This window comes from Janthinobacterium sp. Bl 1, from assembly GCF_058215535.1.
The window spans coordinates 1,197,666-1,426,885 of record NZ_CM177086.1; the positions used below are offsets into that span (position 1 = coordinate 1,197,666).

A 229,220-nucleotide genomic window follows, 5' to 3' on the forward strand; every position below is an offset into this window, starting at 1 on the left:
GCGATTCGGGGATGGCGGCGCGTGCCGCTTCTTCCGTCAGTTGCCCGGTGACCAGTTTCCACAGCAAACCATCGTCCACCAGGGTCGAGGCGCCGATGGCAACGATGGCCATCAGGATGTACAGCACGCCCAGGCCGAACAGGGAAGGAAACGCGGGCTTGCGGAAGCCCGAGATCAGCAGGCTGGGCAGGACGCGCTTGCCCTGGTCGATATTCAGGCAGCCTTGCACGAAGGCGACGGAAAACACGGGGACCAGGATGACGGGCAGCAATTGGCCGAGCACGGGCACGATGCTGACGGCCAGCATGCAGAACATATAGCCGAGAAACAGCATCGACATGCCGCCAGGTTGCTTGCGAAACAGGCCAAAGCCTTGTTTCACCCATTGCCAACCTGTACTTGCAGGTAATTTTTCCATATTTAAAACAGTTCCGGAGCAGGTGTGGCGATACGTTCGCGCAGAATGCGTTCGAAATGCGTGGGATCGTGCGGGGTCAGCATTTCCGCTTCGCGCGGCTGGTAATAATCGTACAGGCGCGACAGCCAGAAGCGCAGCGCGGCGGCGCGCAGCATCGGTTGCCATGCCGTTTGTTCTTCGTGCGTAAACGGGCGCACGGCCTGGTAGGCGTCGAGCAGGGCGCGCACTCTTGCCGTGTCGAGCACGCCCGTGGCCAGGTCCACGCACCAGTCGTTGACGGTGACGGCCACGTCGAACAGCCACGTGTCGCAACCGGCAAAATAAAAGTCGAAAAAGCCTGTCAGTTGTTCGCCGTCAAACATGACGTTGTTGCGGAACAAGTCGGCATGCACGGGACCGCGCGGGATGGCTTTATAGGTATCGCAGGCAGCAAAGGCATCCTGGAAATGGATTTCCGCGCGCAGCAAGTGCGCTTTGGCATCGTCGAGGTGAGGCAAGACTAAAGGCGTGGTGGCGTTCCACCAGTCCAGGCCCCGCAAATTCGGCTGTTGCAGGGGGAAATCCTGCGCCGCCAGGTGCATCTTGGCCAGCATGGCGCCGACGGCCGCGCAATGCACGGCTTGCGGCGCCATCTGCGAGCTGCCGTCGAGTTTGCTGACGATGGCGGCCGGCTTGCCTTGCAGAGCCGTCACCAGTTCGCCATCGGCATTGGCGATCGGCGCCGGCACCAGTACGCCGCGGTCCGCCAAATGGCGCATCAGTTGCAGATAGAACGGCAATTGCTCGAAGCTGAGGTTTTCAAAGATCGTCAGCACGTACTCGCCGCGCTCCGTGCTCAGGAAGAAATTGCTGTTTTCGATGCCGGATGCGATGCCCTTGAGCGCCAGAGGTTTGCCGAGTGGAAACTGCGTGATCCACTGGTCGATATCGTCCAGATGTAGCGCGGTAAAAACTGCCATGGGAAAGAGGGGAATGGTCTAAAAGGTCAAAAAAAGCCGGCTGCCCCGCAGGTGGCCGGGGCAGGGCAGAAGAGAGTGGCTGCTTACTTCGCTGGTGCGGGCGGTGCTGGCGCGTCCGCTGCCTCTTCGTCGCGTTGTTTCTGTTTCTTCTTGCCCAAGTCGAATTCCAGCACTTTCCATTGCGGGCCGCGCAGGGCGCCGTTGTGGGCCTGGTCGCCGCCAGCGGCCGGCTTCATGTAATAGGTGCTGCCGCCGCTCGTGACTTTGACTTCGGACGTCACGCCCGCTTCGCGTTTTTCGGTAATTTGCTGCTTGGCGGCCGCTGGCGCCACGGTGATCGGTGCTTCGCCCATTTCCTCGATACGTTCGAGCTGGGGTGGCGCGTCGCTCGGTTTGGCCGGCGTCTGGGCGCTGGCAATGGCTGAACATGCCAGCAGGGGCAGGGCGAGGAATGTCCAGAGTGTCGATGTACGCATCATGATGGGTTCGCTTCCATGTGTGGGGCTGCAGCGCGTGCAGTGTGTAATGCCGTCAATTTATCTATAAGGCATTGTAACAAACTGGTAGGCAATGCTGTTTAAATGCGCCGAAATGGCTGGCAACGGCAGCCCGCAGGCCCGCACGGGGCCGCCAGCTTGCTGAAAACGCCAGGAACGGCACGCGTGGCGGCCGGTGGCGCGGCCTTAAACTCTGCGATAATTGTGCGATATTCCGCCCGTCCGCCGCTGTTTCTTCCCGGCTGGCGCGGCTCACCTTATTTTATTGGCATTATGCAAAACACCCTGCTGTTAGTCGACGGTTCCAGTTACCTTTATCGTGCCTTCCATGCGCTGCCCGACCTGCGCAGCCCGGATGGCTATCCCACGGGCGCCATGCACGGCATGGTCAACATGCTGCGCCGTTTGCGCGCCGACTACCCGGCCGCCTACATCGCCTGCGTGTTCGATGCCAAAGGGAAAACTTTCCGCGACGACATGTATCCCGAATACAAGGCCACGCGCGCTTCGATGCCGGACGACCTGCGCTTGCAGATCGAACCGATCCACGAAGCCGTGCGCGCCATGGGCTGGCCGATCCTGATGGTCGACGGCGTGGAAGCGGACGACGTGATCGGTACCCTGGCCGTGCAGGCGGCCGCTGCCGGCATGAACGTGGTGGTGTCGACGGGCGACAAGGATCTGGCGCAGCTGGTCAACAGCCAGGTGACCCTGATCAATACCATGAGCAATGAAAAGCTCGACGAAGCGGCCGTGCTGGTCAAGTTTGGCGTGCCGCCGAACCGCATCATCGATTATCTGTCGCTGATCGGCGATACGGTCGATAACGTGCCCGGCGTGTCGAAGTGCGGCCCGAAGACGGCCGTCAAATGGCTGACCTTGTACGACAGCCTGGAAGGCGTGATGGAAAACGCGGCCAGTGTAGGCGGCGCCGTGGGCGAAAACCTGCGCACGGCCCTGCCATGGCTGCCGCAAGCGCGCGCCTTGATCACCGTCAAGACTGATTGCGATTTGTCCGGGCACATGACGACGATCGCCGATTCGCTGGTGGCGAAACACGAAGACAAGGAAGCGCTGCTGGCCTTCTTCAACCGCTACGGCTTCAAGGCCCTGCTGCGCGAACTGGGCGCGGCGCCGCCGCCGATGTCTCCCGTTGGCGCACCGACAGTTGCCGGTGCCACCATCGCGAATACGACGGGCGACATGTTCGCCGATGCCGCGCCAGCAGTCGAGGCCATGTATGAAACCGTCTTGACGGATGAGCAGCTCGACAAATGGATCGCGCTGATCGATGCGGCGCCCTTGACGGCTGTTGACACGGAAACTACGTCGCTGGAACCGATGACGGCGCAGATGGTCGGCATTTCCCTGTCCGTTGCCGAACATGCCGCTTGCTACATCCCGCTGGCTCACGACTACGCGGGCGCGCCGGAACAGTTGACGCGCGAACACGTGCTGGCGAAACTGCGCCCGTGGCTGGAAGATGCCAACAAGCCCAAGCTGGGCCAGAACCTGAAATACGACAGCCACATCTTCGCCAACCACGGCGTGACCCTGCGCGGCATCGCCCACGATACCCTGCTCGAATCGTATGTGTTCGAATCGCACAAGAAGCACGACATGGACAGCCTGGCCCTGCGCCACCTGAACTACACGACGATCCCGTTCGAGGACGTGTGCGGCAAGGGCGCCAAGCAGATCACCTTCAACCAGGTGGAAGTGGAGCAGGCGGCCAAGTATGCGGCCGAGGATGCCGACGTTACCTTGCGTCTGCACAATGCCATGTGGGGTAACGTGGCGGGCGATGACAAGCTGACCTTCATCTATGAAAAGATCGAGATGCCGACGGCCGTGGTCTTGCAAAAGATCGAGCGCAACGGCGTGCTGATCGATGACGAGTTGCTCAACATCCAGTCGGCCGAGCTGGCCGTGAAAATCCTGGAACTGGAAAAGAAGGCCTATGAACTGGCCGAGCAGCCGTTCAACCTCGGTTCGCCCAAGCAGATCGGCGAAATCTTCTTTGAAAAGCTGAAACTGCCGGTGGTCAAGAAAACCCCGACGGGCGCGCCATCGACGGATGAAGAAGTGCTGCAAAAGCTGGCCGAGGATTATCCGCTGCCCAAAGTGCTGCTCGAATACCGCGGCATGGCCAAGTTGAAGTCGACCTACACGGACAAATTGCCGAAGATGATCAACGTCACGACGGGCCGCGTGCATACGAACTATGCGCAAGCCGTGGCCGTGACGGGGCGATTGGCGTCGAACGACCCGAACTTGCAGAATATTCCCATCCGCAGCGCGGAAGGCCGCCGCATCCGCGAAGCCTTCATTGCGCCGCCCGGCAGCCACATCGTCTCGGCCGACTATTCGCAGATCGAATTGCGCATCATGGCGCACATCTCGGGCGACGAAGCCATGTTGCGCGCGTTTGCCGACGGCATCGACATTCACCGCGCCACGGCGGCCGAGATCTTTGGCGTACCGGCCGCGGAAGTGCAAAGCGAGCAGCGCCGCTACGCCAAGGTCATCAACTTCGGCCTGATCTACGGCATGAGCGCGTTCGGCCTGGCCGGTAACCTGGGCGTGGACCGCACGGCCGCGCAAAGCTATATCGACCGCTACTTCGCCCGTTTTTCCGGCGTGAAACAGTATATGGAAGACACGCGCCAGCAAGCGAAGGCGCGCGGCTACGTGGAAACCGTGTTCGGCCGCCGTTTGTGGCTGCCGGAAATCAATTCGCCTAACGGCCCGCGCCGCCAGGGCGCCGAACGGGCGGCGATCAACGCGCCGATGCAGGGCACGGCTGCCGACCTGATCAAGCTGGCCATGATTGCCGTGCAAGGCTGGCTGGAAACGGACAATTTGCAGACGAAGATGATCATGCAGGTGCACGATGAACTGGTGCTGGAAGTGCCGGACGCGGAACTGGAACTGGTCAAGCGCAAGCTGCCGGAACTGATGGCCGGCGTGGCCGCGCTGAAGGTACCGCTGACGGCGGAAGTAGGCATCGGTAAAAATTGGGCCGAAGTGCCGTATCAAGGTGACGTAGCAGCAATGACCGTAGGTCGGCTTAGCGCGCAGCGCGTAAGCCGACATTTTTTGTCAACACATCTTTCAGGAGAAACGCATGAGCGACATGATCACCGATTGTGAAAGTTTGCTGGGCCAGAGCAGCTTGTCCGGGCCGGATGGCCGGCGTGGTTTCCTGAAGGTGGCGCTGGGTACGGGCTTTGCCGTGGCCGTGCTGCCCGTGGCGGCGCAAAACGTCATCAAGACGGATTCCGCCGGGCTCGTCACGGGCAGCATGTCGGTGATGGTCGATGGCCAGGCCGTGCCCGTGTACGCGGCCCAGCCGGAGGGTAAAACGGGTTTGCCCGTGGTACTGGTCATTTCGGAAATCTTTGGCGTGCATGAACATATCGCCGACATGGCGCGCCGTTTCGCCAAGCAGGGTTATCTGGCGCTGGCGCCCGATCTGTTCGTGCGCCAGGGCGACCCGACCAAAGTGGGCAGCATCCCGGAGTTGATGAAAGGCATTATCGCCAAGACGCCGGACGCGCAGGTGATGGCGGACCTCGATGCGGTGGTGGCGTGGGCGAAACAGAATGGCGGCGACACGAGCCGCCTGGGCATCACGGGTTTCTGCTGGGGCGGGCGCATCACGTGGCTGTACGCGGCGCATAATCCGGCCGTCAGGGCGGGCGTGGCCTGGTATGGCCGCCTCGTGGGTGAGCCCACTCCCTTGCAGCCGAGCAACCCCATCGATATCGCCGCCACCTTGAAGGTCCCCGTGCTGGGCTTGTATGGCGGCAAGGACACGGGCATCAGCCAGGAATCGATCGCGAAGATGAAGGACGCGCTGGCCAAGGGCGGCAACAAATCGGAGTTTGTCGTGTATCCCGATGCGGGCCACGCCTTCAATGCCGATTACCGTCCCAGCTATGTGGCGGCCGATGCGAAAGACGGCTATGCGCGTTGTTTAGCCTGGTTCAAGCAGCACGGCGTGGCGTGACGACGCAACAGAAAAACACCGCATTTCCCAGAAGTTAACGCGAAAGGCGCACCGGGCTGTAAAATGCCCGCTGCGCGCCAATGCAGTACAATTGCATCTTCATCGCGCGACGCTGCCGCCAAACGCGCAAAAAATTAAACAATAGATAACAACGCATTCATCAGGCCAGACGCCAGCATCGCGGGCGCCAGTGACCCGGCGCCATTTTGAGGTAAGAAAATCATCGATCCCGTCCTTATATCCATTTTGCTCGCGACCACGATCGCGGGCGTGTTGAGCATTACCGCGGCGGCGATCTTTTCGTTTGCATTCCTGTCCAAAGTGGTCGAGCGCATGGTCAGCTTGTCCGTCGGCATCATGTTGTCGACGTCCCTGCTGCACGCCTTGCCTGAAGCGTTCGAATCGCAGGCGGATCCGCGCACCCTGTTCGCTACCCTGCTGGCGGGCTTGCTGGCCTTCTTCATGCTGGAAAAATTCGCCATCCTGCGCCATTCGCACCACCACGAAGGCGATGGCCACCACCATGCGCACGGCCACGACAAGCACGAGGCGGGCAAGGCCGGCTGGATGATACTCGTTGGCGACGGCATGCACAATTTTACGGACGGTATCCTGATCGCCGCCGCCTTCCTGGCCGACCCGAAGCTGGGCCTGGTGACGGGCCTGGCCATCATCGCGCATGAAATTCCGCAGGAAATCGGCGACTTCATCGTGCTGCTCAACGCCGGCTTCTCGCGCTTGCGCGCCTACATCTTCAACCTTCTGTGCAGCCTGATGGCGGTGGCGGGCGGCCTGCTCGGCTATTTCACCCTGGATCGCGCCAGCAATCTGATTCCTTACGTGCTCGTGTTCGCCTCGTCCGGCTTCATCTACATTGCCTTGAGCGATCTGATGCCGCAGATGCAGCGCCGCGCTACCTTGCGCGAAACCATTCCGCAAGTGCTCCTGATCGCGCTGGGCGTGTGCATCGTGCTGTTCCTGACGCACAAGCGCCACGGCGGTTGATGTACTGACTGTGTGGGTGTAGTATTGCCTTTCTGACTAACTTGCACAGAAAGGAGGAAAATATGGAAAAAATTGTGCTCGCCTTGTGGCGCGCACGCTCTTTAAGCGCATTTGTTCGCTCTTGCCCACGTTCTATCGCGCTGCGATAACCTGGCCAGAGCAAAGTTACCCTCCTAGACGAGTCCTTTCCTGGTACTCCGTTGTCGTTAGCGCTCCTGTTAACGCGGATGCTTGCATCCCGAACAAAGACAAGAGCCATGACCACCCTTATCTCGACACAAGCTTTACAGCTGGATACCCACGACGGTTTCCTGTTCAACGAACTCGCCTTTACCTTGCGCCAGGGCGACCGCATCGGCCTGATCGGCCACAATGGCTGCGGTAAATCCACCTTGCTGGGCTTGCTCAGCGGCACGCGGGAAGCGACGTCCGGCACCATTCATTACGCCCGTGCCTGCCGCTTGCAGCACGTGGAACAGCATTTGCCAGCCGAACTTGCCAGCCTGAGCCTGTACGACGCCTTGCTGGCGCCGGTGCTGGACCAGCCGGAACTGCATTGGCGTGTCGACAGCCTGCTGGCCGAACTGGGCTTCGACCAGGAAACGGCGCAAGTCCCCGTGCATTCTTTATCCGGCGGCCAGCACACGCGGTTATTGCTGGGGCGCGCCCTGCTGCAGGAGCCGAACGTGCTGCTGCTCGATGAGCCGAGCAATCACCTGGACTTGCCATCCTTGCTGTGGCTCGAGCAATTCCTGCTGGCCTGGCGCGGCGCCTTCATCCTCGTCTCGCACGACCAGCGCCTGCTCGACAACGTGGCCACGCGCAGCTGGATCTTGCGCGATAGCCGCCTCTACGACTTCGACCTGCCGTGCGGCCCCGCGCTGGCGGCGCTGGCCGAAGCGGATGTGGCCGCGGCCGCCCGCCATGCGGCCGAACAGAAGGAAATCGACCGTCTGGCCGTCAGCAGCACCCGCCTGGCCCTGTGGGGCAAGGTCTACGATAACGTCGGCATGGCGCGCAAGGCCAAAAGCATGCAGCGGCGCATCGACAAGCTGCAGGATGAACAGTCGTTCGTCAGCGAGGGCGCGCCCTGGCGCTTGAGCTTGCGTGGCAAGGCGCTGGCGGCCGACCAGCTGCTGGCGCTTGATGGCCTGGACGTGCGCGCCGTGCCCGCCTCGCCGCTGCTGTTCCACGTCGGCCAGCTGTGGCTGAAACCGGGCGACCGCATCGCCTTGCTGGGCGCCAACGGCAGCGGCAAGTCGTCCCTGCTGCGCCTGTGCTGGCAAGCGATACAGGCACAGGAGGAGCGCAGCGACTTGCGCTACCACCACGCCGCCAACATCGGTTACTACGACCAGTCGCTCAAGCAACTGGCCGATGACGCCGACCTGCCTGACGCCCTGTATCCGTTTGCCGTGCAAAACGAGGCCGCGCGCAGCCAGGTGGCGCGCAAGCAGGCCTTGATCTCGGCAGGTTTTCCCTATGCGCGCCATGGCCAGACGGTGGCGACCCTGAGCGGCGGCGAGCGGGCGCGGCTGCTGTTCCTGGGGTTGTCGCTGGCCAGCTACCATTTGCTGCTGCTGGACGAGCCCAGCAACCACCTGGACATGCAGGGCAAGGCGGAACTGGGACAAGCCTTGCGCGGCTTTGCCGGTGGCTGCTTGCTGGTATCGCACGACCGCGACCTGATCGAGACGGCGTGCAACCGTTTTTGGGTGGTGGCCGATGGCCAGCTGGAAGAGTGGCCCGATGCGGCCAGCGCGTATGCACGGCTCAGTGTGGAAGATGGGCAGGCGTTGACGCCCGTGCCGCGCGTGGAGCATGCATCTGCGGTACTGGCGGACGTCGACGTGCAGCTGGAACGCTTGTGCGAACTGGAGCAATTGCTGGCGGAAGATCTTGCCCGCAAGCCTCGCCACCAGAAGCCGGCCAGCCAGCAGGCGTGGCTGGCGGAGCTGGAACGCTTGAATCAGGCGCTGGGGATAACGTCGTAGTTATCCACTGACAAAAAATGACGGACCAGTTGGTCCGCCATTTTTTTATTCAGTGCCCGTCGCCACAGGCCGCGCCGGATCGGCGCACCATTCGCTCCACGAGCCCGGATACAGGGCCGCGCCCGGCAAGCCGGCCACTTCCATGGCCAGCAGGTTGTGGCAAGCCGTCACGCCGGAGCCGCATTGCAGGATGGCGGTTTGCGGTGAAGCGATCAATGCGCTGAAGTCGCGCTGCAGTTCCTCGGCGCTCTTGAAACGGCCGTCCGCTTGTAAATTATCTTTGAAGAAACGGTTTTTCGCGCCGGGGATGTGGCCGCCCACGGGGTCGATGGTTTCGTTTTCGCCGCGATAGCGGTCGGGCGCGCGTGCGTCGATGATGGTCAGCGCCTGGGTTTCCAGGTTGGCGACGACGTCCTGCACGCTGACCGTGCGCGTCAGGCTGGTTTTTTCCGTGATGTTGCCGACAGGGCGGGGCGCTACCGGCGTGACCAGGGGCAAACCCTGTGCTTGCCAGGCGGCCAGGCCACCGTCGAGCACGGCAACGGCAGGATGGCCGAGCCAGCGCAGCAGCCACCACAGGCGGGCGGCGAACATGCCGCCCTGGCCGTCATAGGCGACCACTTGCGTGTCGTCATTGATGCCCCAACCGCGCAAGGTGGCGAGCAGGGTGTTGCGGTCGGGCAAAGGATGCCGTCCCGTAAAGTCCGCGCCGCGCGCCGTCTTGGGGCCGGACAGGGCCGTATCGATATCGGCGAACTGCGCGTTCTGGATGTGGCCGGCGGCAAACGCGTCGCTGCCAGCATTGGGGTTAAGCAAGTCGTGGCGGCAATCGAGAATCACCCAGTTGCTGTCGTTCAGGTGGCTGGCCAGTTCGCTGGCCTGTATCAAGGTGGTGTACATCGGAAACGCTCCTTTACACTTCGCTGGCAATCGGATCCGTGCGCGCGATCGCCGCGCCACGGGCCGTGTTGCGGGTATTGTAATAGGTTGCCGCGATACCCGAAGCGAGAATGATGCCGATGCCGGTCCAGCCATGCCAGTCGAACAGGTCGCCAAAGATCATCACGCCCCAGAAGCTGGAAAAGACGATGCCCGTGTATTGCAGATTTGCCACCACGAGGGTCTTGCCCAGACGATAGGCGCGTGTCATGGCCATCTGCGCCATGGTGGCGCACAGGCCGATGGCGGCCAGCAAGCCGATGCCATAGGCGCTCGTGTGCGCATGCCAGACGACGGGGCCGCCGCCGGCGCTGGCCACGTGGCCGATCACGCCAGCGAGGAAATTGACGACCGAGAAATAAAACACGACCCTGTATTCGGGCTCGCCCAGCAAGCCCAGCTTGCGCACCTGCAAATAGGCGAGGGCAGACAGCATGCCGGAAATCAAGGCCGTAATGGCGCCGGCCAGCTGGTCCGTTTCGAACACCGGTTGCAGCAGCAGGGTCACGCCGACAAAGCTCATGGCAATGGCCGCCACCAGCGGCCACTCGACCTGTTTCATGCCTTTCCAGAAGCCGCCGGCCAGCAGGATCACGGCGATCCAGATGGGCGCCATGTAATTCAAGGTCATGGCTGTGGCCAATGGCAGGATGGCGATCGCGTAAAACCACAGCCACAGGGCGATCACGCCCACCACGCCGCGCCACAGATGCTGGCCCGGCATCGTGGTTTTGAAGCTGCCACCCTGGTACAAAATCGTGCAGCTCATGACGATCATGCCGATGATGCCGCGGTACATGACGATTTCGGACGTCGAATACATATCCGACGCCAGCTTGACGCACACGCCCATGATGGCGAACATGAAACTGGCAAATAGCATCCAAAGCGATTGCATGAGAAATCCTGACGATGAAAAAGAAAAGGCCGCGCAATGCGGCCCTGGAGGGAATTATAGTTCGATATTATTGCGGTACCACTCGTGGAAATGCTGCATGCCGTCTTCCATGGGCGACTGGTAAGGGCCCACTTCGCTCACGCCGCGCGCCATCAGGGCCTTGCGGCCGGCATCCATGCGCAGCGCGATTTCATCGTCCTCGACGCAGGTTTCCATGTAGGCAGCCCGTTCCGCTTTGACGAAGTCGCGCTCGAACAGCACGATTTCTTCTGGGTAATAGAACTCCACCACGTTGCGCGTCTTTTGCGGACCATCGGGCCACAGGGTCGAGACGACCAGCACGTGCGGATACCATTCGACCATGATGTTCGGATACAGGGTCAGCCAGATGGCGCCATATGGCGGCGCTTCGCCGCCACGGAATTGCAGCACCTGCTCCTGCCATTTCTTGTAGGCAGGCGAACCGGCCTGCTGCAAGCCGCGGTGCACGCCCACCGTTTGCACGCTGTAATCCTTGCCGAATTCCCAGCGCAGGTCGTCGCAGCTGACGAAGCTGCCCAGGCCCGGGTGGAACGGTTCGACGTGATAATCCTCGAGGTACACTTCGATGAAAGTCTTCCAGTTGTAGTCGCACTCGTGGATTTCCACGTGGTCGAACATATAGCCGGAAAAATCGAGGTCTTTCGAGACGGACAAATCTTTCAATTTTTCCATCACGTTGTAACCGTTTTGCTCGAACAGCAAGCCATTCCAGCTTTGCAGCGGCGTTTTCGACAGGTTCAGGCACGGCGTCTCGGGGAAATGCGGCGCGCCGATCAATTCGCCCTTGAGGTCGTAGGTCCAGCGGTGCAGCGGACAGACGATATGGTTCGCGTTGCCGCGGCCGTTGTACATCAGCGCCTGCCGGTGGCGGCACACGTTGGACAGCACTTCGATGCCGTTGGCGTTGCGCACGAGCATGCGCCCCTCGTTCTCAGACGCCAGGGTCGCAAAATCGCCGGTTTCCGGCACCATCAGCGCATGCCCGACATACCGCGGGCCGGCTTGGAACAATTGCTGCATTTCACGCTGCAACAGCGTTTCGTCAAAATAGACGTGGACCGGAAGTTGCGCGTTTGAGCGCGCCAGCTTGGCGTGAGTAGCCAGATCGGACATCCCAACCCCCCATAAATGTACAACGGTCAGCAGTGCCCCAAGCCCTTGCCTGGACAACCGCTACAGAGAGAAAGAATCCGCAAAGACCTGAATTCAAATTTGTTGAAACGGTATTTCGGACAGAACCGGCGATTATAGCGCGTATCGGCCTCGGCATTGCCAAAACCCCCCGGTAAATAGGCTATTAATGAGAAACATTGTCATTTGGCGCGCAATACCCGGTAGCGAGGGGTGATTGCGCTAAAATTCACTGCCAAGCTGGCAACGCTATTGACTTTGAGCGCGCTGATTGCGCTTTAGTTTTCACTTAATAGTGTGGTTTGTTCTAAAATAACGCTTCTATGCTGGCCGGGAGTCCCCGGCGTCTCCCTACAAGCCCCTCGTGCCACGAAGAGATCTGAGTCTATGTCGAAGAAATTAACTGCCGCTGCCGCAGCGCCGGCCTCGTTTGAAGAGGCGATGGCGGAACTGGCGCAGCTGGTAACGCAAATGGAAGCGGGCCAGTTGCCGCTGGAAGCATCGGTCGCGGCGTATCAGCGCGGCTCGGAACTGGTCAAGTATTGCGCTACCCAGCTCGACAGCGTTGAAGCGCAGGTGAAAGTATTGGAAGGCGACATGTTGAAACCGTTCGTGGATGCCGGCGAGGCCGCCCAATGATGGCCAGCGTGCAACAAGACGGCGTCACCTTCGGCGACTGGATGCAAGCAACCCAGTCGGGCGTGGAAAGCCGGCTCGACCAGTTCCTGCCGGCGGCAGACGTCGTGCCGCACAAGCTGCACGCGGCCATGCGCTATGCGCTGTTGGGCGGCGGCAAGCGCGTGCGCCCGCTGTTGGTGATGGCGGCAGGCGAACTGTTTGATGCCGATCAAGATGCCCTCGCGCGCGCAGCTTGCGCGCTGGAAATGATTCACGTGTATTCGCTCGTACATGACGACATGCCGTGCATGGATGACGATGCCTTGCGCCGTGGCAAGCCCACCGTGCACATCGCCTACGATGAAGCGACGGCCCTGCTGGTCGGCGACGCGCTGCAATCGCAGGCGTTCATGCTGCTGGCCGACGGCGCGGCCATTCCTCCGGCGCGGCAAATGGCCATGCTCAAGGTGCTGGCGCACGCCTCGGGTTCCGCGGGCATGTGCGGCGGCCAGGCGATCGACCTCGACAGCGTCGGCCTGGCCTTGACCCTGCCGCAGCTGGAACAGATGCATCAGTTGAAAACGGGCGCCTTGCTGCGTGCGGCCGTGATCCTCGGCGCGCTGGCCGGTAAGGACTTGACGCCAGACGAGATGACGGCGCTGAACGCATATGCGCGCGCCGTCGGACTGGCGTTCCAGGTGGTCGACGATGTGCTCGACGCCACGGCCGATTCGGCCACCCTGGGCAAGACGGCTGGCAAGGATGCGGCCGCCAACAAACCGACTTACGTATCGATACTGGGGCTGGAACCATCGAGAGCCCTGGCAGAACAATTGCGGTGCGACGCCCATGCGGCGCTGGCGCCATTCGGGGACAAGGCACGCCGTTTGCGCGAGCTGGCGGACCTGGTCGTGCAGCGGAAGGCATAAATGAAACTGTTAGAAACCATCAATGAACCAGCGCAAGTGCGCAAGCTGGCCCGCTCGCAACTGGTGCCGTTGGCCCAGGAACTGCGCAGCTTCCTGCTCGACTCCGTTTCCAAGACGGGCGGCCACCTGTCGTCCAACCTGGGCACGGTCGAGCTGACCGTCGCGCTGCACTACGTGTTCAACACACCGCACGACCGCATCGTGTGGGACGTGGGCCACCAGACCTATTCGCACAAGATCCTCACGGGCCGCCGCGAGCGCATGCATACCTTGCGCCAGAAAGATGGCATTTCCGGCTTCCCGAAGCGCGACGAAAGCGAATACGATACCTTCGGCACGGCGCACTCGTCGACGTCGATCTCGGCCGCGCTGGGCATGGCACAGGCCGCCAAGATCAAGGGCGACCCGCTGCACGCGATCGCCGTGATCGGTGACGGCTCGATGACGGCCGGCATGGCCTTCGAGGCGATGAACAACGCGGGCGTGCAGGAAGACGTCAACCTGCTGGTGATTTTGAACGACAACGACATGTCGATCTCGCCGCCCGTGGGCGCGCTGAACCGCCACCTGGCGCGCTTGATGTCGGGCCAGTTCTATGCGGCGGCGAAAAATGTCGGCAAATCGGTGTTGCCCGGCCCCGTGCTGGAACTGGCGAAGCGCTTTGAGGAGCACGCCAAAGGCATGGTCGTGCCTGCCACCATGTTCGAGGAATTCGGTTTCAATTACATCGGCCCCATCGATGGACACGACCTCGATTCGCTGATCCCGACCTTGCAAAACATCAAGCAATTGAAGGGCCCGCAATTCCTGCACGTGGTGACCAAGAAGGGGCAGGGCTACAAGCTGGCCGAGGCGGAACCGATCCTGTACCACGGCACGCCGAAGTTCAATCCGGCGGAAGGCATCAAGCCGGCCACGGCGCCGGGCAAGATGACGTACACGGAAGTGTTCGGCAACTGGCTGTGCGACATGGCCGCGCACGACAAGCGCCTGGTGGGCATCACGCCGGCCATGCGCGAAGGCTCGGGCATGGTCAAGTTCGAACAGCAATTCCCCAACCGTTATTTCGACGTCGGCATCGCCGAGCAGCATTCCGTGACCTTCGGTGCGGGCCTGGCCTGCGAAGGCTTGAAACCCGTCGTGGCCATCTATTCGACCTTCCTGCAGCGCGCCTACGATCAATTGATCCACGACGTGGCCCTGCAAAACTTGGACGTGACGTTCGCGCTGGACCGCGCCGGCCTCGTGGGCGCCGATGGCGCCACGCACGCGGGCAACTACGACATGGCGTTCCTGCGCTGCATCCCGAACATGGTCGTCATGGCCGCGTCCGACGAAAACGAATGCCGCCAAATGCTGACGACGGGCTACCATTATCCGGGCCCGGCCGCCATCCGCTATCCGCGCGGCGCGGGCGCTGGCGTGGCCATCGTGCCGGAACTGACCAGCATTGACATCGGCAAGGGCGAGATCAAGCGCCACGGCAAGCGCATCGCCATCCTGGCCTTCGGCTCCATGGTGGCGCCGAGCGTGGCGGCGGGCGACAAGCTCGACGCGACGGTGGCCAACATGCGCTTCGTCAAGCCGCTCGACATGGCGCTGGTGAAACAGCTGGCCGCGGAACACGATTACCTGGTGACGGTGGAAGAGGGCTGCATCATGGGCGGCGCCGGTTCGGCCGTGGCCGAAGCGCTGGCGGCGGAAGGCGTTGTCAAGCCGATCCTGATGCTGGGCCTGCCCGATACCTTCATTGACCATGGCGACCCCGTGCAGTTGCTGAAAAGCGTGGGCCTGGACGCCGCCGGCATCGCCGCGTCGATCGAGCAGCGCTTTGGCGGCAGCCAGCCGCGCCTGGCTGTTGTCAGCTAAATTTATCTGTCGACAGGAAAAGCGGCACTGCGGTGCCGCTTTTTTAKGCTATGTCACCGTCAGATGTGGAAATGCACCCAGCGTTGCTTTCAACAGCGTTTCCGGTGAACGGATGCGCCCGGCGTCGAGTATCCAGCGCCACCCCAGATAATTTGGCAGGTAGCGCGTCGCCACGCCATGAAACGGACCTAGCCATTGCCGCAATCGGCTGTGATAGGCGTTGACGTTCTGCACGTGGGCGGCGCCCTGCACGCGGATGCCGGCGCGCAAGTTGACGGCCTGGTGGCTGATGCCCGCTTCCCGAGCAAAAGCCCGGTAGGCGGCATGACCATCGGTGACCAGCAAGACATCCTTGTCGATGACGGGCAACAAACAGAGATGTAGCTGCGCCTTCGTCAGCGCCCCTTTGCCCGTGACGAAGTCGAGGGTCTGGCCCGTACGGTCGCGCGCCACCAGGATGCAGACCTGTTCATTCGATATGCCGCGCTGGCGGGCATGGCCGCCCCGGCGGCGGGGCGGACGCGTCATGTTTCTGGATCCCTTTTCCGATTCCAGCAGATATAACTCGTCTGCCTCGGCGATGCCGTGCAGGCCATGCGGCCGGTCCGTCTTTGCCAGCGATAAAAACCGGTGGCGCCAGCGAAACGTGGTGTTGCGGTGCACTCCTAACTGACTGGCCGCCTTGCGCACGGAATCCGATGCCAGCAGGCAATCGGCATAGGCGAGCCACAACGATTTATGGCGCAAGCGGGCCAGCGGCGTGCCGGTGAGCGCATTGAAGGTGCGGCCGCAGGGGACGCAGCGGTAGCGCTGCAAGCCGTGCGCATGGCCATGTCGGTGCAGGTGTGCCGAGTGGCAGGCGGGACAGGCCAATCGCGGCTGCGCCACATTTTCCAGCAGCGCGACGGTTGCGTCGTGTGGCGCGCTGCCACGCAGCAGGGCAATACCTGCCTGCCGCTGGCGCTGGCTCAACTGAGCAAACTGCGCAATCAAGGTGATCCATTCGGCTGGCCGCATGATCTGCTCCTACGTGATTGATATGCAGAGTCAGACAGCACTGCCAAGGGAAAATTCCGGCATTTCCCCTACTTGCCGATGACAGAGCCCTAAAAAAAGGCTATGTCACTTTAGGWTGCAGTACAACATTTTCCGCCGGGGAATGCTACGATGACGCTTTGATACCCTTTCAAAGTCCAACTTGCATTTCAGGAAATTTCACCGCCGTTCGCGCGCACTGGCCGGCCGCTGGCTGACGGGCATGCACGCCTATACCGACAAGCTGGCGCAGCGCCGTCCCCTGTGGATGGTCAGCCTGGCCATCGATGAAACGAATCTGTCCGAGGGCCTGCGAGCCGCGTGCGCCTCGAGCGCCATGCTGCTGCTGGGCCTGCTGTTCGACCATCCCGATTTTTCCTGGGCCGCCATCGGCGCCTTCTGGACCTGCTTGGCCGACGCGGCCGGCACGCGGCGCATGCGTTTCGTCTCGATGGTGGGCTTCGGCTTGTTGTCGACGGTCGCTGGCGGCCTGACGGCGCTGGCGGCCGGCCATGGCGTGGTGGCGGCGGCCATCGCCGTGCTGCTGTTTTCCTGGGCCGGCGCGCTGGCGCGCATCTGGGGCGCGGCCACGGCGCAAGTGGCCATCCTGGCGGCCACGGCTTGCGTGGTGATGGTCACGCATCCATTGGAATCGATGACGCAGACGGCGCCTTTCCTGGGCCTGTACATGTTCGGCTGCCTGTTTGCCACCGTGCTCAGTTTTACGGTCTGGCGCATCCACCCGTTCAGCCCGGCCAGGCGCGCCATCCGTGCCGCGTATTCGCGCCTGGCCGGCATCGCACGCGACAATGCGCGCTTCCTGGAGCAAGGCCCGGCATTGCCGGCCGCGGCCGCGCATGGCGCCAGCTACCGCTCGCAGGCGCGCGCCGCGCTGGAAGCGGCGCGCGTGGCGCTGGCCGCCGTGCCGCCTGCGCGCGCGGGACGCAGCACCCTGTACGACAACCTGCTGCTGGCGCTCAGCGACGCCGAGCGCATCTTCGCTTATCTGATCGCCGTCACGCATACGTGCGAGCGCGAGCAGCAGCGCCTGCGGCAAGACCCGCGCGCGCGGCGCAGCCTGGAAGTGATGGCCGTGCTGCTGCGCCGTCTGGGGCAAGCCGTGCAGCGCCAGCCGGAAACGCCGCCCTTGGCATTGCAGCGCCGCCTGGCGGGCTGCGGACGGCGCCTGGAAGCGGCGCTGGGCGCCTTGCTGCCGCTGCGCCTGAACGTGGATTTCATGGAGCTGGGCTTGCCGCGCGCGACACAGCTGCCGTGGCGCGAGGCGGCCTTCCTGGCGCTGGGGCAGGCGTGGCAAACGGCGAAAGTCAACGCCACGCCGCAGTCGCTGAGCTGGCGCCACGCGGCGCGCGTATCGCTGGCGACGACGGCCGGCTTCCTGCTGGTCGAAGCCTTGCAGATTCCATTCGGCTACTGGGCCACGATGGCGACCTTATTGATCTTGCAGCCATCCGTGTCGACCACCTGGCCGCGCGGCATCGAGCGGGTCGCGGGCAGCGTGCTGGGCGCCGTGCTGGCCGTGCTGATCGGCCTGGTCATTTACACGCCGCTCGGTATCTCGCTGGTGGTGTTTCCCCTGATCGTCGCCACCATGGCCTTGCGCCGTGTCAGCTACAGCCTGCACGTGCTGTTCATGACGCCCGCCTTCGTGCTGGTGGCCGACTATGCGGCGCCGGCCAGCGAGATGGTGTATGCGATGAGCCGCCTGGGCAACAATGTGCTTGGTTGCGTGCTGGCCCTGCTGGCCACGTTTTTCCTGTGGCCGGACCGCGAGGCGGACGACCTCGACCAGCGCCTGGCGAAAGCCGTGTCGGCCAACCTGAAATACCTGCTGGCCGTGCTGGCGGCGGGCGGACGCTGGGATAGCGCGATTGCGCGCCTGCGCCGCGAGGCGGGGCTGGCCAGCAATAACGCGGAGCAAGTGCTGCAGCGCTTGCGCATCGAGCGTCGCCTGGACCGCAGCAGTGGCGTGGGCCTGGCGGCCCTGCGCACCTTGCCGCTGCTGCGCCGCGTGGCGGGCAGTACGGCGCGCATCAGTTTGAGTCCCCAGGCCGAGCCGGCGCCGCCCGAATTGCAACGGTGGATTGCCGCCGTCAGCGGGGAAATCGATGCGCTGCTGCGCGGTGCAGCCGATGCCAGTGCGCCCGGTCCGTGCGCGGCCGAAGGCTTGACTGCCCTGCAAGCCGATGCGGTGACGCAGGTGCAGTTGTTGCGCGGCTTGCTGCGCGAGCATGTGCAGGCCGTCGATAGCGCAGTGGCATCTTCGCACTGAAGCGTAGCCGCTCGGCCGGTTGCGCCCGCAACCGGCCTTTTCCTGCTTGCGGCGCCAATATTGTATAGACGTTTGGCGCCTGCCAATCTCTCCAAATTCCACATTTCATGGGCTTTTCCGATATATTTTCCAAACTGGAAATTTATCGAAAGGAAACGTTGACTCTAAAATAAGTGCGGTCTATATTCGATTTCGTAGCAAGCAAAAATGAAATTCATATGGATTTTTTTACGACTGGTCTGACGCGATTGCCAGGTTTACCTGGCGCAATCGCTAACATGGAGAGTAGTAAATGAAAAAGATTGCAGCATTTATTTTTACCCTGGGACTGAGCGCTTCCTACGCCATCGCTTCCGATATCGGCTGCTCCAGTTGCGAGGAGGAGCTGCGGGAATGCACGATGATGAATGGTGACAGATCCCCATTTTGCATCGGCAGTTACAAAGCCTGCCTGAAAGTCTGCCAAATCGGCGCCTGATATCCGTTTTTTGCATTGCGAGGCGGCCGGTCATCGCCTGCTGCGCTGGCCGCCCATCGATCCTCTACGCCTCTAAGAAACTTATGATGCAAAAGAAAATTAAAACCATCGCCATGTATGGCTTGATCCTGGCCGCTGGCCTGGGCAGCGGTTATGGCCTGTCCTTGTTGCCCGGCTTGCTCAAGTCGAATTACACCGAGGGCAATTACGCCGCGTATTTCCCGAATGCCCAGACGAAAGTGGTGCTGTACGGCACGGATTGGTGCGGCTATTGCGCCAAGACGCGCGCCTACTTCAAGGAAAACAAGATCGAATTCGTCGATCTCGATATCGAGAAATCCCCGGAAGCAAGAAAAGCCCATGAAGCACTGGGTGGCGGCGGCGTACCGGTGGTGTTGATCGGCAACCGCAAGATCCAGGGCTTCAATGCAGGCGCGCTGGAAGCGGCGCTGAAGAAAATCTGACGTTCCCACTTGTTAACTTGAAAGGCTGACCATGTTCAAAAAGATTGCCGCTTTCCTGTTTGCTGCCGGCACGGCCCTGTCCTTCAGTGTGCACGCCGGCAGCCCCGATTGCACCTTTGTCTGCGAACGCAACATGCTCGATTGCGTGGAGTTCGACCAGCCAGCTTGCATGCAGCAGTACAAGGAATGCCTGCACCAGTGCCTGCGCTAGGAACGCGCTGACGCAGTGTGGATGGCGCGTAAGAGACGGCGCGCCATGGATGTCAGTGATCGTCTGTCAATTCAACAGGAGTGCTTATGTTCAAAAAACTGGGTTTCTTTTTGTTTGCCATGGGCGTCAGCGCCTCGTATGCGATCGCCGGCGGCGGCGAGCCGGAATGCTATTCGCAATGCGATGACAGGCTGGACCAGTGCATGACGGACCATCCGACCGCGCCTGGTGCCTGCACCAAGATTCATCAGATGTGCTACGACCGCTGCGATCCATACCTGCCGTAAATGTGCCGTCCATGATGGTTGCCGGCCTGCCCGTATCGTGGCCGGGCCGGCCGAATCACCTCATCCGTCCTGCAGTGCCTCATTTCCACCAAGGAGTACTTATGTTCAAAAAGCTCGGTTTCTTTTTGTTTGCCATGGGCGTCAGCGCCTCGTATGCGATGGCCAGCAGTACCGCTGACATTTCGGAATGCCAATCCGAGTGTTATATGGCGCTCGATGCCTGTGTCATGGAGTTCAGTGTTCCTTCATGCGTCCGCGCCAATAAAGTGTGTCTTCAGGCCTGCGGCTAGGAAAATCCAATAACTATTCTGGCCGGTGCTGAAGAAAGGCGCTAGCCGATTCTATCCCTTGTCTTTGGGCGCAACATGAAACTGTGACATGTTGCGTGTTTACTTCACGTCGCTCACTAAGGAACAGCATGTTTAAAAAAATCGCTTTTTTTCTTTTTGTTGCAGGTGCCAGCCTGTCGTTCAACAAGGCGGCAAACAGCACTCCAAGCTGTGGTTTCCAGTGCGCCCAATTAAGGGGAATTTGTCTCGACGAAGGCCGGGGTGACGCTTCCTGCCGCGACAACTACAATTTCTGCGTTGAAAACTGCCGTAATGGCATCTATCCCGAGATGCCGGAATAAGCAACACGTGCATGGCCGCGTCATCTGGCGCGGTCATGCCGCCATAGCACGTCGCTGCCGCCGGCAAAGCGGTTGAGCACGCGCGACAGCACGAACAGCAGGTCCGACAGGCGGTTCACGTACTGGCGCGGATGCTCGTGCAGGGGCTCCGCATTGGCCAGCGCAACGATGCTGCGCTCGGCGCGGCGGCACACGGTGCGGCACACATGCGCGAGCGAGGCGGCGCGCGAGCCGGCCGGCAGGATGAATTCGGAAAGGGCCGGCAAGTCCGCATTGTATTTCGCCAGCAGGTCATCGAGGCGCAGCACGTGCTCTTCCTTGATCAGCTGGTAGCCGGGGATGCAGATTTCTCCGCCCAGGTCGAACAGGTCGTGCTGGATGGCCACCAGCTCGTCGCGCAAGGCGTCGGGCATGGCTTCGCACAGCAGCAAGCCGATATTGGAATTGAGTTCGTCCACGTCGCCCATGGCGTGGATGCGCGCGCTGTCTTTGCTGGTGCGGCTGCCGTCGCCCAGGCCGGTGCTGCCATTGTCGCCCGTGCGCGTGGCGATTTTCGAAAGTCGGTTGCCCATGATGCGGATCCTGTAAAGAAGAATGGGGGCAGCATACGACACTGCGCGCCGCCCGGCGCCGGATTTGCGGGCAAATCGGACAAAAAATGTGGTGCGCGCCACTTTTGTGCTTACAATCGTCGCACGCCCATGCCCATTTGTCCCCATCTTATGCTCAATGCTGCCCCTGAATCCGGATTGACCGCCGCGCGCCAGCAAGCCGTCGTCGCGGCCCTGCTGGCCGTGCTGCCGGCCCGCTGCGTGCTGTCCGACGCGGAAGACACGCGCCCGTATGAATGCGATGGCCTGGCCGCCTACCGCCAGTTGCCGATGGTCGTGACCTTGCCGGACACCGAAGAACAGGTCATCGCCATCCTCGGCGTCTGCCGCGAACTTGGCGTGCCGATCGTGCCGCGCGGCGCCGGCACGGGCTTGTCGGGCGGCGCCTTGCCCATCGCAGATGGCGTGGTGCTGTCGACGGCGCGTCTGAACCGCATCGTGCGCGTCGATGCGTACGCGCGCACGGCCGTGGTGCAGCCGGGTGTGCGCAACCTGGCCATTTCCGAAGCGGCCGCGCCCCATGCGCTGTATTACGCGCCCGATCCCTCGTCGCAGATCGCCTGCAGCATCGGCGGCAACGTGGCGGAAAACTCGGGCGGCGTGCATTGCCTGAAATACGGCTTGACCGTGCATAACGTGCTGCGCGTGCGGGTCGTCACCATCGATGGCGATGTGCTGGAGCTGGGCGGCGAATGCCTGGACTCTCCGGGCCTTGATCTGATGGCCGTCTTCATCGGCTCCGAAGGCATGCTGGGCATCGTCACGGAAGTGACCGTGAAACTGATACCGAAGCCGGCCACGGCCAGAGTCATCATGGCGTCGTTCGGCGACGTCGTCACGGGCGGCAATGCCGTGGCCAATGTGATCGCCGCCGGCATCATTCCGGCCGGGCTGGAAATGATGGACCAGACGTCGTCGCGCATGGTCGAACCGTTCGTCAAGGCCGGCTACGACATCGACGCGGCCGCCATTTTGCTGTGCGAAGCGGATGGCACGCACGAAGAAGTGGAAGAGGAAATCGCTCGCATGACGGCCGTGCTGGAAGGGGCGGGCGCCAGCGCGATTGCCGTGTCGCAGTCGGAAGCGGAGCGCATGAAATTCTGGTCCGGCCGCAAGAACGCCTTTCCCGCCGCCGGTCGCATCTCGCCAGATTACTACTGCATGGACGGCACCATCCCGCGCAAAAAACTGGCGGAAGTGCTGACGGGTATCGCCGCCATGGAAACGACGCATGGCTTGCGCTGCGCGAACGTGTTCCACGCGGGCGACGGCAATCTGCACCCATTGATCCTGTTCGACGCCAACATGCCCGGCGAATTCGAGCGCGCCGAAGCGTTTGGCGCGGACATCCTGGCCCTGTGCGTGGCCGTGGGCGGCACCATCACGGGCGAACATGGCGTGGGCATGGAAAAGATCAATTCCATGTGCGTGCAATTTACGCGTGCCGAACTCGATGCCTTCTTTGCCGTCAAGCGGGCCTTCGATCCCCACACCTTGCTGAACCCGGACAAGGCGATTCCCACCTTGAACCGCTGCGCCGAATTCGGCAAGATGCATGTGACGGCGGGGCGTTTGCCGTTCGCCAACCTGCCCCGTTTTTAATTTTCCGGAGACCCCTTTGCAAGCGATAGCGGAACAATTCAGGCAGCAGATCCTGGCGGCCAGCGCGGCGGGCAAGCCCTTGCGCCTGCGCGGCGGCGGCACGAAGGACTGGTATGGCCAGCAGCTCGAAGGCGAGGTGCTCGACACGCGCGCCTATGCGGGCATCATCGATTACGAACCGACGGAGCTGGTGATCACGGCCCGCTGCGGCACGCCGCTGGCCGAGATCGAGGCGGCGCTGGCCGCGCGCAACCAGATGCTGGCCTTCGAGCCGCCGCACTTCGGCCCCGGCGCCACGGTGGGCGGCGTCGTCGCCAGCGCCTTGTCCGGCCCGCGCCGGGCCAGCGCGGGCGCCTTGCGCGATTTCGTGCTGGGCGCCGTGCTGATGGATGGCCATGGCGAACGCCTGGCCTTCGGCGGACAGGTGATGAAGAACGTGGCCGGCTACGATGTCTCGCGCCTGCTGGCGGGGTCCCTGGGCACCCTGGGCCTGATCCTGGAAGTGTCGCTGAAGGTGCTGCCCTTGCCGCTGCGCGAAGCGACGTTACGCGTGGCCTGCGCTGAAATCGCCGCCTTGCGCATGCTCAATGAATGGGCGGGCAAGCCGCTGCCGATATCGGCCAGCTGCTGGCACGATGGCGTCTTGAGCGTGCGCCTGTCCGGCGCCGAGGCGGCCGTGTCGGCGGCCCTGCAATCATTGAAAGGCGAAGTGCTGGCATACGATGACGCGGCCGCCTTCTGGCTGGCCGTGCGCGAGCAAACGCATGATTTCTTTGCGGGCGCGGGCAGCCTGTGGCGCTTGTCGCTGCCGCCGCACGCCAGCGCCATGATTTTAAAAGGGCGCCAGCTGATCGAGTGGGGCGGCGCGCAGCGCTGGCTCAAGCTCGACGGCGACGCCGATGCCGCCGGCAGCGCGCACATCCGCCAGGCCGTGGCGGCCGCCGGCGGCCATGCGACGCTGTTTCGCGGCGGCGACAAGACCGTGGGCGTATTCCATCCGCTGGCGCCGGCCGTGGCCACCATCCATCAGCGTCTGCGGCAGGCTTTCGACCCAGCCGGCATCTTCAACCCGCACAGAATGTATTGAGCGCGCATGCAAACCAATCTCGCCGATTTCATCAAGAATACGCCGGCAGGCGACGAAGCCGAAGCCATCTTGCGCGCTTGCGTGCATTGCGGCTTTTGCACGGCCACCTGTCCCACTTATCAGCTGCTGGGCGATGAACTCGATGGCCCGCGTGGACGCATCTACCTGATCAAGCAAGTGCTCGAAGGCGCGCCCGTCACGGCCAAGACGCAGACGCACCTGGACCGCTGCCTGACCTGCCGCAACTGCGAGTCGACCTGTCCGTCCGGCGTGCAGTACGGGCGCCTGGTCGACATCGGCCGCAACGTCGTCGAGCAGCGCGTGCAGCGTCCCTTGCGCGAACGCGCCTTGCGCTTCGCGTTGAAGGAAGCCTTGCCGCGCCGCTGGCTGTTTACGCCCGTGTACAAGGCGGGACAGGCGCTGCGCCCGCTGCTCTCGAAAAGCTTGCAGGACAAATTGCGCCCGGGCGCGCAAGCCAGTGCATGGCCCGCGCGCCAGCACGCGCGCACCATGCTGCTGCTCGACGGCTGCGTGCAGCCGGCCATGTCGCCGAACATCAACGCGGCCACGGCGCGCGTGCTCGATGCCTTGGGCGTGCAATTGATCGTCGCGCCGAAGGCGGGCTGCTGCGGCGCGCTGCGCCATCACCTGAACGACCAGGACGCGGCATTGGACGACATGCGCCGCAATATCGACGCCTGGTGGCCTTACGTAGACAGCGTGGACAGTGCCGAAGCCATCGTCATGACGGCGTCCGGCTGCGGCGCCACGGTCAAGGAATATGGCCATTTGCTGGCGCACGATGCGCAGTATGCGGAGAAGGCGCGGCGCATCGCGGCGCTGACGCGCGATCTGTCCGAGATCATGCCGGCGTTTGAAAACGAGCTGGTGGCGCTGCTGAAAGGGCGCATCGGCAAAAGGGTGGCGTATCACCCGCCGTGCACCCTGCAGCACGGCCAGCAGGTGCGCGGCAAGGTGGAGCAGGTGCTGCGCGCCGTCGGCGTCGACGTGCGCCTGTGCGCGGACAGCCATTTGTGCTGCGGTTCTGCGGGCACGTATTCGATCCTGCAGCCGGCACTGTCGCAGCAGCTGCGCGACAACAAGGTGGCGAACCTGGAGGCGTGCGAGCCGGAGATGATCGTGTCGGCCAATATCGGCTGCCTGAGCCATTTGCAGTCGGGTACGGAGACGCCCGTGCGGCACTGGATCGAGTTGATCGACTCGGCCTTGACGCCTACATAGGCACTTCGCTGTACTGCGCGATGCGCCATTGGGGCGCCGGCACGAAGTTGGCGGCCCACTCCAGCACGGCGTCGGCCGGCATGGGGCGGGCGATGCCGTAGCCTTGCGCCAGGTCGCAGCCCAGCTGGATCAAACGCGCGCCATGTTCGACGCTTTCCACGCCTTCGGCGATCACCGTCAGGCTGAAGGAACGGGCCAGGCCGATGACGGCACGCACCAGGTGCAGGTCGTCGCGGTCGTTGAGCATATTGCGCACGAAGCTCTGGTCGATCTTGACGATATTGGCCGGCAGGCGTTTCAGGTATGACATCGACGAGTAGCCGGTGCCGAAATCGTCGAGGGCGAACGTGATGCCCAGCGCCTGGCAGGCGCGGATGATGCGGCGCACGTCTTCGATGTCGTGCAGGGCCGACGATTCGAGAATTTCCAGCTCCAGCATGCTGGCGCGCACGCCGGGAAATTCGCCGAGGATGGTTTCCAGGCGCGAGACGAAATCCGGCTGCTGAAAGTGGCGCGCCGCGATATTCACGCTGACCACCCAGTGCTTGCCGCCAGCCACCCAGCGCTGCATCTGCCACAGGGCCTGGCGCAGCACCCATTCGCCGATGTCGATGATCAAATCCGTCTGTTCCACCAGCGGCAGGAATTGCGCGGGCGCCAGTATGCCGCGGCGCGGATGCTGCCAGCGCAGCAGCGCTTCCATGCCCACCACCGTGCCGGCGCGCATGTTCACCTTGGGCTGGTAGTACAGCCGCAGTTCGCCATTGATCAGGGCGTGGCGCACTTCCGTGCGCTGGTTGTGGTGGGTGCGCACTTCTTCATCGAGATTCGTGTCGAAGAAGTGGTACTGGTTGCGCCCCGTCAGCTTGGCCTGGTAGACGGCGTGGTCGGCGTGGCGCAGCAGGCTTTCCGTATTCAGATCCTTGCCCGCGTAGACGGCGATGCCGGCGCTGGCCGTCATGTGCAGCGCCTGCTGGTCGCACTGGTAGGGGCGGCTCAGTTCCGCCATCAGCTGCGTGACGTTTTGTTCGATGCTGGCGATGCTGGCCTGGCCGCATAGCAGCATGACGAATTCATCGCCGCCCAGGCGCGCCGCGTAGTGGACCTGGCCCGTAAAGCCGTGCAGGCGGCCGGCCACCTGTTTGAGGATTTCATCGCCGGCCTCGGCACCGTAGCGGTCGTTGATGGCCTGGAAATGGTCGAGGTCGAACAGGCAGACGGCCAGCAGGCGCTGGCGTTCGCGCGCGAGGAACAGTTCCTGTTCGAAGCGGGCGGCCAGCGCGGCACGGTTGGGCAGCCCCGTCAGCACATCATTGTAGTTTTGCCAGGACAGCTTTTGCAGGGCCTGCTGCATGTGCACGGTTTCGTTCAATTGCTCGCCCAGCTGGCGCTGGCTGGTTTTCAGCGAGGTCAGCAGTTCTTCGATATCGCCGGCCATGCCATTGAACGACTGCGACACGGCTTGCGCCTCGGGCGTGGCGCCAGCCGCCAGGCGCACGGCGAAGTTGCCGTCGCGGAAGCGGTCGGTCGCTTGCACGAAGCGCGCCAGCAGCTTGCGGTGCGTGGCCAGGATCAAGCCCAGCAGCACGAAGACGAGCACGATATTGATGCTGCTGAGGACTGCCTGCTCGCGTACCCTGAGCCACACTTGCGCCAGGGGCAGGCCGGGCGTGTAGTGCAGGTCGAGGATGCCGTCGCCGCCGTCCGGCAGCGCCACCGTCAGGCGGCTGCGGATGGCCGTGATGCCGGCCAGGCGCGCGAACCATGTAGGCACCGTGGCCAGCGTGCCGGCCAGCTTGCTGTCGGCCAGTACTTCGACATGCCCGCCCGCCGTGTCCCAGCGCGCGGAAACGAGGCTGCGGTTCAGCGGCAGGGCGCTGCGCAGCACCTGGCGCACGCTGTCGTGCATCGCGTGGCTGTCCGCGTGCACGGCCAGCGGCAGCATGCTATTGGCGAGGAACAGGTCGAGTTGCCGCGCATCGCTCTGGTAGCGCGCATTGGCCAGCGCCGTTTCCGTACCGAGCAGGGCGTGATAGCGAACGGCGGAAACGGCGAGTATCAGGAAGAAAATAGGAAGAAAGAGGCGGGAATAAATTCCCATCCGCATCCATGAAGATAATATTTTCCCAAAGACTGGCATCGTTTTTTGATCGATATCTGCGAATAATTATGCAAACATTATCACCGAAATTTGCTATTGGAAACACAATATTGATATCAAGCATGAAATAAGTGCGGATTGATTGATTTCGGCAATTATTGTTTTTAATCAAACCGTCAAATTGCTATTCCTGTAGCAATTGCCGAATGTCGTCCGCCAGGCTGGCCGGTTTGCTGGCCGTCGCGTAACGGCGAAATACGCTGCCATCCTTGCGCACCAAAAACTTGGTGAAATTCCATTTGATCGACTGCGTGCCCAATATGCCGGGCGCCGCCTGTTTTAATTGCGCAAATACGGGATGCGTATGCGGGCCATTCACGTCGACCTTGGCAAACAGGGGAAAGGTGACGCCGAAGTTTTTCTCGCAAAAGGCGCCGATTTCCGCATTCGATCCCGGTTCCTGCTGGCGGAATTGATTGCAGGGAAAACCCAGCACGACCAGCCCTTGGTCGTGAAATTCGCGGTACAGCGCTTCGAGCCCCTGGTATTGCGGCGTGAAACCGCAGGCGCTGGCCGTGTTGACGACTAGTAAAACCTTGCCTTTGTATTGCGCCAGGTCGACCGGCGTGCCGTCCAGCGCCTCGGCCTGGAAATCGTGGATGCTGGTCATGTCAGAGGAGTCCCAGTTTGGTGGCGCCCGTTTGCGGGGCGGGTTCCGGCGCCGTTGCGCCCTTGAGTTTGATTGTCAGGCGCAGATCGTTGACGGAGTCCGCATTGCGAAGCGCATCTTCATAGCTGATGGCGCCCGTTTCGTGCAGGTCGAACAGGGCCTGGTCGAACGTCTGCATGCCGTGTTCGCGCGATTTTTTCATCAATTCCTTGATCTCGTGCACCTGGCCCTTGAAGATCAGGTCGCTCATCAGCGGCGAGTTGAGCAGGATTTCCAGCGCCGCCTTGCGCCCGCCGCCGTCCTTGTTGGGAATCAGGCGCTGCGAAATCATGCCCTTCAAATTCAGCGACAAGTCCATCAGCAACTGCTGGCGCCGCTCTTCGGGGAAGAAATTGATGATGCGGTCCAGCGCCTGGTTGGCATTGTTCGCATGCAGGGTGGCCAGGCACAAATGGCCCGTCTCGGCAAACGCGATGGCGTGGTCCATCGTGTCGCGGTCGCGGATCTCGCCGATCTGGATCACGTCGGGCGCCTGGCGCAGGGTGTTTTTCAGGGCCGTGGCCCAGTCGTCCGTATCGACGCCCACTTCGCGCTGGGTGACGATGCAGTTGCCGTGCGGATGGATGAATTCCACGGGGTCTTCGATGGTGATGATGTGGCCATGGCTGTGCGCGTTGCGGTGGCCCACCATGGCAGCCAGGGTGGTCGACTTGCCGCAGCCCGTGGCGCCCACCATGATGACGAGGCCCCGCTTGCTCATGACGATGTCTTGCAGGATGGCGGGTAAACCGAGCCCATCGAGGGTGGGGATGGCGGTATTGATCAAGCGCAAGACCATGCCTGCCTGGCCCATCTGCACGAAGGCGGACACGCGGAAACGCCCGAGGCCGTCCGGGCTGATGGCGAAATTGGCTTCGCGGCTGGACGCGAACTCGGCCGCCTGGCGTTCGTTCATGACGGCGCGCACATAGCCGGCCGCCTGCTGCGCGTCGAGCGCGCCGCCCGCCAGCGGCGTCAGCTTGCCGTCGAGCTTGATGGCGGGAGGAAAGCCGGCCGTGATGAACAGGTCCGAGCCGCCCCGTGCGCGCATCTGCGCCAGCAGCGCGTGCATGGCGCCATAGTGTTCGTGCGTCGTCTGCATGGCTTATCCGGGGAAGTTTTCAGGGGCCTTGGCGGCCGAGCGGGCCGTCTCGGCCGAGATCGTGCCGCGCCGCACCAGGTCGGACAGGCACTGGTCCAGCGTCTGCATACCCACGTTGCTGCCTGTCTGGATGGCCGAATACATTTGCGCCACTTTCGCTTCGCGGATCAGGTTGCGCACGGCCGGCGTGGCCAGCATGATTTCATGCGCGGCCACGCGGCCCGCGCCATCCCTGGTTTTCAGCAGGTTTTGCGAAATGACGGCTTGCAAGGATTCGGACAGCATGGCGCGCACCATTTCCTTTTCCTCGGCGGGGAAGACGTCGATGATGCGGTCGATCGATTTCGCCGCCGAAGAGGTGTGCAGGGTGCCGAACACGAGGTGGCCCGTTTCGGCCGCCGTCAGCGCCAGGCGGATGGTTTCCAGGTCGCGCAATTCGCCTACTAAAATCACGTCCGGGTCTTCGCGCAGGGCCGAGCGCAGCGCGTTGCTGAACGAATGCGTGTGCGAACCCACTTCGCGCTGGTTGATCAGGCATTTCTTTGGTTCGTGCACGAATTCGATCGGGTCTTCGATGGTCAAAATATGGTGGTTCAGGCGCTCGTTGACGTGGTTCACCATCGCCGCCAGGGTGGTCGACTTGCCGGAACCGGTCGGTCCCGTCACCAGCACGAGGCCCCGTGGGCGCATGGCCAGCTCGCCGAAGATGCGCGGCGCGTTCAGGTCTTCCAGGGTCAGCACTTTCGACGGAATCGTGCGCAGCACGGCCGAGGCGCCCCTTTCCTGGTTGTAGGCGTTGACGCGGAAGCGGGCCAGGCCGGGAATCTCGAACGAGAAATCGCATTCCAGTGCTTCTTCATACGCCTTGCGCTGGCTGTCGTTCATGATGTCGTAGATCATGCTGTGCACTTCCTTGTGCTCGAGCGGGGGCACGTTCAGGCGGCGCACGTCGCCGTTGACCCGTATCATCGGCGGCAGGCCGGAAGACAGGTGCAGGTCGGAAGCCTTGTTGCTGACGGAGAAAGCGAGTAGTTCGGAGATGTCCATTTATAATCCCTGTGCCTGCATTGATGGGCTGGCGCACTGTGCCGCCGCCCCTATACACTAGAAAATGATTATGTCCACAATCGAACAGAACTTGCAAGCCGTGCGCGAGAGTATTGCGCAGGCCGCCGCTGACGCGCAGCGCGCCCCTGGCGACGTGACCCTGCTGGCCGTCTCGAAAACTTTCGGCGCGGATGCCGTGCTGGACGCCATGCGCGTGGGCCAGGCGGCGTTCGGCGAAAATTATCTGCAGGAAGCGCTCGACAAGATCGCCTTTGTGAAGGCGGCCGCGCCGCAGCACGCGCCGGCATGGCATTTTATCGGCCCCATCCAGAGCAACAAGACGCGCCCCATCGCCGAGCACTTCGACTGGGTGCATACGGTGGAGCGGGAAAAGATCGCCGCGCGCCTGTCCGAGCAGCGCCCGGCCAGCTTGCCGGACCTGAATATCTGTCTGCAAGTCAATATCAGCGGCGAAGCGAGCAAGAGCGGCGTGACACCGGCCGAACTGCCGGCGCTGGCGCATGCCGTGGCGCAATTGCCCCGTTTGCGCTTGCGGGGCCTGATGGCCATCCCCGAGCCGGAAACGGAGCTCACGCTTCAGCGCGCTGCCTTTGCGCAACTGCGCGCGCTGTACGAACAATTGAAGGCCGACGGGCTGGCACTCGACACCTTGTCGATGGGCATGTCGGCCGACTTGCGCGCCGCCGTGCTCGAGGGCGCCACCATCGTGCGCGTGGGCAGCGCCATCTTTGGTTCCCGCAACTATTCCTGATGAAGAGAGAGCAAGCATGACGACAGAACTGAATATCGCCTTTGTGGGCGGCGGCAACATGGCTGCGGCCCTGATCGCCGGCCTGGCGGGTAAATTGACCCTGGGCGGCAACATCCACGTGATCGACCCGCATGCGCCGGCGCTGGAAAAACTGCAGGCGCAATTCGGCGTCACGACGGCCACTGCTGCCGGTGACGCGCTGCGCGGCGTGGATGTGATCGTGCTGGCCGTGAAACCGCAAAGCATGCGCGAAGTGGCGGCGCAATTGCTGCCCTTCCTCGACGGGGAGCGTGCGCCATTGATCCTGTCGATCGCGGCCGGCATCCGCGCGCAAGACCTGTCGCGCTGGCTCGGCGATTACCCGGCTATCGTGCGCTGCATGCCGAACACGCCTGCCCTGATCGGCATGGGTATCACGGGCATGGTAGCCAGCAGCGGCGTCAGCGAAGAACAGAAAAAGACGGCGGATGCCATCCTGCGCGCTGTCGGCCAGACCGTCTGGCTCGATGACGAAGCGAAGATCGACCCTGTCACGGCCGTGTCCGGCAGTGGTCCCGCCTATGTGTTTTACTTTATCGAAGCGATGCAGCAGGCGGCGGCCGAATTGGGCTTGACGCCCGAGCAGGGCACGCAGCTGGCGATTGCCACGTTTACGGGGGCGGCGCAGCTGGCGGCGAACTCCAGCGAACCGGTGTCCCTGCTGCGCGAGAGGGTCACGTCGAAAGGCGGCACGACCTACGCGGCCCTGACCAGCATGGAAGAGAGCGGCGTGAAGGCGGCCATCGTCAAGGGCATCAAGGCGGCCGCGCAGCGCGGACGCGAGATGGGGGACGAGCTGGGCAAATAAACGCTACATCACCTTGACGGCGCGGCCGATATACAGGATCGGCCCAGTCGGCCGGCCCGTTGGCGAGCCTGTTTGCGGTTCCAAGGTGATTTCAAACAGTTGATCGGGCTGCAGCGGCGGCAGCTTATCCAGGGTCAACTTGAGGCTTTGCCCCGGCTTGACCAGGCCCAGCGAGACGGGCGCGCCCCAGTCCTTGCCCTTGGTCCAGAATTGCAGGGCTTTTTGCTGCGGCACGGCAGTCGGACCCAGCGGGATCAGGCTCAGGTCGCGGTTCTTGCCGCCGCGTCCGCCCGCCTGCACGATCCAGCCCGGCGATTTATCCTGCGGCGCCACCAGCACCACCAGATAGCCGGGTCCGCTGGGCGCTTGCAATTGCGTAGTGACCAGCACGGCCAGCGCGGCCGTCGCCGCCAGGCCGCCGCCGGCCAGCAGTCTCCAGAAGGCCAGGCTGTTCCACCACGCTTGCCAGCCGCCCGCCTGCCGCACGGCTTTCGGCGTGAACAGGCTGGCGCTGATGCGCGGCCACAGCTGGGCCGAAGGCGTTTCGGGCGGCGCCAGCGTGGTCAACGGCAGCAGACGCTGTTCCCAGGCATCGACGGCGTCGCGCAACGCGGCGTCGCGCGGCAGACGCTGTTCCACTGCCGCGCGTTCGGCCAATTCCAAGGTGCCCAGCACGTATTCGCTGGCCAGCCGTTGCAATTCCTCGTCGCTGTTGATCATTGCATGCACTCCCGCAAGGCGGCCAGGCCTCGCTTGACCCAGGCCTTGACGGTTCCCAGCGGCGCTTGCAGGCGCTGCGCGATTTCGCTATGGGAATAGCCATCGACGTAGGCGTACAGGATGCTATTGCGTTTGGGCTCGTCCAGGTGGCCGAGGCAATCGTGCAGCTTGCCCAGGTCCGCCTGGTCGGCATAGGCCTCGCCCGTATCATGGCTTTGGCGTTCGTGCAGCAGGGTTTCCACGGTATCCTCGTCGGCTGACAGTTCATGGGCGCGGGCACGCGCCACGTCCAGCGCCTGGTGCCGCACCACCACATAGATCCAGCCCTTGCCGCTGCCGCGCGTGGCGTCGAAACTGCCGGCGCGGCGCCAGATATTCAGGAAGGCGTCGTGCAGCACGTCTTCGGCCAAGGCCCGCTGGCGCACGATGCGCAGGGCCACGCCCAGAAGATAGCGGCTTTCCTGCTGGTACAGGCCATGCAATGCCTGCTGCTCGCCCCTGGCGCAGGCGCGCAGGGCGGCATCGTAATCGTAAGGGGCGGCGTGGGCTGGCAAGGTTGGGGCAATCGTCAAGGTTTAACGGTTAGCAAGTTTTCAATGCCGAGTATAGGCCAGAAACCAGCTTGCCAACCGTCAACGCCAGGTATTTATACGGCTTTCCAGAAGATATAATCGGCCTGGTAGGGCACCCATTGCTTGGCGCCGATCGACTCCATGCCGCAGGGGCTGCTTGGTGCCACGCCGCCGCTGGTGGCCACGCGCTGGATGTAGCTGACGCCCTGCATGGCGCCGCTGCCCGTGGCCGGGTTGGCTTTTACCAGTTGATACGGGATGTTGCCCGCGCCAGCCGGCGCCACGGCCACTTGCGTCGCCGTCACTTTCGAGCCATCGAGGTTGGCCCAGGTGGCAGGAGGACCGACATACGTGCCCACTTTCATGCCGCTGCGGTCGTTCAAGGCCGCGTCCGGGCCCACGAAGACCCATTCATGGCCCGTCATGTCTTTCTTGGCCTTGCATTCGTAGGCGATCTTGCCCACGCCCACCGTCTGCATGGCCACCTGGTGGCCATCGGGCACTTTCACGGCGTTCGGCAATTGTTCCTGCGAATAGCGCGCGCTCATGGGGGCGCAGGCGGCCATCAGCAGGGCGGCGCACAGCACGGTGAGGGAAGGGGCGGTATGGCGTGGGGCGATGGTGGCAAGCATGGCAAACTCCTGGTAGTTGGCTCAACCGGCTGGTTGATACCATTACTACGCAGGGGTTTGCTATTTGGATGCAGCCAGGAAAAAAATAATTTATTCCGGCGTTTCTTTCTTGCTGAAACGCTGCGCCAGCGCCAGCACGACGGGCATGGCGGCCGTGGCGTGCTTGAGCAGTGCGCCGCTGGCCCGCATCAGCGGCAGGAAACGGCGCGGACGCACGAGCAGCAGGCCCAGCACGGCGCCCCCTATCATCAGGGGAATTTTGAAGCGCGTGGCCAGGGTATGGCGCAGATTGCCGCCCGTCAGCGGTTCCAGCAATTGCCGCGTTTGCACGCTCAGAGCCAGGCGTTGCAGCGCGCATTCGGCCAGCAGCGCATCGCGCCGCTGCGCCAGGCTCGCGGCCGTATGGACGTGCGACAACTTGGTGGGATGCGTGGTCATGGCCGCTCCGATCCCCGGCGTGCCAGCAGTTGCAGCTCGTCCAGGTCTTTGTTCAGTTCGGAAAGTGTGAAGGACAGCAGTTTCGGCTTGCTGCGGAAACTGGCGCGCACGCCCAGCAGGGTGGCGATGGCGGCAACGATGAAGACCGCGGCCGTGATGGCGATGGCGGCGATGCGGTGCGTGTCCCAAAATAATACGATGACGAGGAACACGATCAATACCAGGCCGACGAACAGGCACAGCAGTGCCAGCATGGCCAGGGCCAGATAGGACAGGAAGCGCAGCGACTCTTCTTCCATTTCCACTGCCGCCAGGGCCAGACGGGTCTGGACGATGGCGGCGAGGGTCGCTGCGACTTGGGCGACATGGTGCATGATAGCCATATGCTGCCTTTCGCGTCAGGAGACGGCCTATGCCGTCGGTGCTGCGTCGGTACTAACTAGCGGCGTGACGAGGAAAGCAGCAGGCCAAACAGTACGCCCACGACGGCGCCCGCGCCCACGGCTTTCCATGGATTGTCCTGCACGTACTCGTCGGTGACCTTGGCCGCCTTCTTGGTCCGTTCGAGCAAGTCTTCTTCCAGCTTGATCAAGTCTTTCTTGGCTGTTTCCAGGGTGGCGATGAACTTGTCCTTGACGGCTTTCACATTCTCGCCCGTCTGATCCTTGGCGCCGTCGAGCCAGCCTTCCGCTTCATTGATGACGGTTTTCAAGTCGCCCGCCAGTTTGTCGCGGGCCTTGTCGGCGTCGGCGAGGATGCTGTCGCTGCTGGATTTTCCGGTATGTATCGAGCTCATGTATTACCTCATGGAAGTGAAACTGCACAGTGAAATACCAGTGTAGGCAGCTGCGGCCAGGCTTGTCTTGCGCCGCCTCAAGGGCTGCCGCGGCGCCAGAGTTATTGCTTAACGGAAAGCAAAGTCCAGCACCACGCCCGCAAACACCGCTGCTCCTAGCCAGTTATTATGCCGGAATGCCGCAAAACACGGCATACGCTCGCGTGCGCGGATCAGGGTGTAGTGGTAAACGGCGCATCCGGCCGCAACTACCAGGCCCGCGACGAACCAATAACGCAAGCCCAGGTACCAGCCGCAGCCCAGCCACAGCAGCAGGAAAACGGCATAGCAGAACATGACGATGGCCACGTCGTAGCGGCCGAAGGTGATGGCCGACGTCTTGATGCCGATCTTCAGATCATCGTCGCGGTCGACCATCGCATATTCCGTATCGTAGGCCACGGCCCAGAAGACATTACCGAGCAGCAGCAGCCAGGCGACGACGGGCACGGAATCCGTGATGGCGGCAAAGCCCATGGGAATGCCGAAGCCGAAGGCGATACCGAGATACGCTTGCGGAATGGCAAAGAAGCGCTTGAAGTAGGGATAGGTGCCGGCGATGATGACGGCGGCCACGGAAAGTTGCTTGGTCAGCGCATTCAGGGGCAGGATCAGGCAAAAGGCCAGCACGGTCAGTACGCCGGCCACGGCCAGCGCTTCCTTGCCGCTGATGCGTCCGCTGGTGATGGGGCGCTCCGCCGTACGCTTGACGAATTTGTCGATATCCTGGTCGGCGTAGTCGTTGATGGCGCAGCCTGCCGAACGCATCAGGAAAGTGCCGAGAATAAAGATGAGCAGCAGCCGCCAGTCCGGCACGCCCTGCTGCGCCAGCCACAGCGCGCACAGGGTAGGCCACAGCAGCAATACGGTACCGATAGGCTTGTCCAGCCGTATCAGGCGGAAATACAGCGCCAGCTTGTTCATGGAAGACTCGATCTTGTTGAAGAGAAAGGTCGATTATCGCAAATAGTATGTAAATGTACTATTCGTCGTCTTCGCACAAGGGGGTGATGCCAGGCAAGTTGCAGCTGGCGATGGCCGCGCACAAGGCGTCAATGGCGGCTTTGCGCGTAAAACTCTTGCGCCACAGCATGACCACCCGGCGCGATGGCACGGGGGCGGCGAATGGCCGGTATTCGAGCATGCCGTCGGTGGCGTGCATATTGGCGACGGAGGCGCGCGGCAAGACCGTCAGGCCGATGCCGCTGGCCACCATGTGGCGGATGGTTTCCAGTGAGGAACCTTCGAACGTGCGCTGCATGCCGTTGCCGGGCGAGGAAAAACGCGCCATTTCGGGGCACACTTCCAGCACCTGGTCGCGGAAGCAGTGGCCATTGCCCAGCAACAGCATAGTTTCCGATTTCAAATCCTGCGCGGCGATTTTGTCACGCGCCGTCCACGGATGCTGGCGCGGCATGGCCACGACGAAGGGCTCGTCATACAGTTCCTGCATCGCCATGCCGTGGTCGGGCAGGGGCAGGGCCATGATGGCCACGTCCAGTTCGCCCTGGCGCAGCAATTCGAGCAGGCGAACCGTGAAGTTTTCCTGCAAGATCAAGGGCATTTGCGGTACCTGGTCTATCATGGCCTTGACCAGGGGTGGCAGCAAATAGGGGCCGATCGTGTAGATCACGCCCAGGCGCAGGGGGCCGGCCAGTGGATCCTTGTTTTGCTTGGCGAGTTCCTTGATGGCGGCCGTCTGTTCCAGCACGCGCTCGGCTTGCGCGATGATCTGCGCGCCCAAGGGAGTGACGGAGATTTCCGCGCCGCCCCGTTCGAACAGGACGACGCCCAATTCGTCTTCGAGTTTCTTGATGGCCACTGACAGGGTGGGCTGGGCAACGAAGCAAGCTTCGGCGGCATGGCCGAAGTGCTTCGCTCGCGCGACTGCAACGATATATTTCAGTTCAGTCAGTGTCATAGGTTGATTGAAACACAGGAAGTACTTACTTGCAATGAATGAAAGGTGGCGCAAACGTGAAACTGTGGCGCCGATGGCGTATTGTAGCGGATCGCCCCCTATAATGCGGGACCGGGCGGCGGAGGGAGAGGGCGATGGAACTGCGGATGCAGACGCTGGAAGCGGCGATCAATTACTGGCGTGCCAGGCAACCGGCGCGCGGCAATGAATATGCGCTGTCGCCGCCCGTCAGCCGTCTGGCCGGCGTGTATGCGCTGATGATTTACCACCGGCAAGATCGCATTGCCGAAGAGGACCTGGAACCGGCGATCCTGGCCTTGATCGATGGCTGGCGCCGCGATGCCGGCGGCATCCAAAGCGATAGCCACGCCTGAGCGTGACCATTAATAACCCAACAAGAGATATCCATGCCTGACTTTGAAAACAAACTGTGCGGCCGTGACGAACTGCGCGCCCGCGCCGCAGCGCTGTCGAAACCGGTGGTGGTGACGAACGGCGTGTTCGACATTTTGCACCGCGGCCACGTGACGTATCTGGCGCAGGCGCGCGCGCTGGGCGCTTCGCTAATCGTTGCCGTGAATACTGATGCTTCAGTGAAACGTCTGGGCAAGGGCGACGACCGTCCGCTGAACAATTGCGAAGACCGCATGGCCGTGCTGGCCGCGCTGGAAGCGGTCAGCCTGGTCGTGCCATTCTCGGAAGACAGCGCCCTGGAAGTGGTGCAGGACATCGAACCGGAAATCTATGCCAAGGGTGGCGACTACGACATGGCGGCCATTCCGGAAGGCAAAGCCGTGCTCGCGTATGGCGGCCAGGCCGTGGCCATCGATTTCGAGCATGACCGCTCGACCACCAAGCTGTTGACGAAAGTGCGGACGCAGCAGGGCTGAGGAAGCTCGTCAATGTTTCCATACAGATAAAAAGACGTTACTATGAGAACTGCCAGGGCTGCGACTTCGTTTCGACCGCCCCAGCACGTTACACCGTCTGATATGCATTGCTTGTCATAGAAAATAAATGGATCATAAAACTTCTGGGGATTGGCCACTGCCCTCCGGCGCCTGGTACGTCGATGACGAGGGCGCGTGGAGCATGCAGCGCAGCGCGGACGGCCAGAACGTCTCGCCCTTGGTGAGCCATGCCGATATCGGCAAGCTGATGCTGGCGCGGCGCCTGCCCGCTGCCGCCGACGCGCCCGTGCGCCAGTTTCCGCCCGAATTCTCGTTCGACCCCGTTTCGGGCGCGGCCTTGCAAGTGCCGCCCGACACTTCAATTACCCCGCCGTGGGTGCCGCCCTACGGCGCACACCCCGTCAGCGACGTGCCACCGGCTGGCCCGGCCGGCTTGCGCCAGGCCAGCGTGCCGCTGAAACTGGCCGACCAGCGCGTCCGCGAAGAGCATGCGCAAGCCGATGCCTCGCTGCCCATGCCGCCGCCCGGCGAATACGAATTCTTTTCCGCCCAGTTCGGCACCAGCGCGCCCGCGCTGCTGGCGCTCGACCCGCGCAAGGCCGTCTTGCACGCGTGGCTGCCCGCCTCGAAACGCTGGCTGGCGCTGGACCCCGACTATGGCAGCCTGCTGGCTGAATCGGATCTGGCCCACGGCGCCTGGCGCGCCGAGCTGGTGCCGGAGTTCAATAGCGTGCTGGTCTTGCCGACCAGTCACGGCCTCGCTTGCATCCGTCCCGACGTGCCGTCGCTGACCTATGTGGTCGAGCACGTGGGCGGCGCGCCGTGCATCGCCAGCCCCGTCTGGTTCCAGAACCGGCTGTGGGCACCGCTGCGCGACGACGATGGCCGCATCCGCTTCGTCAACCTTGACGCCGCGCAAAAGCCGGGCAGCGACGTGCTGCTCGACGGCATGGTCGACCTGGGTACCGTCAGCGCGCCCGTCGCCTACAACCGCATGGCCGTGTGGCCGTGCGCCAACGGCCAGCTGCGCTTGCAGCTGCAGCCGGACGGCAATGTGGCCGCCTCGTTCACCCCGTGGCCCGAAGGGCTGGTGCCGCATTTCGAATTCGGCAGCCCGTACGTGTCGCGCGACGGCGGCCTGTGGCAGCTGTGCTTCGAGCGCAGCCGCGGCACCTATGTCTACGTGAAACTGGGCGCGCAGGCCGAACGGGCCGACGCGCTGGCGCCGCGTCTGTGTTCGGGCAGCTTCAATTACCGCTTCGCCACCAAGCTGAAAACGGCGCCGTGGGAAGAACCGGAACACGGCGACGATGGCGGCAAGAACCAGGCCGTCATGCCGCTGCTGGAATCGAGCGTTGGCAACAGCGTCTTTGGCGTCAAGTTCGCCACCAGCGCCGGCCTGTCGAGCGTGCTGCGCTCGAACGAGCGCCTGGCGGCCCAACTGGTGCAGGACGACGAATTGCGCGAAACCGTGTTTCACACGTTCGCCGTCAGCGAGCCGTGGCGCTTGCGCCTGTTTGTCCATGAAGGCATGCTGTGGGCGTATCACCCCTTGCTGTCGCGCATCGATGGCTGGGCCTTGCAGGCATGAAAGCGCGCGTCCTGATCGCGGCCTGCGCCGCCTTTTTCGCCACCGCCAGCGTGCAGGCGGCCGGCATCCAGCAAGCCTTTCTCGTGCAAAATTCGGGCTGGATGGAGCCGTTTTATACGGATGAACAGTCGCAACTGAAAGCCCTCGTGGGCGCCGTGGCGCAGGCCGCCACGAACCCGTCTGATAAAGTTTATACGCTGGCCTTCAGCCAGAGCAGCGGCAGCAATGTGTCGCCCGCACTGATCGGGCAGGGGCAGGGCGGCGCCGGCGTGGCGGGCCAACTGGCTAACTTGGGCCTGGCGCGCAAGAGCGCCGGCGGCGCGCTGGCCGACACGGATTTCCAGGAAGCCGTCACCAAGACCATCACGGGCCCGTTCCAGTCCGCCTCCGGTATCGTGTGGATTTTTACGAATAACAAGAACAGTCCGAACAACGACAGCCAGACGGCCGAGCGCAACCGCGACTTTTACCGGCTGCTGCATCTGGAACCGTCGATCACCAAGACGGTGGTGTTTCCGCTGCGCATGCCCGTGCAGGGCAAGCTGTACAGCGCCAAGGGCCTGATGGTGTATGCGCTCGCGTATGGCCAGCCCGCGTCCGAGGCGTTGAACCGCATCCTGGCCGAAGGGCGGCTGTCGCAAGTGCTGACGCGCCCGCCCGCGCGCCTGAAACCGGTGGACCAGGATGCCGTGCGCATCGTGCCCCAGTCCGTCAAGAACAGCGCCAATGTGCACGCCAGCCTGGGCCGCGACGGGCGCACCATCGTGCTCGACGTCGATGCGGCGAAGCTGCTGCCGCAAGTGGTGCTGCAGGCGTCGCTGCAAAACATGTTTTTCCCGTACGTGATCGATAGCGCCAAGGTGCACGCCAGCCTGGCCGGCCAGAACGCGCCGCTGCATGTTGCGCCGGATCAAATCCGCCAGCTGCAGCCTGGTGCCAGCCAGTCCGTGCAAGTGCAGTTTGCGCTGCCGATGGCGCAGATTCCATCGCCGTGGTCGGCGCAGGCGATCGCCGCCATGGGCAAGCAGGTGATGCTGCCCATGCAGGCGCAAGTGGGCCTGTCGGAACAGCGGCTGGCGCTGGCGTCCAGTTTTGGCAAGGATTTGCAGGAACTGTTCCCCGGCGACCCGATCTCAAGCATGTTTACGCCGCCCGACAGCGTGCGCGCCTCGCAGGCAACGATACCGCTGCTGGTGCGCATCCAGTATCCGCTGCTGCCCGTGCTGGTGATACTGGGCGGCGTCCTGGCGCTCGTGCTGGGCTTGCTGGCGCTGGGCCTGGTCGGCACGCGCGCCACGCGCTACAAGGTGATGGCCGATGGCGTGCAGCGCCAAGTGCTGTTGAAACCATTCAAGAGCGTGCAGATCCGCGATGATGACGGCCGCGACATTGGCGACCTCAAGCGGGGCCTGGGCAAGCCGGCCGTCGTGCGCGTGGCCGAGGGCCATACCCTGAGCCTGGCCTGAACACAGATTCCTTTTTAAACTAGTCAAATCCACCTGAGGCATACCATGGCGCAAGACACTCCCAAAGACAACGCAGGTTTTACTTTGCCAGTTCCGGCGTCCGCGCCGCCTGCCGCCGATGCACCGGCTGCCGGCGCTGCGGCCACCACGGCCACCACGTCCACCACCGAGCCTGCGCCCGCGCTCGATCCTGCCAGCACGACCGATACCTCGTCGCGCGATACCCTGATCGGCGGCGTCGTGCTGTTGCTGCTGTTCATCGCCTTTTTCTTTGCCAAGAACGCCTATGCGAATGGCCTGGTCGCCAAGCGCGTGCCGCCGAACAAGGCCAATGCCTCGGGCTGGTGGCTGTTCATCTTCCTGGCCAGCCTGGCGACCGGCGTCGTGCTGGCGGCCGTGAACGCGCATAAATTCCTCGCGCCACTGTTCATGGGACCGCTGGTGCTGGTGGGCCTGGTTGCCCTGTTGCTGACATTTACCTCGAGCCGCCGTTAAGCACGCCGTAACACGCTTTATCCAAGGAATCACATGGCAGAGAACCTGAACCAAACCATCACCGGCGGCGCCAGCGAGCGCAAGCAGGACAAGATCATCGAACTGCGGCCGACCCTGTTCATCGGTATCGGCGGCACGGGCATGCAGGTGCTGATGCGCGTGCGCCGGCGCGTCCTCAACACCCTGTGGGGCGGCGCGGGCAACCGCACGCGCATCGAGGGCTTGGCCGACTTTCCCATCGCGCAATTCATCCATTTCGACCTCGACAATGGCGCCGTGATCGAAAGCGGCGAGTCGCAGGCGAAGGACTTGCAGTTCGACCAGGTGAAGTTCACGGACGATGACAAGGTGGTCGAATCGTTCGACATGGACAAGTACAGCCGTGATGAAGATTCCCTGGAGAAGTATCCGCACATCAAGGAATGGCTGCCGTTGACGCCGCAGCGCATCCGCGAATTGCGTTTCGACATGAGCAGTGGCGCCGGCCAGATCCGCGCCGTCTCGCGCCTGTATTTCTTCGACAAGTACGCGAAGATCCGCGACAAGATCCGTTTAAAGTTGAAAGCCCTGAAGGCGGGCCTGTCGCACGAGCGCCAACTGGCCGAACTGGGCTTGCGCATGGAAACGAACCGTTTCCGCATCGTCATCGTCGGCTCCGTGGCGGGCGGCACGGGTTCCGGTTCCTTCCTCGACATGGGCTTGCTGGCGCGCTGGCTGGCGCGCAGCGAAGTGGGCGCGGCCGACGTCGAGCTGATGCTGTTCTTGCCGACCGGCTACACCAAGGCCAACAAGGACCGGGTCGAGGCCAATGGCTATGCGGCGCTGATGGAGCTGGAATCGGCCATGATGGGCAACAAGGGCTACGTGGGCCGCTGGGATGCGTACGACCGCCCGGAACTGACGCGCGAGCCGTACAGTGAAGTCTACCTGATCGATTCGGGCAACCTTGCCCAGCAGCACACCAAGGATGTCAGCGATGTCTACCACATGGTGGCCGATTCGCTGTTCGAGGATTTCGCCTCGGCCGACTTCGCGCGCGCCAAGCGCTCGATCGCCGTCAACCAGGCGCAGCACAAGAACTCGCTGTACAACGCGCCCGTGCCACAAGACCGTTTCGGCGACATGCGCTTGTATTTCTCGAAGCGCTTTTCCTCGTTCGGCATGGCCGTGCTCGACACGCGCCAGGAAGCGGCGCGCGATGAGCGGGCTCACCGCTGGGCCGGCGCCATGCTGCAAGCGTTCTTTGGCGTGGGCGGCACGGATGCGGGCGCCAACCGCGCCACGGATACGCAGCGCGATAATTTTCTCGCCGCCAATATGTTCCTGAAGGGCACGCCCTTCAGCGATTTCCCCGAGTTTTCCGACAAGAGCATCGAGCTGAAGCGCTCGAGCGGCGACTTCATCGATTTCCGCGTCGTCGACGAATTGCTGGAAGACCGCCACGGCCACTTGCTGGCCGGTGTGGAAAACCGGGTCAACACGCGCATTAACGATATCCGCACGGGCTTTGACCGCAGCGAATGGCCGGCGCAGGTGCGCGATGCCATGAAACATCTGGAACGCGACGCCGTGCGTGACCAGGATTCCACGGCCGACACGACGGAAGACCGCATCAGCAAGCGCCGCCGCGAAGTGCTGGAAGACGTCAAGAAAGTCGTGCGCGACCAGCTGTATGGCTACCTGGACAACAAGGAATTCGGCGGCCTCGAATACGTGCTGTCCTTGGTGGAACAGATCAAGGACCGCATCGAGGCGCCGGGTAGCGGCTTGACGGCGCAGATCGGCAACAATGCTGAGCGCTACCGCGAAATCAAGGAAGCCGTGCGTTCGCGCGAATACGAGCGCCTGCTGAACAACCTGGAGCAGACGCGCAGCACCTTCGGTTTCCTCAGCAATGGCGAAAAGCAGGCCGGCGTGGTGATGGATCACTTGCGCACGGAAATGGCGAATGCGCTGAAATTCCATCTGCGCGCCAAGGCGGCGGACGAGTCCGTCATACTGCTGGGCGAACTGTCGCGCTGGCTGGGCAACCGGGTAGGCGTCGATGCGCAAGGCCGCGCGCAGTGGAATGGCCTGGTGGGCGAGCTGCAAACGGGCCGCGAAGGCGTGCTGGCCATGCTGGCGGAACTCAAAACGGCGAATACGATTTTGCAAAAGGACCTGGACAAGGAACACGCGACCCTGATCGTTATTCCCGTCACGGAAAAAGACATTGCGCTGCCATCGGCGGCCACCTTGCGCCAGTGGGCCGATGAAGCGTTCAAGGACATGGGCGGCTCGAAAGCGCTGTTCCCCATGCTGGGCGAACCGGCGCAACGGGGCTTGATCCTGGCCAAAGTCACGCGCATGGCCGAGAACATGATCGCCACGACCAGCCTCGTGGAAGGGGCGACAAGCACGCCCGACCCCCTGTTCGAGGCGCTGGAACAGATGGACGTGTCCGAACGCCTGGACCGCTTCCGCAAGCTGCTGGCCTGCTCGATGCCGTGGATCGACGCCAATATGGCGGGCGACTTCACGGTCGTGTCGGACCAGTTCAAGTGCGTGATCGGCGTGGCCAATGCGGCCGCCTTCAAGGCCAAATTCGGTGCCGAGCTCGAATCGTGCGTGCCGACCCAGGTGGGCATCACGGTGAGCCAGCTGGAAATCGTCGAAACGGGTATCCGCGGGCGTGCCGTCTGCTATTGCGAACTGGCCGGCGTGCCGATGACGGTGTTGCGCGGCCTGGAAGGCTGGCGCACCAGTTACCGCAAGGAAGGCGACAACGACAAGGCGCCGACCCACACGCACATCGATCCGACGCAATTCACGCACCCGATCGCGCCGAACACGGACGAGATGAAGCGCCTGGCGGAAGACTTCGGCGAATTCCTGCAAGCGATCATGCTGGGCGTGCTGACGCGCCACACGGGCCGGGTCGTGCCGCCGGGCCAGTACCAGTTTGCCGTCGAGCCGGGCGACTTGCGCCGCATCGGCAATGAACGGGCCATCCGCCAGAACGGCATGCCCGCTTCGTACGAGAAAAATATCGCTTTGCGCATCGAAGAAAAATTGACGGCGCTTGACGCCGTGCAGACGGCCGCCATGGCGGCGCTGGCAAAATACTATGAACGCACCGTGTATGCGCCCAAGCTGGTGGCGCAGGCCGATGGTTCGCAGCTGCCGTACGTCGGTTTTGGCAGCGCCATTTCCGCCGAAGTGGGCGCGCGCCTGCGCGAATCGGCGCGCCGCAAGGGCATGGCCAGCGATGAGCTCGACCGCACGGTGCAAACCCTGCTTGGCCGCCTGAAGGAATGGGCAAACGTCATCGGCGACTCCGACAGCGATGCTTATGACTGGGAAGTGCGCGAGCCGGAAGCGGACGGTCAGCCACGCCTGAAATACGCAATCAAGGCGGAAATGCTGGAAGCGGGGCGCCTCGAACAATTGCTGCGCCCGGCCGGCGCGGCCGCTGCCCCGGCGGCAGCCGTGTTCGGCATGGCGCCACCACCGCTGGGCGGCATGCCCCCGCCGCTGGTGGAATACCAGTATTTCCTGGGTATTAATGGCCAGCAGCAGGGACCGTTCACGGCCCAGCAGATCGTGCAATACGTGCAGGCGGGACAGGTAGCACCAGGCACCACCAAGGTGTGGCGCGCGGGCTTGCCGGCCTGGGCCGACCTGGCCCAGTTCCCCGAACTGGCGCCCTTGTTCCTCAGCGCGCCGCCACCGTTGATGCCGCCGCCATTGTGAACGCTGGAATGACGTTGGAATGAAGGATTAGTTTTGGATATCTGTAACAAATGCAAGACGGGTCTGTGGACCGTTGTCAGCCATTGCCCGTACTGCGGTCACGCGGTGGCGGGCGCGGCCAAGCCAGCCGCGGCCGTGCCGCCGCCGCTGCCTGTGCCTCCGCCAGTAGCGCCCAAGCCACCGCCTGTGCCGGTGGCGCCTGCGCCCGCACCGAAAGCGCCACCGAAACCGGCTGTCGTTCCACCGCCAGCGCCGCCGCAGCCGGCCCAGCCGAAAGCCGTGCCCAAGCCCGCGCCCGCGCCGCCATCGCATCAACCCGTGTCATCACCGCCACGCAAGTGGCTGCGCTGGCTGGGCGGCATCGCCGTGCTGGCGGCCGTCATCGTCTACATGAATGGCAAGCCGGGCGGCAAGAATGAATCGGCCTGCAATGACGCCATCGACAGCGGCTTGAAACTGGTAGCGAATGGCAGCCTGGACGGTGCCCGCCAGAAGCTGGCGACGGCGAAGAATGTATGCACAGGCAAGTCCAGCGCCAAGGCCGACGATTTGCAGGCGGCCATCGGCAAGGCCGGGGCTGCATCCAGCGGTTGCCAGCGCAGCGTGCGTTCCATCGAGCGCGCTATCGATGGCCATCAATTGCAAAGCGCCGCCAAGGGCATCGCCGGGCTCGACATCGATTGCGCGGGCGCAGCGAGCGTGGATTCCTTGCGCAAGCAGCTGGCGCGCCAGCAGGCGGCAGCCGCGTCCGTACTGGTGGGCGTGCGCCAGGCGCTCGATGGCAAGGATGCGACGGCGGCACAAAATGGCATTGCCAGACTGGAAGCGATCGACCGCGAAGCGGTGGAATTGCCGCAGTTGAAGGCGGACGTGCAGGCGCTGTCGGCGGCTGCGGCGCCGGCGCCCGTTGCAGCTCCGGCTGCAGTCCCGGCGCCCGTGCCGACGCCGGCACAGCAGGAACCGGCGCCCGCGCGCGCGGTCGAACGTTCAGCGGTGGCCGAACGCCGTCCGCTGGAAACGTCGCCCGTCGATAGCGGCGCGGCCATGCGCAACGAAATGGCGCAATCGTTCCTGCGCGACGCCGAGCGTTCTTTGCTGGAAGGCAAGTTCGATGCGGCCAAGACGTATCTGGAAAGCGCGCGCCGCGTCGATCCGGGCAATGCGCGCATCGACAATCTGTCGCGCCGCATCCGCGAGCGCGAACGGCAAGTGCTGCAGACGGAAACAACGATCAATTAGCTATCTGGGGAGTCACCATGCTGAACCACACCACCTTGCGCGCGGCCGCTGCGCTGACCATCGCGGCCATGCTGGCCGGCTGCGCCACGGCGCCGATGAATCCGAACGGCGTGCGCCAGGATAGTTCCTATCCGCAAGGTGGCGCCCAGGCGGCCACGGATGAGGACCCGTGCAGCGTGGGCACGTCGGCCGCTGCCGGCGCGGCCGTGGGCGCGCTGCTGGGTGCGCTGGCGGGCGGCAAGAATGGCGCGCTGAAAGGTGCTGCCATCGGCGGCGGCCTGGCGGCAGCCGGTTGCCTGGCCATCAATGTCAATTCGCGCCAGACCAAGACGGCGGCGCAGGCGGACCGCGACTACATCCGCACACGCGGCGCGCTGCCGCGCGAGCCGCAAGTGGTGTCGTACACGCCGCAGCTGAGCACGTCGACCGTCAAGCGCGGCCAGCCGTTCAAGGTCAATTCGGTGGTGGAACTGGTCAACGGCAGCGCGCAAAGCGTCAACGACGTGCGTGAAGAGCTGGTGGTGCTCGATCCGCAAGGCCAGCCATTCAAGTCCGGCTCGAAAGCCCTGGCCAGCAACAACAAGTCGGGCGGGCGTTTTGAAAACTCGTTCGAGCTGACCTTGCCGGCCGGCGTGTCGCAAGGCGTGTATGGCGTCAAGACGAATCTGTACGTGAACGGCAAGCTGGCCGCCACGCGCGACTTGCGCACGCAGCTGGTGATGCTGGATGTGGATACGCGCGTTGACGCGCAGCTGGCGCTGCGCTGATCGCCGTATGCAAAAGGGTAGGTCGGATTAGCGGGGTAAAGCCCCGCGTAATCCGACAACACCACTAACGCCAACAATGTTGTCGGATTACGGCCCCTTGGGCCTAATCCGACCTACGCGCCACCCTGATATCCGTGCTGGCGCCAGGCCTCATACACGACGACCGCCACCGTATTCGACAGATTCAAACTGCGGTTGTCCGGGCGCATCGGCAGGCGGATGCGTTGCTCGGCGGGAAAGCCGTCGCGCAGGGCCGGGTCCAGGCCTTTCGTTTCCGAGCCGAACACGAACACGTCGCCCGGCAGGAAGGCCACGTCGCCGAACGGGCGCGAGCCGCGCGTCGTCATGGCGAACATGCGGGACGGGTCGGGCTGGGTGTCGGCCAGGAACGCTTCCCAATTCTTGTGCACCTTCATGTTGGCGTAATCGTGGTAATCGAGGCCGGCGCGCTTCATCTTGGCATCGTCGAGCGGAAAGCCCAGCGGTTCGACCAGGTGCAGCTGCGCACCCGTATTCGCGCACAGGCGGATGACGTTGCCCGTATTGGGCGGGATTTCAGGTTCTACCAAAACAACGTGAAACAAAATGCTCTCCTTATATAAGTGATGCTAGCGTGGCGGCGTGCGCGCCACCACCAGAATGCTGACCCTGGCCGCGCCCGCGCTCTTGCAGGCGGCGGCCAGGGCGTTGACGGTATGGCCGCTGCTCATCACGTCGTCGACGATGCCGACATGACACCCTTGCAATAACGGCGCGTATTCTGGCGCGATGGCGAACGCGTGCGCCAGGTTGGCTTGCCGTTCCTGCGGCGCCACGCCGCTTTGCGCCCGGGTTTCGCGCACGCGCAGCGCCAGACGGGGCTGCAAAGCTACGTCCAGCAGGCGCGCCAGCGGACGGGCAATTTCCAGCGCCTGGTTAAAACCCCGCTCGGCCAGCCGGGCCGGCCCCAGCGGCACGGGGCACAGCAGCTGCGGCGCTTCCCACTCTGGCTGTTGCTGAATGGCAACGTGCAGCAGTTCTGCCAACAGGGGCGCCAGCGCCAGGCGCGCGCCGAATTTCAGCTGCAGCAGCAACTGGTCGACGGGCGCCGCATAATCAAACGCCGTGATCGTGGCGTCATACGCGGGCCGCTGGCGCAAGCAGCGTCCGCACAGCAGCGCCACATCGTCGAGCGGATTGGCGCACTGGCGGCAGCGGTGGCGCAGTTGCCCGCGTCCTTGTCCCAGGTACTGCGCGCGGCAGGGCGGGCACAGCACTTGCGGGCAGCCGATGCCGCACAGCGCGCACTGGGCCGGCAGCACCGTGGCGCCCAGCCACTGGCGCAGCGCCTGCCACGCGGCATCAAGGCGGTGCCGGGTGGCGGTTCGCATCGCGATGGCGTCGTTCCATGTACACTGCCGACATTATCTCACCTCACCGGTTTCAACATGCCAGTTCCCACCAGTCCGCCCAAAATGAGTGCGCCCATCGATGCGGTGCAAGTACGCGATTTCTTTTCCCGTCCGGCGCGCGTCGCGCCATCGGACTTCCTGCGCCGCGAAGTGTCGGCACGCATGCACGAGCGCCTCGAGCTGGTGAAAATCACGCCGCACCGTGTGCTTGACGCCGGCTGCGGTCCGGGTGCGGACCTGGCGCAGCTGCAAAAGGATTATCCCGCCGCGCAGATTATCGGTCTCGATGCAGCGCAAGCGATGATGCAGGCGGCGCGCGCGCCCGCGTCGAAACTGGCCAGTTTGAACCAGTTCCTCAGCAAACTCTTGCCAGCCAAGGCGGGCGTGGATTTGCTGTGCGGCGACCTCGGCGACTTGCCGCTGGCGCAGGGCAGCATCGACCTCGTGTGGTCCAACCTGGCGCTGCACTGGCATGCCCAGCCCGACCGCGTGTTTGCCGAATGGCGGCGCGCGCTGCGCCTCGATGGCTTGCTGATGTTTTCCTGTTTCGGTCCCGACACCTTCCGCGAAGTGCGCGACGCCTTTGCCGAGGCGGACTTGTATCCGCACGCCTTGCCCTTTGTCGACATGCACGACTTTGGCGACATGCTCGTCGAGACGGGCTTTTCCACGCCCGTGCTGGATATGGAGATCATCACGGTGACCTACGACACGGCGGAAAAACTGCTGGCGGACGTGCGCGCCTTTGGCGGCAACCCGCTGACCACGCGCCGGCGCGGCCTGATGGGCAAGGCGGCCTGGCAGCGCATGCTGGCCGCGCTGGAAAAAACGCGCCGCCCCGATGGCAAGCTGGGCCTGAGTTTCGAGGTGATCTATGGCCACGCCTTCCGTCCCGCACCGCGTGTGACGCGCAACGGGGAAGCCATCATTCGATTCGACTTGCCGCGCAAACCCAAATAAAAGCGCAAAGAAACCGATACTTGGTCGGCATCCGCGCGTTAATGTTGCAGCAAGCGTTGCAAAGCGTGCGGCGGCCGGGAGAAGGGCGCGCACAAAGCCGATTATTGCTTGATGGATTCAAGTTTACTTGATTATAATCGTTGATTGTTTGTCAGCTTGTTAAGTAGAAAAAACAAGGGCTGCATACAAAATAAAAAAAACAAAGCGAGACGAATTCGAAGTTACTGCATTAGTATAGTAACCATCTTCCACACGAGGCCATTTCGATGTGGGGAAGAAAAACAGGGTTCCAGCATGGTTGCGCGCCGCCGTTTTTGCTGCGGCAGCCAGCATGGAATTCGCTGGTGCTTGACGCACATGGCCGCATTCTGGCCGTGTTGCTTTCATGGAGGAGCGGCAGCGGTCCAGTACGGAGAAGTCCGCAGCCGTTTAAAATATCATTATTTTTTGGGTGGTTGGGGAAAACATGACACATGCAAAGCGACTTCAATCGTTGCTGCTCGGGCTGTCTTTGACAGCGTTTGGCATCGGGCGATGGGCCACGGCGGCACCGGCTGCCGGCACCTATCCCGGCACCGGCGGTCCCGTGCCGTTCGAAATGAATCTGCAACCGCCGGCGACACAGATCGCCCATGAAATCTACGATTTGCACACCCTGATGATGATCATCTGCCTGGTGATCTTCGTGGCCGTGTTCGGCGTCATGTTTTATTCCATCTTCAAGCACCGCAAGTCCCTGGGCCACAAACCGGCCACTTTCCACGAAAGCACCACCGTCGAGATCGCCTGGACCGTCGTGCCTTTCCTGATCGTCATCGGCATGGCCCTGCCTGCCACGCGCACCGTCGTCGGCATGAAGGATACTTCGAACGCCGACATCACCATCAAGGCCACGGGCATGCAGTGGAAATGGGGCTATGACTACCTGAAAGGCGAGGGCGAAGGCATTTCCTTCCTCTCCAACCTGGCCACGCCGCGCTCGCAAGTGGGTGCGCCAGGCGCGCCGCCGACGGAAAAACGCGGTGAGAACTACCTGATCGAAGTCGATAACGAAGTCGTCGTGCCGGTCAACAAGAAGATCCGCGTGGTGCTGACGGCCAACGACGTCATCCACGCCTGGTCCGTGCCCGCCTTTGGCGTGAAGCAGGATGCGATTCCCGGTTTCGTGCGCGACACCTGGTTCAAGTCTGACCATATCGGCACCTTCCGCGGCAATTGCGCCGAGCTGTGCGGCAAGGAACACGCGTTCATGCCCATCGTCGTCAAGGTCGTATCAGCCGATGACTACAAGGCCTGGGTTGATGTAAAACAAAAGGAAATGGCGGCATTGGCTGATGATCCAAGCAAGGTGTGGACCATCGACGAATTGAAGGTCAAGGGCGAGAAAGTGTATGCGGCCAACTGCGTGGTCTGCCATCAGGCGACAGGCAAGGGCGTGCCCGGTGCGTTTGCGCCGCTGGACGGCTCGGCGGTGGTGAACGGTCCGAAAGCGGATCAGATCCACATCTTGCTGAACGGGCAAAAGAGCGGCAAGTATCCCGCTGAAATGCCAGCCTGGAAGCAGCTGTCCGACACGGAAATTGCCGCAGTGATCACTTACACGCGCAATACCTGGTCGAACAAGGCCGCAGAGAACATCGTTCAACCAGCCGAAATCGTGGCTGCACGCAAGTAATTAGGAGCCGCATATGAGTACTAGCACGAGCATTAGCACCTTGGACCACGCCGGTCACGATCACGACCATGCCCACGACCACCCGACTGGCTACCGCCGCTGGCTGTTTGCCACCAACCACAAGGATATCGGTACCCTGTACCTGTGGTTCTCGTTCATCATGCTGCTGTCGGGCGGCGTGCTGGCCCTGATGATCCGTACGGAACTGTTTCATCCAGGCCTGCAATTCTTCCACCCTGAATTCTTCAACCAGCTGACCACCATGCACGGCCTGGTGATGGTGTTTGGCGCCATCATGCCCGCCTTCGTCGGCTACGCCAACTGGATGATCCCGCTGCAAGTGGGCGCGTCCGACATGGCGTTTGCCCGCATGAACAATTTCTCGTTCTGGCTGCTGCCGCCGGCCGCGCTGCTGCTGGCCACGTCCTTCCTCGTGCCGGGCGGCGCCACGGCTGCCGGCTGGACCCTGTATGCGCCGTTGTCGACGCAGATGGGCCCCGGCATGGACATGGCGATTTTCGCCATGCACCTGATGGGCGCCTCGTCCATCATGGGCTCGATCAACATCATCGTTACCATCCTGAACATGCGCGCGCCGGGCATGACCCTGATGAAAATGCCGATGTTCTGCTGGACCTGGCTCATTACCGCCTATCTGCTGATCGCCGTCATGCCCGTGCTGGCCGGCGCCATCACCATGACGCTGACGGACCGCCATTTCGGCACCTCGTTCTTTAATGCGGCAGGCGGCGGCGACCCCGTCATGTACCAGCACATCTTCTGGTTCTTCGGCCATCCCGAGGTCTACATCATGATTCTGCCGGCCTTCGGCATCGTCTCGCAGATCCTGCCCGCGTTTGCCCGCAAGCCCTTGTTCGGCTACGCCTCGATGGTGTACGCCACGGCTTCGATCGCGATTCTGTCCTTCATCGTCTGGGCGCACCACATGTTTACCACCGGCATGCCGGTGACGAGCCAGCTGTTCTTCATGTACGCGACCATGCTGATCGCCGTGCCGACGGGCGTGAAAGTGTTCAACTGGATCGCCACGATGTGGAAGGGCTCGATGACGTTCGAGACGCCGATGCTGTTCTCGGTCGGCTTCATCTTCGTGTTTACCATGGGCGGCTTCACGGGCCTTATCCTGGCCGTCACGCCGATCGACATCCAGCTGCAGGATACCTATTATGTGGTGGCGCATTTCCACTACGTGCTGGTGGCCGGTTCGCTGTTTGCCCTGTTCGCCGGCTTCTACTACTGGTCGCCGAAATGGACTGGCTATATGTACAACGAAACGCGCGGCAAGATTCACTTCTGGCTGTCCCTGATCACGTTCAACGTGACCTTCTTCCCGATGCACTTCCTGGGCCTGGCCGGCATGCCGCGCCGCTACGCCGATTATCCGGCGCAGTTCACGGACTTCAACATGATCGCCTCGATCGGCGGCTTCGGTTTCGGCCTGATGCAGGTGTACTTCCTGTTCTTCGTGGTCTTGCCGACCATCCGCGGCGGCAAGGCTGCGCCAGCGAAACCATGGGAAGGCGCGGAAGGCCTGGAATGGACCGTGCCGAGCCCGGCGCCTTTCCACACATTTGAAACGCCGCCGACCGTGAAATGAGGTATCCCGGGCCGGCGTGTTGCGCGGCCCGTCTTGAATAAAGTGCCTGTCATGACCGAAGTGAAAACTGAGCGTAAAAAACCGAACAACCTGCGTACCGGGCTGATACTGGGGGGGCTGGCGGCCTTCTTCTTCCTGTCCGTGTTCGTCAAGCGCATGTGGCTCTGACGTGACGACGCCCAATCAACAGGAAACACGCGGCCTGAACCGCAAGATGCTGGGCAAGCTGCTCGTCATTGCCGTGCTGATGTTCGGCTTCGGCTATGCCCTGATTCCCGTCTACAAGCAGATTTGCGAAGTGATGGGCATTAACGTGCTGACGCAAAAAGATGGCACGGTGGCCTACGACAACAATACGCAGGTCGACACGACGCGCAGCATCACCGTCGAATTCGACGGCAATGCGCAGGGGCCATGGCGCTTCCGCCCGACGGTGTCGAGCATGCAGGTGCATCCGGGCGAACTGGTGACCGTCATGTATGAAGTGGTCAACACGCAAAACCGCGTCGTCAACGCGCAAGCGATCCCCAGCTACGCGCCGCAGAGCGCCACGCCGCATTTCAAGAAGGTCGAGTGCTTCTGCTTCAAGCAGCAGACCCTGAAGGCCAAGGAAGCGCGGCAGATGCCGGTGGTGTTCTTCCTCGATCCGGCCCTGCCGAAAGAGGTCAAAACCATCACGCTGTCGTACACGTTTTTCGAGATTGCCGGTCTGAGCCAGGCTCAGACGCCGGCCGTCCAATAGGAGAGTGGCATGGGCGAATCCAAGCAGCCTGAAAAAGCGTCGTTCCTGTATTCGCTGCGGGCCGTCGTGTGGTCGTTCACGGGCTTGCGCCGCAAGAGCGATTTCGACACGGATTCGGCCAAGCTCAATCCCGTGCACATCGTCATCGCCGGCTTCCTGGTGGTGGCTTGCCTGATCGGCATCCTGATTTCAATTGTTAAATTCGTCGTTTTATAAATTATAAAAAACCACCCTATAAGTTTTTGAGGAGATGATGATGAGTTCCAACCACGCCGCCGTACCCTATTATTTCGTGCCCGGCCCGTCGCGCTGGCCCATGCTGGGCGGCGCCAGCCTGCTGCTGACCATGATCGGCGCATCGGCCTGGGTCAACGACGTCTCCTGGGGCCCGTACGTCAATTACCTGGGCCTGGCCGGCATCCTGCTGGTGCTGTATTTCTGGTTCGGCGACGCCATCAGCGAGTCCGAGCAGGGTCTGTACAGCGAGCGCATCGACCACTCGTTCCGCTGGAGCATGAGCTGGTTCATCTTTTCGGAAGTCATGTTCTTCGCCGCCTTCTTCGGCGCCCTGTTCTATGCGCGCAGCATCTCGATGCCATGGCTGGCCGATCTCGATCACAAGGTGATCTGGCCCGATTTCGCCGCTCAGTGGGGCAATACGGGCCCGGCCGGCACGGTGCAGGAATTCACCACCATGACGCCGTTCTGGATTCCGACCATCAACACGGCCTTGCTGCTGCTGTCGGGCGTCACCCTGACCATTTCGCACCACGCGCTGCGCGCCGGCCACCGCGGCATGACGGCCTTGTTCCTGTTCGCCACGATCTTGCTGGGCGCTATCTTCATGGGCTTCCAGGTCTATGAATACATGCACGCGTACAGCGAACTGAACTTGAAATTGACGTCCGGCATCTACGGCGCCACCTTCTTCATGCTGACGGGCTTCCACGGCTTCCACGTGACCCTGGGCGCCATCATGCTGTCCGTCATCCTGTACCGCGTGCTGAAAGGCCACTTCACGCCGGAACACCACTTCGGCTTCGAAGGCGCCGCCTGGTACTGGCACTTTGTCGACGTCGTCTGGCTGGGCCTGTATGTGGTCGTGTATTGGTTATAATGGCGGGGCAGGGCGCGCGCGGTTAGCGCTTGCGCCTGCACCAGTAAAAAAGCCGTACCGGGACATCCTGGGTACGGCTTTTTTCTTAGTCTAAGAATTTTGCTAACCAAGCAACCCCAATAGGSGCGGATTCCGTCCCGCAGGGACAGACCCCAGCATTTAATGAATGCCCGTCGGCTGGATATAGCCGAGCTTGTGCGCCAGCAGGATCAGCAGGAACAGGGTGATCGACAAGCCCACGCGCAGGGCCAGCGCTTGCACGGTGCGGTTGCTCTTGCCCTTGTCGCGCATGAGGAAGAACAGGGCCGAGCCCAGGCTGCCCAGGATCAGGATGAAGGCAATGGCAACGAGGATTTTCATGGATGGTAGCGCCAGGCTTGAGGAGGTTTCATTGTAATGCGTATCCGCTTCCATTTTAGATGGATTCCATTTGTTGTAATGCTGCTACTGGTGGCGCTGGGCGTGTCGCTGGCGCAATGGCAGCAACGCCGTGGCGACGAGAAAGTCGCGCGCGCCGCCCGGCTGGAAGCGGGCAACCAGGCCGCGGCGCTGTCCTTGACGGCCGCGCCCATGTTGCCGGCCGATGCGCAAGCGATCGAATACCGCAGGGTCACCGTCACGGGCCATTTCGTGCCCGCCTGGACGGTCTACCTGGACAACCGCCCCTACAAGGGCCAGGCCGGTTTTCATGTGCTCACGCCATTCCAGATCGACGGTTCAGCCATGCATGTTCTCGTGGCGCAGGGCTGGCTGCCGCGCAACAATGCCGAGCGCACGCGCATTCCTGATTACACGACACCGGCCGGCACCGTCACCATTAGCGGTATCGCGCGCCTGAACGCGGGCCATGTGATGGAGCTGGGCACGGCGCCGGCCCTGGCGCCGCACGCCATCGTGCAAAATGCCGATATCGGCCAGCTGGCCCAGGCCAGTGGCCTGGCATTGCAGCCATTCATTCTCGAACAAACAGTTGACACAGCAACGGCGCCAGCGTCCAGCCAGCTTCCCGTGCGCGACTGGCCGGCGCCCGACCTGGGCGCCGACAAGCACCGCGGCTATGCATTCCAGTGGTACGCACTGGCACTGATGGCTTTTCTATTTTTTGTCTTTACAGGATTTCGACGTGCAAACAAACAACCCTGAAGCAACGCAAGACAGCAGCAATAAACAGGCACAAAATACGGGACGCTGGAAACTGCTGGCCGTCGTGGCCGTATGCGCGTTTCCCATCATCGCCTCGTATTTCACGTATTACATCATCAAGCCCACGGGCCGCAACAACTATGGCGCCTTGATCGACCCGCGTTTGTACCCAATACCCGAGGTGCAACTGCAGGTGACGGAACTCGATGGCAAGGCGTCGCCGCTGGCGCAATTCAAGGGCAAGTGGGTGCTGTTGCAGACAGGGGCGTCCGACTGCCAGGAAGCGTGCAAGAAGCAATTGTTTGACATGCAACAACTGCGCCTCATGCAGGGCAAGGAACGCGAACGCCTGGAACGGGTCTGGCTGGTGACGGATGCCCAGCCGCTCGATACGCTCGTGATGCGCGAATTCGACGGCACCAGCATGCTGCGCGTCAATAGCGACGCCTTGAAAGCGTGGCTGCCCGTGGAGCCGGGCGGCAAGACCAGCGACCATTTTTATTTGATCGATCCACTGGGCAATCTGATGATGCGCTTCCCGAAAGACGCTGACCCGAACAAGATCAAGAAAGACATTGCCAAGCTGCTCAAAGCTTCGGCGATCGGTTGAGGGGTCTGCATGCCGACGATGCATCTCTCCGCGCTGGCCCAGCTGGGCTTGACGGGTCTGCTGGTGGCGCTGCTGCCGCTGACCATGGTCTGGGTGTCCGCGGACGCCAATAAATACCGCAAGCTCGTGTGGATCGCCGTCTTTTTGACGGTCGACCTGATCATGTTTGGCGGCTTCACGCGCCTGTCCGACTCGGGCCTCGGTTGCCCTGACTGGCCAGGCTGCTATGGCTCGGCCAATCCTTTCCTCGCGCACGAGCACATCGTGGCGGCGGAAACCCTGATGCCGACGGGGCCCGTGACGGTGGTCAAGGCGTGGATCGAAATGACGCACCGCTACCTGGCCATGGCCATAGGCGTCTTGATCGTGGCGATGATGGTGCAGGCGTGGCGCCAGTGGAAGAAAAGCAAACGTGCCGAGTTCGCGCCTGCGCTGCCCACGGCGCTGTTCCTGTTCGTCTGCCTGCAGGGCGCGTTCGGCGCCTGGACCGTCACCCTGAAACTGCAGCCCGTGATCGTCACCATCCACTTGCTGCTGGGCATGGGCTTGCTGGCCATGCTCACATGGCTGGGCGGGCGCCAGGACCATGCCGTCCAACCCTTGCTGCGCGCCGATGCGGACGCTGCCGTGCTGCGCCCCGTGCGCGCGCTGGCCGTCATGTCGCTCGTGCTGTTAACCGTGCAGATCGCGCTGGGCGGCTGGGTGAGCACCAACTACGCCACCCTGGCCTGCACGGATTTCCCCCTGTGCGGCGGCAAGGTCATTCCGGAAATGGATTTCGAGCATGGCTTCCATCTGTGGCGCGAACTGGGCAAGACGGCCGCCGGCCATTACTTGCCGTTTTCCGCGCTGACGGCCATCCACTGGGTGCACCGCAATTTCGCCTTCATCGTGCTGGCCGGCATCGGCTACACCGTGTTTCGCGCATGGAAGCTGCCGTCCTTGCGCGGCACGGCACGCTGGGTTGCGCTGGTGCTGGTTCTGCAGGCGGCCACGGGCCTGGCGACGATTTACTTGAGCTGGCCATTGTCGATTGCCGTCCTGCATAACGGTGGGGCGGCGCTGCTCGTGTTATTGCTGACCATGTTAAACTATAAGGCTAAATTCCAACTCGATGTAGCGCGGAAATCTGCTTCCGCCTCCGCGCCAGTGCCCTCGGCACCAGCCAGTCCTTCCCGTATCGCATAAATGACTACTCAGACCATCAGCCGTAAACCATCCCCCCGCATCGCCCAGTATTGGGCGCTGACCAAGCCCCGCGTGACGCAACTGGCCGTGTTTTGCGCCGTCATCGGCATGTTCCTGGCCAGCGAGGAGTTGCCCGACTGGCGCGCGGTGGTGTTCGGCACCATCGGTATCTGGCTGCTGGCCGGCGCCGCGTTTGCCGTCAATTGCTTGGCCGAGCGCGAGATCGATGCGCGTATGGCCCGCACGGCGCGCCGCCCGATGGCCATGGGCGACATCACGGTGAAACAGACGGTGGTGTTCGCGCTGGTGATCGGCGGCCTGGGCATGGCGATTTTGTACCACCTCGTCAATCCGCTGACCATGTGGCTGACCTTTGTCACCTTTGTCGGCTATGCCTTGATCTACACCATGGTGCTCAAGCCCGCCACGCCGCAAAACATCGTCATCGGAGGCCTGTCCGGCGCCATGCCGCCCGCGCTGGGCTGGGCCGCCGTCGCCAACGACGTGCCGATGCAGGCCTGGCTGCTGGTCCTGATCATTTTCGTGTGGACGCCGCCGCATTTCTGGGCCCTGGCCATGTACCGCCGCGACGATTACGCGCGCTCGGGCCTGCCCATGCTGCCCGTCACGCACGGCTTGAAGTTCACGCAATTCCACGTCTGGCTGTATTCGATCGCGCTGGCCGCCACCACCTTGCTGCCGTACGCCGTGCGCATGAGCGGCCTGATCTACCTGGCTTCGGCCGTGGTGCTCAACGCCGGCTTCCTGTATTACGCGTGGAAAATGTACCGCCACTACACGGACTTGATCGCGCGCAAGGCGTTTACGTTTTCCATCATCTACCTGGCCTTGCTGTTCGCGGCCTTGCTGGTCGACCACTACATTCCTATCGGCACATGAAAAAATACCTGACACTGTTGTTGGCGGCCGCGCTGGTCGCCGTCCTGGCCGGCTGCGGCAAGCCAGCGGCGACCAAGCTGGCATTCAAGAACACGGACGTGACGGGCCTCGGCTACGCGCGCGAGTTCGCGCTGACGGACCACACTGGCCACCCGCGCACCCTGGCCGACTACAAGGGCAAGCTGGTGCTGGTGTTCTTCGGCTATACGCAATGCCCGGACGTATGCCCCACCACCATGGCCGACATGGCCCAGGTGATGCGGGAAATTGGGCCGCAGGCGGACCAGGTGCAAGTACTGTTCGTCACCGTCGACCCCGAGCGCGACACGCAAGCCTTGCTGGCCGAATATGTGCCGGCCTTCGACAAGCGCTTCGTCGGCCTGTATGGCGACGCGGCCGCGACGGCCAAGGTGGCCAAGGAATTCAAGGTGTATTACGCCAAGGTCGAGGGCGAGACGGACAGCAGCTACACGGTCGACCACACGGCCGGCACCTATGTGTTCGACCGCGAAGGCAAGATCCGCCTGTTCGTGCGCCACGGCGAAAAGCCTGCCGCCATCGCGCACGATCTTAAACTTCTGCTATCCTGACCCGGTCGCGCCGCTAGGCGCCATCTTCAGGACATGCAGTACATGGACAAACGTTTCGAGCCCCACGCCCGCCTGGCAGCCATCATCTTCCTGTTGATCGGCTGCTTTTTCGTCTTGCGGCCCTTCCTGGCCGCCATGCTGTTTGCCGCCTGCGTGGGCATTTCCAGCTGGCCTTTGTACCTGCTGCTGCTCGAACGCCTGAAAGGCAGGCGCAACTGGGCGGCCGCCATCATGACCTTGTCGCTGCTGCTCGTCATCGTGCTGCCGCTGGCCCTCGTCACCTATAACCTGGCCGATAACGTGTCGCGCATCTATGAACAGTTGCGCGCCGCGCTGGAAACGGGCAGCGTGCATCCGCCGGCCTGGCTAGCCAGCATTCCCGTGGTGGGCGAAACCATCGCCGGCTACGTGGATCGCCTGCTCGCTGACCGTGAGGAATTACTCAATTTAGGCAAGACGATGCTGGAACCGGCGCGCCATTTCCTCGCTTCCGGCGGCATCCTGCTGGGCACGGGCCTGGCGCAGACCAGCCTGGCCGTCTTCGTCAGCTTCTTCCTCTACCGCGACGGAGAGCAGCTGAGCCGCGCTCTGATGACGGGCGCCGGCCGCATCATCGGCGACAGCGCGCCCGGTGTGGGCCTGACCATCAGCCGCACCGTGCGCGGCGTCATGTATGGCTTGTTGGGCACGGCGCTGGCGCAGGCGCTGGTGGCCGTGGTGGGTTTTTTGATCGCCGGCGTGCCGGCCGTGGCCCTCTTGGGTGTGGCCACCTTCATCTTTTCGCTGATCCCCGTCGGCCCGCCCTTGATCTGGGGCGGCGCCGCCATCTGGCTGTTCAATGACGGCCAGACGGGCTGGGGCATCTTCATGCTGGTGTGGGGCGGATTGCTGATCAGCGGCGTGGATAACGTCGTGAAACCCATGCTGATCAGCCGCGGCAGCAGCCTGCCGTTTTTGCTGGTGCTGCTCGGCGTGCTGGGCGGCGTGCTGGCCTTCGGCTTCGTCGGCATCTTTATCGGGCCGACCCTGCTGGCAGTGCTGTACAGCTTGCTGCAAACATGGACGGTGGGCGAGACCACCGTGCCGCAGGGCAAAGATACCCTGACGAGCAAGAAGTAATTAATCTCTTAAATCCGCATCCAGGTCGCGCTCCTGCTTCGGGATCACTTTGATCAGCACGATGCGGGGCCCGTTCATCTTCTTGACGACGATGTCGAAGTCGACAAAAGTGATGCGCTGGCCCTGCTTCGGAATGTCACCGAGCTTGACCATGATCAAGCCGCCCACCGATTCCACGTCGTCCAGTCCCAGTTCCTCGTTTTCGATATCGATGCCGAGGATGCGTTCGAGCGAGAAGATGGGCAGGCTGGCCTTGCCGATCAGGGTGCCGTCGCTCTGCTTGAGCCAGTCGTTCTCATTGCGGCGGAATTCGTCGCGGATTTCGCCGACCATGGCGCCGAGCAAGTTATCCAGGGTGATGAAACCCAGCGGGCGTTTGCCTTTTTCGCCGATCAGGGCGAAGTGCGGGGCGCCGTCGCGGAAGCGGCGGAACAGTTCCAGTGCCGGCGTGCGCGCGGAAATGATGTCCACGGGACGCAGGAACGGCGTGAGCGAGGTGATCGGCTTGCCCGCCTGCTGGGCAAAGAACAGATCCTTGAGGTGCACGACACCGAGCACGTCGTCTTCATTCGTGTCGAAATACGGGTAGCGGCTGAAGCGGTTGCGCAGCACCGTGTCGAGGTTTTCTTCCAGGGTGTTCGACGCGTGCAGGGCGATCACTTCATTGATCGGGCGCATCAGGTCCGACACCGTCATCTGTTCGAAATCGAGCGACTGCGCCAGGATGTTGCGCTCGTCGCGCGTAAACTTTTCGCCGGGCTGGCTGGTGCGCAGGATCAGTTTCAGTTCTTCGGACGAGTAATGGGCGTCGTGGCCGCCCTTGCCGGACAGGCCCGCCAGGCGCAGCACCCAGTTGGCGCTGGCGTTGAGCAGGTAGATGGCCGGATACATGGTCCAGTAAAAGCCGTACAGGGGAATCGCGCTCCACAGGCCGACGGCTTCCGGGTTGCGGATGGCCATCGATTTGGGCGCCAGTTCGCCCACGACGATGTGCAGGAAGGAAATCACGCTGAAAGCGACGACGAAGGAGACGCCATGGATCAGCTCTTGCGACGTGACGCCGATGGCGCCGAACAGCGGCTCGAGCAGGCCGGCGAACGCCGGTTCGCCGACCCAGCCCAGGCCCAGCGACGCCAGGGTGATGCCCAGCTGGCAGGCGGACAGATAGGCGTCCAGCTGGCCATGCACCTTGGCCAGGATGCGGCCCCGCAGTCCCTGCGTCTTGGCGATGGCGCGGATGCGCGTGCGCCGCAATGTGACGATGCCAAACTCGGCGGCAACAAAAAAACCGTTCAGCGCGACCAGGAAGAGGGCGAGCAGGACTAGCAAGACATTGTGCATGGGGGCGCTGAAGATGGGCTGGTAAAACGTCATCTTAAACGACGAAGGGCGCAGTATCCTAATTTCCGGCGAATCGGCCCTGCGGTTTTACACGATGCTGCGGCGTGCGGCGTCGACCAGCGGCGCGGCGCCCTGGTCGCCCAGCGTCTGCAACAAGTCCTCGAAGTCGTGCGCGCGGCCATGCGCCAGCTCGGCAGCGCTGAGGCCGATAATCTGCAGGAAGGCAAATTTTCCCGAGACCAGTGCATATTCTTCGGGGTAATGTTCGCTGGGCACCATGATGATGGCGCTCAGCGCGGACTGCTGGCCATCGATGGGGCCGCCAACGGACATGCGGTCCCAGGCGTCCAGCGGTTCCTGGTCACCGAAGCGGCCAGCCGCCAGCAGCATCTGATACGCGGCGAACCTGCGCACCAGCGCCAGCGCCCATGGCGACTGCTGCGGGCATTCCAGCAGCAGTTCGCGGCCCAGTCCCGTCCACTCTTCCTCCGCATCGGGTTCGTCGTCCCATGGATTGGACAGGCCCGACGACACGTAGACCCAGTGCGGCCGCGCGGGTGTCGGCGGGCATTCGAACACGCCGATATGCAGCCAGCGCGGGTCGACTTGCGTACAGTTGAACATCTGTTCGAACAGCGACAGGTCGAGCGGGTAGATGCCCGGTCCCAAGTCCCCGAACAGGGCTGTGTAGAGCGTTTCTTCGCGCTGGGTCCAGGCTGCTTCCAGAAGGCTGGTTGCGGCGCCGTCATTGCTAATGTTGGTCATGTCGGTTTACTGAAATGGATGAGCATTTGAGTATAAAACATGCAACTTTATGACGGCGTACGGTTCAATCGGCTGATGCGCGTGCCTCAGGCGGTTACCTTGGCGGGGGCCGCTTGCGGCCCGCCGCGCATGGCAAAGACCATGACGGCAGAGACGATGGCCGGGATGGCGACGACGAGGAAAATCGTGCTGTTGGGCCAGTTCAGGCGGATCAGCTCGCCACCGAGCACGGGGCCGATGATGGAGCCGATGCGCCCGATGCCCAGGCTCCAGCCGATGCCCGTCGAGCGCAGGGTGGTCGGATAGTAGCTGGCCGCCAGGGCGTTGACGGCAGGCTGGCCGCCCACCACGCAAAAGCCGGCGATGAAAATCGTGATGAACAGGAAGGCCAGCGACACGTCCGGACGGCCGATCAGGGCAATGGCCACGGCGGCGACCAGGAAACACGGCAGCAGGATGCGGCGGAAGCTCGAGCGGTCGATCAGCTGGCCCATGACCAAGGTGCCGATGGTGCCGCCCACTTGCAGTGCCGTGCCGGCCAGCACGGCGTTGGCCGTCGACAGGCCCGCTTCCTTGGCGATGGTCGGCAGCCAGTTCGACAGGAAATACAGGTTCAGCAAGTTCATGAAGTTGATGACCCACAGCAATATCGTCATCTTGGCGCGGCCGCCCGTAAACAATTGCAGCACGGGCGCGCCCTTGTGCTCCTTCTCATGCACGAGGTATTGCGTGTCGGCCGTGATGGTCACCGTCGGGTCGATGCGTTTGAGCCACTTGGCGACCTTGTCCAGCTTGCGTTTCTTGAGCACGAGGAATTGCATCGATTCCGGCAGCAGGAAGAACATCAGCACGCCGATGACGAGCGGCACCACGCCGCCCACGTAAAACACGGATTGCCAGCCGAAGGCGGGAATCAGCGCGGCGGACAGATAGCCGCCCAGCACGGCGCCCAGGGTAAAACCGCACGAGACCAGCATCATCAGCGTGACTTTCTTGCGCAGGGGGCTGTATTCGCCGGCCAGCGCCATGGCGTTCGGCATCACGGCGCCCAGGCCCAGTCCCGTGATGAAGCGGATCAGCTGCAATTGCTCGATGGTCGTTGCCAGCGGCGTGACCAGCATGCACAGCGAAAAGAAGATGGTCGAGCCGATCAGCACAGGACGGCGGCCGAATTTGTCGGCCGTGATGCTGAAGACGAGCGAGCCGACCAGCATGCCCAGCAAGCCCGCGCCAAACACGGGGCCCAGGTTGGCCTTGCTGACATGCCAGTCGGCAATGATGGCCGGGGCCACATAGCCCATCGCCTGCACGTCGAAGCCATCCATGATGACGCATAGCCCGCACAGGATCAGCATGCCGATCTGGAAGGAGCCGATCTTGTTGTTATTGATGAGATCGGGAATATCGATCGTCTTGCCTGCCGTGGACATGGTGCCGCTCCTGTTTTTTATGGTGATCGCGCCCTTCCAGCGAGGGATGGGCGCGTGTTTGTCTCAGGCTTTATTACAATCGCTTTTGATTGATTATTCAAACGTTATTTTCGAATGGATTTATCAGGTTTCCTTGTGAATCTTCGTGGTGCCCTGGATGGCCGCCAGGATCACGTCGAGCGCCGGGTGCATGATCTTGCGCTCGTTCGAGATGACGTAAAACTGTTCGCGCAGGGATGAGGCGTCGCCGACCAGCACGGCGCCGAATTGCTCTTCGATATCGGCCGCCAGGCTGGCGGACGCGAAGAACAGGCCCAGGCCCTTGCGGCCAAACGCATTGAGCATGGCGTTGTCCTCGAATTCGCCGACCACGTCGGGACGCACGCCCTGCTGCACCATCCATTCGTCGATGCGCCCGCGCAAGGCGTTATTGCGCGCCGGCAGCAGGAACGGCGCGCCGTGCAGGCTGTGCGGGAAATTGTCGCGGTATTGTTCGGCCAGCGCGGGGATACCGAACAGCTTCATGGCGCTCTCGCCCCACAGATGGCTGGACACGCGCAGGCTGGCGCCGGCCGGCACGGCGCGGTCCGTCAGCACCAGGTCCAGCTTGTGCAGGGCAAGGTCGGCCAGCAGGGATTCGAATTCGTCTTCCAGGCACACGAGCTTGATGGGCTGGTCCAGGCTGCGCGTGGCGTCGAGCATGCGGTACGCCATCAGTTTCGGCAGCGAATCGGAAATGCCCACCGTCAGGCGCATCTTTTCCGCGTCCGCGTCGGCCAGCGCGTCCTGCATCTGCTCGCCCAGCAGGAAAATCTGGTCCGCATAGCCGAGCGCCAGGCGGCCCGCTTCCGTCGGCACCAAGCGCCGTCCCTGCGGCTGCAGCAGGGATTTGCCCAGTTCCTTTTCCAGCAGGGCCAGCTGCGTGCTGATGGTTTGCACGGCCAGTCCCAGCCGTTCAGCCGCGCGCGTCACGCCGCCTTCCTTGGCGACCACCCAGAAGAAGTACAAATGGCGGTAATTGAAGCCCGTGGTTTTCATCGCTGCATCCTCTATCTTCTGTTTTTACGAAGTAATACTTCCATTATCTTCTATTTTTAAATGTGTCACACGTCCCTATACTACGTTCCATTGAATTTGGATAAAGGGAACTATCGATGAAACATTTCAGAGTGTCATTTCTAGTGACATTTATCTGCCTGGGCATTTCCGCCTGGTGGGGTTACACGCACGGTGGCGTGCAGACGATGCTGGCGGCGCTCGGTATCGCGGTGATCCTGGGCGTGATGGAAGTCTCGCTGTCGTTCGACAACGCGGTGGTCAACGCTTCGGTGCTGAAGAACTGGGACAAGTTCTGGCAGGGCCTGTTCCTGGGCGTCGGCATCATCATCGCCGTCTTCGGCATGCGTTTGCTGTTCCCGCTGGTCATCGTGGCGCAAGCGGCGGACCTGGGCTTGATGGAAGTCTGGAATCTGGCACTGAGCAATCCTGAACAGTACTCGATGCACCTGACGAATCACCATGCGGAAGTGGCGGCTTTCGGCGGCATCTTCCTGCTGCTGGTCTTCCTGAACTTCCTGCTGGACGACGAAAAAGAAACGCACTGGCTGGGCCGTATTGAAGAAAAACTGGGCGCGCTGGGCAAGGTATCGTCGATTTCCGTGATGATCGCGCTGGGCACCCTGATGGCCAGCCTGTCGATGATCGAAGAAGGCCAGAAACTGGTGGTCCTGACGGCCGGCCTGTGGGGTATCCTGACCTACGTGGGTGTCGACGTGATCAGCGGCTTGCTGGAAGGCGATAACGGCGACGGCAACATGGGCGACATCGTCAAGCGCGGCGGTATTGGCGGCTTCCTGTATCTGGAAGTGCTCGACGCTTCGTTCAGCTTTGACGGCGTGATCGGCGCGTTTGCCATCACCAAGGATGTCGTGATCATCATGCTGGGCCTGGCTATCGGCGCGATGTTCGTGCGTTCGATGACGGTGTTCCTGGTGCGCAAGGGTACGCTCGACGAGTTTGTTTATCTGGAGCACGGCGCGCACTATGCGATCGGTATCCTGGCCGTGATCATGTTGGTCAGCATGAAGTTCCACATTCCCGAGATCTTCACGGGTCTGATCGGCGTGGCTTTCATTCTCGCCTCGCTGTGGTCGTCGATCCGTTACAAGCGACGCATGGCCTTGCTGGAAGGCACGGAAGATAAACAGCCTGAGCTGGAAGCAGCAGCCAAGGCGTAAGAGATACGCGGCAAACGCCACACCCGTTTGCCAGCGTGATGCAGCAAGCGCCGCCGCCGGCCTGGGGAGTCGGGCCGGTGGAGGGCGCCAGGTGTTTTGCAAGTTAATTATTCGCTGGACTTTTATTTCACATAGGAGAAATACATCATGGCAATCAGTCTGCAAAAAGGCGGCAACGTCAACCTGAGCAAAGAAGCTCCTGGCATCTCGAAGATGATCATCGGCCTGGGCTGGGATGCCCGCGCCACCGATGGCGCCGCGTTCGACATCGACGGTTCCGTATTCCTGTTGAAGGCCGATGGCAAGGTACGCGCCGACGTCGACATGATTTTCTACAACAACCTGAAATCGAGCGACGGTTCCGTCACTCACTCGGGCGACAACACCACGGGCGCTGGCGATGGCGATGATGAAACCGTCATGGTCGACCTGGCCACGGTGCCAGCCGAGATCGACAAGATCGCCGTCTGCGTCACGATTCACGATGCCGAAGCGCGCAAGCAAAACTTTGGTATGGTATCGAAAGCATACGTACGCTGCGTGAACGCCAACGGCAACACGGAAATCGCCCGCTTCGACCTGTCGGAAGACGGCTCGGCCGAAACGGCGATGGTCTTCGGCGAAATCTACCGCAATGGCGCCGATTGGAAATTCAAGGCCATCGGCCAAGGCTACAAAGGCGGTCTGGGCCCACTGGCGGCCTCTTTCGGCGTCGGCGTATAAGGTCGCCRCATTAACGGCGGTTCATTATGTGGACCGTCTCCATCATTGCCTAGTTGAGGAAGGAACAGTCATGCCAGTTTTTAGTATTACCGGGGACGTCGACCCGTTCCTGCATGTGTCGCTTGCCAAGGGCGAGAAGATTTATTGCGAATCCAATGCGATGGTGATGATGGAAACCAATCTTGAGCTGAAAGGCAAGATGACTGGCGGCATAGGCGCCGCGCTGATGCGCACCTTTGCCAACGGGGAATCGTTCTTTCAGCAGCATATCGAAGCCATGCGGGGCGACGGCGACTGTCTGTTGTCGCCGACTCTGCCTGGCGCGATGCGGGTGCTCGAGGTGGGCGCCCAGCAATACATGATCAGCGACGGCGCCTTCGTGGCGGCCAGTTCTGGCGTGGAATTGAAGGTGCGCACGCAGAGCCTTGGCAACGCGCTGTTTGCCCAGAGCGGTGGTTTTTTCATTACCGAGACGGCAGGCAGCGGCCAGTTGGCGGTGTCCGGTTTTGGCGCGATGTCGATACTGGAAGTGACGCCTGGCAAGGACGTGGTGATCGATAACTCGCACGTCGTGTGCTGGGACAACCGCCTGCAATACGAAATTTCCATGACGACCGGCAGCAGCGGCGGCTTTCTGGGCAATTTGATCAACAGCCAGACCAGCGGCGAGGGCATGGTATTGAAGTTTTCAGGCACGGGAAAAATCCTCGTGTGCTCGCGCAACCGCGCGGCCTTCCTCGCCTGGACCCAAAGCAAGCCGGCGTAACTCATATTGCATGTAACCAACCTAACAGGAGCTATGCGTATGTCTGTCAATTTGAGCAAAGGCCAGAAGATTTCTCTGGACAAAGAAGCTGGTACCACCCTGACCCGTATCACCATGGGCCTGGGCTGGGATGCGGCCAAGACCAAGGGTTTCCTCGGTTTCGGTTCGAAGACGGAAGCCGTCGACCTGGACGCGTCGTGCGTCATGTTCGATGAAAACAAGAGCACGTCCGACATCGTCTGGTTCCGCCAGCTGAAAAGCAAGGACGGCAGCATTGTCCACACGGGCGACAACCGTACGGGCGCGGGCGATGGCGACGACGAACAGATCAATGTCGATCTGTCGAAAGTCCCGGCACACGTGAAAAGCCTGGTCTTCACCGTCAACAGCTTTACTGGCCAGAACTTCTCGCAGGTGGAAAACGCCTATTGCCGCATCTTGAATGCCAGCAATAACCAGGAAGTCGCGCGTTTCAACCTGTCTGTGCAAGGTACCCACACGGCACAGATCATGGCCAAGCTGTACCGCCATAACGGCGAATGGAAGATGCACGCCATCGGCGAAAACGGCAACGGTCGCACCTTTGACGACTTGATGCCGCAAATTACCGTGCATCTATAAGGAGCAGTACGCAGCGGGCGGGGGACGGACCGGATACCGGCCCTTGTCCGCTGCTCTATATTTAAGGAGAGTATGTCGTGATGCGATTGCTGATAGCCTTGCTACTTCCGTGTCTCACGTTTTTCATGCTGGGGCGCCCGCTGGCCGGTGCCGCCGCCTTGATCTTGCAGTGCACTGTGATCGGCTGGGTGCCGGCGGCCCTGTGGGCCCTGTACACGGTGAACCAGCATAAATCGGAGCAGGAACTGGAAGGTGCGTTAAGCCGCAGCTACATGCGCAGGCGTAGTCGGTTGATTTAAATCAGCCGGGCGCTTGGAATCCTTGCGCTAAAGCCCGCACGAGCGATCGTGCGGGCTTTTTCGTGCGCGCTCACTTCTTGCAGCGTATCGGCACGTTCACGGAATTGCCGTCCGAACTCAGGTTGCGGTACTGCAAATCTTCGCTTTCGATGGCAAAGCGGGGCACGGCGTGCACATAGCGCTGCTTGCAGACGGTATCGTCATTGATCAGCTGGCCCGCCAGCATGTAGTCGCACAGGGCGAAGCGCGATTCCTCGTCGTCGAGGATCAGCACGCGCGCGGCGCTGTACAGGGCCGATTGCAATACTTCCGGGCTGCAATTTTCCGGGCCCGTCAGCTTCAGATGGGTTTTCGTTTGCGTAGCCAGGCGTTGCAGCTTGACGAGGGCGGCGCGCTCTTCCTTGCGGGCACTGTCGACTTGCGCATCGCCGCTGGCCAGGCGCAGCGCCAGCGAGGCGATCTGGTCGATGGAAATATGCCAGGCAAAGCCTTCCAGCCGCGTGCGGATCTGGCCCGGCAAGGGATCGGCCGCATCGACTTCGCAGCGGTACTGGCCCAGATGGGGACGGCACAGCACGGGGATGGCAAAGGCCGAGGTACGCTTGCCCTTGACGAATTTCTGGCTCAGATCGCCAAAGTTTTCATGCGTGATGGTATCGAAGCGGGCTTGCCCAAAACCCATCTTGACGAGGTTTTCCTTGCGCTGGCGCGAAAACAGGGCGTCGACGGCGTCGTAGATATTCTTGTTGAAAATGCGGTCCAGCGGCTGGCGCTCGTCCGACATTTTTTCGAAGACGGCGCTGGAATTGGGCGCGTTGGCATCGATGGAAATGAGGATGAAGGGCTTGCTGTTCAGGCGCGGCGGCACGACGGCCATGTCGTTGCCGTACAGCTGCGTCAGTGCCACATCCCACAGGGTTTCCACGCCCAGGTTGTCGGCCGCGCCGCCATCGAACAGGTGCACGTACGACGGCGATTCGCGCGACTCGGAACCGAGTTCCGGCACGAAGGTGTTTTTCGGGCGGAAACGCTCGAAAGTGACGGAATCGAACACGCCGGGAAAGGCGGCCGAGGTGGCCACGGCCGTGGCCAGGCGGATATCCTGGATCGGCGAATGCAGGGTGCCGTAAAAATACTCATAAGAAAACACTACGCGCTTGCCGCCATCGGTGGCGTCCGTCGCGTTGGCCAGGAAGATGGGGCCGTCGTGCGGCAAGTCCTGATAGGTTTTCTGGTCGTACAGCACATCGTCCAACACGTCGGACAGGAACGAGGTACGCGTCTTGTTCGTCAACAACATCGTCGTCAGGTTGGCCGGTTTCAAAATGGTCTGGCCGAAGAAATCCGTTTTCAGTTTGCTGCGCAACAAAGGCCAATCCGTCTGCTTGCCATGCAGCGCATAGTAGCCGCCCGCGATGGCGCCGCCCGACACGCCGGAGATGGCTGAAGCGCCGCTGACGAGGCCGAACTGTTCCAGCTGCTCCAGCGAGGCGGCCGAGAAATTGGCTGCGCGGCTGCCCCCGCCGGACAGCGCGATGCCGATGAAGTGGTCGTTGGGCATGGGATTCTGGATGCGCGCCTTGGGCGCGTCGATGCGCAGGCGCGGAGCTTCCTGCACGGTGAACATGCGGTTTTCGACGCCGCTGTTGGGGCGCAGGGCGAGTACCGTGCAGCCGCTCAGCAGCGCAACGAGGATACATGGTGCAAACAAGCGTGGATTCATGCGTGATCTGTGCGTAGTCATTGGTTGGGATACGGACGGAAATCGTGTGCGATTCTAGCAAACTTGTCTGTGCCTGTATCTATCCTTGCAACTGGTACGCGAGGAGGGCCGCGTTGTAACCGGCATGCACCAGCATGGGCGCCAGCAGCGCGCCGCTGCGCTCGTAGGCGATGCCCGTGCACAGGCCCAGTACGAAGGCGGGCAGCATGGCGGCGGGTGGATGCATGACGGCAAACAGCGCGGCGTCGATAGTGATTGCCTGCCAGGCCGGCAGCGAGCGGCGCAAGCCGCCCTGCAGCAAGCCGCGGAAGATGAATTCCTCGCACAGGGGCGCGGCCAGCACGCCCAGGGCCAGCAGCCACAGCCAGTGCCCACCGATATGCATCGGTGGAAACGATGCAGGCCGCAACAGGGCCGCGTAGCCGATGCCGAACAGCGCCGCGGCACAGGCGCCAACGACTCCCCAGCGCCACGGCTGGCGGCCCTGTGCGATGCGCGGCACGCCGGCCGTCCCGGCGCGCCAATACACGAGGCGCAGCAGCACATACGTGAGCGCGCCGGCGCCGCCGAAGGCGATGGCCACTTGCGCCAGCGGCTCGGCCACCTTGCCCTTAAGCAGGAGCAAGGCCAGGGTTTGCAGGGTGAAGAACAGCATGGCGGCGATCAGGCCGTCCGACGCGGAAACTCTGGCTGGCGGCGAGGCGGCCGGATCGAGCAGGTAGGGTATTTCATCGCGCGCTTTTTGCCACAGGGCCACAGCCAGTGCCGCCGTCAGCACGACGAAGGCCAGCTGCTGCGCCAGGCTGCCGGCCGCCAGCGCGGCAATGTACAGGCCGGTGAGCAGCAAATACAGATATGTGTAAGTGGGGCGCACCTTGGCCGTGGTTTCCGTGGCCAGCGGATCGCTGGCAAACACGCCCAGCGCCACGGCGATCATCGAGTATAAAGGGATGCCGGCCAGGGCCAGCAGCATCAGGCCCGCCGTCTGCCATGACCAGGCGGGCAGCCAGGCCAGCGCCGCGCCGAACAGGATCAATGGATACAGCAGGGCCAGCGCGGCCCATAGCTGAGCCTTTTGCCGCAGCGCCTGCTCGACGGAGACGGGAAACGTGTACAGCAGCCACAGCGCGCCGCCTTCCTTGTTGATGGTCTGGAAGGCCGACATCAGCAGCACATAGGTGCCGAGAAAAAAGCCCGTTGAGGCCAGCAGGACGGGATTGTCCAGCAGCGCATGCAGGTCGCGCGCCTGGCCCGTAAACAGGGCCTGGCCGCCGAGGATCAGCAAGGGCATCAGCAGGGTCTGCACGAGAAAATTGCGGTCGCGCAAAAGCAACGTCAGTTCGCGCCGCTGGATCGCCGTGCCGATGCGCGGGCGCCACCGGTGTGTGGGCAATGGCGCCGCTGCCGGCTTGCGGCTGCCTTCGCGTTGTCCCTCGCCCACGACGCCGTGGCGCAACTGGCGGCGCAGGAGGGCCATGCCCAGCAACATCAGACACAGCGTTTGCGCCAGCAGCAGAGCGGCGGGCAGCAAGGCGGCCATACCCTCGGCATTGAGCAGGCGCAACAGCAGGCCCGGCGGCGTCCAGCTGCTCCAGGCGGGCATGGCGGCCGCCCACGCGTAGGCGAAGCCGCCCGTGCCCATGCCGAACGACATGCCCATATACATGGGCAACAGGCCCGCCAGAGAAATTACCGCCTGCAGATTGCCCAGCTGCGGGAGGCTGAGCGACAGGCGCAAACCCGTGTCGACCAAGGTGCGCAACATGGCGGCCAGGGCCAGCAGGACGAGGCTGGCGAGCAGGCCGGACAAAGGGGACATCCAGCCCTGGCCCGAATACCAGGCGATCACGGTCGTGCTGGGCCACAGGGCCAGCAAGCCCGTCGGATTGACGAGCGTGCGTTCGAGCACGCGCGCCCACAGCAAGGTGCTTTTCTCGACGGGCAGGGTGACCAGCCATTCCAGATCCCAGTCCGGCTTCGACAGTTCGCCCATGCCCAGCGGCAGCAGGACGCTGACCAGCCACAGCAGCGCCAACTGCAGGGTCAGCCCGCCGATCAGCGCCGCGCTGAAGGGGTGGCCGATCAATTGCGCGATGACGGGATCGAGCAGGGGCTCGCCCGTGTACAGGCTGCCCGTGGCCTGGCAGGCGGCGACCTGGTCCAGCAGGCAATGCATGTTCAGTACGCTATGGCGGGCGATGCTGCCGAAGGAAAACAGCATGGGCACGAGCAGCAATGCGCCGAGCAGCCAGCGTCCGCCACGCTTGCCCGGCGTGGCGGGGCGGCTTTTGCTGTTTTTCTTGAAGGAAAAGCCCTTGCCGCTGACGTTGAGCAGGCGCTGCAGGCGCAAGCGGGTCAGCAGCCAGACGGCACGCCAGGTGGTAGGCGGAGCGGGCGTCACGCAGAGGCCGCTTCGTCGGTCAGTTGCAGGAAGAGCTCTTCCAGGCTGCCATCGCTGGACAGCTGCTGGCGGATATCGTCGAGGCTACCCGTGGCGACCAGGGCACCTCTGCGAATGATGGCAACGCGGCTGCACAGCTTTTGCGCCATATCGAGCAAATGCGTGGAAACGAAGATCGTGGTGCCGGCGGCGGCGCGGCACAGCAAGCGTTCCTGTACGTCGCGCGAAGCACGCGGGTCGAGGCCGTTGATCGGTTCATCGAGGATCAGCACGGCCGGATCGTGTATCAGCGCGCAGGCCAGGCCCAGTTTTTTCTTCATGCCCAGCGAGTAATTGACGGCGAAATCCTCGCTCGCTTCATCGAGTCCGAATTCCGTCAGCAGGCGCGCGGCGCGGGCGGCCGCTTCCGTGCGTGAAAAACCATGCATTTCGGCCACGAATTGCAGGATTTCGCGGCCCCGCAAATAATCGTAAAAGATGGGGTTGTCGGGCAGGTAGCCCACCTTGCGCTTGACGGCGGCGCCGTCGCGGTGGCAATCGAGGCCATCGACCAGTACGCGCCCGCTGCTGGGCACGAGGATGCCCATCAGCATGCGGATGGTGGTGGTCTTGCCTGCCCCATTCGGGCCCAGGAAACCGAAGACTTCTCCTTTGCCCACTTGCAAGGTCAGCGGCTTGACGGCCTCGAATGTGCCGTACTGTTTGGACAAGCCTTCGAAGGCAATCATCGTGCATCCCAAAAGAAGCGCTGCAGGATGATCGCAGCCGCGGCTCGCCAGCCGGCGTGATGCGCAGGGCGCGGCTGTCGAGTTCGCGCTCGGCCCAGCGCTGGCGCAGGGCCAGCTGCAGCAGGGCGGCTCCCAGCGCGCCGCCCAAGTGGGCGCGCCGTTCGCTCCAGTCCAGGCAGGCACAGGCGAAGCGGCGGCGCTGGCGCTGCAATTGCGGCACGTCGATGCCCAGGGCCGCCATGCCGGCCGCGCCCGCTTCCGACAGACGATATTCGCCGCCGTCGTCGAGCAGCCAGCCTTGCGCGTGCAGCTGGTCGTGCATGGCGACGGCGACGGTGCCGGCCATGTGGTCGTAGCAGGTGCGCGCATGGCGCAGGCGGTCCGGCGTGGATGGGGTAAACGGCGTTGCCGGCACGCCGGCCACCACCAGCAGCGCTTCGAGCGCCCGCGCCACCTCCGTGCTGGCCAGCCGATAATAGCGGTGCTTGCCCTGCGCCACCATCGACAGCAAGCCGTCGTCGCGCAAGCGGCTCAAATGGGCGCTGGCCGTCGAGGCGCCCACTTCGGCCAGCGTCGACAATTCCGTGGCTGTGCGCGCATGGCCATCGAGCAGGCTGCACAGCATGCGCGCGCGCACTGGTTCGGCGATGGCGCCGGCCAGTTGCGCCAGGCCCATGTCGGCCGAGGGAAGTTTGTCATCCATGGTTCGTTCGCTGGCGAAGTGTAGTGGTGGAAGGACCAGCATACTCGTGTCCCCACTTCACTGCAATGGAATGCGCATGCATCTCGCCGACCCCACCGACCCTTTTTCCGCCGTCACCCACGCGGCGCCGTATGACTACTATCGCCGCCTGGCGGACGGTCCGCCGCTGCGTTTCGATGCCTCACTCGATTGCTGGCTGGCGACGGGCGCGGCCGGCGTGCGCGCCGTGCTTGAGCATCCTGCTTGCCGCGTGCGCCCGCCGGGCCAGCCGGTGCAGGCGACTCTGGCAGGCACGCCGTGCGGCGCGATTTTTGCCGAACTGGTACGCATGAACGATGGCGAACGGCATGTCGTGCCGAAACAGGTGCTGGCGCGCGCGCTGGGCCAGGTGGACCTGGCGCGGCTGCAGCGGCAGGTCGCACATCTCGCTGGTGACCGCATTCCTGCCAGCGCGGCCCAGCTGAACGAAGCGATTTTTCAACTGCCCCTGTTCGCCATGGCCCAATTGCTGGGCTTTGCGCCAGCGCAATGGTCGGCGCTGGCCGCCTGGACGCGTGATTTCGTCGCCTGCCTGTCGCCGCTGAGTAATGGTGAACAGCTGGCTGGCGCGCAGGAAGCGGCCGATTCCCTGCTGCAAGGCTTTGGCCACTTGCTGCGCGAGGGCAACGCGAGGCCGGGCAGCTTGCTGGCCAGTATCGTGGCAGAGACCGATGCCATGGAGAGCGGCCTGCTGGCCAACCTCGTGGGCTTGCTGTCGCAGACCTGTGACGCGACCGCCGGCTTGCTGGGCAATGCCGTCGTGGCCTTGCGCACCCAGCCGGAGTTATTGCCGCAACTGCGTGCGTCGCCGGAGCGTTGGCCAGCCATGCTGCGCGAAGTCAGCCGGCATGATCCCTCGATCCACAACACGCGCCGCTACACGGCGGACGTTGTGGAATGCGATGGCGTGCGCGTACCCGTTGGGCAGATGATCGTCGTCGTGCTGGCCAGCGCCGGCCATGCGGCGTTGGGCTTTGGCCATGGGCGCCACGTCTGCCCGGGCCAGTCCATCGCGCACGCTATCGCCGCAGCTTGTTTGCAGGCGTGGACCGACAGGCTGGAAGACATGCCGCTGGCGTGGGCATACAAGCCGTCGCTGAACGCCCGCATCCCTGTTTACAGCATAGGAGCCAGCGCATGATCGCCGTGATTTTTGAAGTCTGGCCCAGTGCAGAAGGGCGCCAGCAGTATCTGGATCTGGCCGCCGCGCTGCGGCCCTTGCTCGATGAAGTCGATGGTTTCATTTCCATCGAGCGTTTCAGCAGCCTCAGCGATCCAGGAAAGTTGCTATCGCTGTCGTTCTTTCGCGACGAGGCGGCGCTGGCGCAGTGGCGGCAGCTGGAAGCGCACCGCGCGGCGCAATCGGCTGGCCGGCACGGCGTGTTTGACGATTACCGCTTGCGCATCGCCGCCGTCGTGCGCGATTACGGCATGCTGGAGCGGCAACAGGCGCCGACCGACAGCCGCCAGCGCCACGATGCCTAGCGCTTAGCGGGGTAGCGCGCCCTGCGTGATCTTGACCTTGACCCGGTAGTTCGGTTGTTCCGCGTTCAGGGCGGGCGGCGTGGCCGGATCGACGTCGAGCAAAGTGAACGTCAGGTGGTTCACGGTGACGGAACTGGAAGCGCCCGGCATGGAATCGGACAAGACGATGTCGGTGGTGCCTGCACTATTGAGCAAACTGAAACTGTAGCTGACGTAGCCTTTCCATACGCACACGGCGCCTTTGCGGCAGCGGCTGTCGTTGACGCGCTCGAGTTTCAGGGTATCGGTGGCCGTGATGGCGACCTGTTCGCCCGGCGACAGCACGTGGGTGACGCTGCGCGGCGTGTTTTCCGCGTCGCCGGCGCTGCCGGCCGCGCCGCAGCCGGCCAGCACGGCCAGGCAAGCGAAGAACAGGGGAAGCAGCACGGTACGATAAGAGCGGGTCAGGTAATGCATGTTTTTCCTTTCAGGTAGAGCGTCCCGGGCGTGCCTGTGCACGCGTGGGATAAAATGATAATAACAAAATGATATTTTTCTGGCGCACTATTGGCGTGCTGCCGATGAATTGACGCGCCGGCCACGCGGCGCGCCGATTACTGCGTAAAATGGCTGTTTTGAAAATCAGGAAACAACCATGAAAAAAACCGACCTGGCCAAAAGCGATGCCAAGAAACTGATGGGAAAGATGAATGTTCCCGGCGCCGGTGCATTCGGTAAGGAAGCGGTGGTCGTCGACCGCCGCGAGCAGCGCAAGCGCGACCAGGCCCTGGGCCTGGTGCCATTCGCCGTCAAGTTGAACAGCGATCTGGTCTTGCAATTGCAGACCCTGGCCAAGGAGCGCGGCGCGGATCTGAATGAGTTGGTCGCCGAGCTGATCACCAAGGGCTTGGCTGCAGCGTAATGGGCTGCAATATTTATCTGTTGATAAATATCAATTTATGAAATCAAAAGGCGCCTTGCGGCGCCTTTTGCATTGCGGCATTGCTTGCGATTACACCCAGGCGGCCAGGGCGCCCTTCATTTTTTTCAGTGCCGCCACTTCGATCTGGCGGATGCGTTCGGCCGACACGCCGAACTCTTCTGCCAGTGCGTGCAGGGTAGCGCCCGAACCGTCGTCGTTGGCCAGCCAGCGCGCTTCGATGATGCGGCGCGAACGGGCGTCCAGCTTGCTCAAGGCCGTTTCCAGGCCTTCCGATTGCAGGCGCGTCACTTGTTCCGCTTCCAGCACCTTGGTCGGCTCGCTTTGCTCCGACGACAGGTAGGCGATCGGCGAAAACTTGTCGTCTTCATCGTCGGTCGGCGATTCCAGCGCGATGTCGCGGCCGCTCAAGCGCGTTTCCATCTCGATCACTTCTTCTCGCTTCACGTCGAGCAGCTTGGCCAGCGCATCGATCTGCTTCGGCGTCATCGCGTCCAGGCCTGTCTTGTGGCTGCGCAGGTTGAAGAACAGCTTGCGCTGTGCCTTCGTCGTCGCGACCTTGACCAGGCGCCAGTTTTTCAGGATGTACTCATGCATCTCGGCTTTCACCCAGTGCATGGCGTACGACACCAGGCGCACGCCCTGGTCCGGATCGAAACGTTTCACCGCTTTCATCAAGCCGATGTTGCCTTCCTGAATCAGGTCGGCATGCGGCAAGCCATAGCCCAGATAGCCGCGGGCAATCGAGACCACCAGGCGCAGGTGCGACAGCACCAGCTCTTGCGCGGCGGCCAGGTCATTTTTTTCGCGCAGGCGTTTCGCCAGCGAAATTTCTTCGTCGTGGGTCAACATGGGCAGGCGGTTCACGGCCGAAATATAGGCGTCGATATTGCCCAGATTGCCAGTGAAACCGAGGCCCAGCGCATTACTTTTGGTCGGAACCAATGCGGACGTTGCGGACATCATAGTCATGTTTTCTCCCTCGTAGTCTTGCTTTGTTCCAGTTGGCCACGTCACGCGACGTGGTCCTCTTGTCTGTTCGTTTTTGCGTATTCGGTCTTGCACTTTGCAGAGCGCGGCACCATCTTCATCTGGCGTCCATGGCGCTTCTGCCTTTGGTATGTCCCTATATTAGCACTCTCTGCGTGAGAGTGCCAATCAGCACATTTAATCGTCCTGATAGCCTAAATGCTATGATGATTTAATGCTTGATATATATCTCAGAATAGCGCTTTGACAACGTAGTTAGTCTACGGCCTTTGGCTGAAGCGAGCCTTAAGAATACTTGCTTAATATCAAGATAACAGCAGGATGGGAGACGCATGGCGGCAGCGAAGGCGCCGCCATGGAAGTGACAATCAGTTCAGGCGTGCCAGGTGGCGCTGCACGCAGAGGAAGGCGCCGATCAGGCCCAGACCGGCGCTGACGGCCAGCAGGCCAGCCATCGGCAGTGGCGCCAGCGGCACCAGCTGGAATTCGGACGCATACAGGCGGGCAAATTCGGCAATCGCGGTATTCAGCGGTTGCAAGGCCAACGCCACGGCGCCCAAGGCCAGCGCGCCGGCACACAGGCCCAGCAGGGCGCCTGTGTAATAGAAGGGGCGGTGGATGAAGGTGTCCGTCGCGCCGATCAGTTTCGAGATGCTGATTTCATCGCGCTGCTGCATCACTTGCAGGCGGATGGTATTGAAGACCACGGCGATCACGGCCACGCCCAAGGTGATGGCCAGCAGCAGCAGCACCAGGCGCAGCACGCCCAGCAGGGCCGCCAGACGCTTGACCCAGGCCGAATCGACTTGCGCCGATTCCACGCCGGGCAAGTGGCGCAGCTGTTCCGCGACGGCATCGACATCCTGCGCTTCGCTGGCGCTGCTGAAGGCGTCGAGCTTCAGCACATAGCTGTCGGGCAAGGGATTGTCGCCCAGGGTGCTCAGCACATCGGCCAGGCCATTCTTGTTTTTCAGGGTGTCGAGCGCCTGTTCGCGCGGGATGAAGACGATCTTCGCCTTTTGCTCGCCCACGATCTTGCGCATGGCGCTGGCCAGGGCCACGGCTTGCTCGCGCGGCGTGTCGATCTTCAGGAAGACGCTGATTTCCGGGTCGACCGACATCTGTTCCGACATCGGGCGCACGTTGTCGAGCATGGTCAAGCCGGCGAACGGCAGCGACAGGGCGATGGCGACGACGAGCACGTTCAACAGGAAGCCGCCTGGCGACTTGCGCAAGTGAATCAGCGCCGAGCCCAGCGCGAAGCGGTGTTGACGGAACCAGCCTCTCATGGCTGTTCTCCCTGCGCGTCGTCCTGGTTGGGGGACGGTGCAAAATCGGGATCGGGCGGGGCGAAGACGGGCGCTTGCGTGGCCTTGTCGATGGCGACCAGCTGGCCGTTTTTCAGGTGGATCACGCGGGCGGCGGCGTCGAGCATCTGTTCGTCATGGCTGGAAATGAGGCAGGTCACGCCCACGGAATGGAAGGCTTTCAGGGCGTCGAGCACCTTGTTGGCGCTGGCGCGGTCCAGGTTGGCCGTCGGTTCGTCGGCCAGGATGATCTGCGGCCGGTTGACGATGGCGCGCGCGATCGACACGCGCTGCTGCTCGCCGCCCGACAGCGACAGCGGACGCGCCATGGCGCGGTCCAGCAATCCCACCTTGTCGAGCGCGGCGCGCGCGCGCTGCTCGGCGGCCGCCTTGTGCGCGCCGACGACGAGCAGTGGCAGCATGACGTTGGCCAGGATGGAGCGGTCGTTTAATAACTTTTGCTGCTGGAAGATCAGGCCCATGTTACGGCGTAAAAATGGCACGCCGGCCGGCTTGATCTTTGCCATGTCCTGGCCATTGACGATCAGCTTGCCTGACGTGGGGCGTTCCATGGCGGCGATCATTTTCAGCAGGGTGGATTTGCCGGCGCCGGACGGGCCGGCCAGAAACACCAGCTCGCCCTTGGCAATACTGAGCGAAATGTCGCTGAGCGCCACGGCATCGGGGGAGTATTGCTTGGAGACGTGCTGAAATTCAATCATGTAGGTAGGCTTATCCGAGCAGCGCTTCGACAAATTCGGCAGCCACGAAAGGCTGCAAGTCTTCAATTTTCTCACCGATGCCGATGAAATACACGGGCACGGGACGCACGCGGGCAATCGCCGCCAGCACGCCGCCCTTGGCGGTGCCGTCCAGCTTGGTGATCACCAGGCCGCTCAACTGCAGGGCATCGTCAAACGCTTTCACTTGCGTGAGGGCATTCTGGCCCGTATTGCCGTCGATAACGAGCAGGGTTTCATGCGGCGCGCCATCCATGCCCTTGCCGATCACGCGCTTGATTTTCTTCAATTCCTCCATCAGGTGCAACTGCGTTGGCAAGCGTCCCGCCGTATCGACCATGACCACGTCGATGCCGCGCGCTTTCGCCGATTGCACGGAGTCGTAGGCCACGGCGGCCGGGTCGCCCGATTCCTGCGAAATCACGGTAACGTTGTTGCGCTCGCCCCAGACCATCAACTGTTCGCGCGCGGCGGCGCGGAAGGTGTCGCCCGCGGCCAGCAGCACGGACTGGTTGTTCGACTGCATGTGCTTGGCCAGCTTGCCGATGGTGGTGGTCTTGCCGGCGCCATTCACGCCGGAAATCATCATCACGAGCGGCTTGTGGCGGCCCAGCTCGAAGCGCTTTTCCAGCGGCGAGAGCAGGTCGATCAGCAACACTTTCAGCGCGGCCTTGACGGCGGCGGCGTCGAGCAGCTTGTCTTCCTTGACCTTTTTCTTCAATTCCGTGAGCAGGAATTCCGTGGCGTCGATGCCCGCGTCCGACATCAGCAGCGCCGCTTCCAGCTCTTCGTACAGGGCGTCGTCGATCTTCGCGCCGACGAACAGCACGGACAAGGTGTTCGAGGTTTTCGACAGGCCGGCCTTCAGGCGCGTCATCCACGATTTTTTCTCGGGTTCGGCGGCCACGATCACGGGCACGAGCTCGGCCGGCGCGCCGCTCAGCGGTTCAGCGTACGCGGCAGCTGCTGGCGGTGCAGGCGGCGTGGCGGCGGGAAGGACGAGGGGCTCGGCTGGCGCAGCCTCGGGAGCGATAGGTTTTTTCTTGAAGAAACTAAACATGGATGTGTGGTGGCGGGTGCTGACCTAAGGCCCGGCGGCGCCGGACACTGTTGTTCGGGCTATTCTACCAGAGCGCGCCCGGCCCTTCATGCTTTACTGTTCGATTGGCAACATTGCGCGGCTATCCACGGAGATCGCCGCAGTTGCCGCGCTTTCCAGCCGGTTCAGTGGGTTTGCAGGGCCAGTGCCTGATGGCGGCGGCGCCAGTCGGCGATGCTTTCCTCGACTTGCCGCAAGTCCAGCACGTGCAAAAAGGCTGGCGGCTGCTTGGTCAGCACGGGACTGCGTCCGCCGGCCCACAATTCCATCTCTGGCGGCAAGCTTGCATGCAGCTGATGCAGGCTGTCGCGCGTCTGCCGTTGCTTGCTGGCGCTGGAAAACGACAGCGCCACGATGTCGGCCCGCTGCGCGCGGGCGGCCGCGACGATGTCCGTCAGCGGCGTTTCCACGCCGAGCGACATGCAGTGGGCGCCGGCCGCGGCGCACAAGGCCTCGGCCATCAGCAGCCCCAGGCCATGACGCTCCTGCGGCAAGGTGCTGAGGACGATGCGCGGCGTGCGCGTGGACGGGCTGCTTGCTTGCGGCAGGGAAAAGATGGCGTGGCGCATCACCGTTTGCAAAGTTTCGCTATACAGATGCTCTTCATACACGGCCAGGTCGCCGCAAGCCCACGCTTCGCCCACCATGCCCGTGAGGGGGGCGATCACGTCGATGGTGAACGCTTTCAAGCCCAGCACGGCCAGCGCCTGGCGCAGGGCATCGCCCAGTTCCGTCATCTGGTGGCCACGGCACAGCGACAGGTAGTGTTCAAGCTGGGGGGCCGGCGCTGGCGGCGCCGCGCTGCCGGCGCTGGCCAGCTGCTGCAGTTGCACGGTGCTGTGCTGCATGATTTTGCCCGGACGAAATCCGAGGTCCAGCAGGCGCTTGACCATGCGCAACTTCTGCACTTGCTCGGCCGGATAGCTGCGCTCGCCAAAGGCGTCGCGCTGGGGCTGGGGAAAGGCGTAGCGGCGCTCCCACACACGCAAGGTTTCCTTGGCCAGCCCGGTATCGCGCTCGACATCGCTGATGCTGAAGGCGGAAGTAGGTTGCAGGTCAGTATCCATACCAGGGGGCTTGCTCGCATGCAAAAAGAACGTGGAGTGCATTTTACGCCTTCCGCCACCCCGGACCAAATAGCTGAATCCGATTGAAAATTGCCGACGTATAAGTTTCTGAACGGCTGAGAGCGCTCATTGACATAAATCAATATTTCATCGATTATCCATGAGGCTTATTTGTCCAGGACAAACTTAACACAGGTGCACTCATGAAAATTGCCGTCGTCGGAGCAGGAATCGCAGGATTGTCGTGTGCCTATCGCTTGGCGCAAGCGGGCCAGGACGTCACCTTGTACGAGGCGGGCGACTATTTTGGCGGCCACAGCCATACGGTGGACGTCACGCTCGATGGCGCCACGCATGGCGTCGACACGGGTTTTCTCGTGTTTAACCACGCCACCTACCCGAACCTGGTGCAACTGTTCGACGAACTCGGTGTCGAGGCGGCCGACAGCGACATGTCGTTCTCCGTCAAAATGCCGCTGGGTACGGCATCCGATGCGCGCGTGCTGGAATGGGCAGGCGCGAATTTCGATACCGTGTTTACCCAGCGCAGCAACCTGCTGCGCCCCGCCTTCCTGCGCATGCTGCGCGACATTGTGCGCTTCAACCGCCAAGCCAGCGCCCTGGCCACGGCCAGCGTGCCGGCGCCGGCCATGTCGCTGGGCGAATACCTTGACCTGCACAACTATGGCGACGAGTTCCGCCACTGGTATCTGCTGCCGATGGCCGCCTGCATCTGGTCGTGCCCGGCGCGCCAGATGCTGGCCTTTCCTTTGGCCACGTTCATCCGTTTCTGCCACAACCATGGCTTGCTGCAAGTGAGCGACCGTCCGCAATGGCGCACGGTGCGGGGCGGATCGCGCGTGTACGTGGAAAAACTGCTGGCGGGCATCCCGCAGCAGCGCCTCGCTTGCCCCGTGCTGGCCGTGCGCCGCCAGCCGCACGATGGCGCGCGCATGGTCGAGCTGCACACGGCCGCCGGCGTCGAGCATGTCGATCATGTCGTGCTCGCTTGCCACAGCGACCAGTCGCTGGCCCTGCTGGCGGACATCCGCGACGATGAGCGCTCCGTGCTCGAAGCCGTGCGCTACCAGCCCAACCGCGCCGTGCTGCATACGGATGCGTCCTGCCTGCCGCAGCGCCGCAAGGCCTGGTCGGCCTGGAATTACCAGGGCAGGCCGGCCGCGCATGGCGATGCGCCGCAAGTGTGCGTGCATTATTTGCTGAACCAGCTGCAACCCTTGCCCTTCACCACGCCCGTCATCGTGTCGCTCAATCCGCTTGACGAGCCTGCTCCATCGACCATCATCGACGAATTTTCGTATGCCCACCCCGTGTTCGATGGCGCAGCCATTGCCGCCCAGGCGCGCCTGGCCGGTTTCCAGGGTGCGCAGCACACGTGGTTCGCGGGCGCCTGGACGGGCTATGGTTTCCACGAGGACGGCTTGAAGTCGGGCCTGGCCGTGGCGCAAATACTCAATGGCATGGCGGCGGCGGAGCTCGGCCATGCCGCGTGATCCATCGCAGCCGCTGCCACCGCAGCCCCAGCTGTGCCTGGGACAGGTGCGCCATGCGCGGCTGCGCCCACGCGCGCATGCTTTTGCTTACGGCATGTTTTATCTGCGCCTGCCCTTGCGCAGCATGGGCGCGCGCGACTTTCCTGCCCGTTTGATGTCGCGCAACGGCGCCAATGTGCTGTCCTTCCGCGACAGCGACCATGGCGATGGCGCGACGCCGCTGCTGGAATGGATCGACGGACTGCTGCGCCAGCATGGCGTATTGGACGCGGGCGGCGAAATCTGGCTGCAAACCATGCCGCGCATGTTCGGCTATGTCTTCAATCCCGTCAGCTTCTGGTTTTGTCACCGCCCGGATGGCGCGCTGCGCGCCGTGGTCTGCGATGTGCGCAATACCTTTGGCGAGCGCCACCTGTACCTGCTCGAGCAGGGCGGCGCCATCGCGTATGGCAGCGAACTGCGCGCCAATAAAATTTTCCACGTCTCGCCGTTTTGCAAGGTGGAGGGAAATTATCGTTTCCATTTCCTGCGCAACGGCGAACAGAACGGCGAGCGCCACCTGGCCCGGGTCGACTATGACGACCTCGACGGCCCGCTGTTGCAGACGAGCTTGTCCGGCACGGCGCAGCCGCTGCGCGATGGCGCCATCGCCTGGGCGCTGCTGCGCTATCCCCTGATGACGTTAGGCGTGATGGCGCGCATCCATTGGCAAGCCTTGCGCCTGTGGCTGCGCCGCGTGCCGTTTTTCAGCAAACCCCTTCCACCACAAGAAAAGGTGTCCCGATGAGCTCCGATTCCCTGCCGACCGGCCTGCAGGCGCGCGCCTGCGTCCGTCCCGACCACACGGCCGATCACACGCACTTGGACGTGCCCGCTTCCGGACGCGTGATCTTGCGCTTGCTGGAAAAATTGCAGCATGGCGCACTGCGCCTGCGCACGCCTGACGGCAGCATCTTGCTGTACGGCGACGGCAGCCACCCTGTCACCCTGGACTTGCACAACTGGCGTTTGTGTTCGGCCGTCCTGCGCTCGGGCGACATCGGCTTTGCGGAAACCTTTATTGCCGGCGACTGGCGCACGGACAATTTGCCGGGCTTGATCGAGCTGATGATACGCAACCGCGCGCAGATCGAATCGCTGATCTACGGCAACTGGTGGGGCAACCTCGTCTACAAGCTGCGGCATTTGCTCAACCGCAATTCGCGGGCAGGCAGCAAAAAGAATATCCACGCCCATTATGACATCGGCAACGCCTTTTACCAGTTGTGGCTCGATCCGTCGATGACGTATTCGAGCGCGCTGTTCACCGAAGGCGCCAGCCTGGAGCAGGCGCAAGGGGCCAAATACCGGCGCATCGCCGATCAGCTGCAACTGCAGCCGGGCGCCAGGGTGCTGGAAATCGGTTGCGGCTGGGGTGGCTTTGCGGAAACAGCCGCGCGCAGCTACGGCGCCCACGTGACGGGCCTGACCTTGTCGACCGAACAGCTCACTTATGCGCGCCAGCGCCTGCAGGATGCGGGGCTGGCGCAGCAGGCTGATTTGCAATTGTGCGATTACCGCGACAGCACCGGCCAGTACGACGCCATCGCCTCGATCGAAATGTTCGAAGCCGTGGGGCAAAGCTACTGGCCCGGCTATTTCGAATGCGTGGCGCGCAACCTGAAGCAGGGCGGACGCGCCTGCATCCAGACCATCGTCATTGCCGATGATTTGTTCGAGCGCTACAGCAAGAGCACGGATTTTATTCAACAGTACATTTTCCCGGGCGGCATGCTGCCTTCGCCGGCCGAGTTTCGCCGCGCCGCCGAGGCACAGGGCTTGCGCGTGGAAGACGCCTTCAGCTTTGGCCTCGATTACGCGGAAACCTTGCGCCAGTGGCGCGCCAGCTTCCTGGCCCAGCGCACGGCGCTGGAAAAGCAGGGTTTCGATGGCCGTTTCCTGCTGACCTGGGAGTTTTACCTCGCGTATTGCGAGGCCGCCTTCCAGGCGCACAACACGGATGTGATGCAATTTACCCTGATCAAGGACTGACCATGCGCCGCCTGCTTGCCACTATTATGCTGTCATTGACCGTGTTGGGTGCCGCGGCCGCGCCGCCGGCCTTTATCGCTGCCGACGTGCCCGAAGCTCGGCTGGCGGGCGAGGGCGAATATACGTGGTTCGGCATGCGTATTTATCGGGCGCAACTGTGGGTGGGCCCGCAAGGCTACCAGGGCGCGGCGTCCGAAACGGCACCGTTTGTGCTGGAATTGCGCTATGCGCGTGCGCTCGATGGCAAGAAGATCGCCGAAGCCAGTCATGAACAGATGCAAAAGTTGGGCGTGGGCACGGAAGCGCAGCGCCTGGCCTGGCTATCCACCATGCAGCGAATCTTTCCTGACGTTAAGGAAGACCAGCGCATCGCGGGCGTCTACCGGGCCGGCATCGCGCCCGGCGTGCGCTTTTACCTTGATGGCAAGGTGCTGGCGGACGTGACGGATGGCGACTTCGCGCGTGCGTTTTTTGCCATCTGGCTGTCGCCGTCGACGACGGCACCGAAGCTGCGCGCGGCCTTGCTGCAGAGTGCGGCCCCGCTGCCATGAATGCCGTGGGCAGCGCCTTGAACTTGCCGGCCTTGTTCAGTTATGGCCTGTTCGGCTTGCCGCTGGCCATGCTGGCGCTACCCATCTATATATATGTCGCGCCGTTTTATGCGCAGCGCAGCAGCCTGGATCTGGCGCAGATCGGCGCCGTGCTGCTGGCGGCCCGCATCGCCGCCGCCTTCATCGATCCGGCCCTCGGTGGCTGGATGGCGCGTGGCGGGCGCAGCTATGCCGTATATGTCGGCGCCTCCTTGCCTTTGCTGCTGCTGGGCTTTGGCGCCCTGTTCCATCCACCGGCCATGCGGGAAACGGCGACCCTGGCCTGGTTCCTGGCTGCCTTGCTGCTCGTCTACACTGCCTATGGCCTGGCCGGCATCGCGCACCAGAGCTGGGGCGCGGCTCTGAGCCAGCTGCGCGCGCAGCGGGCGCGCGTGACGGCCGTGCGCGAAGGCTGCGGCTTGCTCGGCGTGATCCTGGCGGCGGGCCTCACTTCCTTGTTCGGCTATGACGGCTTGTCGCTGGCCTTTGCCGCCTGCCTGCTGGCCGCGGGCGCGCTGCTGCTGGCGCGCGCGCCGCGTCCCGCCTTGCGCAGTGCCGCAGAAGCGGTTTCCGGCAAGGGCTGGAAGCTGCCGTTTCGCCAGCGCGCGTTTCGCTGGCTGTTTGCCGTCCTGCTCGTCAATGGCGTGGCGGCCGCCATCCCCGCCACGCTGTTCCTGTTCTTTGCCACCGACTACCTGCGCCTGGGCCACTACGCTGGGCCGTTTCTGATCGTCTACTTTTGCGCGGCGGCCGCCTCGATGCCGGCATGGGTGGCCCTGGCGCGCCGCTTTGGCGAGGCGCGCGCCTGGGGCTGCGCCATGCTGCTGGCCGCGGCCGTGTTTGTCTGGGCGTATGGCCTGGGCGAGGGCGCCGCATGGGGCTTTGCCACGATCTGCCTGCTGTCGGGCCTGGCGCTGGGCGCCGACCTGGCCCTGCCGCCGGCCCTGCTGGCAGGGTTGATCGGCGCGGCTGGCCATGCCGGGCGGCACGAAGCCGCATATTTCGGCTGGTGGAACTGGGGCGTGCAGATGAGCCTGGCGCTGGCGGCCGGCATCGCCTTGCCCCTGCTGGCCTGGCTCGGCTATGTGCCTGGCAACAGCGGCGGCGGCTTGCCGGCCCTGGCTGCCGCCTATGCCTTGCTGCCCTGCGCCCTGAAACTGCTGGCGGCGCTGCTGCTGTGGCGCGCGCCTCTACAACATATATATAGTGAAACCGGGGAGTATCGACCATGCATCTGATGAAATATTGCCGGCGCGGCATGACGGCGGCCGCCTTGCTGCTGGCGCTGACCGCCTGTTCCACGCCGCCCACGCCGGCCATGTACGCGCAGGAAACACCCAGGCTCGATTTGCAGCAGTACTTCAACGGCACGCTCGACGCCCATGGCATCTTCCAGGACCGCTCCGGCAAGGTGGTCAAGCGCTTCACCGTCGTGATGCGGGCCAGCTGGGCGGGCGAGGTTGGCACCCTGGACGAGGATTTCACGTATTCGGACGGCAGCAAACAACGGCGCGTGTGGACGTTGCGCAAGACGGCGCCCGGGCGCTTCATCGGCGCGGCGCCCGACGTGATCGGCGAAGCCGTCGGCGAAGTGGCCGGCAATGCGCTGCGCTGGCAATACGTGCTGGCGCTGCCCGTCGACGGCACGGTCTACCACGTCGACTTCGAGGACTGGATGTTTCTGATGGATGACAAGGTCATGCTGAACCGCGCCGCCATGAGCAAGTTCGGCTTCAGCCTGGGCGCCGTCACCTTGTCGTTCAGCAAGCGTCCGCAGGCGGCCCCATGAATCGCAAGATCACGAGCTGGGCAGGCAAGCATGTGTGGATCATCGGCGCTTCCAGCGGCATCGGCGCCGCGTGCGCGACCTTGCTGCTGGAACAGGGCGCGAGCGTAGCCTTGTCAGCGCGCCATCGCGCCAGCCTCGAGCGGCTGTGCGAGGGGCAGCCTCTGGCGCAGGCATTGCCGCTCGATATCACCGAGCACGCGCAGCTGCGCGCCGTCAGCGCGCAATTGCAGCAGCAGTGGACGCATATCGACTTGATACTGGTGGTCGCTGGAGGCTATCAGGCCATGCGCGCCGATAGCTTTGATCTTGAGGCGGCCCAGGATTTGTTGGCCCTGAATGTGGGCGGCGTCTTCAATTGCCTGGAGCAAGCCTTGCCGTGGCTGTTGCGTCAGGGCAGTGGCGGCATCGGCATCGTCGCCTCGGTGGCCGGTTATGGCGGTCTGCCCAAGGCGCTCGCGTATGGCGCCAGCAAGGCGGCGCTGATCAACCTGACGGAGTCGTTGTATCTGGACCTGCATCCACGCGGGATTGATGTGTATCAAATCAACCCCGGTTTTGTCGCCACGCCCTTGACGGCGGACAACGATTTCACGATGCCGGCCCTGATGACGGCGCAGGACGCGGCGGCCGCCATGCTCGACGGCATCGAGCGGGGCCAGTTCCACATCCACTTTCCCAAACGCTTTACCAACACCATGCGGCTGGCGCGGCTGTTGCCGTACCGCGCCTATTTCTGGTTGATTCGCAAGGTGACGGGCGTATGAGCGCAAGTATGCCGGACACGACGGAACGCGTGGCAGCGGCGTTGGCGCGCCTGGTGGCGTTTTACGAGCACCTGAGCCTGGAAAGCCTGGCCCAGCTAGGCGCCGTGTATGCACCAGAGGCCCACTTCAAGGACCCGTTCAACGAGGTGGTGGGGCATGCCGCCATCCTGGCCATCTTCGAGCACATGTTCGTGCAAGTCGATGCGCCCCGGTTTGTCGTGCTGGAAAGCCTGGGGCAGGGGCAGCAAGCGTTCCTGACGTGGGAGTTTCGCTTCCGCATGAAACGGTTGGTATCTGGCGAACAGTGTATTCGTGGTGCAACCCATGTGCGCTTTGATGCGCAGGGAAGGGTGGTCATGCACCGTGACTATTGGGATGTGGCGGAAGAATTGTATGAAAAACTGCCCTTGCTGGGCGGTTTCATGCGCCTGCTGCGGCGCGCAAGCCAGCGCTAATGGAGTTTCTTGATGCTTTTATGAAAAAACTGCAAAAAAGAAGAAGTAAATAGTGTGGAATCGGGCCGCTGAAAACTTGATTTCGGTCAAAATGTCGTTTTTTAGACACAAATATGCCAAAATATTGAGAAGGCAACATTGTAAGAAATTGTTTCAAGTGATGTGCAATTTGCAAGCAAGAGTCGACCTCATCTGTTCCAATCGGACGTGTGCAGCATTGTCTGAAAAACATGGAAAACATTTCTATGTGAGCAATTTAAATTACCGGAAAGTCAGTAATTGTATTGATACTCTGTCTATTTTTTTGACGCGCACGCCGACGTCGAAAATGGCGCCTACGCCCCTGAATAATGCGGCAATGCACCAAAAACGGGCGCATCAATTCCCGTTTTTGTGCGTTCGGCAGCAAAGATTGGCGATGCCGTGTATGCTTCGTTCCGTTTATCCATTATCACCTGACAAATTGTGCGCTTTGTCGCGTAAATCTTGGACGGCAAATGACGGGTAAAGCATGTTGACGTTTTAATCACTCGCCTGATACTGTTGCACTAATACAACGGGTGTCGACAAGGCATGCGCTATGATGGAATGGTCAATCAGGCCAATGCATTGGTTGGCAAGGGGCACTGGCTCTGTCGCGTAGTACGGTTGGCGATGGTCGGGATGCCTGAAAAAGCCCTCGGCCTGGTACCGGAAGTAACATGTTGGAACTTGATGGAATGTGAAACGGTCGTTATAGTGCCGCTTCCGGTGCCGTTTGAGCACCGAACCGGCGCACGAATGACGGTCGTTATGCAGCCTTCAAGCTTATCGGTGCAATAGCGTGCCGATACCGATATGAATGTTCCCCTGACCGGAACAGCAATGTGGCAGGTGGAGACCTTGCCCTCACTCATAAAAAGCGCTCTGTTAGAGCGCAGCTCGAGATGCATAGGCTGTATTACTTTTTGCTTCAAAAATTAAAGGAAATCGCAATGAAAAAAACTCTGATCACCCTGGCAGTTCTGGCAGCAGCCACTGGCGTAGCCCAAGCTCAATCGAGCGTTGTCATCTACGGTACCGTTGACGCTGGTTTCGTCAGCGAGCGCGGCGGTGTTAACGGCAACGTTAACAAACTGGACAGCGGCGTTGCTTCGGCTTCCCGTATCGGCTTCAAAGGCACCGAAGATCTGGGCAGCGGCCTGTCGGCACTGTTCGTTCTGGAATCGGGCTTCGGCGTTGACAACGGTCAACAAGACGTTGCAGGTACCTTGTTCAATCGTCAAGCTTACGTTGGTCTGAGCAGCAAAACGACCGGTACGTTGACCCTGGGTCGTCAATACACCCCTTGGTACAACACCCTGTCGAAAGTTGCTGATCCATTCGCAGCTGGCTACGCTGGTTCCGCTAAAAACTTGTTCCCAGCGAACACCCGCACCAGCAACACCGTGCTGTACGCATCGCCTAACTTCAACGGCTTTGACGCTGACGTGGCTTACACCTTCGGCGAAAACGCTGATTCGAACAAAATCGGCCGCAAAATCGGCGCGTCGGCTGGCTACTCGAACGGTCCTCTGAACGCTCGTATCGCTTACAACAACACCAGCAACGACACCGCACTGACCGAAGCTGGTAGCGGCCGTAACTGGTTGGCTGCAGCTAACTACGACTTCGCAGTTGTTAAAGCTTACGTCGCATACGGCGTGAACAAAGGCCAAAACAGCGCCATCCGCAACAACGGCAACGTTAACGCGTTTGACTACACCTCGGCTGGCTTCAGCACCGACAGCGCTACCGCCCTGATCGGCGCAACCGTACCAGTTGGCGCCGCCGGCACCGTGATGGCTTCGGTTATCCACGTCAACGACAAAAACAGCGCTAACGCTGATGCTAACCAGTTCGCAGTGGGCTACTCGTACGCTCTGTCGAAGCGCACCAGCACCTACGCTTCGTACGCTAAAATCTCGAACAAAAACAACGCTGGCTACACCGTTGGTAACAACAGCAATGTTGGTACGGGCGACAAAGCCTTCAACGTTGGCGTTCGTCACTCGTTCTAATATTCGCACAAGCGAAGCTTAGTACCGCTGCAGGCATCCCTTCGGGGGTGCTGTCAAGCAAGGAAACGCGTCTCCAGGCTAGTCCTGGTGGCGCGTTTTTGCATTGGCGGCGCCAGTTATAATGGCGCCGTTACTCAAGTAAAGGAATGCCATGTCTTCATTCACCTTGCCGCGCCTGGCCGCCATGCTGGCCGCGCTGCTGCTCGCTGGCGCCACGGGTGCCGCTGTCTCTGCCGTCAAGGGCAAGAAGCCGGCCGGACTGGAGCGCTACGGCGTGGCCGTATATTCCGACCTGTGCCTGCAAAAGGATAGCGGCGAAATCGGCGGCCAGCGCGTCACCCTGCACCGCTTTGCCGAGGCCGATTCCGTCATCTATGAATTCACGGCTGGCGCGCTGAGCTGGCCCATCGTGGCCAACGACGTCAACCTGGACGCCGCCACAGGCGTTTTGGACTTCACCATCGCCGGTGCCGACAGCGAAGAGCGCACCATCGTCGGCAAGTTTTCCAAGGATGGCCAGACCCTGACCCTGGAAGGCGATTATTGCGGCGGCAACGTGCGCATGCCGATGAAACTGAGCCGCGTGCGTGATTTTGGCCGTCCCCTGAAGCATTGCACGCCATGTCCACCGATGCCGGAAGCGCCGGCCGAGCCAGTGCCTGCCGAGGAAAGCGCGCCAGCGCCCGCCGCCTGAGCGATTGCTGCTGTCAAAAAGAAAAAGGCCCGGTATCGACCGGGCCTTTGTTATTTGCAGCGTTGCAAGGAGCTTATTTGGCCGCCTGCGCTTTTTCCGCCGTGGCGCGGATGGTGGCCAAGGTCGCGTTCGGCGTGATCAGGTTGCCGTCGTAGCGCAGCTCGATCAGGGCCGGCAAGTTGTGCGCTTTGGCGTGCGCCAGCGCCCGTTGCAGGGCAGGGGCGAACTCTTCTGTCGTATTCACCACTTCGCCATGCGCGCCGTACGCTTGCGCCAGCGCCGCGAAATCCGGGTTGTGCAGGGTCGTGCCAGACACGCGGCCCGGGTAGTCGCGCTCCTGGTGCATGCGGATGGTGCCGAACATCTGGTTATTGAAGACGATGATGACCACGCCCGCCTGGTATTGCACGGCCGTGGCCAGTTCCTGGCCATTCATCATGTATTCGCCATCGCCGGCATAGGTGATCACGGTGCGCTCCGGATGCACGATCTTGGCCGCCACGCCCGACGGCACGCCGTAGCCCATGGCGCCGTTGGTTGGCGCCAGCTGCGTGCGCAGGCCGCCGTAGCGGTAGAAACGGTGGGCCCACGAAGCGTAGTTGCCGGCGCCGTTCGTCAGGATGGTGTCGGACGGCACTTGCGCCATGATGTCCTGCGTTACTTGCCACAGGTCCAGCGGTGCCTGGCCATCCTGGAAGATGGGCGGGCGCTCTTGGTAGGCGGCCAGCTCGGCCTTGGCTTCGGCCGCAGTATGTTTCCATGCGGAAGCGTCGACGGGGGCCATGGCGGCCAGCATGGCGCACACTTGCGGCATGCCGCTGTTAATCATCAGCTCGGCCTGGTAGACGCTGCCCAGTTCCTCGGCATCCGTATGGATGTGCACGAGGCGCTGGCGCGGCACGGGCGAGTCGAACAGGGTGTAGCCGCCCGTCGTCATTTCGCCCAGGCGCGGGCCGATGGCGATCACCAGGTCGGCATTTTTCACGCGCGCGGCCAGTTTCGGATTGATGCCGATGCCGACGTCGCCGATGTAGTTCGGGTGTGCATTGTCGAGCAAGTCCTGGAAACGGAAGGCGCAGGCGACGGGCAGGTGGTTGCTTTCCGCGAACTGCTGCAGGTCGGCGCACGCTTGCGGCGTCCAGGTAGTGCCACCCAGCAAGACCAGCGGCTGTTTCGCGGTGGCCAGCATGCCGCGCAGCTGCTGCAATTGGGCGTCGGACGGTGCCGCTTGTACCGGTTGGTAGGCACGCGTGTCGGCGACGGTTGCCAGGGAGATCAGCATGTCTTCCGGCAGGGCCAGCACGACGGGGCCGGGGCGCCCGCTGGTGGCCACCTGGAAGGCGCGCGCCAGGTATTCTGGAATGCGCTCGGCGCGGTCGATCTGCGCCACCCACTTGGCCATCTGGCCGTACATGCGGCGGTAGTCGATTTCCTGGAATGCTTCGCGATCGACGAAATCGTTGCCCACCTGGCCGATGAACAGGATCATCGGGGTGGAATCCTGGTAAGCCGTGTGCACGCCGATCGAGGCGTTGGTGGCGCCCGGTCCGCGCGTGACGAAGCAGATGCCCGGCTTGCCCGTCAGCTTGCCGTAGGCTTCGGCCATGAAGGCGGCGCCGCCTTCCTGGCGGTTGATGATGAAGCGGATGCCCGAGTCGTGCAGGGCGTCGAGCACGTCCAGGTAGCTTTCGCCAGGCACGCCAAAAGCGGTGTCGACACCGTGGATCTGCAGGGCATCGACCAGGATCTGGCCGCCGGTACGGGGTTGTTGCGTCATGTTCGGCTCTTTATATTCTAGTGGGTGGCAAAGTAGTGGGGCAAGCGGTGCGCATGCGCCTGCATGCAAGCAGCTTGCCTCATTCTATGTGAGCCGATTTGGCCCGGCTTTTGAAATGGCGACACCGAATTACACAATCCCCCGGCTGGTGCGGCGCGCTTTTGCAGAAATCTGCTGCGGCGCGGTACAATGGCGGGTGAAGCAGGCCAGACAGTCGCTGGCCGGCGCAGCAATGCGCTGGCGGGAGGAAGGTCCGGACTCCATAGAGCGGGGTGACGGTTAACGGCCGTCCGCTGAAAGCCGCAAGGTATAAGGCGAGGAATAGGGCCACAGAGACGAGCGTATTAAGTTACGGTGAAACGCGGTAACCTCCACCTGGTGCAATTTCAAATAGGCACGCGATGATGCTGCTCGCGGAGCGTGCGGGTAGAAAGCTTGAGCGCCCGAGTAATCTGGCGCCTAGAGGAATGACTGTCATAGCGCCGACCTGCAAGGGAAGGCGCCGTAACAAAATCCGGCCTATCGGCCTGCTTCACTTGAATTTCCGCTCTCTGGCTTGCCAGGGAGCATCTCGGCCGCGGCAGCTTTGATCGCTGCGCGCCGCTCAAAAAGCCCCCGCAACGGGGCTTTTTTTGTTTCTACAAATAGAGCGGTGGAGATAAAGTTGTATAGACAACTAAAATGAACAATTGGTTAAAGTTTCTTGATTTTAATTAATTGCTGCATTGCAAAAATAGTTTTCCCGCGTCAGGCCAGCCCCGGAAAACTGGGCCGGTACGCGCCACGGACGATTATTTTTTTCTTTAAACCAAGTCTTTCGCGGTGCTTGATTGCTGTTGTGCCTGGATGACGAAACTATTGTCATGTGTCAACTAACTGTAAAAAATTCAATTTTTCGATTTCGTTTTTTTCGATGTTTACGGTAGGAAAACACATGTGTGCAGATGAGGTACCACATTCACTATCTTTCATAAGTATCTAATTTATCGATATATTTTTATTTGAGACTCCTTCAACGATATGCGCTAAGTCCTTAATTTCATTAATAAAATTCCTGTTTTGCCAATCGGAAACCGCTTGACCACTATCTTTGCTTCCTCTAAAGTGGGCAACTGTGTGAAAAAGTGTGTTTTTGTGGGAAATTTTCCCTTTTCATCGCGATGCGCAAGCGTCGCAACCCAAGCTCAAAAAAGGTCTTTCGTGTTTCAAGGCGCGTCCGCAATCAATCTCGATGCCAAAGGCAGGATGTCTATCCCTGCCAAGCACCGTGACGCGCTGGCGATTCAATGCGAAGGCCGTTTGACCCTGACCAAACACCCCGATGGCTGCCTGCTGTTTTTCCCACGTCCCGTGTGGGAAAGCCACCGCCAGCAAATCGCCGCCTGGCCCATGTCGGCGCGCGCCTGGCAGCGCATCTTCCTCGGCAACGCCGTCGACGTCGAGCTGGACTCGGCCGGCCGCGTGCTGATCTCGCCCGAATTGCGCAACGCCGTCGGGCTGGCGCGCGAAGTCATGATGATCGGCATGGGCAGCCACTTTGAAATATGGGATGCCGCCAAATTGGCTGACAAAGAACAGCAGGCGATCGATGCCGGCACCCCCGATGTACTTTCCAATTTTTCTTTCTAAGGCTCCGTAATGACACAACTCACGGTGCCGGAATTTCAGCATCGCACGGTGCTGCTCGATGAAGCGGTCGATGCCCTCGACCTGACGGGCGACCGCGCGCACGGCGTTTACGTCGATGGCACGTTTGGCCGCGGCGGCCATAGCCGCTTGATTTTGTCGCACCTGGCCGATGATGCGCGCCTGATCGGCTTCGACAAGGATTTGCAAGCGATTGCGACGGCCGAACAGATCGCCGACCCCCGTTTCCAGATCGTCCATGACAGCTTTGCCACCATGACGGCCAGCCTGGCCGAACGCGGCGTGCAGCAGGTGGACGGCATTTTGCTCGACCTGGGCATCTCGTCGCCGCAGGTCGACGACGCGGCGCGCGGTTTCAGCTTCCGCAACGACGGACCGCTGGACATGCGCATGGATACCACGCGCGGCATCTCGGCGGCCGAATGGCTGGCCGTGGAAACCGAGCAGAATTTAGAGAAAGTGATACGCGATTATGGGGAAGAACGGTTTGCTTTTCAGATTGCAAAGGCGATTGTTGCTGGCCGGGCAGTCCAGCCAATTTCAAGCACACGACAGCTTGCCAGCATCGTGGCAGGCGCCGTCAAGACCCGCGAGAAGGGTAAGGACCCCGCTACCCGCACCTTTCAGGCCATACGCATTTTCATTAACAAAGAGCTCGAGGATCTCGAGATCGGTCTGAACCAGGCGTATGCCTGCCTGGCGCCTGGCGCGCGCATGGCCGTGATCAGTTTTCATTCGCTGGAAGACCGCATGGTCAAGCGCTTCTTCGCCTCGAAGGCGAACGTGGAGCAGCCTGACCGCCGCCTGCCGATCCGCGCGGTCGACTTGCCGCAGCCGGAAATGAAGCTGATTTCGAAAATGAAGCCGTCCGACGCCGAGATCGAGGGCAACCCTCGTTCGCGTTCGGCAGTGATGCGCGTGGCGCAGCGTTTGCCGCTGGCATCTCCAGTTAGTGGCGGCGCCCGATGACTGGCAAGCTGTGTGTCGTGCTGTCGGCCCTGCTGGTGTGCTGCGGCCTGTCGCTGGTGAACGCGCAGTATCAGTCGCGCCACCTGCTGATCGACCTGGAACGCGCGCAAGCGCTGTCGCGCCAGCTCGACATCGACTGGGCGCAACTGCAGCTGGATCAGTCCACTTTGGGCAAGCATGAACGCATCGAATCGATCGCGCGACGCGACCTGAGCATGACGCCGCTGACGGCGGCGCGTACGCAATACCTGACGGAGGGCGAATAATGAAGTTGGGCGGTAATAGCAACGGCCGGGTGGCGGCATCGAAAGGCGTGCCATTCTCGAAGAACCCCGTACTGGCGGTGCGTCTGCCCGTCTGGCGTTCGCGCGTCGTGCTGTTCCTGCTGTTCTTCGCTTTCGCCGGCCTGGGCGCGCGCGCCCTGTGGCTGCAGGGCGTGTCGACGCAGTTCCTGCAAAAGCAGGGCAAGGCGCGCTATGAGCGCACACTGGAATTGCCGGCCACGCGCGGCAAGATCACCGACCGCAATGGCCAGGTGCTCGCTTCGTCCGTCCCCGTGAAAGCCATCTGGGCGATTCCCGACGACGTGCTGCAGGCGTCACCGGAAAAAATCAATGCGCTGGCCGGTCTGCTGGAAATGAACGTCAACGAATTGCGCAAGAAGCTCGATTCGGACCGCAGCTTCGTTTACCTGAAACGCCAGGTCGAGATGGACGTGGCCGACAAGATCTCCAAGCTGGGCATCGACGGCATCGACGAACGCAAGGAATACAAGCGCTTTTATCCACAGGGCGAAGTGATGACCCACGTGGTGGGCTTTACCAACGTGGAAGACGTGGGCCAGGAAAGCATGGAACTGGCGCAGCAGAAAACCCTCGTCGGCACTACCGGCAGCCGCCGCGTGATCAAGGACCGCCTGGGCCACATCGTCGAAGACATCGGCTTCATCCACGAACCGCATGACGGCAAGGACCTGACCCTGTCCGTCGACAGCAAGATCCAGTACATCGCCTTCACGCAGCTGAAGGAAGCGGTGGAAAAATTCAACGCCAAGGCCGGTGGTGCCGTGGTGCTCGACGTGCACACGGGCGAAGTGCTGGCCCTGGCCAATTACCCGAGCTACGACCCGAACGACCGCCGCAAGCTCACGGGCCAGCAGCTACGCAACCGCGTCATGACCGATACCTTTGAACCCGGTTCGACCCTGAAACCGATCACGGTCTCGCTGGCGCTCGACACGGGCCGGGTCAAGCCGGGCACCCTGATCGACACGGGCCCGGGACGCTATACCATCGCCGACCGCACGATTACCGACACCAAGCCGCACGGCGTGATCAATGTCTCCGAAATCATCGAGATGTCGTCGAACATCGGCACCTCGAAGATCGCGCTGGGCATGCCGTCGCAGGAAATGTGGGAAATGTTTACCAAGGTGGGCTTCGGCCAGCAGCCGAAATGGGGCTTCCCCGGCGCCGTGGCCGGCCGTGTGCGTCCGTATAAATCGTGGCGCCCGGTGGAACAGGCGACCATGAGCTACGGTAACGGCATTTCCGTCTCGCTGATCCAGCTGGCGCGCTCCTACATGATGTTCGCGCGCGACGGCGACACGATTCCCCTGTCGTTCCAGAAGGTCAATGAACTGCCCGTGGGCCAGCAAGTGATCAAGCCGAAGACGGCCGCCGAAATGCGCGCCATGTTGGAACTCGTCGTCTCCGGCGCGCACGGCTCGGCCAAGCGCGCCCAGGTTGCCGGCTACAGAGTCGGCGGCAAGACGGGTACCGCCTATAAAGTGGAAAACGGCCGCTATGCGATGCCGCGCAAATACATCGGCTCTTTCGTGGGCATGGTGCCGATGTCGGCGCCGCGCTTCATCATTGCCGTGATGATCGATGAACCGACCGGCCCCGCCCACTATGGCGGCCAGGTTGCCGCTCCCGCTTTCGCGGCGATTGCGACCAACGCGCTGCGCGCGATGAACGTACCGCCCGATTCCTCCGTTACCGAAATCGTGGTCCCGGCCAATGCCGGCCCGGAGGCCATGTGAAGTCACTCATGACCATACAAGACATCAGTTTGTGGATCAAAACGGCTGCCCCGTCCGGGCAGCTGACGTCCGATTCGCGCCGCGTGCAGCGCGGCGACGTGTTTTTCGCCTATGCGGGCGCCACCGATTTCATCGCCGCGGCCATCGCGCAGGGCGCCGCCGCCATCGTGCATGACGCTGTGGAATGGAACGCCGCATGGAGCCAAGTGCCGCACCTGCTGGTCAGCGACCTGAAACGCCTGGCCGGCCCCGTGGCGCATGCTTTTTATGGCATGCCCGACAGCGCCATGTTCAGCGCCGGCGTGACGGGCACGAATGGCAAGACCTCGTGCGCGCTGTGGCTGGCGCAAGCGCTGGCGCGCCTGGGTGTAACATCGTCCGTCATCGGGACGTTGGGCGTGGGCCTGTGCAAGCCGCGCGGCGCCATTGAATTCGACGTCACCGGCTACACGACGCCGGACGCCGTGCTGCTGGCGCGCAAACTGGCCGCCATGCGCGACGCTGGCGCCAAGGCCGTTGCCATCGAAGTGTCGTCGATCGGCCTGGACCAGGAACGCGCGGCCGGCATGCATTTCGACGTCGCCATGTTTACCAATCTGACGCGCGACCACCTCGACTACCATGGCGACATGGCGGCTTACGAGGCGGCCAAAGTAAAGCTGTTCGACTGGCCCGGCCTGAAAACGGCCGTCATCAACCTGGACGACCCCATGGGCCTGCGCCTGGTGCGCCACGTGGATGGCAAGCTGTCCGGCGAATATCCGGTCATCGGCTACACCTTGCAGGATGCGACGGCCTTGCCCGACTTGCCGGGTGTGCTGATGCTGCGCGCCAGCCAGTTCCGCAGCCGCAATGCCGGCACCGACTTCCATCTGGAATGCGCGCTCGGTGTGGCGCTGGTCAAGACGCAGCTGGTGGGCCACTTCAATATCAGCAACGCGCTGGCCGTGCTGGGCGCCTTGCTGGCGCACGGCGCCGGCCTGCGCGCCGCCATCGATGGCATCGAATCGCTGCAGCCGGCCCCGGGCCGCATGCAGCAGGTGGGCGGCCAGGAAGCGCCGATGGTCGTCATCGATTATGCGCATACGCCTGACGCATTGGAAAAAACCCTGGCTGCCTTGCGCCAGGTGGCGCAGGAGCGGGGCGGCCAGCTGTGGTGCGTGTTCGGCTGCGGCGGCGACCGCGATCCGGGCAAGCGCCCGCAGATGGGTGCCATCGCGCAGCTGGCCGATCACGTGCTCGTCACCAGCGACAATCCGCGCAGCGAAGATCCGCACGCCATCATCGCGCAGATCGTCGCCGGCATGCGCGCAGACGGCCCGCAGCCGCAAGCCATCGAAGACCGCGCCGCCGCCATCCTGTCGGCCATCAAGCACGCGGCCAAGCCGGACGTGATCCTGTTGGCGGGCAAGGGCCATGAGCCGTACCAGGAAATCAAGGGCAAGAAACTGCCGTTCTCCGACGCCGACCATGCGCAGCTGGCCCTGTCCGCGCGCCTGACGATGATGAGGACGAACTGATGGATCGCCTGATGCACGCAAGCCTGACGGAACTGATGCCATCGCTGCAAGGCGCGCAGCTGACGTGCGACGCCGTTTTTGACGGCGTGTCCACCGACAGCCGCAGCGCCCCGGCCGGCTCGCTGTTCGTCGCCCTGCGCGGCGAGAGTTTCGACGCCCACGACTTCCTCGACCAGGTGGCCGCGCGCGGCGTCGCCGCCGTGGTGGTCGAGCGCCTGCCCGAAGGCTGGGACAGCGACAAGGTGCCGGCCATCGTGGTGGCCGATACCCTGGCCGCGCTGGGCCGCATCGCCAACCACTGGCGCCGCCGCTTCAATGTACCCGTCATCGGCGTCACCGGCAGCAATGGCAAGACCACCGTCAAGGAGATGATTTCGTCCATCCTGGCGGCGGCCTTCGGCGAAGAGGGGCGGCTGGCCACGCGCGGCAACCTGAATAACGAGATCGGCGTGCCATTGACCCTGTTCCGCCTGAGCGAGCAGCACAAGGCGGCCGTCATCGAGATGGGCATGAACCATCCCGGCGAAATCGCCCGCCTGGCCGCGATTGCCGCGCCGACCCTGGCGATGGTCAACAACGCGCAGCGCGAACACCAGGAATTCATGCATACGGTGGAAGCCGTGGCGCGCGAGAACGGCGCCGCGCTGGCTGCCCTGGCAGACGACGGCGTGGCCGTCTTCCCGCATGGTGACGAATTCACGCCCGTGTGGCGCGAACTGGCCGGCGCGCGTGCCGTCATCACCTTCGGCCTGTCGAAAGACGCCGACGTCAGCTGCACGCACCGCGCGGCCGAGGATTTTGGCAGCGACCTGTTCGTCAGCGTGCGCGCGCAGGACGGCAGTCTGCGCCAGTTCTTTGTCGGCTTGCAGGCGGCCGGTGAACACAATGTGCGCAATGCGCTGGCCGCCGTGGCATGCGCCGTCGGCGCCGGCATCGCCATCGAACATATCAAGCAGGGCCTGGAGGCGTTTTCTCCCGTGAATGGCCGCCTGCAGAAAAAACGTGCCGCCAATGGCGCCACCATCATCGACGACACGTATAACGCCAATCCGGATTCGGCGCGCGCGGCCATCGATGTGCTGGCGCAGGCCGCGGCACCGCGCATCCTGGTGCTGGGCGAGATGGGCGAAGTCGGCACGCAGGGGCAGCAGTTCCACGAAGAGATCGGCGCCTACGCCGCCGCCAAAGGCATCGAACACGTGCTGGCGACGGGCGGCCTGGCGCGCCATCTGGTCAATCCGGCGCAAGCTGCCGCGAGCCAGGAATCGGGCACGGTCGTGGAGTATTTCGAACAGTTCGACGGTTTGCTGGCGGCGCTCGATGCGCATTTGTCCGGCCGTTCGGATGCAACAGTATTAATCAAGGGCTCCCGTTTCATGAAGATGGAACGGGCCGTGCAGCATTTGATTGGTTCAAACAACAATAACAAGGAAGCTCACTAATCATGCTGCTCTGGCTCGCTCATTATTTCCAGAACGACATTGGCCCATTGCGGGTCTTTAACTTCATCACGTTCCGCGCCGTCTTCGCCACCTTGACGGCGATCCTGATCGGCCTGTGCGCCGGTCCCGCCGTGATCCGCATGCTCACGCGCATGAAGGTCGGCCAGGCCGTTCGTACGGACGGCCCGCAAACGCATCTGAAAAAACACGGCACGCCGACCATGGGCGGTGTGCTGATCCTCATCGCCATCGGCATTTCCACCCTGCTGTGGGCCGACCTGTCGAACCGCTTCATCTGGCCGGTCTTGATCGTCACTCTGGGCTTTGGTGCCGTCGGCTGGGCCGACGACTACCGCAAGGTGGTGCACCAGGACCCGGAAGGCATGCGCTCGCGCGAAAAATACTTCTGGCAGTCGCTGATCGGCATCGTCGCCGCGTTTTACCTGGCGTTTTCCGTCTCCGTGTCGGAGCCTGACGCGGGCCACGTGTGGAATCTGATCTACGCCTGGGTGCAGTCGGGCTTCGCCATGGACCTGCCGCCGAAGGCCGATCTGATCGTCCCGTTCTTCAAGACCATCAGCTATCCGCTGGGCGTGTGGGGCTTCATCGCGCTGACCTATTGCGTCATCGTCGGCACCAGCAACGCCGTCAATTTTACCGATGGTCTCGATGGCCTGGCCATCATGCCGACCGTGATGGTCGGCACGGCCCTGGGCCTGTTCGCCTACCTGACGGGCAACGCCACATATGCGCGCTACCTGTTCATCCCGCACATCCCGGGCGCCGGCGAACTGGTGATCTTCTGCGGCGCGCTGGCCGGTTCCGGCCTGGCCTTCCTCTGGTATAACACGCACCCCGCGAAAGTGTTCATGGGCGACGTGGGCGCGCTGGCACTGGGCGGCGCACTGGGCACCATCGCCGTCATCGTGCGCCAGGAAATCGTCCTGTTCATCATGGGCGGCATCTTCGTCGTCGAAACGCTGTCCGTGATCATCCAGGTCGTCTGGTTCAAGTACACGAAGAAGCGCTATGGCGCCGGCCGCCGCGTCTTCCTGATGGCGCCATTGCATCACCATTTTGAACAAAAAGGCTGGAAAGAGACGCAGGTTGTCGTGCGTTTCTGGATCATCACCATGATGCTGGTGCTGCTCGGCCTGACCACCTTGAAGCTGCGCTGATGATGTACGACGCTAAAACCGCACTGGTACTGGGCCTCGGCGAATCGGGGCTGGCCATGGCCCTGTGGCTGGCCCGCAGCGGTGCGAACGTGCGCGTGGCAGATACAAGGGAAACCCCTGAGCGCCTGGCCGCGTTGCAGGCCGCCGTGCCGCAGGCGCAGTTCATCGCCGGCGCCTTCACGGCCGACCTGCTTGATGGCGTCGATTTCGTCGCCGTCAGCCCTGGCCTGGCGCCGGGCCGCGAACTGGCGCACATCGCCCCGGCCACTGCGGAAAAAAATATCCCCGTGTGGGGCGAGATCGAACTGTTCGCGCAGGCGCTGGCCGCGCTCAAGGCGGAACGCGGCTATGCGCCGAAAGTCATCGCCATCACGGGCACGAATGGCAAGACGACCGTCACCAGCTTGGTAGGCCTGCTGTGCGAACGCGCGGGCCTCGCCACGCGCGTGGCCGGCAATATCAGTCCGGCCGCGCTCGACGTGCTGCGTGAAGTGCTTGATGCCGAGCCTGCGCCGCAGCCCGTGGATGCAGACGCTGAAGCGGCCGAACCCGCCGCCAGTACCTTGCCGCAAGCGTGGATCCTGGAATTGTCCAGCTTCCAGCTGCACACGACGTTCAGCCTGCAGGCCGATGCGGCCACGGTCTTGAATCTGTCGCAGGACCACCTGGACTGGCATGGCGACATGGCCGCCTACGCAGCCGACAAGGCGCGCATCTTCGGCGACGAGACCGTGCGCATCCTGAACCGCGACGATGCTGCCGTCATGCACATGGCCGATCCGCTGACGGAGACGATCACCTTCGGTACGGGCGAACCGGTGGACGTGGACAGCTTTGGCCTGGTCAATGAACGCGGCATCTTCTGGCTGGCGCAAGCCGTGCCCAGCGAAGAAGTGATAGAGAAAAAGCGCAAGAAGAACGATCCGGCGCCGGAACCGGTGCCGACGATGGCGAAGAAACTGATGCCGGCCGACGCGCTGAAAATCCGCGGCCAGCACAATGCCTCGAATGCATTGGCGGCGCTGGCCCTGTGCCGCGCCATCGGCCTGCCATTCGCGCCGCTGCTGCATGGCTTGCGCGAATACCAGGGCGAGCCGCACCGCGTGGAGCTGATCACGGCAGTCAATGAAGTCGAATACTACGACGACAGCAAGGGCACGAACGTGGGCGCGACAGTCGCCGCCCTGTTCGGCTTGGGCAAGGCGTTTGGCGGCGCGGAACAGCGTCTGGTGCTGATCGCCGGCGGCGACGGCAAGGGGCAGGATTTCTCGCCGCTGGCTGAACCCGTGTCGCGCTACGTGCGCGCCGTGGTGCTGATCGGCCGCGATGCGCCTGCGCTGCGCGCGGCCCTCGAACCGGCCGGCGTGGACATCGTCGACTGCGCCACCTTGCCGGAAGCCGTCAAGTGCGCCAGCAGCCTGGCGCTGGCCGGCGATGCCGTGCTGCTGTCGCCCGCGTGCGCCAGCCTGGACATGTTCAAGAACTATGCGCACCGTGCGCAGGTGTTTGTCGACGCCGTGCGCGACATCGCCCTGGAAAACGGACAGGATATCTGATGGCCTTCCAACTGCCCTTCAGCTTTGGTTCCGGCTCGGCTGCCAAGCCGCTGGATAGCCGCGCGCGGCAGTCGAAGATGATGGACTACGACAAGCCGCTGGTGTGGGTGGTCCTGCTGCTCATGTTGCTGGGCATGGTGATGGTGTATTCGGCGTCGATCTCGCTGTCGGACGCGCGCAAGTTTGCCGCCTACACGAACAATTATTTCGTCGTGCGCCAGGCGCTGTTCATCGGCGTGTCGATCATCGTCGGTGCGCTGGTGTTCCGCATCCCTGTCGCCACCTGGCAAAAGATCGCGCCGTGGTTGTTCATCGGCACCCTGGTGCTGCTGGTGATGGTGCTGATACCGGGCCTGGGCGTGTCGGTCAACGGTGGTCGCCGCTGGCTGAACCTGCCGGGCCTGCGGCCGCAGCCGTCCGAGCTGATGAAGGTGGTGATGGTGCTGTACGCGGCCGACTACACGGTGCGCAAGCAGGAATACATGCACAAGCTGACCAAGGGCTTCATGCCGATGGCGCTGGCCGTCAGCTTCGTCGGCCTGCTGCTGCTGATGGAGCCCGACCTGGGCGCCTTCGGCGTGATCGTCTGCATCGCCATGGGCATCCTGTTTCTGGGTGGCGTCAATGCCATCTGGTTCGGCGGCATCGGCGCCATGCTGACGGCGATCTTCGTCACCATCATCGCTTTGTCGAAATTCCGCCGCGAGCGGTTTTTTGCGTATCTCGATCCGTGGCAGGAAGACAATGCGCTGAACAAGGCGTACCAGCTGACGCACTCCTTGATCGCCTTCGGGCGCGGCGAACTGTTTGGCGTGGGCCTGGGAGGCAGCGTGGAAAAACTGCACTACCTGCCCGAAGCGCATACGGACTTCTTGCTGGCCGTGATCGGCGAGGAACTGGGCCTGGTCGGCGTGCTGATCGTGATCGGCATGTTCTACTGGATTATCAAGCGCGCGTTCGACATCGGCCGCCAGGCGATCGCCATCGACCAGACTTTTGCCGGCCTGACGGCGAAGGGCATCGCCATCTGGATCGGCGTGCAGACCTTCATCAACATGGGCGTGAACCTGGGCCTGCTGCCGACCAAGGGCCTGACCTTGCCTTTGATGAGTTATGGCGGTACGGGTGTACTGATTAACTGTATCGGCCTGGCGATTTTGCTGCGCATCGATTACGAAAACCGGATCCTCATGCGCGGAGGCCGGCTATGAACAACGTGACGAACTTGAAAACGACGAAAAGACTGATGATCATGGCGGCCGGCACCGGCGGCCATATCTTCCCGGGCCTGGCGATTGCGCAGACGATGCGCGCGCGCGGCTGGGAAGTGAGCTGGCTGGGCACGACCCACGGCATGGAGCAGGATCTGGTGCCGAAGAGCGGCATTCCCATGGACGCCATTGCGTTCTCGGGCATGCGCGGCAAGGGCCTGGCGCACACGGTCAAGGGCGGCTTCAAGATGCTGGCCAGCTTCTTTGCCATCCGCCGCTTCATCGCGCGCCGCAAGCCGGACGTGGTGATGGGCATGGGCGGCTACGTGACCGTGCCGGGCGGCCTGATGGCGCGCCTGAAGGGCGTGCCGCTGGTGCTGGTCAATGCCGACGCGGCGCTGCTGTTGTCGAACAAGACCCTGGTACCGCTGGCGCAGCAGGTGTGCTTCGGTTTCCCTGCCGATTTCGGCAGCGCCGCCGGCAAGGCCGTCGTCACGGGCAATCCCGTGCGCGCCGAGATTCTCGCCATGGCGCCGCCGGCTACGCGCTTCGCGGGCCGCAGCGGACCGCTGCGCATCCTCGTCGTGGGCGGCAGCCTGGGCGCGAAAGCGCTGAACGACAATCTGCCTGCCGCGCTGGCGTTGATGCCGGAAGCCGAGCGTCCGCTGGTGACGCACCAGTCGGGCAAGAAGAATATCGACGCCCTGCATGCCGCGTATGCGCAGGCGGGCGTGCAAGCCAATGTGGTCGACTTCATCGACGACATGGCCAGGGCATATACCGAGGCCGACCTGGTGATTTGCCGCGCAGGCGCCATCACCCTGTCGGAATTGACGGCGGCCGGCGTGGCCAGCGTGCTCGTGCCGCTGGTGGCGTCGACCACGAGCCATCAGCGCGACAACGCGCAATGGATGGCAAAACAAGGCGCGGCGATTCATCTGCCGCAAACGGAAATGAGTGCGGCGTCGCTGAGCACATTGCTGGCGTCCTTGACGCGCGATACCTGCCAGCACATGGCGCAAGCGGCACTGGCAGCAGGCAAGCGCGACGCCAATGAGGCGATCGCACACGTATTGGAAAAACTGGCATGAGGTTAGCTCTGTGAAGCATAAAGTAAACAATATCCACTTTGTCGGCATTGGCGGCAGCGGCATGAGCGGCATCGCCGAAGTGCTGGTCAACCTCGGCTACAAGGTGTCGGGCTCCGACTTGGGCAGCAATGCGGCGACGCAGCGCCTGGCGAGCCTGGGCGCGACCGTCATGCTCGGCCACGCAGCGGAAAATATCGGCGACGCCGATGCGGTGGTGACGTCGGGCGCCGTTCCGCAAGAAAATCCGGAAGTGGCGGCCGCGCGTGCGCGCAAGATTCCGCTGGTGCCGCGCGCCGTGATGCTGGGCGAGTTGATGCGCCTGAAGCGCGGCATCGCCATCGCAGGCACGCACGGCAAGACGACGACCACCAGCCTGGTCGCCTCCGTGCTGGCGCAGGGCGGTCTCGACCCGACTTTCGTCATCGGCGGCCGCTTGACCAGCGCCGGCGCGAACGCCAAGCTGGGCTCGGGCGACTACCTGGTGGCCGAAGCCGATGAATCGGACGCTTCGTTCCTGAACCTGACGCCGATGATCGAAGTGATCACGAATATCGACGCCGATCACATGGACACCTACGAGCACGATTTCGAAAAGCTCAAACAGGCTTTCGTGCAGTTCACGCACCGCTTGCCGTTCTATGGCCGCGCCATGCTGTGCATCGACGATCCGCACGTGCGCGCCATTATCCCGTCCGTCACCAAGCCCGTCACCACCTACGGTTTCGCGGAAGACGCGCAAGTGCGCGCCATCAACGCGCGCGCCGTGGGCCTGGAAATGCATTTCACCGTGCTGCAGGAAGGCTATCCGGACCTCGACGTGGTATTGAACCAGCCCGGCATGCACAATGTGCAGAATGCCTGCTCGGCGATCGCCATCGCGCGCGAAATCGGTATCGCCGACAGCGCCACGCAGCAGGGCCTGGCTGAGTTCTCCGGCGTGGGCCGCCGCTTCACGCGCTATGGCGACGTGGCGCTGCCGAACGGCGGCAGCTTCGCGCTGGTCGATGATTTTGGCCACCATCCGGTGGAAACGGAAGTGACCCTGGCCGCCGCGCGCGCCGCCTATCCGGGCCGCCGCCTCGTGCTGGCGTTCCAGCCGCACCGCTACAGCCGCACGCGCGACCTGTTCGAGGATTTCGTCAAGGTGCTGGGCGCGCCCGACGTGCTGCTCCTGTCGGAGGTGTATGCGGCGGGCGAAGCGCCTATCGTCGCCGCCGACGGCCGCGCCCTGGCGCATGCGCTGCGCGCGCGCGGCAAGATCGAACCAATTTTCGTCGAGTCCATGAAGGACATGGCTGACACCATCATGAGCGTGGCGCGCGACGGCGACGTCGTGCTGACCATGGGCGCGGGCTCCATCAGCGGCATCCCGCAACAACTGACTACGTATCCATCCAACACTGTAAAGGCCTGATGTGAACCAAGCTTCAGCTATCGATGTAAAACAATTGGGCAAGGTCGGCGTCCTGTTCGGCGGCAGCTCGGCCGAGCGCGAAGTGTCGCTGATGTCCGGCACGGGCGTGCTGGCCGCGTTGACAAGCCGCGGCGTGGACGCGCACGCGTTCGACACGGGCGAACGCAGCCTGGCCGAACTGGCCGCTGAAAAATTCGACCGCGTCTTCATCGCGCTGCACGGCCGCTTCGGCGAAGACGGCAGCCTGCAGGGCGCGCTGGAACAGCTGGGCATTCCCTACACTGGCAGCGGCGTGATGGCCTGCGCGGTGGGCATGGACAAGATTTACACCAAGATGATCTGGCTGATGCATCAACTGCCGACGCCGAAGTACGCGGTGCTCGATGACAGCTCCGACCTGGCCAAGGTCGCCGCGGAACTGGGCTTGCCGCTGATCGTCAAGCCGCCGCATGAAGGTTCGAGCATCGGCATCACCACGGTCAACGAGGCATCGGCCTTCCAGGCAGCCTACGACATCGCCGCCGGTCTCGATGATTCGGTGCTGGCCGAGGAATTCGTCAAGGGCCGCGAGTTCACCGTCGCGATCCTGGGCAAGGGCGCCACGGCGCGCGCGCTGCCGCCGATCGAGATCGTCGCGCCGCAAGGCAATTACGATTACCAGAACAAGTACTTCACGGACGACACGCAGTATTTTTGTCCGCCGCAGCTGGACCCGGCGATCGTGGCGGAGATGGAACGCATCGCCGTGGCGGCCTACCGCGCCCTCGGCTGCGAAGGCTGGGGACGGGTCGACGTGCTGATGCGCGCGGCCGACAGCAAGCTGTTCCTGCTGGAGGTGAATACCTCGCCCGGCATGACGGGTCACTCGCTCGTGCCGATGGCGGCGCGCGCGGTCGGCATCAGCTATGAAGACCTGTGCCTGGAAATCGTCGCTGGCGCGCGTCTGAAAATGCACAAGGGACAGCACTGATATGTGGCATGACGCTAAAAGCCTCAATACGACTGCCAACGGCTTGCTGGCCGCGGTTCTGGTCGTGTGCGTGGCCGCCGGCGTCTGGTGGGTGTCGCAGCGTCCCATGTTCGACCTGCGCACGATCAAGGTGGAAAGCGCGGACGACAAGGGCCTGCGCCACGTGAATTACCTGACCCTGCGCAGCGGCACTTTGGGCCGCATCAAGGGCAATTTTTTCACGACCAACCTGGAAAGCGTGCGTGGCGTGTTCGAATCGGTGCCCTGGGTACGCCGTGCCAGTGTGCGGCGCGAGTGGCCGAACCAGCTGATCGTGGCGCTGGAAGAACACGAAGCGCTGGGCACCTGGGGCGAGGATGGGCGTCTGCTGTCGGTCAAGGGCGACGTGTTTACGGCGAATGTGGCCGAAGCCGAAGACGACCATGAATTACCTGCGTTTGCCGGCCCCGATGGCAGCGAAAAAGAAGTATTGGCCACCTATGTGCAGCTGGCAAAGTGGTTTGCGCCGCTGAAGATGGTGCCGGAAACCCTGTCGCTGTCGAGCCGCTATGCGTGGACCGTGAAACTGAACAACGGCATGAGCGTGGCGCTGGGACGCGAGCAGAATCATACGACCCTGAAGGCGCGCGTCGACCGGCTGGTGGGCATCTATCCGCAGCTGGCGAGCCGGCTGGAAAATATCGACACGATCGATATGCGCTACCAGAATGGCCTGGCGCTCAGTTCCGCCGGCCTGGTGATACCGGCCGAAGGCAAGGATGGCAAGCCAGTGATCAAGAAGAAAAACAGCAGTCCGATTAAAAAACCGGCTTAACCGAATACCCAATTAATTAATAGCCCAAAAAACTAGGCGAAAGAAATGACAAAAGACGCGAAAAACCTGATCGTCGGCCTCGACATCGGCACCTCGAAAGTGGTGGCGGTGGTAGCCGAAGTGATGTCCGACGGGCGCCACGAAGTGATCGGGCTGGGCCAGCACGAATCGAAGGGCCTGAAAAAGGGCGTGGTGGTCAATATCGAGGCCACGGTGGAGTCCATCCAGCGCGCGCTGGAAGAGGCCGAGCTGATGGCCGACTGCAAGATCCGCAATGTGTATGCGGGCATTGCGGGCAGCCATATCCGCAGCTTCAATTCCAGCGGCATGGTGGCCATCAAGGACAAGGAAGTGACGGCGACCGACGTGGCGCGCGTCATCGAGACGGCAAAAGCGGTTAACATTCCGACCGATCAGCAATTGCTGCACACGGTGCCGCAAGAGTTCATCGTCGACAGCCAGGAAGATGTGCGCGAGCCTATCGGCATGAGCGGCATCCGCCTGGAGGTGAAGGTGCATATCGTCACCGGCGCCGTGTCGGCGGTGCAGAACATCGTCAAGTGCGTGCGCCGCTGCGGCCTGGAAGTGTCGGACCTGATCCTGCAGCCGATGGCGTCCGCCGATGCGGTGCTCACGCCCGACGAGAAGGAGCTGGGCGTGGTGCTGATCGACATCGGCGGCGGCACGACCGATGTGGCGGTATTCTCCGATGGCGCGATCCGCCATACGGCAGTCATTCCCATCGCCGGCGACCAGATCACCAACGACATCGCCATGGCCTTGCGTACCCCGACCGCGGAAGCGGAAGAAATCAAGATCCGCTATGGTGTGGCCAAACAGGTCCTGGCCGACCCCGGCGAATCGCTGGAAGTGCCTGGCCTGGGCGACCGCGGCCCGCGCAACCTGTCGCGCCAGGCGCTGGCGGCAGTGATCGAGCCGCGCGTCGAAGAGCTGTTCGCCATGGTGCACCAGGTGGTGCGCGAATCCGGTTACGAAGGCGTGCTGTCCTCGGGCATCGTGCTCACGGGCGGCACGTCCATCATGCCCGGCATGGTGGAAATGGCGGAAGATATTTTCCTGAAACCGGCGCGCCTTGGCACGCCCGAGTATCGGGGCCAGCTGGCCGACGTGGTGCGCAGTCCGCGCTATGCCACGGTATTGGGCCTGCTGCTGGAAGCGAAGAAGCAATACCTGCGCGGCCACATCGTGACGCGTCAGGACGGCTCGGTGAAGGCAGTCTGGCAGCGCATGAAGGAATGGTTTTTAGGGAATTTTTAAGGGCATGATTTACGCCCGGCAGTACAGGTTTTTTGGCAGCATCGCAGGTACACACACATAACTTAATTTTATATTTAACCGCAGTTTTCAATCTCCAGTTCTCCTACCAATATGAGGCCTGGCGCTTGGAAACCGCATCTGATAGGAGCACATCATGGAGTTCGATATGGTCGATAACACAGCTTTAGGTACCGTCATCAAGGTCGTCGGCGTCGGCGGTGCGGGTGGCAATGCAGTCCAACACATGATCAACAAAGGCATGTCGGGCGTGGAATTCATTGCCGCCAACACCGACGCACAGGCCCTGTCGACATCGAAGGCCCACAACATCATCCAGATCGGTGATACCGGCCTGGGCGCAGGCATGAAGCCTGCCGTCGGCCGCCAGCTGGCCGAAGAGTCGCGCACGCGCATCGCCGATTCGCTGCGCGGCGCGCACATGGTCTTCATCGCCGCCGGCATGGGCGGCGGCACCGGTACGGGCGCCGCTCCCATCGTGGCCGAAGTGGCCAAGGAACTGGGCGCGCTGACGGTGGCCGTGGTCTCCAAGCCATTCTCGTACGAAGGCCAGAAGTGCATGGACATCGCCGACGAAGGCCTGGAGCAGCTGTCCCTGCACGTCGATTCGCTGATCATCATCCTCAATGAAAAACTGGAAGAGATCTACGAAGACGAAAGCATGCTGGAATGGATGCAGCACGCCGATGATGTGCTCAACAACGCGGTGGCCGGCATTGCCGAGATCATCAACGTGCCTGGCCATATCAACGTCGACTTCAACGACGTGAAAACCATCATGGGCGAGCAGGGCAAGGCCATGATGGGCACGGCGACGGCTTCCGGCGTCGACCGCGCGCGTATCGCCGCCGAACAGGCTGTCGCTTCGCCGCTGCTCGATGGCATCGATCTGTCCGGCGCGCGCGGCGTGCTGGTCAACGTCACGGCCAGCCGTGGCTTGAAAGGTAAAGAGATCAAGGAAGTCATGGCTGCCGTGCGCGCCTTTGCCGCACCGGACGCGTCGATCGCGCAAGGTATCGCCTACGACGACGCCATGGGCGACGACATCCGCGTTACCGTGGTGGCCACGGGCCTGGGCCGCGCGAAGAAAAACATCCAGCTGGTACCGCAGCAAGTGCTGCGCACCGGTACCCACAACAGCCCGCTGACCCCGTCGGCTGCCATGGGTAGCGCGCAAGCGGCGACGACGACGGTTGGCGTGGCCACGCCGGCCGCCGGTTTCGACGGCATGAAGGCGCCTGCAGTATGGCGCCGCGAATCGGCTTCCGAGCAAGTGCGCGCGATGGAAAAGAATGGCATGGAGACGTATGACATTCCTGCTTTCCTGCGCAAGCAAGCCGATTAAGCGCATGTGAAAAAATCAACGATGACGGCGGCCTGAGGGTCGCCGTTTTTTTTCCGGCTTTTGACTTTTGACTTTGCCTTTCCGGCCATTTTCTGCACAAATACGGCAAGTCAGGCATACTATCGCGCAGTGTCGGCATCATGCCGGCAGAACCCTCAACCGACAGTACACAAGGAGTCAACATGACCATCAAGATCGGCGACACCCTGCCAGAAGGCACCCTGGCCGAATTCATCGAAAGCGAAACCGAAGGTTGCGCACTGGGCCCGAACACGTTCAACGTGCAAGACCTGGTCAAGGGCAAGAAGATCGCTATCTTCGGCCTGCCAGGCGCCTACACCCCGACCTGCTCCGCACAGCACGTGCCAGGCTACGTGCAGCACGCTGCCGACCTGAAAGCCAAGGGCGTCGATGAAATCTGGTGCATCTCCGTCAACGACGCGTTCGTGATGGGCGCCTGGGGCCGCGACCAGAAAGCCACCGGCGTCGTACGCATGATGGCTGACGGCAATGCCGCCTACAGCAAGGCACTGGGCCTGGACGCCGATTTCTCCAAGCACGGCATGGGCACGCGCTCGCAGCGCTACTCGATGCTGGTCGACAATGGCGTCGTGACGCAATTGAACGTCGAGCAGGGCGGCAAGTTTGAAGTATCGAATGCCGAGACACTGCTGGGCCAGCTGAAATAATCGTGGCGTAGGTCGGATTAGGCGCAAAGCGCCGTAATCCGACAATATTGTTGACGCCTTCGTGGTGTTGTCGGATTACGCGCTACGCGCTAATCCGACCTACGATGTAAAAAAACGGCGCCATGTTGGCGCCGTTTTTTTATTGCACCACCGGTTTTGTCGCCTCGAACATGGCCGCGTCGATATCGAATGAATAATCGTCCTGCAGCGCGAAATACTGGCGCGCTTCCTCGGGCGCGCCATCGAACAGGTTGCGGATGGCCGCCACTCTTTCGCCTGGCGTGCGCATGCGCGCCACCCACTCGTCGAACTGCATCGTCAGTTTCCACACGCTGCGCAAGCTGTGCGTGAATCCCGCGTTATTGAATTTGGCGCCCCATTCGCAGGTACGGTAGTCGCGCACGTGGGAGGCGTCGCGCAGCATTTCCACCGCCTGCAAGGTGCTGTCGTACAGGGCTGTCTTGGGCGCGACGATGTCGATCACCAGCAAGGTGCCGTTCGGGCGCAGCACGCGCCACGCTTCCGCGAGGGCCGCGGCCACGTCGTTCCAGTGGTGCGCGGAAAAGCGCGTGACGACCATGTCGAAGCTGGCGTCGGCAAACGGCAGGCGCGCCACGTCGCCCTGTTGCGTGCTGATGTTGTGCAAGCCGCGCTGCGCCTTCGCGTGGTCGACGACGTCGAGCATGGGCTGCGCCAGGTCGTAGGCGACGACCGATTGCGCCACGGGGGCGACGGCAAAGCTGGCGTGTCCGGCGCCGCAGCCCAGGTCCAGAACGACGGGCTTGCCGTGGCGGCGCGCGCATTCCTGCATCAGCACCAGGTCGGCGCCTTGCGCGTGGACGGCGCTGCTCAGGTAGGCGTTGGCCGTCTTGCCAAACTGTTCGGTAACGACATCGTGCTGTTGCATGGTTTTCTCCTGTTGATGGGTGAGTTCCTGCAGAATAGGGATAAAATTATCCTGTAACAAGACCATAACTTATACTGGTATATCCACTACCATGCATTCATGCCATGTCGAATAAACTTGCTGAATTCATCCGCGCCCGGCGCGAAGCCGTCACCCCCGCCATGGCTGGCTTGCCCGGTGGCGGACGGCGGCGCACGCCGGGCTTGCGGCGCGAAGAGCTGGCGCAGCTGTGCGACGTCAGTCCCACCTGGCTGACGTGGCTGGAGCAGGGCAGGCCTGTATCGGCCTCGGCCAAGATGCTGGCCCGCCTGGCGCAGGTGCTGCAGCTGAGCGCGGCCGAGCGCGCCTATCTGTTCGAGGTGGCCGACAAGCATGACCCCAGCCATGGCACAGGCGAGGGCGGTGGGCCTGCCAGCGACGAACTGGCCGCCATCGTGTCCGCCATCGACGCGCCCGCGTACATCCTCGACCGCGCATGGAACGCCGTGGCGTGGAACGGGGCCGCGTCCACCTTGTTTACGGGCTGGCTGCAGGCCGGGGAGGGCGCGCCGAACCAGCTGCGCTTCATGTTCCTCGATGCGGCTGCGCGCGAGCTCGTCGTCGGTTGGCCCGAGCGTGCGCGCCGCCTGGTGGCGGAGTTCCGCGCCGATATCGGTCGCCACGCAGACCAGGCGCCACTGGCCGGCCTGATCGCGGAACTGACCGGCGCCAGCCTGGAATTCCGGCTGTGCTGGAGTGCGCAGCAAGTACTGGGGCGCGATGGCGGCTTGCGCAGCTTCCAGCATCCGCTGCAGGGTGCGCTCAGTTTCAATCAGGTGACCTTGCACCTGGCGCGCCAGCATGAACTGAAGCTGGTGATGCTGTTGCCTGTGTCGTAGACGTCACTCGCGTGCTTGCCAGGTCCCGGCGTGCTCGTGCCGCTCTGCACCTGCAATGCGCGCTTGCATGGCTGCTGTCATGTGGACATTGCGCTGGGCGTCAACCATCAGCACTTCTTTCAGGTCGAGTTTTTCCGCCATCGCTTGCCAGTCTCGGGGGCCGGTGATGAACAGCGGTTTGGAGTGGCCGTCCGAGCGCAGGCCAGGGTCGCGGCCGCCGCTGGCGATGATGGTGACCGAAGCGACCAGATCGATCGGGTAGCCGCTGCGCGGGTCGATGATGTGCGGGCGGCGCTTGCCGTCCTTCATGAAGTAGCGTTCATAGTCACCGCTGGTGCCGATCGCTTCGTTGTCGCGCAAAGCGATCTGCGCAACTGTCCCGGCGCCACGCGGATCGCGGATGCCGACCTGCCACGGTCGTTCACCGGGCTGGCCGATGGCGATGACGTTGCCACCGATGTTGACCAGCGCCGCCTTGACGTGCGCTTCGCGCAGCAGCGCTGCGGCGCGGTCGAGCGCGTAACCTTTGGCGTAGCCGCCGAGGTCGATCATGACGGCAGGGTTGACGCTGCTGATGATGTTGCCGTTGTAGCGCAGGTCGGACAGCGATGGCCGCGCGTCGACCCAGCGCTTGATCTCGGCGGCCGGCGGTCCCTGCGCGCCGATGTCGTTTTTCTGGAAGCCCCACAGCCTGATCAGATGCCCAATGGTGGGGTTGAACAGCAGGCCGGAACGCACTGACAGCTTCTCGGCCGATTTTAGCAGGCCGACCATTTCAGCGTCGGCGCGCATTGGCTCGCCTTTGGCGATGCTGTCGTTGAGGGCGGTGAGCATGCTTGGCTCCCACGCGTGGAATTTACGGTGCAGGCGATCGAATTCTCTCAATACCTCGGCGCCAAGCAGGTCGGCGCGCTGCTGCGAACCACCGTAGATGGTGATGTCGACCGTGGTGCCGAACACGTGGCCCCGGGTTTTGTAGAGGCGTTCCTCGCCGGAACAAGCAGTCAGGAACAGCAGTAGCGCCAGCAGCGTGCGGGTAAACATGGAATGTCTCCGGGTGTGGCCGCCGCGCGCAGGCGGCGGCCAGCAGTCTTAATTGCTCTTGGCGACCATGTAGTCGACCAGTGCTTTCACTTCATCATCCTTCAGGCCTGGATTGCCGCCGCGTGGCGGCATCATTTTCACGCCGTTGATGGCGCTCAGGTACAGCGCCGGCTTGCCTTTGGCGATACGCGGTTTCCATCCCGCCTTGTCGCCAACCTTGGGCGCGCCCATGATGCCGCTGCCGTGGCAGGCCAGGCAGGTGGTGGAGTAGGTTTTCTCAACCTTGGCGGCGTCCGGCGCGGCGGCGGCGCTGGTGGCACAGGTGATGGCTGCCAGCATTGCTGCCAGTGCAAGTAGTTTCTTCATGGTCTGTCTCTTTTCAAAAGTAAGTCGGCAAATGCCGGGGTAAAAACGGACCGGCGCTTTCCGCCGAACGGCAATGCCGGCCCAGGCGGTGGTGTTTCAATGCGCCATGGCGTGCGTCGGCATGGCGCCGCTGGCTTCGTTCAGCAGGGCCGGCGTGATCTGCTTGAAGCGCAGCACGCGGCCGCCTTCCTTGCGAACAAACGCTTCCGCGTCCACCTGCCGGCTGAACGAGGCGATGGCCGGGCCCATCGAGCCCTGCGCCTTGCTGCCTAATACATAGAGCGCGTCGTGTGCCCCGATCCAGTGGCCTTGCGGCTGTTGCCAGTTGGCGCTGCCCATGTCCTGCACGTAGAAGGCGCTGGTGGCGCGACGCTGTTCCGGCGCCAGCATTTCACCGAGCAGTTCTTTTACGTCACAGAAGTAGCTGGTCTTGCCGTCGGCGAAGCGAACCTGCGCTTTCGGCCCAGGGAAGTCGCGCAGCAGCATGCCGTCCAGCGCACACGCGGCTTCGTCGGACGGATCAATGGCTGGCAGGTTGGTGGCGCTGTACGTGCAGGCGGCCAGCGCAAGGGTGGCCAGTGCGGCCAGCGCGCTCCTGCGCAGGTGGAAAATAGTCATGAAAATCTCCTGAGTGCGATAGAAAACGGTAAAAAAATCCAGGCTAGCATCACGCCCGACAGCAGCGCCGGGTGGGTCCAGCCTTGCGGCATCACGGTGGCCAGGCCATACATGGCTTGCGCCTGGTCCGAGCTGAACACGTTCAGCAGGCGAAATACGTCGGCCGGGTTCAGCATCAGCATGGCGGCGAACAGGCCGCTACCGAGCTGGCCCTGGCTGAGCACCATCACCCCCATCAGCAGCAGGTCGAACACCAGCACGAACAGGAACCACAGCGCCAGTGCAATGCCGCTGGCGCGGACGCGGTCGCGGGTGCTGACCGATACCAGCATGGCAATGCTGAGGAAGGCCAGTCCCATCAGCACGGCGCTGGCGACGAATTGGGCGTAGCGCCAGCCCTCGGCCACAGTCAGTTGCGAGAACAGCGGCAGCAGGCCGGCGCCAAAGCCGATCGCGGTGGCGCTGGTGAGCGCCGCCGCCAGGCCGAGATACTTACCGAGCAGCACTTCCAGCGGCGTCACCGGCATCGACAGCAGCAGTTCCAGCGCGCCGCGCTCACGCTCGCCGACAATCGCGTCATAGCCGAGTATCAGGGCGATCAGCGGCACCAGATAGATCACCAGGCTGGACAGGCTGGCGATAGTGGCGTCGATGCCGTGGAAACCAACCTGTCCCTGCTGGGCTGCGCCGAAGTAGGCGATGGCCAGCGCGAAGAAGGCAAACACCAGCGCCACGGCCAGCACCCAGCGGTTGCGCAGCCGCTCACGCCATTCTTTTGCGGCCAGCACGCCGACCTGGCGCCATTCAATGCGTGCGCGCATGGGTGCCTCCGTAGCCGAGAAATACTTGTTCCAATGTCGATTCCTGAATTGCGATGTCGTCGGCGCAAGCGGCCAGATGGCGCAGCACTGCCATCTTGTCGGCCCTGGCGCAGCGCACGTGCAGCTGTTCGCCATGCACCTCCAGCGCCAGCTCCAGCGGCAACGCGGCCAGCGCCGCGCGCACGCCCGCCTGCAGCGCAGGCGCAATCGTGGCGGTAATGGTCAGCATCCGGGGCGCATGGGTACCCGTCCGCAGCTGCCTCAACGTGCCTTGCGCGGCCACCGTGCCGCTCTGCATGATGAGCAGCTGGTCGACCCTGTGCTCGATCTCTGCCAGGATGTGTGAGGTGATGACGATGGTGGCGCCGCGGTCCTGCGCGGTGCGCAAGATGGCGTAAAAGTCGGCGATGCCTTGCGGGTCCAATCCGTTGGTCGGCTCATCGAGGAAGATCAGGTCCGGCTCGCCCAGCAGAGCCTGCGCCAGGCCGAGCCGCTGGCGCATGCCCTTGGAGTACCCCTGTACCGGCCGCGCGGCGGCATGCGTCAGGCCCACCAGGTCGAGCAACGGTGCGCAAGCAGCGCGCGCAATGTGCTTCAAGTCCGCAAAAAAGTGCAGTACTTCCTGGCCACTCAGGTTATCGTAGGTGAGAAAACTTTCCGGCAGATAGCCGACGCGCCGGCGCGTCTGGCGAAAGGCAGGTTCGGCCGCGTTCTGTCCCAGTACGTGCAGCGTGCCGGCGCAGGGCGTGATCAGACCGAGCATCAGCTTGAATAGCGTGCTCTTGCCGGCGCCATTGTGGCCGATCAGGCCGAACATGGTGCCATGGGCGATGTCAAAGCTGACGTCCTGCAGCACCGTGAGCGCGCCGTAGCGATGCCGGATGCCGCGCAGGCTGACGGCGGCTTCAGTTGTATTCGATGCGGGGAGCGATGTCATTCCATTTCTTCCAATTCTGTGAGAGCGGGCGCATGCGCGGATGGCGGTCGACTACGCTTGGCGCGCGCAGCAGCGGAAACTGACGCGCGGCAAAGCGCAGCGTCTGCAGCGCGGGGCTGGCGCCGAGCAGCTTGAGCAGCGGGTATTGCCAGTTCAGACGGTCAACCAGGTCGTTCGCTTCATACGCCACGTCACCCTGGCCGTCGCCGTTCTGGTCCCAGCCGTTGTAATTGCTCCAGTAGTTGCCTTCCTGTTTGCCCCATTCGACATCGCGCGCGGCAACAAAGCGCACCTGCTCCTGGTTGCCGATGAAGTCGTTGCCATCGACTTGGTTGTTCGACGAGCCGGCCGACAGGTGCACGCCGGTGCGGTTATTGATGATCAGGTTGTGGCGCAGCGTGTTGTACTCGGCGTCATAGATGAAAAAACCACGGTCGTTGCCGGCCACCACGTTGTCTTCGATCAGCGAGTCCTGGATGGTGCGCAGCATGATGCCGTGATCGGTATTGCCCCACGCGATATTGCGGCGCACGGTCAGGCTGCGCACCTCCATCAGCGCCAGCCCGGCCCGGCTCAGATATACCTCGTTGTCTTCCCAGGTACTGTGGTGGGTGTTCATGTAGTGCGTGCCGTAGCGGACATGGTGGATGCGGTTGTGGCGAAATTGCGCATCGCGCGAGACGTCGACATAGATGCCGTCGCGCGTGCCGCTGATTTCGTTGCCGGTGACGCGCGCTCCGCGCGTGTCGTACACCTGGATGCCATTGCCGCGCTGCGCCGATTGCAGGTCGCGCCGGCCGGTGATGGTGTTGTTCAGCAAGCGCGCATCGTCAACGCCTTGCAGCCAGATGCCGAACAGGTTGGCGACCAGTCGACAGTTGTTGATCTGTACGCGATGCGCGCCAGGCACGATATAAATGCCGGCGTTCTGCGCAGTGAGGTCCGCGCCGCTGTCGATCACGATCAGGCCGATCAGGGTGACGTCGGGGGCGGTGATGCGGATGGTGTCGCCGTGCCCTCGGCCGCTGATGATGGGATGGCTGCGCCCTTGCAGCGTCAGCGCCTTGTCGACCAGCACGTGTTCGTTATACCTGCCGGGTGCGATCAGCAGTGTGTCGCCTTTCTGCGCACTGGCGATGGCCGCATTGATCGACGTGCCCGGCGCCACTTCCAGCACGGCGGCGGCCAGGCCCGGCCCATAGCCGGCCAGTATGACTGCCAGTACCAGCGCGCGCATCAGCGCCAGCAGGGCGGAAGGCGCCAGCCTCATGCGTCTTCCTTGCCTTGCGACGGCAGCGTTGAGCGCAAGCTGTCGAGCGTAAGGAAGTAGCCGTCGGCGCCGATACGCGTCAGCGCTTCGCCCTTGGCAGCGCGCCGCTTGCGCTCTTTCACCAGGGGTGGACAGGCGTGATCGTCGTAGTACATCACCATGCAGTCCAGGCACAGCATGCATTCCATCTGATCGATTTTGCCTTGGCTGTCGATGGCGTGCGAGCCGCAACCGGCGGCGCAGGCGTGGCAGCTGGTGCATTCTGCCTTGCGCTTCAGACCGAACAGACGGAACTTGCCGGGCAGCGCCAGGCCCGCGCCCATCGGGCACAGGTATTTGCAGTAGGGGCGCTCGCTGAACAGCGACAGGCCCAGAATGGCGCCGATAAAGAGCCAGAATGGCCAGCTCCGGTTCCATACGCCGACCAGGAAAGTGGTCTTGAAGGGTTCGATTTCGGCCAGATGTTCGGCCGTCTCCATTGAGAACAGGGATACGCCGATCAGGCCGAAGAAGATGACGTACTTCAGCCAGCGCAGCTTGTCGTGCAGTGGTTTTGGCAGCAGTTTCTGCCAGCGTTTCAGGCCGATGGCGGAACCGAGTTTCAGCATCAGGTGCTGCAGCGAGCCGAATGGACATAACCAGCCGCAGAACAGGCCGCGTCCCCAGATCAGCACCGTGATGATGATGAACCACCAGAACAGGAAGATGAAGGGATCGGACAGGAACAGCTCCCAGCGCCATTGATGGATCAGCGAATGGAGCCAGGTCATGATCTGCGTGATGCTGGGCTGCGCCTTCAGGTAGAAACCGATGAAGCCGGCGCTGATGATCCATAGAACCAGCCGCGGCCAGCTGATCAAAGGCTTGTGCTTGCGCGTCGATGCACGCACCAGCCGGTCGCGTCGTGCGTACCAGATGGCGGTAAACAACAGGGTGGCGACGAAGAAGCCGATTTGCGGAATCCGGTCCAGCCAGATGTTTTGCCACGCCGGGCGCGCCGTCACCACTTTCGGATGGCCGCCTTCCAGATAGCGGGCCGGCAGCCAGTATGTCTGGTCGTAGTGGGTGAAGGTCTTGGCGCCCTTGGCGTCCAACTGATTGACCAGCAGCGTCAGCGTCCAAGGCCACGCCGGATTGAAGTGTTTCGAGCGGACGATGAAGATGCCCGATTCGCGGTATTGGGGCACATCGCCGGGCTGCAGGTGATACAGATTGAGATAGTCGGTATCGCGGAAGGTGTAGGTTTCAGGATCTTGCCGCACCTGGATGCGGTCGTAGATGCCGCCGCGCACAAAGCCCGAGCCCTTGAACGAGGTCTGGCCGTTGGCGATGACGAAGATCGCATGCTCGTCCGGCTTGAGGTCGCGCATCAGGCGCTGGTAGTTGTCCTCGCCCAGCAGGCTGTTGCCCAGCGTCGGCGTGTTGAGGTAGCCGAAGTAGAGATCGATGTAGTCGCCGCGTGCGCTGTCGGCGCCGACTTCGCGCGCGGCGATCGTCAGGCGGCCGACCGAGCCCTCGTCGGCCAGCTTGCCCCAGTTGAGGCGCTCGTCGAGCGGCGTGAAGCGGGCTGGCGGCCGCGCCGCCGCAGTGAAGATGCCGACCTGGCGGCCGATCTCATAGGCGCTGCGGGAAATTACCTGGTTCTCGGCGATGGCCGTCACGGTGGCGCCGCTGATCGCGTCCAATCCCACGCTGCCATCGCCGCCACGGCCAATTTCCAGCCTGGCGTCACCGCGCAGGCCGACATATTGTCCGATGAACTTGAGCAGCGCCGATTCCGGTATGCCGGCCAGCAGGATCGGTTCGGAATGCTTGATCACGCGCACGCCGGTAATGATGCCTGCGGTGTCCATGCCGATCAGTGTAATGACCGGCTTGCCGGAATAGGCGGGAATGTCCACCACGTCGGTTGACAGGAAAACGTAGCCAACGAGCTTGCCGCCGGCGTCCAGCGCTTGCACATAGCGTGGAGAACCCATGCGCTGCGAGAAGCGCTGCGCTTGCGGCATCACGTCGCGGCAGGCGGCATGCGCGCACAGGTCGGCGCCGTGCAACAGTTCGGAGGAAAGTTCAGCGTCGTAGATGTTGGCGGCGGCGATGGGCGGCGCGAGCATAGCCAGTAACATCAAGCACGACGCCAGCGAATTGAACAAGGTTTTTAAAGTAGTCGTCATGAGAATATGCCATGCCGGCTGACGCATCAGCCGGCATGGACTTGCGGGACAACTCAGGCTTCAACCAGGAAACGGCTACGCATTTCCAGATGCAGGGCGTGGCAGAAGTGCGTGCAATACAACCAGAACGCACCGGCGTGATCGGCCTTGAAAGTGACCGACTTGGTTTCCTGCGGATTGACGATAAAGTTGATGTTGTAGGTCGGGATGGCGCAACCGTGGGTCAAATCTTCGACCTTGTCGTAGTTGGTCAGGGTGAGCGTGACTTCATCGCCTTTTTTGACCTTGATGACCGGCATGCTGAACGCCGGCGCTTGCGACATCAGACGCACATGCACCTTGTTGCCCTTGCGCTCGATGCCGGCGTTTTCCGGCGTGACGGCATTCGGGAAGTCGGTCATGGTGTGGATCTGGCGCGTCTTGACCACGTCGCGGCGCACGATAATGCCATCGTGCGGTTCCGGGTAGGCAGTGTGATCGGCTATCAGCTTCATGCTGGCGCCGCTGATGTCCACCAACTGTTCGGTTTCAGGATGCAGCGGGCCGACTGGCAGGAAGCGGTCCTTGGAGAACTTGTTGCCGGAGTTGAGGTATTTGCCGTCAGCTTCCCTGGTCTCACCCATCGATGAGTAGTTATGGCCCGGCTGGTAGTGCACGTCCAGCTTCTCGATGATGACCTTGGCGTTTTTGTCGCCCTTGAACTGGGCAATGGCTGCATCCACATTCCATTTGACGGCTTGGCTGTCGAGGAACAGCGAGGTATAGGCGTTGCCCCTGCCGTCGAAGGCGGTGTGCAGCGGGCCGAGGCCGATTTCCGGTTCGGCCACCACGGTGTCGCGCGGATCCTTGACGTTACCGTCGAACCACTGCAGCACCTTGCTCAATTCAATCACGGTGGCGGTCGGCGACAGCTTGCCGGAGCAGACGAAGTATTTTCCGTCCGGGCTGGCGTTGACGCCATGCGGGTTCTTGCTGACCGGGACGTACAGCGAGATCGCGCTTTTCGGATCGGCGTTGGCAGCTTTGCGGCCATCGACCACGGGGACCTTGGAACTGCCGATGGTGGTGAACTTGCCTGCCTTGACCTGGGCCTCGACGCGTTCGATATGCAGGAACACGCAGGCATCGCGCTCGGCCGCCATCATGCCGTTCAGGTCGGCGGCGTTTTCCACGTTGTACTGGTTGCAGGCGGCCAGCTTGCCGTCGTACGAGGTGGCGCACAGATCCATATTGCCGTCAACGCGCACCTGCCACATCACTTCCATGGTCTCTGCGCTGACGCAGCTGAACAACGCACCCCACTTTTCCGGATTGTCCAGGTCGCGGCCGTCGTTTGGCAGCGGGATATGGAATTCGGCGCCGCAGAACACGCGGGTGGTGTAGTCAATCTTCTGGTCGACCGGATCGCGCTTGTCAGGGAACAGGCCGTGGAAGCCGGCCACATTCGGCAGTTCGGTGATCTTGTCGCATTCCATGGTGTCCATGCGGATGCGCGCCACGCGTGAATGCAGCTTGTCGTTGATGAACAGCCAGCGGCCGTCATACGTGCCGTTCTTGTAGCTGCCGTGGACGTGGTGGGTGTCGCCGGTGATGTATTTCAGCGTGCCGTCGGGCTTGGTGCCGATGATGGCTTTCGATTCATTGGTAATACCCCAGCCGACCATGCAATCGACGTTGAACACTGGGATGCGCTTGAGCGTGCGCCCGGAAGGCAGGCCGAGCACCCGCGCTTCGCCCGAATGGCCGGAACTGATGAAAGCATAGTAGTCGTCCAGCTGGCCTGGCGCGATCTCGGTGCCGTGGTGTGCGGCCGGTGCGGCAGCGCTCTTGCCGCCGGCGGCAGCTTCCTCCTTGCAGCCGGCCAGGCCCAGCGTGACGCCTGCCAGGCCCAGTGCGGCGCTCTTGCCGAGAAAGCCGCGGCGGCTCGACGGCGTGTCGTTGGTGGTATCTATCTTCTTGCTGTCCATCTCTCGTTCTCCATCGTTGCAAAATTATAAACAAGCATTTTACATGCATCTTTTAAAAAAACGATGACGTGGATCAAGCATTTCAGGCAACGCCGCCGCGATTGCGGCAGTACTTGATCCAGGCACTGTTTTCGTCGTCGCCCCTGATGAGCTGGCCGGCTTGCTATAATCAATCCCGGCAGCGCCTCCGCTGTGCTGGCTCCGGACGTCGCCATAATGACGTTCCCAGTGGTCCGCCTCGGACCGGTCGTCAAGGAGCTTTCCCTGTCTTCTCGTCAAGAAAATCTGCACAGCATCTATGCGATGCTGATTGCGGTAGCCATGTTCTCGTGCATGGATACCGCCATGAAGCTGCTGTCTGCCCATTATCCCGCCACGCAGGTCACGGCGATGCGCTCGCTCAGTTCGTTGCCACTGCTGTGCGGCTACATGCTGTACCGCGGTGCGTTCAAGGGCATCTTCCGCATACGCTGGCCAATGCACCTGTTGCGCGCCGCACTCGGCATCGCCATGCTGACCACCTTTGCCTTCGGGCTGAAGTCGCTGTCGCTGGCCGAGGCATATTCGATCTTCTTCATCGCGCCGGCTTTGATCACGGCGCTCTCGGTGTGGGTGCTGAAGGAGCACGTGGGCCGCGGGCAGTGGGTGGCGATTGGCGTCGGCCTGCTGGGCGTGCTGGTGGTGCTGCGCCCCGAAGGCACCGGCTTCCTGTCGCTGGGCGGGCTGGCGATTCTGGTGGCAGCTGCCTGCTACGCCGTGTCTGCCATCAGCGCGCGCGTGCTGGCGCGCACCGACAGCACCGAGGCGATGATGTTCTGGCTGCTGACGCTGATGTCGATTGGCGCAGTAACGCTGGCGTGGAATATCTGGGTGCCTGTGCGTGCCGAACATGGCTCGATCTTGATGGTGCTGGCGCTGTCAGGCTTCTTTGGGCAGTTGGCGATCACCAAGGCCTTCAGCACCGGCAAGGCGTCAATCGTGGCGCCGTTCGAGTACACGGCGCTGGCCTGGGGCGTGGCGATAGACTGGCTGCTGTGGCAGGCGCTGCCGGATCGCTATACCTTGCTTGGCGCGGCGATCATTATCGCCAGCGGCATCTACCTGGTGCGGCGAGAGGCCGTGCATGTGGAAAGTGAGCATCCCTAGCATTTCTTTGCCGGTCAGCATTCCACGCCGCAACTGGATATAATCGTGCCATGTTAAAACAACGCACTATCAAACAACAGGTCCGCACCATCGGTGTCGGTTTGCATTCCGGCACCAAGGTCGAGCTGATCCTGCGTCCTGCCGCGATCGACACGGGCATCGTGTTTCGCCGCATCGACCTCGATCCCATCGTCGAGTTTCCCGCCAGCGCCATGGCCGTGGGCGACACGCGCATGGCTTCCGTGCTGATCAAGGATGGCGCCAGGGTGTCTACCGTGGAACATCTGATGTCGGCGGCGGCGGGCCTGGGGATCGACAATATGTATATCGACGTGAATGCGGAAGAAATTCCCATCATGGACGGTTCCGCCTCGTCCTTCGTCTACCTGCTGCAGCAGGCTGGCGTGGAAGAGCAGCAGGCGGCGAAAAAATTCATCAAGGTCATCAAGCCCGTGGAAGTGCGTCACGGCAAGGGCGACGCGGAGAAATGGGCGCGTTTGTCGCCGTACGACGGCTTCAAGCTCGATTTCTTCATCGAATTCAATCACCCGGCCGTCGATGGCACGATGCAGCGTGCTTCCGTCGATTTCGGCGACGTGTCGTACGTGCACGATGTGGCCCGCGCACGCACCTTCGGTTTCATGCAGGACGTGGAAAGCTTGCGCGGCATGGGCCTGGCCCGTGGCGGTTCTCTGGAAAACGCCATCGTCATGGACGAATACCGCATCCTCAACGCGGACGGCTTGCGCTATGAAGACGAGTTCGTGCGCCACAAGATCCTCGACGCCATCGGCGACCTGTACCTGGTGGGTCACCCCTTGCTCGCCTACTACACGGCGCACAAGTCGGGCCACGCGCTGAACAACCAGCTGCTGCTGGCGCTGCTGGAGCAGCCCGATGCGTATGAAATCGTCTCGTTCGCCACGAATGAGGCGGCGCCGCAATCCTACTTACGCCAGATGGAGCGCGAGTGGTCGCTGACGTAGGTCGGATGAGCGGGGCGACGCCCCGCGTAATCCGACAACCATGTTGGGACTGATCGTGGTGTTGTCGGATTACGGCCTGAAGGGCCTAATCCGACCTGCGCGATATGCGTTAATTTAGCGCCGTTATTCTCAGTCCCGCGGTTCGCGGTGGTGGCGCACCATGTTGCGCAGCGCCGCGATCAATTGCTCGTTCTGCTTCGACGCGGGCAGGGCCGTGCTCAGCTCTTCCAGGGCCGACATGGCTTTTTCCGGCAAGACCAGCGCCCGCGTATGCACGATGGGCGCGATGCTCTTGATGACTTGCACTTTCAGCTTGATGCTTGAAATCTGCCAGCCCTTTCTTTCCAATTCCCCTTGCAACTTCGGCAATTGCTGCTTGAGCTTGGCCGCCAGCGCCGCGTTCGGCGTGGCCAGCACCAGTTGGCCGCCCTCGAATTGCAGGATGTCGCAATGCTCGAACATCGCCGGCAGGGCCTTGGCGCAGTCTTTTTGCAGGGCGGCCAGGCGCGTGACGGTGGGCATCAATGAGGCCATCGTCGCGTTGCCGCGCAGAAAATCGGTTGCGCCCGTGACGGCCGGGCCGGAACGGGCGAAGCCGTAGCCGCGGCGCGGCGCCGGAGAGTAAGTGGGAGTTCGCATGGCCGAAACATAGCACACTCGCCCGCGCATGACGAGTGCTGCCGCGGGTGCGGCGCAGGCGGGCTGGCCGTATTGCCTTACAGTATGGAAAATGTCCGCAATTTCTGCCATTTGTTTGTCATTAAGCTATTGTTATATGGCGCATTACCCCAACCATGTCGGGAACGCATGATAAAATCATCGTCTTTTGCCATAGTCGAACTCCGTGCGGTGACGCGATACCTACCTCGTTGTTCCCTACCGAGCTTTTTTTAACGGCGTTTTTTCAAGAATTCAAGCATGTCATTACTGACCCAGATTTTCGGTAGCCGCAACCAGCGGCTGCTCAAGCAATACCAAAAAACGGTACGCGAGATCAATGCGCTCGAGCCGGCCATCGAAAAGCTGTCGGATGCCGAGCTGCAAGCGAAGACGCCTGCCTTCAAGGAACGCATCGCCGCTGGCGAATCGCTCGATGCCTTGTTGCCGGAAGCATTTGCCGTCTGCCGCGAGGCCAGCAAGCGCGTCCTGCGCATGCGCCATTTCGACGTGCAGATGATCGGCGGCATGGTCTTGCATTTCGGTAAGATCGCGGAGATGGGCACGGGCGAGGGCAAGACCCTGATGGCAACCTTGCCCGCCTACCTGAATGCCCTGTCGGGCAAGGGCGTGCATATCGTCACCGTCAATGATTATCTGGCGCAGCGCGATGCCGAGACCATGGGCCGCCTGTATGCATGGCTGGGCCTGTCGACTGGCGTGAACATGTCGCAAATGGAGCACAGCGCCAAGCAGCAGGCGTACAACTCCGACATCACCTATGGCACGAACAATGAATTCGGTTTCGACTTCTTGCGCGACAATATGGTCTACGAAGCGCGCGAACGCGTGCAGCGCAGCCTGAACTTCGGCATCGTCGATGAAGTCGACTCGATCCTGATCGATGAAGCGCGTACGCCGCTGATCATTTCGGGCCAGGCCGAGAACCATACGGACCTGTATCACAAGATCAATGAAGTGCCTGCGCGCCTGACCCTGCAGATCGGCGAAGAAACGCCGGACGGCAAGGGCAAGGTTGAAGTGCCGGGCGACTACACCAAGGATGAAAAAGCGCACCAGGTGCTGCTGACGGAAGCCGGCCACGAAAAGGCCGAAGGCATCCTGATGGAAATGGGCCTGCTGCCGGAAGGCGCGTCGCTGTACGATTCGGCCAACATCACCCTCGTGCACCACCTGTATGCGGCCCTGCGCGCGCATGCGCTGTACTTCAAGGATCAGCACTACGTGGTGCAGAACAATGAAGTGGTGATCGTCGATGAATTCACGGGCCGTCTGATGACGGGCCGCCGCTGGTCCGATGGCTTGCACCAGGCTGTCGAAGCGAAAGAAGGCGTCAAGATCCAGAACGAGAACCAGACCCTGGCCTCGATCACCTTCCAGAACTACTTTCGCATGTACGCCAAGCTGGCCGGCATGACGGGTACGGCCGATACCGAAGCGTACGAATTCCAGGAAATCTACGGCCTGGAAACGGTCGTGATCCCGCAAAACCGTCCGCTGCAGCGCAAGGACCGCCAGGATCAGGTCTACAAATCGTCGGCGGAAAAATACAACGCGATGTTGAACGACATCCGCGACTGCTACGAGCGCGGCCAGCCCGTGCTGGTCGGTACGACCTCGATCGAAAACTCGGAACTGCTGTCGGGCATCCTGACCAAGGCCGGTTTGCCGCACAACGTGCTGAACGCGAAGCAGCATGCGCGCGAAGCGGAAATCATCGCCCAGGCAGGCCGTCCGAAAGCCATCACCATCGCCACCAACATGGCCGGTCGCGGTACGGACATCGTATTGGGCGGTAACGTCGAGAACCAGATCAAGTTCATCGAAGCCAATGCTGAACTGAGCGACGCCGACAAGGCAGCCCAGTCGCAGACTTTGCGCGATGAATGGCAATCACTGCACGACCACGTGGTCAATGCGGGCGGCTTGCACATCATCGGCACCGAACGCCACGAATCGCGCCGCGTCGACAATCAGCTGCGTGGCCGTGCCGGCCGCCAGGGCGATCCGGGTTCGTCGCGTTTCTACCTGTCGCTCGACGACGCGCTGCTGCGCATCTTCGCCGGCGACCGCGTGCGCGCCGTGATGGACCGTTTGAAAATGCCGGAAGGCGAACCGATCGAGGCAGGCATCGTCTCGCGTTCGATCGAATCGGCCCAGCGCAAAGTCGAAGCGCGCAACTTCGACATCCGCAAGCAATTGCTGGAATACGATGACGTCGCCAACGACCAGCGCAAGGTCATCTACCAGCAGCGTAACGAGCTGCTGGAAACGACCGATATTTCCGAGATGATCGGCTCGCTGCGCCACGGCGTGTTTACCGACCTGGTGCACGAGTACGTGCCGCACGAATCGGTGGAAGAGCAGTGGGATATCAAGGGCCTGGAAAACACCCTGGCCAGCGAATGGCAGCTCGACTTGCCGTTGCAGCAATTGCTGGAAGCCGATTCGACCCTGACGGACGAAGAGATCCTGGAAAAAGTGCTGGCCGCGGCCGATGCCGTGTACCAGTCGAAGATCGACATCGTCGGCAAGGAATCGTTTGGCGGCTTCGAGCGCAATGTCATGCTGCAAAGCGTGGACAGCCACTGGCGCGAACACCTGGCGGCGCTCGATCACCTGCGTCAGGGTATTCACCTGCGCGGCTATGCGCAGAAGAACCCGAAACAGGAATACAAGCGCGAAGCGTTTGAACTGTTTGGCCAGATGCTCGACATGATCAAGAACGACGTCACGAAACACGTGATGACGGTACGTATCCAGTCGCGCGAAGAAGTCGATGCGGCCGAACAGGCGATGCAGCAGTCGCACGTGGAAAACGTGCACTACCAGCACGCCGAATTCGACCCGAACGCGGCGCCGGAAGAACTGCTGGCGCCTGCGGCCGGCGGCAACATGGACAACGTCGACGACATGAGCGTGAGCATGGGCGTCAAAGTGGGCCGCAACGACCCATGCCCATGCGGCAGCGGTAAAAAATACAAAGCTTGCCACGGCAAGCTGGCATAAGGCGGTTTGACAGCCTGAGCAAAAAACGGAGACCGCGGTCTCCGTTTTTTTATGCCTTTTCAATTTGCGGGCACGCATGTGTGGGCACGCATGTTCACCGGCGCCGCGAAGGCGCTACAATAGCGCTTCCATTTTCCCTCGCAGAAGAACTCACCATGGCCGTCAATTCTCCCAAGCCCGTCGCCGCCGACTTGAAAGCCGTCGCCGGCATTGAAATCGGTGTTGCCGAAGCCGGCATCAAGAAACCCAACCGCAAGGATTTGCTGGTATTGAAACTGGCGCCGACGGCCACCGTGGCCGGCGTGTTTACCTTGAACCGCTTCTGCGCCGCGCCCGTGCAAATCTCGAAAGCCAACCTGGCGGCCGTGACGGCCGGCGCCGCGCCGATCCGCGCGCTGCTGGTCAACACGGGCAACGCGAATGCGGGCACGGGCGAATCGGGCCTGGCCGACGCGCAGGCCAGCTGCGCCGCGCTGGCCGAGCTGTTGGGCTGCACGCCGCAGCAGATTTTGCCGTTTTCCACGGGCGTGATCCTGGAACCCTTGCCCGTGCAGCGCCTGGTCGCCGGCTTGCCGCAAGCCGTGGCCGCGCTGACCTCGGATAACTGGTTCTCGGCCGCCGAAGCCATCATGACCACCGACACGCAGCCGAAAGCCGGCTCGCGCACGGTCACCATTGGTGGCCACGCGGTTACCCTGACGGGCATCAGCAAGGGCGCCGGCATGATCAAGCCGAACATGGCCACCATGCTCGGTTTCCTCGCGTTCGACGCCACCGTGGCGCAACCGGTGCTGGACCAGTTGGTGAAACAGGCGGCCGACAAATCGTTCAACTGCATCACCATCGACGGCGACACGTCCACCAATGACTCGTTCATGCTGGTGGCCACGGGCGCCGGCAGCCTGGTCATCGATTCCATCGATTCGCCGCACTATACGGAACTGGCCGCGGCCGTTACCGAACTGTCGACCTTCCTGGCACAAGCCATCGTGCGCGACGGCGAAGGCGCGACCAAGTTCATGACCGTGACCGTGGAAGACGGCCGCAACGTGGAAGAGTGCCGCAAGATCGCCTATTCCATCGCCCATTCGCCGCTGGTGAAAACGGCCTTCTTCGCGTCCGATCCGAACCTGGGCCGCATCCTGGCCGCCATCGGCTATGCGGGCGTGGACGATCTGGACGTGGGCCAGCTGAACCTGTACCTGGACGACGTATGGGTGGCCAAGAATGGCGGCCGCAACCCCGACTACCAGGAACAGGATGGCCAGCGCGTGATGCAGCAAAGCGAAATCACCATCCGCGTCAAGCTGGCGCGCGGCGATGCCACGGCCACCCTGTGGACGTGCGATCTGTCGCATGACTACGTGTCGATCAACGCCGACTACCGCTCATGACCGGCCTCGATCAATTCCTGATCCGCGCCGAGCGGGTACTGGCGCGCCTCGAGTCGATCTTGCCGCCGGCCTTGCCGGCCACCGACTGGAACAGCTTTGCCTTCCGCTGGCGCTGGCGCCAGGGCGCGCTTCCTTATTTGCAGGCCGTGGCCCATGTGTCGTCCATCGCCTTGGATGATTTGCACAACATCGGCACGCAAAAAGCGCAGATCGAGCAGAACACGCGCCAGTTCGTCGCTAACCGTCCAGCCAACAACGTGCTGCTGACGGGCGCGCGCGGCACGGGCAAGTCGTCGCTGATCAAGGCTTGTTTGAACCAGTTCGCCGACCAGGGCCTGCGCCTGATCGAAGTGGACAAGGCGGACCTGGCCGACCTGCCCGACATCGTCGACTTGGTGGCGGCGCGCCCCGAGCGCTTCATCATCTTTTGTGACGACCTGTCGTTCGAAGAAGGCGAAAGCGGCTACAAGGCGCTGAAAGTGGCGCTCGACGGCAGCATCGCCGCGCAATCGGACAATGTGCTGATATACGCCACCTCGAACCGCCGTCACCTGATGCCGGAACGGATGTCGGACAACACGAGCTACAAGACGGACGACGATGGCGATCTGCATCCGGGCGAGACGGTGGAAGAGAAAATCTCGCTGTCCGAACGCTTCGGCCTGTGGCTGTCGTTCTACCCGTTCAAGCAGGATGATTACCTCGATATCGCTGCGCACTGGCTCGCTTCGTTCGGCTGCACGCCGGAGCAGATCGCGGCAGCGCGCGGCGACGCCTTGCGCTGGGCCTTGCAGCGCGGTTCCCGTTCGGGCCGTGTCGCCTGGCAATTCGCGCGCGATTATGCGGGGAAACTTCCTGCGGGAAAGTTGCCGCAATGAGTGAAGTGAAAATCAAACCGGTCGACGTCGCCGTCGGCATCCTGATGAAGCCGAATGGCGACGTACTGCTGGGCCAGCGTCCGGCCGGCAAGCCGTATGACGGCTATTGGGAATTTCCTGGCGGTAAAGTCGAACCGGGCGAAGCCATTTTTGACGCCTTGAAACGCGAGTTTGTCGAGGAACTGGGCTTGCATATCGACAGTGCCGAAGCCTGGTGCGGCGTCGAATATGTGTATCCGCACGCCCATGTGCGGCTGCATTTCTATATCAGCCGCGAATGGCGGGGCGAGCCGCAAAGCCTGGAAGGGCAGGCGTTCGCCTGGCAGGGCACGGTCGGCGTGGAACCCTTGCTGCCGGCCACCATTCCCCTGCTGGAATGGCTGGACGAGGTGCGCCGGGAATCGCTGGCACCTGCCTGATCTCCACTTGTGCCAGCGGGCAGCAGCATGCTGCGTGCTGGCGCAAGCTTTCCTGTGACTCTCCTTGTATAGTCGGCGCTTTGCGCTACAGTGCTTTCATCACGCACCGGGAGCCTCGCATGCCGCTGACACTGACCTTTACCGATACCGATGAATTGCTGATTGCCGCCTTGCACAAGCGTGCCCGCGCGCATGGGCGCAGCATCGAGGACGAGCACCGCGACATCTTGCGCAGCGCCTTGCGGCCGCTGCCGAAGCGTCCGCTCGACGATATTTTGCGCAGCATGCCCGACGTGGGGCTGGACGTGGATTTCGAGCGCCGCCCCTGATGCGCCATGCCTATGCCCGCCTACCTGGTCGACACGGATGTGATCGTTGCAGCGCGCAAGGGCAATGCTGCGCCACCAGGTGTCGCGGATTTTTTCGAGCGTGTGACGCCCGAGGCGCGCTATGTGCCGGTGCAGGTAATCGCGCAATTGCGCGCAGGCATACAGTGCTGCTGGCGGCGCGAAGCGGCGCTGGAGGCACTGGCGCTGGAAGGCTGGCTGGAAGCCGTGCTGGCGGAGTATGCGCCGCGGCTGCTGGAATTCGACCTCGATTGTGCCCTCGTGTGCGCGCGCCTGCATGGCCGCGGCCACGCGCATGGCGTCGATGGGCAGATCGCGGCGATGGGCATCGCCTATGGCTTGACGGTGGTCAGTGGCAGGCTCGACAGTTTTACGGCGCAAGGGCTGCGCCTGGAAAATCCGTTTAGTTGAGGCTCATTGATGCTTACTGGGGTTTGTTGTTCTCGTCCGCAATGGGATCTTCGAACGGGTCGGCGGCGGGGATCGTGTATTTTTCTTCGGCCCAGGCACCCAGGTCGATCTGCTTGCAGCGTTCCGAGCAGAAGGGGCGGAATTTATTGGCTTCAGTCCATTCGACTTTGGCGGCACAGGTAGGGCAGTTAACGACGGTCATGATGGGGCAAATAAGTAACAGTTAAAAATTACAGAGCGTGAGCTCGAACGGGACATCTTCTTCCAGCGGCTTGGGTTTCAAGTCGCCGCCCTGGGTAGTGAAGCGTACCCACAGCATGTATTTGTTTGCGGAAATTTCCGGGATGGCGCCGCTGTTTTCATCGAGGCTCAGGCGCAGCATCTGGTACACCTTGCCTTGCAGCATTTGCTGGTAGCTGCCGCCATTGGCGATCAGTTTAACGGGTCCGCCGGAATCGCGCAGCAGGCGCAAGACGAGTGCCAGCGCATCGAACAGGGGCGCCAGCGGGGCGAACCACGCGTGGATATCGCTCAGGCGCTGCTCGGAGCTGCGTTTTTGCCAGGCAAAATACGACGGCAAGTCGAATTCACAGGCGCCCCCCGGGATGATGGTGCGGCCGCGGATGCTCATCAGCCATTCATTGTCGCGGATATTCTGCCCCGTCTTGCCTTGCGCCGCCACCAGGGCACCGCTGACACTGTCGAGTTCACCGAGGATGGCGTCGAGGGTTTCCGGTTCCACATTTGGATTGCTGCGGTAACCGAGCAGGCTCTGGCGCTGGCGCTCGAGTTCTTGCAGCAGGTCGGACTTCAGGTCGGCGCGGCCGGCCACTTCGAGCATATCGAAAATAGTTGCCAAGGCAACATGGTGCTGCATTGCATGCTCTTGCTGGATGAAGAACTTGAATTTGTCGTACAGGTCTTCCAGCCGCAACAAGGTACGTATGCGTTCGTTGAAAGGGTATTCGTAGACAATCAAAATAATTCCCTTAAGTAAGGACCTGCAAACAATCCCGTGATTTTGAACCAAGCGTCGACAAATTACAAACGTTGCGGGGCCATTCCAGCCATTCTTTTTGAAAATGCCAGATATAAATCGTGCAACTGGGCAATCTGCGGTGCCAGGGCGGCCAAATCGCCATTGTTGTCGATCACATCGTCCGCCGCCGCCAGGCGCATGGCGCGCGTGGCCTGCGTGGCCATGATGGCTTTGACTTGTTCTTCCGATAAGCCATTGCGCGCCATCACGCGCGACACTTGCAGGCTTTCAAGGCAATCGATGACCAGTACCCGGTTGACTCGCTCCACCCAGCCGCCGGACTCGACCAACAGGGGGACGGCAAAGATCACATAGCTGCCCGTCGCTGCTTCGGCCGCCGCCAGGGTGGCCTGGCGGATGCGCGGGTGCAGGATGGCTTCCAGTTTCGCCTTGGCGGCAGCGTCGGAAAACACGAGCTTGCGCATTTTGCTGCGGTCGAGGGCGCCGCGCGCATCAGCGTAGCTGGCGCCAAATTCCGCCACCAGGGCCGGCATGGCGGCCCCATTGGGCGCCGTCAGGCTGTGGGCGATCTGGTCGGTGTCGACGATGGAGGCGCCGCGCGCGGCGAACATGTCGGCCACCGTGCTCTTGCCGCAACCGATGCCGCCGGTGAGACCGACGCTGAAATAAGGGGCGTTTTGTCGTTGCATGTATTTATCCATAGGGGCGCAGTGCTGCGCCGGTCAGCCGGTCAGGCCCAGTGTAAGCCGCGACAGGGGCGCGCCGTACAGCAGCGCGATCAGGCCCGCCGCCGCCAGGTAGGGGCCGAACGGGATCGGTTTGTCGCGCCCGCGCTTGGCAAACACGATCAGGCCGATGCCGACCACGGCGCCCACCAGTGATGACAACAAGATGATCGTCGGCAGCATGGTCCAGCCCAGCCACGCACCGAGCGCCGCCAGCAATTTGAAGTCACCATAGCCCATTCCCTCCTTGCCTGTCGCCAGCTTGAAGGCCCAGTACACGGCCCACAAGGCCAGGTAGCCGGCGGCCGCGCCGATGACGGCCTCTTGCAGGGGCACGAAAGTGCCGTTGATATTGACCAGCAAGCCTGCCCACAGCAGGGGGAAGGTGAGGTCGTCGGGCAGCATTTGCGTATCGGCATCGATGAAGGTCATGGCGATCAGCAAATACGCAAACAGGAGCGTGGCCAGGCCCGTCCAGCCGCTGCCGAAGTGCCAGATCAACAGGGCCGACAGCGCGCCCGTCAGCAGCTCGACGAGCGGGTAGCGCACGGAGATCGGCGTCTTGCAGGCGCTGCACTTGCCACGCAGCAGCAGGTAGCTGATGACGGGGATGTTTTCCATGGCCGTGATGCGGTGGCCGCAGGCGGTGCAGTTCGAGTGTGGCAGCATCAGGTTGTAGCGGTCCGTGTGCGGCAAGGGCAAGCCGCTTTCTTCCGCTACGTAATTATCGGAGTCGCGCTGCATCATTTTCGGCACGCGGTGGATCACCACGTTGAGGAAGCTGCCGACGATCAGGCCGAACAGGGCGGCGACGAGGGCGACGGGCAGATTGCCGGGCGCGGCGAACAGCAGGGTATCTTGCAGCATGGTGGAGTTGTCTGAGGTGATGATGTTGCCGCGCAAACATTGCCTGGCACTGCCGCAGTGTAAAACATCTGCTAGCGCATGGGGACGTTTTGCGACGGTGTATGGTCAAATCACGGCGCCCAGCTTGAAAATCGGCAAATACAAGGCGATCACGAGCGAACCGACGAGCACGCCCAGCACCACCATCAGCGCCGGTTCCAGCAGAGCCGAGAGCGTGGTCACGGTGACGTCGATGTCGGCCTCGAGGATGTCGGCCGCGCGCGACAGCATGGCGTCGAGGGCGCCCGATTCCTCGCCGATCAGGGCCAGTTGCGTGAGCAGCGGGGGAAACACGGCGCTGTGTTCCATGGCCAGGGCCAGGCTGCCGCCGGCGCGGATTTCGCGCTCGATGCGCGTTGTCGCTTCCTGGTACAGCGCGTGGCCGGAGGCGGCGCCCACCAGGCCGAGCGAGTCGAGCAGCGGCACGCCGGCGGCGAACATGGCGGCCAGGGTGCGCGTCCAGCGGGCGATCGCCGCCTTGCGCAAAAGCGGGCCGAACACGGGCAGGCGCAGCGCCCGCAGTTGTGTGTTGCGCCGCAATGCGGGCCAGCGGCGCCAGGCCAGGTGCAGCATGACGCAAACGAGCGCGAGCGCTGCCAGCAATGCCAGCCAGTAGCGCACCAGGAAGGCGGACACGCCCATGACGACGAGGGTGGGCAGCGGCAAGGGCGCGCCGAAGCTGTCGAAGACCTGGCGGAACGCTGGCACGACCACGCTCATGATGATGGCCGTGACGACGATGGCGACGAGCACGATGACCAGCGGATACATCAGCGCACCGCGCACCTGCCGCCGCAGGGCGATGGCCTTTTCCTGGTGCGTGGCCAGGCGCGCCAGCAATTCCTGCACGATGCCCGCCTGTTCGCCCGCCGCCAGCAGGTTGCAATACAGTTCGTCAAACAGCAGGGGGAACTGGCGGAATGCCTGCTGCAGGCTGCTGCCCGCTTCGATGTCGTGGCGCAAGTCGTGCATCAACTCCGTGACGGCGGGTTTGGCATGCCCCTTGCCGGCGATGTCAAAGGCGTGCAGCAGCGGCACGCCTGCCGCCATCATGGTCGACAACTGACGCGTGAACAGGGCGATATCCTTGCGCGTGATGGCTTTGCCGGGCGCGGCGCGCGGGGCTTTTACCTTGCTGGCAAGGATGCCCTGGCGTCTGAGCGCGGCCTTGGCCGTGGTGGCGTCGGCCGCGCGCAAGATGCCATCGACCGCCTTGCCATGGCGGTCCGTGCCCTTCCACGCAAAGCGCCGCTCGGCCGCCATGTGCACCTCCTGCCGTCACGGTAGCAGCGCCGGGCCAAAGCGCCAGCGGCGCTGGTGGCAAACTTGATGTGGCTCAGCCTTTCTTGGTTTGCACTTCCGTCTGCACAACGGCCTGGGCCTTCACGTCGGCCGCATCGTCCTCGTCGCTGTCCGTGCCCTTGCTGATGCTTTCGCCATCGTCGCGGCGCAAGGTCCAGAAGGTCAGCGAAGACAGCACCGTCAGCGCGGCCAGGGTCAGGAAGGTATGGTGCAGGGCCGTGCTGAGCATGGCGCGGTCCGACTGCGGCATGTCGCCCAGGTACCAGCCCGTGATCAGCGAACCGAAGGCGAGGCCAAAGCTCATCGACAATTGCTGCATCGAGCTGGCGATGGTGCTGGCCATGCTGGAATCGGCCTTGTCGACGTCGGCATACGCGATGGTATTCATGCTGGAAAACTGCAGCGAATTGAAAAAGCCCATGCACAGGCTGATGGCAACGATCACGTACAGGGGTGTGCCCACACTTACCTGCGAAAACATGGCGATGGTGACGCCGATCAGCACCGTGTTGACGATCAGTACCTGGCGGTAGCCGAAGCGGGCCAGCACGCGCGCGGAAATGAATTTCATGCCCATGGCGGCCGCGGCCGACGGCATCATCAGCAAGCCCGACTGCCAGGCGGGCAAGCCCAGGCCCAACTGGTACAGCAGCGGCAACAGAAAGGGCAGGCCGCCCACGCCCAGGCGCGTGACGAAGCCGCCCACCACGGAGACGCGGAAGGTGCGGATCTTGAACAGGGTCAGGCGCAGCAGCGGGTGCAGCACCTCGCTTGAATGCCAGGCATACGCGGCCAGCAGGCTGATGGAAATGAACAGCAGCACGGCAAACGAGGTGCCGTCGATGCGGTGTTCGCCGAAGATTTCCAGCAGCCACGACAGCAGTGCGATGCCCGTGCCGAACAGGACCAGGCCGATCAGGTCCAGCGGACGCGGCTTGTCGCCATAGTAATCGGGCATGTAGCGGTGCGCGAGGTACAGCGCCACCAGGCCGACAGGCACGTTGACGAAGAAAATCTCGCGCCACGACAGCCAGTGCACGATCAGCCCGCCAACGGTAGGCCCTAGCAGGGGGCCGATCAGGGCGGGGATGATGACGAAATTCATGGCTGCCAGCAATTGCGACTTGGGAAAGGTGCGGATGATGGTGAGCCTGCCCACCGGCATCATCATGGCCGCGCCCACCCCTTGCAGCAGGCGCGCGGCCACCAGCATGGGGGCATTCACGGACAGGCCGCACAGGATGGACGCGATGGTAAAGATGGCAACGGCGGCGGAAAACACGCGCCGCGTGCCGAAGCGGTCGGCCATCCAGCCGCTGATGGGAATGCACACGGCCAGGCTCAGGATGTAGCTGGTGACGACGGCTTTCAGGCTCAGCGGCGTCACGTTCAGGCTGGCGGCCATGGCGGGGATGGCGGTGTTGACGATGGTGGAGTCGAGTTGCTCCATGAACAGGGCGGTGGCGACCACCCAGGGAAGGTAGCTTTTAATCGGGGAACTGGTCATGGATGCGAGCCTGAGGAGGAAAAACGGAGCCGACAGTACGACGAATTGTCACATAAATGGCGCAGGCGTGCCGCCCACGCCGTTCATTTTGGCAGCTTGCCGGGGGCAGAGTCCATGGAACATTTGTTCCATGGCAATAGATTGCGGGCACGGCTAGCATGTGTTTTCCGGCAGCTCCCCTCTTTTTCCCCGAAAGTCACACCACATGAAAAATGCACTTACCTTCCTTGTCCTGGGCGCGGCCCTGTCCGCATGCGGTGGCGGCAGCGATGGCGGCACGCCGGCAGCACCGGTCACGCCGCCCATCGTGGTCACGCCCGTCGCCGACCCCGCTGACAGCGTCGCCGTGGCGCAAGCGGTCGCGGCCAAGCAGGCTGGCCTGACCGTGATCGCCGGCGCCAACGCGGACGAGACGGTGTATGACGTGGCGGCCGATATCGGCGACACGTGGCGCATCACGTTCGACAGCGCGAAGAAAACCTACGCCATCCGCGTGTTGTCGACGCAGTTCGGCCTGGTCGACCGCAGCGGCACGTTCAGCGCCACCACCACCGGCCATCTCACCACCTACACGGAAACGGATTTCAGCGTCACCGTCGACGCGCGCACGCGCCTGCTGACGGGGACCGTGAAACTGGGCAACATGCATTCCAACGTCAGCGGCACCGGCTATGCCGTCACGGACGTGGCCAAGCTGGCCGGCAACTATATCTTCCTGGGCGCCATGCGCAATGCATCGGATGGCGGCGACCGTTTCAATCCGAAAGGCAGCCTCAAGGTGGCGGCCGATGGCAGCGCGCAACTGTGCAATGGCGGCATGTTCAATGCGCAAGGCGTGTGCTCCGCGGTAGCGCCGCAGCTGGAAGCGGAAAACGTCAGCCTGACTTTGGTCCGTGATGCGGCGCGTGGCCTGATCATTGCCCGCCAGGGTGACCAGGACTTCGGCATCGTCCACGCGCACGCAGGGGACCGGGGGCTGGCGCTGTTCATCGATCGCTACAGTCGCAACCAGCAGAACGTGCTGCGCGTGGGCACCATCGTGGCCGCCAAACAGCAAAAGATCGGCGCCGAAATCGCCGGCAGCTACGCCTGCGCGGCGCCGGGCATCAGCGCGAAGATCGTTGTGGCCGGCAGCACCGCCACCATCACCAACAACACCGCCGGCAAGACGCATGCGGAAACCATCACCATCAACAAGCTGGGCCTGGGCGCGCAAGCCGTCGATTTCGATGGCATCGCCGTGTTCAAGGACCCGGCCGACGTACCGGCGGATTATTCGATGTTCATGCCGGTGTCGTCGAGCATGGCGGTCGAATTCTCGACCGACCGCTCGTATATGGGCGCGTGCCTGAAAAATTAAGGGGTGCCGTTCCACGTGCCTGTGTGAGTAGGTCGGGTTAGCCGGTACGGCGTAACCCGACACCACCATCAGCGTGGCAGACGTTCCAGTGCATCCATCAACGGTATCGCCGCATCGGCAATCCGCTCCAGGCTGGCCTCGCGCAGGGCGGCGGTATCCACCGTGTGGCCGGAGTCCAGCCCGGCCCAGCGCAGCAGCGCCGAACACGCGGCTGGCGTATCGAACATGCCATGCAAATAGCTGCCGAGGATTTGCCCGTCGCCCGACACGGCGCCTTCCGGCCGCCCATTGATGACAAAGGCCGGCTGCGCCAGTGCCGCGCCATGCGAGACGCCCATGTGGATTTCATAGCCTGCCACGCGTGCATCGGCCGCGCCGGCAAACGCGCAGTGGCCGCTCACCTGTTCTAGGCGTTTTGCGCTTGTCAGCTCCGTCACCATGTCGAGCAAGCCCAGTGCCTTGGACTCTCCCGCCGCGCCTTCCACGCCCAGCGGATCGCACACGCTTTGTCCCAGCATCTGGAAGCCGCCGCAAATACCGAGCACTTTGCCGCCATAGCGCAGGTGTTTTGCCAGGTAGGCGGGCCAGCCTTGCTGTTGCAGCCAGGCCAGGTCGCCGCGCGTGTTTTTACTGCCAGGCAGGATCACCAGGTCAGCCGCTGGAATCGGTTGCCCCTGCTGGATGAATTGCAGGTCGATATCGGGGTGGGCGCGCAGCGCATCGAAGTCCGTGTGGTTGCTGATGCGCGGCAGTTGCGGCACCACCACCTTGAAGGCGCCGCGTTCGGCCTGCATCGCTTCGACGGCGTCTTCCGCGTCGAGGAACAGGCCTTGCAGATAGGGCAGCACGGCCAGCACGGGTTTGCCCGTCTGCTGCTCCAGCCACTCGATGCCCGGTTGCAGCAGCGAGATGTCGCCGCGGAAGCGGTTGATGACGAAGCCGAAGATGCGCGCCCGTTCGTTGTCGGACAGGCACGCCAGGGTGCCGATGATGTGCGCGAAGACGCCGCCACGGTCGATGTCGGCCACCAGAATCACGGGGCAGTCGACGGCTTCGGCAAAGCCCATGTTGGCGATGTCGCGCGCGCGCAGGTTGACTTCGGCGGGGCTGCCCGCGCCTTCGACGACGACGGCGTCGTACTGCTGGCGCAAGCGCGCGTACGACTCCAGCACGGCGCCCATGGCGATGGTCTTGTATTGCTGGTAGTCGCGCGCATCCATCTCGGCGCGCACCTTGCCGTGGATGATCACTTGCGCGCCCGTGTTCGATGAAGGCTTCAACAGCACCGGATTCATGTCCGTGTGCGGCGCGATGCCGCAAGCCAGCGCTTGCAAGGCTTGCGCGCGGCCGATCTCGCCGCCGTCGCTCGTCACGGCGCTATTCAAGGCCATGTTTTGCGGCTTGAACGGCGCTACCGTCACGCCACGGCGCTTTAACAATCGGCACAGGGCCGCGACAACGGTGCTCTTGCCCGCGTCCGATGTCGTGCCTTGCACCATCAGGGCGGGGAAGGGGCTCTTCATGTTTGCTGCTCCTGCCATTGCGCGATGATGTCGCTGATCTGGCGCAGCCCTTCGGTAATTGCCGCCGGACCGGGTGACAGGATGTCTGGCGACTTGATCTCGAACAGCATGGTTTTTCGTACGGCGGGAATCGTATCCCAGCCCGGGCGTGCCGCCAGTTGCGCCGGCTGGAATTTCTTGCCGCACCAGCTGGCGAGGATGATGTCGGGCGCGCGTGCGACTACCGTCAAAGGATCGGCGATGATGCGTTCCTTCGCGCCCGGCTGCGCGGATAATTCAGGGAAGGCATCCGTGCCGCCGGCGATCTCGATCAGTTCCGCCGCCCAGCCGATGCCGCTCATCAGAGGATCGTTCCACTCTTCAAAGTAAATCACGGGCTTGCGCGTCCAGGCGGCGGCGCGGGTGCGGGCGGTGGTGATGTCCGCGCGCAGGCTGGCGATCAATGCGTTGCCCGCTGCCTCGCGCCGCACCAGCGCGGCCAGCACGGCGATCATGCGCAGGATGCCCTCCACCGTGCGCTGGTTGAACTGGTGCACTTCGATGCCGGCCTTGACCAGGTCGCGGCAGATATCGGCCTGCATATCGCAAAAACCGATCACGAGGTCCGGTTGCACTGCCAGGATGCGTTCCAGGTTCGTGAACGAAAAGCCGCTGATCTTGGTCTTTTCCTCGCGCGCGCGGGGAGGGCGTACGGTAAAGCCGGAAATGCCGGCGATCGTGTCTTCGGCGCCCAGCGCGTACAGCGTCTCCACGGCTTCCGTCGACAAACAGGCGATGCGCTGGTAGTGACTCATTGAGCAGCCTTGGTGCGGCGCTGGCGCGCCATTTCCAGCTGTTCGCACATGGCGGCCGTGCCTTCGATCATGCGCGGGCCGGCGCGGTTCAGCAGGTCGCCATTCAGGCGGAACAGATTATTTTTGCGCACGGCCGTCATCGACGGGAAGGCGCGCCACATGGCCAGGCCGCCTTCGCTGCGCGGATCGCTTTTTTCGCTGGTGCCAAAAATGACTTCCGGGTCTTCCTGCAGCACGCCTTCCGGCGTGACGACGGGCGCCACCACCTTCATTGCGGCGAACACATTCTGGCCGCCGCATACGCGCATGGAATCGCTGATGATGCTCGCGCCGCTCAGGGTATACAAAGGTTTGTCCCACACCTGGTAAAACACGCGCACGGGCGGGCGCTGCGCATACTGGGTCGTCAAGCCAGCCAGTTTGGCGCGCAACTGGGCGGCGGCCGGTTTGGCGGTCTTTTCCGTGCCCATCAGCTGCCCCAGGCGCTCCATGCTGTCGGGGATATCGGCCAGCTTGCGCGGTTCGCTGTGATAGATCGGCACCTTCAATTGGCGCAGCATGGCGATCTGGCGCTCGGCGCTGCCATGCATCCAGACGACGATCAGGTCCGGCTTCATGGCGATGATGCGCTCCATGTCGTACTGGCGGTTGTCGCCCACCTGCGGCAGTTTCTTGGCCGCTTCCGGGTAGTCGCTGTAGCTGACGACGCCGGCGATCTTCTCGCCGCCACCAGCGGCGAACAGCAGTTCCGTCACGTGCGGCGCCAGCGCCAGGATGCGCTGCGCCGGCTTTTCCACGGTAACGGTATTGCCGTCATCGTCGCGCACGGTGATGGCGGCATGCGTTTGCAACGAGACCAGTCCGGCCAGCAGTAGCGGTATGTTCAAGTGGTTCATATGTGCTTCCATGCGGTGAGAGCCTGCTGCAGGCGCAGCCAGGCGTGTTCGTCGGGGGGCAGGCCCAGGCGGATGCCGTGGGCGGCGTGGCGGAACAGGCGTACCCAGATGCCCGATTCCGCCATGTGGCGCCAGAACGCTTCGGCGCGTTCTTCCGGCCACCACTGAAACAGCGCCGTGCCGCTGCTGGCGATGCCGTGCGCGGCCAATAACTGATGCAAGCGGTCACCTTCGCCGCGCAGGCGCTCGCGCATCGCGTCCTGCCAGCGCGTGTCGGTGAGCGCGGCCAGTGCCACATGCTGCGCCGGGCCGCTGACCGCCCATGGGCCCAGCATGTCGGCCAGTTGTGCCAGCAGCGCGGGATGAGCGGCGACAAAGCCTAGGCGCAGTCCCGCCAGGCCAAAGAATTTGCCGATGGAGCGCAACACGATCAGGCCCGGCTGGCCCGAGTGCGGACCGAGACTGGCGTGCGCTTCCGTGTCGCCAAACGCTTCATCGACCACCAGCCAGCCGCCGCGCGCGGCCAGCCGGGTGGCCCATGCCAGCAGCAGTGCGGGGGCGATGCGTTCGCCCGTGGGATTGTTCGGATTGCAGACGACCAGCACGTCGCAGCTGTCCACCGCATCGGCCAGCTGCGCATACGGCACTTGCCGCATTTGGTGGCCGTGTTGGCCCCAGTGGTGCGCGTGTTCCGCATACGAGGGCGCGGCTACTACCACGCGCGATGGCGCGCGCAGTCGGGGCAGGGCCTGGATGGCGGCCTGCGTGCCCGCCACGGGCAGCATGGCTGGCGCTTCATAGTAGCTGCAGGCGGCTGCGGCCAGCGCGGGATCTGCCTCCGGCAGCCGGTGCCAGGCGTTGGCGTCGGGTGCTGGCGCTGCATACCAGTGCGGGTTGATGCCGGTCGACAGGTCGATCCAGTCGGCCAGCGGTCTGCCATATTCGCGCGCGGCGTCGCGCAGGTTGCCGCCATGTTCAAGCAAGGTATTTCCCCTTCAGATAGAACAGGCCCGCCAGCAGCGCCATCCAGATCAGCCACAGGACGGCCGTTTCCGCCACCAGGCGCCAGGCGCGGTCGATGTCGTACGCTTCGGCCGGGCGGCCGGCACCCAGCGGCGGACGGCGTTCCAGTTCGCCGTCGTAGATGGCGTCGCCGCCCAAGGCCAGGCCCAGGGCGCCGGCGCCGCTGGCCATCACGGGGCCTGCGTTCGGGCTGCCCCAGTTGGGGGCCTGGCTGCGCCAGCATTGCCAAGCGCGCTGTTTGTCGGCCATGGTTTTGCCCAGCAAGACATACGACAGGGCCGTCAGGCGCGCCGGCAGGTAATTCAAGATGTCGTCGATGCGCGCGGCGCAGCAGCCGAACCAGTTATAGCGCTCGTTCCGATAGCCCCACATGGCGTCGAGCGTATTGGCCAGCCTGAATAGCACGGCGCCGGGGCCGCCCGCCACGGCAAACCAGAACAGGGTGCCGAAGACGGCGTCGTTGCCGTTTTCCAGCAGGGATTCCGTGCTGGCCTTGGCCAGGCTGGCCGCGTCGGCGTTGGCCGTGTCGCGGCTGACGATGCGCGCCGTCAGCAGGCGCGCATTGTCCAGGTCATCGATGGCCAGGGCATCGGCGATCGGTTGATTGTGATCGCGCAGGCTGCGCAAACCGAGGCAGAGATAGAGCAGGAAGACGTGGAGCGCCGCGCCGGCCAGGCCGCACAGCCAGTAGGCGACATAGCTGATGGGCAGCACGGCCAGCGACCACGCCAGCGCGCCGCGCAGCACACGCCCGCGGCCCCGGTTCAGCAGGCGTTCCAGTGCGCTGGCGAGGCGGCCAAAGCCGACCAGCGGATGCCAGCGGCGCGTTTCTCCCAGCAGCATGTCGAGCAGCACGCCAGCCGTCATCAAGGCGGCCAGCATGGGCAGCGACAGGCCGCTCAGCATGGGCCGCCTTTCAGGTACAGGGGCAAGCCTGCGGCGACAAAGACGGCCTTGTCGCACACGGCCGCCACGGCCTGGTTCAAGCGGCCTGCTTCATCGGTGAAGCAGCGCGAGATGGCGCCGTAGGGCACGATGCCCATGCCTACTTCGTTCGAGACGAGAACGAGGTCGCAATCGGTATCGCCAATTTCGGCCAGCGCGTACAGCAGGTGGGCGCGCTCGCTGTGGAACAGTTCGGGCAGGGCGATGTCGCCCACGTCCGGGTACGTCTCGCCGCTGGAAAATATCAGGTTCGTCAGCCACAGGGTCAGGCAGTCGACCAGCAGCAGCCGGCCGGGCCGTGCTTCCCGCAGGATGGCGTCGCCCAGGCGCAGCGGTTCTTCCATGGTTGCCCACTCGGCCGGGCGCTGCGCACGGTGATGGGCGATGCGCGTGGCCATTTCGCCATCGCCCGCCTGCGCGGTGGCGATGTAGAGTACTTCCCTGCCGGACTCGCGGGCCAGCTTTTCCGCATGGGCGCTCTTGCCGGAACGGGCGCCGCCGAAGACCAGGGTGCGCGTCATGGCGCTGTTACCACTCGGTGCCGATTTGTGCGCCGATGCCGGCCGCATACGCATGCTTGACGACGGCCATTTCGGTGACGGTGTCGGCGATCGCGATCAGTTCGTCCGGCGCGCCGCGGCCCGTGATGACCACGTGCTGCATGGCCGGGCGTTCCAGCAGGTCGGCGATGACCTTGTGCACGTCGAGGTAGTTGTACTTGAGGGCGATATTGAGTTCGTCGAACAGCACCAGGCCGTAGCTTGGGTCGGCCAGGAAGGTCTTCGCCTGCTCCCATGCCAGTTCGGCTTTTTCGATGTCGCGTTCGCGGTTTTGCGTTTCCCAGGTATAGCCTTCGCCCATCGCATGAAAACTGATCTCGTCGGGGAAGCGGCGCAGGAATTTTTCTTCGCCCGTCGACATGGCGCCTTTGATGAACTGCACCACGCCCACTTTCATGCCGTGGCCCATGGCGCGGATGGCCATGCCGAAGCCGCTCGAACTCTTGCCCTTGCCATTGCCCGTGTTGACGATGATGATGCCGATTTCCTTGTCGGCCTTGGCGATGGCCGCGTCGATGATCGCCTTCTTGCGTTCCATGCGCACGCGGTGGCGTTCGTTGATGGCTGCGGTCTCCGCATCGATGGTTTTGTTCTCGCTCATGTCAGTCCTCTTTCGGTATGAATATCTTGCGTTTGCCGTGATCGATGATCTCGATCGGGTGGCCCAGGTAGTCGCTCAGGATGGATGCCTGCATCACATCCGCCACGGGACCGGCCAGCCAGCCGCCATCGCCCATCAGCAGCAGCGCATGGGTCGAGACGCTGTGCGCCAGGTTCAGGTCATGCCCCACCATGATCACGGTTTTATTCTGTTCGCGGCACAGTCTGGCCAGCAGGCCCATGACGCTGACCTGATGCGCCAGGTCCAGCGCGTTGGCCGGTTCATCGAGCAGCAGCAAGGGCGTATCCTGTGCCAGCATGGCGGCGATCGCCACGCGCTGGCGTTCGCCGCCAGACAGGCTGCGCACGTCGCGCTCGGCCAGGTGCTCGACTTCCATCGACGCCAGCGCCGCCAGGGCGATGCGCTGGTCGTCGCTGCCTTCCCAATAGTGATTGTCGTGATACGGGTGGCGCGCCGACAGCACCGTTTCGATGACGCGGTACGAGAACGCGTCGTGGCGCGCCTGCGCCAGGAAAGCCCGCTCTCGCGCCAGCTCTTCCAATGGCCAGTCGATCAGGGCGCGGCCCTGTATCGTCACGTGGCCGGCATCCGGTTCGCGCAAGCCGGCCAGGGTGCGCAGCAAGGTGCTTTTGCCAGCGCCATTGCGGCCGATCACGCTCCAGCATTCGCCATCCTTGATTTGCCAGATGAGGTTTTCCACGAGGGAGCGTGTGCCCGCCTTCAGGCCGAGTTGGTAGGTACGTATCATGCTCGTTTCATCCCCTGCGCAAGCGGTGCAATTGGTACAGGAAGACGGGCGCGCCTATCATGGCCGTGACGACGCCGACTGGCAGCTGCAAGGGTGCCAGCACGGTGCGCGCCAAGGTATCCGCCAGTACGAGGAAAGTGCCGCCAGCCAGCGCGGCGGCCGGTATCAGCAGGCGGTGATCGGGGCCGCAGGCAAAGCGCAGCGCATGCGGCACGATCAGGCCGACAAAACCCACGCTGCCGGCGCTGGTGACGGCGCTGGCCGTGAGCAGGCCGGAACAGAAGAACAGACCCTTGCGCAGTGCGCCCACGCGCACGCCCAAGGTGCTGGCCGCTTCCGCGTGCAGCGCCATGACGTTCAGCGAGCGCGCGCAGCGCAAGGCAAAGACCAGGGCGCCGGCCAGGACCAGCCACGGCATCAGCCGCGCCGGTGCGCCGGACAGGTCGCCGATCATCCAGAACACCATGCTGCGCAAGCGGCTTTCCGGGGCGATGGACAGCATCAGGGTGACGATGGCCATGCAGGCCGAAGCCAGGATCACGCCCGTCAGCAGCAAGAGCGAGGCGCCGCCTTCGGCCGCCGTGCCGCCGCGCAGGTCGCGCCGGGCAAAGAAGTACAGCAGCATGGAGACGCCGACGGCGCCGGCAAAGGCGGCCGCATCGACCACCCACAGCGCGCACATGAACAGCAGCGCGGCCAGCGCACCGACGGAAGCGCCGGCGGAAATGCCCAGCACGTACGGGTCCGCCAGGGGATTGCGCAGGAGAGCCTGCATCATCAGCCCCGCCAGCGACAGCGCCGCGCCGGTGACAAAGGCGGTCAGCGCGCGGCCCAGGCGCAGGTCGAGCAGGGTGGCGGCGAGAGTGTCTGCCTTGCCCTGCACGACATGGAGCAGGGCGGAAGGCAGGTCGGCGAGCGGGATCGCGATCGAACCGATCATGCCGGAGAAAATCAGGCTGGCAATCGCGCACACGATCAGCACCGTGACGATCACGGTGGCGCGGTGGCGCATATTGCGGAAAAATGGGTGCATGTACTGCCTTAAAAACGGGGACTGCAGAACTGCATCTGCGGGCAATGACAGCAATGCCATCGCCCGCAGCTTACATCATTACTAGGTGCTTATTTCATGCCGTAGCGCACACCGACGAAGACTTTCGAGCCTGGTGTCGCGTAGAAACGGGCCAGTTCGTAGTCCTTGTTGGCGATATTGTTCCAGCGCGCCAGCACCGACCAGTCGCGGGCGAACTGGTAGGTGGCGTACAGATTGACCAGGCCATAGCCGCCCAGGACGTTCTTGTTGGCGGCATCGTCAAAACGCTTGCCCGACAGCTGCCATTCGGCACCCGAGGTCAGCGCGCCCAGCGTGTAGTCGACGGCGAAGTTGGCGTGTTTCTTGGCGCGGCGTACCAGTTGCTTGTCCTTGGTTTCATCGCGTGGATCTTGCAGGTCGATGTTGCCGCTGACATTGAACGCGCCGAACTTGCGTGCACCCGCAATCGTCAGGCCTTCCAGCAGCGCCTTGTTGACGTTGTAGGCGCAGCCGTAGCCGGTGAACAGCGGATCTGGACAAGGCGATGTATTGAGCAGCAGGTCGGTGACCTTGTTGTGGTAGTAGCTGGCGCTCAGTTTCGATACGCCGTCGTCGTAACGCAGACCCACTTCGGCATTGCGGCCCTGTTCCGGCTTGTTCGACGCCAGGCCATAGCCTGGGTAGTACAGTTCATTGAAGGTCGGTGCGCGGAAGCTGGTGCCGTAGCTGGCGCTGGCGCGCAGTGCGTTGGTGATGCGGTAGCCGTAGGCGACGCTGCCCGTGTTGTGCGTGCCGAATGCGGAACTGTCGTCACTGCGGCCGCTGATGTTGAACAGATGCGCGCCGCGCACCATGTTGTACGCCGCTGCGAAGGACTTAGTATGGCGTGCGCCTGTGACTTCCGGCGTGCTGCTCGAGGTGACGTCTTCATCGCGGTAGCTGGCCAGCAGCTGCAGGTTGTCGCGCCCGATGCGGATGTCGTTCTGCCAGGTCAGGTCGGTCTGCTTGGTGTCGATCTGGCTCTTGCCCCACGAGCCGGCGCTGCTGTCGTCGCCGGCCTTGTCGCGCGCTTCCACATAACGCAGTTCGCTGGTCCAGTTGGGCAGGAACTCATTCTTTGTGAAGACCGAAATGTTTTCCAGCTTCTGGTTGCCGCGTGCATCGTAGCCAGGACCGGCGTCATACTGCGCTTTCAGCTCGCTATTCAGAATGATCAGGCCAACTTCATGGCCTTTGGCCATCTGATAGCCGAACTGGCCGCTGAAGCTTTCCTTCTCGTAGCCGTCTTTGTCTGGATTGTAGGTGTACTCAGGCGATGCACCGATCTTCGAGGCCGAGAAGCCATCCGATTTTTCCTTGCCAGCCGCCAGCGCATAGCTGAAGCTGTTCGGACCGCCGGTGGAACCGGCCACTTGGGCTTCGACCTGGCGCGTGTTGTTGCTGCCGTAACCGGCGAAGGCGGAGAAGCGCGTGGCACCGTCGCCTTTCTTCGTGAAGATCTGGATCACGCCGCCGATGGCGTCCGCGCCGTACATGGTGCTCAGTGGGCCGTAGACGATTTCAATGTGGTCGATGCTGGAAAGGGGAAGGGCGCTCCAGTTGGCCGTACCCAAGGTGGACGAGCCTATGCGCACGCCGTCAACCAGCACGATATTCTGGTTGCTGTTCGCGCCGCGGATGAATACGCTGGCAGAGGTGCCCGCGCCGCCGTTACGCGCCACTTCGATGCCGCGTTGTTTTTGCAGCAGATCGACAATCGAGCTGGCGCCCGAACGCGCGATGTCTTCCGAACTGATGGTCTGCGTATCGCTCAATACTTCGCTCAGGTGCTGCGGGTAGCGGTTGGCGGTGACGACGACAGGATCGAAGGTGTCTGGTGTGGCTTGGGCGAAAGCGGCAGGCGCGGCAATGGCTAGCGCGAGCGACGTGAGCGCCGCGTGGCGGGAAACAGCATAGGTCATGATAATTTTCAGTAAGTAATATGCAACCAGCCGACGTCCCCGTAGGCCAGATTGAACAGAAGTGGGAACTGAAGATGACGATCGAAGATGGCCAGGGGCCATTCGGATCGCGAACATCCCCGTTCGCACACTTCCACCTGTCCTGGCCGGTATCCGGGCTGGCAAGTGCGGCTATCCCACCTTCCCATGCTCGATGATTGCAAGCACAGTGGTTGTCAGAGATAGCTTGTCGCCCGCTTCCTGTTGCGAGGGGCGACACTTGCTTACCGTTGCGGGGGCAGCACACGTTCGCCGCGAGTGCGGCATCGTGTTTCCCGTTTAACTGCGCTCATGGACATGAACGCGGGCACCAAAACCCCGCCATTATACGTGCAGTGGGCGTGGACTGTAATGGCTGGCTGGGCGCTTCGATATCAGAAATCGACGACGACCGTCGCACCGTAGGCGATTTTATGGGCGGAACGGGCGGCCAGCAGGGCCGTTTCCTCCAATGGCAGCCGGGCTTGCAATGCCGACAGCAGGCGGATGGTGCCCGCATGGCAGATGATGATGGCCGTTTCGTGTTGTTCGCGCAACAGATCGCCTAAAAACGCATCGACGCGGGCAGCCATCGCCAGCACGTTCTCGCCGCCGCCGGGCCGGTACCAGGCCAGGTCGGCCGCCCAGGCATCGATGTCCGCGCGCGCAATTGCGTGCCAGGGCTGCATTTCCCAAGCGCCAAAATCCATTTCGGCCAGCCGCGCATCAAGGAGCAGGGCGCTGGAGGGCAAGTCTTGCGCCAAGGCTGTCGCCAGGCCGGCGCAGCGGCGCAGCGGACTCGCGTAGAGCGGCACACCGGCTGGCAGCGTTGCTTGCAACCTGGCGCGCACTGTAGCCATTTCATGCGGCGCCACCGCCACGTCGCTGCGGCCATAGCAGGTGCCGCTGGTCACCTGCGGCGTGGGGTGGCGAACGAGGATCAGGCGCATGCTTGTTCAGTAGAAGCGCAATGGAGGTTGAAAACTCGACAGGATGGCAAGATAAATCGCCACTTCCGCCACCTGCTGCACGGCGCCCAGGCAGTCGCCCGTATAGCCTTGCAGGCGGCGCTGGCATTTGCGGCCCAGCCAGAATGCGGCCGCTGCCGCCGCCACGATGGCAAAGACCAGCGTGGCCCAGTCAAATATTCCCAGCAGGCCGCAGGCGATGGCGGGTAGCAGGCCGCAGACGGCGGCGATGATGAATTCTCCCGTAGTCATCTCCTGCGCCATCGGCTTGGCCTTGCCTTCATCGCGCGCATAATCCATGGCCCAGATCAGCGAGACGGCGGCCAGGCGCGAAAGCGGATGGGCGACGAGTAAGGTTGCCACCACCGTGGCAGGCGGCAGCGATGCGAGCGCCGCGCATTTGATGGCCAGCAGGCACAGGATGCCGATGGCGCCATACGCGCCGATGCGCGAATCCTTCATGATTTCCAGCACACGTTCGCGCGTCAGGCCGCCGCCGAAACCGTCGCACATGTCGGCGAAGCCGTCTTCATGAAAGGCGCCCGTCAGGTAGATGCCGGCGGCGACGGCCAGTAGCACGGCCACGGCCGAAGGCAGAAGCCAGCTGGCCAGCAGATACACGGCGCCACTGATGGACGCCACCACCACGCCGACCAATGGAAAGTAGCGCGAAGCGTGCTGCAGCCAGGCCGGTTCGAAACCCACCCAGCGAGGGATGGGCAGGCGCGTGAAGAACTGCAGCGCGATAAAGAACAGGCGGCACTGGTGGATGGCGGCGGAAAAGGGATAGACCATGGTCTTAGTCTGGCGTGGACTTTTCGCTGACCTGGGCCGAGGCAAATGTCGCCATCTCGCGCATGAAGTTGACGGCCGCGTGCAGCAGCGGCAAGGCCAGCGCCGAACCCGTGCCTTCGCCGAGGCGCAAATCGAGGTGCAGTAGCGGACGCGCTCCCAGGCTTTCCAGCAGCTGGCGGTGGCCATTTTCATCGGAGCAGTGCGAAAACACGCAGTAATCGAGAATGGCCGGCTGCAAACGGGCCGCCACCAGCAAAGCGCTGCTGACGATAAAGCCGTCGATCAGCAGAATCATGCGCCGTTCGGCCGCCTTGAGCATGGCGCCGGCCATCATGGCGATCTCGAAACCGCCAAAGGTGGCCAGCACGCCGAGCGGATCGGTGACTGCCGCATGATGGACGACAGCCGCCTCGATCACCTGTTGCTTGTGCAATATCCCTTCCTTCGACAGGCCGGTGCCGGCGCCCACGCAGTCGGCGACGGGCGTGCCGGTCAGCTTGTGCATCAGTGCGGCGGCGGCCGTGGTGTTGCCGATGCCCATTTCGCCAAAGCCCAGCACATTGCCGTCCAGTGTGGCGACGAGGTCCATCCCTGCTTGCATGGTGGCCAGGCATTGCTCCTCACCCATGGCGGGCTCTTTGGCGAAGTTGCGGGTGCCGGGGCCTTGCTTGCGGTCGAGCAAGCCGTCGCGTGGGCCGAAGTCATGGTTCACGCCAGCGTCTACTATATAGAGGGCGCAATCGGCCTGGCGGGCGAAGACATTGATGGCGGCGCCGTTGCCGAGGAAGTTCTCCACCATTTGCCACGTCACGCTTTGCGGATAGGCGGAAATGCCTTCGGCGACGACGCCATGGTCGGCCGCGAAAACGATGATGGCGGGCTGGCGCAATGCCAGTTGCGTGCTTTGCTGGATCAGGCCGATCTGGCGGGCCAGGGTTTCCAGCATGCCGAGACTGCCCAGCGGTTTGGTCTTGCTATTGATGGCGTGTTCGAGGGCGCTGGCCAGTGTTGCATTGGCGGTTGGTGAAATGTGTGGGATAGGCATGGGAATCAGGGTGGATGAGGCAGGGAATTGTCGGTGCTACGATATCACACAGCAATATTTGCCCATCTGCAAATTAGCGCTTGCGAGGCGCGCGGTGCAGGGCTATAATTCGCCCCCTCGCTGAACGACGCATGCAAATGCCGAGTAAAGTAGAGTGAAAAAAGAAGGTTGACGACGTGCTGCAAATGCTTCATACTCTTCCTTCTTCGCAGCTGACAAACACAACGCTTTGTCGATAGCGCGAAAGCAGTACCGAATACAGTTCTTTAACAATTAACAGTCGATAAGTGTGGGCATTTGATGTAAGTGCAGCGATAATCTTCGGATTGTCGTAATACTTAAAATATCAAATGTTCACAAGAAATAATGAAATAGGATACTGCTACGAAAGTAGCCTGTCAGTTTTTTGAGTGAGCGACCCGTCAGCAATGACGGTGCCGGTAAAACGGCAAAGTAACAGAGATTAAACTGAAGAGTTTGATCCTGGCTCAGATTGAACGCTGGCGGCATGCCTTACACATGCAAGTCGAACGGCAGCACGGAGCTTGCTCTGGTGGCGAGTGGCGAACGGGTGAGTAATATATCGGAACGTACCCTAGAGTGGGGGATAACGTAGCGAAAGTTACGCTAATACCGCATACGATCTAAGGATGAAAGTGGGGGATCGCAAGACCTCATGCTCGTGGAGCGGCCGATATCTGATTAGCTAGTTGGTAGGGTAAAAGCCTACCAAGGCATCGATCAGTAGCTGGTCTGAGAGGACGACCAGCCACACTGGAACTGAGACACGGTCCAGACTCCTACGGGAGGCAGCAGTGGGGAATTTTGGACAATGGGCGAAAGCCTGATCCAGCAATGCCGCGTGAGTGAAGAAGGCCTTCGGGTTGTAAAGCTCTTTTGTCAGGGAAGAAACGGTGAGAGCTAATATCTCTTGCTAATGACGGTACCTGAAGAATAAGCACCGGCTAACTACGTGCCAGCAGCCGCGGTAATACGTAGGGTGCAAGCGTTAATCGGAATTACTGGGCGTAAAGCGTGCGCAGGCGGTTTTGTAAGTCTGATGTGAAATCCCCGGGCTCAACCTGGGAATTGCATTGGAGACTGCAAGGCTAGAATCTGGCAGAGGGGGGTAGAATTCCACGTGTAGCAGTGAAATGCGTAGATATGTGGAGGAACACCGATGGCGAAGGCAGCCCCCTGGGTCAAGATTGACGCTCATGCACGAAAGCGTGGGGAGCAAACAGGATTAGATACCCTGGTAGTCCACGCCCTAAACGATGTCTACTAGTTGTCGGGTCTTAATTGACTTGGTAACGCAGCTAACGCGTGAAGTAGACCGCCTGGGGAGTACGGTCGCAAGATTAAAACTCAAAGGAATTGACGGGGACCCGCACAAGCGGTGGATGATGTGGATTAATTCGATGCAACGCGAAAAACCTTACCTACCCTTGACATGGCTGGAATCCCCGAGAGATTGGGGAGTGCTCGAAAGAGAACCAGTACACAGGTGCTGCATGGCTGTCGTCAGCTCGTGTCGTGAGATGTTGGGTTAAGTCCCGCAACGAGCGCAACCCTTGTCATTAGTTGCTACGAAAGGGCACTCTAATGAGACTGCCGGTGACAAACCGGAGGAAGGTGGGGATGACGTCAAGTCCTCATGGCCCTTATGGGTAGGGCTTCACACGTCATACAATGGTACATACAGAGCGCCGCCAACCCGCGAGGGGGAGCTAATCGCAGAAAGTGTATCGTAGTCCGGATTGTAGTCTGCAACTCGACTGCATGAAGTTGGAATCGCTAGTAATCGCGGATCAGCATGTCGCGGTGAATACGTTCCCGGGTCTTGTACACACCGCCCGTCACACCATGGGAGCGGGTTTTACCAGAAGTAGGTAGCTTAACCGCAAGGAGGGCGCTTACCACGGTAGGATTCGTGACTGGGGTGAAGTCGTAACAAGGTAGCCGTATCGGAAGGTGCGGCTGGATCACCTCCTTTCTAGAGTTTGCACGAATCATGTAAATGATTCACGCATCAAATGTTCACACTTATCGGCTGTTATAAGAAGAAGAAACAGTAGTCGTAGTAGTTCCGCGTTGGGGCTGTAGCTCAGCTGGTTAGAGCACCGTGTTGATAACGCGGGGGTCGTTGGTTCGAGTCCAACCAGCCCTACCAGTACAAATCTCAGGGGGATTAGCTCAGCTGGGAGAGCACCTGCTTTGCAAGCAGGGGGTCGTCGGTTCGATCCCGTCATCCTCCACCAAAGTTTTACTCGAAAGTGCAAACGTAAGCCGGTCAACAAGACTGTGGTTTAGGTTTGATCTTTTAGCGATCAAAGCTGTTTCGTTCTTTAACAATCTGGAAGAAGTAAAGATTATTTATTGATCAAGTCTATGCGTGCAGCAATGCATGAGGCGACTTGATGGGTAATGATTGTATGTATCAACAAACAAGCAACAACGTTGTACTTTCTTATCCCTGTAGCGCTCTTTGATGACTTCGGTCTTCAGAGGCTAACGTTATAGGGACAAGCGAATAAGTGCACATGGTGGATGCCTTGGCGATTACAGGCGATGAAGGACGTAGTAGCTTGCGATAAGCTGCGGGGAGTGAGCAAACACACTTTGATCCGCAGATTTCCGAATGGGGCAACCCACCCTTTTAGGGTATTGCATACTGAATACATAGGTATGCAAGGCGAACGCGGCGAACTGAAACATCTAAGTAGCTGCAGGAAAAGAAATCAACCGAGATTCCCAAAGTAGCGGCGAGCGAAATGGGAAGAGCCTGTACGTGATAGTCGGACCGATAACAGAATCCTCTGGAAATAGGAGCCATAGTGGGTGATAGCCCCGTATGTGAAATCGGACCGGTGATACTAAGCGTACGACAAGTAGGGCGGGACACGTGACATCCTGTCTGAATATGGGGGGACCATCCTCCAAGGCTAAATACTCGTAATCGACCGATAGTGAACCAGTACCGTGAGGGAAAGGCGAAAAGAACCCCGGAAGGGGAGTGAAATAGATCCTGAAACCGTGTGCATACAAACAGTAGGAGCGGACTTGTTCCGTGACTGCGTACCTTTTGTATAATGGGTCAGCGACTTACATTCAGTGGCAAGGTTAACCGAATAGGGAAGCCGTAGAGAAATCGAGTCCGAATAGGGCGATCAGTCGCTGGGTGTAGACCCGAAACCAAGTGATCTACTCATGGCCAGGATGAAGGTGCGGTAACACGCCCTGGAGGTCCGAACCCACTAATGTTGAAAAATTAGGGGATGAGCTGTGGGTAGGGGTGAAAGGCTAAACAAACTTGGAAATAGCTGGTTCTCTCCGAAAACTATTTAGGTAGTGCCTCAAGTATCACCATCGGGGGTAGAGCACTGTTATGGCTAGGGGGTCATTGCGACTTACCAAACCATTGCAAACTCCGAATACCGATGAGTGCGAGCTTGGGAGACAGACGTCGGGTGCTAACGTCCGGCGTCAAGAGGGAAACAACCCAGACCGCCAGCTAAGGTCCCAAAGATTGGCTAAGTGGAAAACGAAGTGGGAAGGCTAAAACAGTCAGGATGTTGGCTTAGAAGCAGCCATCATTTAAAGAAAGCGTAATAGCTCACTGATCGAGTCGTCCTGCGCGGAAGATGTAACGGGGCTAAGCCAGTCACCGAAGCTGCGGATATCTAGCAATAGATATGGTAGGAGAGCGTTCTGTAAGCCTGCGAAGGTGTCTTGTAAAGGATGCTGGAGGTATCAGAAGTGCGAATGCTGACATGAGTAGCGATAATGGGGGTGAAAAGCCTCCACGCCGTAAGCCCAAGGTTTCCTGTTCAACGTTCATCGGAGCAGGGTGAGTCGGCCCCTAAGGCGAGGCAGAGATGCGTAGCTGATGGGAAGCAGGTTAATATTCCTGCACCGTCGTATGATGCGATGGGGGGACGGATCGCGGAAGGTTGTCTGACTGTTGGAATAGTCAGTTTCTGTCTCATAGAAGGCGCTTAGGCAAATCCGGGCGCGCAATTCAAGGGGATGGGACGAGTGAACTTGTTCACGAAGCAATCGGAAGTGGTTCCAAGAAAAGCCTCTAAGCTTCAGTCATACGAGACCGTACCGCAAACCGACACAGGTGGGCGAGATGAGTATTCTAAGGCGCTTGAGAGAACTCGGGAGAAGGAACTCGGCAAATTGGTACCGTAACTTCGGGAAAAGGTACGCCCCGGTAGCTTGATTGGTTTACTCCATGAGGGTGAAAGGGTTGCAATAAACTGGTGGCTGCGACTGTTTAATAAAAACACAGCACTCTGCAAACACGAAAGTGGACGTATAGGGTGTGACGCCTGCCCGGTGCTGGAAGATTAAATGATGGGGTGCAAGCTCTTGATTGAAGTCCCAGTAAACGGCGGCCGTAACTATAACGGTCCTAAGGTAGCGAAATTCCTTGTCGGGTAAGTTCCGACCTGCACGAATGGCGTAACGATGGCCACACTGTCTCCTCCCGAGACTCAGCGAAGTTGAAATGTTTGTGATGATGCAATCTACCCGCGGCTAGACGGAAAGACCCCATGAACCTTTACTGTAGCTTTGCATTGGACTTTGAACCAATCTGTGTAGGATAGGTGGGAGGCTTTGAAGCGGGGACGCTAGTTCTCGTGGAGCCAACCTTGAAATACCACCCTGGTTTGTTTGAGGTTCTAACCTTGGTCCGTTATCCGGATCGGGGACAGTGCATGGTAGGCAGTTTGACTGGGGCGGTCTCCTCCTAAAGTGTAACGGAGGAGTTCGAAGGTACGCTAGATACGGTCGGACATCGTGTTGATAGTGCAATGGCATAAGCGTGCTTAACTGCGAGACTGACAAGTCGAGCAGGTACGAAAGTAGGACATAGTGATCCGGTGGTTCTGTATGGAAGGGCCATCGCTCAACGGATAAAAGGTACTCTGGGGATAACAGGCTGATTCCTCCCAAGAGTTCATATCGACGGGGGAGTTTGGCACCTCGATGTCGGCTCATCACATCCTGGGGCTGTAGCCGGTCCCAAGGGTATGGCTGTTCGCCATTTAAAGTGGTACGTGAGCTGGGTTTAAAACGTCGTGAGACAGTTTGGTCCCTATCTGCCGTGGGCGTTGGAAATTTGAAGGGGGCTGCTCCTAGTACGAGAGGACCGGAGTGGACGAACCTCTGGTGTACCGGTTGTCACGCCAGTGGCATTGCCGGGTAGCTAAGTTCGGAAGAGATAACCGCTGAAAGCATCTAAGCGGGAAACTTGCCTTGAGATGAGATTTCCCAGAGCCTTGAGCTCTTTGAAGGGTCGTTCGAGACCAGGACGTTGATAGGCTGGGTGTGGAAGTGCAGTAATGCATTAAGCTAACCAGTACTAATTGCCCGTACGGCTTGTCCCTATAACCTTAGCAGGTACAGAGGATAAGACGGTACAACGTTGCGTGTGTGTTGATACTACCAGTCATTACCCCAATCTTTGCTTCTTCCAGATTCAGGCTTTGTCGCTCAACCGAGGACAAATGCCAGTACAAGTTATGCCTGATGACCATAGCAAGTTGGTCCCACCCCTTCCCATCCCGAACAGGACCGTGAAACAACTTTGCGCCGATGATAGTGCTGCAACCAGTGTGAAAGTAGGTTATCGTCAGGCTTGTTATTCGAAAAAACCCCTTCCGGTGATCCGGTTGGGGTTTTTTTACGTCTGGTGGTTTGTTTGGTGCTGTCGGCTTACGCGCGCGGTGACACAAATACGTGTTGCAGCTGTTCCAAATTGATACATGGACAGCCGGATGTGGGGCATATACGCATGGCATGGCATTTGCTCTTCTTGGGTATTCACTAAAAAACCAAGGAGACCAGCATGACCTATTCCATTCGTACCCTGCTCGGCGTGGCGGCCGCCGGTGCCGTTGCCCTCACTTCCCTGCTGACCTTGCCGCATGCCTATGCGCATGGCAACGTCACGCCGCAAGGCGTCGACACCACCGGCTTGCCCAAGGTGGGCGACAAGTGGCTCGAGCAAAACCCGTATCGGGGCAACAAGCTGGCCTTGACGGTGGGCACATCGGCCTACAACCAGAATTGCGCCCGCTGCCACGGCATCGAAGCCATCTCGGGCGGCATCGCGCCGGACTTGCGCCAGCTCGACCGCGATTGTTTCAGTATCAAGAATGAGACAAAGAAACAGGCTTGCTACAAGGAGACGGACAATTACTACCTGACCACCATCCGCCACGGTAAAGTGCGCAATGGCGCCGTGTACATGCCGCCGTTCGAAGGCGTGTTCAACCAGGAAGCCATGTGGGCCATCAAGACCTATCTGGAAACCCGTAGAGAATCCAATTAAGTCGAACTGATCACGAAGGAGTCCCATGCGTTCATTTCAACTCCGGGGCGTGCGCGCGATGATCTCGCTCGCTTGCCTGGCGCTGTGCGCAGCCGCGCCGGCGCACGCCGACTGGCAGAAAGTGCAACAGTCGGGCAGCCTGAAAGTGGCTGTATATAACGAGTTCGCGCCGTTTTCCGACAAGGGTGTAGGGATCGATATCGACATCGCCGAAGCGCTGGCGAAAAAGCTGGGGCTGAAACTGAGTTTGCTGCCATTTCCCGCCGGCGAAAATCTGAACGACGATTTGCGCAATATGGTGTGGAAGGGGCATTACCTCGGTTATGGCCCCGCCGACGTGATGCTGCATGTGCCAGTCGACAAGAAGTTGATGGCTGACAATGACAAGGTTGAGATCTTCGCGCCGTACTACGTGGAAACCGTGCGCCTGGTGCGCAGCGCGCAAGCCGTGCCGCAATTCGATGGCGTCGCTTCGCTGGCCGGCAAGCGTATCGGCGTGGAAAAGGTGTCGATCGCGGCCATGCTGATGCTGGGCGAAGACAATGGCAAATACCGCGACGATGTGCGCATCTTCGATACGGCCGCCGAAGCCTTGCAGCAATTGCAGGCAGGCAAGCTCGACGCCGTGCTGGCGAATCGTTCGGAAATCGAATCGGTGCTGAAAAGCGATCCCGCTTTCCCCTTGAGCGAAGTGGCGTTCGCCCGCTTGCCGCGTGCTGGCTGGGCCGTGGGCCTGGCCGTCAGCCGCCAGCAGCTCGACGTGGCCAAGTTGCTGCAGGCAGCCATGAACGAGATGGCGGCCAGCGGCGAATTGAAAACCATCTTTGAAAAGTATGGCGTGAAGGAAGCGCGGCCCTGAAGTAGCTTGCTCTGGTTTACAAGCCCGCGCATCGGAAGAGGCGCGGGCTTTTTAGTTTTAGAAACTATATTGGGCGCTGACACCCAGCAGCCAGTTACGTCCCGGCGCCGCTTCATAGTAGCGCTTGTTGCTGTCACCGACGATGACGGAGCCCACGTAGGTTTTGTCGAAAAGATTGTTCAGGCGGGCAAATTCCTTGAAGCGCCAGTTCCCCACGTTTTGTTTGGCGTTGAAGCGCGCATTGAACACCGAGTAGCCGGGCGCCGGTTTTTCGATGTTGCTGTCTTCCGCGTAGACCTGGTTGCTGGCCACGCTTTCCAGCGCCGCGCCAAAGCGGTCGAACGTATCTTTCCACGCCAGTTCCGCGAACAGGTTGGCGCTGGGCACGCCAGGCAAACGGCTGCCTTCGCGCACGCTGCCAAACGCTTGGTCATACACGGCGTGCAGGCTGGTCAGTGCTACTTTTGCCGTGAAACCATATGGCAAGTTCGAGTCCAGCGACACTTCCATACCCTGGCGCAAGGTTTTACCTGCATTGCGATAGCTGGTGCGCCCGCCGCTGGACTTGTCGACCACCAGTTCGTCGTTGGTTTTGATCTGGAACACGGCCGCGTTTACGTGGGTGTTGTTGGCGATTCTGGCCTTGATGCCTGCTTCCAGGTTGGTGCTGGTGGCCGGTTTCAGCTGGTAATTGAAGCCGCCGCCCGTGCCCGAGTAAAACAGTTCATTCAGGGTGGGCGCTTCGAAGCCGCGCGCGGCGCTGGCGTACACGTTGACGTTCGGCGTCAGTTTATACAGCAGACCCAGCACCGGTGTCGTGTGGCTGAACTCGAGGCTGCCGCTGTCGTTGCCATTGCCGAGATAGTGGTCGTTGACCGACACTTTCATCTTGCTGTAGCGCACACCTGCGCTGAGCAGCCACGGTCCGCTTTGCCATTCCATCTGGAGATACGGATCGAGGCTGGAGACGACGTCCTGCTCGTCGCGGCGCAGCTTGCCTTTCACGCCAAACGTGTTGCCGATGTAATTTTCATAGCCGGTGCGGTCATCGCTGGAGCGGCCGTAATCGATGCCGATGGTGGTGCTCAGCTTGCCGCCTGCCAGCTGGTTCACGTGCAGCCAGTTGGTGTCGATGCCGTAGAACTCACGCTGGAAGTCGACCACGCCACCTGAATGGCTGGCCGGCGCCTGGAAGCCTTTGGTAAAAGCCTGGTACTGGATCACGTCGCGATTGCCGCCATACACCATCACATGCAGGCGGTCGTCGCCGAACGACTGTTCATAGGTGGCGCCGATTTGCTGGTGGTCGATGCTCTTGCGCGTGTTGTAGCGCTCGGCCAGGGTGCGCTTCGGGTTTTGCGTGTCGCTCGCATCGGTTTCGCCGGCGCGCGGGTCGCGGGCAAACGTGGCCCAGGTGGCGCCCAGCGGATCTTGCGTGTTGCCCTGATGCAGGCTGTTGGCGACGATGGTCAGCTTGCTGTCCGCCGTCGGCTTGACGGTGATCTTGCCGAATGCCTGTTCGCGCGTGGCGGCGCTGTGGTCGCGGAAACCATCGGTGCGGAAGCGCGAGCCGTCGAGCACGTAGCCGATGCCGCCTGCCTGGCCTTGCGCCGTCAAGTCCACCTTGTTGGTGCCGTAGCTGCCGCCCACCACATTTAATTCGACGGACGGGGGATTTTGTCCATCCTTGGAAAACAGCTGGATTACGCCGCCCGAATGGTTGCCGTAGATGGCAGAAAACGGTCCGCGCAGCACTTCGATGCGCTCGGCCGTATCGAGATTGAAGGTGGCGGCCTGGCCTTGCCCGTCAGGCATGCTGGCGGGAATGCCATCGCTGATCAGCTTGACGCCGCGCACGCCGAACGCCGAGCGGGCGCCGAAGCCGCGCGACGAGATCTGCAAGTCTTGCGCGTAGTTCTGGCGGTTTTGCACGACCAGGCCCGGCACGGCGGCCAGCGCTTCCGACGCGTTAACGCGGATTTGGCCATCCTGGATGCGGGCGCTGTCGACGACGTCGATCGAGGCCGGCACTTCCTGGCTGGGGTGGGCGATGCGGCTGCCGCTGACGACCACCGTATCCATCAGTTGCCCGTTGGCCGGGGCAGCTGCCTCGGCGGCAAAGACGTGGGGGGCGAGGGTAGCGCTGCCGGCGACAAACAGGCTGGCGATGGTGTTCAGGCGGAAACGGTGCTGCATGCGGATTCTCCAATGTGAATAAAAGCCTGCTTGGTCGCGTGCGCGGCGCAGGTCTGCATAGTTGTATCAAGCAATATGCCTGCCATGTCTCCATTGGTGGGCTGAAATTATACGCGTGTCAGTGGCACGGCGTTTGCATACAGCAATGTTCAGATGCGCCGATGCCGCGCGCTTTTCCTGTGTTTTGCCATCGAAAGGTGATTATGCCCAACTTCTTCTCGCGCTTGCGCCAGGTGTGCTGGCTGCTGCCTGCGCTCGCCAGCAGCGCCCTCCAGGCCGCTCCATTTGCTTATGTTCCCAATGAAAAATCGGGCACCTTGAGCGTGATCGACACGGCGACCGACCAGGTGGTGCGCCAGATTGCAGCCGGCAAGCGTCCGCGCGGCATCGCCGCCGACCCCACCGGGCGGCAATTGTTTGTCACGGACGCCGCCAGCAGCGCCTTGCTGCTGATCGATAACGCTGGCGACGCGCCCGTGCGCACGGTGGCGCTGGGCAAGTCGCCCGAAGGCGTCAGCGCCTCGCAAGATGGTAGTCACGTGGCCGTGGCCGTCGAGGAAAACAATAGCGTGGCCTTGCTCGATGGCCATACCGGTACTTTGCTCGCCGATATCAAGGTACAGGGACGCAACCCGGAACATGCCGTCTTCAGCCCCGATGGGCGCTGGCTGCTGGTCAGCGCGGAAGAGGCTGAACAAGTCGATGTCATCGATGTGGCGCAGCGCCGCCAGGTGGCGTCCATCGCCGTGGGACTGCGTCCGCGCGGCATCGGTTTCAGTCCGGACTCGGGCCGCGCCTACGTGGCGTGCGAACTGGTCAATGCCGTCTACGTCATCGACATGGCCGAGCGCAAGGCCATTGCCACCATTCCTGCAGGCAAGAATGCGAATGGCATCGTGGTCCATCCCAGCGGCAAGCAGGTGTATGTCTCGAACGGTATCGATGGCACGGTGATGGTGATCGACACGGCCAGCAACGAGGTCACGGCCACCATTCCCGTTGGCAAGCGCCCGTGGAACATGGCCATCACGCCCGATGGCGCCAAGCTGTATGTGGCCAATGGCCGTTCGAACAGCGTTTCCGTCATCGACACGGCCAGCGCGCGCAAGGTGGCCGATATTGCCGTAGGTGAATTGCCATGGGGCGTGGTGATTCGTTGATGGCACAGGAACAGGTGTTCCAGTCTGGTACACCTGTTCCATTGTGCAGCGGCTCGAGACGGAGCATGCGCAGGGMAGCGCACCGGTATTGACGCCACGCCCTTGTAACAAGGGGAAAAGCGGCTAAGTTTGTAGTGGGATGGCGAGCTGGCACGGCATTTGCGGAAGACTCCGTGTACTCACCCCATCTGTACCAGGACGTTTGATTTTAATTACAGTAATTCCATTCTAATTAACCCGATAGAGGACGACATGAATCTCGCAGACATCAGCAAACTGGGCGTAGCCAATCCCTTCAAACAACGCTATGACAATTACATCGGCGGAAAATTCGTTGCCCCGGTAAAAGGTGAATACTTTCCTAACATCACGCCGATCACGGGCTTGCCATTTTGCGAAATCGCCCGTTCCACGGCGGAAGACGTCGAGCTGGCCTTGGACGCGGCCCATGCCGCCAAGGATGCCTGGGGCAAGACGTCGCCTGCCGAGCGCGCCAATATCCTGAACCGCATCGCCGACCGCATCGAACAGAACCTGAGCCTGATCGCCACGGCGGAAACTATCGACAACGGCAAGCCGATCCGCGAAACGATGAACGCCGACATTCCGCTGGCTATCGACCATTTCCGTTATTTCGCCGGCTGCATCCGCGCGCAAGAAGGTTCCGTCGCGCAAATCGATGCGGAAACCTATGCCTACCACTACCACGAGCCGCTCGGCGTCGTGGGCCAGATCATTCCGTGGAATTTCCCGATTTTGATGGCCGTGTGGAAACTGGCGCCAGCCTTGGCCGCCGGCAATTGCGTGGTGCTCAAACCGGCTGAGCAGACGCCGGCTTCCATCATGGTGTTGATCGAGCTGATCGGCGACCTGCTGCCGCCGGGCGTGCTGAACATCATCAACGGTTTCGGCCTGGAAGCGGGCAAGCCGCTGGCGTCGAGCAAGCGCATCGCCAAGATCGCCTTCACGGGCGAAACGGGCACGGGCCGCTTGATCATGGGTTATGCCGCGCAAAACCTGATTCCCGTCACCCTGGAGCTGGGCGGCAAGTCGCCGAACATCTTCTTTGAAGACGTGATGGATGCGGACGACGAGTATTTCGACAAGTGCCTGGAAGGTTTTGCCATGTTCGCGCTGAACCAGGGCGAGGTGTGCACCTGCCCATCGCGCGTGCTGATCCAGGAATCGATCTACGAGAAATTCATCGAACGTGCCTTGAAGCGCGTGGCCGCCATCAAGCAGGGCAATCCGCTCGACTCGTCCACCATGATCGGCGCGCAGGCGTCGCAGGAGCAGCTGGAAAAAATCCTGTCCTATCTCGACATCGGCCGCCAGGAAGGCGCCGAAGTGCTGGCCGGCGGCGAGCGCAACACGCAGGCGGGCGACCTGGAAGGCGGTTACTACGTGCGTCCGACCGTGTTCAAGGGCAACAACAAGATGCGCATCTTCCAGGAAGAAATCTTTGGACCGGTCGTGTCCGTGACCACTTTCAAGGATGAGGCCGAGGCGCTGTCGATTGCCAACGATACCTTGTACGGCCTGGGCGCCGGCTTGTGGACGCGCGACGGTTCGCGCGCCTTCCGCATGGGACGCGCCATCCAGGCGGGCCGCGTGTGGACCAATTGCTACCACCTGTATCCGGCCCACGCCGCATTCGGCGGCTACAAGCAATCGGGTATCGGCCGCGAAAACCACAAGATGATGCTCGATCACTACCAGCAAACGAAGAACTTGCTGGTGAGCTATAGCCCGAAAGCGCTGGGCTTCTTCTAAACCGGTACACGCGCCGCGCCTGTCGTCCGGGCGCGGCGCGCAGAAAGGGATGCCATGAGTGCAGCAATTGCCCGGGTGGTCGCCACCGATGCGGCGCTGGAAATGATGGACAAGTTGCGCCAACGTCACGGCCCGCTGATGTTTTTCCAGTCGGGCGGTTGCTGCGATGGCAGCGCGCCCATGTGCTACGCGCTGGGCGAGTTCGATGTCAGTGATACCGATATCTATCTTGGCAATTTGAATGGCACACCGTTCTACATGGGACTCGAGCAGTTCGAGTACTGGGAGCATACCCAGTTGATTATCGATGTGGTTGATGGCAATGGCGGCATGTTTTCACTCGACAACGGCACGGGCAAGCGCTTTTTGACGCGCTCGCGCCTGTTCACCGATGAAGAGTGCGCCTTGCTGCATGCTCAGCCGCATGAACACCGCAAGACTTGATACACACACATACTAATAAAACAGAGGGAGATGATTGTGCAGAAAAAAATCATGGGGATCGTCATCGGTTTGAGTCTGGCATCGCTGGCCCAGGCGGCTGACGTGGGCAATGTCACCAATGCCATGCTCGACAGCACGGCGAAGAATCCAGCCAGCGTCCTGTCGTTCGGCATGGGCACGCAGGGCCAGCGCTATTCGCCGTTGACGCAGATCAATGACAAGACCGTGGCCAAGCTGGTGCCGGCCTGGTCGTTCTCGTTTGGCGGAGAAAAACAGCGTGGCCAGGAATCGCAGCCGCTGATTCACAACGGCAAGATGTTCGTCACGGCATCGTATTCGCGCATCTTTGCCGTCGACTTGAAAACGGGCGCCAAGCTGTGGAAATATGAGCATCGCTTGCCGGACGGCATCATGCCCTGCTGCGACGTGGTCAACCGCGGTGCGGCCCTGTACGGCAACCTGGTGATTTTCGGCACGCTCGACGCCTATCTCGTGGCGCTGGACCAGAACACGGGCAAGATCGTCTGGAAAGAAAAGGTCGACGATTATGCGGCCGGCTACTCGATGACGGCCGCGCCGCTGATCGCCGAAGGCTTGCTGCTGACGGGCGTGTCGGGAGGCGAATTCGGTATCGTGGGCCGGGTCGAAGCGCGTAACCCGATGACGGGCGACCTCGTGTGGAGCCGTCCGACGGTAGAGGGCCATATGGGCCACCGCTACGACAAGGATGGCAAGGCGATCGACAATGGCGTGTCCGGCACCGCGAACAAAACGTGGCCCGGCGATCTGTGGAAAACGGGCGGCGCCTCGACATGGATGGGCGGCACCTACGATCCGCAAACCAAGCTCGCCTACTTTGGCACCGGCAACCCGGCGCCATGGAACAGCCACTTGCGCCCCGGCGACAATCTGTACTCGTCGTCCACCGTGGCGCTCGACGTGAAAACGGGCCAGATCAAGTGGGCGTATCAAAACACGCCGAACGATGCCTGGGATTTTGACGGCGCCAACGAATTCGTCACCTTCGATATGGATGGCAAGCGCTACGGCGGCAAGGCCGACCGCAACGGTTTCTTTTATGTGATCGACGCCAACACGGGCAAGCTGCAGAACGCCTTTCCGTTTGTGAAGAAAATCACCTGGGCCAGCAGCATCGACCTGAAGACGGGCCGGCCGAACTTCATTCCCGCAGGCCGCCCCGGCGACCCGACCAAGGGAGAGGAAGGCAAGAAGGGTACGACCGTGTTTGCCGCGCCCGCTTTCCTCGGCGCCAAAAACCAGATGCCGATGGCCTACTCGCCGCAAACCAAGCTGTTCTACGTGCCGGCGAACGAATGGGGCATGGATATCTGGAACGAGCCGATCAGTTACAAGAAGGGCGGCGCTTTCCTCGGTGCCGGTTTCACCATCAAGCCTTTGTTTGACGATTATATCGGCGCCATGCGCGCCGTCGATCCGAAGACGGGCAAGATCGTCTGGGAAATCAAGAACAACGCGCCGCTGTGGGGCGGCGTGATGAGTACGGCAGGCAACCTGGTGTTCTACGGCACGCCGGAAGGCTTCCTGAAAGCCGTCGATGCGAAGACGGGCAAGGAGCTGTGGAAATTCCAGACGGGCTCGGGCGTCGTGGCGCCGCCCGTCACCTGGCAGGATGGCGACACGCAATATGTGGCCGTCGTATCAGGCTGGGGTGGCGCGGTGCCGCTGTGGGGCGGCGAAGTGGCGAAGAAGGTCAACTTCCTGGAGCAGGGCGGTTCCGTGTGGGTCTTCAAGCTGGCATCGAAGTAACGGGGTGAAGCACCCGGGCCACACGGATGGGTGTCTCCCTGTCCGCCGGGTGTTTTCTTTTTGCTGACGGCCCAGGCCGTCAGTTTTTTGTTTACCTGGATGGCCGATACGCATACTTGCGGTCAAAAAATGAACACTGTCAGTGGCGATTGATCCGCCGCTGCACACGTTCAATACGCTTTTTTTCTTTCTCCCTCTGAGGCTTGCTGGGCACGCTTATTGCCAAAGCTTGAGGTACATCAATCACTGGTGTGCACACTAAAAACAGAGAAGAAAGAGGAGAAGAAATGAACACATGGATCAAGCTGGGGAGCCTCGGTGTCATGACAATCGCAGCGGTAGGACAGGCCCAAGCCGTCGATATCAAGGCTGGCGACTGGACCGTGTCGGTGGGTGGCATCGTCAACGCCTATTACACGCAGGTATCGTGTTCGGGCGATGCGGTGGGCGGGCTGGCGCTGGGCGGCCAGGCGCTCGGTTGCGGCGGAGAGAAGGACCGCACCACCATCGGCAACGGCTTGCTGCCCAACGGCTTGATCACTTCGGCGAGCTCGCGGCTGGGCGAGTACGACGTGAAAGCCTTGATTGGCATCTACAACTCGACGGCCACGGACAGCGCCATCAGCCAGAACAGCGTGGTCGACGTGCGCCAGGCTTTCTTCACGTTTGGCAATGAGCAGATGGGCACGTTCAAGCTGGGCCGCGACTACGGCATCTTCGGCGCGAACGCGATTTTGTCCGATATGACCTTGCTGGGCTCGGGCGCGCCGGTGCAGGCGACGCAGCGGGGCCGCGTGACCCTCGGTCATATCGGCGCCGGCTATACCTATCTGGGCAACTATGGCCAGATCATGTACAGCTCCCCGAAGTCGGGCGGCATTGGCGTCGATGTGGCGCTGGTCAGTCCCGTCTCCGATACGCCCATCGTGGCAGGCTCAACCTATTCTTCGAAGTCGAGTCCGCAAGTGCAGGCGCAGCTGACGTATGCGCAGGAAGGCTTGAAAGCCTGGCTCGGCGTGAAGTCGCAAAAATTCACCTCGAAAACGCCGGGTGTCGATGACCTGACCATGCGCGGTGTGGAAGTGGGCGGCTCGTACCAGATGGGCCCGGCTGGCGTACTGGTCAACTTCCAGGGCGGCAAGGGGCTGGGCATCTTGTCCGATGCGGACCAGGGCGATACCAAATCGAAGAACTGGCTGCTGCAAGGCACGTATAAAACGACGGACAAGCTGAAATTGGGCCTGTCCTACGGCATCAGCAAGAACGACGACAACACGGCCGGCACGGGCGGCTTGAAGTCGAACGCCAATCTGACCCTGGGCGCGTATTACTCGCTCAACAGCGCGATCACCCTGGTGGGCGAGCTGGGCCAGACGCGTTCGAAAGGTTTTGCCGGTGGCGAAGCGAAGATGAATGGCGTGTCCCTGGGCGGCATTATTTTCTTCTAACTCAACAACGCGGCGCCTTGCGATAGGGCGCCGCACGGAGCACCATGCATGCGGATAATGCGCTTGTTCATAGCCTGCTGGCTATTCCTGTTTATCCTCGGACAGGCCTGGGCCGGTGTGCTCACCAAGGCCGAGCTGGCGCGGCGTTTTCCTGCGCCCATCGTCGTCGGTGACAAGGAGGCCGACTTGCCCGTCTGGCCCTTGTTCCGCCAAAACGCCACGGCCACCGAGCTGGTCGGCTACGTTTTTGAGTCGCTGGACCTGGCGCCCATTCCCGGCTTTTCCGGCGTGCCCGTCAATTTGCTGATCGCCATCGATCCGAAAGGCAGCTTTCTCGACGTCGCCGTGCTGTCGCAGCACGAGCCCGTGTTTCTTGACGGCTTGGGGGAAGCGCCCCTGTTTCAGTTCGTCAAACAGTACCAGGGCTTGTCGCTCAAACAGAATATCGCCATCGATGCCAGGGCGAAACGCGCGCCGGACGCCACCCATGCCGATATCGATGGCGTGTCGAAGGCCACGGCTTCCGTGCGCATCATCAACCAGAGCGTGCTGGCCTCGGCCTTGAAAGTGTCGCGCAAAAAACTCGGCTTCGCGCAAGGCCGCGACCCCGACCAGATTGCCCGCATCCGCATGGAGGTATTCGAGAAACTCAGCGTGGCGCAGATGCTCGACCAAGGCTTGATCCAGCATGTGCGCTTGAGCAACAAGGACGTGGAAACCTTGTTTGCGGGCAGTCCCGGAGCCGGACTCGAACCGGAAGCCGCGCGCGATCCGGACGGCGTGTTCATCGACCTCTACCTGGCGTATGTATCCGTTCCCACGGTGGGGCGCAATTTGTTGACGGAACGTAGCTGGAACAAATTGCGCAACCGGCTTGACGAAGGCGACCACGCCATCCTCATCATGTCGCGCGGGCGCTACAGTGTGCTGGGCGACGATTTCGTGCGCGGCACCGTCCCCGACCGGCTGTTGCTGAAGCAAGATAGCTTGCCCATCGACATGCGCGACCTGGACCTGGAGTTGAGCTTGTCCGATGCGGGGCCATTGCCGACGGAAAATATCGCCGCACTGCGCATCATCAGCCAGGCGGGGCTCGATGCGGCCAGTCCGCTGGCGTTCACGCTGCCGATCACGCGCAGCAAAGGCATCGTGTATCCGGAACGCATCGCGCGCAACGTGGATGTCAGCTACCGCCTGCCGGCCGATTTTTATACGGCGCCGCAAGGCGACGATGCCACGTGGCGCGGCACGTGGAAGAACCGCAAGGCTGAGTTGCTGCTTTTGCTGGCCGGGCTGGCGCTGCTGGCCGGCGCATTGGCGTGGCAGAAACGCCTAGTGCGCGATGGCCGCCAATTTGCGTGGTTTCGCCGTCTGTTCCTGGTGTTTACGATAGGCTTTATCGGCTATTACGCGCAGGGGCAGTTATCGATCGTCAATATCACGGGCGTCATCCAAGCGCTGCTGGCGGGGCGCAGCCTGGGCTTTTTCCTGTTCGATCCGATGACGGTGATCCTGTGGGCGTTCGTGCTGCTCAGCCTGCTTGTCTGGGGACGCGGCACGTTTTGCGGCTGGCTGTGCCCGTTTGGAGCGCTGCAGGAATTCACGGGCAAGCTGGGCCAGTGGCTGCGCTTGCCTCAGTGGAAGATCAAGCCTCGCCTCGACGGGCGTTTGAAATGGATCAAATATGGCTTGCTGGCGGCCATTCTCGGCAGCAGCCTGTTTTTCAGCCAGATCACGGACAAGCTGGTCGAGCTGGAACCGTTCAAGACAGCCATCACCCTGAACTTCGTGCGCGCGTGGCCGTTCGTCGCGTATGCCGTGGGCTTGCTGCTGCTCAGCAGTATTTCCTACAAATTCTTTTGCCGCTATCTGTGTCCATTCGGTGCGGCGCTGGCGCTGCTGGGACGGTTTCGCTTGTTCAACTGGATTCCCCGTCGCAAGGAATGCGGCACGCCGTGCCAGACTTGCCGCCACCGTTGCGAACATCACGCCATCGCGCCAAGCGGAAAAGTCGATTACGGCGAATGTTTCCAGTGCATGGATTGCGTGGTGATTTACGCCAGCGATGAAAAATGCGCACCCTTGATGCTGGAAATCAAGCGTGCCCGCACGATACCTATTGTCCGGGCCACGGCAGAGGAGAGCAGCAATGCAGCGTAGGACCTTTATTTCCGCAGCAATAGGCAGCGTGGCCGGCATGGCGGGCTTGTCTTTGCCGGGCAGCATGGCGCGCGGCACGGCCACGGCCTCCGGCGTGCGCCCTTATCAAGGCGCAGCGCTGGCGTTTGGCACGACGATCGCCGTCACCGTGTTGCACCACGATCAGCGCCAGGCTGAGCTGGCTATTGAAGACGCCTTGCACGCAGCCAGGAATATCGACCGCCTGATGAGCATTTACAATCCTGCCAGCCAAGTCTTCCAGCTGAACCGTGACGGCCGCCTGGCCCGGCCGGACGCCCATCTGCTGGCCGTGCTGGCGCAGGCGCAAACCTTGTCGCAATGGAGCGATGGTGCGTTTGATATCACTGTGCAATCCTTATGGCAGCTGTTTCACGCGGCGGCAGACCAGGCCAGCTTGCCTGCGGAAGCATTGCGGCGCGAAGCGCAGGCGCGGGTCGGCTGGCGGCAACTGGCGTGGGACAAACGTGAAGTGCGTTTCCTGCAGCCCGGCATGGCGCTGACCTTGAATGGCCTGGCGCAAGGTTACGCGGCGGACATGGCGCTGGCGGCCGTGCAGGCGCGCGGCATACGGCACGCACTGCTGGATACGGGTGAATTCGTTGCGCGCGGACAGCGTTCCGTGCGCCGCCCGTGGACCTTGGGCATCCAGGACCCGCGCGATGCAGAAATCCTCGCGGCCACCTTGAAAGTGGAAGGGCGCAGCGTGGCCACGTCGGGCGACTACGAGTGCACGTTCACGCCCGACTTCGTGCATCACCACATCTTCGATCCCTCGAGGGGCGATTCGCCGCGCGAACTGGCCAGCGTGACGGTGCTGGCGCCCACGGGCTTGCTGGCCGATGGCTTGTCGACGACCTTCATGGTGACGGGCGCGGCGCGTGCGCATGCGATGGCCGCGCGGATGGACGGGGTCGACTTGATGACCATCGACAAGCAGGGCCGGCGCCAGATGTCGCCCGGCTTTTCCCGTCTGCTCTAGCTTATTTCAGATGCGGCACCTTGCGATAGATCGTGTTGCGCGACACGCCCAGGGCCCGCGCCGTGGCCGAGACGTTGCCGCCGTGGGCATCGAGCGACTTGAGAATGACGCTTTGCTCCATCTCTTCCAGGTTGGCGCCGGCGGCGATCATCCGGTCCGTGCTGGCGCTGGCGGCAGTTGCTTGCGTCATTTCAATATCGTCGAGGAAATCGTCGGGCATGTGGCGCAAACAGATTTCGTGTTCGTCGCCTGCCATGACAATGGCCGTGCGCAACAGATTGGTCAACTGGCGGAAGTTCCCCGGCCATTTATGCTGGTGGAACAGGCGCAGGATGTCCGGCGCCACCGTGTAGCGCGTATCGGGCGCTTCCGTCGCGAGGATTTTTTTCACGACCGTATCAAGATCCGTGCGCTCGCGCAGCGGCGGCAGTTTGACCACCAGGCCATTCAGGCGGTAATACAAGTCTTCGCGGAACAGCCCCTTGGCCATGCGTTCGCGCAAGTTGTGATTCGTGGCGCAAATAAGTTCCACATTCACGGTGATCGATTTGCTGCTGCCCAGCGGGGTGACCATGCGTTCCTGCAGCACGCGCAACAGGCGCGCCTGCAAACCAAACGGCATGTCGCCGATTTCATCGAGGAACAGGGTGCCGCCATTGGCTTGCAGGATCTTGCCGATGGCGCCCTTCTTGCGCGCGCCCGTAAACGCCCCGTCTTCATAGCCGAACAGTTCGGACTCGATCAGAGTTTCCGGGATCGAGGCGCAGTTGACGGCGATAAACGGCCCCATGGCACGCGGCGAATCGTTGTGAATCGCTTGCGCCAGCAATTCCTTGCCTGTGCCCGTTTCACCCATGACGAGGATGGGGATATCGCGTCCCAATACCTTGTTGACCTTTTCGATCACCAGTTCCAGTTGCGGATCGCCCGTGCGCAGGTAGCGCAGGCCGGACAGGCGCCGCGCCGCGTTGGCCGCATGGCTGGCCGGCGCGGGAACCTGGGCCGGGGCGGCGTTGATATCGCTATGGTCGGTGCTGGCAGCAAAGCCATGCTGGAAGGCACTATTGGCTAACCGCAACTGCGCGCGCCCATACACGCGTACGCCACTGTGCATGCACAGGTTCAGCAAACCGGGTGAGGCCGTACGGTAATGGTCGTACAGGGCAGATACGGGCAAGCCGAACAGGGAGCTGAAGGTGTGCGATTGCAGCGCGGCAAATGACAGACCCAGCTGGAACAAGCCATTCTTGTTGGCCGATAAGAACCTTCCGCCCGGGGTGAACGAGGCGATGCCTTCCATCAAGGTACCGATGAATTCAGGACGCGCGTGGAAGTGCACGGTGATGGCGTCTTCAAAGGTGGCGGAAAACAGCTGATTTTCGATCATCAGTGCCGACATGCGCACGAGGGCCATCGTATGCTTGTGGAAACTGCGCTGGTCGCTGGAGACGTCCAGCACTCCGATGACGTTGCCCCGGTGGTCGGTGATCGGTGCCGCAGAGCACGTGAGGAAATGATTGGCCGCCAGGTAATGCTGGTCCGCATGGACCAAAGTCGGTACTTTTTCCGTAATGGCCGTGCCGATGGCATTCGTGCCGCGGCTTTGTTCCGACCACGCCACGCCGGGCTGCAGGGCGACGCGGTTGGCTTTCTCCAGAAAATCATCGTCGCCCAGCGAATGCACGATGACGCCGTTGGCATCCGTCAAGATCACCATATTGTGGGTGTTGACGATTTGCTGGTACAGGGTTTCCATGGCGGGCAGCGCGTGCGTGTGCAACAAGCGGTTTTGCTCGATCAGCAAGGACAGGTCGGATTTGCCCGCCGGCGTAAAGTCGGGCGTGGCCGTGGGCGACAGGCCAAAGGCGACTGAACGCTGATGGGACGTTTCAATGATGACGGGAACGTTGTCCTGTCCTGCCGGTGTGATGTTCGCGTCCGCGATGGACGAAAACGGTGCGCTACGGTAAGTAGCTGACGGTTGATACATGATCTCGTTGCCTCCGTTGGGCCCTGTACTGGGCGCTCTTTTGAATATCGAGAGTGTTCCATAATGTAGCACCTGTCACAGATGGGAGCAAAGCAAAGCGAACCGGGCTATCCCCAGTGTTGCTGCCAGGCCCAGAGTTGCTCTCATCAGTGGACAGTGCATAGGCCTGTATAAGCAAGTGCGGTGCCAGGGCCGTTTCGCAAGGCGTAAAAAATAGCGCTTGCAGCGCATGCGGGGCAGGGCTATAATTCGCCCCCTCGCTGAACGACGCATGCAAATGCTGAGTAAAGTAGAGAAAAAGAAGGAGTTGACGAAAGTAGCGAAACGCTTCATACTCTTCCTTCTTCGCAGCTGACAAACACAACGCTTTGTCGATAGCGCGAAAGTAGCACCGAATACAGTTCTTTAACAATTAACAGTCGATAAGTGTGGGCATTTGATGTAAGTGCAGCGATGATCTTCGGATTGTCGTAATACTTAAAATATCAAATGTTCACAAGAAATAATGAAATAGGATACTTCTTCGGAAGTAGCCTGTCAGTTTTTTGAGTGAGCGACCCGTCGCAAGACGGTGCCAATAAAATGGCAAAGTAACAGAGATTAAACTGAAGAGTTTGATCCTGGCTCAGATTGAACGCTGGCGGCATGCCTTACACATGCAAGTCGAACGGCAGCACGGAGCTTGCTCTGGTGGCGAGTGGCGAACGGGTGAGTAATATATCGGAACGTACCCTGGAGTGGGGGATAACGTAGCGAAAGTTACGCTAATACCGCATACGATCTAAGGATGAAAGTGGGGGATCGCAAGACCTCATGCTCGTGGAGCGGCCGATATCTGATTAGCTAGTTGGTAGGGTAAAAGCCTACCAAGGCATCGATCAGTAGCTGGTCTGAGAGGACGACCAGCCACACTGGAACTGAGACACGGTCCAGACTCCTACGGGAGGCAGCAGTGGGGAATTTTGGACAATGGGCGAAAGCCTGATCCAGCAATGCCGCGTGAGTGAAGAAGGCCTTCGGGTTGTAAAGCTCTTTTGTCAGGGAAGAAACGGTGAGAGCTAATATCTCTTGCTAATGACGGTACCTGAAGAATAAGCACCGGCTAACTACGTGCCAGCAGCCGCGGTAATACGTAGGGTGCAAGCGTTAATCGGAATTACTGGGCGTAAAGCGTGCGCAGGCGGTTTTGTAAGTCTGATGTGAAATCCCCGGGCTCAACCTGGGAATTGCATTGGAGACTGCAAGGCTAGAATCTGGCAGAGGGGGGTAGAATTCCACGTGTAGCAGTGAAATGCGTAGATATGTGGAGGAACACCGATGGCGAAGGCAGCCCCCTGGGTCAAGATTGACGCTCATGCACGAAAGCGTGGGGAGCAAACAGGATTAGATACCCTGGTAGTCCACGCCCTAAACGATGTCTACTAGTTGTCGGGTCTTAATTGACTTGGTAACGCAGCTAACGCGTGAAGTAGACCGCCTGGGGAGTACGGTCGCAAGATTAAAACTCAAAGGAATTGACGGGGACCCGCACAAGCGGTGGATGATGTGGATTAATTCGATGCAACGCGAAAAACCTTACCTACCCTTGACATGGCTGGAATCCCCGAGAGATTGGGGAGTGCTCGAAAGAGAACCAGTACACAGGTGCTGCATGGCTGTCGTCAGCTCGTGTCGTGAGATGTTGGGTTAAGTCCCGCAACGAGCGCAACCCTTGTCATTAGTTGCTACGAAAGGGCACTCTAATGAGACTGCCGGTGACAAACCGGAGGAAGGTGGGGATGACGTCAAGTCCTCATGGCCCTTATGGGTAGGGCTTCACACGTCATACAATGGTACATACAGAGCGCCGCCAACCCGCGAGGGGGAGCTAATCGCAGAAAGTGTATCGTAGTCCGGATTGTAGTCTGCAACTCGACTGCATGAAGTTGGAATCGCTAGTAATCGCGGATCAGCATGTCGCGGTGAATACGTTCCCGGGTCTTGTACACACCGCCCGTCACACCATGGGAGCGGGTTTTACCAGAAGTAGGTAGCTTAACCGCAAGGAGGGCGCTTACCACGGTAGGATTCGTGACTGGGGTGAAGTCGTAACAAGGTAGCCGTATCGGAAGGTGCGGCTGGATCACCTCCTTTCTAGAGTTTGCACGAATCAGTAATGATTCACGCATCAAATGTTCACACTTATCGGCTGTTTAATTAAGAAGAAACAGTAGTCGTAGTAGCACCGCGTTGGGGCTGTAGCTCAGCTGGTTAGAGCACCGTGTTGATAACGCGGGGGTCGTTGGTTCGAGTCCAACCAGCCCTACCAGTACAAATTCCCGGGGGATTAGCTCAGCTGGGAGAGCACCTGCTTTGCAAGCAGGGGGTCGTCGGTTCGATCCCGTCATCCTCCACCAAAGTTTTACTCGAAAGTGCAAATGTAAGCCTCAGGGTTTAGATTTGATCTTTTAGCGATCAAAGCTGTTTCGTTCTTTAACAATCTGGAAGAAGTAAAGATTATTTATTGATCGGTTTGCCGTAAAAGGTAAATCGATGGGTAATGATTGTATGTATCAACAAACAAGCAACAACGTTGTACTTTCTTATCCCTGTAGCGCTCTTTGATGGTTTAGTCCATCAGAGGCTAACGTTATAGGGACAAGCGAATAAGTGCACATGGTGGATGCCTTGGCGATTACAGGCGATGAAGGACGTAGTAGCTTGCGATAAGCTGCGGGGAGTGAGCAAACACACTTTGATCCGCAGATTTCCGAATGGGGCAACCCACCCTTTTAGGGTATTGCATACTGAATACATAGGTATGCAAGGCGAACGCGGCGAACTGAAACATCTAAGTAGCTGCAGGAAAAGAAATCAACCGAGATTCCCAAAGTAGCGGCGAGCGAAATGGGAAGAGCCTGTACGTGATAGTCGGACCGATAACAGAATCCTCTGGAAATAGGAGCCATAGTGGGTGATAGCCCCGTATGTGAAATCGGACCGGTGATACTAAGCGTACGACAAGTAGGGCGGGACACGTGACATCCTGTCTGAATATGGGGGGACCATCCTCCAAGGCTAAATACTCGTAATCGACCGATAGTGAACCAGTACCGTGAGGGAAAGGCGAAAAGAACCCCGGAAGGGGAGTGAAATAGATCCTGAAACCGTGTGCATACAAACAGTAGGAGCGGACTTGTTCCGTGACTGCGTACCTTTTGTATAATGGGTCAGCGACTTACATTCAGTGGCAAGGTTAACCGAATAGGGAAGCCGTAGAGAAATCGAGTCCGAATAGGGCGATCAGTCGCTGGGTGTAGACCCGAAACCAAGTGATCTACTCATGGCCAGGATGAAGGTGCGGTAACACGCCCTGGAGGTCCGAACCCACTAATGTTGAAAAATTAGGGGATGAGCTGTGGGTAGGGGTGAAAGGCTAAACAAACTTGGAAATAGCTGGTTCTCTCCGAAAACTATTTAGGTAGTGCCTCAAGTATCACCATCGGGGGTAGAGCACTGTTATGGCTAGGGGGTCATTGCGACTTACCAAACCATTGCAAACTCCGAATACCGATGAGTGCGAGCTTGGGAGACAGACGTCGGGTGCTAACGTCCGGCGTCAAGAGGGAAACAACCCAGACCGCCAGCTAAGGTCCCAAAGATTGGCTAAGTGGAAAACGAAGTGGGAAGGCTAAAACAGTCAGGATGTTGGCTTAGAAGCAGCCATCATTTAAAGAAAGCGTAATAGCTCACTGATCGAGTCGTCCTGCGCGGAAGATGTAACGGGGCTAAGCCAGTCACCGAAGCTGCGGATATTGTTCTGTGATTTATCACAGATATATATGGTAGGAGAGCGTTCTGTAAGCCTGCGAAGGTGTCTTGTAAAGGATGCTGGAGGTATCAGAAGTGCGAATGCTGACATGAGTAGCGATAATGGGGGTGAAAAGCCTCCACGCCGTAAGCCCAAGGTTTCCTGTTCAACGTTCATCGGAGCAGGGTGAGTCGGCCCCTAAGGCGAGGCAGAGATGCGTAGCTGATGGGAAGCAGGTTAATATTCCTGCACCGTCGTATGATGCGATGGGGGGACGGATCGCGGAAGGTTGTCTGACTGTTGGAATAGTCAGTTTCTGTCTCATAGAAGGCGCTTAGGCAAATCCGGGCGCGCAATTCAAGGGGATGGGACGAGTGCACTTGTGCATGAAGCAATCGGAAGTGGTTCCAAGAAAAGCCTCTAAGCTTCAGTCATACGAGACCGTACCGCAAACCGACACAGGTGGGCGAGATGAGTATTCTAAGGCGCTTGAGAGAACTCGGGAGAAGGAACTCGGCAAATTGGTACCGTAACTTCGGGAAAAGGTACGCCCCGGTAGCTTGATTGGTTTACTCCATGAGGGTGAAAGGGTTGCAATAAACTGGTGGCTGCGACTGTTTAATAAAAACACAGCACTCTGCAAACACGAAAGTGGACGTATAGGGTGTGACGCCTGCCCGGTGCTGGAAGATTAAATGATGGGGTGCAAGCTCTTGATTGAAGTCCCAGTAAACGGCGGCCGTAACTATAACGGTCCTAAGGTAGCGAAATTCCTTGTCGGGTAAGTTCCGACCTGCACGAATGGCGTAACGATGGCCACACTGTCTCCTCCCGAGACTCAGCGAAGTTGAAATGTTTGTGATGATGCAATCTACCCGCGGCTAGACGGAAAGACCCCATGAACCTTTACTGTAGCTTTGCATTGGACTTTGAACCAATCTGTGTAGGATAGGTGGGAGGCTTTGAAGCGGGGACGCTAGTTCTCGTGGAGCCAACCTTGAAATACCACCCTGGTTTGTTTGAGGTTCTAACCTTGGTCCGTTATCCGGATCGGGGACAGTGCATGGTAGGCAGTTTGACTGGGGCGGTCTCCTCCTAAAGTGTAACGGAGGAGTTCGAAGGTACGCTAGATACGGTCGGACATCGTGTTGATAGTGCAATGGCATAAGCGTGCTTAACTGCGAGACTGACAAGTCGAGCAGGTACGAAAGTAGGACATAGTGATCCGGTGGTTCTGTATGGAAGGGCCATCGCTCAACGGATAAAAGGTACTCTGGGGATAACAGGCTGATTCCTCCCAAGAGTTCATATCGACGGGGGAGTTTGGCACCTCGATGTCGGCTCATCACATCCTGGGGCTGTAGCCGGTCCCAAGGGTATGGCTGTTCGCCATTTAAAGTGGTACGTGAGCTGGGTTTAAAACGTCGTGAGACAGTTTGGTCCCTATCTGCCGTGGGCGTTGGAAATTTGAAGGGGGCTGCTCCTAGTACGAGAGGACCGGAGTGGACGAACCTCTGGTGTACCGGTTGTCACGCCAGTGGCATTGCCGGGTAGCTAAGTTCGGAAGAGATAACCGCTGAAAGCATCTAAGCGGGAAACTTGCCTTGAGATGAGATTTCCCAGAGCCTTGAGCTCTTTGAAGGGTCGTTCGAGACCAGGACGTTGATAGGCTGGGTGTGGAAGTGCAGTAATGCATTAAGCTAACCAGTACTAATTGCCCGTACGGCTTGTCCCTATAACCTTAGCAGGTACAGAGGATAAGACGGTACAACGTTGTGCGTTTGTTGATACTACCAGTCATTACCCCAATCTTTGCTTCTTCCAGATTCAGGCTTTGTCGTCCTACAGGAGACAAATGCCAGTACAAGTTATGCCTGATGACCATAGCAAGTTGGTCCCACCCCTTCCCATCCCGAACAGGACCGTGAAACAACTTTGCGCCGATGATAGTGCTGCAACCAGTGTGAAAGTAGGTTATCGTCAGGCTTGTTATTCGCAGTAGAGAAAAACCCGATCAGCAATGGTCGGGTTTTTTTTCGTCTGGTGGTTTGATACGKGAAAAATATTGTCCGCTTACGCGCTGGGGGATAAGCAGATCTACGCCCATGTAAAGTCCGGTAGGTCGGATTAGCGTAGCGTAATCCGACAACATGGTTGGCCTCGTGGCATCAGCTACCGCGGTAAGTGGAATATGACCACGGCGACACCACCAGCGGCACATGGTAGTTTTCATCTGTATGCGCGATGCCGAAGGACAGGGTGACCAGGTCGATAAAGCGGGGCGATGGCAGTTCCACGCCCTGGGCTGCGAAATAGTCGCCTGCGTTGAACACCAGTTCATATTGCCCCGCTTTCATGCTGTCGCCTTCCAGCAAGGGTGAACTGCAGCGGCCGTCGCTGTTCGTCATATCCATCTTCAATAACACTTTGCCTTCCGGCGCGACTGAAAACAGGGCGACCTTGACGCCGGCCCCAGGCCTGCCGTGGGCGATATCGAGTACATGCGTGCTGAGTTTTCCCATTTGCTATCCTATATATAGGGTGAGTGAATGTGCTTATCGTGCAAATCATATACCGGTGACTGCGCCGGGCTATATGATTGGGCATATAGCCAACATTGTCCTCCTATAGGCGTGCCTCCGCATGAACAATTACGAACATTATCCACGCGACTTGATCGGCTATGGCCCCACGCCACCGCATCCGCAATGGCCGGGCAAGGCCCGCATCGCCCTGCAATTCGTCCTTAATTACGAGGAAGGGGCGGAAAACAGCGTGCTGCATGGCGATGCCGCTTCGGAAACGTTTTTATCGGAGATGATCGGTGCGGCCGCCTTTCCCGCGCGCCACCTGAGCATGGAGTCGATTTATGAATATGGTTCGCGCGCCGGGCTGTGGCGCTTGCTGCGCATGTTCGAGGAGCGGCGCCTGCCGCTGACGGTGTTTGGCGTTTCGATGGCCTTGAAACGCAATCCGGAAGCGGTGGCAGCCTTCCAGCAACTGGGGCATGAAATCGCCTGCCATGGCTTGCGCTGGATTTCCTATCAAAACATGGATGAAGCAACGGAGCGCGAACACATGCGCGAGGCCGTGCAGATTATCCGCGAATTGACGGGGGCCGCTCCGCAAGGCTGGTACACGGGGCGTGATTCTCCGAATACGCGCAAACTGGTGGTCGAACATGGCGGTTTCCGCTATGACGCCGACTATTATGGCGACGACCTGCCATTCTGGGAAAAGGTGGCGTACACGGATGCCGCCGGCATGCCGGCCGTGCAGCCGCAACTGATCGTGCCCTATACCCTGGACACGAACGACATGCGCTTTGCCGCCATGCAGGGCTTTAATTCGGGCACGCAGTTTTTCGACTATCTGAAAGATGCCTTTGATGTGCTGTACGCGGAAGGTGATCCGAACGGCTTGAATCAGCCGAAGATGTTGTCGGTAGGCTTGCATTGCCGTCTGGTGGGGCGGCCTGGCCGCGCGGCCGCACTGGCGCGCTTCCTCGACTATGTACAGGGTCATGAGCAGGTGTGGATCACGCGCCGCATCGATATTGCCGAACACTGGCATGCGACGCATCCGTTCCAGGAGTGAGTTCTATTGAGATGGGATGATAAGTAAAATCAGTCTTTGCGTATAGTTGTCCCATATGCCGGTGTTAATCTCCTATACTGGGACTATACCGAGGCCAGCATGTCAGAACCGATCCGCTTTTACTATCGTGGTGCCGTACAGGAAGTACGCAACGCCGCCCCTACGCAGACTGTGTTGCAGCACCTGCGCGAGGATTTGCATTGCACGGGCACCAAGGAAGGCTGCGCCGAAGGCGATTGCGGCGCCTGCACGGTGGTCATCGGCAGCCTGGTCGATGGCCAGGTCGAGATGAAAGCCGTCAATGCCTGCATCCAGCTCACGCCCACTCTCGATGGCAAGGCCCTGTTTTCCGTGGAAGACTTGCAGCAGCCCGACGGTGGCCTGCACCCGGTGCAGCAAGCGATGGTTGAATGCCACGGTTCCCAGTGCGGGTTTTGCACGCCCGGTTTTGTCATGTCCTTATGGGGAATGTATCTGGAGAAAAACGGCGAGACGCCCACGCGCTGTGAAATCGACGACACCCTGTCGGGCAATCTATGCCGCTGCACGGGCTACCGGCCCATCATCGATGCAGCCAGACGCATGGGTGAATTGCCACATGTGGCATTCGATCGCGATGCGTTGCGCGTGCAATTGCAGGCGCTGCAGCGCGGCAGCCTGACTACCTATGAACACGGCGGCCAGCACTTCCACGCGCCGCGCACCCTTGAGGAACTGGTGGCGCTGCGTGCGGCAAAGCCGCAGGCCTGCCTGCTGGCCGGCTCCACCGATATTGGCCTGTGGGTGACCAAGCAATTGCGCGACCTGGGCGACATCATTTATCTCGGCAACGTCGCGGCGCTGAAAACCATCGCCGAGGATGACGGCAAGCTGCACATCGGCGCTGGCGCCAGCCTCAACGATGCCTATGCGGCGCTGTGCGAACATTATCCGGAAGAATTGTCGGAACTGTGGCAGCGCTTTGCTTCCTTGCCGATCCGCAACGCCGGTACCTTGGGCGGCAATGTCGCCAATGGTTCGCCCATCGGCGACTCGATGCCGTGGCTGATTGCGCTGGGCAGCGATATCGTGTTGCATGGACCTGCCGGCCAGCGCAGCATGCCGCTGGAAGATTTCTATCTTGGCTATCAAAAGAAAGATCTGCAGCCAGGCGAATTCGTCGAAGCCGTGCGCGTGCCCTTGCCCCGTGCCGACGTGCATTTCCGCACGTATAAACTGGCGAAACGCTTCGACCAGGATATCTCGGCCGTGTGCGCCGCGTTTGCCTTTGAGCTCGATGGCGAGCGCATTGTTGACGCGCGTATTGCCTTTGGCGGCATGGCGGCCACGCCGCAGCGCGCCGCGCAAACGGAGGCATTCTTGCGTGGACAGGCTTGGACGGAAGAGAACTTGCTCATCGCCATGCGCCTGCTGGCCGACGATTACGCGCCGCTGTCGGACATGCGCGCGTCGAACACTTACCGCATGACGACGGCGCAAAACCTGTTGCGCCGCTTCTGGCTGGAAACACGCCCCGGTGCGCCTTTGCTGCGCATTGCCGTCAACGCCTACGCTTGCCGCGCTTGAAAGGACCAGTATGAACCATCCTGCCACGCCCGAACTGCAAGCGGCCGCCTGGGCCGCCGTGGGCAAGCCCAGCCCACATGAATCGGCGCAATTGCATGTGCTGGGGCAAGCCACGTACACGGACGATATCGCCGAGCTGCAAGGCACCTTGCACGCGGCGCTGGGCCTGTCGCAAAAGCCCCATGCACGCATCACGGCCATGGATTTGTCGGCCGTGCGTGCTGCTGCCGGTGTTGTCGCCGTCTACACGGCACACGACATTCCCGGCACCAATGACTGCGGTCCCATCATCCATGACGATCCTATCCTGGCTGCGGAGCTGGTGCAATACGTGGGCCAGCCCATCTTCATCGTGGTGGCCGATACGCATGACCATGCGCGCCGCGCGGCCCGCCTGGCGCAAGTGTCGTATGAGGAATTGCCCGCGATCATGACGCCGCAAGCGGCCAAGGCCGCGCAATCGTATGTGCTGCCACCGATGCAGCTGACGCGCGGTAACTACCAGGCCGCGTTCGAGGGCGCGCCGCACGTGGTCAAGGGCCAGCTGTATGTGGGCGGCCAGGAACAGTTTTATCTGGAAGGGCAGATTTCCTACGCCATCCCGAAGGAAGCGCAAGGCATGCTGGTGCTGTGTTCGACCCAGCATCCGAGCGAGATGCAGCACGTGGTCGCGCATGCGCTGGGCGTGCATTCGCACAACATCACCGTCGAATGCCGGCGCATGGGCGGCGGTTTTGGCGGCAAGGAGTCGCAGTCGGCCCTGTGGGCGGCGGCAGCATCGATTGCTGCGGCGAAATTGAAGCGTCCTGTCAAATTGCGCGCCGACCGCGACGACGACATGCTGGTGACGGGCAAGCGCCACTGTTTTTATTATGAATACGAAGTGGGCTACGACGATGAGGGTAAGATCCTTGCCGCCAAGGTCGACATGACCACGCGCGCCGGATACTCGGCCGACTTGTCCGGCCCCGTCGCCACGCGCGCCGTCTGCCACTTCGACAACACATATTACCTGTCCGACGTGGACATCCGCGCCGCCTGCGGCAAGACGAATACGCAGTCGAACACGGCTTTCCGGGGCTTTGGCGGACCGCAGGGCGCCATTGCCATCGAGTACGTCATCGATGAAATTGCCCGCCATTTGCAACGCGATGCGCTCGATATCCGCCTGCTCAATTTCTATGGCCGCAACGATGTCGAGGGACGCAATGTCACGCCGTATGGGCAGAAAATCGTCGACAACGTCATTCATGAACTCGTCGCGGAACTGGAAGCGAGCAGCGATTACCGCGCGCGCCGCCTGGCTATTGATGCGTTCAACGAGGCCAGCCCGATCCTGAAGAAGGGGCTGGCATTCACGCCCCTGAAATTCGGTATCGCCTTCAACGTCACGCATCTGAACCAGGCCGGTGCGCTCGTGCACGTATATGTCGATGGCTCCGTGCTGGTCAACCATGGCGGTACGGAAATGGGGCAGGGCATCAATACCAAGGTCATGCAAGTGGTGGCGCACGAGCTGGGCCTGGACCTGGACAAGGTACGGGCCACTGCCACCGATACCAGCAAGGTGGCGAACACGTCGGCCACGGCGGCCTCCACCGGTGCCGACCTGAACGGCAAGGCGGCGCAGGATGCGGCGCGCCAGATCCGTGAACGCCTGGCCGAGTACGCGGTCAAACTTTATGGTGGCGAGGCGGGTGCTGTTCGTTTCTTCGACAACCATATCCACGTGAATGGTCACGTCGTTGCGTTTGCCGAGCTGGTGCAGAAGGCTTACCTGGCCCGCGTGCAACTGTGGTCGGACGGTTTTTATGCCACGCCCGGTCTGTCATGGGATGCGAAGACGATGACGGGTCATCCGTTTTCGTATTACGCGTATGGCGCGGCCGTGGCCGAAGTGGTGGTCGATACCCTGACCGGCGAATGGAAGCTGCTGCGCGCGGACGCCTTGTACGATGCGGGGCAGTCGCTCAACCCCGCGATTGATCTGGGTCAGGTGGAGGGCGCGTTTATCCAAGGTATGGGCTGGCTGACGACGGAGCAGCTGTGGTGGAATGCGGCGGGCAAGCTGATGACGCACGCGCCGTCGACGTACAAGATCCCCGGCATTTCCGATTGCCCCGAAGATTTTCGCGTTCAGCTATTCCTGAACCGCAACGTGGAAGACAGCATTCACCGTTCCAAAGCCGTGGGTGAGCCACCATTGTTGCTGCCGTTTTCCGTGTTCTTTGCCATCCGCGACGCCATTTCCAGCGTCGGCCATCACGCCGTGCAACCACCGCTGAATGCGCCCGCCACCAGCGAGGAAATCCTCAAGGCGGTGATGGCCGTGCAAGCGGCGCATGCCGGCGCATAGGGGCAGACGATGAGCGACTGGCTGACAGCAATCGAGAATGACGCGCAGGCATCCGTGCTGGTGACGGTTGCCCTGGTGGAAGGTTCCGGTCCGCGCGAGACGGGCGCGAAGATGCGCGTGACGCTCGATGGACAAATTGGCACCATAGGCGGCGGCCATCTGGAATTGCGCGCCGTGGAAATCGCCAAGACCATGCTGGCCACGGGGGACACCCATGCGCGGCTCGAGCGTTTCGCGCTGGGCCCCAGTCTCGGGCAATGCTGCGGTGGCGTCGTCCACCTGGCTTTCGAGTATGTCGATGCCAGCCTGAACGCGTTGCTGGTCGCCTTGCGCGAGCGCCGCCAGCAAGACAGCTGGCGTTTGACGGCGCTCGACGGTGAACCTGCCTCGGCCCTGTTTGACGCCGCCGGTCGCTTGATTGCAGGCACTGGCGCACAGGCGCCCGATACGTTCGCGCGCGAACGCGGTACCCATGTTGCGCAGGGCAGCGAAGGGCGGCGCTGGCTGGTCGATCCCTGTCTGGCGCCGCGCGCCCACCTGACCTTGTTTGGCGCCGGCCACGTGGGCGCCGCCATCGTGCGCGCGCTGGCCCACTTGCCCTGCAATATTACCTGGGTCGATGAGCGCGAAGACATGTTTCCTGCGGCCTTGCCAGACAATGTCCGCATCGCCGCCACCGATACGCCCGAGGAATTTGTCGCCATGGCGCCGCCGGGCGGCAGTTTTCTCGTCATGACGCATAGCCATGCGCTCGATCAACGCTTGACGCAAGCCATCATGGAGCGCGAGGATGCGGGCTGGTTCGGGCTGATCGGTTCGCACACGAAACGCAAGCAATTCGAGCACCGCCTGCGGGCGCGCGGCGTGCCGGACGAGCGCATCGCCGCCATGGTGTGTCCGATCGGCATGCCTGGCATCCGCAACAAGGCGCCGGCCGTGATCGCCGCTTCCGTTGCCTGTCAATTACTGATGGTGTGGGAAGCGGCGGCCGCGGCCGCCCTGGTCGCACCGCTGCGGCTGGCCTCTGCCAGCGCGCCACCGCGCCGCCGAACACGCGCCGCCATTCACCCGTTATAGAAAGAAGTCATGCCGATTGTTCCTGCCACATTGCAAGCTTATCGTGCCAGCTTGCTGCACTTCCACGCCGATCCCGCCTTTAGCGAGGAAGCGCACGCCTGGCATGCGGACGGCTTGCTGCTCGTGGCCGATGGCAAGGTCGTGGCAGCCGGCGATCACGCGCAGTTGCAGCCGACTTTGCCGCCGGGCACGCAGATCGTCGATTACCGCGGCAAGCTGATCGTGCCCGGTTTCATCGACACCCATCTGCACTTCCCTCAGACGGAAATGATCGCTTCGCCCGCACCGGGTTTGCTGCCGTGGCTGGAAACGTACACCTTCCCCACGGAGCGCGCGTTTGAAGATCCCGAGCATGCGCGCGACGTGGCCGAGTTTTTCCTCGACGAACTGCTGCGCTGCGGCACCACGACGGCCATGGTGTATGGCAGCGTGCATCCACAATCGGTCGATGCTTTCTTTGGTGCCAGCGAGGCGCGCGGCTTGCGCATGGTGGCGGGCAAGGTCATGATGGATCGCAACTGTCCCGAGTTCCTGCGCGATACGGCCGAGTCGGGCGCGCGCGAAAGCGAAGAGTTGATCCGGCGCTGGCACAAGCACGGCCGTTCGCTGTACGCGCTCACGCCCCGTTTCGTGCCGACGTCGACCAATGAACAGATGCATCTGGCGGGCGAGCTGGCTCGCGCCTACCCGGATACGTATTTGCAGACGCACGTGTCGGAAAACGAAGATGAATGCCGCTGGGTGCGCGCACTGCACCCGCAGGCGCGCAGCTACCTCGACGTGTATGACCAGTACGGCATGCTGCGCCCGCGCGCCATGTTCGGCCATTGCATCTGGCTCGACGAGCGCGACCGCGCGCGCATGGCGGAAACGTCCTCGGCCGCCGCCATTTGTCCTACGTCCAACCTGTTCCTCGGCAGCGGCCTGTTCGATTTCGAGCGGGCCGATGCGGCGAAAGTGCTGCTGTCGCTGGCCACCGATGTGGGCGGCGGCACCTCGTTCTCGATGTTGCAAACAATGAACGAAGCCTATAAAGTAGCACGCTTGAAAGGCAGCTATCTGCCCGCCTTGCGCATGTTTTACCTGGCGACCCTGGGCGCGGCGCGCGCCATGCAACTGGAAGGCACCCTGGGCAATTTCACGGCTGGCACGGAAGCGGACTTCATCGTGCTCGACAAGCAATCGACGCCGCTGCTCGAGCGCCGCACGGCTGGCTGTCAAAGCCTGGAGGAATTGCTGTTTGCCTTTGCGCTGCTGGGCGACGACCGCGCCGTGGCCGCCACCTATTCAGGCGGGCAATGCGTGCATGTGCGGGGGCAAGGCTGACCTACCCGTTGTTCAACACGAATTATCCTGAGCGAGAACGCGAATGCACAAGAAACTCACTGGCCTGGCGCTTGGCGCCGCGCTGGCATGGACCGGAACGGCGCAGGCCGCCCCGTCTTCCAACGAGGCGGCCACCGCGCGCCATTTTGCCGCTCTGGTTGCCGGTGCGCAGCCGAAGACAGCCGAGTTGAGCCTGTTCTTTTCCATGATGCCCAAGGGCGGTGATTTGCATCACCATTACTCGGGCGCCATCTACGCCGAGCAATTCCTCGACTGGGTCGACAAGGAAAACTATTGCGTCAACAAGACGACCTACCGCATCGAAAGCAACAAGGATGTCGTGGCGGCCGAGCGCGCCAAGCCGGCCGCGCAGCGTGGCTGCCTGTCGTCCACGGAAGTATTTGCCGACGCGGGCTTGTATGCGGAATTGCTGCAGCGCTGGTCGACCAAGGATTTCTATAACCACGGCGCCATCCAGACGCCGCCGGACCGCACCTTTTTTGACACCTTCGGCTACTTCGGCCCCGTCGCGTCGAGCAACACGGCCGACGGCCTGAAAACCCTGAAGCAGCGCGCCATCGCGGAAAACCTCAGCTACATCGAGACGATTTTCGAGCTGTCGCCATTCGTGCAAAACGCGCAGTTCGACCAGCAGGTGCTGGCGCCGGGCTTGCCGCCGGCAGCGTTGCAAGCCGTGCTGGCCAACTGGACGCAGAATCTGGAGCAGGATACTGGCTTCCAGAAAAGCATTACCGCCTACAACGACAACGTCAACGCCAGCAGCGCCGGCATCGATGACGCGAATTTCACCATGCGTTACCAGGCGTATGTGCTGCGTTTCCTGTCGCCATCGCAAGTGTTCTCGTCCATGGTGGCCGCGTTCAAGGCAGCGAGCTTGAATCCGCTGCTGGTGGGCGTGAACATCGTGGGCCAGGAAAGCGTGAACGTATCCATGCGCGATTACAGCCTGCACATGGAAATGTTCAAGTTCCTCAAGGCCAAATATCCGAACGTCAAAATCGCCCTGCACGCAGGCGAACTGGCGCTGGGCATGGTGCCGCCGGAAGGCATGTCCTTCCATATCGCCGAAGCCGTCGATGTGGCGGGTGCCGACCGTATCGGCCACGGCATGGATATCGCGTACGAAAACAATGCGCTGGCGACTATGCAAAAGATGCGCGAGCGGGGTATCCCCGTGGAAGTAAACCTGACCAGCAACGATTACATCCTTGGTATCAAGGGCCAGGCCCATCCGATTACGCTGTACCGAAAATATGGCGTGCCCTTCGTCATTTCCACCGATGACGCGGGCGTTTCGCGCAATACCTTGTCGAATGAATACGTGCTGTTTGCCAGCCAGTACAAGACCGATTATGCGGAAATCAAAAAGCTGTCGTACAACAGCCTGCGCTATTCCTTCCTGGCGGAAGCGGACAAGCAGCGTTTGCTGAAAGCGCTCGATGCCCGTTTCACCCGTTTTGAAGCGCAAATTGCCGCGGCCGACAAGGCAGGCAAGGGCGGAAAACCGTAAGTTGCGCGACGTTCATAACTGATACTCTTAAATGGCCGGATCTTCCGGCCATTTTTTATTCCTCATCTTAAATGTCATGCTGTTATTTTGTTAATTTTGTGGCGGCCATGCGACACAATTAACGGCAGATACACGACTTTCTCCGATTTCGTGGATGAATCAATTTCAAGTACATATTGCTCATTTATAATCACGCGCCATAAGCCCGGACGCTGTCAGCACGATATCAATCCAGCTAGTTACCCCATGCTATTTATATTTTAAATATATAAATATGTAAAAAAAATCGTATTTGTCATCCATTTTTTGATGATGCATAGTGAGATGAAGATGATATTAAAAAGTCACAATTCATCTGGGCGATATCGTATGAAGATGGGTATTTGCAGTAAATAAAGGTGAGATGCAGAGTGAAACAAATAGTCGCGCAGCTAAATGACGACATTCTTCTGTATTTTACCGCCGTGTCACAGTCTTGAAATATTTAACAATTACACTCGCGGCTTGCCATGTTAGCCGGGTAAGCATGTGGGATGAATGACACAGGTGCTAGCGCCCTGGGTCATACGGATCGGCCGCAGTTTTTTCCGCCGTAATTGTCTGGATAGGAATAGTTGTGATGTGTGGAGCGGCGTTTTGTGATGGTCTTGTCAGGACCGCAGCCAGTCCCGCCGGCGTAACAGTTGCAGCATCGTAAAGAGGAGATCTTGTATTTGTGTTGCTGTGCGGTGCAGCCGGACGGTGGGGCAATCCAGGATTTTCAAAAAATAATAGTCTTTTCTGGGGTTAAAGATGATCAATCACAAGCGACTTCGGCTAACGCAAATCGCGTTAAGCCTGTCTATTGCACTGGCAGCGGCACCATCGTTCGCACAGAACACTACGTCTTCCATTGGCGGCCGTATCTCGGCCACTGACGGCAAGCCGGCAGCTGGCGCCAACGTCAATATCGTTCACGTTGAGTCCGGTTCGGCCAGCAACGTGACCACCGATGCAGAAGGCCGTTATGTCGCACGCGGTCTGCGTGCCGGCGGTCCTTACACCATCACCATTACCAAGAATGGCGTGGTTGAAAAACGCGAAGGCGTGTATATGCCCTTGGCCGAAACGGCCAACGTCGACGCCACGCTGGGCGCCGACATGCAAGTGGTGAAAGTCACGGGCACCAATGCTGTCGCACAGGTTTTCAACCGCAATAACATGGGTGCCGGCACCAATATCGGCCCGACCGAACTGGCTACCCAGGCATCGATCTCGCGCAGCTTGCAAGATTACGCCCGCGCCGACCCACGCCTGTCGCAAACCGACAAAGAGCGCGGTGAAATCTCCGTTGCCGGTCAAAACTCGCGCTACAACTCGATGACGATTGACGGCGTGGCCGTGAACGACACGTTCGGCCTGGAAGCGTCTGGTACCGCGACCGGCAAGCAGCCAATTTCGATCGAAGCGATCCAGTCGGTGCAGGTTAACGTCGCCAACTATGACGTCACCCAAAAAGGCTACACGGGCGCGAACGTCAACGCGGTGACCAAATCGGGCACCAACAAGGTCAAGGGCAGTGTCTACTACGCTTTCCGTAACGACACCATGTCCGGCGACCGTTACAACAGCACCGACGACACTTACTACGCACCGCCAAAATTCCGAAAAACCACCAAGGGCATTACCCTGGGCGGCCCGCTGATCGAAGACAAGCTGTTCCTGTTTGCCAACTACGAAAAGCTGGAAAGTACCCGCACGGCACCAAACTTTGGTCCGCTGGGCAGCTCGATGACGAACGTCGGCGTTACCGAATCCGCTATTGCGGGTTTACAGACGATTGCCAAAGAAAAGTACAACTTGCCAGTCGGCACCACCACCGTGCCTGCCGGTACGAAGTTGACGGTTGATGATGTCTTGCTGAAACTGGACTGGAACATCAACGACAACCATCGCGCGATGGTTCGCTATTCCAAAACCGATCAGTCCGAGCCGATGTTTACCGGCGTAACGTCAAGCGGTATCGCCTTGAACTCGGCTTGGCGTTCGCAGGAAAAGTCGATCGAAACCATCGTCGGCCAGTGGTTTGCCGACTGGACGCCAAATTTCTCGACGGAATTCAAAGTATCGTCGCGCGACTATGAAAGTCTGCCGAAGAACAATTCCACCCTGCCAACCATGTCGCTCAAGTTTACGGGTGCCTTGCCGGCGGGATCGCCTGCAGGCGTGTCGACCAACGACCGTTTCCTGAACTTCGGTACCGATCAGTCGTATCAGTTTAACGTCTTGCGCACCAAGACCAAGGATGCCTACCTGGGCGCGAACTGGGCCCTGGGCGATCATGAAGTCAAGTTCGGCGGCGACTTCAGCAAGAACGATGTCTACAATGCGTTCCTGCAGAACATCAATGGCAACTACACCTTCGGCTGTATCAATAATGTCGGATACTCGTTTGTCAAACCAAACGCGGACGGCAGCACTACTTTCAATTGCAACAGTTCAGCCGCTCTTCAGGAACAAGCCGTACTGGAAAATTTCCGTACCGGACGCCCGAGCTCTTACCAGGTGCAAGTACCATTGGCAGGCGGTTCCTTGGAAAACGCCATTGCTGATTTCAGCCTGAAAAACTATGGCTTCTTCGCCCAAGACGTATGGACCGTCAACAAACAGTTGACCGTGCAGTATGGCGTGCGTGTCGACAAGGCCGCCATCAGCGACCGCCCGCTGTATAACGCTGCCGCGGCGGCACCTATGGTTGCTGGCAACCCGCAGACCGGCAAGGTACAAAGCGGTGGTTTTGGTCTGAACAATACGCAAACCATCGATGGACAGACACTGTGGCAGCCACGCGTGGGCTTCAACTACAAGTTCGACAGTGCCCGTCCAACCCAATTGCGCGGTGGTTTCGGCCTGTTCCAGGGCGCGGCGGCCACGGTATGGATGTCGAACCCGTTCGCTAATCCTGGCGTGGCAACCCGTATCGTTGGTTGCGGCACCAGTGGCTTCAAGGCTTGCCCATCGGTAGGTGGCTTGTTCAATCCTGATCCGAACGCTCAGCCGACGAACTTCGCTGATGCCGCACCTGCAGCCAACGTCGACTTCCTGTCGCCTAACCTGCGCCAGCCATCGATCTGGAAGGGCAACCTGGCGTTCGAACATGAGCTGCCATGGATGGGTCTGGTTTTCGGCGCGGAATATCTGCGTACGCAAAACAAGGATGCCATTTACTACGAGCATCTGAACCTGGGTGCAGCGACGCGTACCGGTACCGATGGCCGTGAGCTGTATTACTCGAATACTGCCTACAATACGAATTGCTGGACTTCAACCGGTGGCTTGTCGTCGACCAATGCGGGTTGCTCGGGTTCCTTCGCCAAGGCACTCAAGAACCCTGCGTTCAACAACGTCATGGTTGCGCAGAAAACGGATAAAGGTGCAGGCAATCTGGTGACCCTGTCGGTCAGCCAGCCGATGACCAAAGGCTTTGGCTGGTCGGTTGCCTACACCTATACAGATGCAACGGAAGTGTCGCCGCTGACCTCGTCGGTATCGACGTCGAACTTCAACGCCCGTTCGATTTTCAATCCGAATGAAAACGTCGCCGCCAATTCCGGCTACCTGGTGAAAGACCGCTTCAATGCTGTGTTGAACTTCCAGAAGCGCTTCTTCGACAACTACAAAACCAGCTTCGGCCTGTTCTATGAAGGTCGCAAGGGTAAGCCATACAGCTGGACCTACAGCAATGACTTGAACGGTGACGGCGTCAGCGGCAACGACTTGATGTACATCCCATCGAAACCAGGTTCGGGCGAAGTGGTATTCCGTGGCGATACGGCAACCAACCACGCTAACGAAGACCGTTTCTGGTCCTTGGTCAATGCCAATGGCGACCTGCGCAGTTCGAAAGGCGGCGTGGTGAAGCGTAACGACAGCTTCTCGCCTTGGACCAACAGCTTCGACATGCGTGTCAGCCAGGAAGTCCCAGGCTTCTTCAAAGGCAACAAAGGCGTGTTCACGATGGACTTCTTCAACGTGGGCAACATGATCAACCGCAAGTGGGGCCGTATCAATGAAATGGCTTTCCGCTCGGCTGGTGGTCAAACCCGCAGCTTTGTTGATTTTGCCGGCCTCGATGCTCAAGGCCGTTATATCTACCAAGTGCGTGACAAGGTAGAGGACTACACCGTGCGTCAACAAAAGGGTGAATCCCAATGGGCGATCCAGGCTACGGTCAAGTACGAGTTCTAATCTCGGCGTCTGACTGAAGTTGCAAACGGCTGGTGGCGACACCGGCCGTTTTTTCGTTTTATGTTGTGCTTTCTTGTCATACTCTGATGGGCTTGCGGCGCACGGCGTCCCCCCGGATGAGATAGTCTTTTTGAATACTGATAACCATGTGGGGACCATGAAACATCATCTGACACCACTCGCCGCCGCAGCGGCCCTGACCTTGCTGCTGGCCGCCTGTGCCGCACCTACCGCGCCTTCCGCGAAGTCCGTCGATATCAACCTGGTCGCTTTGAACGATTTTCACGGCAACCTCGACCGCAGCAAATTTACCTACACGAGCGTCGCCGATGCCGAGCGCAAGACGGTGCAGGCCGGCGGCATTGATACCTTGTCCGGCGCCCTGACGGCGTGGCGGCGCGAAGATGCGCAGCTGATTTTTGTCGGCAATGGCGACCTGGTCGGCGCCAGCCCCGCCATGTCGGCGCTGTGGGCGGATGAACCGAGCATCGTCGCCATGAACATGCTGGGCATGAAGGCCAGTTCCGTCGGTAACCACGAATTTGACCAAGGCAAGGCGGAATTGCTGCGCCAGCAGCGCGGCGGCTGCGAGTCGTCGCGCGCCGACAAGGCCTGCAAGTTCACGCCCGACTTCAAGGGCGCCAGCTACACCTATATGGCGGCCAATGTGATAGACACCCAAACGGGCAAGTCCCTGCTGCCCGCCTACCGCATCGAAGAGGCGCATGGCGTCAAGGTGGGCCTGATCGGCGCCGTGCTGAAAGATACGCCGTCCGTCGTAACGGCCGCCGGCATTGCCGGCCTGCAGTTCGGCGACGAAGCGGACGCCATCAACGCCACCTTGCCGCAGCTGCGTGCACAGGGTGTGGGGGTGTTCGTCGTGCTGCTGCACCAGGGCGGCGAGACGAAGGAAGCCGTCGACCAGCCCGATTGCAGCCATTTGAAGGGCGAAGTGGTCGATGTGGTGAAACGCCTCGACCCGGCTATCCAGCTGGTCATCAGCGGCCATTCGCACCAGGGCTATCTGTGCCGTGTCGATGGCCGTCTGGTGACGCAGGCACAGATGGGGGGGCATATGCTCACGCGCATCAAACTCAAGGTCGATCCCGTCAAGAATGCGCTGATCGATGCCAGTGCGCAAAACGTCGTCATGTTGCCCGGTATGTATGAGCCGGACCCGGCCGTGGCAGCCTATCTGGCATCGGTCAAGCAGCGCAGCGCGGCCGAGTTGTCGCGCCCCGTGGCCGCCATCGCCGTGCCTAACGTGGGCCGCAGCACCAAGGGCAGTGGCGCTTCCGCGCTGGGCGACCTGGTGGCCGACAGCACCCTGTTCGGCGCACGCGCTGCCGGTGCGCAAATTGGCCTGATGAACAATGGCGGCATCCGCAAGGACCTGGAAGCGGGCGCCGACCTGATGACGAACGTGGGCCAGAACCAGGCAGTTGTACCGTTCGGCAATACCTTGATCGTCATGAGTCTTTCTGGTGCGCAAATCCGCACTTTGCTCGAGCAGCAATGGCCGGGTGCCGAAGCGGAAGAGGGCAACTTGCTGCAAGTGTCCGAAGGTTTTGGCTACCGCTGGGACAGCACGCAGCCGCAAGGCCAGCGCGTGCTGCCGGGCAGCATCATGCTCAATGGCATCCCTCTTGAGGACAATCAACAATACCGTGTCGCCGCCAACAGTTTCCTGGCCGGCGGCGGCGACCGCTTTACCGTGCTGGCGGCAGGCACGCGCCGGCTCGATACGGGCGTGCGCGACATCGACGCCTTCAGCAATTACCTGACCGTGCGCGCGCGCGCCGGCAAGCCCGCTGGCAGTGCCACGGCGGCCGGCCGCATCGTGCGCGTCAAATAATCTTTACCAGGAAAAACCATGCGTCGCTTATTTGTTTCTGTCGTTCTGTCCAGCCTGTTCGCGGGCAGTGCCCACGCGGATTTCACCATTCCCGGCTTTGAGCTCGTGCACACGTCGCCCGTGGAAACGAGCTTGACGAACCCCGACCTGCGCGAGCCCGTTGCCGTGTGGACCGAGTTGTTCGATTCGGCAAAAAAAGAGATCGTCATCGCCCAGTTTTATGCCGTCAGCAAACCGGGCACGGCCTTTGAAAAAGTGCTGGCCAGTCTGACGGCTGCCGGCCAGCGCGGTATAAAAATCCGCTTCCTGCTGGACCAGAAGGGCGTGGGCTTGTCGGAAGCGGCCACCATCGCCCAGATCAAGGCGATTCCGAACCTGGACTTGCGCTTGATCGACTTCAATAAAATCACGGGCAACGGCATCGTGCACGCGAAATACCTGGCCGTCGATGGCCAGGTGGCGTACATCGGCAGCCAGAATTTCGACTGGCGCTCATTCGAGCACATCCATGAAACGGGCTTGAGAATCACGGAGCCCGCCATGGTGAGCCAGGTGCAAGCCATCTTCGAACAGGATTGGCAAGCCCAGGCATTGACGTCGCAAGGCAGCCGCGCCACGGTGCTCAATAGCAAGGTTGTGCCCGCCAACTACGCGCAAAACGCTTTCCTGCTGGCCAGCCCGAACGCCTACAACCCGGCCGGCGTGGGCGACTCGGAAACGGGCCTGCCCGCCTTGCTGGCGCAAGCGCAAAGCGAAGTGCGCATCCAGCTGCTCGATTACGCACCGCTGTCCTACGGCCCGAACCGCACGCGGCCGTACTACGCCGTAATCGACAACGCCGTGCGCGCGGCTGCGCAGCGCGGCGTGAAAATCAAGCTGATGGTGTCAAGCTGGAATACGGAAGCGCCAGCCATCGCCTACCTGAAAAGTCTGGCCCTAGTGCCGAACGTGGAAATTCGCATCGTCACCTTGCCGACGGCATCGACGGGCTTCATTCCGTTCGCGCGCGTGATCCACAGCAAGACCATGACCATCGACGGCAAGCTGGCCTGGGTCGGCACGAGCAACTGGGCGGGCGGCTATTTCGACTTGTCGCGCAACCTGGAAGTGGTGCTGCGCAACGACGCCATGGCGCAGCGTATTGCCGCGTTGCATGAGCAGACGTGGAGCTCGGCGTATGCGCAGCCGATCGATATCAACAAGCAGTATCCGAAGCCGGCCAAGGCCGCGCCGCAAGGCAAGGAGTAATGGTGAACATGCAAAAACTGCTGAGTGTGCTGGCGCTGGGCGCCGCTTTTGCTTCCGGCAATGTTCTGGCCTGGGGCAACGACGGCCACCGCGCCGTGGGTGCCATCGCCGATCAATTGCTCAAGGGTAGCGCTGCCCAGGCGCAAGTGGCCAAATTGCTGTTGCCTGGCGAAAGCCTGGAAAAGATCGCCAACTGGCCCGATTGCGTGAAGGGCACGTATTGCGGTCCGCAATCGCCGGAAATGCTGACCTATGTGGCGGCCAATCCCAAGCATGGCGAATACCATTACACGAACGTGCCGTTCCAGAACGCGCACTATCACGACCATGGCGTGGGCACGGCCGACGACGATATCGTGCAAACCTTGAAGCAGGCGATCCTGGTGTTGCAAGGCAAGGCTGATGCGGCCAGCAATCCGCACGGCTTCAGCCAGCGCGAAGCATTGATCCTGATCACGCACCTGGTCGGCGATATCCACCAGCCTTTGCATGTGGGTAATGCTTTTGTTGGCAAAGATGGCCAGTTTTTCGCGCCCGCCACGCAGGCGCAGATCGATGACGTCACCATTTTCAATGCGCGCGGCGGCAACGACTTGCTGCTCGACGATGCGAAGATGACGGCGCTGTCCGATGCCGTGATTCCCGCGCCGTTGCCGGCCGACGATGGCGCGGCCATGCCGGCAAGCAGCTATCCGAAGTCGCCCACCAAACCGCTGCATTCGTATTGGGATACCACCGTGGTCGATTACGCCATGCGCCGCCTGAGCACGCGCACGCCGCAGCAGTTCGCCCGCACCGTGATCGCCAGCCAGCCACAAGTGAGCAGCAACACCGGTGACCCTGCCACCTGGCCGTATCAGTGGGCCGATGCCTCGCTGGCGGCGTCAAAGGTTGCTTTCACGGATGTGGTGGCCGGTCCGGCCACGCAGCAGACGAGCCGCAAGGGCGAGGTCTACAACGTCTGGAGCTTGACGGTGCCGGACAATTATCCCGTGCCCAGCTCGGCACTGGCCAAGCAGCAGCTGATCGAGGGCGGCTATCACCTGGCAGCCGTGCTGCAGGCGATCTGGCCGCTGTAAAGACGTCATTCGAAAGCGGCCTGCGGGCCGCTTTTTTCATGCCAGGATGATGGCGATTCCCATCTCGCGGTAGGGCGCGACCAGGGCGTTTGCGACGTCGCGGTGCACGATGATGTCGTTGACCTGGCTCAAGGGGGCAATTTGAAACGGCGAAGCCGTATTGAACTTTTCCGGCGAGGCCAGCACGACGGTGCGGGCAGACGCGTCGCTCAAGGCACGCTTCACGCACGCTTCTTCATAATCCCCCGTGGTGATGCCCGCTTGCGGATGCAGGCTGGACACGCCCATGAAATACAGGTCGGCGCGGATACGGCCGATGGCTTCCACGGTGGCCGCGCCGACGCCCACGATCGAGTGCTTGTACAGGCGTCCGCCCAGCATCAGCACTTCGATCCATGGATGATTCACCAGTTCGACGGCAACCGACGGACTGTGCGTGACGATGGTGGCGCGCAGTTCGCGCGGTAGCTGGCGCGCCAGTTGTACGGCGGTCGTGCCGCCATCGAGAAACACCACTTGTCCCGTTTGTATCATGGCGCCCGCCGCGCGGCCAATGGCGGGCTTGGCTTCCGGTGAAATCTGTTCGCGGGCCGCAAACGGCGCCAGCGCGGGCGAACTTGGCAGCAAGGGCAGTGCGCCGCCATGCACGCGCTCCAATACCCCTCCTTTCGCCAGCTCGCGCAGGTCGCGCCGTATCGTGTCTTCCGACAAGCCCAGGCTATCGCTGACGGCCTTGGCGACGATCTGTCCTTCGCGCTGGAGCAAGTCCAGCAGGTATTGTTTGCGTTGATGTGTAAGCATGATTTTTCTTGTATTTTCTTGATATTGCACGAGTTTGCATGATAAAGTCGATCCGTGCAAGCACAAGGAGACACTATGCGCGAAGAAAACAGCAAGCAGGAACGGGTCCGCATCCAGGGCGTGCAAACCCTGTCGCACGACTGGTATCTGCTGCAAAAGACCACGTTCGACTATCTGCGCCGCGATGGCCAGTGGCAGACGCAGACGCGGGAAACCTATGACCGCGGCGATGGCGCCACCATCCTGCTCTACAACAAGATCAAGCGCACGGTGATCCTGATCCGCCAGTTCCGTTTTCCCACCTACCGCGAAGGCCACGATGGTTTCCTGATCGAATCAGCGGCCGGCTTGCTGGAGGAGGCCAGCGCGGAGCAGCGCATCCGCGCCGAGGTGGAAGAGGAGACTGGTTACCGGGTGGGGCAGGTACACAAGATATTCCAGGCTTTCATGAGTCCCGGCTCCGTGACGGAGCGTTTGCATTTCTTTGTCGCCGAATACGATCCGTCCAGCCGCATCGGCGACGGCGGCGGTCTGGCGCACGAGGGAGAAGATATCGAGGTGTTGGAATTGCCGCTGGCGCAGGCGATGCGGATGGTGGCCGATGGCCGAATCTGCGACGGCAAGACCATCATGCTGCTGCAGCATGCGCAGCTGCAACTGATGCCGGTCAAACAAGGCATGCAGATACTCGTTGCCGGCCCGTATCGCTCCGGCACGGGCGACGATCCCGCCCGGATGGCGGCGAATGTGGCGGCCATGGAAGCCGTCTGCCTGCCCCTGTATGCCAAGGGCCACATGCCCGTGCTCGGTGAATGGCTGGCCTTGCCCATGCTGGCGCTGGCCGGTTCCACCCAGGTGGGTGACGCCGTGTATGAGCAGCTGTTCCACGCGCATGCGACGCGATTGTTGACGCATTGCGATGCCGTGCTGCGCCTCGGTGGCGCGTCCCAGGGGGCGGATCAGATGGTGGAAGTGGCGCGCAGCCTGGGTCTTGCCGTGTTTTTCTCGCTGGACGAGATTACCCAGGCATAAAAAAAGCGAAGCCCGCGGGCTTCGCTTTTCGTTGGCGCAGGCTGAAACTTAGCGCGATTTCACGAAGGGGATACCGATCGCTTTTGGCGCGATGGATTTCGCCATCAAGCCCGCCAGCACGATGACGGTAACGACATACGGCACCATCTGGATCAAGGAGCCCGGGATGCGGCCCACGACTGGCAAGTCCACGCCTTCGATCTGGATCTGGATGGCGGCGAAGAAGCCGAACATCAGGCAGCCGAGGAAGGTGTAGACGGGACGCCAGTTGCCGAACACCATGGCCGTCAGGGCCAGATAGCCGGCGCCGGCCGACATGTCGCGCAGGAAGAAGCCGCTTTGCACGATGGCCAGATACGCACCCGAGAACGAGCACAGGATGCCGGCCACCAGCATGGCCAGGTAGCGCGTCGCTTCCACGCTCACGCCGGCCGAGTCGGCAGCATGCGGGTTTTCGCCGCAGGCGCGCAAGCGCAGGCCGAAGCGCGTGTGGTACAGCAGCCAGTGCACGAGCGGGATCAGCAGGAAGGCCACGTAGACGAGGATGGAGTGGCCGCCGATCAAGTGGGCATACACCCAGCCGATGAACGGGATGTGCTCCACGTACTGCGTGCCCGGCAAGACGACGTCGAACAGACGCGCCGAACCGAGGTCGGGCGTGCGGCCGCCTTGCTGGAAGAAGAATTGCGCCAGCACGAACGTCAGTCCGCTCATGGCGATGTTGATCGCCATGCCGGCCACCAGCTGGTTACCCTTTTGCGTGATGCTGACGTAGGCCTGCAGCAGGGCCAGGGCGACGCAGACGAGCATGCCGGCAGCCATGCCGTAGTACGGGTTTTGCGTCGTGTAGGCCACGGCGGCGGAAGCGAAGGCGCTGGCCAGGATCTTGCCTTCCAGGCCGATGTCGATCATGCCGCTGCGTTCGGCGAACAGGCCGGCCATGGCGGCAAAAATCAGGACGGGCGCATTGCGCACGGTCGATACCAGGATGCTGGCGAATTGAAAGTCGTCGAGTGTCATGGTGTTAGCCTTTGGTGCGCTTGAGCAGGGCGGAAATGGCCGGTGCGTAGAAGTTTTCCATGGCGCCGCAGAACAGGATGATCAAGCCCTGGATGAAAATGAAGGTTTCGGTCGGGATATTCGGTTTTTCCAGCGACAAGTCGAAGCCACCCTGGATCAGCGCGCCGAACAGCACGGCCGACAGGAAGATGCCGACCGGATGTTGGCGGCCCATCAGAGCGATGGCGATGCCGATGAAGCCGGCGCCGCCAACGAAGTTCAGCGACAGATAATGCGTCGAACCCATGATGGAATTGACGGAACCGAGGCCCGCCAGCGCGCCCGAGATCAGCATGACGATGATGATCATCTTGCTGATCGACACGCCCGCATAGTGGGCCGCATGCTTGTTCAAGCCCGTGGCGCGCAGCTTGAAGCCCCACGACGAGCGCCACACCATCACGCCGTAAATCACCAGTGCGGCGATCGCCAAAAGAAAACTGATGTTCAGCGGCGTGTCGCCCAAGGATGGGAACCAGGTGGAGAGGCGCGGCATTTCGCCGCTTTCCGCGAACACGCGGCTGGCCGTGTTCTGCTCGCCCGGCGGAATCAGATACTTCACGATAATGAAGTTCATCAGGCTGGCGGCGATGAAGTTGAACATGATGGTGGTCACCACGATGTGGCTGCCGCGCTTGGCTTGCAGGTAGCCGGGCAGGAAACCCCACAGCGCGCCGAACAGGGCCGCGCCGATCATGGCCGCCGGTATCAATAGCCAGGCGGGCAGGGTCTGGTCGAATGCCAGCATGGCCACCGTCAAGCCCAGGCCGCCGATATACATCTGGCCTTCGGAACCGATATTGAACAGCCCGGCCTGCATCGCCACGGACACGGACAGGCCCGTAAAAATGAAGGTGCTGGCGTAGAACAGCGTGTAGCTCAAGCCTTCCGGATTGAGGATGGCGCTGTGGACGAGGATGGACAGCGATTCGGCCGGGTCTTCGCCCAGCATATAAATCACCAGGGCTGCGACCAGCAAGGCCGACAGCAGGTTTAACATGGGCATGACAAAGGCTGTCGCCCAGCGTGGCAAGTCGTTATTCATGATTTATGCATTCCCCCCATCAACAGACCGATGCGGGTGGTATCGAATTCTTCAATTTTCAGTTCGCCGGTGATGCGTCCGCCGCACATGACGAGAATGCGGTCGGCCAGCGCCCGCACTTCTTCCAGTTCGACGGACACCAGCAGGATCGCCACGCCCGCGTCGCGCAGGGCCAGCAATTGCGTATGGATGCTTTCGATGGTGCCGATGTCGACGCCGCGCGTGGGCTGGCCCACCAGCATCAGTTTCGGCTTGGCCAGCACTTCGCGCGCGATCACCACCTTTTGCTGGTTACCGCCCGACAGCAAGCCGATGCGCAGGTCCGGATTGGCCGGACGCACGTCGAACGTCTTCAGCAGTTCCGCGCAGCGGGCGCCGATGGCCTTGAAGTTGAACAGGCCCCAGCGGTTTTTCAGGTGGTCCTGGTAACCGAGGATGGTGTTTTGCATGACGGAGAAATTCTTTACCACGCCGTCGCGCAAGCGGTCTTCCGGAATGTGGGCGATGCCCAGGTCGCGGAAGGCCAGCGGCAAGCCGTCGGCATCGTGGCGCTTGGCAAACGGCAAGTCCTTGTCGAGAAAACGCAGCTTGCCCGACGTCGGCAAGCGCATGCCGGACAGAATTTCCAGCAGCTCGCTCTGGCCATTGCCCGACACGCCCGCGATGGCGACGATTTCGCCGGCGCGCAAGTTGAAACCTATGTCGGCCAGCAATTTGACTTGCTGCTCGTCGGCCAGTTGCAAGCCGTCCACTTCCAGCACCGTGGCGCCCGGATTGTACGGTGCACGGGGCAAGTGGCTCTGGATGGGGCGGCCGACCATCATGTTGGCAAGTTCCTCTTTCGAGGTGCCGGCGGTCGCCACGGCGCCCACCACCGTGCCGCCGCGCATGACGGTGACGTTGTCGGTGATTTCCAGGATCTCTTGCAGCTTGTGCGTGATCAGGATGATGGTCTTGCCCTGCTCCTTGAACAGGCGCAGGATTTCAAACAGCGAGGCCGTTTCCTGCGCCGTCAGCACGGCCGTCGGCTCGTCGAGGATCAGGATATTGGCGCTGCGGTAAATCTGCTTGAGGATTTCCACGCGCTGCTGCGCGCCGACGGACAAGTCTTCGATCTTCGCCAGCGGGTCGACGTCGAGGCGGTAGCGCGCGCAGATCTCGCGCAATTTCGCTTCCGCTTCCGTGCGGTGGCTGGCCAGGCGAAAGCCGCCTTCCGTGCCCAGCATGATATTGTCGAGGACGGTGAAGTTCTCGACCAGCATGAAGTGCTGATGCACCATGCCGATGCCGAGGTTGATCGCTTCCTGGCTGTTGCGGATAGGCTGTACTTTCCCGTCTAGCAGGATTTCTCCGCCGTCGGCACGGTAATACCCGTACAGGATGCTCATCAAGGTCGATTTGCCGGCGCCATTTTCCCCTACCAGGCCATGGATACTGCCCTTGGCGATGGAGAAGCTGACGTCGGCGTTCGCCTTCACATGTCCAAAATGCTTGGAAATGCTGCGAAATTCTACTGCTGGCTGCATAGGTTCATAACTGGATAGTTTCATGGAAACGCGCCGCGCGGAGACTGGCCCCGGCGGCGCGCTAAAAGATACGGAGAAAAATTAAACCGGGCAGCTGCTGCCGACGCGGTAATCGATCACTTTGATCTTGCCATCGATAATGTCCTTACGCGCACCCAACACGCGCTTTTCGATTTCCGGCGTAATCAGCTTGCGGTTGTTTGCGTCGAGCGCCCAATCCACGCCGCCTTCTTTCAAGCCTTTATAGCTGACGCCGCCCTTCCAGGTGCCGTTCTTGACTTGCATGAAGCTGTCGTAGACCGTATTGTCGACGCGCTTGACCATCGAGGTCAGGATGCTGCCTGGATACAGATGATTCTGGTTCGAATCAACGCCGATGGCCAGCTTGCCTTTTTCCTTGGCCATTTGCAGGGTACCCATGCCGCTGCCGCCAGCGACGGCGAAGACGACATCGACGCCACGCTCGAATTGCGAGCGGGCCAGTTCGCCACCCTTGGCCGGGTCATTCCAGGCGCCGGACGTGGTGCCGACCATGTTTTGCGTGATTTCCATCTTCGGATTGACGGCCTTCGCGCCTTGCGCGTAGCCGCAAGCAAAGTTGCGGATCAGGGGAATATCGATGCCACCGATGAAGCCGACTTTCTTGCTCTTGCTGGCCATGGCTGCCGCCACGCCCACCAGGTAGGAGCCTTCTTCTTCCTTGAAGACGACGGAATTGACGTTGCTGCCGGTGGCCTGGCCATCGATCAGCACGAATTTTACGTTCGGGAATTCCTTGGCGACCTTTTGCACGGCTTGCGTTTGCGCAAAGCCGATGGCGGCGATCATGTCGAGTTTCTTGCGGGCCAGACCACGCATGACTTGTTCAGCCTGCGTATCGCTCGATGCCTGCACTTCGATGAAGGAAATGCCCGTGTCTTTTTTGAAGCGCGATGCGCCTTCGAAAGCGGATTGGTTGAACGACTTGTCGAACTTGCCGCCCGCGTCATACACGACACCCAGTTTTGGGGTAGCCGCGGACGCTTGAGCAGTCAGAAATACGGCTGCGATCGTCAAACTAAATTGTGTAAGTTTCATGAATTGGCTCCTGGAAGATCGATATTGTATATTTTTTATAGGTGAAACATATAATTTGGGGCCGATTTAGCCTGTTTTTGATGCACGAGGTGATAATTCCTTATCAACATTGCACTGTATTGCACAAGATCATTGCTGACCTTGTCTGCTTTCATGTCGTCAGTGTGATGCTCATGCAACAGTCGCGCCCCGTCTCTTTTATAGGTACAACATCGAATGGGGCTGCCGGAGCGGGCTGGGATGCGCCGTCAGATGACGGGCAGGGCAAGCACGGAACCGGCGCCGCGATGGGCGTCCGAATTACTATGCATCATGCCAGATATGTATGACAAATACGTTTTTGTTTATGTATTTATATGCACTGCATATAAATAGGTTTTAAGAACGCATAACAAAACCGTAGCGAGCGGCAGTGAGTTGTGGTCGAGAAGCGGAGCTGTGCGAATGCACAGTGAGCATCGGAGGCCGCAAATCGCGACGCGCAGTAGGTTTTGTTCGCGTTCTCAGGCAGCCGGGGGATTGAGGATATTCAGGAAGGCCCGCACGACGGGAGCGTCGTCGAGTGTCGTGTAGCTGATGTACAGATTCGCCGACGGGGGATTCGTCTTGATCGGCAGAAACACGACGCCGGGCCAGCCGATGCGGCTAGTTGTTTCCGGCACCAGGGTCACGCCCAGGCCCGCGCCCACCATGGCCAGCAGGGTTTGCGGTTCGCTCGCTTCCTGGAAAATCACGGGTTCGAAACCGGCGTTGATGCAGCATTGCACCAGGTAGCGGGGAAACGCGGATTTGTCGAGGTTCAGGGTCAGCATCGGCTCTTCGGCGATGTCGATCAGTTCGATGGACGTGTTTTTCGCCAGCGGATGGTGTTCATTGACGGCCACGCAGACGTTTTCGCGGAAGCACAGTTCCTGACGTAGATTGTCGTGACGCAAATCGTCGTCATTGAGTTTGGGTTCGCGCCAGAAGCCCACGTCGATCTGCTTGGCGCGCAAGGCTTCGTACTGCACCGTGGGACCAAATTCATGGATGGTCCAGGTGACGCGGGGAAATTTGGTCTGGAATTCTTCCAACAGGCTGGGGATAGGGCCCCACATGGCCGAGCCGACGATGCCCACGCGCAAGCGGCCTACTTCGCCGCGGTCGATCTGGCGGATGGTGTCGATGGTCATGCGCATCTTGGCCAGCAGGTCGGCCGCTTCGTTCATCAGCGCCTTGCCCGCCACGGTCAGCTCGAAGGTGCGCGTGGTGCGCGCAAACAGGCGTACGCCCAGTTCGCTTTCCAGTTTCATGATCTGCTGGCTCAGGGGCGGCTGCGAGATATGCAGGCGCTCGGCGGCGCGGCTGAAGCTTTTCTCCTCGGCAACGGCAAGAAAATACTTTAACTGTTTCAGATCGATGGACATGCTTTCCTTGCGTTGCGTGTTGCTAGGCGATGGAACGGCGCGCAGACCCGTGAAGGTGCGCGCGCTTTCTTTACAGCAGTCCTATTATCGTGCCACGACCGCCTGCATGGCAATGGCCAGTGCCGTGCCGACTTGCGCATTGTGCTTGACCAGCGCGATATTCGTCGCCAGGCTGCGGCCATCCGTCAGCTGCTTGATGCGCGAGAGCAGGAATGGCGTGACTTGCTTGCCTTTCACACCGCCCGCGTCAGCTTCCTGCAGCGCTTGCGCGGTGATGGCATCGATCTCTTCCTTGGGCATCGCTTGCGCGGCCGGCACGGGGTTGCTGACGACCACGCCGCCTGTCAAGCCCAGCTGCCACTTGGTGCCGATGAACGCGGCTTGTTCGGCGGCCGTATCGAGGCGGAAATCGGCTTTGAAGCCGCTTTCGCGCGTGAAGAAGGCAGGAAAACCTTCCTGGCCCACGCTGATGACGGGCACGCCGTGCGTTTCCAGGTATTCCAGGGTCAGGCCGATGTCGAGGATGGATTTGACGCCCGCGCAGACGACGGCCACCGACGTTTGTGCCAGTTCCTGCAAGTCGGCGGAAATATCGAAGCTCGTTTCCGCGCCGCGGTGCACGCCGCCGATGCCGCCAGTGACGAACACGGAAATTCCTGCCAGTTCCGCGCAGATCATGGTGGCTGCCACGGTGGTGGCGCCCAGCTTGCCTTGCGACAGGACGAACGGCAGGTCGCGGCGGCTGACCTTCATGGCGTCGGGCGAGGTGCCCAGCAGTTCCAGCTGTTCGGGCGACAGGCCCACGCAGATTTTTCCATCGATGATGGCGATGGTGGCCGGTACGGCGCCGCCGTCACGGATGATCTGTTCCACTTCGCGCGCCATTTCCACGTTTTGCGGATACGGCATGCCGTGCGAAATGATGGTCGATTCCAGCGCCACGATGGCCTTGCCGGCGGCGCGCGCGTCGAGCACTTCTTGCGAGAACAAGAGGAAATTCTGTAATTGGGTCATGTCAGTCCTGTTGAAAGAGGGTAGGTGGGGGCGGCGCCAGGTCGGCGTCGTCAATGTTGTCGAGTGCGCCAGCGGAAATCTGGGGCGAGACGGTGGCCGCCGATTCCAGGGTCATGGCGGCCAGCTTCAGGCCGCGCCGGCAGGCCAGTTTCAAATCGCTGCTGTCGTGGTACAGCGACCAGCAGACGGCGGCGGAAAACGCGTCGCCGGCGCCCGTCACGTCGACGGCGTCCACTTCGCGCGCGGCCAGGTGGACGATAGGCGCGTCCAGGCTGTCGCCATCCGTGAAATACACGCCTTCGCTGCCGCAGGTGACGATCATCTGGCGCGCGCCCTGGCGCTGCACTTCGCGGCAGGCGGCGCGCAGATCGGTTGCCGTGGGCAAGGCCCGCGCCACGCGCGTTTCCAGTTCGCCACGGTTGAGTATCAGCAAGTGCAAGCCCGACAGGTCTTGCGGCAAGTGCGCCATCTTCGGCTGCGAGACGGCGACGATGACGAGCGGCGTCGCATGGGCCGCGTCCTGGCGGGCATCGGCCAGCAGTGCCTGCACGCTGTCGTGGCCCAGGTTCAGGTCGCAGACGGTGAGGGCTGCGGCGGCGCGCTGCGGCTGGCGGCTATGCAAAAAGGCGGGGGTCAGCTGTTCGTACAGTTGCATGTTGGCCATCGCCAGCAGCATTTCGCCATGTTCGTCGAGCACGGCCGTGTAGGTGCCGCTGCTGGTATTGCTTAGATGCAAGCTGCCGCGCATGTCGATGCCCGCGTCTTCCGCGTGCGTCTGCAGGGCGTGGCCGGCCGCATCGTCGCCCAGCGCCGTCAGCAGGGCGACGGGGATCGACAAGCGGGCCAGGTTTTCCGCGATGTTGCGGCCTACGCCGCCAAACACTTCTTCCGAACGCACGGGATTCGAGGTGCCCATCTGCAGGGTCGCCAAGGTGCGCATCTTGCGGTCGAGGTTGGCGGCGCCGATGCACAGCACGGGACGGCTGTCGGGCAGCACATAGGCGCGTCCCAGCAGGCGGCGCTCGCGTATCAATCCGGCGATGTGGCCGGCGACGGCCGAGCGCGACAAGCCCAGTTCGCTCGCCAGGTCTTGCTGCGAGATGAAGGGGTTGTTGCGGATCAGCGTGTACAACTGGTCTTTTTTATTGGTATCGGTCACAGGGTTTTCGCTGGGGTTTAAACATTTGTCTGAAACTGTAAACATTTGTCCGATCGGTGTCAAGCTCGTGTCAAGCGTGCATGAAAAACCTTCGTATGGAGCTTGTATGCATGCATTTTCCAGGGATGGCAGGCTGGGGCTAGCCTCGACTATAATGTCGGCCATTTATATTTGAATTGTATAAATGGGCAAGAAAAATGGTATTTGCCATACATATTCCGTTTGATGCATAGTGGCGGCAAATAGAGGCAATACGCATTTCGATATACCTCAGTAACACCATACATACCCGATACCTGGGCGCGATATTTTGCCTATACCGCCGCGCAGGCAGCAACCCATCACCATTAGTCAATCAGAGGATAACCATGTCGAACAACACCCCTTTCCACGCCGCCGAAATCATCCGTGCCCGCGCTCCTGAAAATTTCAAGCCGCGCGTGGCGATGATCCTCGGCTCCGGCCTGGGTGTGTTGGCCGAGCAGATGACGGACGCCGTCAGCATCAGCTTTGACGAATTGCCAGGTTTCCCGATCAGCACCGTGCACGGCCATGCCGGCGAACTGGTGATCGGCACCCTGTCGGGCGTCGCCGTCGTCTGCATGAAGGGCCGTGGCCACTTCTACGAAGGCTATGGCATGGGCGTGATGACGAGCGCCATCCGCACCCTGAAACTGCTGGGCTGCGAAATGCTGTTCGTCACCAACGCCGCCGGTTCCCTGCGCCCTGAAGTGGACGCCGGCAGCCTGGTGGCCATCAGCGACCACATCAACCTGCTGCCAGGCACGCCGATGGTCGGCCCGAACGACGACCGCTTCGGCCCGCGCTTCTTCAGCATGGCCAACGCCTACGATGCGGACCTGCGCAATCTGGTCAAGGACACGGCCGCTTCGAACGGCATCACCCTGCACGAAGGCGTGTTTGTTGCCTACCCTGGCCCGAACTTCGAGACGGCCGCCGAAATCCGCATGATGGCCCGCCTGGGCGCCGACACGGTCGGCATGTCCGTGGTGCCGGAAGTGGTGTCGGCCCGTCATTGCGACCTGAAAGTGGTGGGCGTATCGGTGATTACCAACCTGGCCGAAGGCATGTCGCCATTCGCCCTGTCGCACGAACAGACCCTGAAATACGCGGCCATCGGCGCGAAAGACCTGGTCAAGCTGATCCTGGCTTTCCTGGCCACCGTGGCCACCAAACCGCAGGCCTAAGCACTTTTTTACGCAGTAGCGGCGCGCCGGCCACCGGCGCTGCCGCGCGGCAGGCCGGGAAAATCCGGCCTACACTGTTCGCATCATCTTCGCATCACTCCATAAAGCGAGCCTTATCATGTCACGCGCATTTATCCTCCTGCTTGATTCCTTCGGCCTTGGCGCGACGCCAGACGCCGCCAAGTATGGCGACGCAGGTGCCAATACCTTTGGCCACATTGCCAGCACTGTCGCCAAAAGCGGCAAGACCTTGAAACTCCCGAACATGGAACGCCTGGGCCTGGGCGCCGCGGCGCACCTGGCCAGCGGCGAATGGGCCACGGGCTTCGACCGGCGCGACGGCTTTACCGGTGCCTACGGCGCGGCGCGCGAGCGCTCCACCGGCAAGGACACGCAGAGCGGCCACTGGGAAATCGCCGGCGTGCCCGTCGAATTCGACTGGGGATATTTTCCCCGCACCACGCCATCGTTCCCGGCCGACCTGACCGACAAGCTCAAAGCCCTGTCCGGCGTTCCCGGCTTCCTCGGCGACTGCCATGCCTCGGGCACGGACATCATCAACAAGCATGGCGACGAGCACGTCGCCACCGGCAAGCTGATTATCTATACGTCGGGCGACTCGGTGATGCAGATCGCCGCGCACGAAGAATCGTTCGGCCTCGAGCGCCTGTACGAAGTGTGCGAAATGGCCTTCAAACTGGTCGAGCCGTACAACATCGGCCGCGTCATCGCCCGTCCGTTCACGGGCAGCAATGGCAACTACACGCGCACCTCCAACCGCCACGACTACGCTGTCGCGCCACCCGCGCCGACCCTGCTCGACCACGTCAAGAATGCGGGCGGCGAAGTCGTCGGCCTGGGCAAGATCAGCGACATTTTCGCTACCCAGGGCATCTCCAGAGTCGTCAAGGGCGTCGACAACATGGCGCTGTTCGAAGCGCTGTTGAAGACGGCCGATGAGGTGCAGGACAAGTCGCTCACCTTCGTGAACTTCGTCGATTTCGACCAGGCGTTCGGCCACCGCCGCAACGTCGAGGGCTATGCCGACGCGCTGCGCGAAATGGATGCGCGCCTGCCGGAATTCATGGCCAAGCTCAAGGAAGGCGACCTGGTCGTGATCACCGCCGACCATGGCTGCGACCCGACTTGGCACGGCTCCGACCACACCCGCGAACACATACCGATGATCTTCTTCGGCCCCGGCGTCGCCCCGCGCGCACTGGGCATTTCCGAGACCTTCTCCGATATTGGCCAAACCCTCGCCAAACACCTTGGCGTACCACCACTTGCTAATGGAACCAGCTTGTTATGACACTCATGCATCCCGAATTCAAGCGTAACGAGGCCGTTGGCCTCGACCTGGGCTGGATCAATCAGATCCGCGTCAACCGCGCCGCGACAGACCGCCGCGCGGCCAGCCTGGCAAACCGCCGTACCGTGAAAAAGGAATACCAGGCCGCCTGGCTGGTGAAAGCCATCCAGATGATCGACCTGACCACCCTGGGCGGCGACGATACGCCGGGCAGAGTCGAACGCCTGTGCATGAAGGCCATGCGCCCGCTGCGCGCCGACCTGATGGAGGCACTGGGCCTGACTGACTTGAGCACCGGCGCCGTGTGCGTGTACCACGAGATGATCCAGCCGGCCGTGAAAGTCATCCAGGGCCGCTTGCCCATCGCCGCCGTATCGACGGGTTTCCCGGCCGGCCTGACAAGCATGGAAACGAAGCTGCGCGAGATCGAGCTGTCGGTCGCCGCGGGCGCTTCCGAGATCGATATCGTCATCACACGCCAGCACGTCCTGAACGGCAACTGGCAAGTGCTGTACGACGAAATGCTCGCTTACCGCAAGGCGTGCGGCGAAGCGCACGTGAAGGCGATTCTCGCCACGGGCGACTTGCTGACCATGGAAAACGTGGCCAAGGCGTCGTGGGTCTGCATGATGGCCGGCGCCGATTTCATCAAGACCTCCACCGGTAAAGAGGGCGTGAACGCCACCATTCCCGTGGCCCTGACGATGGTGCGCACGATCCGCGAATACCACGAGCAGACGGGCTTCCAGGTGGGCTTCAAGCCGGCCGGCGGCGTCAGCTCGGCCAAGAGCGCGCTGCAATACCTGACCCTGATGAAGGAAGAACTGGGCAACGAATGGCTGCAGCCGCACCTGTTCCGCATCGGCGCTTCCAGCCTGCTGACCGACATCGAGCGCCAGCTCGAGCACTACGTCACCGGCAGCTACTCGGCCAATCATCGTCACGCACAACCTTAAAGAACAATCGTCATGCCAACAATTAACGAGATTCTCAATACTATGGACTACGGCCCTGCTCCCGAAAGTCAAAAAGAAGCGCAGGCGTGGCTTGATGGCCACCAGCGCACATTTGGTTTGTTCATCGACAATGCCTGGAGCGCGCCAGCGGAACTGTTCGCCTCGACCAATCCTGCCGACGGCACGCAGCTGGCCGAACTGACGCAAGCGAGCGATGCCGACGTGGAACGCGCCGTGGAAGCGGCGCGCCGCGCGCTGCCCGTATGGCAGGGCATGGGCGGCCACGGCCGCGCGAAAGTCATGTACGCGCTGGCCCGTCTGCTGCAAAAGCATTCGCGCCTGTTCGCCGTGCTGGAAACCCTGGACAACGGCAAGACCATCCGCGAAACGCGCGATATCGACCTGCCGCTGGCCGCGCGCCATTTCTACCATCACGCCGGCTGGGCGCAGCTGCAGTCGGAAGAATTCGCCGACTACCGCGCCGTGGGCGTGGTGGGCCAGATCGTGCCGTGGAATTTCCCCCTGCTGATGCTGTCGTGGAAAATCGCCCCGGCCCTGGCGGCCGGTAACACGGTCGTCTTCAAGCCGGCGGAATTCACGTCGCTGACCGCCATGCTGTTCGCCGAACTGTGCGTGCAGGCGGGCGTGCCGGCCGGCGTCGTCAATATCGTCACCGGCGACGGCCGCGTGGGTTCGGCCATCGTCAACCATCCTGGCGTCGACAAGATCGCGTTTACGGGTTCGACCGAAGTGGGCCGTTTGATCCGCGAAGCGACGGCCGGCAGCGGCAAGAAGCTGTCGCTGGAATTGGGCGGCAAGTCGCCGTTCATCGTCTTCGAAGACGCGGACCTCGATGGCGCCGTGGAAGGCCTGGTCGATTCGATCTGGTTCAACCAGGGACAAGTGTGCTGCGCCGGTTCGCGCCTGCTGGTGCAGGAATCGGTCCAGGAACGCTTCCTGAACAAGGTACGCGCGCGCATGGAAAACCTGCGCCTCGGCTCGCCGCTGGACAAATCGATGGACGTGGGCGCGCTGGTCGATCCGGTGCAGCGCCAGCGCATCGCCGCGCTGGTCGATTCGGCCCGCGCCGAAGGCTGCGACGTGTGGCAACCTGCTTGCGAATTGCCGCTTGATGGCTCGTGGTTCCCGCCAACCCTGATCACGGGCGCGTCGACCTCGGCCGCCGTGGCACAGGCTGAAATCTTCGGCCCCGTGCTGGTGGCGATGAGCTTCCGCACGCCGCCCGAAGCGGTGCAACTGGCGAACAACACGGTGTACGGCCTGGCCGCCAGCGTGTGGACAGAATCGATCAGCCTGGCCCTCGATATCGCTCCCGCCATCAAGGCTGGCGTGGTGTGGATCAACAGCGCGAACCAGTTCGACGCGGCTTGCGGCTTCGGCGGCTACCGCGAATCGGGCTTCGGCCGTGAAGGCGGCCGCGAAGGCATGCTGGAATACATGACGGCCCTGGCCGAAGATGCGCGTCCGGCCCTGCCGGTGGCGGAAGCGAAAGCCAAGGGCAATGTAAAGCCGGCGGCAGCCGATCCATTCGCCATCGACCGCACGGCCAAGATGTACATCGGCGGCAAGCAGGCGCGCCCCGACAGCGCCTACAGCGCGCCCGTATTCGGCGCAAACGGCGCCCTGCTGGCCGAAGTGGGCGTGGGCAGCCGCAAGGATATCCGCAACGCCGTCGAAGCGGCCCATAAAGCGTCCGGCTGGACCAGCGCCACGGCGCACAACCGCGCGCAAGTGTTGTACTACATCGCAGAGAACCTGGCAGCGCGCGCCGACGAATTCGCCGCCCGCATCGCCGCCATGACGGGCAGTAAAAATCCCGAGAAGGAAGTGCAGGCCTCGATCGAACGCCTGTTCTACTACGCCGCCTGGGCCGACAAGTACGACGGCCTGGCGCACCAGCCGCCAACCAAGGGCATCACCGTGGCGCTGAACGAAGCGGTTGGCGTGATCGGCATCGTCTGCCCGAACGAAGCGCCCTTGCTCGGCTTCATTTCGCTCGTCGCCCCGGCCATCGCGCTGGGCAACCGCGTGGTGGTGGTGCCGTCGGAAGCGCATCCGCTCTCCGCGCTGGACCTGTACCAGGTCTTCGACACGTCCGACTTGCCGGGCGGCGTCGTCAACATCATCAGCGGCAACGCCGATGAACTGGCGCGCACCCTGGCCACGCACGCCGACATCGACGCCGTCTGGCGCCATGACGGTTCCGCCGAAGGCTGCGCGGAAGTCGAGCGCCTGTCGGCCGGCACCCTGAAGCGCACCTGGGTCGGCGGCGCCAAGGGCCGCGACTGGTATAGCGCCGCCCAAAGCGGCGGCCGTGCCGTGCTGGCGCATGCGTCGCAAGTGAAAAACGTGTGGATTCCTTACGGCGTCTAAGTTTGTAAAGCAGGATAGTGGGGCCGGTTCTTCCGCGCAGCGATGCGCCGGGGCGCCGGCCCCAAGTTGCTTTCGCCAGCAAGGCGTGTAGGTCGGATTAGCCCGCAGGGCGTAATCCGACAAGGCCGCTGGATCGACATCAGCATTTGAATAGGACATCGGGAGCTATCATGTTTCTAACTCAGGAAATCATTCGCAAGAAGCGCGACAAGGGCGTATTGAGCGCCGAGGAAATCCAGTTTTTCGTGCGCGGCATTACTGACGGCAGCGTCAGTGAAGGCCAAATCGCGGCGCTGGGCATGGCCGTCTATTTCAACGACATGAACATGGACGAGCGCGTGGCGTTCACCCTGGCCATGCGCGATTCCGGCCAGGTGCTGGACTGGCGCTCGCTGAACCTGCCTGGCCCCATCGTCGACAAGCATTCGACGGGCGGCGTGGGCGACGTGGTCTCCCTGCTGCTGGGACCCATGGTTGCCGCATGCGACGGCTACGTGCCAATGATCTCGGGCCGCGGCCTGGGCCACACGGGCGGCACCCTGGACAAGTTCGACGCCATTCCAGGCTATTGCACCGTGCCGGACAATGAACTTTTCCGCAAGGTGGTGCAGGAGATCGGCGTGGCCATCATTGGCCAGACGGCGCAGCTGGCGCCGGCCGACAAGCGCTTCTACAGCATCCGCGACGTTACCGCCACGGTGGAATCGGTGGCCATGATCACCGGCTCCATCCTGTCGAAGAAACTGTCGGCCGGCCTGGACGCGCTGGTAATGGACGTGAAAGTGGGTTCGGGTGCCTTCATGCCGACCTACGACAAGTCGGTGGAACTGGCCGAGAGCATCGTCGCCGTCGGCAATGGCGCGGGCATGCAGACGTCGGCTATTCTGACGGACATGAACGAGTCGCTGGCGCCGTACGCCGGCAATGCGCTGGAAGTGCGCGGCGCCATGGATTACCTGACGGGCCGTTCGCGTCCCGCGCGCTTGCATGAAGTCACGCTGGCGCTGTGCGCCGAGATGCTGGTGCTGGGCGGCCTGGCCGCCACCGAAGAAGAAGCGCGCGTGAAACTGATGGCGGCCCTCGATTCGGGTGAAGCGGCCGAGCGCTTCGCGCGCATGGTGTCGGCCCTGGGCGGTCCGGCCGATCTGGTCGAACATCCGGACAAGCACCTGGAACAGGCGCCGTTCATCGTGCCGGCACCGGCGCTGTCGGCCGGCTTTGCCAACGTGCGCGATTGCCGCGCCATCGGCCTGGCCGTCGTGGCCCTCGGTGGTGGCCGCCGCCGTCCAACGGACAGCATCGACTTTGCCGTCGGCCTGACGGACCTCGTGGGCCTGGGCGAGCCAGTGTCCTTGGGCCAGCCGCTGGCCATGGTGCACGCGCGCACGGCAGCGGCGGCGCAGCAAGCCGTCAGGGAAATTCAGGAAGCCTATGACATCAGCGCCGTGGCGTTGACGGCCAATCCCGTGATTTATCGTACGATACGACCTTAAACTAAATCTGGGGTCAGACCCCCGTCTGCGATGGTGCTGAGCTATGCGTTGGTGGTGTTGAGGGTCTGACCCCGGCCTGAATGATTTCAAAGGTATGACAGAAAAAATGAACAACCAAGAACTGATCGCCGAAGCCAATGCCGGCCGTGAACTGGCCTACGCGCCATACTCGCGCTTTAAAGTGGGCGCGGCGCTGCTGTGCAAGGATGGCCGCGTCTTCCGTGGCTGTAATGTGGAAAACGCCGCCTATGGCCTGTGCAACTGCGCCGAGCGCACGGCGTTTTTCAGCGCCATCGCGCATGGCTGCAAGCCGGGCGACTTCGCCAAGCTGGCCGTCACGGGCGATACGGCCGAACCGATCTCGCCATGCGGCGCCTGCCGCCAGGTGATCTTCGAGATGGGCGGCGCCGACTTGCCGGTGATCCTGACGAACCTGAAAAACGATGTCATGGAAGTGACGGCCGGCTGGCTGCTGCCGCACGGCTTCGGCAATTCCGACCTGGACATGAAGTAACAGGATCCGCTTGAACAAGACGATAGACATCCAGGCCGCCGTGGCGATTGCCGCGGCCGAAGCCATGGCAGCGAAGACGCAGGGCACGTTCGGCGTGGGTGGCGTGCTGCTCGACGGCGCCGGCAACGTGCTGCAATCGATGCACAACAACGTCGTGCGCCAGGGGCTGGTATTTGACCCCACGGCGCATGGCGAGCGCCAGCTGGTCGATTGGTATTTCGCCGAGCGGGCCAAGGGCGTGACCTTGCCGCCGCCGGGGGAACTGACCATCGTCACCTCGCTCGACCCGTGCTGCATGTGTACGGGGGCGATTCTGGCGGCCGGTTTCAACGTGGTGGTAGCCGCGCCGGACGTCAAGGCGGGCATCAATTACGATGGCAGCGCCATGTTCACGGCCTTGCCGGCGCCGCTGCAGGCGCAGGCGGGACGCAGCTTTTGCTATCCGGCCGTGCGCGGCGCCACCGAATACGCACGCGCGCCGTCCGGCGCCGCGCCCAAATCTTTTTTCATCGGCAAGAGCATCCACGAGGCGACGCAGGCACTGTGCTCGCTCGTGTTCGAGTCGACATCGGCGCAGGTGATGCGGCTGCTGAACGCGGGCGACGACGTGCATCTGCGCGATCCGGCCACCTTGCCGTCCGAGCATGCCGTGGTGCGCGCCTTGCGCCGCCGCTATCCTGACGCCCTGACTTACCGCTGCGAGCCGCATGCGCCCGATGCGGGTCTGGCGCCATTTCTGCAGGCGGCCATGGAGCAGGACGTGCACGATGGCGGACAGGGCGACGCTGCCGCCTTGCTCGACTCCTTCGGCAACCTGCTGCTGTGCATGCCGGGCAAGTTGAACCAGTCGGTCATCCGCACGCCGTTCATGGAATGCACGCGCCAGTACGCGCAGCTGCGCTTCGAGTTGATGGCAAGCGCCGATCCTGCGTTGCAGGAAGACATCAAAAGCTACTTGGGCCACCCCAAGCACGGCACCTTTGTGCTGGCCATCGGCCCGGACGACGGCGCCGCCAGTTTCATGACCCTGGGCGCCTACGGCTCCACCATGGAAGGGGCGCTGCCGGAGAATAATCCCGCGCAATTCCAGTACGTGCGCCCGGCCATGGGGGAGGACGCGCTGCTGGCGCTGTGCGAGTCGATGCCGCCGCTGTACCGCAAGCTGATACGCATCCGGCCGCGCCAGGTGGCGAGCGAGGACTTGATCAGCGCACTGGCCTAGGTGTCATCGTCCGGCAGGTTTTTCAGCAAGAAGTCGCGCACGTTTTCACCGGCGATGCGGCGGATCTGCGCTTCCGACAGGCCAGCGTCGAGCAGCGCCTGCGTCAAGCGCGGCAAGCCGGCCGCATCGATGGCCGTGGTGACGGCGCCGTCGAAGTCCGAGCCATAGGCCACGTGTTCGGCGCCGATCAGTTTGACCGTGTACTTGATGGCGCGCGCGATGGACGCCACGTCCTTGCCGCAGACGGCCGTATTCCAGAAGCCGATACCCACCAGGCCACCCTGGGCGGCGATGCGTTTCAACTGTGCGTCGCTGAGGTTGCGGCCGTTGGCGCAAGTGCCGCGCACGCCCGTGTGCGACACCATCACGGGGCGTTTCGCCATCGTCAACACGTCGTCGATGGTGGCCGGCGAGGCGTGCGCCAGGTCGACGATCATCTTGCGCTGCTCCATGGCGCGCAGCCATTGCTTGCCCAGCGGCGTCAGGCCGTCTTTCTTCAAACCATGCTGGGAGCCGGACAGTTCCGTATCGAAGAAATGCGTGGGCGCGGCCATGCGGTAGCCGGCCCGGTACAGGGTGTCCAGATTATCCAGCTTGCCTTCCAGCGCATGCGCGCCTTCCAGCGTCAGCCAGCCGGCCAGCAGGGCGGGGTCTTTTTCGCGCGCGGCGATGAAGCTGCGCAGCTGGGCGCGGCTGCCGATGACCCGGACCTTGCCATCGCTCTTGGCCGCTTGCTGGCGCAGCTCTCCGGCCTGGTAGGTGGCGCGCGCCAGCAGGCTGTTCCAGGTGGCGGGCGGCAAGCCTTGCGCCACCACGAGCGCCGTGATGTTGTCCGTGTCGCTGCCATTGCGTTCGATATTCATCTTGCGCGGCGTCTTGGTGACGACGGAAAACGCTTGCAGCGCCACGTTGGCGCGCTGCAGGCGGGGGAAGTCGACATGCCCGCGCTGGCTGTCGCGGTTCAGATTGCGTTGCCACAGCAGGCTGTCGGCGTGCAGATCGGCGATCCACAGGCTCTGGTGCAGGGTTACAGTGGCTGCCGATGGCGCCTTGCCGGACGGGGGATGGACGCGGTTGAGATGTTCGTCGACGAGGACGGGAGCGGACAGGAAACCGCCGATCAGCGCAAGGCTGGCGGCGGTGAGGGTGCTGATAATCATTGTTCTCCGTTTTACCATGGATCGTAGGTACCCAGGCTCCAGATATGGCCTTCCGGGTCGCGGCAGGTAAAGCCCCGTCCACCGTAATCTTCATCCTTGATGTCGAGCATGATCTCGGCGCCCGCTTCGCGCGCGCTGCGGTAGACGGCGTCGGCATCGCTGACGACCAGGTAGCAGCTTTGCGTGTTGGCGCCGCCGATGTCGCCGGGCAGTTTCATCAGGCGGCCATAGTCGCTGTCGATGGCCGGTGCCACCATGACCATGCCATTGCCAAAGCTCAGTTGCGCATGGGCGACGCCACCGTTGCCGTCAGGCACGATCAATTGTTTTTCAAAGCCGAGCGCCTTGCACAGCCATTCGATGGCGGCGGGCGCGTCGCGGTAGCGCAGGCAGGGAATGGTCGTCGCTGCTGTCGCTTTTGCTGTCGTGGTCATCAGAAAACTCCTATGGCTGTGGGGGAGTAGCTTCGATCATGGATCCTGCATGGCGTTCCACATCAAACCCATCCATCGGGATGGGCTTGACGCCCGTCAGTGCTGCGCCCATCCATAGTGCCATAGAACCATCATTGCACTCTTGCCACGACACAAATTTTTATTGCGGCGACTGCTGCGAGCCAGGCACTTTTTCGTCTGCGCCGGCATCGTCGCCGTTGCTTGCCCATTTCAGCAGCATGACGAGGGCAAACAGCATGATGGCCAGCGGCAAGATGGTGATCAGGAACGCCAGGCCCAGACAGCATACCAGCAACATGGGCCAGGGCATGGCGCGCAAGGCTGCCATGCCCTGGCGCGTGTAAGCGCACAGCTCGTTCCAGAAAGCGCTGAAGGAAGTGCTGCCCGGTGCCGAATTGATGTCTTTCATGCCGTTCTCCTGTCGTGTGGGTGCCGCTGCCGTATGCATGCTGGCAATGAATCCACTATAGGCAAAACCTTGCTGCCGAGCATCGCGTATGCGACGAATGGCAGGAATGGCGGAGCGAACGGCGACAAAACGGGACAAGCGGTTAGTCGAACACCTTGAGTTTCAGCTGGAAACTGAGCGCGCCATACAGGCGGTCCTTGTAGGACGGCACGATGGCGATATTCACGCCCACGCGCTGGTATTCATAGCTGATGGTGGGGACGAGGGCCGGGAACCAGCCGCCATCGCGCATCTTCGGATAACCGCTGAAGCCGCCAACGACGGCGCCGATGCGCAGCGGGCCCACCTTGATCGGCTGGTAGTACACGCCCAGGTAATTCGAGTAGGCGCGGTCGCTATTGTAGAAGCGGCCAGCTGTGACCGACGCGACCGTGGAAAAGCGGTATTCGGCGCCCAGGCCCGGATTGCTGTCGTTCAGGTTCTTGTCGCGCTGAAAGTGATATGAGTAAAAGCCCGCGTTGAGCCAGGTTTCGCTGAGCGGCTGGTTGTCGATCATGTTAAACACATCGGCGTGCGCGCCGCAGGCATATGCCAGCATCAGTGCGCCTAGGGACAATCGTTTCATGCGTGCTTCATCCTTATGATTTCGTACTCTGTGGGCCGGCCTGGTCTGGCGCTGCCGCGATCGTATCACCAAGTTGGCTGCGCTTCTAAGCAATATTGAAAGTGCAGAACAGGCGGCTGTTTGCCCGTCTGTTCAAAGCGTCATCGGGACGGCTAACGCGTTCTCCGGGCAGCGATAGGAGAATGATTCTCATTGTGCAACTGTGTTTGCATTATTGTTACAAAAGTTGTTGGTTTGCGACATATCAAAGTCAATGGATATGATATTCTGGCGTCAAGTTAATTTTCTTTTTGGAAATAAAATGTCAATCATGCCTAAATCATCATTCGTACTCGTTCTGTCGACCGTGTTTGCCGCCAGCGCCGCGCAAGCCGGTGTTGTCGATTTGGGCATCGGTGGCGCCAATTTATATTCCCTGAGCAACTTCAGCGCGTCCGGCAGCGATGTCGAAGGCGGCGTGCTGGTGGCCGGTAATTTGACGGCATCGAACTATTCCGTCAATGACAAGAACAAGGACGCCTACGTCACGCACGGTAATACCGGCTATGCGCTGGTCGTTGGCGGCAACCTGAACTACAGCTCCGGTTCTATCAAGAACGGCAATTACTTTGTGGGCGGCAGCACGACGACGAGCAGCGTGGGCCTGAACACGGCGACCAAGACGATGGCGTCGCCCGTATCGTTTGCATCGACCTCGGCCCAGCTGAAAAATACCTCGGCCTCGCTGGCGAACGTGGCATCCACGGGCAGCAGCTCCGTGGCCTACGGTGGCATGACCCTGAAGGGCGGCACGGGCGGCGTGCAAGTGTTCGACCTGACTTCCGCAGCCCTGGGCGGGGTGAACAACTTCAAGTTCAGCAATCTGCACACGAACGACACCCTGATCCTCAATATCAGCGGCACGAACGTGAACCTGTCCGGCGGCTACGGCGATTTCAGCAAATACAATGTGCTGTACAACTTCTATGAAGCGCAGACGATCACCTTGAACGGCGTGGGCTTGTACGGCAGCGTCCTGGCGCCGCTGGCGACCATGGCCGGTGGTAACGGCCAGATCAACGGCGACGTGGTCGTGGGTAACTGGGCTTCGAACATCCAGGTCAACGCCAGCCATTCTTTCAACGCCACCAACGTGGCCGGTTATGTCTCGGCCGTGCCGGAACCGGAAACCTATGCGATGCTGCTGGCAGGCCTGGGCCTGGTTGGCTTCATGGCGCGCCGCCGCAAGAGCAAGACGGCAGCGTAACGTTCGCGCTGTTCGGGAAACCGCCTTTCAAGGCGGTTTTTTTTCGCCTGCCGGCGGCATGGACACGGCCGCCAGCACCATGTGCGCGATCAGGATTTCCGCATCCTCGTAATCCTTGCGCGTGAGCTGCCTGCGTTCCAGCACCAGGGCCATCTGCGCCGAAAAATCCGCATACGATTGCGTCATGGCCCAGATGGCGAACATCAGGTGCGTGGCGTTGACGGGCGCGATCCTGCCGGCCGCGATCCACGCTTCAAAGACGGCGATATCCTTGCGCAGCAGGGGCACGACCCGGTCGCGTATCTGCGCGCCGTACAGCGGGGCGCCATTGATCACTTCCAGCGCATACACGCGCGAAGCCCATGGCTGTTCACGTGAAAAACGCAGCTTGGCGCCGATATACGCGCGCAGCACGTCGCGCGGTTCATCGTGTGCATTGGCCAGCATGTCCATGCGCGCCAGCCAGTCGTCGAGCACGTCGTCGAGCACGCGCTGGTACAGCAGCTGCTTGGACGGGAAGTAATACATGAGGTTCTGCTTCGACAGGCCGGCCCGCTCGGCGATGGTGGCGATCGATGCACCTTCATAGCCGCTTTCCGCGAACACGCGCACGGCTTGCTCGAGGATGTCCGCTTCCAGGCGGTCGCGGTTTTGCAGGCGCCGGCCGCCGGCATTTTTCACGAGAAGGGCAGGGGATTTGTCGCTGGCCATGGCGGTTTCTTTAGCGTGGGCGTATCGATTGCAGGAATGCCTGCAGCACGGGGGTATCGGTGTAGGCCACGTTGAAGCGGAACCACACCGTCTCGGGCGCGCGCAGCATGAAAAATTCGTTCGGCGACAGCAGGATGCCCGCCTTCAAGGCCATGTCGGCGATGACCTTGCCATTCCATTCCGGCGTCTGCACGTCGGGCCAGCCGGCGCTGACGAACATGCCGCCGCGCGGACGCGCCATGGGCGCCATGCCCGCCTGTGCCAGGCAGTCGATGCTGCGCTCGCGGGCCGCATCGAGCTGCGCCACCAGCCGTTCCACCATGCGCTTGTAGGGCCGCGCGGAGATGGCGTGGTAGACGGCACGCTCGTTGATTTCCGACGTCGTCAACCCCGCCAGCATCTTCACGCGCACCAGTTCCGCCACCAGCGACGGCGAGGCGCAAATCGACCCCACGCGCAGCACGGGCGACAGGGTCTTGGAAAAACTGCCCACGCGGATCACGCGGCGCAAGCCGTCCATGGCCGCCAGCGACGCTTCGCCGCGCGCCGCCAGTTCGCGGTAGATATCGTCTTCCACCAGCCAGAAATCGAATTGCTCGGCCAAGGCCAGCAGGCGGTGCGTCTGCGCCTGGCTGAGCGAGGTGCCCAGCGGATTTTGCAGCACCGTGTTGACGAACATCAGCTTGGGCTGCGTGCGCGCGGCTTCGCTGGCCAGCGCATCGAGGTCGAGACCCGCCTCGCCGCGCGCGATGCCCACGGGGATGCAGCCGTGGTGGCGGATCAGCGACTGCAGATTGCTGTAGCCGGGGTCTTCCACCAGCACCGTATCGCCCGGCTTGGTCAGGCTGCGCAGGATCAGATCGAAGGCATGCGTGGCGCCATGCGTCAACAAGACCTGGTCGGGCTCCACCTGGAACAGCTCTTCCGACAGGCTGCTGGCCAGGTGCTGGCGCAGCGAAGGAAAGCCCAGCGGGTGGCCATAGCCGCGCAGCCGGCTGGCGGGAATACGCATGGCCTGGCGCACGGCATCGAGCACGGTCGCCTCGCCATACATTTCGGGCGGCAGCCAGCCCGCACCCACGGGCAGGGCGTCGGACACGCCCGAATACAGATCGGGCGTGAGGGCGTCGATGGCGGTGGGGCTAGCGTGTACGGCCGCCTGCGGCGAGGCGGCGATATCGTGGCGCGCGACGAAATAGCCGGAACCGCGGCGCGACGACAGCAGGCCGAGGTTGACCAGGCGGTCGTACGATTCGACGACGGTAAACGTCGACACGCCATTGCAGCGGGCGAACTGGCGCACGGACGGCATGCGCGTGCCGATGCGCAGGGCGCGGCTGCCCACCATGACGCTGATGGCGATGACGATCTGCTCGACCAGGCCGCCCTTTTTCTGGCGGTCGATGTCCAGCACGGGCCAGCCGGTAGATTGCTCGGGGGCATCGTCTGTGCTGTCGCTGTGCTTCACGGTGGCTCCTTTCTGCTCAAGTAACCCCCAATAAATTCTTGTGATTTCTGACTTCCATAACCGGCGTTCTGCAGCGTTGCCTGCTGCTAGCAGTGCTTACACTGCGTCGCAACAGGCGCCTTGCATAGCATCCGGTTCTGTTTGTCATAAATTCACAATAATTTCCCGGAGATTACTTAACACAAAACTGTAGTGGTTTTCCGACCTGTACGGTTGGGATACTTTGCCGTTTGTGTATCTGTGCCATTGGGGATGGCCTGTCTATTATTACATCAGCTTTTTGCCAACTGGTAAATTATTTTACGCATCGTCAAAAACGATCCTGGCCCCGCGCCAGCCCATCCCAAGGAGAAGGTCATGAACGAAACAAGGCCGGAATCGATGTCGGCATTCTGGATGCCGTTTACGAATAACCGTGATTTCAAGGCCAACCCGCGCTTGCTCGTGTCGGCTGAAGGCATGTACTACAAGGACGTCGATGGCAACGCCATCCTCGATGGTACGGCCGGCCTGTGGTGCGTGCCTTGCGGCCATGCGCAGCCGAAAATCGTCGGCGCCATCCGCGAGATGGTGGGCCAGCTGGACTTCGCGCCCACCTTCCAGATGGGCCATCCGGCCGCCTTCGAGCTGGCGGAAAAACTGATGGATTACACGGGGCATAAATTTGGCCACGTCTTCTACACCAACTCCGGTTCCGAGGCCGTCGACACGGCCTTGAAGATCGCGCTGGCCTACCACAGGGCGCGCGGCGAGGGTGCACGCACCCGATTGATCGGCCGCGAACGCGGTTATCACGGCGTGGGCTTCGGCGGCATTTCCGTGGGCGGCATCGGCGGCAACCGCAAGACCTTCGGCCCCTTGCTGCCCGGCGTAGACCACCTGCCGCACACGCATAACCTGGACAAGAATGCCTACACGGTGGGCGAGCCCGAATACGGCACCCACCTGGCCGATGAACTGGAACGCATCGTCGCCCTGCATGACGCCTCGACGATCGCCGCCGTCATCGTCGAACCGGTGGCCGGCTCCACGGGCGTGCTGATCCCGCCGAAAGGCTATCTGAAACGCTTGCGCGAACTGTGCACCAAGCACGGCATCCTCTTGATTTTCGATGAAGTGATCACGGGCTTCGGCCGCATGACGACGCCGTTCGCGGCTGATTATTTCGACGTCGAGCCGGACCTGATGACGACGGCCAAGGGCCTGACCAACGGCATGGTGCCGATGGGCGCCGTGTTCAGCAAAAAGTATATCCACGACGCCTTCATGGATGCGCCAGCCGGCATCGAACTATTCCACGGCTACACGTATTCCGGCCACCCGCTGGCCTGCGCGGCCTCGCTGGCGACCCTGCAAGTGTTCGAGGAACAGGACATCCTCGGTCACGCTAAAGCGATGCAGGCGTATTGGAGCGACGCCGTGCATTCCCTGAAAGGCTTGCCGCACGTGATCGACTTGCGCAGCATCGGCCTGATCGCCGGCATCGAACTCGATCCCATCGCCGGCAAACCCGGCACGCGCGCCTTCAACGCATTCAAGCAGGCCTTCGCCGACGGCGTGCTGATACGCACGACGGGCGACATCATCGCCCTGTCGCCGCCGCTGGTGCTGGAAAAACAGCATGTCGACGAGTTGTTTGGCAAGCTGGCGACGGTACTCAAAAATCTCGATTGAACTGCAAACTCAAACAAAACCCGGGGTCAGACCCCCTCATCCATTAGCGTCGACTTTTGCGTTAGCGGCATTGAGGGTCTGACCCCAGCCTCTGCCCTTGGGGTTAAAAAGGAACACCATGAACGATCTCGACACGATTACCCACTACATCAACGGCGCCAAAGTCGACACCCAAAGTGGCCGCTATGGCGACGTCTACAACCCCGCCCTGGGCGAACCCGTGGCCAGGGTAGCGCTGGGCACCGTGGAAGACGTCGGCGCGGCAGTGCAGGCGGCGGCCGCCGCCTTTCCCTCGTGGTCGGCCACGCCGCCATTGACGCGTGCGCGTGTCCTGTTCCGCTATCTGCAGCTGTGCCAGCAGCATACGGACGAATTTGCCGCCATGCTCACGCGCGAGCATGGCAAGACCTTTGCCGATGCGCAGGGCGAGGTGGCGCGCGGCATCGAGATGGTGGAGTTTGCCGTCGGTATTCCGCAACTGCTGAAAGGCGAATTCACGGACCAGATTTCGCGCGGCATCGACGCCTGGTCCATGCGCCAGGCACTCGGCGTGGTGGCCGGCATCACGCCATTCAACTTCCCCGTGATGGTGCCGATGTGGATGTTCCCCGTCGCTATCGCCTGCGGCAATACCTTCGTCTTGAAACCGTCGGAGCGCGATCCGTCGGCGTCCCTGCTGCACGCGAAACTGCTGAAAGAGGCGGGCTTGCCCGATGGCGTCTTCAACGTGGTACAGGGAGATAAAGTGACGGTCGACGCCCTGCTTGATCATCCTGTCGTGCAGGCGATCAGCTTTGTCGGCTCCACGCCAATCGCCGAATACATCTATGCGCGCGGCAGTGCCAGCGGCAAGCGCGTACAAGCCTTGGGCGGCGCGAAGAATCACATGGTGGTGATGCCCGACGCGGACATGGACATGACGGTCGATGCGCTGATCGGTGCGGCCTACGGTTCGGCGGGCGAGCGCTGCATGGCCATCTCCGTCGTGGTGGCCGTGGGCGACGCGGGCGACAAATTGATCGATGCACTGGCAACGCGCACGGCCGCACTGAAAGTGCGCGACGGCATGGAAGATGGTGCGGAAATGGGACCGGTCGTGTCCCTGGCCGCCAAGCAGCGCATCGAAAAACTCATCGCCTCGGGTGTGGAGCAGGGTGCGACTCTGGTCGTTGATGGCCGCAACCATGTGGTGCCGGGCCGCGAGAATGGCTTCTTTGTCGGCGGCACTTTATTTGACCACGTGACGCGCGACATGAGCATCTACAAGGAAGAAATTTTCGGCCCCGTGCTGTGCGTGCTGCGCTGTCCTGACGTGGTGCACGCGGTGGAACTGATCAACGCCAACGAGTATGGCAACGGCGTGGCCATCTATACGCGCGATGGCGGCGTGGCGCGCGAATTCGTGCGCCAGATCCAGGTCGGCATGGTGGGCGTCAACATCCCCTTGCCCGTGCCGATGGCCTTCAACAGTTTTGGCGGCTGGAAGCGCAGCATGTTCGGCGACCACCACGCCTATGGTCCCGAAGGCGTGCGTTTCTACACGCGCCACAAGGCCGTGATGCAGCGCTGGCCGAACACGGCAAGCGCTGGTGTGGAATTTGCTTTTCCCCAGATGAAGTAAGGGTTTCAAATCACAAGCCGGCCGCACATAACAAGAGGAATACGCGATGATCGAGTCTTTGAACTATTTGCCCCATCCCGCCCTGCCCAACGAGGAACTGGCGGGCCATTTCACGGACCTGGCGCCGCCGCTCACGGCGCGCCAGGCCGCCATCGAAAGCGCCCGCTGCCTGTATTGCTACGACGCGCCGTGCAGCCGCATCTGTCCGTCGGAAATCGACGTGGCCAGCTTCATCCGCAATATCCACGACAAGAACATCAACGGCGCCGCCGCCGGCATCCTGAAACAGAACATCCTGGGCGGCAGCTGCGCCAGGGTCTGTCCGACGGAAATCCTCTGCGAAGACGTCTGCGTGCGCAACCACGACGCGGAAGGCCAGCCCGTCAAGATCGGCCTCTTGCAGCGCTACGCCGTCGACCACATGCATTTTGCACAGCACCCTTTCAAGCGGGCGGCCGCCACGGGCAAGACCGTTGCCATTGTCGGCGCGGGCCCTGCCGGCCTGTCGTGTGCGCACCGCCTGGCCATGCTGGGCCACGACGTGGTGATCTTTGAAAAGGAAGACAAGGCAGGTGGCCTCAATGAATACGGCATCGCCAAGTACAAGCTGACGGACGATTTCGCGCAAAAGGAAATCGACTTCCTGCTGGACATCGGCGGCATCGAGATTCGATGTCGCCAGGCGCTGGGCGAGAACGTGCAGCTGCGCGACTTGCACGCGCAGTACGACGCCGTCTTCCTGGGACTGGGCCTGGGCGCCAGCCGCAAGCTGGGCTTGACGGGAGAGGATGCGCCGGGCTTGCTGGCCGCCGTCGATTACATCGCCGCGCTGCGCCAGGCGGACGACTTGGCCGCGCTGCCCGTGCCGAAGCGCGCGATTGTGATCGGCGCCGGCAATACGGCCATCGACATGGCCGTGCAGATCCAGCGCTTGGGCGCCGAGGAAGTCACGCTCGTCTACCGGCGCGGTTTCGACGCCATGACGGCCACCCACCATGAACAGGAAATCGCCAAGGCGAACCAGGTGCGCATGCTGACGTGGGCCCAGCCGCAGCAAGTGCTGCTCGACGCTGGCGGTAAGGTGGCCGGCATGCGTTTCGAAAAAACGGTCATGCAGGGCACGCGTCTGGCGGGAACGGGGGAAACGTTCGACGTGGCGGCCGACGCCATCTTCAAGGCCATCGGCCAGAGCCTCGACACGGAAGTGCTGCATGACCCGATGGCGTCGCTGCTGAAACGTGAAGGCGACAAGATCGCCGTCGATGGGGGCTTTCGCACGGTGCTGCCGGGGATCTATGCGGGCGGCGATTGCGTGGCGCCGGGGCAGGACTTGACGGTGCAAGCCGTCCAGCATGGCAAGCTGGCCGCACTGGCCATCCATTCCGATTTGTTCAATAAAGTGGAGGCTGCATAATGGCTGATCTCAGCATCGAATTTTGCGGCATCAAGGCGCCGAATCCCTTCTGGCTGGCGTCCGCACCGCCGACCGACAAGGCCTACAACGTGGTGCGCGCGTTCGAAGCAGGGTGGGGCGGCGTCGTGTGGAAAACCCTGGGCGAAGACCCGGCCGCCGTCAACGTCTCGTCGCGTTATTCCGCCCTGTACGGCAAGAACCGCGAAGTGGTCGGCTTCAACAATATCGAGCTGATCACCGACCGCTCGCTGGAGATCAACCTGCGCGAAATCACGCAGGTGAAGAAGGACTGGCCCGACCGTGCCATGATCGTCTCGCTGATGCTGCCTTGCGAAGAACACTACTGGGCCGACATCCTGCCCAAGGTCGAGGCGACGGGGGCGGACGGCATCGAACTCAATTTCGGCTGCCCACACGGCATGCCGGAGCGCGGCATGGGCGCGGCCGTGGGCCAGGTGCCCGAGTACGTGCAGATGGTCACCGCCTGGTGCAAAAAGCACAGCCGTTTGCCCGTCATCGTCAAGCTCACGCCCAATATCACGGACGTGCGCATGCCGGCGCGCGCGGCCAAGGCGGGCGGCGCGGATGCCGTCTCGCTGATCAACACCATCAACTCGATTACCTCGCTGGACCTGGACCGCATGGTGGCCCTGCCCATCGTGGGTGGCGCCAGCACGCACGGTGGCTATTGCGGCTCTGCGGTCAAACCGATCGCGCTGAACATGGTGGCGGAAATCGCCCGCGATCCGCAGACGCGCGGCTTGCCCATTTCCGGTATCGGCGGCATCGGCAACTGGCGCGACGCGGCCGAATTCATCGCCCTGGGCGCCGGCTGCGTGCAGGTGTGCACGGCCGCCATGCTGCATGGTTTCCGCATCGTCGAAGAGATGAAGGATGGCCTGTCGCGCTGGATGGATGAAAAGGGTTATGAACGCATCAGCGACTTTTCCGGCAAGGCCGTGGCCAACACGACGGACTGGAAATACCTGGACATGAATTACCAGGTCATCGCGCAGATCAACCAGGACGACTGCATCAAATGCGGCAAGTGCTACGTGGCTTGCGAAGACACGTCGCACCAGTCGATTGCGCAGCTGATCGACGCCGCCGGCACGCGCACCTATGAGGTGATCAAGGATGAATGCGTGGGCTGCAACCTGTGCGAAATCACCTGTCCGGTGCAGGGCTGCATCACGATGGTGCCGCAGACGACAGGCAAGCCATACATGAACTGGACGCAGGATCCGCGCAACCCTCGGGCATTGGCGGAGTCGGCATAGGGCACGGTTATTGCGTGCGTTTTATTTGTAAACAGCGGCCGGCCTTTGCGGTAAGCTAGATTGACTTAAAGGTCGCGCCGTTTCTATAAAACCGATCCCCTCCCAACCGATGGAGCATACCTGTGAACCACGACTATTCAGGCAACACGCAACTCTGGAATGAAGACCTGGCGCCCACCACGGCGGCGCAGCGCACCTGGCGCTGGTATCACTTTGCCGCGCTGTGGGTCGGCATGGTGATGTGCATTCCCGCCTACACCCTGTCGGCCAGTTTGATCGACAGCGGCATGTCCGGTTACCAGGCCGTGCTCACGGTATTTCTCGCCAACGCCATCGTGCTCCTGCCCATGCTGCTGATCGGCCATGCTGGCACCAAGTACGGCATCCCGTATGCCGTGCTGGCGCGCGCCTCGTTCGGCACCATGGGCGCGCGCTTGCCGGCCCTGATGCGCGCCATCGTCGCCTGCGGCTGGTACGGCATCCAGACCTGGTTCGGGGGGCAGATGATCTACACCCTGATGGGCGTGCTGGTGGGCCATGAACTGGGCGGCGAGAAGATCGCGGGCCTGGGCATCAACGGCAGCCAGTTGCTGTGCTTTTTGGCTTTCTGGGCCATCCAGTTCTATTACATCCTGCATGGCATGGAATCGATCCGCAAGCTGGAAACCTACACGGCGCCGCTGAAAATCCTCATCTGCTTCGTGCTGCTGTACTGGGTGCA

Annotated in this window: 200 protein-coding genes, 4 tRNA genes, 6 rRNA genes, 1 other RNA gene, 2 pseudogenes and 1 riboswitch (2 of these 214 cut by a window edge); of the genes and pseudogenes, 128 read left to right on the top strand and 85 right to left on the bottom strand. The window is 61.6% G+C overall.

What is annotated here, in order from left to right; genetic code table 11:
- The 3 genes from AC4BCN_RS05435 to AC4BCN_RS05445 all read right to left on the bottom strand — a co-directional run.
- A protein-coding gene (locus tag AC4BCN_RS05435) for a BPSS1780 family membrane protein (protein WP_485883494.1) crosses the window boundary here: on the bottom strand, positions 1-418 show its 5' portion. The gene continues 374 nt to the left of window position 1, outside the view; 418 of the gene's 792 nt are visible here — the first part of the coding sequence; it begins with the start codon at positions 416-418; the stop codon falls past the left edge of the window.
- A gap of 2 nt (positions 419-420) precedes the next feature.
- A complete protein-coding gene (locus tag AC4BCN_RS05440; protein ID WP_490492738.1) occupies positions 421-1,377 on the bottom strand; it encodes a homoserine kinase in 957 nt (318 codons plus the stop codon).
- A gap of 83 nt (positions 1,378-1,460) precedes the next feature.
- Positions 1,461-1,856, bottom strand: a complete 396-nt coding sequence (locus AC4BCN_RS05445) for a hypothetical protein (protein WP_046683428.1) — start codon at positions 1,854-1,856, stop codon at positions 1,461-1,463.
- A 291-nt stretch (positions 1,857-2,147) separates the two neighbouring features.
- Between AC4BCN_RS05445 and polA the strand changes: the two genes are divergently transcribed.
- The 4 genes from polA to AC4BCN_RS05465 all read left to right on the top strand — a co-directional run bounded on the left by polA (position 2,148) and on the right by AC4BCN_RS05465 (position 8,885).
- The gene (gene polA, locus AC4BCN_RS05450; protein ID WP_490492739.1) at positions 2,148-5,027 is read left to right on the top strand and encodes a DNA polymerase I; all 2,880 of its coding nucleotides are present in this window, start codon (positions 2,148-2,150) and stop codon (positions 5,025-5,027) included.
- Complete coding sequence (locus AC4BCN_RS05455; protein ID WP_490492740.1) at positions 5,002-5,886, top strand: dienelactone hydrolase family protein; 885 nt, start codon at positions 5,002-5,004, stop codon at positions 5,884-5,886. Before polA ends, AC4BCN_RS05455 begins: the two co-directional genes overlap by 26 nt.
- A gap of 246 nt (positions 5,887-6,132) precedes the next feature.
- Positions 6,133-6,891, top strand: a complete 759-nt coding sequence (locus AC4BCN_RS05460; protein ID WP_046683425.1) for a ZIP family metal transporter — start codon at positions 6,133-6,135, stop codon at positions 6,889-6,891.
- 257 nt (positions 6,892-7,148) lie between these two features.
- The gene (locus AC4BCN_RS05465) at positions 7,149-8,885 is read left to right on the top strand and encodes an ABC-F family ATP-binding cassette domain-containing protein (protein WP_490492741.1); all 1,737 of its coding nucleotides are present in this window, start codon (positions 7,149-7,151) and stop codon (positions 8,883-8,885) included.
- Between the two features lie 45 nt (positions 8,886-8,930).
- Here AC4BCN_RS05465 and AC4BCN_RS05470 read toward each other — a convergent pair whose 3' ends face one another.
- The 3 genes from AC4BCN_RS05470 to AC4BCN_RS05480 are packed head-to-tail and all read right to left on the bottom strand — an operon-like array spanning position 8,931 to position 11,877.
- Entirely contained in the window at positions 8,931-9,785 is an 855-nt protein-coding gene (locus tag AC4BCN_RS05470) for a sulfurtransferase (protein ID WP_139091717.1), read from the bottom strand.
- A 13-nt stretch (positions 9,786-9,798) separates the two neighbouring features.
- Positions 9,799-10,722, bottom strand: a complete 924-nt coding sequence (locus AC4BCN_RS05475; protein WP_128141297.1) for a DMT family transporter — start codon at positions 10,720-10,722, stop codon at positions 9,799-9,801.
- A gap of 54 nt (positions 10,723-10,776) precedes the next feature.
- The gene (locus tag AC4BCN_RS05480; RefSeq protein ID WP_490492742.1) at positions 10,777-11,877 is read right to left on the bottom strand and encodes an aromatic ring-hydroxylating oxygenase subunit alpha; all 1,101 of its coding nucleotides are present in this window, start codon (positions 11,875-11,877) and stop codon (positions 10,777-10,779) included.
- 405 nt (positions 11,878-12,282) lie between these two features.
- Between AC4BCN_RS05480 and AC4BCN_RS05485 the strand changes: the two genes are divergently transcribed.
- The 3 genes from AC4BCN_RS05485 to dxs are packed head-to-tail and all read left to right on the top strand — an operon-like array spanning position 12,283 to position 15,311.
- Positions 12,283-12,534, top strand: coding sequence for an exodeoxyribonuclease VII small subunit (locus AC4BCN_RS05485; RefSeq protein WP_046683420.1), 252 nt, complete (start codon positions 12,283-12,285; stop codon positions 12,532-12,534).
- Positions 12,531-13,442, top strand: coding sequence for a polyprenyl synthetase family protein (locus AC4BCN_RS05490; RefSeq protein ID WP_490492743.1), 912 nt, complete (start codon positions 12,531-12,533; stop codon positions 13,440-13,442). Before AC4BCN_RS05485 ends, AC4BCN_RS05490 begins: the two co-directional genes overlap by 4 nt.
- Positions 13,443-15,311 carry a 1-deoxy-D-xylulose-5-phosphate synthase gene (dxs, locus tag AC4BCN_RS05495; protein ID WP_490492744.1) on the top strand — a complete coding sequence of 623 codons (1,869 nt, stop codon included), beginning with the start codon at positions 13,443-13,445 and terminating at the stop codon, positions 15,309-15,311.
- 48 nt (positions 15,312-15,359) lie between these two features.
- Here the strand turns inward: dxs and AC4BCN_RS05500 are convergent, their stop codons facing one another.
- On the bottom strand, positions 15,360-16,328 hold the full coding sequence (locus AC4BCN_RS05500; RefSeq protein WP_490492745.1) for an IS1595 family transposase: 969 nt from the start codon (positions 16,326-16,328) through the stop codon (positions 15,360-15,362).
- A 181-nt stretch (positions 16,329-16,509) separates the two neighbouring features.
- Here AC4BCN_RS05500 and AC4BCN_RS05505 point away from each other — a divergent pair, with 181 nt between their 5' ends.
- From AC4BCN_RS05505 to AC4BCN_RS05535, 7 genes are all read left to right on the top strand, one after another.
- Positions 16,510-18,636 carry an FUSC family protein gene (locus AC4BCN_RS05505; RefSeq protein ID WP_490492746.1) on the top strand — a complete coding sequence of 709 codons (2,127 nt, stop codon included), beginning with the start codon at positions 16,510-16,512 and terminating at the stop codon, positions 18,634-18,636.
- A gap of 292 nt (positions 18,637-18,928) precedes the next feature.
- The gene (locus AC4BCN_RS05510; RefSeq protein ID WP_034749106.1) at positions 18,929-19,114 is read left to right on the top strand and encodes a hypothetical protein; all 186 of its coding nucleotides are present in this window, start codon (positions 18,929-18,931) and stop codon (positions 19,112-19,114) included.
- A gap of 83 nt (positions 19,115-19,197) precedes the next feature.
- Complete coding sequence (locus AC4BCN_RS05515) at positions 19,198-19,578, top strand: glutaredoxin family protein (protein ID WP_034749103.1); 381 nt, start codon at positions 19,198-19,200, stop codon at positions 19,576-19,578.
- A gap of 31 nt (positions 19,579-19,609) precedes the next feature.
- Positions 19,610-19,789: a hypothetical protein gene (locus tag AC4BCN_RS05520; protein ID WP_338680821.1), complete on the top strand. Its 180-nt coding sequence runs from the start codon at positions 19,610-19,612 to the stop codon at positions 19,787-19,789.
- A gap of 86 nt (positions 19,790-19,875) precedes the next feature.
- Positions 19,876-20,076, top strand: coding sequence for a hypothetical protein (locus AC4BCN_RS05525; protein ID WP_034749098.1), 201 nt, complete (start codon positions 19,876-19,878; stop codon positions 20,074-20,076).
- Between the two features lie 101 nt (positions 20,077-20,177).
- Positions 20,178-20,366: a hypothetical protein gene (locus tag AC4BCN_RS05530; protein ID WP_034749095.1), complete on the top strand. Its 189-nt coding sequence runs from the start codon at positions 20,178-20,180 to the stop codon at positions 20,364-20,366.
- Positions 20,367-20,494: 128 nt separating this feature from the next.
- Entirely contained in the window at positions 20,495-20,707 is a 213-nt protein-coding gene (locus AC4BCN_RS05535; protein ID WP_139143510.1) for a hypothetical protein, read from the top strand.
- Between the two features lie 20 nt (positions 20,708-20,727).
- On the opposite strand, the gene AC4BCN_RS05540 is transcribed toward AC4BCN_RS05535, so the two are convergent.
- Positions 20,728-21,279 carry a cob(I)yrinic acid a,c-diamide adenosyltransferase gene (locus AC4BCN_RS05540; RefSeq protein WP_219329987.1) on the bottom strand — a complete coding sequence of 184 codons (552 nt, stop codon included), beginning with the start codon at positions 21,277-21,279 and terminating at the stop codon, positions 20,728-20,730.
- A 150-nt stretch (positions 21,280-21,429) separates the two neighbouring features.
- On the opposite strand from AC4BCN_RS05540, the gene AC4BCN_RS05545 reads away from it, so the two are divergent.
- From AC4BCN_RS05545 to glcF, 3 genes are read left to right on the top strand one after another with little or no spacing between them, the layout of a single operon-like run.
- Complete coding sequence (locus AC4BCN_RS05545) at positions 21,430-22,920, top strand: FAD-linked oxidase C-terminal domain-containing protein (RefSeq protein ID WP_490492747.1); 1,491 nt, start codon at positions 21,430-21,432, stop codon at positions 22,918-22,920.
- A gap of 16 nt (positions 22,921-22,936) precedes the next feature.
- Positions 22,937-24,007, top strand: a complete 1,071-nt coding sequence (gene glcE / locus AC4BCN_RS05550; protein WP_490492748.1) for a glycolate oxidase subunit GlcE — start codon at positions 22,937-22,939, stop codon at positions 24,005-24,007.
- 6 nt (positions 24,008-24,013) lie between these two features.
- Positions 24,014-25,249 carry a glycolate oxidase subunit GlcF gene (gene glcF / locus AC4BCN_RS05555; protein ID WP_490492749.1) on the top strand — a complete coding sequence of 412 codons (1,236 nt, stop codon included), beginning with the start codon at positions 24,014-24,016 and terminating at the stop codon, positions 25,247-25,249.
- Here glcF and AC4BCN_RS05560 read toward each other — a convergent pair.
- The 4 genes from AC4BCN_RS05560 to AC4BCN_RS05575 form a co-directional block, all read right to left on the bottom strand.
- Positions 25,242-27,350 carry a putative bifunctional diguanylate cyclase/phosphodiesterase gene (locus tag AC4BCN_RS05560; RefSeq protein WP_490492750.1) on the bottom strand — a complete coding sequence of 703 codons (2,109 nt, stop codon included), beginning with the start codon at positions 27,348-27,350 and terminating at the stop codon, positions 25,242-25,244. The two genes, glcF and AC4BCN_RS05560, sit on opposite strands and share 8 nt — an antisense overlap.
- A gap of 184 nt (positions 27,351-27,534) precedes the next feature.
- The gene (locus AC4BCN_RS05565) at positions 27,535-28,020 is read right to left on the bottom strand and encodes a glutathione peroxidase (protein ID WP_128141304.1); all 486 of its coding nucleotides are present in this window, start codon (positions 28,018-28,020) and stop codon (positions 27,535-27,537) included.
- Between the two features lies 1 nt (position 28,021).
- The gene (locus AC4BCN_RS05570; protein ID WP_490492751.1) at positions 28,022-29,161 is read right to left on the bottom strand and encodes a PilT/PilU family type 4a pilus ATPase; all 1,140 of its coding nucleotides are present in this window, start codon (positions 29,159-29,161) and stop codon (positions 28,022-28,024) included.
- 3 nt (positions 29,162-29,164) lie between these two features.
- A complete protein-coding gene (locus AC4BCN_RS05575; RefSeq protein WP_034749074.1) occupies positions 29,165-30,208 on the bottom strand; it encodes a type IV pilus twitching motility protein PilT in 1,044 nt (347 codons plus the stop codon).
- A 70-nt stretch (positions 30,209-30,278) separates the two neighbouring features.
- Here AC4BCN_RS05575 and AC4BCN_RS05580 point away from each other — a divergent pair, with 70 nt between their 5' ends.
- Both AC4BCN_RS05580 and proC read left to right on the top strand, forming a co-directional pair.
- Positions 30,279-30,980 (top strand): YggS family pyridoxal phosphate-dependent enzyme, encoded by a 702-nt coding sequence (locus AC4BCN_RS05580; protein WP_490492752.1) that lies wholly within the window; start codon positions 30,279-30,281, stop codon positions 30,978-30,980.
- A 16-nt stretch (positions 30,981-30,996) separates the two neighbouring features.
- The gene (gene proC, locus AC4BCN_RS05585) at positions 30,997-31,827 is read left to right on the top strand and encodes a pyrroline-5-carboxylate reductase (protein ID WP_128141307.1); all 831 of its coding nucleotides are present in this window, start codon (positions 30,997-30,999) and stop codon (positions 31,825-31,827) included.
- Positions 31,828-31,830: 3 nt separating this feature from the next.
- Here proC and AC4BCN_RS05590 read toward each other — a convergent pair whose 3' ends face one another.
- The 8 genes from AC4BCN_RS05590 to AC4BCN_RS05625 all read right to left on the bottom strand — a co-directional run bounded on the left by AC4BCN_RS05590 (position 31,831) and on the right by AC4BCN_RS05625 (position 36,945).
- The gene (locus AC4BCN_RS05590) at positions 31,831-32,547 is read right to left on the bottom strand and encodes an anti-sigma factor (protein WP_490492753.1); all 717 of its coding nucleotides are present in this window, start codon (positions 32,545-32,547) and stop codon (positions 31,831-31,833) included.
- The gene (locus AC4BCN_RS05595; RefSeq protein ID WP_411268336.1) at positions 32,544-33,113 is read right to left on the bottom strand and encodes a sigma-70 family RNA polymerase sigma factor; all 570 of its coding nucleotides are present in this window, start codon (positions 33,111-33,113) and stop codon (positions 32,544-32,546) included. Before AC4BCN_RS05595 ends, AC4BCN_RS05590 begins: the two co-directional genes overlap by 4 nt.
- A gap of 80 nt (positions 33,114-33,193) precedes the next feature.
- Positions 33,194-33,751, bottom strand: coding sequence for a DUF3455 domain-containing protein (locus AC4BCN_RS05600; protein ID WP_128141309.1), 558 nt, complete (start codon positions 33,749-33,751; stop codon positions 33,194-33,196).
- 90 nt (positions 33,752-33,841) lie between these two features.
- Positions 33,842-34,189, bottom strand: coding sequence for a hypothetical protein (locus tag AC4BCN_RS05605; RefSeq protein WP_139091705.1), 348 nt, complete (start codon positions 34,187-34,189; stop codon positions 33,842-33,844).
- Complete coding sequence (locus AC4BCN_RS05610; protein WP_072456837.1) at positions 34,186-34,572, bottom strand: phage holin family protein; 387 nt, start codon at positions 34,570-34,572, stop codon at positions 34,186-34,188. The genes AC4BCN_RS05605 and AC4BCN_RS05610 overlap by 4 nt, the downstream gene beginning before the upstream one ends.
- A 56-nt stretch (positions 34,573-34,628) precedes the next feature.
- The gene (locus AC4BCN_RS05615) at positions 34,629-34,985 is read right to left on the bottom strand and encodes an ElaB/YgaM/YqjD family protein (RefSeq protein ID WP_072456840.1); all 357 of its coding nucleotides are present in this window, start codon (positions 34,983-34,985) and stop codon (positions 34,629-34,631) included.
- Between the two features lie 108 nt (positions 34,986-35,093).
- Positions 35,094-35,948, bottom strand: coding sequence for a 4-hydroxybenzoate octaprenyltransferase (gene ubiA / locus AC4BCN_RS05620; protein ID WP_034749047.1), 855 nt, complete (start codon positions 35,946-35,948; stop codon positions 35,094-35,096).
- Positions 35,949-36,006: 58 nt separating this feature from the next.
- On the bottom strand, positions 36,007-36,945 hold the full coding sequence (locus AC4BCN_RS05625) for a hydrogen peroxide-inducible genes activator (RefSeq protein WP_128141311.1): 939 nt from the start codon (positions 36,943-36,945) through the stop codon (positions 36,007-36,009).
- 134 nt (positions 36,946-37,079) lie between these two features.
- Between AC4BCN_RS05625 and AC4BCN_RS05630 the strand changes: the two genes are divergently transcribed.
- The 8 genes from AC4BCN_RS05630 to AC4BCN_RS05665 all read left to right on the top strand — a co-directional run bounded on the left by AC4BCN_RS05630 (position 37,080) and on the right by AC4BCN_RS05665 (position 47,146).
- Positions 37,080-37,319, top strand: a complete 240-nt coding sequence (locus tag AC4BCN_RS05630) for a DUF3717 domain-containing protein (RefSeq protein WP_139091704.1) — start codon at positions 37,080-37,082, stop codon at positions 37,317-37,319.
- 33 nt (positions 37,320-37,352) lie between these two features.
- On the top strand, positions 37,353-37,835 hold the full coding sequence (gene rfaE2 / locus AC4BCN_RS05635) for a D-glycero-beta-D-manno-heptose 1-phosphate adenylyltransferase (protein WP_490492754.1): 483 nt from the start codon (positions 37,353-37,355) through the stop codon (positions 37,833-37,835).
- 127 nt (positions 37,836-37,962) lie between these two features.
- Positions 37,963-39,447, top strand: coding sequence for a hypothetical protein (locus AC4BCN_RS05640; protein WP_485883538.1), 1,485 nt, complete (start codon positions 37,963-37,965; stop codon positions 39,445-39,447).
- Positions 39,444-40,913, top strand: a complete 1,470-nt coding sequence (locus tag AC4BCN_RS05645) for a hypothetical protein (protein ID WP_139091702.1) — start codon at positions 39,444-39,446, stop codon at positions 40,911-40,913. Before AC4BCN_RS05640 ends, AC4BCN_RS05645 begins: the two co-directional genes overlap by 4 nt.
- Before the next feature lie 45 nt (positions 40,914-40,958).
- Positions 40,959-41,408, top strand: coding sequence for a hypothetical protein (locus AC4BCN_RS05650; protein WP_490492755.1), 450 nt, complete (start codon positions 40,959-40,961; stop codon positions 41,406-41,408).
- A 33-nt stretch (positions 41,409-41,441) separates the two neighbouring features.
- Positions 41,442-45,140, top strand: a complete 3,699-nt coding sequence (locus tag AC4BCN_RS05655; RefSeq protein WP_083293046.1) for a tubulin-like doman-containing protein — start codon at positions 41,442-41,444, stop codon at positions 45,138-45,140.
- Positions 45,141-45,173: 33 nt separating this feature from the next.
- Positions 45,174-46,379 carry a hypothetical protein gene (locus tag AC4BCN_RS05660; protein WP_490492756.1) on the top strand — a complete coding sequence of 402 codons (1,206 nt, stop codon included), beginning with the start codon at positions 45,174-45,176 and terminating at the stop codon, positions 46,377-46,379.
- A 17-nt stretch (positions 46,380-46,396) separates the two neighbouring features.
- Positions 46,397-47,146 carry a hypothetical protein gene (locus tag AC4BCN_RS05665; protein ID WP_490492757.1) on the top strand — a complete coding sequence of 250 codons (750 nt, stop codon included), beginning with the start codon at positions 46,397-46,399 and terminating at the stop codon, positions 47,144-47,146.
- Between the two features lie 113 nt (positions 47,147-47,259).
- Here AC4BCN_RS05665 and trmL read toward each other — a convergent pair whose 3' ends face one another.
- Together trmL and AC4BCN_RS05675 are read right to left on the bottom strand one after the other, a co-directional pair.
- Positions 47,260-47,730 (bottom strand): tRNA (uridine(34)/cytosine(34)/5-carboxymethylaminomethyluridine(34)-2'-O)-methyltransferase TrmL, encoded by a 471-nt coding sequence (gene trmL, locus AC4BCN_RS05670; protein ID WP_034749018.1) that lies wholly within the window; start codon positions 47,728-47,730, stop codon positions 47,260-47,262.
- Positions 47,731-47,754: 24 nt separating this feature from the next.
- The gene (locus AC4BCN_RS05675) at positions 47,755-48,516 is read right to left on the bottom strand and encodes a phosphoribosyltransferase family protein (RefSeq protein WP_490492758.1); all 762 of its coding nucleotides are present in this window, start codon (positions 48,514-48,516) and stop codon (positions 47,755-47,757) included.
- A gap of 57 nt (positions 48,517-48,573) precedes the next feature.
- Here AC4BCN_RS05675 and AC4BCN_RS05680 point away from each other — a divergent pair, with 57 nt between their 5' ends.
- Positions 48,574-49,497: a methyltransferase domain-containing protein gene (locus AC4BCN_RS05680; RefSeq protein WP_034749015.1), complete on the top strand. Its 924-nt coding sequence runs from the start codon at positions 48,574-48,576 to the stop codon at positions 49,495-49,497.
- Between the two features lie 159 nt (positions 49,498-49,656).
- Here AC4BCN_RS05680 and AC4BCN_RS05685 read toward each other — a convergent pair whose 3' ends face one another.
- On the bottom strand, positions 49,657-49,884 hold the full coding sequence (locus AC4BCN_RS05685) for a hypothetical protein (RefSeq protein ID WP_128141319.1): 228 nt from the start codon (positions 49,882-49,884) through the stop codon (positions 49,657-49,659).
- A 79-nt stretch (positions 49,885-49,963) separates the two neighbouring features.
- On the opposite strand from AC4BCN_RS05685, the gene coxB reads away from it, so the two are divergent.
- The 6 genes from coxB to AC4BCN_RS05715 are packed head-to-tail and all read left to right on the top strand — an operon-like array spanning position 49,964 to position 54,649.
- A complete protein-coding gene (coxB, locus tag AC4BCN_RS05690; protein ID WP_128141320.1) occupies positions 49,964-51,172 on the top strand; it encodes a cytochrome c oxidase subunit II in 1,209 nt (402 codons plus the stop codon).
- Positions 51,173-51,185: 13 nt separating this feature from the next.
- Positions 51,186-52,790 (top strand): cytochrome c oxidase subunit I, encoded by a 1,605-nt coding sequence (ctaD, locus tag AC4BCN_RS05695; RefSeq protein ID WP_490492759.1) that lies wholly within the window; start codon positions 51,186-51,188, stop codon positions 52,788-52,790.
- A gap of 51 nt (positions 52,791-52,841) precedes the next feature.
- A complete protein-coding gene (locus AC4BCN_RS05700) occupies positions 52,842-52,958 on the top strand; it encodes a cytochrome oxidase small assembly protein (protein ID WP_217494662.1) in 117 nt (38 codons plus the stop codon).
- Position 52,959: 1 nt separating this feature from the next.
- Complete coding sequence (locus AC4BCN_RS05705; protein ID WP_490492760.1) at positions 52,960-53,532, top strand: cytochrome c oxidase assembly protein; 573 nt, start codon at positions 52,960-52,962, stop codon at positions 53,530-53,532.
- 9 nt (positions 53,533-53,541) lie between these two features.
- Positions 53,542-53,748, top strand: coding sequence for a DUF2970 domain-containing protein (locus AC4BCN_RS05710; protein ID WP_034749002.1), 207 nt, complete (start codon positions 53,542-53,544; stop codon positions 53,746-53,748).
- Positions 53,749-53,788: 40 nt separating this feature from the next.
- On the top strand, positions 53,789-54,649 hold the full coding sequence (locus tag AC4BCN_RS05715; RefSeq protein WP_070305721.1) for a cytochrome c oxidase subunit 3: 861 nt from the start codon (positions 53,789-53,791) through the stop codon (positions 54,647-54,649).
- A 159-nt stretch (positions 54,650-54,808) separates the two neighbouring features.
- Here AC4BCN_RS05715 and AC4BCN_RS05720 read toward each other — a convergent pair whose 3' ends face one another.
- A complete protein-coding gene (locus tag AC4BCN_RS05720; protein ID WP_034748996.1) occupies positions 54,809-55,009 on the bottom strand; it encodes a twin transmembrane helix small protein in 201 nt (66 codons plus the stop codon).
- 36 nt (positions 55,010-55,045) lie between these two features.
- On the opposite strand from AC4BCN_RS05720, the gene AC4BCN_RS05725 reads away from it, so the two are divergent.
- The 6 genes from AC4BCN_RS05725 to AC4BCN_RS05750 are packed head-to-tail and all read left to right on the top strand — an operon-like array spanning position 55,046 to position 60,199.
- Positions 55,046-55,792 (top strand): SURF1 family protein, encoded by a 747-nt coding sequence (locus tag AC4BCN_RS05725; RefSeq protein WP_490492761.1) that lies wholly within the window; start codon positions 55,046-55,048, stop codon positions 55,790-55,792.
- Entirely contained in the window at positions 55,773-56,402 is a 630-nt protein-coding gene (locus AC4BCN_RS05730; RefSeq protein ID WP_490492762.1) for an SCO family protein, read from the top strand. Before AC4BCN_RS05725 ends, AC4BCN_RS05730 begins: the two co-directional genes overlap by 20 nt.
- Positions 56,403-56,420: 18 nt before the next feature.
- On the top strand, positions 56,421-57,590 hold the full coding sequence (locus AC4BCN_RS05735; protein WP_490493576.1) for a COX15/CtaA family protein: 1,170 nt from the start codon (positions 56,421-56,423) through the stop codon (positions 57,588-57,590).
- On the top strand, positions 57,591-58,490 hold the full coding sequence (gene cyoE / locus AC4BCN_RS05740; RefSeq protein WP_128141325.1) for a heme o synthase: 900 nt from the start codon (positions 57,591-57,593) through the stop codon (positions 58,488-58,490). It begins immediately after the preceding gene.
- Positions 58,487-59,080, top strand: a complete 594-nt coding sequence (locus tag AC4BCN_RS05745; protein ID WP_490492763.1) for an SCO family protein — start codon at positions 58,487-58,489, stop codon at positions 59,078-59,080. Before cyoE ends, AC4BCN_RS05745 begins: the two co-directional genes overlap by 4 nt.
- A gap of 42 nt (positions 59,081-59,122) precedes the next feature.
- A complete protein-coding gene (locus AC4BCN_RS05750; RefSeq protein WP_139091691.1) occupies positions 59,123-60,199 on the top strand; it encodes an AI-2E family transporter in 1,077 nt (358 codons plus the stop codon).
- Here the strand turns inward: AC4BCN_RS05750 and AC4BCN_RS05755 are convergent, their stop codons facing one another.
- The 4 genes from AC4BCN_RS05755 to nhaR all read right to left on the bottom strand — a co-directional run bounded on the left by AC4BCN_RS05755 (position 60,200) and on the right by nhaR (position 64,773).
- Positions 60,200-61,540 carry a hemolysin family protein gene (locus AC4BCN_RS05755; RefSeq protein WP_034749482.1) on the bottom strand — a complete coding sequence of 447 codons (1,341 nt, stop codon included), beginning with the start codon at positions 61,538-61,540 and terminating at the stop codon, positions 60,200-60,202.
- 87 nt (positions 61,541-61,627) lie between these two features.
- Positions 61,628-62,305 carry a suppressor of fused domain protein gene (locus tag AC4BCN_RS05760; RefSeq protein ID WP_490492764.1) on the bottom strand — a complete coding sequence of 226 codons (678 nt, stop codon included), beginning with the start codon at positions 62,303-62,305 and terminating at the stop codon, positions 61,628-61,630.
- A gap of 86 nt (positions 62,306-62,391) precedes the next feature.
- Positions 62,392-63,735 carry an MFS transporter gene (locus tag AC4BCN_RS05765; protein ID WP_490492765.1) on the bottom strand — a complete coding sequence of 448 codons (1,344 nt, stop codon included), beginning with the start codon at positions 63,733-63,735 and terminating at the stop codon, positions 62,392-62,394.
- Between the two features lie 123 nt (positions 63,736-63,858).
- Positions 63,859-64,773: a transcriptional activator NhaR gene (gene nhaR, locus AC4BCN_RS05770; protein ID WP_070305709.1), complete on the bottom strand. Its 915-nt coding sequence runs from the start codon at positions 64,771-64,773 to the stop codon at positions 63,859-63,861.
- A gap of 116 nt (positions 64,774-64,889) precedes the next feature.
- Here nhaR and AC4BCN_RS05775 point away from each other — a divergent pair, with 116 nt between their 5' ends.
- The 5 genes from AC4BCN_RS05775 to AC4BCN_RS05795 all read left to right on the top strand — a co-directional run bounded on the left by AC4BCN_RS05775 (position 64,890) and on the right by AC4BCN_RS05795 (position 68,381).
- Positions 64,890-65,972, top strand: a complete 1,083-nt coding sequence (locus AC4BCN_RS05775; RefSeq protein WP_034748969.1) for a DUF475 domain-containing protein — start codon at positions 64,890-64,892, stop codon at positions 65,970-65,972.
- Between the two features lie 147 nt (positions 65,973-66,119).
- Entirely contained in the window at positions 66,120-66,695 is a 576-nt protein-coding gene (locus AC4BCN_RS05780; protein ID WP_034748966.1) for a TerD family protein, read from the top strand.
- A gap of 70 nt (positions 66,696-66,765) precedes the next feature.
- Positions 66,766-67,461, top strand: a complete 696-nt coding sequence (locus AC4BCN_RS05785) for a TIGR00266 family protein (protein WP_034748963.1) — start codon at positions 66,766-66,768, stop codon at positions 67,459-67,461.
- A 39-nt stretch (positions 67,462-67,500) separates the two neighbouring features.
- Positions 67,501-68,082 (top strand): TerD family protein, encoded by a 582-nt coding sequence (locus AC4BCN_RS05790; RefSeq protein WP_490492766.1) that lies wholly within the window; start codon positions 67,501-67,503, stop codon positions 68,080-68,082.
- Between the two features lie 80 nt (positions 68,083-68,162).
- Positions 68,163-68,381, top strand: coding sequence for a hypothetical protein (locus AC4BCN_RS05795; RefSeq protein WP_034748958.1), 219 nt, complete (start codon positions 68,163-68,165; stop codon positions 68,379-68,381).
- A gap of 70 nt (positions 68,382-68,451) precedes the next feature.
- On the opposite strand, the gene AC4BCN_RS05800 is transcribed toward AC4BCN_RS05795, so the two are convergent.
- From AC4BCN_RS05800 to AC4BCN_RS05815, 4 genes and pseudogenes are all read right to left on the bottom strand, one after another.
- Entirely contained in the window at positions 68,452-70,104 is a 1,653-nt protein-coding gene (locus tag AC4BCN_RS05800) for a patatin-like phospholipase family protein (RefSeq protein WP_490492767.1), read from the bottom strand.
- Positions 70,105-70,183: 79 nt separating this feature from the next.
- The gene (locus AC4BCN_RS05805; protein ID WP_490492768.1) at positions 70,184-72,505 is read right to left on the bottom strand and encodes a CPBP family intramembrane glutamic endopeptidase; all 2,322 of its coding nucleotides are present in this window, start codon (positions 72,503-72,505) and stop codon (positions 70,184-70,186) included.
- Positions 72,502-73,233, bottom strand: coding sequence for an ABC transporter ATP-binding protein (locus AC4BCN_RS05810; protein ID WP_490492769.1), 732 nt, complete (start codon positions 73,231-73,233; stop codon positions 72,502-72,504). The genes AC4BCN_RS05805 and AC4BCN_RS05810 overlap by 4 nt, the downstream gene beginning before the upstream one ends.
- Positions 73,234-73,255: 22 nt before the next feature.
- Positions 73,256-73,936, bottom strand: a pseudogene (locus tag AC4BCN_RS05815) (ArsR/SmtB family transcription factor); the annotation flags it as partial.
- 76 nt (positions 73,937-74,012) lie between these two features.
- On the opposite strand from AC4BCN_RS05815, the gene AC4BCN_RS05820 reads away from it, so the two are divergent.
- Together AC4BCN_RS05820 and AC4BCN_RS05825 are read left to right on the top strand one after the other, a co-directional pair.
- A complete protein-coding gene (locus AC4BCN_RS05820) occupies positions 74,013-75,116 on the top strand; it encodes a cytochrome P450 (RefSeq protein WP_490492770.1) in 1,104 nt (367 codons plus the stop codon).
- The gene (locus AC4BCN_RS05825; RefSeq protein ID WP_490492771.1) at positions 75,113-75,460 is read left to right on the top strand and encodes an antibiotic biosynthesis monooxygenase family protein; all 348 of its coding nucleotides are present in this window, start codon (positions 75,113-75,115) and stop codon (positions 75,458-75,460) included. The genes AC4BCN_RS05820 and AC4BCN_RS05825 overlap by 4 nt, the downstream gene beginning before the upstream one ends.
- A 3-nt stretch (positions 75,461-75,463) precedes the next feature.
- On the opposite strand, the gene AC4BCN_RS05830 is transcribed toward AC4BCN_RS05825, so the two are convergent.
- On the bottom strand, positions 75,464-75,916 hold the full coding sequence (locus AC4BCN_RS05830; RefSeq protein WP_490492772.1) for a hypothetical protein: 453 nt from the start codon (positions 75,914-75,916) through the stop codon (positions 75,464-75,466).
- Positions 75,917-76,094: 178 nt separating this feature from the next.
- Here AC4BCN_RS05830 and AC4BCN_RS05835 point away from each other — a divergent pair, with 178 nt between their 5' ends.
- Positions 76,095-76,361, top strand: a complete 267-nt coding sequence (locus AC4BCN_RS05835) for a hypothetical protein (protein ID WP_070290134.1) — start codon at positions 76,095-76,097, stop codon at positions 76,359-76,361.
- Positions 76,362-76,451: 90 nt separating this feature from the next.
- Here AC4BCN_RS05835 and rpoH read toward each other — a convergent pair whose 3' ends face one another.
- From rpoH to AC4BCN_RS05860, 5 genes are all read right to left on the bottom strand, one after another.
- Positions 76,452-77,345, bottom strand: coding sequence for an RNA polymerase sigma factor RpoH (gene rpoH / locus AC4BCN_RS05840; protein WP_034748938.1), 894 nt, complete (start codon positions 77,343-77,345; stop codon positions 76,452-76,454).
- 392 nt (positions 77,346-77,737) lie between these two features.
- A complete protein-coding gene (gene ftsX / locus AC4BCN_RS05845; RefSeq protein WP_070222518.1) occupies positions 77,738-78,658 on the bottom strand; it encodes a permease-like cell division protein FtsX in 921 nt (306 codons plus the stop codon).
- Positions 78,655-79,398 carry a cell division ATP-binding protein FtsE gene (locus AC4BCN_RS05850; RefSeq protein ID WP_139091682.1) on the bottom strand — a complete coding sequence of 248 codons (744 nt, stop codon included), beginning with the start codon at positions 79,396-79,398 and terminating at the stop codon, positions 78,655-78,657. The genes ftsX and AC4BCN_RS05850 overlap by 4 nt, the downstream gene beginning before the upstream one ends.
- 10 nt (positions 79,399-79,408) lie before the next feature.
- Positions 79,409-80,476, bottom strand: coding sequence for a signal recognition particle-docking protein FtsY (gene ftsY / locus AC4BCN_RS05855; protein ID WP_490492773.1), 1,068 nt, complete (start codon positions 80,474-80,476; stop codon positions 79,409-79,411).
- A gap of 164 nt (positions 80,477-80,640) precedes the next feature.
- The gene (locus AC4BCN_RS05860; RefSeq protein ID WP_490492774.1) at positions 80,641-81,582 is read right to left on the bottom strand and encodes a MerR family transcriptional regulator; all 942 of its coding nucleotides are present in this window, start codon (positions 81,580-81,582) and stop codon (positions 80,641-80,643) included.
- A gap of 203 nt (positions 81,583-81,785) precedes the next feature.
- Between AC4BCN_RS05860 and AC4BCN_RS05865 the strand changes: the two genes are divergently transcribed.
- From AC4BCN_RS05865 to AC4BCN_RS05910, 10 genes are all read left to right on the top strand, one after another.
- Positions 81,786-83,096 carry an NAD(P)/FAD-dependent oxidoreductase gene (locus tag AC4BCN_RS05865; protein ID WP_490492775.1) on the top strand — a complete coding sequence of 437 codons (1,311 nt, stop codon included), beginning with the start codon at positions 81,786-81,788 and terminating at the stop codon, positions 83,094-83,096.
- Entirely contained in the window at positions 83,086-83,883 is a 798-nt protein-coding gene (locus tag AC4BCN_RS05870) for a DUF1365 domain-containing protein (RefSeq protein WP_490492776.1), read from the top strand. The genes AC4BCN_RS05865 and AC4BCN_RS05870 overlap by 11 nt, the downstream gene beginning before the upstream one ends.
- Complete coding sequence (locus AC4BCN_RS05875) at positions 83,880-85,127, top strand: class I SAM-dependent methyltransferase (protein WP_490492777.1); 1,248 nt, start codon at positions 83,880-83,882, stop codon at positions 85,125-85,127. The genes AC4BCN_RS05870 and AC4BCN_RS05875 overlap by 4 nt, the downstream gene beginning before the upstream one ends.
- 2 nt (positions 85,128-85,129) lie before the next feature.
- On the top strand, positions 85,130-85,678 hold the full coding sequence (locus tag AC4BCN_RS05880) for a chalcone isomerase family protein (RefSeq protein ID WP_490492778.1): 549 nt from the start codon (positions 85,130-85,132) through the stop codon (positions 85,676-85,678).
- Positions 85,675-86,955, top strand: coding sequence for an MFS transporter (locus AC4BCN_RS05885; protein ID WP_490492779.1), 1,281 nt, complete (start codon positions 85,675-85,677; stop codon positions 86,953-86,955). The genes AC4BCN_RS05880 and AC4BCN_RS05885 overlap by 4 nt, the downstream gene beginning before the upstream one ends.
- The gene (locus AC4BCN_RS05890) at positions 86,946-87,506 is read left to right on the top strand and encodes a DUF3833 domain-containing protein (protein WP_490492780.1); all 561 of its coding nucleotides are present in this window, start codon (positions 86,946-86,948) and stop codon (positions 87,504-87,506) included. Before AC4BCN_RS05885 ends, AC4BCN_RS05890 begins: the two co-directional genes overlap by 10 nt.
- The gene (locus tag AC4BCN_RS05895; protein WP_139091675.1) at positions 87,503-88,270 is read left to right on the top strand and encodes an SDR family NAD(P)-dependent oxidoreductase; all 768 of its coding nucleotides are present in this window, start codon (positions 87,503-87,505) and stop codon (positions 88,268-88,270) included. Before AC4BCN_RS05890 ends, AC4BCN_RS05895 begins: the two co-directional genes overlap by 4 nt.
- On the top strand, positions 88,267-88,725 hold the full coding sequence (locus AC4BCN_RS05900) for a nuclear transport factor 2 family protein (RefSeq protein ID WP_490492781.1): 459 nt from the start codon (positions 88,267-88,269) through the stop codon (positions 88,723-88,725). Before AC4BCN_RS05895 ends, AC4BCN_RS05900 begins: the two co-directional genes overlap by 4 nt.
- A 974-nt stretch (positions 88,726-89,699) precedes the next feature.
- Positions 89,700-90,764, top strand: a complete 1,065-nt coding sequence (locus AC4BCN_RS05905; RefSeq protein WP_490492782.1) for a porin — start codon at positions 89,700-89,702, stop codon at positions 90,762-90,764.
- Positions 90,765-90,915: 151 nt separating this feature from the next.
- Positions 90,916-91,458, top strand: coding sequence for a hypothetical protein (locus AC4BCN_RS05910; protein ID WP_490492783.1), 543 nt, complete (start codon positions 90,916-90,918; stop codon positions 91,456-91,458).
- Positions 91,459-91,531: 73 nt separating this feature from the next.
- Here the strand turns inward: AC4BCN_RS05910 and AC4BCN_RS05915 are convergent, their stop codons facing one another.
- Complete coding sequence (locus AC4BCN_RS05915) at positions 91,532-93,235, bottom strand: thiamine pyrophosphate-binding protein (protein WP_490492784.1); 1,704 nt, start codon at positions 93,233-93,235, stop codon at positions 91,532-91,534.
- A gap of 198 nt (positions 93,236-93,433) precedes the next feature.
- Here AC4BCN_RS05915 and rnpB point away from each other — a divergent pair.
- The 17 genes from rnpB (at position 93,434) to AC4BCN_RS06000 (ending at position 112,421) form a co-directional block, all read left to right on the top strand.
- An RNA gene (gene rnpB, locus AC4BCN_RS05920) (RNase P RNA component class A) lies at positions 93,434-93,773 on the top strand.
- A gap of 662 nt (positions 93,774-94,435) precedes the next feature.
- A complete protein-coding gene (gene mraZ, locus AC4BCN_RS05925) occupies positions 94,436-94,864 on the top strand; it encodes a division/cell wall cluster transcriptional repressor MraZ (RefSeq protein ID WP_034748899.1) in 429 nt (142 codons plus the stop codon).
- Positions 94,865-94,873: 9 nt separating this feature from the next.
- Positions 94,874-95,851: a 16S rRNA (cytosine(1402)-N(4))-methyltransferase RsmH gene (gene rsmH / locus AC4BCN_RS05930; protein WP_490492785.1), complete on the top strand. Its 978-nt coding sequence runs from the start codon at positions 94,874-94,876 to the stop codon at positions 95,849-95,851.
- Entirely contained in the window at positions 95,848-96,117 is a 270-nt protein-coding gene (gene ftsL, locus AC4BCN_RS05935) for a cell division protein FtsL (protein ID WP_034748894.1), read from the top strand. Before rsmH ends, ftsL begins: the two co-directional genes overlap by 4 nt.
- Positions 96,117-97,895, top strand: coding sequence for a peptidoglycan D,D-transpeptidase FtsI family protein (locus AC4BCN_RS05940; protein ID WP_034748891.1), 1,779 nt, complete (start codon positions 96,117-96,119; stop codon positions 97,893-97,895). The genes ftsL and AC4BCN_RS05940 overlap by 1 nt, the downstream gene beginning before the upstream one ends.
- An 8-nt stretch (positions 97,896-97,903) precedes the next feature.
- A complete protein-coding gene (locus AC4BCN_RS05945; protein WP_490492786.1) occupies positions 97,904-99,415 on the top strand; it encodes a UDP-N-acetylmuramoyl-L-alanyl-D-glutamate--2,6-diaminopimelate ligase in 1,512 nt (503 codons plus the stop codon).
- Between the two features lie 11 nt (positions 99,416-99,426).
- A complete protein-coding gene (locus tag AC4BCN_RS05950; protein WP_490493577.1) occupies positions 99,427-100,857 on the top strand; it encodes a UDP-N-acetylmuramoyl-tripeptide--D-alanyl-D-alanine ligase in 1,431 nt (476 codons plus the stop codon).
- Between the two features lie 2 nt (positions 100,858-100,859).
- Positions 100,860-102,035: a phospho-N-acetylmuramoyl-pentapeptide-transferase gene (gene mraY, locus AC4BCN_RS05955; protein WP_490492787.1), complete on the top strand. Its 1,176-nt coding sequence runs from the start codon at positions 100,860-100,862 to the stop codon at positions 102,033-102,035.
- On the top strand, positions 102,035-103,591 hold the full coding sequence (murD, locus tag AC4BCN_RS05960; protein ID WP_490492788.1) for a UDP-N-acetylmuramoyl-L-alanine--D-glutamate ligase: 1,557 nt from the start codon (positions 102,035-102,037) through the stop codon (positions 103,589-103,591). The genes mraY and murD overlap by 1 nt, the downstream gene beginning before the upstream one ends.
- Positions 103,591-104,802 (top strand): putative lipid II flippase FtsW, encoded by a 1,212-nt coding sequence (ftsW, locus tag AC4BCN_RS05965; RefSeq protein WP_046683352.1) that lies wholly within the window; start codon positions 103,591-103,593, stop codon positions 104,800-104,802. The genes murD and ftsW overlap by 1 nt, the downstream gene beginning before the upstream one ends.
- Entirely contained in the window at positions 104,799-105,893 is a 1,095-nt protein-coding gene (gene murG / locus AC4BCN_RS05970) for an undecaprenyldiphospho-muramoylpentapeptide beta-N-acetylglucosaminyltransferase (RefSeq protein ID WP_456148535.1), read from the top strand. The genes ftsW and murG overlap by 4 nt, the downstream gene beginning before the upstream one ends.
- A 10-nt stretch (positions 105,894-105,903) precedes the next feature.
- Positions 105,904-107,307 carry a UDP-N-acetylmuramate--L-alanine ligase gene (gene murC / locus AC4BCN_RS05975; RefSeq protein WP_490492789.1) on the top strand — a complete coding sequence of 468 codons (1,404 nt, stop codon included), beginning with the start codon at positions 105,904-105,906 and terminating at the stop codon, positions 107,305-107,307.
- Position 107,308: 1 nt separating this feature from the next.
- Positions 107,309-108,277 (top strand): D-alanine--D-alanine ligase, encoded by a 969-nt coding sequence (locus AC4BCN_RS05980; RefSeq protein ID WP_051990971.1) that lies wholly within the window; start codon positions 107,309-107,311, stop codon positions 108,275-108,277.
- Position 108,278: 1 nt separating this feature from the next.
- On the top strand, positions 108,279-109,091 hold the full coding sequence (locus AC4BCN_RS05985) for a cell division protein FtsQ/DivIB (protein ID WP_128141357.1): 813 nt from the start codon (positions 108,279-108,281) through the stop codon (positions 109,089-109,091).
- Positions 109,092-109,136: 45 nt separating this feature from the next.
- Complete coding sequence (gene ftsA, locus AC4BCN_RS05990) at positions 109,137-110,369, top strand: cell division protein FtsA (RefSeq protein ID WP_010394955.1); 1,233 nt, start codon at positions 109,137-109,139, stop codon at positions 110,367-110,369.
- Positions 110,370-110,523: 154 nt separating this feature from the next.
- Complete coding sequence (gene ftsZ / locus AC4BCN_RS05995; RefSeq protein ID WP_034748865.1) at positions 110,524-111,732, top strand: cell division protein FtsZ; 1,209 nt, start codon at positions 110,524-110,526, stop codon at positions 111,730-111,732.
- Positions 111,733-111,914: 182 nt separating this feature from the next.
- A complete protein-coding gene (locus tag AC4BCN_RS06000) occupies positions 111,915-112,421 on the top strand; it encodes a peroxiredoxin (RefSeq protein WP_070305663.1) in 507 nt (168 codons plus the stop codon).
- Between the two features lie 139 nt (positions 112,422-112,560).
- Here AC4BCN_RS06000 and AC4BCN_RS06005 read toward each other — a convergent pair whose 3' ends face one another.
- Positions 112,561-113,328, bottom strand: coding sequence for a class I SAM-dependent methyltransferase (locus tag AC4BCN_RS06005; protein WP_490492790.1), 768 nt, complete (start codon positions 113,326-113,328; stop codon positions 112,561-112,563).
- Positions 113,329-113,432: 104 nt separating this feature from the next.
- Here AC4BCN_RS06005 and AC4BCN_RS06010 point away from each other — a divergent pair, with 104 nt between their 5' ends.
- Positions 113,433-114,206, top strand: coding sequence for a helix-turn-helix transcriptional regulator (locus tag AC4BCN_RS06010; RefSeq protein ID WP_490492791.1), 774 nt, complete (start codon positions 113,433-113,435; stop codon positions 114,204-114,206).
- Between the two features lie 3 nt (positions 114,207-114,209).
- On the opposite strand, the gene AC4BCN_RS06015 is transcribed toward AC4BCN_RS06010, so the two are convergent.
- The 8 genes from AC4BCN_RS06015 to nosZ all read right to left on the bottom strand — a co-directional run bounded on the left by AC4BCN_RS06015 (position 114,210) and on the right by nosZ (position 123,403).
- On the bottom strand, positions 114,210-115,250 hold the full coding sequence (locus AC4BCN_RS06015) for an FAD:protein FMN transferase (RefSeq protein ID WP_100875650.1): 1,041 nt from the start codon (positions 115,248-115,250) through the stop codon (positions 114,210-114,212).
- Positions 115,251-115,298: 48 nt separating this feature from the next.
- Positions 115,299-115,616: a c-type cytochrome gene (locus AC4BCN_RS06020; RefSeq protein ID WP_485879203.1), complete on the bottom strand. Its 318-nt coding sequence runs from the start codon at positions 115,614-115,616 to the stop codon at positions 115,299-115,301.
- A 96-nt stretch (positions 115,617-115,712) separates the two neighbouring features.
- On the bottom strand, positions 115,713-116,234 hold the full coding sequence (locus AC4BCN_RS06025) for a nitrous oxide reductase accessory protein NosL (protein ID WP_070305655.1): 522 nt from the start codon (positions 116,232-116,234) through the stop codon (positions 115,713-115,715).
- Entirely contained in the window at positions 116,231-117,055 is an 825-nt protein-coding gene (locus tag AC4BCN_RS06030; RefSeq protein ID WP_200872998.1) for an ABC transporter permease, read from the bottom strand. Before AC4BCN_RS06030 ends, AC4BCN_RS06025 begins: the two co-directional genes overlap by 4 nt.
- A complete protein-coding gene (locus AC4BCN_RS06035; RefSeq protein WP_490492792.1) occupies positions 117,039-117,992 on the bottom strand; it encodes an ABC transporter ATP-binding protein in 954 nt (317 codons plus the stop codon). The genes AC4BCN_RS06030 and AC4BCN_RS06035 overlap by 17 nt, the downstream gene beginning before the upstream one ends.
- The gene (locus AC4BCN_RS06040; RefSeq protein WP_490493578.1) at positions 117,961-119,238 is read right to left on the bottom strand and encodes a nitrous oxide reductase family maturation protein NosD; all 1,278 of its coding nucleotides are present in this window, start codon (positions 119,236-119,238) and stop codon (positions 117,961-117,963) included. The genes AC4BCN_RS06035 and AC4BCN_RS06040 overlap by 32 nt, the downstream gene beginning before the upstream one ends.
- Positions 119,239-119,258: 20 nt before the next feature.
- Positions 119,259-121,436, bottom strand: coding sequence for a 4Fe-4S binding protein (locus tag AC4BCN_RS06045; RefSeq protein WP_485879197.1), 2,178 nt, complete (start codon positions 121,434-121,436; stop codon positions 119,259-119,261).
- A 53-nt stretch (positions 121,437-121,489) separates the two neighbouring features.
- A complete protein-coding gene (gene nosZ, locus AC4BCN_RS06050) occupies positions 121,490-123,403 on the bottom strand; it encodes a TAT-dependent nitrous-oxide reductase (RefSeq protein WP_490492793.1) in 1,914 nt (637 codons plus the stop codon).
- 303 nt (positions 123,404-123,706) lie between these two features.
- Between nosZ and AC4BCN_RS06055 the strand changes: the two genes are divergently transcribed.
- Both AC4BCN_RS06055 and lpxC read left to right on the top strand, forming a co-directional pair.
- Positions 123,707-124,549: a DMT family transporter gene (locus AC4BCN_RS06055; protein ID WP_034748837.1), complete on the top strand. Its 843-nt coding sequence runs from the start codon at positions 123,707-123,709 to the stop codon at positions 124,547-124,549.
- A 50-nt stretch (positions 124,550-124,599) separates the two neighbouring features.
- Positions 124,600-125,535, top strand: coding sequence for a UDP-3-O-acyl-N-acetylglucosamine deacetylase (gene lpxC / locus AC4BCN_RS06060; RefSeq protein WP_128141365.1), 936 nt, complete (start codon positions 124,600-124,602; stop codon positions 125,533-125,535).
- 129 nt (positions 125,536-125,664) lie between these two features.
- Here the strand turns inward: lpxC and AC4BCN_RS06065 are convergent, their stop codons facing one another.
- Positions 125,665-126,174, bottom strand: a complete 510-nt coding sequence (locus tag AC4BCN_RS06065; protein WP_456148542.1) for a DciA family protein — start codon at positions 126,172-126,174, stop codon at positions 125,665-125,667.
- Positions 126,175-126,453: 279 nt separating this feature from the next.
- Between AC4BCN_RS06065 and secA the strand changes: the two genes are divergently transcribed.
- The 6 genes from secA (at position 126,454) to AC4BCN_RS06095 (ending at position 132,671) form a co-directional block, all read left to right on the top strand.
- Positions 126,454-129,222: a preprotein translocase subunit SecA gene (gene secA / locus AC4BCN_RS06070; RefSeq protein WP_070305649.1), complete on the top strand. Its 2,769-nt coding sequence runs from the start codon at positions 126,454-126,456 to the stop codon at positions 129,220-129,222.
- A gap of 155 nt (positions 129,223-129,377) precedes the next feature.
- Entirely contained in the window at positions 129,378-130,616 is a 1,239-nt protein-coding gene (gene argJ, locus AC4BCN_RS06075; protein ID WP_490492794.1) for a bifunctional glutamate N-acetyltransferase/amino-acid acetyltransferase ArgJ, read from the top strand.
- The gene (locus AC4BCN_RS06080; RefSeq protein ID WP_490492795.1) at positions 130,613-131,494 is read left to right on the top strand and encodes an ATP-binding protein; all 882 of its coding nucleotides are present in this window, start codon (positions 130,613-130,615) and stop codon (positions 131,492-131,494) included. Before argJ ends, AC4BCN_RS06080 begins: the two co-directional genes overlap by 4 nt.
- Positions 131,491-131,913, top strand: a complete 423-nt coding sequence (locus AC4BCN_RS06085) for an NUDIX domain-containing protein (RefSeq protein WP_490492796.1) — start codon at positions 131,491-131,493, stop codon at positions 131,911-131,913. The genes AC4BCN_RS06080 and AC4BCN_RS06085 overlap by 4 nt, the downstream gene beginning before the upstream one ends.
- A 119-nt stretch (positions 131,914-132,032) precedes the next feature.
- The gene (locus tag AC4BCN_RS06090) at positions 132,033-132,242 is read left to right on the top strand and encodes a FitA-like ribbon-helix-helix domain-containing protein (RefSeq protein WP_128141369.1); all 210 of its coding nucleotides are present in this window, start codon (positions 132,033-132,035) and stop codon (positions 132,240-132,242) included.
- Positions 132,243-132,248: 6 nt separating this feature from the next.
- Positions 132,249-132,671 (top strand): PIN domain-containing protein, encoded by a 423-nt coding sequence (locus AC4BCN_RS06095; RefSeq protein WP_490492797.1) that lies wholly within the window; start codon positions 132,249-132,251, stop codon positions 132,669-132,671.
- Between the two features lie 13 nt (positions 132,672-132,684).
- On the opposite strand, the gene yacG is transcribed toward AC4BCN_RS06095, so the two are convergent.
- The 6 genes from yacG to AC4BCN_RS06125 all read right to left on the bottom strand — a co-directional run bounded on the left by yacG (position 132,685) and on the right by AC4BCN_RS06125 (position 138,111).
- Positions 132,685-132,876: a DNA gyrase inhibitor YacG gene (yacG, locus tag AC4BCN_RS06100; RefSeq protein ID WP_490493579.1), complete on the bottom strand. Its 192-nt coding sequence runs from the start codon at positions 132,874-132,876 to the stop codon at positions 132,685-132,687.
- Between the two features lie 18 nt (positions 132,877-132,894).
- On the bottom strand, positions 132,895-133,650 hold the full coding sequence (gene zapD / locus AC4BCN_RS06105) for a cell division protein ZapD (RefSeq protein ID WP_490492798.1): 756 nt from the start codon (positions 133,648-133,650) through the stop codon (positions 132,895-132,897).
- Positions 133,651-133,712: 62 nt separating this feature from the next.
- A complete protein-coding gene (coaE, locus tag AC4BCN_RS06110; protein WP_490492799.1) occupies positions 133,713-134,360 on the bottom strand; it encodes a dephospho-CoA kinase in 648 nt (215 codons plus the stop codon).
- 33 nt (positions 134,361-134,393) lie between these two features.
- On the bottom strand, positions 134,394-135,263 hold the full coding sequence (locus tag AC4BCN_RS06115; RefSeq protein WP_490493580.1) for a prepilin peptidase: 870 nt from the start codon (positions 135,261-135,263) through the stop codon (positions 134,394-134,396).
- A gap of 105 nt (positions 135,264-135,368) precedes the next feature.
- Positions 135,369-136,565 (bottom strand): type II secretion system F family protein, encoded by a 1,197-nt coding sequence (locus AC4BCN_RS06120; RefSeq protein WP_490492800.1) that lies wholly within the window; start codon positions 136,563-136,565, stop codon positions 135,369-135,371.
- Positions 136,566-136,638: 73 nt separating this feature from the next.
- Entirely contained in the window at positions 136,639-138,111 is a 1,473-nt protein-coding gene (locus AC4BCN_RS06125; RefSeq protein WP_490492801.1) for a DHA2 family efflux MFS transporter permease subunit, read from the bottom strand.
- Between the two features lie 205 nt (positions 138,112-138,316).
- On the opposite strand from AC4BCN_RS06125, the gene AC4BCN_RS06130 reads away from it, so the two are divergent.
- Positions 138,317-139,471: a hypothetical protein gene (locus AC4BCN_RS06130; protein WP_490492802.1), complete on the top strand. Its 1,155-nt coding sequence runs from the start codon at positions 138,317-138,319 to the stop codon at positions 139,469-139,471.
- Positions 139,472-139,539: 68 nt separating this feature from the next.
- Here AC4BCN_RS06130 and AC4BCN_RS06135 read toward each other — a convergent pair whose 3' ends face one another.
- From AC4BCN_RS06135 to cobT, 13 genes are all read right to left on the bottom strand, one after another.
- The gene (locus tag AC4BCN_RS06135) at positions 139,540-140,994 is read right to left on the bottom strand and encodes a cobyric acid synthase (protein ID WP_490492803.1); all 1,455 of its coding nucleotides are present in this window, start codon (positions 140,992-140,994) and stop codon (positions 139,540-139,542) included.
- Entirely contained in the window at positions 140,991-141,788 is a 798-nt protein-coding gene (locus tag AC4BCN_RS06140) for an ABC transporter substrate-binding protein (RefSeq protein WP_490492804.1), read from the bottom strand. The genes AC4BCN_RS06135 and AC4BCN_RS06140 overlap by 4 nt, the downstream gene beginning before the upstream one ends.
- A complete protein-coding gene (locus AC4BCN_RS06145) occupies positions 141,785-142,684 on the bottom strand; it encodes a cobalamin-binding protein (RefSeq protein WP_490492805.1) in 900 nt (299 codons plus the stop codon). Before AC4BCN_RS06145 ends, AC4BCN_RS06140 begins: the two co-directional genes overlap by 4 nt.
- Positions 142,681-143,667 (bottom strand): threonine-phosphate decarboxylase CobD, encoded by a 987-nt coding sequence (gene cobD / locus AC4BCN_RS06150; protein ID WP_490492806.1) that lies wholly within the window; start codon positions 143,665-143,667, stop codon positions 142,681-142,683. The genes AC4BCN_RS06145 and cobD overlap by 4 nt, the downstream gene beginning before the upstream one ends.
- Positions 143,660-144,613 (bottom strand): adenosylcobinamide-phosphate synthase CbiB, encoded by a 954-nt coding sequence (gene cbiB, locus AC4BCN_RS06155; RefSeq protein WP_490492807.1) that lies wholly within the window; start codon positions 144,611-144,613, stop codon positions 143,660-143,662. Before cbiB ends, cobD begins: the two co-directional genes overlap by 8 nt.
- Positions 144,607-145,173, bottom strand: a complete 567-nt coding sequence (cobU, locus tag AC4BCN_RS06160) for a bifunctional adenosylcobinamide kinase/adenosylcobinamide-phosphate guanylyltransferase (protein WP_490492808.1) — start codon at positions 145,171-145,173, stop codon at positions 144,607-144,609. Before cobU ends, cbiB begins: the two co-directional genes overlap by 7 nt.
- Before the next feature lie 7 nt (positions 145,174-145,180).
- Positions 145,181-145,813 (bottom strand): cob(I)yrinic acid a,c-diamide adenosyltransferase, encoded by a 633-nt coding sequence (gene cobO / locus AC4BCN_RS06165; RefSeq protein WP_139091651.1) that lies wholly within the window; start codon positions 145,811-145,813, stop codon positions 145,181-145,183.
- A gap of 1 nt (position 145,814) precedes the next feature.
- Positions 145,815-146,582 (bottom strand): ABC transporter ATP-binding protein, encoded by a 768-nt coding sequence (locus AC4BCN_RS06170; RefSeq protein WP_490492809.1) that lies wholly within the window; start codon positions 146,580-146,582, stop codon positions 145,815-145,817.
- Between the two features lie 7 nt (positions 146,583-146,589).
- The gene (locus tag AC4BCN_RS06175; protein ID WP_490492810.1) at positions 146,590-147,615 is read right to left on the bottom strand and encodes a FecCD family ABC transporter permease; all 1,026 of its coding nucleotides are present in this window, start codon (positions 147,613-147,615) and stop codon (positions 146,590-146,592) included.
- 89 nt (positions 147,616-147,704) lie between these two features.
- Entirely contained in the window at positions 147,705-149,576 is a 1,872-nt protein-coding gene (locus AC4BCN_RS06180) for a TonB-dependent receptor domain-containing protein (protein WP_490492811.1), read from the bottom strand.
- Positions 149,577-149,703: 127 nt separating this feature from the next.
- A riboswitch (cobalamin riboswitch) is annotated at positions 149,704-149,945 on the bottom strand.
- 44 nt (positions 149,946-149,989) lie between these two features.
- Positions 149,990-150,544, bottom strand: a complete 555-nt coding sequence (locus tag AC4BCN_RS06185) for a histidine phosphatase family protein (protein WP_490492812.1) — start codon at positions 150,542-150,544, stop codon at positions 149,990-149,992.
- 6 nt (positions 150,545-150,550) lie between these two features.
- A complete protein-coding gene (locus AC4BCN_RS06190; RefSeq protein ID WP_490492813.1) occupies positions 150,551-151,357 on the bottom strand; it encodes an adenosylcobinamide-GDP ribazoletransferase in 807 nt (268 codons plus the stop codon).
- A gap of 4 nt (positions 151,358-151,361) precedes the next feature.
- Positions 151,362-152,402, bottom strand: a complete 1,041-nt coding sequence (gene cobT, locus AC4BCN_RS06195; protein ID WP_490492814.1) for a nicotinate-nucleotide--dimethylbenzimidazole phosphoribosyltransferase — start codon at positions 152,400-152,402, stop codon at positions 151,362-151,364.
- Positions 152,403-152,867: 465 nt separating this feature from the next.
- On the opposite strand from cobT, the gene AC4BCN_RS06200 reads away from it, so the two are divergent.
- The 7 genes from AC4BCN_RS06200 (at position 152,868) to AC4BCN_RS06230 (ending at position 159,607) form a co-directional block, all read left to right on the top strand.
- Positions 152,868-154,398, top strand: a 16S ribosomal RNA gene (locus AC4BCN_RS06200).
- A 100-nt stretch (positions 154,399-154,498) separates the two neighbouring features.
- A tRNA-Ile gene (locus AC4BCN_RS06205) sits at positions 154,499-154,575 on the top strand.
- 12 nt (positions 154,576-154,587) lie between these two features.
- Positions 154,588-154,663, top strand: a tRNA-Ala gene (locus AC4BCN_RS06210).
- 262 nt (positions 154,664-154,925) lie between these two features.
- Positions 154,926-157,801: ribosomal RNA gene (locus AC4BCN_RS06215) — 23S ribosomal RNA — on the top strand.
- Between the two features lie 138 nt (positions 157,802-157,939).
- Positions 157,940-158,052, top strand: a 5S ribosomal RNA gene (gene rrf / locus AC4BCN_RS06220).
- Together the 16S, 23S and 5S rRNA genes with 2 tRNA genes alongside form the textbook arrangement of a ribosomal RNA operon.
- Before the next feature lie 210 nt (positions 158,053-158,262).
- Entirely contained in the window at positions 158,263-158,748 is a 486-nt protein-coding gene (gene pedF / locus AC4BCN_RS06225) for a cytochrome c-550 PedF (protein ID WP_128140523.1), read from the top strand.
- A gap of 25 nt (positions 158,749-158,773) precedes the next feature.
- Positions 158,774-159,607 (top strand): substrate-binding periplasmic protein, encoded by an 834-nt coding sequence (locus AC4BCN_RS06230; protein WP_139092822.1) that lies wholly within the window; start codon positions 158,774-158,776, stop codon positions 159,605-159,607.
- Positions 159,608-159,664: 57 nt separating this feature from the next.
- Here the strand turns inward: AC4BCN_RS06230 and AC4BCN_RS06235 are convergent, their stop codons facing one another.
- The gene (locus AC4BCN_RS06235) at positions 159,665-161,803 is read right to left on the bottom strand and encodes a TonB-dependent receptor family protein (RefSeq protein WP_490492815.1); all 2,139 of its coding nucleotides are present in this window, start codon (positions 161,801-161,803) and stop codon (positions 159,665-159,667) included.
- 203 nt (positions 161,804-162,006) lie between these two features.
- Here AC4BCN_RS06235 and AC4BCN_RS06240 point away from each other — a divergent pair, with 203 nt between their 5' ends.
- The 7 genes from AC4BCN_RS06240 to AC4BCN_RS06270 all read left to right on the top strand — a co-directional run bounded on the left by AC4BCN_RS06240 (position 162,007) and on the right by AC4BCN_RS06270 (position 171,576).
- Positions 162,007-162,963 (top strand): beta-propeller fold lactonase family protein, encoded by a 957-nt coding sequence (locus AC4BCN_RS06240; RefSeq protein ID WP_490492816.1) that lies wholly within the window; start codon positions 162,007-162,009, stop codon positions 162,961-162,963.
- A 252-nt stretch (positions 162,964-163,215) separates the two neighbouring features.
- Positions 163,216-164,736, top strand: coding sequence for an aldehyde dehydrogenase (gene adh, locus AC4BCN_RS06245; RefSeq protein WP_490492817.1), 1,521 nt, complete (start codon positions 163,216-163,218; stop codon positions 164,734-164,736).
- Positions 164,737-164,790: 54 nt separating this feature from the next.
- Positions 164,791-165,180 (top strand): DUF779 domain-containing protein, encoded by a 390-nt coding sequence (locus AC4BCN_RS06250; RefSeq protein WP_034756816.1) that lies wholly within the window; start codon positions 164,791-164,793, stop codon positions 165,178-165,180.
- A gap of 51 nt (positions 165,181-165,231) precedes the next feature.
- Positions 165,232-166,968, top strand: coding sequence for a PQQ-dependent methanol/ethanol family dehydrogenase (locus tag AC4BCN_RS06255; protein ID WP_128140518.1), 1,737 nt, complete (start codon positions 165,232-165,234; stop codon positions 166,966-166,968).
- 287 nt (positions 166,969-167,255) lie between these two features.
- Positions 167,256-168,416 (top strand): porin, encoded by a 1,161-nt coding sequence (locus tag AC4BCN_RS06260; RefSeq protein ID WP_456148564.1) that lies wholly within the window; start codon positions 167,256-167,258, stop codon positions 168,414-168,416.
- 57 nt (positions 168,417-168,473) lie between these two features.
- A complete protein-coding gene (locus AC4BCN_RS06265) occupies positions 168,474-170,576 on the top strand; it encodes a 4Fe-4S binding protein (protein ID WP_490492818.1) in 2,103 nt (700 codons plus the stop codon).
- On the top strand, positions 170,566-171,576 hold the full coding sequence (locus AC4BCN_RS06270) for an FAD:protein FMN transferase (protein ID WP_490492819.1): 1,011 nt from the start codon (positions 170,566-170,568) through the stop codon (positions 171,574-171,576). The genes AC4BCN_RS06265 and AC4BCN_RS06270 overlap by 11 nt, the downstream gene beginning before the upstream one ends.
- A 1-nt stretch (position 171,577) precedes the next feature.
- Here AC4BCN_RS06270 and AC4BCN_RS06275 read toward each other — a convergent pair whose 3' ends face one another.
- Positions 171,578-173,566, bottom strand: coding sequence for a sigma-54-dependent Fis family transcriptional regulator (locus AC4BCN_RS06275; RefSeq protein ID WP_436484107.1), 1,989 nt, complete (start codon positions 173,564-173,566; stop codon positions 171,578-171,580).
- Positions 173,567-174,168: 602 nt separating this feature from the next.
- Between AC4BCN_RS06275 and AC4BCN_RS06280 the strand changes: the two genes are divergently transcribed.
- The 5 genes from AC4BCN_RS06280 to rrf (AC4BCN_RS06300) all read left to right on the top strand — a co-directional run bounded on the left by AC4BCN_RS06280 (position 174,169) and on the right by rrf (AC4BCN_RS06300) (position 179,342).
- Positions 174,169-175,699: ribosomal RNA gene (locus AC4BCN_RS06280) — 16S ribosomal RNA — on the top strand.
- A gap of 98 nt (positions 175,700-175,797) precedes the next feature.
- Positions 175,798-175,874: transfer RNA gene (locus AC4BCN_RS06285), tRNA-Ile, on the top strand.
- Between the two features lie 12 nt (positions 175,875-175,886).
- Positions 175,887-175,962 (top strand) — tRNA-Ala (locus AC4BCN_RS06290).
- A 239-nt stretch (positions 175,963-176,201) separates the two neighbouring features.
- Positions 176,202-179,091 (top strand): 23S ribosomal RNA (locus tag AC4BCN_RS06295).
- Positions 179,092-179,229: 138 nt separating this feature from the next.
- Positions 179,230-179,342 (top strand): 5S ribosomal RNA (gene rrf / locus AC4BCN_RS06300).
- Between the two features lie 182 nt (positions 179,343-179,524).
- On the opposite strand, the gene uraH is transcribed toward rrf (AC4BCN_RS06300), so the two are convergent.
- Positions 179,525-179,878, bottom strand: a complete 354-nt coding sequence (gene uraH, locus AC4BCN_RS06305; protein WP_034785620.1) for a hydroxyisourate hydrolase — start codon at positions 179,876-179,878, stop codon at positions 179,525-179,527.
- 121 nt (positions 179,879-179,999) lie between these two features.
- On the opposite strand from uraH, the gene puuE reads away from it, so the two are divergent.
- The 10 genes from puuE to AC4BCN_RS06355 all read left to right on the top strand — a co-directional run bounded on the left by puuE (position 180,000) and on the right by AC4BCN_RS06355 (position 197,218).
- Positions 180,000-180,953 (top strand): allantoinase PuuE, encoded by a 954-nt coding sequence (gene puuE, locus AC4BCN_RS06310; protein ID WP_490492820.1) that lies wholly within the window; start codon positions 180,000-180,002, stop codon positions 180,951-180,953.
- Between the two features lie 99 nt (positions 180,954-181,052).
- Positions 181,053-182,519, top strand: a complete 1,467-nt coding sequence (gene xdhA / locus AC4BCN_RS06315; protein ID WP_490492821.1) for a xanthine dehydrogenase small subunit — start codon at positions 181,053-181,055, stop codon at positions 182,517-182,519.
- Between the two features lie 10 nt (positions 182,520-182,529).
- Positions 182,530-184,875, top strand: a complete 2,346-nt coding sequence (xdhB, locus tag AC4BCN_RS06320; protein ID WP_490492822.1) for a xanthine dehydrogenase molybdopterin binding subunit — start codon at positions 182,530-182,532, stop codon at positions 184,873-184,875.
- A gap of 9 nt (positions 184,876-184,884) precedes the next feature.
- A complete protein-coding gene (gene xdhC / locus AC4BCN_RS06325; RefSeq protein ID WP_485882630.1) occupies positions 184,885-185,952 on the top strand; it encodes a xanthine dehydrogenase accessory protein XdhC in 1,068 nt (355 codons plus the stop codon).
- A gap of 9 nt (positions 185,953-185,961) precedes the next feature.
- Positions 185,962-187,278, top strand: a complete 1,317-nt coding sequence (guaD, locus tag AC4BCN_RS06330) for a guanine deaminase (RefSeq protein WP_485882628.1) — start codon at positions 185,962-185,964, stop codon at positions 187,276-187,278.
- A gap of 43 nt (positions 187,279-187,321) precedes the next feature.
- A complete protein-coding gene (locus AC4BCN_RS06335) occupies positions 187,322-188,809 on the top strand; it encodes an adenosine deaminase family protein (protein ID WP_490492823.1) in 1,488 nt (495 codons plus the stop codon).
- 792 nt (positions 188,810-189,601) lie between these two features.
- Entirely contained in the window at positions 189,602-193,036 is a 3,435-nt protein-coding gene (locus tag AC4BCN_RS06340; protein ID WP_490492824.1) for a TonB-dependent receptor, read from the top strand.
- 157 nt (positions 193,037-193,193) lie between these two features.
- Positions 193,194-194,891 carry a bifunctional metallophosphatase/5'-nucleotidase gene (locus AC4BCN_RS06345; protein ID WP_490492825.1) on the top strand — a complete coding sequence of 566 codons (1,698 nt, stop codon included), beginning with the start codon at positions 193,194-193,196 and terminating at the stop codon, positions 194,889-194,891.
- An 18-nt stretch (positions 194,892-194,909) separates the two neighbouring features.
- Positions 194,910-196,139: a phospholipase D-like domain-containing protein gene (locus AC4BCN_RS06350; protein ID WP_490492826.1), complete on the top strand. Its 1,230-nt coding sequence runs from the start codon at positions 194,910-194,912 to the stop codon at positions 196,137-196,139.
- Positions 196,140-196,147: 8 nt separating this feature from the next.
- Positions 196,148-197,218, top strand: a complete 1,071-nt coding sequence (locus tag AC4BCN_RS06355) for a S1/P1 nuclease (protein WP_490492827.1) — start codon at positions 196,148-196,150, stop codon at positions 197,216-197,218.
- Between the two features lie 36 nt (positions 197,219-197,254).
- On the opposite strand, the gene AC4BCN_RS06360 is transcribed toward AC4BCN_RS06355, so the two are convergent.
- The gene (locus AC4BCN_RS06360; protein WP_490492828.1) at positions 197,255-198,019 is read right to left on the bottom strand and encodes a DeoR/GlpR family DNA-binding transcription regulator; all 765 of its coding nucleotides are present in this window, start codon (positions 198,017-198,019) and stop codon (positions 197,255-197,257) included.
- A gap of 75 nt (positions 198,020-198,094) precedes the next feature.
- Here AC4BCN_RS06360 and AC4BCN_RS06365 point away from each other — a divergent pair.
- A pseudogene (locus AC4BCN_RS06365) lies at positions 198,095-198,679 on the top strand (NUDIX domain-containing protein); the annotation flags it as partial.
- Between the two features lie 420 nt (positions 198,680-199,099).
- On the opposite strand, the gene AC4BCN_RS06370 reads toward AC4BCN_RS06365, so the two are convergent.
- The 7 genes from AC4BCN_RS06370 to AC4BCN_RS06400 all read right to left on the bottom strand — a co-directional run bounded on the left by AC4BCN_RS06370 (position 199,100) and on the right by AC4BCN_RS06400 (position 207,337).
- Positions 199,100-200,071: an ABC transporter permease gene (locus AC4BCN_RS06370; RefSeq protein WP_034754516.1), complete on the bottom strand. Its 972-nt coding sequence runs from the start codon at positions 200,069-200,071 to the stop codon at positions 199,100-199,102.
- A gap of 4 nt (positions 200,072-200,075) precedes the next feature.
- Positions 200,076-201,155, bottom strand: coding sequence for an ABC transporter permease (locus AC4BCN_RS06375; protein WP_046685488.1), 1,080 nt, complete (start codon positions 201,153-201,155; stop codon positions 200,076-200,078).
- Positions 201,152-202,681 carry an ABC transporter ATP-binding protein gene (locus AC4BCN_RS06380; protein WP_070303427.1) on the bottom strand — a complete coding sequence of 510 codons (1,530 nt, stop codon included), beginning with the start codon at positions 202,679-202,681 and terminating at the stop codon, positions 201,152-201,154. Before AC4BCN_RS06380 ends, AC4BCN_RS06375 begins: the two co-directional genes overlap by 4 nt.
- An 81-nt stretch (positions 202,682-202,762) precedes the next feature.
- Positions 202,763-203,758, bottom strand: coding sequence for a BMP family lipoprotein (locus AC4BCN_RS06385; RefSeq protein ID WP_490492829.1), 996 nt, complete (start codon positions 203,756-203,758; stop codon positions 202,763-202,765).
- A 503-nt stretch (positions 203,759-204,261) separates the two neighbouring features.
- Complete coding sequence (locus AC4BCN_RS06390) at positions 204,262-205,164, bottom strand: LysR family transcriptional regulator (RefSeq protein WP_034754538.1); 903 nt, start codon at positions 205,162-205,164, stop codon at positions 204,262-204,264.
- Positions 205,165-205,248: 84 nt separating this feature from the next.
- Entirely contained in the window at positions 205,249-206,178 is a 930-nt protein-coding gene (locus AC4BCN_RS06395; RefSeq protein WP_070303425.1) for a pseudouridine-5'-phosphate glycosidase, read from the bottom strand.
- A 1-nt stretch (position 206,179) separates the two neighbouring features.
- Positions 206,180-207,337: a carbohydrate kinase gene (locus AC4BCN_RS06400; protein WP_070303424.1), complete on the bottom strand. Its 1,158-nt coding sequence runs from the start codon at positions 207,335-207,337 to the stop codon at positions 206,180-206,182.
- Positions 207,338-207,705: 368 nt separating this feature from the next.
- Here AC4BCN_RS06400 and xapA point away from each other — a divergent pair, with 368 nt between their 5' ends.
- The 7 genes from xapA to AC4BCN_RS06435 all read left to right on the top strand — a co-directional run bounded on the left by xapA (position 207,706) and on the right by AC4BCN_RS06435 (position 216,436).
- Positions 207,706-208,545 (top strand): xanthosine phosphorylase, encoded by an 840-nt coding sequence (xapA, locus tag AC4BCN_RS06405; RefSeq protein WP_128140502.1) that lies wholly within the window; start codon positions 207,706-207,708, stop codon positions 208,543-208,545.
- A 118-nt stretch (positions 208,546-208,663) separates the two neighbouring features.
- On the top strand, positions 208,664-209,857 hold the full coding sequence (locus AC4BCN_RS06410) for a phosphopentomutase (protein WP_058050229.1): 1,194 nt from the start codon (positions 208,664-208,666) through the stop codon (positions 209,855-209,857).
- Positions 209,854-210,813: a deoxyribose-phosphate aldolase gene (gene deoC, locus AC4BCN_RS06415; RefSeq protein ID WP_034754550.1), complete on the top strand. Its 960-nt coding sequence runs from the start codon at positions 209,854-209,856 to the stop codon at positions 210,811-210,813. Before AC4BCN_RS06410 ends, deoC begins: the two co-directional genes overlap by 4 nt.
- A 12-nt stretch (positions 210,814-210,825) precedes the next feature.
- Positions 210,826-213,207: an aldehyde dehydrogenase family protein gene (locus AC4BCN_RS06420; RefSeq protein ID WP_490492830.1), complete on the top strand. Its 2,382-nt coding sequence runs from the start codon at positions 210,826-210,828 to the stop codon at positions 213,205-213,207.
- A 170-nt stretch (positions 213,208-213,377) separates the two neighbouring features.
- Positions 213,378-214,700 (top strand): thymidine phosphorylase, encoded by a 1,323-nt coding sequence (deoA, locus tag AC4BCN_RS06425; RefSeq protein ID WP_490492831.1) that lies wholly within the window; start codon positions 213,378-213,380, stop codon positions 214,698-214,700.
- 106 nt (positions 214,701-214,806) lie between these two features.
- Positions 214,807-215,214 (top strand): cytidine deaminase, encoded by a 408-nt coding sequence (locus AC4BCN_RS06430; protein ID WP_034754695.1) that lies wholly within the window; start codon positions 214,807-214,809, stop codon positions 215,212-215,214.
- A 4-nt stretch (positions 215,215-215,218) separates the two neighbouring features.
- Positions 215,219-216,436, top strand: coding sequence for a nucleoside deaminase (locus AC4BCN_RS06435; RefSeq protein ID WP_338682238.1), 1,218 nt, complete (start codon positions 215,219-215,221; stop codon positions 216,434-216,436).
- Here the strand turns inward: AC4BCN_RS06435 and AC4BCN_RS06440 are convergent.
- The 4 genes from AC4BCN_RS06440 to AC4BCN_RS06455 form a co-directional block, all read right to left on the bottom strand.
- Positions 216,433-217,596, bottom strand: a complete 1,164-nt coding sequence (locus AC4BCN_RS06440) for a dipeptidase (RefSeq protein ID WP_338680906.1) — start codon at positions 217,594-217,596, stop codon at positions 216,433-216,435. The two genes, AC4BCN_RS06435 and AC4BCN_RS06440, sit on opposite strands and share 4 nt — an antisense overlap.
- A gap of 11 nt (positions 217,597-217,607) precedes the next feature.
- Entirely contained in the window at positions 217,608-218,030 is a 423-nt protein-coding gene (locus AC4BCN_RS06445; RefSeq protein WP_338680907.1) for a VOC family protein, read from the bottom strand.
- Between the two features lie 160 nt (positions 218,031-218,190).
- Positions 218,191-218,460: a hypothetical protein gene (locus AC4BCN_RS06450; protein WP_034754563.1), complete on the bottom strand. Its 270-nt coding sequence runs from the start codon at positions 218,458-218,460 to the stop codon at positions 218,191-218,193.
- A 142-nt stretch (positions 218,461-218,602) separates the two neighbouring features.
- Entirely contained in the window at positions 218,603-219,085 is a 483-nt protein-coding gene (locus tag AC4BCN_RS06455; RefSeq protein WP_139090112.1) for a hypothetical protein, read from the bottom strand.
- Between the two features lie 310 nt (positions 219,086-219,395).
- Between AC4BCN_RS06455 and AC4BCN_RS06460 the strand changes: the two genes are divergently transcribed.
- On the top strand, positions 219,396-220,331 hold the full coding sequence (locus tag AC4BCN_RS06460) for a choice-of-anchor A family protein (protein ID WP_338680908.1): 936 nt from the start codon (positions 219,396-219,398) through the stop codon (positions 220,329-220,331).
- Positions 220,332-220,358: 27 nt separating this feature from the next.
- Here AC4BCN_RS06460 and AC4BCN_RS06465 read toward each other — a convergent pair whose 3' ends face one another.
- Both AC4BCN_RS06465 and AC4BCN_RS06470 read right to left on the bottom strand, forming a co-directional pair.
- Complete coding sequence (locus AC4BCN_RS06465; RefSeq protein ID WP_319992320.1) at positions 220,359-221,042, bottom strand: TetR/AcrR family transcriptional regulator; 684 nt, start codon at positions 221,040-221,042, stop codon at positions 220,359-220,361.
- Positions 221,043-221,052: 10 nt separating this feature from the next.
- Positions 221,053-222,510, bottom strand: a complete 1,458-nt coding sequence (locus tag AC4BCN_RS06470; RefSeq protein ID WP_338680909.1) for an aminotransferase-like domain-containing protein — start codon at positions 222,508-222,510, stop codon at positions 221,053-221,055.
- A gap of 357 nt (positions 222,511-222,867) precedes the next feature.
- On the opposite strand from AC4BCN_RS06470, the gene aptA reads away from it, so the two are divergent.
- The 5 genes from aptA to AC4BCN_RS06495 all read left to right on the top strand — a co-directional run.
- The gene (gene aptA / locus AC4BCN_RS06475) at positions 222,868-224,184 is read left to right on the top strand and encodes an omega-aminotransferase AptA (RefSeq protein WP_176390514.1); all 1,317 of its coding nucleotides are present in this window, start codon (positions 222,868-222,870) and stop codon (positions 224,182-224,184) included.
- A gap of 118 nt (positions 224,185-224,302) precedes the next feature.
- The gene (locus tag AC4BCN_RS06480; protein ID WP_338680910.1) at positions 224,303-225,805 is read left to right on the top strand and encodes a CoA-acylating methylmalonate-semialdehyde dehydrogenase; all 1,503 of its coding nucleotides are present in this window, start codon (positions 224,303-224,305) and stop codon (positions 225,803-225,805) included.
- Positions 225,806-225,851: 46 nt separating this feature from the next.
- Positions 225,852-227,219, top strand: coding sequence for an NAD(P)-dependent oxidoreductase (locus tag AC4BCN_RS06485; protein WP_338680911.1), 1,368 nt, complete (start codon positions 225,852-225,854; stop codon positions 227,217-227,219).
- Positions 227,219-228,499, top strand: a complete 1,281-nt coding sequence (gene preA / locus AC4BCN_RS06490; protein WP_070303410.1) for an NAD-dependent dihydropyrimidine dehydrogenase subunit PreA — start codon at positions 227,219-227,221, stop codon at positions 228,497-228,499. The genes AC4BCN_RS06485 and preA overlap by 1 nt, the downstream gene beginning before the upstream one ends.
- Before the next feature lie 122 nt (positions 228,500-228,621).
- Positions 228,622-229,220, top strand: partial view of an NCS1 family nucleobase:cation symporter-1 gene (locus AC4BCN_RS06495; protein WP_072454245.1) — the 5' portion only. It continues 886 nt past the right edge of the window; the window shows 599 of its 1,485 coding nt (coding positions 1-599); its start codon is at positions 228,622-228,624; its stop codon lies beyond the right edge, outside the window.

Excerpts from the sequence above, each read along its gene's own strand:
- AC4BCN_RS06420 (WP_490492830.1), top strand. The coding sequence starts at position 210,826 with ATGCCAACAATTAACGAGATTCTCAATACTATGGACTACGGCCCTGCT.
- AC4BCN_RS06440 (WP_338680906.1), bottom strand. The coding sequence starts at position 217,596 with ATGATTATCAGCACCCTCACCGCCGCCAGCCTTGCGCTGATCGGCGGT.
- AC4BCN_RS05720 (WP_034748996.1), bottom strand. The coding sequence starts at position 55,009 with ATGAAAATCCTCGTTGCCATTGCCTTCATCCTGATCCTGGGCAGCCTG.
- proC (WP_128141307.1), top strand. The coding sequence starts at position 30,997 with ATGACGACAGAACTGAATATCGCCTTTGTGGGCGGCGGCAACATGGCT.
- AC4BCN_RS05610 (WP_072456837.1), bottom strand. The coding sequence starts at position 34,572 with ATGGCTATCATGCACCATGTCGCCCAAGTCGCAGCGACCCTCGCCGCC.
- AC4BCN_RS05775 (WP_034748969.1), top strand. The coding sequence starts at position 64,890 with ATGAAACATTTCAGAGTGTCATTTCTAGTGACATTTATCTGCCTGGGC.
- AC4BCN_RS05820 (WP_490492770.1), top strand. The coding sequence starts at position 74,013 with ATGCATCTCGCCGACCCCACCGACCCTTTTTCCGCCGTCACCCACGCG.
- preA (WP_070303410.1), top strand. The coding sequence starts at position 227,219 with ATGGCTGATCTCAGCATCGAATTTTGCGGCATCAAGGCGCCGAATCCC.
- deoA (WP_490492831.1), top strand. The coding sequence starts at position 213,378 with ATGTTTCTAACTCAGGAAATCATTCGCAAGAAGCGCGACAAGGGCGTA.
- glcF (WP_490492749.1), top strand. The coding sequence starts at position 24,014 with ATGCAAACCAATCTCGCCGATTTCATCAAGAATACGCCGGCAGGCGAC.
- AC4BCN_RS06275 (WP_436484107.1), bottom strand. The coding sequence starts at position 173,566 with ATGTATCAACCGTCAGCTACTTACCGTAGCGCACCGTTTTCGTCCATC.
- AC4BCN_RS06170 (WP_490492809.1), bottom strand. The coding sequence starts at position 146,582 with ATGATACGTACCTACCAACTCGGCCTGAAGGCGGGCACACGCTCCCTC.
- AC4BCN_RS05650 (WP_490492755.1), top strand. The coding sequence starts at position 40,959 with ATGGCGCAAGACACTCCCAAAGACAACGCAGGTTTTACTTTGCCAGTT.
- AC4BCN_RS06385 (WP_490492829.1), bottom strand. The coding sequence starts at position 203,758 with ATGAAACTTACACAATTTAGTTTGACGATCGCAGCCGTATTTCTGACT.
- AC4BCN_RS05515 (WP_034749103.1), top strand. The coding sequence starts at position 19,198 with ATGATGCAAAAGAAAATTAAAACCATCGCCATGTATGGCTTGATCCTG.
- AC4BCN_RS05445 (WP_046683428.1), bottom strand. The coding sequence starts at position 1,856 with ATGATGCGTACATCGACACTCTGGACATTCCTCGCCCTGCCCCTGCTG.
- AC4BCN_RS05860 (WP_490492774.1), bottom strand. The coding sequence starts at position 81,582 with ATGGATACTGACCTGCAACCTACTTCCGCCTTCAGCATCAGCGATGTC.
- AC4BCN_RS06015 (WP_100875650.1), bottom strand. The coding sequence starts at position 115,250 with ATGTTTACCCGCACGCTGCTGGCGCTACTGCTGTTCCTGACTGCTTGT.
- AC4BCN_RS06025 (WP_070305655.1), bottom strand. The coding sequence starts at position 116,234 with ATGACTATTTTCCACCTGCGCAGGAGCGCGCTGGCCGCACTGGCCACC.
- AC4BCN_RS05985 (WP_128141357.1), top strand. The coding sequence starts at position 108,279 with ATGTGGCATGACGCTAAAAGCCTCAATACGACTGCCAACGGCTTGCTG.
- AC4BCN_RS05465 (WP_490492741.1), top strand. The coding sequence starts at position 7,149 with ATGACCACCCTTATCTCGACACAAGCTTTACAGCTGGATACCCACGAC.
- nhaR (WP_070305709.1), bottom strand. The coding sequence starts at position 64,773 with ATGAAAACCACGGGCTTCAATTACCGCCATTTGTACTTCTTCTGGGTG.
- AC4BCN_RS05625 (WP_128141311.1), bottom strand. The coding sequence starts at position 36,945 with ATGACACTGACTGAACTGAAATATATCGTTGCAGTCGCGCGAGCGAAG.
- AC4BCN_RS05500 (WP_490492745.1), bottom strand. The coding sequence starts at position 16,328 with ATGCGGCCAGCCGAATGGATCACCTTGATTGCGCAGTTTGCTCAGTTG.
- AC4BCN_RS06010 (WP_490492791.1), top strand. The coding sequence starts at position 113,433 with ATGTCGAATAAACTTGCTGAATTCATCCGCGCCCGGCGCGAAGCCGTC.
- AC4BCN_RS05590 (WP_490492753.1), bottom strand. The coding sequence starts at position 32,547 with ATGATCAACAGCGACGAGGAATTGCAACGGCTGGCCAGCGAATACGTG.
- AC4BCN_RS05520 (WP_338680821.1), top strand. The coding sequence starts at position 19,610 with ATGTTCAAAAAGATTGCCGCTTTCCTGTTTGCTGCCGGCACGGCCCTG.
- ftsZ (WP_034748865.1), top strand. The coding sequence starts at position 110,524 with ATGGAGTTCGATATGGTCGATAACACAGCTTTAGGTACCGTCATCAAG.
- AC4BCN_RS06270 (WP_490492819.1), top strand. The coding sequence starts at position 170,566 with ATGCAGCGTAGGACCTTTATTTCCGCAGCAATAGGCAGCGTGGCCGGC.
- AC4BCN_RS06230 (WP_139092822.1), top strand. The coding sequence starts at position 158,774 with ATGCGTTCATTTCAACTCCGGGGCGTGCGCGCGATGATCTCGCTCGCT.
- murG (WP_456148535.1), top strand. The coding sequence starts at position 104,799 with ATGAACAACGTGACGAACTTGAAAACGACGAAAAGACTGATGATCATG.
- polA (WP_490492739.1), top strand. The coding sequence starts at position 2,148 with ATGCAAAACACCCTGCTGTTAGTCGACGGTTCCAGTTACCTTTATCGT.
- AC4BCN_RS06145 (WP_490492805.1), bottom strand. The coding sequence starts at position 142,684 with ATGAACCACTTGAACATACCGCTACTGCTGGCCGGACTGGTCTCGTTG.
- AC4BCN_RS05910 (WP_490492783.1), top strand. The coding sequence starts at position 90,916 with ATGTCTTCATTCACCTTGCCGCGCCTGGCCGCCATGCTGGCCGCGCTG.
- AC4BCN_RS05715 (WP_070305721.1), top strand. The coding sequence starts at position 53,789 with ATGAGTTCCAACCACGCCGCCGTACCCTATTATTTCGTGCCCGGCCCG.
- AC4BCN_RS06260 (WP_456148564.1), top strand. The coding sequence starts at position 167,256 with ATGAACACATGGATCAAGCTGGGGAGCCTCGGTGTCATGACAATCGCA.
- dxs (WP_490492744.1), top strand. The coding sequence starts at position 13,443 with ATGAAACTGTTAGAAACCATCAATGAACCAGCGCAAGTGCGCAAGCTG.
- guaD (WP_485882628.1), top strand. The coding sequence starts at position 185,962 with ATGCCGATTGTTCCTGCCACATTGCAAGCTTATCGTGCCAGCTTGCTG.
- AC4BCN_RS06175 (WP_490492810.1), bottom strand. The coding sequence starts at position 147,615 with ATGCACCCATTTTTCCGCAATATGCGCCACCGCGCCACCGTGATCGTC.
- ctaD (WP_490492759.1), top strand. The coding sequence starts at position 51,186 with ATGAGTACTAGCACGAGCATTAGCACCTTGGACCACGCCGGTCACGAT.
- AC4BCN_RS05475 (WP_128141297.1), bottom strand. The coding sequence starts at position 10,722 with ATGCAATCGCTTTGGATGCTATTTGCCAGTTTCATGTTCGCCATCATG.
- AC4BCN_RS05875 (WP_490492777.1), top strand. The coding sequence starts at position 83,880 with ATGAGCTCCGATTCCCTGCCGACCGGCCTGCAGGCGCGCGCCTGCGTC.
- AC4BCN_RS05680 (WP_034749015.1), top strand. The coding sequence starts at position 48,574 with ATGCCAGTTCCCACCAGTCCGCCCAAAATGAGTGCGCCCATCGATGCG.
- cbiB (WP_490492807.1), bottom strand. The coding sequence starts at position 144,613 with ATGCTGAGCGGCCTGTCGCTGCCCATGCTGGCCGCCTTGATGACGGCT.
- AC4BCN_RS05835 (WP_070290134.1), top strand. The coding sequence starts at position 76,095 with ATGAAAAAAACCGACCTGGCCAAAAGCGATGCCAAGAAACTGATGGGA.
- xdhB (WP_490492822.1), top strand. The coding sequence starts at position 182,530 with ATGAACCATCCTGCCACGCCCGAACTGCAAGCGGCCGCCTGGGCCGCC.
- rsmH (WP_490492785.1), top strand. The coding sequence starts at position 94,874 with ATGACACAACTCACGGTGCCGGAATTTCAGCATCGCACGGTGCTGCTC.
- AC4BCN_RS06485 (WP_338680911.1), top strand. The coding sequence starts at position 225,852 with ATGATCGAGTCTTTGAACTATTTGCCCCATCCCGCCCTGCCCAACGAG.
- AC4BCN_RS05640 (WP_485883538.1), top strand. The coding sequence starts at position 37,963 with ATGGATCATAAAACTTCTGGGGATTGGCCACTGCCCTCCGGCGCCTGG.
- AC4BCN_RS06345 (WP_490492825.1), top strand. The coding sequence starts at position 193,194 with ATGAAACATCATCTGACACCACTCGCCGCCGCAGCGGCCCTGACCTTG.
- AC4BCN_RS06080 (WP_490492795.1), top strand. The coding sequence starts at position 130,613 with ATGACCGGCCTCGATCAATTCCTGATCCGCGCCGAGCGGGTACTGGCG.
- AC4BCN_RS05630 (WP_139091704.1), top strand. The coding sequence starts at position 37,080 with ATGGAACTGCGGATGCAGACGCTGGAAGCGGCGATCAATTACTGGCGT.
- AC4BCN_RS06180 (WP_490492811.1), bottom strand. The coding sequence starts at position 149,576 with ATGACCTATGCTGTTTCCCGCCACGCGGCGCTCACGTCGCTCGCGCTA.
- AC4BCN_RS05490 (WP_490492743.1), top strand. The coding sequence starts at position 12,531 with ATGATGGCCAGCGTGCAACAAGACGGCGTCACCTTCGGCGACTGGATG.
- AC4BCN_RS06120 (WP_490492800.1), bottom strand. The coding sequence starts at position 136,565 with ATGGCGGCCGAGCGGCGCTTTGCGTGGAAGGGCACGGACCGCCATGGC.
- AC4BCN_RS06445 (WP_338680907.1), bottom strand. The coding sequence starts at position 218,030 with ATGACCACGACAGCAAAAGCGACAGCAGCGACGACCATTCCCTGCCTG.
- AC4BCN_RS06360 (WP_490492828.1), bottom strand. The coding sequence starts at position 198,019 with ATGCTTACACATCAACGCAAACAATACCTGCTGGACTTGCTCCAGCGC.
- ftsA (WP_010394955.1), top strand. The coding sequence starts at position 109,137 with ATGACAAAAGACGCGAAAAACCTGATCGTCGGCCTCGACATCGGCACC.
- AC4BCN_RS06115 (WP_490493580.1), bottom strand. The coding sequence starts at position 135,263 with ATGCTGCAAGATACCCTGCTGTTCGCCGCGCCCGGCAATCTGCCCGTC.
- AC4BCN_RS06375 (WP_046685488.1), bottom strand. The coding sequence starts at position 201,155 with ATGAATAACGACTTGCCACGCTGGGCGACAGCCTTTGTCATGCCCATG.
- AC4BCN_RS05675 (WP_490492758.1), bottom strand. The coding sequence starts at position 48,516 with ATGCGAACCGCCACCCGGCACCGCCTTGATGCCGCGTGGCAGGCGCTG.
- AC4BCN_RS06480 (WP_338680910.1), top strand. The coding sequence starts at position 224,303 with ATGAACGATCTCGACACGATTACCCACTACATCAACGGCGCCAAAGTC.
- AC4BCN_RS05790 (WP_490492766.1), top strand. The coding sequence starts at position 67,501 with ATGTCTGTCAATTTGAGCAAAGGCCAGAAGATTTCTCTGGACAAAGAA.
- AC4BCN_RS06455 (WP_139090112.1), bottom strand. The coding sequence starts at position 219,085 with ATGAAACGATTGTCCCTAGGCGCACTGATGCTGGCATATGCCTGCGGC.
- AC4BCN_RS05485 (WP_046683420.1), top strand. The coding sequence starts at position 12,283 with ATGTCGAAGAAATTAACTGCCGCTGCCGCAGCGCCGGCCTCGTTTGAA.
- AC4BCN_RS06465 (WP_319992320.1), bottom strand. The coding sequence starts at position 221,042 with ATGGCCAGCGACAAATCCCCTGCCCTTCTCGTGAAAAATGCCGGCGGC.
- AC4BCN_RS05795 (WP_034748958.1), top strand. The coding sequence starts at position 68,163 with ATGCGATTGCTGATAGCCTTGCTACTTCCGTGTCTCACGTTTTTCATG.
- AC4BCN_RS06020 (WP_485879203.1), bottom strand. The coding sequence starts at position 115,616 with ATGAAGAAACTACTTGCACTGGCAGCAATGCTGGCAGCCATCACCTGT.
- AC4BCN_RS06350 (WP_490492826.1), top strand. The coding sequence starts at position 194,910 with ATGCGTCGCTTATTTGTTTCTGTCGTTCTGTCCAGCCTGTTCGCGGGC.
- secA (WP_070305649.1), top strand. The coding sequence starts at position 126,454 with ATGTCATTACTGACCCAGATTTTCGGTAGCCGCAACCAGCGGCTGCTC.
- cobU (WP_490492808.1), bottom strand. The coding sequence starts at position 145,173 with ATGACGCGCACCCTGGTCTTCGGCGGCGCCCGTTCCGGCAAGAGCGCC.
- argJ (WP_490492794.1), top strand. The coding sequence starts at position 129,378 with ATGGCCGTCAATTCTCCCAAGCCCGTCGCCGCCGACTTGAAAGCCGTC.
- AC4BCN_RS05655 (WP_083293046.1), top strand. The coding sequence starts at position 41,442 with ATGGCAGAGAACCTGAACCAAACCATCACCGGCGGCGCCAGCGAGCGC.
- AC4BCN_RS05940 (WP_034748891.1), top strand. The coding sequence starts at position 96,117 with ATGAAGTTGGGCGGTAATAGCAACGGCCGGGTGGCGGCATCGAAAGGC.
- AC4BCN_RS06130 (WP_490492802.1), top strand. The coding sequence starts at position 138,317 with ATGAAAAATGCACTTACCTTCCTTGTCCTGGGCGCGGCCCTGTCCGCA.
- AC4BCN_RS06335 (WP_490492823.1), top strand. The coding sequence starts at position 187,322 with ATGCACAAGAAACTCACTGGCCTGGCGCTTGGCGCCGCGCTGGCATGG.
- AC4BCN_RS05850 (WP_139091682.1), bottom strand. The coding sequence starts at position 79,398 with ATGATTGAATTTCAGCACGTCTCCAAGCAATACTCCCCCGATGCCGTG.
- AC4BCN_RS05750 (WP_139091691.1), top strand. The coding sequence starts at position 59,123 with ATGGACAAACGTTTCGAGCCCCACGCCCGCCTGGCAGCCATCATCTTC.
- AC4BCN_RS05780 (WP_034748966.1), top strand. The coding sequence starts at position 66,120 with ATGGCAATCAGTCTGCAAAAAGGCGGCAACGTCAACCTGAGCAAAGAA.
- AC4BCN_RS06140 (WP_490492804.1), bottom strand. The coding sequence starts at position 141,788 with ATGAGTCACTACCAGCGCATCGCCTGTTTGTCGACGGAAGCCGTGGAG.
- AC4BCN_RS06380 (WP_070303427.1), bottom strand. The coding sequence starts at position 202,681 with ATGCAGCCAGCAGTAGAATTTCGCAGCATTTCCAAGCATTTTGGACAT.
- AC4BCN_RS06055 (WP_034748837.1), top strand. The coding sequence starts at position 123,707 with ATGCTGATTGCGGTAGCCATGTTCTCGTGCATGGATACCGCCATGAAG.
- pedF (WP_128140523.1), top strand. The coding sequence starts at position 158,263 with ATGACCTATTCCATTCGTACCCTGCTCGGCGTGGCGGCCGCCGGTGCC.
- rfaE2 (WP_490492754.1), top strand. The coding sequence starts at position 37,353 with ATGCCTGACTTTGAAAACAAACTGTGCGGCCGTGACGAACTGCGCGCC.
- AC4BCN_RS06390 (WP_034754538.1), bottom strand. The coding sequence starts at position 205,164 with ATGTCCATCGATCTGAAACAGTTAAAGTATTTTCTTGCCGTTGCCGAG.
- AC4BCN_RS05510 (WP_034749106.1), top strand. The coding sequence starts at position 18,929 with ATGAAAAAGATTGCAGCATTTATTTTTACCCTGGGACTGAGCGCTTCC.
- AC4BCN_RS06045 (WP_485879197.1), bottom strand. The coding sequence starts at position 121,436 with ATGACGACTACTTTAAAAACCTTGTTCAATTCGCTGGCGTCGTGCTTG.
- cobT (WP_490492814.1), bottom strand. The coding sequence starts at position 152,402 with ATGCCTATCCCACACATTTCACCAACCGCCAATGCAACACTGGCCAGC.
- AC4BCN_RS06065 (WP_456148542.1), bottom strand. The coding sequence starts at position 126,174 with ATGCGAACTCCCACTTACTCTCCGGCGCCGCGCCGCGGCTACGGCTTC.
- AC4BCN_RS05765 (WP_490492765.1), bottom strand. The coding sequence starts at position 63,735 with ATGTCCACGGCAGGCAAGACGATCGATATTCCCGATCTCATCAATAAC.
- AC4BCN_RS05900 (WP_490492781.1), top strand. The coding sequence starts at position 88,267 with ATGAGCGCAAGTATGCCGGACACGACGGAACGCGTGGCAGCGGCGTTG.
- AC4BCN_RS06085 (WP_490492796.1), top strand. The coding sequence starts at position 131,491 with ATGAGTGAAGTGAAAATCAAACCGGTCGACGTCGCCGTCGGCATCCTG.
- AC4BCN_RS05560 (WP_490492750.1), bottom strand. The coding sequence starts at position 27,350 with ATGGGAATTTATTCCCGCCTCTTTCTTCCTATTTTCTTCCTGATACTC.
- coaE (WP_490492799.1), bottom strand. The coding sequence starts at position 134,360 with ATGCAACGACAAAACGCCCCTTATTTCAGCGTCGGTCTCACCGGCGGC.
- AC4BCN_RS05470 (WP_139091717.1), bottom strand. The coding sequence starts at position 9,785 with ATGTACACCACCTTGATACAGGCCAGCGAACTGGCCAGCCACCTGAAC.
- xdhC (WP_485882630.1), top strand. The coding sequence starts at position 184,885 with ATGAGCGACTGGCTGACAGCAATCGAGAATGACGCGCAGGCATCCGTG.
- AC4BCN_RS05700 (WP_217494662.1), top strand. The coding sequence starts at position 52,842 with ATGACCGAAGTGAAAACTGAGCGTAAAAAACCGAACAACCTGCGTACC.
- cobO (WP_139091651.1), bottom strand. The coding sequence starts at position 145,813 with ATGAGCGAGAACAAAACCATCGATGCGGAGACCGCAGCCATCAACGAA.
- AC4BCN_RS05755 (WP_034749482.1), bottom strand. The coding sequence starts at position 61,540 with ATGCACAATGTCTTGCTAGTCCTGCTCGCCCTCTTCCTGGTCGCGCTG.
- AC4BCN_RS06250 (WP_034756816.1), top strand. The coding sequence starts at position 164,791 with ATGAGTGCAGCAATTGCCCGGGTGGTCGCCACCGATGCGGCGCTGGAA.
- AC4BCN_RS06370 (WP_034754516.1), bottom strand. The coding sequence starts at position 200,071 with ATGACACTCGACGACTTTCAATTCGCCAGCATCCTGGTATCGACCGTG.
- AC4BCN_RS05540 (WP_219329987.1), bottom strand. The coding sequence starts at position 21,279 with ATGGGCAACCGACTTTCGAAAATCGCCACGCGCACGGGCGACAATGGC.
- AC4BCN_RS05745 (WP_490492763.1), top strand. The coding sequence starts at position 58,487 with ATGAAAAAATACCTGACACTGTTGTTGGCGGCCGCGCTGGTCGCCGTC.
- AC4BCN_RS05535 (WP_139143510.1), top strand. The coding sequence starts at position 20,495 with ATGTTTAAAAAAATCGCTTTTTTTCTTTTTGTTGCAGGTGCCAGCCTG.
- adh (WP_490492817.1), top strand. The coding sequence starts at position 163,216 with ATGAATCTCGCAGACATCAGCAAACTGGGCGTAGCCAATCCCTTCAAA.
- AC4BCN_RS05800 (WP_490492767.1), bottom strand. The coding sequence starts at position 70,104 with ATGAATCCACGCTTGTTTGCACCATGTATCCTCGTTGCGCTGCTGAGC.
- ftsX (WP_070222518.1), bottom strand. The coding sequence starts at position 78,658 with ATGAGAGGCTGGTTCCGTCAACACCGCTTCGCGCTGGGCTCGGCGCTG.
- AC4BCN_RS06185 (WP_490492812.1), bottom strand. The coding sequence starts at position 150,544 with ATGCGCCTGATCCTCGTTCGCCACCCCACGCCGCAGGTGACCAGCGGC.
- AC4BCN_RS05830 (WP_490492772.1), bottom strand. The coding sequence starts at position 75,916 with ATGCATTACCTGACCCGCTCTTATCGTACCGTGCTGCTTCCCCTGTTC.
- AC4BCN_RS05455 (WP_490492740.1), top strand. The coding sequence starts at position 5,002 with ATGAGCGACATGATCACCGATTGTGAAAGTTTGCTGGGCCAGAGCAGC.
- uraH (WP_034785620.1), bottom strand. The coding sequence starts at position 179,878 with ATGGGAAAACTCAGCACGCATGTACTCGATATCGCCCACGGCAGGCCT.
- AC4BCN_RS06005 (WP_490492790.1), bottom strand. The coding sequence starts at position 113,328 with ATGCAACAGCACGATGTCGTTACCGAACAGTTTGGCAAGACGGCCAAC.
- AC4BCN_RS05530 (WP_034749095.1), top strand. The coding sequence starts at position 20,178 with ATGTTCAAAAAGCTCGGTTTCTTTTTGTTTGCCATGGGCGTCAGCGCC.
- AC4BCN_RS06395 (WP_070303425.1), bottom strand. The coding sequence starts at position 206,178 with ATGACCCAATTACAGAATTTCCTCTTGTTCTCGCAAGAAGTGCTCGAC.
- AC4BCN_RS05580 (WP_490492752.1), top strand. The coding sequence starts at position 30,279 with ATGTCCACAATCGAACAGAACTTGCAAGCCGTGCGCGAGAGTATTGCG.
- murD (WP_490492788.1), top strand. The coding sequence starts at position 102,035 with ATGATGTACGACGCTAAAACCGCACTGGTACTGGGCCTCGGCGAATCG.
- AC4BCN_RS05615 (WP_072456840.1), bottom strand. The coding sequence starts at position 34,985 with ATGAGCTCGATACATACCGGAAAATCCAGCAGCGACAGCATCCTCGCC.
- AC4BCN_RS05865 (WP_490492775.1), top strand. The coding sequence starts at position 81,786 with ATGAAAATTGCCGTCGTCGGAGCAGGAATCGCAGGATTGTCGTGTGCC.
- AC4BCN_RS05545 (WP_490492747.1), top strand. The coding sequence starts at position 21,430 with ATGCTCAATGCTGCCCCTGAATCCGGATTGACCGCCGCGCGCCAGCAA.
- AC4BCN_RS06460 (WP_338680908.1), top strand. The coding sequence starts at position 219,396 with ATGCCTAAATCATCATTCGTACTCGTTCTGTCGACCGTGTTTGCCGCC.
- AC4BCN_RS05945 (WP_490492786.1), top strand. The coding sequence starts at position 97,904 with ATGACCATACAAGACATCAGTTTGTGGATCAAAACGGCTGCCCCGTCC.
- AC4BCN_RS06450 (WP_034754563.1), bottom strand. The coding sequence starts at position 218,460 with ATGAAAGACATCAATTCGGCACCGGGCAGCACTTCCTTCAGCGCTTTC.
- mraY (WP_490492787.1), top strand. The coding sequence starts at position 100,860 with ATGCTGCTCTGGCTCGCTCATTATTTCCAGAACGACATTGGCCCATTG.
- ubiA (WP_034749047.1), bottom strand. The coding sequence starts at position 35,948 with ATGAACAAGCTGGCGCTGTATTTCCGCCTGATACGGCTGGACAAGCCT.
- xapA (WP_128140502.1), top strand. The coding sequence starts at position 207,706 with ATGTCGAACAACACCCCTTTCCACGCCGCCGAAATCATCCGTGCCCGC.
- AC4BCN_RS05885 (WP_490492779.1), top strand. The coding sequence starts at position 85,675 with ATGAATGCCGTGGGCAGCGCCTTGAACTTGCCGGCCTTGTTCAGTTAT.
- ftsW (WP_046683352.1), top strand. The coding sequence starts at position 103,591 with ATGGCCTTCCAACTGCCCTTCAGCTTTGGTTCCGGCTCGGCTGCCAAG.
- puuE (WP_490492820.1), top strand. The coding sequence starts at position 180,000 with ATGAACAATTACGAACATTATCCACGCGACTTGATCGGCTATGGCCCC.
- AC4BCN_RS06430 (WP_034754695.1), top strand. The coding sequence starts at position 214,807 with ATGAACAACCAAGAACTGATCGCCGAAGCCAATGCCGGCCGTGAACTG.
- deoC (WP_034754550.1), top strand. The coding sequence starts at position 209,854 with ATGACACTCATGCATCCCGAATTCAAGCGTAACGAGGCCGTTGGCCTC.
- AC4BCN_RS05890 (WP_490492780.1), top strand. The coding sequence starts at position 86,946 with ATGCATCTGATGAAATATTGCCGGCGCGGCATGACGGCGGCCGCCTTG.
- AC4BCN_RS05525 (WP_034749098.1), top strand. The coding sequence starts at position 19,876 with ATGTTCAAAAAACTGGGTTTCTTTTTGTTTGCCATGGGCGTCAGCGCC.
- AC4BCN_RS05870 (WP_490492776.1), top strand. The coding sequence starts at position 83,086 with ATGCCGCGTGATCCATCGCAGCCGCTGCCACCGCAGCCCCAGCTGTGC.
- AC4BCN_RS05785 (WP_034748963.1), top strand. The coding sequence starts at position 66,766 with ATGCCAGTTTTTAGTATTACCGGGGACGTCGACCCGTTCCTGCATGTG.
- AC4BCN_RS05480 (WP_490492742.1), bottom strand. The coding sequence starts at position 11,877 with ATGTCCGATCTGGCTACTCACGCCAAGCTGGCGCGCTCAAACGCGCAA.
- lpxC (WP_128141365.1), top strand. The coding sequence starts at position 124,600 with ATGTTAAAACAACGCACTATCAAACAACAGGTCCGCACCATCGGTGTC.
- AC4BCN_RS05950 (WP_490493577.1), top strand. The coding sequence starts at position 99,427 with ATGCACGCAAGCCTGACGGAACTGATGCCATCGCTGCAAGGCGCGCAG.
- AC4BCN_RS05605 (WP_139091705.1), bottom strand. The coding sequence starts at position 34,189 with ATGACCACGCATCCCACCAAGTTGTCGCACGTCCATACGGCCGCGAGC.
- AC4BCN_RS05905 (WP_490492782.1), top strand. The coding sequence starts at position 89,700 with ATGAAAAAAACTCTGATCACCCTGGCAGTTCTGGCAGCAGCCACTGGC.
- AC4BCN_RS06000 (WP_070305663.1), top strand. The coding sequence starts at position 111,915 with ATGACCATCAAGATCGGCGACACCCTGCCAGAAGGCACCCTGGCCGAA.
- AC4BCN_RS05810 (WP_490492769.1), bottom strand. The coding sequence starts at position 73,233 with ATGATTGCCTTCGAAGGCTTGTCCAAACAGTACGGCACATTCGAGGCC.
- AC4BCN_RS05825 (WP_490492771.1), top strand. The coding sequence starts at position 75,113 with ATGATCGCCGTGATTTTTGAAGTCTGGCCCAGTGCAGAAGGGCGCCAG.
- AC4BCN_RS06340 (WP_490492824.1), top strand. The coding sequence starts at position 189,602 with ATGATCAATCACAAGCGACTTCGGCTAACGCAAATCGCGTTAAGCCTG.
- AC4BCN_RS06240 (WP_490492816.1), top strand. The coding sequence starts at position 162,007 with ATGCCCAACTTCTTCTCGCGCTTGCGCCAGGTGTGCTGGCTGCTGCCT.
- AC4BCN_RS05735 (WP_490493576.1), top strand. The coding sequence starts at position 56,421 with ATGCATCTCTCCGCGCTGGCCCAGCTGGGCTTGACGGGTCTGCTGGTG.
- AC4BCN_RS06255 (WP_128140518.1), top strand. The coding sequence starts at position 165,232 with ATGGGGATCGTCATCGGTTTGAGTCTGGCATCGCTGGCCCAGGCGGCT.
- AC4BCN_RS06095 (WP_490492797.1), top strand. The coding sequence starts at position 132,249 with ATGCCTATGCCCGCCTACCTGGTCGACACGGATGTGATCGTTGCAGCG.
- AC4BCN_RS05710 (WP_034749002.1), top strand. The coding sequence starts at position 53,542 with ATGGGCGAATCCAAGCAGCCTGAAAAAGCGTCGTTCCTGTATTCGCTG.
- AC4BCN_RS05565 (WP_128141304.1), bottom strand. The coding sequence starts at position 28,020 with ATGACCAGCATCCACGATTTCCAGGCCGAGGCGCTGGACGGCACGCCG.
- ftsY (WP_490492773.1), bottom strand. The coding sequence starts at position 80,476 with ATGTTTAGTTTCTTCAAGAAAAAACCTATCGCTCCCGAGGCTGCGCCA.
- xdhA (WP_490492821.1), top strand. The coding sequence starts at position 181,053 with ATGTCAGAACCGATCCGCTTTTACTATCGTGGTGCCGTACAGGAAGTA.
- coxB (WP_128141320.1), top strand. The coding sequence starts at position 49,964 with ATGACACATGCAAAGCGACTTCAATCGTTGCTGCTCGGGCTGTCTTTG.
- AC4BCN_RS05895 (WP_139091675.1), top strand. The coding sequence starts at position 87,503 with ATGAATCGCAAGATCACGAGCTGGGCAGGCAAGCATGTGTGGATCATC.
- AC4BCN_RS05645 (WP_139091702.1), top strand. The coding sequence starts at position 39,444 with ATGAAAGCGCGCGTCCTGATCGCGGCCTGCGCCGCCTTTTTCGCCACC.
- AC4BCN_RS05915 (WP_490492784.1), bottom strand. The coding sequence starts at position 93,235 with ATGACGCAACAACCCCGTACCGGCGGCCAGATCCTGGTCGATGCCCTG.
- AC4BCN_RS05600 (WP_128141309.1), bottom strand. The coding sequence starts at position 33,751 with ATGCTTGCCACCATCGCCCCACGCCATACCGCCCCTTCCCTCACCGTG.
- rpoH (WP_034748938.1), bottom strand. The coding sequence starts at position 77,345 with ATGATGTCCGCAACGTCCGCATTGGTTCCGACCAAAAGTAATGCGCTG.
- AC4BCN_RS06035 (WP_490492792.1), bottom strand. The coding sequence starts at position 117,992 with ATGACATCGCTCCCCGCATCGAATACAACTGAAGCCGCCGTCAGCCTG.
- AC4BCN_RS05570 (WP_490492751.1), bottom strand. The coding sequence starts at position 29,161 with ATGCAGACGACGCACGAACACTATGGCGCCATGCACGCGCTGCTGGCG.
- AC4BCN_RS06235 (WP_490492815.1), bottom strand. The coding sequence starts at position 161,803 with ATGCAGCACCGTTTCCGCCTGAACACCATCGCCAGCCTGTTTGTCGCC.
- AC4BCN_RS05725 (WP_490492761.1), top strand. The coding sequence starts at position 55,046 with ATGCGTATCCGCTTCCATTTTAGATGGATTCCATTTGTTGTAATGCTG.
- cyoE (WP_128141325.1), top strand. The coding sequence starts at position 57,591 with ATGACTACTCAGACCATCAGCCGTAAACCATCCCCCCGCATCGCCCAG.
- AC4BCN_RS06355 (WP_490492827.1), top strand. The coding sequence starts at position 196,148 with ATGCAAAAACTGCTGAGTGTGCTGGCGCTGGGCGCCGCTTTTGCTTCC.
- AC4BCN_RS05440 (WP_490492738.1), bottom strand. The coding sequence starts at position 1,377 with ATGGCAGTTTTTACCGCGCTACATCTGGACGATATCGACCAGTGGATC.
- AC4BCN_RS06125 (WP_490492801.1), bottom strand. The coding sequence starts at position 138,111 with ATGACCAGTTCCCCGATTAAAAGCTACCTTCCCTGGGTGGTCGCCACC.
- AC4BCN_RS05575 (WP_034749074.1), bottom strand. The coding sequence starts at position 30,208 with ATGGACATCTCCGAACTACTCGCTTTCTCCGTCAGCAACAAGGCTTCC.
- AC4BCN_RS06090 (WP_128141369.1), top strand. The coding sequence starts at position 132,033 with ATGCCGCTGACACTGACCTTTACCGATACCGATGAATTGCTGATTGCC.
- AC4BCN_RS06030 (WP_200872998.1), bottom strand. The coding sequence starts at position 117,055 with ATGCGCGCACGCATTGAATGGCGCCAGGTCGGCGTGCTGGCCGCAAAA.
- AC4BCN_RS06135 (WP_490492803.1), bottom strand. The coding sequence starts at position 140,994 with ATGAAGAGCCCCTTCCCCGCCCTGATGGTGCAAGGCACGACATCGGAC.
- AC4BCN_RS06265 (WP_490492818.1), top strand. The coding sequence starts at position 168,474 with ATGCGCTTGTTCATAGCCTGCTGGCTATTCCTGTTTATCCTCGGACAG.
- AC4BCN_RS06410 (WP_058050229.1), top strand. The coding sequence starts at position 208,664 with ATGTCACGCGCATTTATCCTCCTGCTTGATTCCTTCGGCCTTGGCGCG.
- AC4BCN_RS05880 (WP_490492778.1), top strand. The coding sequence starts at position 85,130 with ATGCGCCGCCTGCTTGCCACTATTATGCTGTCATTGACCGTGTTGGGT.
- ftsL (WP_034748894.1), top strand. The coding sequence starts at position 95,848 with ATGACTGGCAAGCTGTGTGTCGTGCTGTCGGCCCTGCTGGTGTGCTGC.
- aptA (WP_176390514.1), top strand. The coding sequence starts at position 222,868 with ATGAACGAAACAAGGCCGGAATCGATGTCGGCATTCTGGATGCCGTTT.
- AC4BCN_RS05685 (WP_128141319.1), bottom strand. The coding sequence starts at position 49,884 with ATGAAAGCAACACGGCCAGAATGCGGCCATGTGCGTCAAGCACCAGCG.
- nosZ (WP_490492793.1), bottom strand. The coding sequence starts at position 123,403 with ATGGACAGCAAGAAGATAGATACCACCAACGACACGCCGTCGAGCCGC.
- AC4BCN_RS05665 (WP_490492757.1), top strand. The coding sequence starts at position 46,397 with ATGCTGAACCACACCACCTTGCGCGCGGCCGCTGCGCTGACCATCGCG.
- AC4BCN_RS05760 (WP_490492764.1), bottom strand. The coding sequence starts at position 62,305 with ATGACCAACATTAGCAATGACGGCGCCGCAACCAGCCTTCTGGAAGCA.
- AC4BCN_RS06190 (WP_490492813.1), bottom strand. The coding sequence starts at position 151,357 with ATGGTCTATCCCTTTTCCGCCGCCATCCACCAGTGCCGCCTGTTCTTT.